Genomic DNA, 222,620 nt, shown 5'->3' with positions numbered 1-222,620 from the left:
CCCTGCGCTGATCGTCGGTGCCTTCGCTGAGCGGATGAAGTTCTCCGCGATGCTGATCTTCATGGGCATCTGGTTCACTCTGGTTTATGCACCGATCGCGCACATGGTCTGGTCCGGCAACGGCGGCCTGATGTGGGACTGGGGCGTGCTCGATTTCGCTGGCGGCACCGTGGTGCACATCAACGCCGGTGTGGCCGGTCTGGTGGCGTGCATCGTGCTCGGCAAGCGCAAAGGCTTCCCGACCACCCCGATGGCCCCGCACAACCTCGGTTACACCCTGATGGGCGCAGCCATGCTGTGGGTTGGCTGGTTCGGCTTCAACGCCGGTTCCGCCGCAGCGGCCAACGGCACTGCCGGCATGGCGATGCTGGTTACCCAGATCGCAACCGCCGCCGCCGCACTGGGCTGGATGTTTGCCGAGTGGGTCACCCACGGCAAGCCAAGTGCACTGGGTATCGCCTCGGGTGTGGTCGCCGGTCTGGTTGCAATCACCCCGGCCGCTGGCACCGTGGGCCCGATGGGCGCACTGGTGATCGGTCTGGCAGCGGGCGTGGTGTGCTTCTTCTGCGCCACCACCCTGAAACGCAAACTCGGTTATGACGATTCCCTGGACGCCTTCGGCGTGCACGGTATCGGCGGTATCCTCGGCGCGATCCTGACCGGTGTGTTCGCCGCACCGTCGCTGGGTGGCTTCGGCACCGTCACCGACATCGCCGCACAAGTCTGGATTCAGTGCAAAGGCGTGGGCTTCACGGTGATCTACACCGCAATCGTCACTTACATCATTCTCAAGGTGCTGGACGCTGTCATGGGTCTGCGTATCACCGAAGAAGAAGAGGCTGTCGGCATCGATCTGGCGCTTCACAACGAACGCGGCTACAACTTGTAAGACGCGCATAAAAAACTTGCCCGGCTTGCCGGGCATTTTTTTGTCTGGAGTTTGTCAGTGTGAGGGCTGCTGAAAGGTTTTTTCGTACACGTTTAGTGGTGTTTACGGCGGGCGTTTTTCTGCGGCCAATGGCTTACATGATTGAAGGAATATTAGGGCCTTTGTTTTTTCCCAGAGCGCGCTAGAATGCGCCCCGAACGTGCGGAGAACTGTATGTGGCAACAGACTCTGATTACCCTGCGGGCGAGGCCCCGGGGCTTTCATCTGGTAACGGACGAGTTACTCGCCGGCCTGCCTGAACTCAAGGCGTGTCGGGTCGGTCTGTTGCATTTGTGGCTGCAGCATACCTCGGCGTCGTTGACCATCAACGAGAACGCCGATCCGGCGGTACGTCGCGACTTCGAACGATTTTTCAATCGTCTGATCCCACAAGGAACAGACGGCTATGAGCATAACGACGAAGGCCTGGACGACCTCCCGGCGCACTTCAAGGCCAGCGTGCTTGGCTGTCAGCTCAGTTTGCCGATTTCGGCGGGCCGACTGGCGTTAGGGACCTGGCAAGGCGTTTATCTGGGCGAGCACCGTGATTTTGGCGGTGCCCGTAAAGTCCTCGCCACCGTGCACGGTGAAGAGGCATGAACCGCTGGTCACCAGCGGTTATTGAATTTTTCCGGCAGCCTTCGACAGAGGGCAAAGCTGGGCTATAACTAATCTGCTTTTCGCAAGTCATGAGGTAGAACATGAGCGACGATGATCTGGAAAACGACGACCTCGAAGTAGGCGACGACGACGAAACCGAAGAAGGTCTGGAAGCAGCGGCGGAAGACGTCGCTGAAGACGACGGCGGTGATGCGCCCGTTCCGACCGCCAAAGGCAAAGCCAAGGCAGCGGTATCGGTCGATGAGCTGCCGAGCGTCGAAGCAAAAAACAAGGAACGCGATGCCTTGGCCAAGGCCATGGAAGAGTTCCTGGCCAAGGGCGGCAAGGTGCAGGAAGTGGAGGCCAATGTGGTCGCCGATCCTCCCAAGAAGCCTGACAACAAGTACGGCAGCCGGCCTATCTAAGCGTCTGCCCTTGCTTGCTGAAAAAGCCCGCCGTCGCTGCGGGCTTTTTCATGGGTGATAGATAGGTGGACCGCGTTATCGTTCTTCGCGGGCAAGCCTCGCTCCTACAGGATTTGTGTCGTTCACATAATTGGCGTGCGACACAAATCCTGTAGGAGCGAGGCTTGCCCGCGAAGGCGGCCTCAAAGGTGCTACGAAATTGAATTCCACCGCGCCAACAACGCCGGCAGCTCGGTCAGGCTGCGAATCTCAGCGTCCGGCGCTTTCTGCGCTTCCCACAATTTGCCTTGCGGGTTAAACCAGATCGCCCGCAACCCCGCCTGCTGTGCCCCGGCAATGTCATCACCCGGATGGTCGCCGATATGCACCGCCGTCGCGGCCGTTGCGCCGCCACGCTTCAGCGCCTCATGAAACAGGCGTGCGTCCGGTTTGGCGATGCCGATGTCTTCGGCGCACAGCGCAAACTTGAAGTAGTCGGCCAGCCCTAAACGGCGCACATCGGCATTGCCATTGGTGACGACGCCGAGTGCATAGTGTTTGGCCAGCGTCTCCAGTGTCGGCTCGACTTCCGGGAAGATTTCCAGCTGATGCCGGGCATGCAGAAACACTTCAAAACTTTGATCGGCCAGGTCTGACGCCTGTTCATGGCCGTAACCGGCTTCTTCCAGGGCATGGAAAAGCACCCGGCGACGCAAGGCGCTGATTCGATGCTTGAGGCCCGGTTCGCTGCCCAGAATGCGCTCGCGAATCCCCCACAAATGCTCCACCGGCACCGCGCCCAGATTCGGTGCATGTTCGGTCAGCCATTCACGCAATACGGCTTCGGCGCTGACGATGACCGGGGCGGTATCCCACAAGGTGTCGTCGAGGTCGAAGGTGATCAATTGGATCGTCATGAATCATCGCCCTTAATGCGTTTGGCCCGTGGATGGGCGCTGTCGTAAACCGTCGCCAGATGCTGGAAGTCCAGGTGGGTGTAGATCTGGGTGGTCTTGATGTCCGAGTGGCCGAGTAATTCCTGCACCGCGCGCAGGTCCTGCGAGGACTCCAGCAGGTGGCTGGCGAAGGAGTGTCGCAACATGTGCGGATGCAGGTTTTGCCCCAGTTCACGCTCACCGGCGGCCTTGACCCGCACCTGAATCGCCCGAGGGCCGAGGCGCCGGCCTTGCTGGCTGACAAACACGGCGTCATCCGCCGGGTTGGTCATGCCGCGCAATGGCAGCCACAACTCCAGGGCTTCGCGGGCCTTTTTGCCGACCGGCAACAGGCGCGTCTTGCTGCCTTTACCAAGCACCTGGACCATGCCGTCGGCCAGGTCCAGTTGATCGAGATTGAGCCCGGTCAGCTCCGAAAGCCGCAAGCCCGAGGAATAGAACAGCTCCAGAATCGCCTGGTCCCGACGCGCCAGAAAGTCATCCTCCACCGCACCTTCAAGCAGTTGCAGCGCACGGTCGGTGTCGAGGGTTTTCGGCAATCGCCGCTCGCCTTTCGGCGGCGCCAGGCCATTGGCCGGATCGTGATCGCAGAGACCTTCGCGGTTCAGATAATGATAGAGCCCACGCACCGCCGAGAGCAGGCGCGCCAGGCTGCGCGACGATTGACCCTGGGAATGCAGGCGGGCGATCAGGCTGCGCAGGCGCTGGATGTCCAGCGCGGCCCAGCTGCCGATGTTCTGTTTGACACAGAAGCCCAGCACTTTGTCGAGGTCGCGACGGTAGGCGTACAGCGTGTGGGGCGACACCTGCCGCTCACTGCGCAGGTGTTCGCAGTAAGCGTCCAGTTGCCGTTCCACGATCAGCGTACCGAGCGCAGAGAGCTGTTGACCCGTGGCAGCACGCGGCCCATGACTTCGGCGATGTAGCTGAGGAACAGCGTGCCGACCGAGCTTTTGTAGTGCTGCGGATCACGGCTGGCGATGGCCAGGACGCCGTGAATGCCTTGATGGCTGATGGCGACGACGGCGGTCGAGCCGATCTGCTTGCGCTGCTCTTCGCCGAACAGGAAGTCCAGTTCATGCTCGCGCAGGCTGCCGCTGACGCTTTTGTCTTCCGAAAGCAAACCACCAATGGCCGTTTGCGCGTCGGCGTGGGTCACCCAGCGGCCAACTGGCATCGGGTTGTCACCCAGCAGGATCAGGCTGACAAAAGGCACCTGAAAGTCCTGGCGCAGACTGTCTTCGACGCTGATCACCACATCTTCCAGGCTGGTGGCGTCCATCAGCGCGAGAATCAGGCGGCGGGTCTTGTCGAAGAGACGGTCGTTGTCGCGGGCCACGTCCATCAAGTGCGACAGGCGATGGCGCAGCTCGATATTGCGGTCGCGCAGGATGGTCATCTGGCGCTCGACCAGCGAAATGGTGTCGCCTCGCTGGTGCGGAATGCGCAGGGCCGGGAGCAGTTCTTCGTGCTCGACGAAGAAATCCGGATGAGCCTCCAGGTACGCGGCAATCGCCGCCGCCTCAAGGCTTTCGGAAGGGGATTCGTCGGGCTGTAGGGCGGGAACCTGGGGCTTGTCGGTCATGGGTTTGACTCACTCAAAGACGTACTTGTCCTTCATAAACACGGACTGCCGGGCCGGTCATCAACACCGGTTGGCCAGGGCCTGCCCATTCAATGGACAGACGCCCGCCGGGCAGGTCGATCAATAGCGGCGAATCCATCCACCCCTGGCTGATCGCGGCCACTGCAGCAGCGCAGGCGCCGGTGCCGCAGGCCTGGGTTTCCCCGGCGCCACGTTCCCAGACGCGCAGCTGTGCGCGGTTCCGGTCGATGACCTGGAGAAAACCGACATTGACCCGCGCCGGGAAGCGCGGGTGGTGTTCGATTTTCGGCCCCAGTTCATGCACCGGTGCGTTGTTGATATCGCTGACACGCAGCACGGCGTGCGGATTGCCCATCGACACAGCGGCGAGTTCCACCGTGGTGCCGTCGACGTCGAGCGAGTAGCTCGACGCCTGAGTGTCGGCAACGAACGGGATGTCGGCCGGCACCAGGCGCGGTGCGCCCATGTCGACGCTGATCTGGCCGTCACTGCGGATATCCAGCTCGATAATGCCACTTTTGGTTTCGACGCGAATCTGCCGTTTTGCGGTCAGGCGCTTGTCGAGTACGAAGCGGGCGAAACAGCGCGCACCGTTGCCGCACTGTTCCACTTCGGAACCGTCGGAGTTGAAGATCCGATAGCGGAAATCCACGTCCGGGTTACTCGGCGCTTCGACGATCAGCAACTGGTCGAAACCGATGCCGGTGTGCCGATCGCCCCATTGCTTGGCATGCTTGGGCAGGATGTGCGCGTGCTGGCTGACCAGGTCGAGGACCATGAAGTCATTGCCCAGGCCGTGCATCTTGGTAAAACGCAGCAGCATGGTTTTACTCCGGCAGCAGGCTTTCGCCAGCAAACAACTCGGCTACCGTCTCACGGCGACGCACTTCAAATGCCTGATCACCGTCCACCAACACTTCGGCGGCACGGCCGCGGGTGTTGTAGTTGGAACTCATGACAAACCCGTAGGCGCCGGCCGAATGCACAGCCAACAGGTCGCCTTCTTCGAGGGCCAGCTGACGATCCTTGGCCAGGAAGTCGCCGGTCTCGCAGATCGGCCCGACGATGTCGTAGGCACGAGCGGCGGTGGCGCGAGGGCGCACGGCGGTGACGTCCATCCAGGCCTGGTACAGCGCCGGGCGGATCAGGTCGTTCATGGCCGCGTCGACGATGGCGAAGTCTTTGTGTTCGGTGTGCTTGAGGTATTCGACCTGGGTCAGCAGCACGCCGGCGTTGGCGACAATGAAGCGGCCCGGCTCGAACACCAGCGCCAGGTCACGACCGTCGAGACGCTCGCGCACGGCTTTGATGTAGTCGGCAGCCAATGGCGGCTCTTCATCGCGATAACGCACGCCCAAGCCACCACCGAGATCGATGTGGCGCAGGTAGATGCCGCAATCGCCTAGGCGGTCGACCAGGCCCAGCAGGCGGTCGAGGGCGTCGATGAACGGCGGCAGGGTGGTCAGTTGCGAACCGATGTGGCAATCGACGCCGACCACTTCCAGGTTCGGCAGCTGCGCGGCACGCACGTACACGTCTTCGGCGTCGGCAATGGCGATGCCGAACTTGTTCTCTTTGAGACCGGTGGAAATGTACGGGTGCGTGCCGGCATCGACGTCCGGGTTCACACGCAGCGAGATCGGTGCGCGAACGCCCAGCTCGGCGGCGACGATTTGCAGGCGTTCCAGCTCATCGGTGGACTCGACGTTGAAGCAGTGCACGCCGACTTCCAGGGCGCGACGCATGTCGTCACGGGTCTTGCCGACACCGGAGAACACGATCTTGTCGGCGCTGCCGCCGGCGGCCAGTACGCGTTCCAGCTCGCCACGGGAGACGATGTCAAAACCGGCGCCCAATCGCGCCAGGACATTCAGCACACCCAGGTTGGAGTTGGCCTTGACCGCGAAGCAGACCAGGTGCGGCATGCCGGCCAGTGCATCGGCATACGCCAGGTACTGGGCTTCGATGTGGGCACGGGAGTAGACGTAAGTCGGGGTGCCAAAGCGTTCGGCGATGGCGGACAGGGCAACCCCTTCCGCGAACAGCTCGCCGTCACGGTAGTTAAAAGCGTCCATGGCGTTCCCTTATTGGTAGACGTCGTGCTTGTGTGCTTTCGACGGCTGCTTTTGCGAGGACTGGGCCTGCTCGGCAGGGTCCTGGGAGTCGTCAGGCAGGTACAGCGGGCCTTTTTTGACCACAGGCCGACAATAAACAAGCGACCGCGACGAGCGCAGCAAAGGAAGAGATCAGGCGCTTCATGGCGAAATCCTTGAAAATGCGTTAATTGCGCCGGAGTATACCGGCCACCCGGCAGCTTGCCTATGCGACCAGGGTCCCGTCCGGCGGGGCTTCGCATGAAGCCGGCTAGCAAGGTGCAATCCCTGTGGGAGCGAGCCTGCTCGCGATGGCGGTGTGTCAGGTGACGATGATGTTGAATGTGCCGGCCTCTTCGCGAGCAGGCTCGCTCCCACAGGTGTACCTAAACCGGCCCTTGGTCGTTATCCTTTGCAATCACCGGGGCTCGCCCGTATCTTGCGGCGCTTGAGCCTGATCAGACACTTTTTGAGGTTGCCGTAATGAGTTTGTCCGAAGCGCGTTTCCACGATCTGGTCGATGCCACCCAGCAAACCCTGGAGGACATCTTTGACGACAGCGACCTGGATATCGATCTGGAGAGCTCGGCCGGTGTGCTCACCGTCAAGTTCGAAAACGGCACTCAGTTGATCTTCAGCCGTCAGGAACCCCTGCGTCAGCTGTGGCTGGCGGCGGTGTCGGGTGGCTTCCACTTCGACTACGACGAAGAGAGTGAGCGCTGGATGTGCGACAAGAGCGAAGAGCAGCTCGGCGAGATGCTTGAGCGCATCGTCCAGCAACAGGCCGGCGCTGAATTCGATTTCGAAGGTCTGTGAGATCGTGACCCAGCCGGCCCCTGTTCGACCGCCCAAGCCGCTTTACAGCAATGTCAGCCCGGCGGTGCCTTCGCCGTGCAGCGGTGTGTGTCGGCTGGATGAGCAGAAGGTCTGCCTGGGGTGTTTTCGCCATGTCGAAGACATCCGCGAATGGCGCTCGGCCGATGATGAGCGCCGGCGGGTCATCTGCGCGCAGGCTATACAACGCAAACCCTTGGCTTGATGCACAGACCTGTAGGAGCAGAGCTTGCTCGCGAAGGCGACGCATCAGTCGATACCCATGTTGGCTGACACGCCGCCTTCGCGAGCAAGCTCTGCTCCTACAGGTTTCATCGGCGCTACCGAAAAACAGGGTCCATCGCGCCCTGCTTGTATATTTTTTGAGCTGTGATAGTGTCCAGAAACGCCTCAACCCATCGAGGCTCGTGAAAACCCCGCCTTTTTCTGGCGGGGTTTTGCTTTTTCTGTGCAGAAGAAAGGAGTCTGCCTCTATCATGACCGCACCTTCCATCACCCTTACTCGTCTGGACGTTCAACGTCTGGAACGCCTGATCGACAGCCTGGACGACACGCTGCCGGGCGTTATCGCGCTGCAAACCGAACTGGATCGCGCCGATACCGTGGTCGGTCACGATGAAGTGCCCGCCGATGTCGTGACTATGAATTCCAGAGTGCATTGCCGCGAAGAAAGCAGCGGCAAGGACTATCACCTGACGTTGGTGTACCCCAAGGATGCCAACGCGGACGAAGGCAAAATCTCCATTCTGGCGCCTGTCGGTAGCGCACTGCTGGGCCTGAAGGTTGGCCAGCACATCGATTGGCCCGCTCCGGGCGGCAAAACCCTCAAGCTGACCCTGCTTGAAGTCGAATCGCAGCCAGCCAATGGCGGCCCCTTCCCGGAATAACTTGCCTCAGACCAGCTCGAGCGCGTCATTCAATGCGCGCTCCAGATCGGCCTTGTAGCGCAGGTACAAATTGCTTGAGCTCTGACCATCACCGAGCAGGCCCGACAGGTCCAGGTCGGTGATGTAGCAGCGATAGCGATCGGTTTCACGGCGCTGCTCGACGATTTCCCGGGCGACCACACTGAACAGTTGGTCGCCATGCTCCAGCTCTGAAAATTCCCGCTGATTGCAATACAACGTGACTTGCACCTTGCCCGGTGCGGCTTTGCCGACGATCGCCTGCACATCATAGAACGGCTTGTTGACCGGAGTTTGCGGCGCGAGTCGGGCTTCGACCCGCCGAGCTCGTCCGGGACCCGACGGCAGCAGTTGGTAATACAGCGTGTCGAGGCTCAGTGGCTGGGCGGCGTCCATCGGCAGCAAGGCATCGCGCCGGTATTGGATCGATTGCAGGAAGCGTTGCAACGGCACCAGCAGGCTTTGTTCGTCGTGATAGGGCAAACGCTGTTGCCACAAGGCATTGAACTCATCCAGCACGTACAGATCGGCCTGGTCATCGTGAGTCCGGTAGAACACCTGAATGCACTCGGGCTGACCCATGGGCAGAATCAGTGCCAGGTCCTGATCCTCAAGCGCCATTGGGTCCAGGTGCAGCGGGCTGTAGCTCGCCAGCTCTTCGCCGAGGTAGTCGAACAGCGCCGGCAGGGTGGCGAGGGCGACGTGATTGACCTGCCCCGGCACCAATTCCAGCACGTGATAATGCTGCTGGACCTGAATCAGGTAGCGATGATTGAGTTTGCTCAGCAGCAGGTTCTGCGCGGTGTCGATCACTTCCTCGACCCGTTGCGCAATGAACTGCGCGCGGTTGTGGCAGAAGCAACGCACCCGCAACTTGGGTTGTTGTGGGCCGTTCGGCAGGTTGTTGAGGTAATCGCGCAGGCAGTCGAGCAGGGCGTGAGGGCCGTCGAAGCGATTGACCGAGACCTCGTTCCAGCTGTTGAGCGTGACCTGATCCAGGGTCAACACCAGGTTCTCGCGGACCCCGGCGTAACTCAGCGAGTCAGTGCGCTCGGTGGTCATCAGAATGTTCAGGTCGCGGTGATGCTTGAGCGGATCGACGCCGACGTTCACCAGAATCAGCACTTCGCTCGGCACGCTGGCGCGCAGCAGCGGTTCTTCGGCGACCGTGGGCAGGGGCAGGGCGATGCTCTGTTGCAGGCTGCCGAGCAGGTTGAACAGTTCGAATTCGCTCAGGTCACTGTCGCCGGGATGCAGCGCCAGGCGCGTGCTGCTATCGATCACGCCGTTGCGATGGCACCAGGTCAGCAGTTCCAGCAATTGGCGGCTGCGCTTGATCGGTGCGAAATGCTCCCACTCGAGGGCGGTCAGGCTGCCGTTGTACAAGCCCCACTGGGTTTGCCCCGACTCTTTCTTGTCTGGCGCATGCACCAGCGTCAGGGTGTCTTCGGCCAGGTCCGGGGCGATGCCCGGGTTGATGAACTCGACTTTGTCGGCCTTGCGCTCGAACGCTGCGTACAGACGTCGGCCCAGTACGTTGAGGTCGCGCTTGTTGATCAGGCTGACGGTCTGTTCGCTGCGGGCGAACTCGGTCAGGAAGCGGTAGCTGTAATTCAGTTCGTTGACCAACGCCCGGCGCTCGGAACTGACCTGACGGACTTTCCATTGGCTACGGCTATCAAGCAGCGCCAGTTGACGCTGGTCCCAATGCCATTCGTGGGCCAGGCGTTCAAGCAACGAGCGCTGCCAGCTCTGGGTACGGCTGCTGCCAGTGAGTTTACGATTGACCTTCAGGTACAGCGCGCGCCGCACCAGCTCCAGGCGCTCCGATTCGCCACGGGCGGTGAGGTATTCCTCGATTCGCCGGTAAACCACGACGTACGGGTCCAGCTCATCGAGATCAAGCTGGTTGGCGAACACCGCTTGCTTGAAACGCAGACTCAGGCATTGAACCCTGGGGTGTTCGCTGGCGTAGACCTCGGTCAGCAACAGCTTGAGCACCGACTTGTAGGGTGACTCGATCCCTTTGAACAACTGCCAGAGCCCGGCACCAATGAATTCGCCGGGCGGGATGTACGCCAGATGCCCGAGGTCCAGGGTTTCGTCGGCACGGATAAAGCGTTTGGACAGCAGCGTGTGGGTGTAGCGGTCGTACGCGGCCTCTTCGTACACCGGCACCAGCCACCAGATGGGCGTGCGGCCGGCTAGCCAGATTGCTGTGCGGTAGAACTCGTCCAGCAGCAGGTAATGCTGGGTGGTGCCGCAGTCTTCCGAACTCAGTTGATTGTCCCGCTCGCCGAGCACGAAGCGGGCCGGGTCGATCAGGAAAAAATGCGCCTCGGCGCCCTGGCTTGCGGCCCAGGTTTCGAGCAACTGGCACTTTTTACGCAGCTCGTTGAGTTCGCTTTCGCTCAAGTCCGGTGCGTGACAGACCCATACGTCCATGTCGCTTTGATCGGCCTGCGCCAGGGTGCCGAGGCTGCCCATCAGGAACAGACCGTGAATCGGTCGCGGTGGATTGCTGCCGTGGCGCGGCTTGTATGAAAACGAGCGGGTCAGGCGCTGGGCTTCGGCCAGGGCGTTGGCGTCAGGCTCGAAGTTCGACAGCCCGGCGGGGGTGCTTCCGGAAACGTAACCCGGCAACAGCGGATGATTGACGTGGAAAAACAGCGGCAGCAGGGTCAACACCCCTTGCTGACGGGTCGACAGCCCTTCCATGGCCCGCGCCATGCGGCCCTCGTTGAGCTTTAGAAAACGTGCGCGCAACTGACCGAGAACCTTGCGGTCGATTCCCTCGTCCAGATCGGGGCGGATTTCATGGGTGCGGGTCATGTCAGCTCAAACCGGCTCGCAGGGCTCGGACGTGGAGGATCTCAGGATGAGGGGCAGTTTAGCGCCTCGGCCCCGGGATATTCAGGCTGATTTTGTTTTTTTGGCGTCAGATTTCTATCGTTGGGCGACAGTTCGTATCGAAGAGTGCCCGCGGAAATCCCGTAGCGGGGGTTTCCGTGGGCGATACGGTGGGTCAGGCTGTTTCCTGGACGCTCAGAATGGTGAGAACGGTTTGCACACTTTGCGCGGCATCACGACCCAGGCTGGTCAGATAACCGCCATCGGGTTGGTCGATCAGTTCTTTTTCGAACAGGCGTTGAGCGGCAGCTATGGCTTTCGGGGCAGCGGTCTGATGAATTTTCAAACCTTCCTGGGAACTGTCCAGGTTGAAGAGTGCGAGGATTTCCAGTTCGGCAACCAACTCAGGGGTAAGCGACATAAGGACTCCAGACTTTCTAGGAATTGGACGACAGCGCCCCTAAGGTGATCCCACTCGCGCGGCATGTCCAGTGCTCGCGACAGGGTTTTTTCTCTTCGGGAAGCATTCCCCGGCAGCGGGGTGCGTACCAGTGTAGTCAGGGTCTGGGGGAAAGGCCTGGGGATTGTTTGTAGGAGCGAGGCTCGCCCGCGAAGAACGGTAACGCGGTGTTTCAGAGGGACCGCGGTGGAGCTTTCGCGGGCAAGCCTCGCTCCTACACTAAGCGGGGGATTACTTCTTTTCCGGCGGCAATTCCGGCAAGGCACGCAGTGCCGCTTCGTACCATTCGGTGTTGAACGCGCGGTCTTCTTCGAGGATCGCGTCGATTTCTACCGCTAAAACGTGAGCCATCAGGTTGAGGATTTCCTCACGCTCGTAACCCACTAGGGTCAACTTGTTGAAGGTCGCCTTGGCGGCTGGCGGGTTGTCGCTCTCGATCTGGTTTTCGATCGCTTCGATCAGGGTGTTTTCGGTGAATTCTTCTTCGTCGCTATCGATGTCGGTTGGCTCGCTCATGGCAGGCTCCTCAAGGTAAGGCGGGCAGTTTACCTGCATTCAGCGCTGTGATGCTGCTGGCGAGAAACCCCCGGGCGTTCTATAAACAGGCACTGCCAACCCCGCACGGCCTGGAGGCTTCGTGATGCTCAAGCTTTATGGATTTTCCGTCAGTAACTACTACAACATGGTGAAACTGGCGCTGCTGGAGAAAGGACTGCCGTTCGAGGAAGTGCCGTTTTATGCGGGGCAGAGCCCTGAGGCGCTGGCCATCAGCCCGCGTGGCAAGGTGCCGGTGCTGCGCGTCGAGCAAGGGTTTGTCAACGAAACCTCGGTGATTCTCGAGTACATCGAGCAGAGCCAGAAAGGCACGCCGCTGCTGCCGAGCGATCCCTTCGAGCGCGCTCAGGTCCTGGCGCTGGCCAAGGAAATCGAGCTGTACATCGAGCTGCCGGCTCGTGCCTGTTATGGCGAAGCATTTTTCGGCTCGCCTTTACCCGACGCCATCAAGGACAAGACCAAAACCGAATTGCTGCTGGGTTTTGCCTCGCTTGAACGGCACGGCAAGTTTGCCCCTTATGTTGCAGGCGACAGCCTGAGCATTGCGGATTTGTACTTCCTGTACAGCGTGCCGCTGGCCTGTGCGGTGGGCCACAAGCTGTTTGGTGTTGACCTGTTGGCAGACATGCCAGCGGCCAAGGCATTGCTCGAGCGCCTGGAGCAGAACCCGAACGTGCAGCGGGTTGCGGCGGACAAGGATGCGGCGATGCCCGCGTTCCTGGCGATGGTGGCGTCCAAGAAATAAAGAAGTGGCGGTCATTGTGTGTGTCAGAAGATTCGCAATCTTTTGTCCCATATGGCCGTCGCCCTTGTCCGACGGGCCGTTCAGGCATTTGCGTTTTACGCGGTAATAACCGGGTTCTTCCACGACCCCGGGTATTGGTTACTTTGAGCATCGATCGCTTCCGATCAGGAAACTTCCACGGTCAAGGAGACCCGACGATGCTCAAACTGTATGGCTTTGCGGCCAGCAATTATTTCAACATGGTCAAACTGGCACTCCTGGAGAAAGGCGTGCCGTTTGAAACGGTTCCGTTTCATGGATGCCAGAATCCGGACATCCTGGCGGTCAGCCCACGCGGGAAAGTGCCGGTACTGGAAACCGAACAAGGGTTCTTGAGCGAAACGGACGCGATCCTCGATTTCATCGAAGAGACTCAACCGGGCATTTCACTGTTGCCGCAAACGCCGTTTGAAAGGGCAGGCGTTCGAGCCATGGCCAAGGAGATCGAGTTGTATATCGAACTGCCGGCGCGGGTCTGTTATGTCGAGGTGTTCTTTGGTGGCAGGCCGACCCCCGAGGCGCTGAAAGCCAAATCCGAGCGAGACCTGATCAAGGGATTTGCCGCCCTGAAACACCGGGCGCGGTTTGCACCGTACGTGGCGGGTGAACAGTTCACCCTGGCCGATTTGTACTTTCTCTACAGCGTCGATCTGGCTGTGGGCGTCGGAAAGCGTTTGTTCAACGTCGATTTCCTCGGTGACATGCCCGGCGCCAAAGCCTTGCTGGAGCGCTTGGCGGATAACCCGAATGTACAAAAAGTCGCCGCTGACCGGCTGGCCGAAGCGCCTGCCTTTTTGCAGCGGGTGGGAGCTGTTGGGCGCGCGAAAGCCTGAGCATAAAAAAGCTCGATGGCCTTTCAGCCATCGAGCTCAGGTATTACAGAGGCCGTTTAGCGGCTGGCGAGCAACGCCTGGCCGCGAGCCACCGCCTGCTTGACCTGCGCCGGAGCGGTCCCGCCGATGTGGTCACGGGCGTTCACCGAACCTTCGAGGGTCAGCACGGCGAACACGTCCTGATCGATCTGGTCGCTGAACTTGCGCAGCTCTTCCAGGCTCATTTCCGCCAGGTCTTTACCGCTTTCCACGCCGTACTTCACGGCATGGCCAACGATTTCGTGGCAGTCACGGAATGGCAGGCCACGACGCACCAGATAGTCGGCCAGGTCGGTGGCGGTGGAGAAACCGCGCAGCGCCGCTTCGCGCATCATCGCGTGCTTGGGTTTGATCGCCGGGATCATGTCGGCAAAGGCCCGCAGCGAGTCGCGCAGGGTGTCGGCGGCGTCGAACAGCGGTTCCTTGTCTTCCTGGTTGTCCTTGTTGTAGGCCAAAGGCTGGCCTTTCATCAGGGTCAACAGGCCCATCAGTGCGCCGAAGACGCGACCGGTCTTGCCGCGAACCAGCTCCGGCACGTCCGGGTTTTTCTTTTGCGGCATGATCGAGCTGCCGGTGCAGAAGCGGTCCGGCAGATCGATGAACTGGAACTGGGCGCTGGTCCACAGCACCAGCTCTTCGGAGAAACGCGACAAGTGCATCATCGCGATGCTCGCGGCCGAGCAGAACTCGATGGCGAAGTCACGATCGGACACGTTGTCCAGCGAGTTGCCGCCCACCGCGTCGAAGCCCAGCAGTTGCGCGGTGTATTCGCGGTCGATCGGGTACGTGGTGCCCGCCAGCGCGGCACTGCCCAACGGCATGCGGTTGGTGCGCTTGCGGCAGTCGACCAGACGCTCGTAGTCGCGGCTGAGCATTTCGAACCAGGCCAGCATGTGGTGCCCGAAGGTCACCGGCTGCGCGGTTTGCAGGTGAGTGAAGCCCGGCATGATGCTGCCGGCTTCGCGCTCGGCCTGTTCCAGCAGGCCTTTTTGCAGGCGGGTGATTTCGCCCAGGATCAGGTCGATCTCGTCACGCAGCCACAGGCGAATGTCGGTGGCGACCTGGTCGTTACGGCTGCGGCCGGTGTGCAGCTTTTTACCGGTCACGCCGATGCGGTCGGTCAGACGCGCCTCGATGTTCATGTGCACGTCTTCGAGGTCGATGCGCCAGTCGAACTGGCCGGCCTCGATTTCACCCTGGATGGTCTTCAGGCCATCGGTGATGCTGTCGCGCTCGGCATCAGTCAGCACGCCGACCTTGGCCAGCATGGTGGCGTGGGCGATCGAGCCCATGATGTCGTGGCGATACAGGCGCTGGTCGAAAGTGACGGAGGCGGTGAAGCGGGCGACGAAGGCGTCGACGGGTTCACTGAAGCGGCCGCCCCAGGACTGATTGGTCTTGTCAGTGCTCATGAATTCGCTCGTATCGGCTGAAGAAAGATGGCGTTGAAAGCTGCGGCGGATAATAACAGGGTTGCCAATCCTGTCGCTGACACTGGTCGATACGTTTTTTTCTCATGCGTCGACCCATACTCAAGGCAGGCATTGTGGAAATTGCGCAACGATATTTTTCAATTGAGCAATAACGTGCCGGCAACCGTCTACAGTTGGACAGTAGGATCAGCGCACTTCCTGGCGCTGCAGCGGACGATAAGAAGAGGGGGTGTTCATATTGTGTATCAGCAAACCCTACGGCGATGCCTCGCCAACCGCCAATTGCCCGGCAAATAAAAATTTAGCAGTCGGACGGGCGGCACTTTTTGGCCCTCGCGCTAGTCTTAGCGTGGATCGCGGTGACAGACGTCACTTCACCTGTCTACGCTATCCTTGTGCGAGACTCACGCAGGAATCCAGCGCAATATGAATGTCCTGATCGTTGATGACGAACCCCTTGCCCGCGAGCGCCTGAGCCGAATGGTCGGCGAACTCGAGGGATACAGTGTCCTGGAGCCGAGCGCCACGAACGGCGAAGAAGCGTTGGCACTGATCGACAGCCACAAACCGGATATCGTGCTGCTCGATATCCGCATGCCGGGCCTCGATGGCCTGCAAGTGGCTGCACGATTGTGCGAACGCGAAACCCCGCCCGCCGTGGTGTTTTGCACAGGTCCCGATGAATTTGCCGTGGAAGCCTTACAGGCCAGCGCCGTAGGCTATCTGGTGAAACCTGTGCGTACAGAACAATTGCATGACGCGTTGAAAAAAGCCGAACGCCCCAATCGCGTCCAGCTCGCGGCTTTGACCCGTCCCGCCGCCGAAACCGGCAGCGGCCCGCGCAGCCATATCAGCGCCCGTACCCGTAAAGGTATTGAACTGATCCCGTTGGGGCAGGTGGTCTACTTCATTGCGGATCACAAATACGTGACCTTGCGCCATGAAGGCGGCGAAGTGCTGCTGGATGAGCCGCTCAAGGCCCTTGAGGATGAATTCGGTGACCGTTTCGTGCGGATCCACCGCAACGCCCTGGTCGCCCGCGAACGCATCGAACGCCTGCAACGCACGCCACTGGGGCATTTTCAGCTGTTCCTCAAAGGCCTGAACGGTGACGCCCTGATCGTCAGCCGACGCCATGTGGCCGGTGTGCGCAAAATGATGCAACAGCTTTAATTCGCCACCCGCAGGCGAATTTCTCACCCGATTGCCGGACGTCCGGGGCCAGGGAGGCCAGGCAATTCCTGATTCAAGTCAAAGCGGATTTGGTTGAGCTGTTATTATCTGCCGTATCTATTCAGTACGGATTGATCCATGTCCTCTCGCGAAATCCGCATCGCCACCCGCAAAAGTGCTCTCGCCCTGTGGCAGGCCGAATACGTCAAAGCCCGTCTGGAAGAGGCCCATCCAGGTCTGCTCGTGACGTTGGTGCCCATGGTCAGTCGTGGCGACAAGCTGCTCGACTCGCCGCTGTCGAAAATCGGCGGCAAGGGCCTGTTCGTCAAGGAGCTGGAAACCGCGCTGCTGGAAAATGAAGCCGACATCGCCGTGCATTCCATGAAAGACGTCCCGATGGACTTCCCGGAAGGCCTCGGTCTGTTCTGCATCTGCGAGCGAGAAGACCCGCGCGATGCCTTCGTCTCCAATACCTATGCCAGCCTGGACGAATTGCCGTCAGGCAGCATCGTCGGCACCTCCAGCCTGCGCCGTCAGGCTCAGTTGCTGACCCGTCGCCCGGACCTGGAAATCCGCTTCCTGCGCGGTAACGTCAACACGCGCCTGGCCAAGCTCGATGCCGGCGAATACGACGCCATCATCCTCGCGGCGGCCGGTCTGATTCGACTGGGCTTCGAGGATCGCATCACCTCGGCGATCAGCGTCGATGACAGCCTGCCCGCCGGTGGCCAAGGTGCTGTAGGCATCGAATGTCGCTCCGCCGACCGCGAAATTCACGCCTTGCTCGCGCCGCTGCACCATCAGGACACCGCCACCCGTGTCACCGCCGAACGTGCCCTCAACAAACATCTGAATGGCGGTTGCCAGGTGCCGATCGCCTGCTACGCCGTGCTGGAAGGCGAGCAGATCTGGTTGCGTGGCCTGGTGGGCGATCCGAGCGGCGGTCTGCTGCTCAGCGCCGAAGCCCGTGCACCGCGCGCCGATGCCGAAGCACTGGGTGTGCGAGTGGCCGAAGACCTCCTGAGCCAGGGTGCCAACGACATTCTGAAAGCGGTCTACGGTGAGGCAGGTCACGAGTGACGGGCTGGCGCCTGCTGCTGACGCGTCCGGCGGATGAGTCGGCGGCGCTGAGCGCTGTGTTGGCCGAAGCGGGGATTTTCAGCAGCAGTTTGCCGCTTTTGGAAATTGAACCGATTCCGGCCTCTGCCACAATGCGTCAGGTGATTCAGGATCTGGATCGTTATTGCGCCGTGATCGTGGTCAGCAAACCCGCCGCCAGAATCGCGGTGGACCTGGTCGACCAGTACTGGCCGCAAGCACCTCGCCTGAAGTGGTTCAGCGTAGGCGCGGCGACGGCGCAGATCCTTGATGAACACGGGTTGGACGTGAGTTTCCCGGCCGAGGGTGATGACAGCGAAGCCTTGCTGGAGCTTGCGTCGTTGCGCGAGGCTGTCGAGCAGCCTGATCCACGGGTGCTGATCCTGCGTGGGGAGGGTGGCCGCGAGTTGCTCGCTGAGCGTTTGCGCGAGCTTGGTGCTAGTGTCGAGTATCTGGAGTTGTATCGCCGCAAGCTTCCACAGTATCCGCCGGCAACACTGCCTGAGCGGATCAAGGCGGAACGCTTGAACGGGCTGGTGGTCAGCAGTGGACAGGGTTTTGAGCATCTGTATCAATTGGCCGGCGATGCCTGGCCACAGTTGGCGCAGTTGCCGTTGTTTGTACCAAGCCCCAGGGTCGCCGAGCTGGCACGTGCCGCCGGGGCCCAAACAGTTGTGGATTGTCGTGGCGCGAGTGCCACGGCTTTGCTGACGGTGTTACGGGAGCATCCCGAACCCGTTCTCTAATGCAAAGGATGGATACGTGAGCGAAACAGCCTTGCCTAAAGATGACTCCCGGCCATTGATCGATGCGCCGGTAGATGCACCGGTAGAAAGTGCGCCACCTGCTGCAGAGCAGCGCCGAGGCAATGGGCTGGCAATCGTCGCGCTGTTGCTGGGCGCCGCCGGTGTGGCGGTGGGCGGTTGGGGTGTCTGGCAGGTGCGTCACCTGCAAGCCAATACGCAGGAGCAGTTGAGTCAGGTGCAGGCGTTGAACGATCAGGCGCAAAGCCTGAAGCTCAACGAACAGCGCCTTAGCGCACGCCTTGAACAAATGCCTGCCGCCGAAGAACTGGACGCTCGCAGCCGCTTGGTGATCCAGCTGCAAGGCGATCAGCAGCGCTTGAATCAACGCCTGGAAACCGTCCTCGGCGCCAGCCGCAAAGACTGGCGTCTGGCTGAGGCCGAACACTTGCTGCGCCTGGCCAGCCTGCGGCTTTCGGCGTTGCAGGACATCAACAGCGCTCAGGCCCTGGTGCAGGGCGCCGACGAAATTCTTCGCGAACAGAACGATCCGGGTTCCTTTGCCGCTCGCGAGCAAGTGGCGAAAACCCTGGTCGCCTTGCGCAGTACCGAACAGCCGGATCGCACCGGCCTGTTCCTGCGACTGGGTGCGCTGCGCGATCAGGTGGTCAGCCTCACCGAGCTGGCTCCTGAGTACAAGGACCGGGGCGATTCGCTGCTGGGTCTGACCGCCGATGGCGACGGCGCCAGTCGTTGGGCGCAGTGGTGGGATCAGATCTCGCGTTACATCCGTATCGATTTCAATGCCGATAAAAATGTCCGTCCGCTGCTGGCAGGGCAAAGCCTGAGCCAGGTGCGCCTGGCCTTGAGCCTGGCGCTGGAGCAGGCGCAGTGGGCGGCGCTCAATGGTCAGGCTGCGGTCTACACCCAGGCGCTGGCCGAGGCGCGGGACGTGCTCAAGGGTAATTTCAACCCGGACAACCCGCAGAGCAAAGTGATGCTCGAGCAGGTGGGCGAACTGAGCAAGCAGCCGGTCACCGTGGTCACGCCTGACCTGACCGGTACGCTGAGCGCGGTTCAGGGCTATCTCGAGCGACGTAATGTCAACGCCGAGGACTCGATCAAACCCATGGCCAAACCTGCCGCAAGCACCGCGCAGGAGGCCACGCCATGAAACGCCTCTATGTGATCGTGTTTCTGGCCATCGCCGTTGCCGCCGCGTTGGGGCTGGCGATCGCCGAGCATGCCGGCTACGTGCTGATCGCCTACAAGAGCTTCCGTTACGAATCGAGCCTGTGGGCCACCCTGGCGCTGGTGGCGGTGCTGTGGCTGGTGTTCTGGGGCATCAAGGCGTTGATCGAATTGGTGACGACCTCCAGCGGCGTGGTCAACCCATGGTCGCGGCGCAATCGCAGTCGTCGGGTGCAAGTGGCGATCGAGCACGGTCAGCTGGATTTGGCTGAGGGTCGCTGGGCCAGCGCGCAGCGTCATCTGCATCGCGCCGCCGAAGCCGAGCGCCAGCCGCTGCTTTACTACCTCGGCGCTGCCCGCGCGGCGAACGAACAAGGTCATTACGAAGAAAGCGACAACCTGCTGGAGCGCGCGCTGGAGCGACAGCCTCAGGCCGAGTTGGCGATTGCCCTGAGTCATGCCCAATTGCAGACCGACCGTGGCGACACCGACGGCGCCCTCTCGACGTTGCAGGCGATGCATGAGCGTCACCCTCACAACGTACAGACCTTGCGCCAGTTGCAACGCTTGCATCAGCAGCGCGGCGACTGGTCAGCGGTGATTCGCCTGCTGCCGGAGCTGCGCAAGGACAAGGTCCTGCCGGCGGCCGAGCTGGCCGAACTTGAGCGCCGGGCCTGGGGTGAAAACCTGTCCCTGGCTGCGCGTCAGGAAGAAGACGGGACGGTGGGTTTGCAGTCGCTCAACCGCGCCTGGCAACAACTCACCTCGGCTCAGCGCCAGGAACCGCAACTGGTATTGGCGTATGCCGAGCAACTTCGGCAACTGGGCGCGCAGGTTGAGGCCGAAGAGGTCCTGCGAACGGCGCTCAAGCGCAACTACGACAGCCATCTGGCACGCCTTTACGGGCTGGTTCGCGGCAGTGACTCTGCGCGTCAATTGCAGACCGCCGAGGGCTGGCTCAAGGATCATCCTGCTGACCCGAGCCTGTTGCTGACCCTTGGTCGTCTGTGTCTGCAAAACAGTTTGTGGGGCAAGGCCCGGGACTATCTGGAAAGCAGCCTGCGCGTGCAGCGCAACCCGGAAGCCTGTGCCGAGCTGGCTCGGCTGCTGGCGCAACTGGGCGACACCGAGCGCAGCAACCAGCTGTTTCAGGAAGGCCTTGGTTTGCTGGACGAACGCTTGCTGGCCGCGCCGCTACCGGCGCCGGTTCATGCCTGATTGTGTGGCGAGGGGGGCAAGCTCCCTCGCCACGCAGTAGGTGTTGCAGCGACGTTTTCTTACATTCGTAGAGCCTCGACGGCATAGTCCTACAGAGGACTACACCTGATCCTCTCGCCTCTGTCGGGAATTCCCTACACTTCTGCTGAAGTGTCCTTGCTGGCTTGCCTTGAAAGGCTGCTGCGCTTTCCTCTACCGTAACCACTTGTCTCTACTGGTACGGAAAAGCCATGACGTTGGCCTGCTCACGCTCCTTGTTTTTCATGGTTTTCATTGCCGGCGCGCTGGCGTTGGGCGTTTCCTACTACCTGGAATATGCAGTCGGCCTCAAGCCCTGCGGGCTGTGCCTTTTACAGCGGATTTGCCTGGCGGTGCTCACGGGTGTCTGCCTGATGGCTTCGGTTCATGGCCCCGGTCGCTTCGGTTCGTTCCTTTACTGGCTGCTCGGTTTGCTGTGCAGTCTGGCGGGTACGGTGACGGCGTGGCGTCAGGTGTTGTTGCAAGGCGATCCGGTGCAACAGCTATCAGCGTGCTCGCTCAGCCTGGCGGACCCGTTCGCAAGCACCCCCTTGGTTTATGTGGTGCAGCAGATGTTCAAGGGCGCGGCCGAATGCGCACAGATTTCCTGGACGCTGTTCGACTTGAGCCTGCCCGAGTGGAGTCTGCTCTTCTTCATCGCCATGACGATCCTGAGTGTTTACCAGTTACTGCGCGTGGTCTGGATCGCTTGTCAGCGACCGCTCAGCGGCACGTCGTCGCACCGGGCGCTGGTCGGCGATTAAACACTTGTATGAACTTTATCTGCTGCGTACCTTGAAGCCACAGTCGCGCGGGCATAATCTGGCCCGCACGTGTCATTGGAATTATGTTGCTCGAATGACGCTCTGCCTGGCCGACTCTTGATCTTCAAGTGTGCGACAGGTGTAGAGCAGCATGACCCACAAGGGAAGAGAGACCGCCATGCTCGAAAGTTGTCAGAATGCTCAGGAACGCTGGGGTGGAGTGCATCTGCTGATCGATCGCTGGTTGCAGGAACGTCACGAACTGGTTCGGGCCTATGATGATCTCGGCGCCAAGCCTGAGGCGCTGGGTGAGAACCGCAAGCCATTGCAGGAATTCTGCGGCGTGCTGGTCGATTACGTGTCTGCCGGGCACTTCGAGATCTACGAACAGCTGACGGGGGAGGCCAAGGCTTTCAACGACAAGCGTGGCCTTGAACTCGCCGAGACCATCTACCCGCGCATCGACGTCATCACCGAGAAGCTGCTCGCGTTCAACGACCTGTGTGACGCAGGCAAATGCGTCGCAGAGAAATTCAAAGAGCTGGGTGGCTTGTTGCACGAACGCTTCGAACTGGAAGACTGCCTGATCGAAGTGCTGCACACCGCTCACAAGGAAGTGGATTCGGTTCAGGCCTGAACCCCTTCCTGCCACACCTCAAAACGGTGCGCTTTGCGCGCCGTTTTTCGTTTCCGCTGTTTAGCTGGTGGCGCCGCGTAATTCGACTTCGAATACCAGCGGCGTGAACGGCTCGATCAAGTCGCCGGCACCATCGGCGCCATAGGCTTGGGCCGATGGAATCACCAATCGCCACTTCGCACCGACCGGCATGTTTTGCAGCGCGCTGCGCCATCCGCTGATCACGCTGTCGAGACTGAACCATTGCGGTTGGGTGTTCTGATCGAACACGGTGCCGTCGGGAAGACGACCGACGTACAGCACCTGGACCTTGCCATTCGGACCGGCTTTCGCGCCGGTGCCGGGTGTCAGCTCCGTCAGCAATATTCCATCGGCCAGTTCGCGAACGCCGGGTCTGGTTTTTTCTTCGGCGAGAAATCGATGCTCTTTTTCGAGAGAGGCTTCGCTCTGTGGCGGGGTCGGCTGCAAGGCTGCCTGCGCTTCGTGCTCGGTCAGAATCTGTTCGATCTGCTCATCTTTCAGGGCCAGGGGTTTGCCTTGATAGGCTTGCTGCAAACCTTCGACCAGCGCCTGCAGTTGCAGGTCGGGAACCTCCAGGCGCAAGCGTTCGCCGAGGCTCGCGCCCAGGCTGTAAGCGAGATCGTGAGCTTCATTTTCCTTGGTTTTTTCGGCGGCTTGGGCGATGGAAAAAAACACGCACAGCGATAAAAAAAGGTAGCGCGACATGGGCACTCTCCGACCTGAGATGCGGCAGATTATGCCAGTGTGAATGCGTTCGACAGTGAACTTGTTTTGCGTAAGCGCAGAAGATTTTTGATCCGTTGCAACGCGACGCTTTCGATACTGTCAACATGCCCTAGCGGCGGTAGCAGCAGAGGTCTAGTATGAGCCGCACCCACGTCAGCCAGGAGGTAAACCATGTCGGCCACCAAGAAGCCTGTAAATACCCCGTTGCACTTACTCCAACAACTGTCGGGCAGCTTGCTCGAGCATTTGGAAACCGCTTGTTCCCAAGCCTTGGCTGATGCTGAAAAACTGCTCGCCAAACTGGAAAAACAGCGCGGAAAAGCACAAGAGAAATTGCACAAATCCCGCACCAAATTGCAGGACGCTGCGGCGGCCGGCAAAGCCAAGGCACAAGCCAAGGCGAAGGACGGCGTGCAGCAACTCGAAGACGTGCTCGATGCCCTCAAGGATCGTCAGTCCGACACCCGCGCCTACATTCTGCAACTCAAGCGCGATGCCCAAGAAAGCCTGAAACTGGCCCAGGGCGTCGGTCGTGTTCAAGAGGCTGTCGCCAAGGCGTTGTCCTTGCGTGCGGCCAAGCCTGCTGCGGCCCCTGCGAAGAAAGCCGCTGCCAAACCGGCTGCTGCAAAAGCACCGGCCAAACCTGCCGCCAAGGCACCTGTGAAAGCGGCGGCTAAACCTGCAGCTAAACCTGCGGCGAAAAAACCAGTCGCTGCCAGCGCTGCTAAACCGGCTGCAAAACCAGCCGCTAAAACTGCTGCTGCCAAACCTGCTGCCAAGCCAGCCGCTGCCAAAACAGCTGCCGCAAAACCGGCTGCAAAAACCGCTGCTGCCAAACCGGCCGTAGCGAAAACTGCAGCGGCCAAACCCGCCGCAAAACCGGCAGTTAAAACGGCTGCAAAACCAGCCGCCAAACCTGCCGCTGCGAAGCCTGCTGCCAAGCCAGTCGCCGCTAAAACCGCTGCCAAGCCAGCGGCAAAACCAGCGGCTAAAACTGCTGCTGCGAAACCTGCTGCCAAACCGGCCGCTACCAGGACTGCTGCTGCAAAACCTGCGACTGCAAAACCTGCCGCCGCTGCCAAGCCAGCCACCGCGGCAAAACCTGCCGCAGCGAAACCAGCAGCCAAACCTGCCGCTGCCAAGCCGGCTGCAAAACCAGCTGCCAAGCCAGCAGCCAAACCAGCCGTGAAAAAACCGGCCGCTGTTGCCAAGCCGACCCCGGTAATTGCTGCCAAGCCAGCGACTCCGGCGCCATCCGCTTCGGCCGCACCTGCACCAGCAGCCTCCACCTCGACAGTCACCACGGCGCCAACGCCTGTCGCACCGTCGAGCACCAGCTCCACCCCAACCAGCGCTTCCTAAGTGCCGGTTGCCGCGACGCGCAGCTGATGCAGCGCGTCGCGGTCCAGGTGGGCGGCACCCGCCGCCACACCCTCCAGCCAGGCCGATAAATCGGTCGCCTCACACTGCGGCCAATTCAACGCCGCTCGCTCCAGCCGCATCAGCAAATGCCGCTCGGCTTCCAGCTCCAGCGTTTTTACTTGTTCGCGTAACGCATTCAGTTCGGCGTCCTCAGTCGCGACGACTTTCCATCGCATGCGCAAGGCGCGCAGCGGTTGAACAACATCCGCGTCCCAAGGCTGCGCCAGGTTGCGAAGCTGCCGCAGTCGATGTTCGTTGCAGGCGATCCCGCGCTGGCCAAGCCACAACCCGCATAGCAACAGGCACACATTCACCCCCGTCGATTGCAGGGTCAGGCACGCGGCTTCAACGCCGGGACGGGCGTAAGTGCCAAGGGAAAAGCTCCACAGGTCAGAGGACATAGTGCTACTCGCGCCAGTTGCGAGCGAAGCTGGTAGACTCCGCCGCCATTATGATTCGACTTCAGAACCTGACTTTACAGCGTGGCCCGCAACGTCTGCTAGAAGACGCCGAGCTGACCCTGCACGCCGGCCACAAAGCCGGCCTCATCGGTGCCAACGGCGCCGGCAAATCGAGCCTGTTCGCCTTGATCCGGGGCGAACTGCACCCGGACTCGGGTGATTGCTTCCTGCCGGCCGACTGGCGCATCGCCCACATGCGCCAGGAGATCGAGACGCTCGAACGCCTGGCGGTCGACTACGTGCTCGATGGCGACCTGCGCCTGCGCGAGGTGCAACGTGACCTCGCCGCGGCCGAAGCCGCCCATGACGGCACCGCGCTGGCCCGCCTGCACTCGGAACTCGACAGCGCCGACGGTTACACCGCCGACGCTCGTGCCCGCAAGCTGCTGGCCGGGCTTGGGTTCACCAATGAGCAGATGGATCGCCAGGTCGGCGATTTCTCCGGTGGCTGGCGGATGCGCCTGAACCTGGCGCAGGCATTGATGTGCCCCTCGGACTTGCTGCTGCTCGACGAACCGACCAACCACTTGGACCTCGACGCCATCATCTGGCTCGAAGAATGGCTGAAAAGCTATCCCGGCACCTTGCTGCTGATTTCCCACGACCGGGATTTTCTCGACGCCGTGGTCGATCACGTGGCCCACGTCGACCAACGCAAGATCACCCTGTATCGCGGTGGTTACAGCGCTTTCGAACGTGCCCGCGCCGAACGTCTGGCCCAGCAACAGCAAGCCTACGAGAAGCAGCAGGCGCAACGTGCGCACATGGAAAGCTACATCGCCCGCTTCAAGGCCCAGGCCACCAAGGCCCGCCAGGCCCAGAGCCGGATCAAGGCGCTGGAGCGGATGGAAGAATTGTCCGCCGCCCACGTCGATTCGCCATTCGACTTCGTCTTCCGCGAGTCGACGAAGATTTCCAGCCCGCTGATCGATCTGTCCGATGCCCGTCTGGGCTACGGCGACAAAGCCGTGCTGGAGAAGGTCAAGCTGCAACTGACCCCCGGCGCGCGCATCGGTTTGCTCGGCCCCAACGGCGCCGGTAAATCGACCCTGATCAAAAACCTCGCCGGTGAGCTTTCGCCGCTGGCCGGTCGGCTGACCCGTGGCGAGAACACCGTCGTCGGTTACTTCGCCCAGCATCAGCTCGATTCCCTCGACTCGAAGGCCAGCCCGTTGCTGCACTTGCAGCGTCTGGCGCCAACCGAGCGTGAGCAGACGTTGCGCGACTTCCTCGGTGGTTTCGACTTCCGCGGCGCGCGCATCGACGAGCCAGTGCTGAACTTCTCCGGTGGCGAGAAGGCACGTCTGGCCCTGGCGTTGATCGCCTGGGAGCGGCCGAACCTGTTGCTGCTCGACGAACCGACCAACCACCTGGACCTGGAAATGCGCCTGGCGCTGACCATGGCCCTGCAGGAATTCAGCGGTGCGGTACTGGTGGTCTCCCACGATCGTCATTTGCTCAAAAGCACCACCGACAATTTCTATCTGGTGGCGGACGGCAAGGTCGAGGAGTTTGATGGCGACCTGGAAGACTACGCCCGTTGGCTGGTCGACTACCGTCAGCGCAATGCCCCGGTCAGCACCACGCCGGTCAATCCGGACAAGACTGACAAGAAGGCCCAGCGTCAGGCCGCCGCTGCGTTGCGTCAGCAACTGGCACCGCACAAGCGCGAGGCTGACAAGCTCGAAGCCGAGCTGGGCAAGCTCCACGAGAAGCTGGCGAAGATCGATACCAGCCTCGGCGACAGCGACATTTACGAGCCGGCGCGCAAGAACGACCTGCGTGATCTGCTGGCCGAGCAAGCCAAGCTGAAAGTGCGTGAAGCCGAACTGGAAGAAGCCTGGATGGAAGCCCTGGAATTGCTGGAAAGCATGCAGGCGGAGCTGGAGGCGCTGTCCTGATGGAGGCGTTCAAGCTGCCGCTGCCGGCGGTGTGGGTCGAGCCGATCTGGCTCGTCGTGCAAATCCTGCTGATTCTGTTGGCCGGTTACTTCACCCAGCGCTTTGTCGCGAAGTGCCTGACACGCCTGGGCGAGCGCTACCCGTTTCCGCCGCAGTTGCTGATGCCGCTGCGGGGCGGCCTGCGCTGGCTGATCATGGGCAGCGCGCTGATTTTCGTGCTGGAACGCCTCGGGGTGTCGGCGACGGTGCTCTGGACCGCGCTGTCCGGCTTCGTCGCGGTAGCGGCGGTGGCGTTTTTCGCCATGTGGAGCGTGCTCTCCAATCTGCTCTGCGCGATCCTGATCTTCACCGTCGGCCCGTTTCGCCTCGGCGATGTGGTCGAGTTGGTGGACACCACTGACAAGCCTGGCGTCAAAGGTCGGGTGGTGGCGATTAATCTGCTTTACACCACGTTGATCGAAGCTGAAGAGCTTGGGACCGGCAGTGCGATGGTTCAGGTGCCTAACAGCCTGTTCTTCCAGCGCTCGGTTCGACGCTGGCGCGGTACGGATGTATTCCCTTCGAGCGGGTTTGAAAAGTAAGCCCTCAAAGCTGCAAACGCTGGTCGGTCGCCGCAATATCCTGCAAAAAAAACGATGGTCATCGGCCCAAAGCCGCATTAGCTTAGACATCTGTTTACGAGTCCGAGTCGAGGTGTGCGATGGAGCTTCAAACATGGCTGGCGTTTTTTGCCGCCTGCTGGGTGATCAGCCTGTCCCCCGGCGCCGGCGCCATTGCGTCGATGTCCAGCGGTCTGCAATACGGTTTCTGGCGCGGTTACTGGAATGCCCTGGGCCTGCAATTGGGCCTGGCGGTGCAGATCGCGATTGTCGGCGCCGGTGTCGGCGCGATCCTCACGGCGTCGGCCAGCGCTTTTTATGCGATCAAATGGTTCGGCGTGGCGTACCTGGTTTATCTCGCGATCAAGCAATGGCGCGCGTTGCCCAGCGACATGAGCGATGACGCGGCGGTGCGTCAGATCGGCAAGCCGATGGCCCTGGTGTTCCGCGGTTTCCTGGTCAACATCAGCAACCCCAAGGCCCTGGTGTTCATGCTGGCGGTGTTGCCGCAGTTTATCGATCCGCATGCGCCATTACTGGTTCAATACCTGATCATCGGCGTAACCATGGTCTGCGTTGACCTGATCGTCATGGCCGGTTACACCGGGCTGGCGTCCAAAGTGCTGCGCATGTTGCGCACGCCCAAGCAGCAAAGACGCATGAACCGCACGTTTGCCGGGCTGTTCATTGGCGCTGCGGCGTTTATGGCGACGCTGCGCAAAGCGGCGGTGTAAAACCGCCAGGCACAAAAAAGGCGACCCTTGAGGTCGCCTTTTTCGTTCAAGGGATCAGCGCAAAATGACCGGCTCTCTATCCTCTGGCAGGTTATTGCTCAACGGCGCCTGCTCTTGCTGCTCATTCTCGCTGCCACCCAGTTGTTCGCTCAATTGACGAGCCACATCTTCCCCCAGGGACTTGGACACCTCACGTACCAACCGTGGGCGACTCTGTGAGATCTTCGCGTCCCGATGGTTCGTCAACTTGGTGTCCTGGCCTTCGCCCATCGCCGTGAAGGCCGAGGTGATTTCGAAGGTTTTGGTGTCGATCAGGCTGAAATCCGCCACCAGGGTCAGTGCCAGCACCGAGGAATAGCTGTTGGTGTTGGGTATCTCGTTGACATCACTGTTGAAGTCTACGTCCGACAAGGTGCCGAACAGTACATAGTCGGCGCCCTCGAAGTTGCCGGCCTTGATCCGCTCGATCACGTCATAGATATCGACTTTGGACTCGGCGGTGTGCGGCTTGCCTTGCACCAGCTGGAACATTCCGGAGCGCAGCATCTGGCCCTTGATGTCGCCGGTGAATTTACGCAGCTCGGTTTGCTCGATGTAACTGGTTTTGGATTCGAACGAGTCGTAGCTCGAAGAACCGCTGGCGCTGTACTCACCCTCGCGGTAATTGTTCTTGGACGAAACGGTGTGGATGTACTGCTCCACGCGCTCCTCGTATGCCAGGTCGGTTACTGCGACTTTCGGGGCCGCCTGCACGCTGAACGTGCAAGCCAGGGCCATCATCCCAATCCATGCGCGCATTGATTAATGCTCCGTAGTTTTTCGGATCTCTTTTTCGTCCATCCACTCGGCCAGACCGCTTTCAACGTTGATCAATTGCAGGCTGAATTTGTAGAAGACGTCCTTGTACTCGCTGCTGCGCTTGACGATCGAGCTGATCGAACCTTCAAGGCGGTATTTGGCGGCGATCATGTTGCCGATCTTGGACACGGTGGCTTTCTTGTACAGACCGCTCTGGTTTTGCAGCTGGATCTGATCAACCTGGCTCTGCATATCGGTGTTGTCGCTGGAGAAGCGTGCCGTGCCCGATTTCATCAGTTGGGTCTTGATGGTGGTGGTGATTTCACGGGTGTCGATGTATTCGCTGGTCTTGTTCTTCACGTCGTAGACCTGGACCACCGGGCGTCCACGCAGAATGCCGGACTGGGCGAGAGAGCGGGTCATGGACTCGGCGATGATCTGCAGGTCGGTGGAGCTGAACTCGTTGGTGATGGTTTCCACAGCCTTGGTGTCGCCATAGCTGGTGTTCTTGCTGCCCAGGGTCGGTGGGTGGTTGCTGGCGCAACCACTGGCCAGGAGGGCGATAGCGGCAATAATCGAAAAGCGTACAAACATGGGAATGCTCTCTGAAGCTGAACGAACAGGGTGTTAAGGCGTATTGATTTCCAGGCGGAAATCCACGGCCTTGGGGGTGGGCGCTATGGCCTGAATGAAGCGGGTCTGCTCGCCGTACATCATCTGGCTCTTCCAGGTTTCTTCTTCGGCAACCGGGAAGCCATCAGGGTCGAGCCAGGCAAAGCGGTAGTAGAAGGTCTTGTTGTCGGAGCTGGTGTTGCTCAGCTGTGTATTGACCGTAATGAAGCCGTTTTCCCGGGCGACACGCATGGCGTCGATCTCAATGTCCCTTAGCTTGCCCAAGGCCACGACCTTGCTGGCGGCTGTTGTGGCGCAACCGGCCAACAAGGCCAGGATGACGACAGCGATGAGTTTGAAGCGCATGGGAAGACTCCGTAATTAAAGTTGTTTGAAGCTGGCCACGGCTGTCGGGCTGGCGCTCGGGGTCGCGTGAACGGCCAGGCCGCTGGCGAAGACCTGGTTGCCCACGGCGCGCAGGCTGATGACTTGATAGCGCTGGTCAACGGTGATCTTGAGCACTGTCGTTCCAACCGCGACCTGGTGCTCGCCTTTCTTCAGGCGCAGGCGCACGACATGGGTGTTGTCCGGCAGGGTGCGCCACGTACGGGTATCGGCACCTTCGAACACGGTTGAAGTGAAACCGACTGCTATGCCCGCCAGCTGGCTGACTTGTTTGATCTTTTCCTGCGCCACGCCACGGGTAGCTGCACGAACAGTGGTGCGCACAATGATGCCCGGCATGTCGTCACGCAGTGCGCGGCGGGACATGGTGGTAATGCTGTTGAGTTGCGTCAGGGTGAGTTGCTGACCGTCCACGCCAATCTGGGTGAGCGGGGAGGTGGAGGTATCTGGCTTGATGACCGGGAAGGACAGCGGTGCGATCACCACGCCGGCGCTGATCGGCAGAGTCAGTGGCAAGCGGATCGAACCCCGGGCCGGCGCCAGCCCGCTTTGCACGACGATCAGGATGTCGCTGTCTTCGTCCTTGGCACTTTTCTGGTCCAGATCCTTCAATGCCTGCTCCAGCAGCGGAGTGTTCGGGCGCAGTTCGGCTGCTGTGCGGTAACCCGGTGCGGCCAGGCCTTTTTCGCCCAGGGCTTCGTAGACGAAGCCGGCCAGGTAATGGCTGAAGGCACTCTGGTAGCTGTTTTTCAGCCCAACCACTTCAGGTGCGTCGAGGCTGGCGACGGGATAGCCATGCAAGTCTTTCAACTCGGTCTTGATGCCTTCCTTATCGGCTTCCTCTTCGCTCTTGAGGTATTCCTTGTCGCGCAGGTCGGCGATCACCGCTTCACGTTCGTGGGTTTTCTTGATCGCGATACGTGCGCCGTCGAAGTCGTTGACGGCCAGCAGATTCAGGGCCATTTGCGTGGTCAGCATGACTTTTTCGTAGTCGTAGCCTTCGTAGCGGCGGACCTTGTCGTTCACCAGGAAGCTGCCGAACTGAGCGAGGTACTTGCCGGCATCGAGTTTGACCGACTCTTCCCATTGACCGACCACGACATCGGCGCTGCTCCAGGCGTTCTGGCTGCCGGACAGATCGCCCTTGGCGCGCAGCAGTTCACCCTTCTCGAAGTAGTAGAGGAGGTCCTTGTCTGCACCGAAGTTGTTCTTTTCCAGCAGGGTCAGCGCTGCATCGATATTGCCGGTAGCCAGCTGCAGGTTGGTTTGTGCGAGCTCCGAGTCGTAGTTGCGAAATACCGAACAGCCGGAGAGGAGCGTGACAGCGCTGACCGCAATCACTGCAAGGGCGCGGGAGGCCATAGGTACTTCTTCCGTGAATGGTAGTCAGCCGCGCTTGCTGGTCGGGCTTTTTGGACCTATCGGCGCAGACGGGCGTCCTGCCAATTCCTCATGAGCAGAGGAGCTTTGAGTGCCATATCGATCAATTGAAGGCTCTGCATTATAGACAGGGATGGTGGCGCAGTAATGGCTTTTTGGTTGCTGAAAAACAGGAAGTGCCATCATCTGGAAAAAGCACCAATCGAGGTCTGCGACGGCGTTTCAGACAACAAAGCTTGAGCGAAACTCATTCGAAGTGAACAATGTGTTACTTCGTATTTCCAATTGAGATTCATTCATGACTGCCCCGTCCCGTTTCTTGGCCTGGCTGGTATTGCCGCTGTTTGCCTTGTGCAGTTCCAATCTGCTGGCCGACACCGTAGAAGGTGCGCCGCAAGCGCTGCATTTGCTTGATTACATCGGCGCCGATTACCCGGAGTCGGTCGAGGCCGGCAAAGTCATCAATGAGTCTGAATACCGCGAGCAGCTGGAATTCAGCCAGGTACTGCAAGGCCTGATCGCTGCCCTGCCGGCCAAGCCGGAAAAAGCGGTGCTGGAGCAGGGTGTCGGCACACTGCGCAAATCCATCGCTGCGCGGCAGGACGGCTCGGACGTTTCCCGTCAGGCACGGCAGCTCGGTGCGAAGCTGGCGGTGGCCTATGAGGTCAGTCAGGCGCCAATCATTACACCGGATCCAGCCCGTGGTGCGTCGATGTACACCCAGCATTGCTCGGTCTGTCATGGCGATGCGGGGGCCGGTGATGGCCCTGCCGGTGTCGGCCTGACGCCGCCGCCAGCCAATCTGCGCGATGCCGCGCGGTTGGACCGCCTGAGCCTGTACGCGATCTACAACACCTTGGGGATGGGTGTCGAAGGCACTGACATGCCGGCCTTCGCCGACCAGCTGGACGATCGTCAGCGCTGGGACCTGGCGACCTACATCGCCGGTTTCAGTGCCGATCCGGCCGCAGCCGCATCTGAAAAGACCTACAACATCGCCGACCTGGCCCGTCAGACCCCAGCCGAAGTGCTGGCTGCCGAAGGCCCGCAAGCGGCAGCGACTTTCCGTGCGCAGCGTGCGCAACCGCCGCAGGTCAAGCGTGGCCCGGCGCAGTTGCTCGACTACACCGCTGCAACGCTGGACAAAAGTATCGCGGCCTATCGTGCCGGCGATCACGACCAAGCCTATGACCTGTCGGTGGCGGCGTACCTGGAAGGTTTCGAACTGGTCGAAAGCTCGCTGGACAACGTCGACGCCAACGTGCGCAAGGACACCGAAAAATCGCTGATGGCGTACCGTCAGTCTTTGCAGGACGGTTTGCCGGTGGCCCAGGCCCAAGAGCGTCTGGAGGCGGCCAAAGCCAAGTTGAAAGAGTCTGCCGGCCTGTTGGGCAGTGATGGCCTGAGTTGGTCCTTGAGTTACATCTCCGGTCTGCTGATTCTGCTGCGCGAAGGTCTGGAAGCGATTTTGGTGCTGGCGGCGATCCTTGCCTTCCTGCGCAACACCGGCCAGCAATCGGCGGTGCGCAGCGTCAACGTTGGTTGGGGCCTGGCGTTGCTGGCCGGTCTGGCGACCTGGGCACTGGCGGCGTACGTGATTGATGTCAGCGGCTCGCAGCGTGAATTGCTGGAAGGTGCGACGGCGTTGTTCGCCGCGGTCATGGTGCTCTGGCTCGGCGTGTGGATGCACGACCGTCGCCACGCGGCGGCCTGGCAGGATTACATCAAGAGCAGCCTGGTGGGCGGCGGTGGCCGTTTCGGTTTTGCGACACTGGCGTTCTTTTCGGTGTACCGCGAACTGTTCGAAGTGATTCTGTTCTACGAAACCCTGTGGTTGCAGGCGGGGCCGGCGGGGCATAACGCGGTGTTGGCGGGCGGGGCGACGGCGCTGGTGTTGTTGGTTGGCCTGGCGTGGGTGATCCTGCGGGGTTCGGCGAAACTGCCGCTGTCGCTGTTCTTCAGTATCAACGCCGGGTTGTTGTGCGCGTTGTCGGTGGTGTTTGCCGGTCATGGCGTGAAGGCGTTGCAGGAAGCCGGGATCTTCGGCACACGGCCGGTGCCGTTCTTTGACTTCGACTGGCTGGGTATTCACGCGGATGCGTATTCGTTGAGTGCGCAGGCGGTGGCGATCATTGCGATCATTGTGCTGTATGGGCGTAGCTGGATGGCGGAGAAGCGGCGGGTGCAGGTTTCCTGACAGCATTCGCTGCGCTCACATTCGCGGGCAAGCCTCGCTCCTACAGGTTATACGCGCGCACAAAAAACGTGCGAATCCTGTAGGAGCGAGGCTTGCCCGCGAAGCTTTTAACGGAGGAAAACACAATGCGTGTGTGGATCGATGCCGACGCTTGCCCCCGGGCAGCGAAGGATCTGGTGGTGAAGTTCGCCCTCAAGCGTCAGTTCGAGGTGGTGCTGGTGGCCGGGCAGCCGCAGATCAAACCGGGGCTGGCGCTGGTGAAGTTGATCGTGGTGCCGAGCGGGCCGGATGCGGCGGACGACTATCTGGTGGAACACGCGGTGCCTGGTGAGCTGGTGATCTGCAGCGATGTGCCGCTGGCCGACCGGCTGGTGAAGAAAGGCGTGGCGGCGCTGGACCCGCGAGGCAAGGAGTTCGACGCGCAGAACATGGGTGATCGGTTGGCGGTGCGCAACCTGTTCACCGACTTGCGTGAACAGGGGCAGATGAGCGGCGGGCCGGCGCCGTTTGGCGAGCGCGAGAAGCAGGCGTTTGCCAATGCGCTGGACCGGATCCTGACGCGGCTAACCCGCAAATCCTGAACCCTGCTCTGAACCCCTGTGGGAGCGAGCCTGCTCGCGATGGGGCCGGCACATTCAACATTTATGTCGACGATTAGACCGTAATCGCCGGCAAGCCGGTCTCGCTCCTACAGTTGGACGGTGTCAGGCGTCGTTTTCGTGGGTCAGTTCGAGCACGCGGTCGACCAGTTTATTGATGCCGGACGCTGCTTCGCTGATCGATTGCGCCAGCATGTACGCCGGGGTGCTCACCAGCTTGCGTGCTTTGTCTTCAACGATGTCAGTCACTGCGCAATCCTTGTGAGTGGCGCCCATCTTGTTCATCGCAGCGGCGGTATCGGCGTCATTGCCGATGGTGCAGGTCACGCCCGGTCCATAAATCTTCGCGGCCAGCGCCGGCGAGATGCAGATCAGCCCGACCGGTTTGCCCGCTTCGGCAAACGCCTCGGTCAGGGCGAGAACATCGGGTTGCACGGTGCAGCCAGCGCCTTCGATGGCGAAGTTCGACAGGTTCTTCGCCGCGCCAAAACCACCCGGCACGATCAGCGCATCGAACTCTTCGACGTCAGCTTCGCGAATATCCTTGATGTTGCCCCGGGCGATCCGCGCCGACTCCACCAGCACATTGCGCGACTCGGGCATTTCTTCGCCGGTCAGGTGGTTGATCACGTGCAACTGCGCGATGTTGGGGGCGAAGCACTGCACCTGCGCGCCGCGCTGATCCAGTCGCAGCAAGGTAATCACGCTTTCGTGGATCTCGGCGCCGTCGTAGACGCCACAGCCGGAAAGGATCACTGCAATTTTTTTGCTCATGGGCTTTTCTCCAGATTCATGGCGTTAAATGTCCACTAATTTGTCACTCGTTGCCATAGGTTCAATTCGCGGCTACACCTAGCATCTGTCCTCAAGATTCCGATCAGGGCGCGTCATGGACTTCATTCTGTATGCGGTGCCGTTCTTCTTTGTGCTGATTGCCGTCGAACTGCTGGCCGACCGTTGGCGCGGGGTCAGCAACTATCGGGTGGCCGACGCGATCAACAGCATCAGCACCGGCGTGCTGTCGACCACCACGGGCCTGTTGACCAAGGGCGTGGGGCTGGTGACCTATGCCTTTGCGCTCAAGCATCTGGCGCTGTTCGAACTCTCTGCCGACAGCGTCTGGGTCTGGGTGTTCGCCTTCGTTCTCTACGACTTCTGCTACTACTGGCTGCATCGCATGGGCCACGAACGCAACATCCTCTGGGCCGCACATTCGGTGCATCACCAGAGCGAGGACTACAACCTCTCCACGGCGTTGCGCCAGACCAGTACCGGTTTCCTGTTGAGCTGGATTTTCTACCTGCCGATGGCGGTACTCGGCGTGCCGCTGCTGGTGTTTGTCAGCGTCGCCGCGCTGAACCTGCTGTATCAATTCTGGGTGCACACCCGGCACATTCCCAAGCTCGGGTGGTTCGAGTGGTTCTTCGTCACGCCATCCAACCATCGGGCCCACCATGCACAGAACGCTCTCTACATGGATCGCAACTACGGCGGGGTGTTCATTATCTGGGACCGTCTGTTTGGCTCGTTCCAGGAAGAAGACGACAACGAACCGGTGATTTTCGGCGTGACCACGCCACTGGCGAGCTGGAATCCGTTGTGGGCGAACGTGCAGTTTTACGCGCAGCTGTGGGAGGACGCGCGACGGGCTGAAAGCACGTGGGACAAGCTGCGGATCTGGTTCATGCGCACCGGTTGGCGGCCAGCGGACGTGGCGGCGAAATACCCGATGAGCAAGCCGGACTTGAGCCAGTTCCGCAAATTCGAAGTGCCGCTGGATGGGCGTCAGCAGATTTATGTGCTGTTGCAGTTCTGCGTCTACGTCGCGCTGGGCAGTTACTTGATGAACTTCGAGCCGCATCTGCCGACCGCCGCGCTGGTGCTCGGCTGGAGCGCCGTGGCGCTGGGGTTGTTTACCTTGGGCGTGGCCCTGGAGAATCGCCCGTGGGCGTTGAAGCTGGAGCTGCTGCGGCTGGCGTCGAACGTGCCGCTGGTGTGGCTGGCGCCGCTGCTCGGGCTGTGGCCGGCCAGCGCGGTGGGCTGGGTCGGCCTGCTGAGTTACAGCCTGCTCAGCGGAATCGGTCTCTACTGTTGCAGAAACCGTTTCACTCGCTTGGCGTCTTGACCTCGGCGGCCTTGGCCTGTTCGGCTTTCAAGGCCTGCTCTTCGGCATAAACCTGCTTGGCCAAGCGCGCATTTTTCAAGCGGCGACGCAGCCACAGGCCGAAGCCCAGCACCAGCAGGGCGCCGAGCACCCACAGCTCATATTTCTTGACGCTGCCCAGCATGCCTTCGAGCACCGCGCCGAAGTGATAGGCCGCAGCCGCCAGTGCGGCCGCCCAGATCGCGGCGCCGATCCCGTTCAGCAACAAGTAACGTCCCGGCGGATAACCCGACAGGCCGATCGCCACCGGCATCACCGTGCGCAAACCGTAGACAAAACGGAAGCTCAGCACCCAGATGTCCGGGTGCCTGCGAATGTGTTCCAGTGCCCGGTCGCCCATCATCTGCCAGCGAGGCTTGCGCGCCAGCAACTTGCGGCCGTGCTTGCGTCCCAGGAAGTACCACAGCTGGTCGCCGGCATAACTGCCGAAAAACGCCACGACCACCACGATGTTGATGTCCATGTATCCACGGAACGCGAGGAAGCCTGCGAGCACCAGGATGGTTTCGCCTTCGAAGAACGTGCCGAGAAAAAGGGCAAAGTAGCCGAAGTCATGCAGAAATTGTTGGAGCATTGTCTGGGTGCTGGCGAAATGAACGCGCAGCCTAACCCTTCGTGCACATTCATGAAAGTGTCCAAATGTGTCTCGACGTGAACATTTCCTACAAGGACAATGGAATGCGACTACGTGTCGCGGGGGTGCACACAACTGTAATACCACGGTCATAATGGCCGCTTATAACTGTCACGCTCGCCCGCCAGCGCGGGCTCAGGAGTCTGCCGTGAGCTTTACCCCCGCCAATCGCTTGTTTCCAGCCACCCGCCTGCGCCGTAACCGCCGTGATGATTTCTCGCGCCGACTGGTTCGTGAAAACGTCCTGACCGTCGATGATCTGATCCTGCCGGTGTTTGTGCTGGACGGTGAAAACCGTCGCGAAGCGGTGGCCTCGATGCCCGGCGTTGAACGCCTGACCATCGACCTGTTGCTGGAAGAAGCGGCCAAGTGGGTCGAACTGGGGATTCCAGCCGTAGCGCTGTTCCCGGTCACGCCACCGGAACTCAAGTCGCTGGACGCCGCCGAAGCGTGGAACCCCGACGGCATTGCCCAGCGCGCCACTCGCGCCCTGCGTGCGCAGTTCCCTGAACTGGGGGTGATCACCGACGTCGCGCTGGACCCGTTCACCACCCACGGTCAGGACGGTATCCTCGACGAAGAAGGCTATGTGCAGAACGACATTACCGTCGACGCACTGGTCAAGCAGGCCCTGTCCCACGCCGAAGCCGGTGCTCAAGTGGTGGCCCCGTCGGACATGATGGACGGTCGCATTCAGGCGATCCGCGAAGCCCTCGAGCTGGCCGATCACGTCAACGTGCGGATCATGGCCTATTCGGCGAAGTACGCCAGCGCCTATTACGGCCCGTTCCGCGATGCGGTGGGTTCGGCGCTGAACCTGGGCAAGGCCAACAAGGCCTCCTATCAGATGGACCCGGCCAACAGCAACGAAGCCCTGCACGAAGTGGCGGCGGACTTGTCAGAAGGCGCAGACATGGTCATGGTCAAGCCAGGCATGCCATATCTGGACATCCTTTACCGGGTCAAAGAAGAATTCAAAGTGCCGACTTTTGTTTATCAGGTCAGCGGTGAATACGCCATGCACATGGCGGCGATCCAGAATGGCTGGTTGAGCGAAGGGGTTATCCTCGAATCCCTGACCGCTTTTAAACGTGCAGGCGCTGATGGCATCCTGACTTACTTTGCCGTACGTGCTGCTCAATTGTTACGAGAGCAAAAATAGCCCTCCCAGGAACATTCGATGAATACCGAAGGACTCACTGAAGTTGCAGTACAAGAGGCTCAACCCGTGGTGGAGCCGATCGCCGAAACCCCGCCGGAGCTGGAACCTGCTCCGCCTGCGGTAGTGGTCGAAACCGCGCCGGCGGCGCCAGCGATTGTCATTCCGGGCCTGGATGACAGCAGCCTGTACATCCACCGCGAACTCTCGCAACTGCAGTTCAACATCCGCGTGCTGGAGCAGGCGCTGGACGAGTCCTATCCGTTGCTGGAACGGCTGAAGTTCCTGCTGATTTTCTCCAGCAACCTGGATGAGTTCTTCGAAATTCGTGTGGCCGGTCTCAAGAAGCAGATCACCTTCGCCCGTGAACAGGCTGGCGCCGATGGTCTGCAACCGCACCAGGCCCTGGCCCGGATCAGTGAGCTGGTACACGGTTACGTTGACCGCCAGTACGCCATCCTCAACGACATTCTTTTGCCGGAACTGGAGAAGCATCAGGTCCGCTTCATCCGCCGTCGTTACTGGACCACCAAGCTCAAAACCTGGGTCCGCCGTTATTTCCGCGACGAGATCGCGCCGATCATCACCCCGATCGGCCTCGACCCGACGCACCCGTTCCCGTTGCTGGTGAACAAGAGCCTGAACTTCATCGTCGAGCTCGAAGGCATCGACGCCTTCGGTCGCGACTCCGGTCTGGCGATCATCCCGGCCCCGCGTCTGCTGCCGCGAGTGATCAAGGTGCCGGAAGAAGTCGGCGGCCCTGGCGACAACTATGTCTTCCTGTCGTCAATGATTCACGCGCACGCCGATGACTTGTTCCAGGGCATGAAGGTCAAGGGCTGCTACCAGTTCCGCCTGACCCGAAACGCCGACCTTGCCGTCGACACCGAAGACGTGGAAGACCTGGCCCGCGCCCTGCGCGGCGAGCTGTTCTCCCGTCGCTACGGTGACGCGGTGCGTCTGGAAGTGGCCGACACGTGCCCGAAACACCTGTCCGACTACCTGCTCAAGCAGTTCAACCTGCACGAGACCGAGCTGTATCAGGTCAACGGTCCGGTCAACCTGACCCGCCTGTTCAGCATCACCGGCCTCGACAGTCAGCGCGAGCTGCAATACCTGCCGTTCACGCCGCAGATCCCGAAACTGCTGCAGAACAGCGAGAACATTTTCAGCGTGATCAGCAAGCAGGACATTCTGCTGCTGCACCCGTTCGAGTCGTTTACGCCTGTGGTCGATTTGCTGCGTCAGGCGGCGAAGGATCCGCACGTATTGGCGGTCCGTCAGACGCTGTACCGTTCCGGCGCCAACTCGGAAATCGTCGATGCGCTGGTGGATGCGGCGCGTAACGGCAAGGAAGTCACCGCGGTGATCGAATTGCGCGCGCGGTTCGACGAAGAGTCCAACCTGCAACTGGCCAGCCGTCTGCAAGCGGCCGGTGCGGTGGTGATCTACGGCGTGGTCGGCTTCAAGACCCACGCCAAGATGATGCTGATCCTGCGTCGCGAAGCTGGCGAGATTGTGCGTTACGCCCACTTGGGTACCGGCAACTACCACGCGGCCAACGCCCGTCTGTACACCGACTACAGCCTGCTGACCTCCGACGACGCCCTGTGCGAAGACGTCGGCAAATTGTTCAGCCAGCTGATCGGCATGGGTAAAACCCTGCGCATGAAGAAGCTGTTGCACGCGCCGTTCACCCTGAAGAAGGGCATGCTCGACATGATTGCCCGGGAGACGCAGTTCGCCCTCGACGGCAAACCGGCGCACATTATCGCCAAGTTCAACTCGCTGACCGATCCGAAGATCATCCGCGCGCTGTACAAGGCCAGCCAGTCCGGCGTGCGCATCGATCTGGTGGTGCGCGGCATGTGCTGCCTGCGTCCGGGCATCGCCGGGGTTTCGCACAACATCCACGTGCGCTCGATCATCGGCCGCTTCCTGGAGCACACCCGGGTCTTCTACTTCCTCAATGGTGGTGAAGAGCAGATGTTCCTCTCCAGTGCCGACTGGATGGAACGCAACCTCGACAAGCGCGTCGAGACTTGCTTCCCGGTGGAGGGCAAGAAGCTGATCATGCGGGTCAAGAAAGAGCTGGAGCTTTATCTCACCGATAACACTCACAGCTGGAGCCTGCAGGCGGACGGCCGTTACGTCCGCAACACGCCGACCGGCAACCAGAACCCGCGCAGTGCGCAGGCCACGTTGCTGGAGCGGTTGGGCAGCCCGATTCTGGCGGTGCGTTAACCTTCACGCGGCATAAAAAATGGCGATCCCTGCGGATCGCCATTTTTGTTTGTACTACCACCATTCCCTGTAGGAGCCGGCTTGCCGGCGATAGCGCCCTCGAAATCGCCATCGTCGGAACGCCGCCCGCAGCAAGCTGGCTCCTACAGGTGTCGCCTGAGCGCGCAGACCCGTAGGAGCGAGGCTTGCCCGCGAAGGCGTCCTCGAAATCGCCTTCGCCGGCAAGCCGTGCTCCTACAGAACCGTGTACGGCGAGCGCTTTTCGGTGGTTTACCGGACGTTGAGCACGAAACCCACACGCGTCAGCCATTCAGCTTCCAGCGCAAAGTCAGCCTGAGTCAGCTGGTTGTCGTCCAGCCAGTTTTCCGGGAACAACACCTCCAGGCTGTCACCATTGGCGTGCAGCGCCACTTGAGGCATTTCCTGGGTGCCGCGGATGTGATGGAACAGGATCGCAAAACGCAGCAGCACGCACAGGCGAATCAGCTTGATGCCTTCGTCGCCAAAATCGGCAAACCGGTCCCGGGGAATATTGCGGCGGTGGCCACGCACCAGGAGCGCGAGCATCAGTTGGTCTTCGCGGGAGAACCCGGCGAGGTCCGAGTGCTCGATCAGGTATGAGCCGTGCTTGTGATACTGATAGTGAGCGATGTCCAGGCCCACTTCATGGACCTTGGCAGCCCAGCCGAGCAGTTCGCGCCAGACGCCGTCGTCCAGCTCCCAATCTTCCGCCACCTGATCGAACGCATGCAGTGCCTTGCGCTCGACCCGTGCCGCTTGCTCCAGATCGACGTGGTAACGCTCCATCAGCGAGCTGAGCGTGCGCTCACGGACGTCTTCATGATGATGACGGCCCAGCAGGTCATAGAGCACGCCTTCGCGCAGAGCACCTTCGCAGTGGTCCATGCGTTGCAGTTCGAGGGCGTCGAAGATCGCTTCGAGAATCGCCAGGCCCGCCGGGAAAATCGCCCGGCGGTCAGGCTTGATGCCTTCGAAGTCGATTTTCTCGACATCACCGAGTTTGATCAGCTTGCGCTTGAGCCAGGCCAGGCCTTGGGCGTTGACCTCGCCCGTACCGTGACCGCCGGCTTTCAGCGCCAGGCCGATCGCACGGATGGTGCCCGAGGAGCCGATGGCTTCATCCCAGGTCAGGCGGTGCAGGGCGTGTTCGATGCTCATGATCTCCAGCCGCGCCGCCGTGTACGCCTGGGCGTAGCGGGCCGGGGTGATCTTGCCGTCCTTGAAATAACGCTGGGTGTAGCTGACGCAGCCCATTTGCAGGCTTTCGCGCAGCAGCGGCTCGAAGCGCTGGCCGATAATGAATTCGGTACTGCCGCCGCCAATGTCGGCCACCAGGCGTTTGCCCGGCGTATCGGCGAGGGTGTGCGACACGCCGAGGTAGATCAGGCGTGCTTCTTCACGACCGGAGATGACTTCCACCGGGTGGCCGAGAATTTCTTCGGCGCGGCGGATGAATTCGACGCGGTTACGAGCTTCGCGCAAGGCGTTGGTGCCCACGATCCGCACGGCGCCGGGCGGCATACCGCTGATCAGTTGGGCAAAACGCTTCAGGCAATCGAGGCCGCGCTGCATGGATTCTTCGTTGAGGTGGCGCTCTTCGTCGATGCCGGCGGCCAGCTGAACCTTCTCCCCGAGACGCTCGAGAATACGGATTTCGCCGTTCTGGGCCTTGGCCACGACCATGTGAAAGCTGTTGGAGCCCAGGTCGATTGCGGCGATCAGGGACAGATTCTTGGCTTGGGATTGCGGCATGGTCAGGGGGTCTCGGTCGATAACCTCGACATCGTGCCACGATCAAACGCTGACGCCAACGCGTAGCGTTCAAAGCCTTGATCCTGAGCAGGAAAGAGTAGTGATCTCGCAGACGCCTTCGCGGGCAAGCCTCGCTCCTACAGGTTGGCGGTGGGTGAATGTTCCGCGAACAGCCTGAATCTGTAGGAGCGAGGCTTGCCCGCGAAGACGGCCTCACAGGCACCGAAGATACTTCAGACCGCCGCTTCGACCGTCCCAATGAAATTCGCCAACTCCGCCGTCTGCGGATTCGCGAACAGCACCTTCGGATCCCCCACCTCATGCACCTTCCCCTGATGCATGAACACCAACTTGTCCCCAACCTCCCGGGCAAAGCGCATTTCATGGGTGACCATGATCAGCGTCATGCCCTCCCTGGCCAGTTGCCGAACCACGCTCAGCACCTCATTGACCAGTTCCGGGTCCAGCGCCGAAGTGATCTCATCGCACAGCAACACCTTCGGCGACATCGCCAGCGCCCGGGCAATCGCCACGCGCTGCTGCTGCCCGCCGGACAGCCGATCCGGGAACGCATCAAACTTCTCGCCCAACCCGACCCGTTCCAGCATCTCCCGCGCCAACTCCACCGCTCTGGCCTTGGGCACTTTTTGCACCACTTGTGGCGCGAGCATCACGTTTTCGCCCACCGTCAGGTGCGGGAACAGGTTGAACTGCTGAAACACCATCCCGACTTTCTGCCGCAGGCTGCGTAAATCGGCGCGCGCGGCATCGAGGTATTCGCCGTCGACTTCGATCACGCCGTCGTTGATCGACTCCAGGCCGTTCAGCGTGCGCAACAAGGTCGATTTGCCCGAGCCGCTGCGGCCGATGATCGCCACCACCTGGCCTTCCTCGACGCTGAGGTCGATGCCTTTGAGCACATGGTGATCGCCGTAATATTTATGCAGGGCGGAAATTCTAAGCAGAGGCATGCAGTCTCCTTTCCAGGTAGCGCGCACTGAGGGACAAGGGGTAGCAGAGCAGGAAGTAGCCGAGGGCGACGAGGCCGTAGACCATGAACGGTTCGAAGGTCGCGTTGGCGAGCATCCCGCCGGTCTTGGTCAGTTCGGTGAAGCCGATGATCGAGGTCACGGCGGTGCCTTTGACCACTTGCACCGAGAAACCCACGGTCGGCGCCACGGCGATGCGCAGGGCTTGCGGCAGGATCACGTAGCGCAGTTGCTCCAGCGGGTTGAGCGCCAGGCTCGACGAAGCTTCCCACTGACCGTTGGGGATCGAATCCACGCAACCACGCCAGATCTCCGCCAGGTAAGCGCTGGTAAACAGGGTCAGGGCAATCGCCGCCGCCATCCACGCCGAGATTTCCACCCCGGCCAGCGCCACCCCGAAAAACACCAGGAACAGCTGCATCAACAGCGGCGTGCCCTGGAACAGCTCGATGTAGGTGCGTGCAACGTTGCGCGGCAGGGCATTTTTCGAAATGCGCATGACCATGATCAGCAACCCGATCAACCCGCCGCCGATAAACGCCACCAGCGACAGCGCCAGCGTCCATTGCAGGCCTGTGAGCAAGTTGCGCACGATGTCCCAAAAGGTGAAATCACTCATTGGCTGCTCCTGGCTATGTATCGACGACCGATCCAGTTCAGCAACTGACGGATCAATAAAGCCATGCACAGATAAAGCAGCGTGGTCAGGGCGTAGGTTTCAAAAGCGCGGAAGTTGCGCGACTGAATGAAGTTGGCGGCAAAGCTCAGCTCTTCGGTGGCGATCTGCGAACAGACCGCCGAGCCGAGCATCACGATGATGATCTGGCTGCTCAGCGCCGGCCACACCTTGCCCAGCGCTGGTAGCAGGACCACATGGCGGAAGGCTTCGAACCGGGTCATCGCCAACGCCGCTGCGGCTTCCAGTTGTCCGCGAGGGATCGCTTGAATGCCGGCGCGGATGATCTCGGTCGAATAAGCGCCGAGGTTGATCACCATCGCCAGCACCGCCGCCTGCCATTCGGAAATCTGCACGCCCAGCGATGGCAAACCGAAGAAGATGAAAAACAACTGCACTAGGAACGGCGTGTTGCGGATCAACTCGACGTAAACCCCGAAGATCGCCGAGAACGGGCGGATATTCCACGCCCGCACCAGCGCGCCGACAATGCCCAGACCGACGCCGAGCACCGCACCGATGGCCGTCAGTTCCAGGGTGAACAGCGCACCGCGTACGAGCAGGTCGGTGTTTTGCACCACCGGCAGAAAGTCGAACTGATAGGCCATATCAAATCTCCCGAGGGACGATCAGAGATCGGCCGGCAGCGGCTCTTTCAGCCAGGTCTGTGAGTTTTTTTCCAGCGCGCCGTCAGTCTTGGCGGTGGCGAGGATCTGGTTGACCTTGCCCAGCAACGCCGGCTCGTTTTTGTTTACGCCGACGTAGACCGGCGAATCCTTGAGCTTCACTTTCAGCGCGGGCACGCGTTTCGGGCTTTTCTCGCTGATCGCGACCATCACCACGTTGCCGCTGGCGATCAGGTCAACCTGCCCGGCGAGGTAGGCTGCGATGGTTGAGTTGTTGTCTTCGAAGCGCTTGATGGTGACGCCTTCGGGGGCGACTTTGGTCAGTTCGATGTCTTCGATGGCGCCACGGGTGACGCTGATGGTTTTGCCCTTGAGGTCGTCCAGGCCTTTGATGGCGGCATCCGGCGGGCCGAACACCGCGAGGTAGAACGGCGCGTAGGCGCTGGAGAAGTCGATGACTTTCTCGCGCTCGGGGTTCTTGCCGAGGCTGGAGATCACCAGGTCGACCTTGCCGGTGGTCAGGAACGGGATGCGGTTGGTGCTGTTGACCGGCGTCAGTTCAAGCTTGACCTTGAGTTGGTCGGCCAGCAGTTTGGCGGTGTCGATATCGAGGCCGCGGGGTTTCATGTCCGGGCCGACCGAGCCGAATGGCGGGAAGTCCTGAGGCACGGCAACCTTGAGGACGCCGCGTTTGACCACATCCTCCAGACCGTCGGCGTGGGCGGGCACCTGGCTCAGCAGCAGGCTGGCGAACAGGGAAGCGAGGAGGGCGCTGTAACGCAGGGTCATGGCAAATCTCCGGATCGGCGAGGAATGATTTCTGCGGATCGACAGAGCACGGGCCATGCCAACATTGGGTTTTTGCCGTGCCAAGCCACGGTTTTACTGGTGTTGTTCGGTCTTACTGGTCTGAACAGTCGGTCCGTGTTTCGCACTCTGATAGCGCATCGTCGGCCATTACCGAACCCCGGTGGGGCACGACTTGCCGGGCGCCGCGAATAGCTTTAAAACTAGCCGCTCATTCGCCTGGTTCGTCCGAAAACCATGAATTCGATTTCCCGAGCTGTACCTGAAGTGGCGCTGCAAGCCATCCGCAAACTGATCGCCGAACAAGGTTTCGGGCCGGGGGATGCCTTGCCTTCGCAGCGGGATCTGGCGGTGCAATTGGGGGTCAGTCGGGCGTCGTTGCGCGAAGCGTTGTCGTCGCTGAGTGCCTTGGGCGTGATCAGCATTCAGCCGGGCAAAGGCGTTTTCGTGCAGGCGCCGGTGGACTTGCCTCGCCAGGATGCGGCGCTGAGCTGGCCGTTCGCGGCACAGGCATCACCGCTGGATATCTTCCAGTTGCGCTACGCCCTGGAAGGTTTTGCCGCCGGGCTGGCCGCCGTGACGTTGAGCACCGATGAGCTCGATGCTTTGGAGGACAACGTCGCCGCGATGCGCAATGAACTGAAGGTGGGTGACTTCGAGGCGGCGGCGCGCCTGGACTTCGAGTTTCACCGGCGCATCCTGCTGGCCAGCGGTAATCAGGCGATGCTGAGCATCCTGACGGCCAGCGCCGACATTTTCCTGGAGAGCCAGAAGCTACCGTTCATCCGGGCCGAACGGGCCATGGAAACCTGGCATGAGCACCGCAAAATCCTCCGTGCACTGGCCCGGCGTTCGTCCGGCGCGGCGCAGAAGGCCATGCACGAACATGTGCGCAACGCTGCCCTGCGCACCGGAATTGCCTTCGTCGCTCCCGCCACATCCTGACTTGAGCTATACCCAAACTCATGCACCACCATAGTGAGACTCAATCATCTGCACCTTCCTGAACGAGGGAAGGGCGGCTATGATGGGCCACGTTTTTTTGCTTACAACCTGGAGACTTCCATGAGCAGCGATCTTATCAAACACGTTAGCGACGCTAGCTTCGAGGCCGATGTACTCAAGGCCGAAGGCGCTGTACTGGTCGACTACTGGGCTGAGTGGTGCGGCCCTTGCAAAATGATCGCTCCTGTTCTGGACGAGATTGCTGAAACCTACAAAGGCAAGCTGACCGTTGCCAAACTGAACATCGACGAAAACCAGGAAACCCCGGCCAAGCATGGCGTGCGTGGTATCCCGACCCTGATGCTGTTCAAGAACGGCAACGTTGAAGCGACCAAGGTCGGCGCACTGTCGAAGTCGCAACTGGCTGCTTTCCTCGACGCCAACATCTAAGCGTCGTTTGTAAAGTGTCCGAAAAAAGGCCCCGCATATTGCGGGGCTTTTTCGTTATTGAGGGCTAGACGCTCCGAAACTCAGGTGTTACATTCGGCCCCGCACTGGTTTCTCCACTGCCCCCTGCTAGCCGTCGCCGACGCACTCCTTTTCGAATAAGTACGCGATCCTGTCGCCTTCTCCGCGGCGCGGCCTCATTAAGCCAAAAGCTTAATTTCCCCCCCTCCATAAATGATTACGTCATTCCTATATGAATCTGACTGAACTCAAGCAAAAGCCGATTACCGAACTGCTCGAATTGGCCGAACAGATGGGCATAGAAAATATGGCCCGTTCGCGCAAGCAGGACGTGATTTTCTCCCTGCTCAAGAAGCACGCTAAAAGCGGCGAGGAAATCTCCGGTGATGGCGTGCTGGAGATTCTCCAGGACGGCTTCGGCTTCCTGCGCTCCGCTGACGCTTCCTATCTCGCCGGCCCGGACGATATCTACGTCTCGCCGAGCCAGATCCGCCGTTTCAACTTGCGCACCGGTGACACCATCGTTGGCAAGATCCGCCCTCCAAAGGAAGGCGAGCGTTATTTCGCGCTGCTCAAGGTCGACACGATCAACTACGATCGTCCCGAGAACGCGAAAAACAAGATTCTCTTCGAGAACCTGACCCCGCTGTTCCCGACTGTGCGCATGAAGATGGAAGCCGGCAACGGTTCCACCGAAGACTTGACCGGTCGTGTCATCGACCTGTGCGCCCCGATCGGTAAAGGCCAGCGCGGTCTGATCGTTGCACCGCCGAAAGCCGGTAAAACGATCATGCTGCAGAACATCGCGGCGAACATCGCACGTAACAACCCTGAAGTTCATCTGATCGTATTGCTGATCGACGAACGTCCGGAAGAAGTAACCGAAATGCAGCGCACCGTGCGCGGCGAAGTGGTTGCCTCGACGTTCGACGAGCCGCCAACCCGCCACGTGCAGGTTGCCGAAATGGTGATCGAGAAGGCCAAGCGCCTGGTCGAACACAAGAAAGACGTGGTGATCCTGCTCGACTCCATCACCCGTCTGGCTCGCGCCTACAACACCGTGATCCCGAGCTCCGGCAAAGTGCTCACCGGTGGTGTCGATGCTCACGCCCTGGAGAAACCGAAACGTTTCTTCGGCGCCGCGCGGAACATCGAAGAAGGCGGTTCGCTGACCATCATCGCCACCGCGCTGGTTGAAACCGGCTCGAAGATGGACGAAGTGATCTACGAAGAATTCAAAGGCACGGGCAACATGGAACTGCCGCTGGATCGCCGTATCGCTGAAAAACGCGTCTTCCCGGCCATCAACATCAACCGTTCCGGCACCCGCCGCGAAGAGTTGCTGACAGCCGACGACGAGTTGCAGCGCATGTGGATCCTGCGCAAGTTGCTGCACCCGATGGACGAGATCGCTGCCATTGAGTTCCTGGTCGACAAGCTGAAAACGACCAAGACCAACGATGAGTTCTTCCTGTCGATGAAACGCAAGTAAGTCGATAGACCAGCAAAAGCCGGGGAAACCCGGCTTTTTGCTATCTGATTTTTGATGAACGGCACTTCGTTGTTCTGAACAGAGGGGTTCGGCGCTAAACTGCCAGCCCCCGAACGCCACGGCCAACACGAGGCTCACGCATGCAGTATCGCGACTTGCGCGACTTTATCAGCGGCCTGGAACAGCGCGGCGAACTCAAGCGCATCCAGGTTCCGGTGTCCCCGGTGCTCGAAATGACCGAGGTCTGTGACCGCACCTTGCGTGCCAAAGGTCCGGCCCTGCTTTTCGAGAACCCGACGGGCTATGACATTCCCGTCCTCGGCAATCTGTTCGGCACCCCCGAGCGTGTTGCGCTGGGCATGGGCGCAGAAGCGGTGAGCGAACTGCGCGAGATCGGCAAGCTGCTGGCGTTCCTCAAGGAACCCGAGCCGCCGAAAGGCCTGAAGGACGCTTGGTCGAAGCTGCCGATCTTCCGCAAGATCATCTCCATGGCACCCAAAGTCGTCAAAGACGCGGTGTGCCAGGAAGTGGTCATCGAAGGCGACGACGTCGACCTCGCGATGCTGCCGGTGCAGACCTGCTGGCCGGGCGACGTCGGCCCGCTGATCACCTGGGGCCTGACCGTCACCAAAGGCCCGAACAAGGACCGGCAGAACCTCGGCATCTACCGTCAGCAAGTGATCGGCCGCAACAAGGTCATCATGCGTTGGCTCAGCCACCGTGGCGGTGCGCTGGATTACCGCGAGTGGTGCGAGAAGCATCCGGGCCAGCCGTTCCCGGTGTCCGTGGCGCTCGGCGCTGACCCGGCGACCATCCTCGGCGCTGTGACGCCTGTGCCGGACAGCCTTTCCGAATACGCTTTCGCCGGTTTGCTGCGTGGTAATCGCACCGAACTGGTGAAGTGCCGCGGCAACGATCTGCAAGTGCCGGCCACCGCCGAGATCATCCTTGAAGGCGTGATCCATCCGGGCGAAATGGCCGACGAAGGTCCGTACGGCGACCACACCGGTTACTACAACGAAGTCGACAGCTTCCCGGTGTTCACCGTCGAGCGCATTACCCACCGGATCAAACCGATCTACCACAGCACCTACACCGGTCGTCCGCCGGATGAGCCGGCGATTCTCGGTGTCGCGCTGAACGAAGTGTTCGTGCCGATCCTGCAGAAGCAGTTCCCGGAAATCACCGACTTCTACCTGCCGCCCGAAGGCTGCTCGTACCGCATGGCCATCGTGACCATGAAGAAGTCGTATCCCGGTCATGCCAAGCGGGTAATGCTCGGTGTCTGGTCGTTTTTGCGACAGTTCATGTACACCAAGTTCGTTATCGTCACTGACGACGATATCAACGCACGGGACTGGAACGACGTGATCTGGGCCATCACCACGCGCATGGACCCCAAGCGCGACACAGTGATGATCGACAACACGCCGATCGACTACCTCGATTTCGCCTCGCCGGTGTCCGGCCTGGGTTCGAAAATGGGACTCGATGCCACGCATAAATGGCCCGGTGAAACCACACGCGAGTGGGGCCGGGTAATCGTCAAGGATGAAGCCGTCACCCAACGGATCGATGCCATCTGGAATCAGTTAGGAATAGATTGATGCGTGTAACTTTGCAGCCCTCCGGAGCAGTGCTAGAGATACTGCCCGGCGAGCGGATTCTCGATGGCGCACGCCGCCTGGGCTATGAATGCCCGCAAAGCTGTCGCAACGGCAATTGCCATGTGTGCGCCGCGCTGCTGGTGGAAGGACGAGTCGAGCAGGCCGGTGGTGTGCGCGACCATGGCGAGTTCTACACTTGCATAGCAGAGCCGCTGGAAGACTGCATTGTGCTGTGGGATGGCGTGCTCGCGCTGGGAGAATTGCCGGTGCGCAGCGTCTCGTGTCAGGTCATTGAGTGCAAGGATGTCGGCGGCGATACCTGGCGCGTGAGTTTTCGCGCGCCGGCCGGCAAGCCACCGCGTTATCACGCCGGTCAGTATTTGATGATCGAGCGTGAGAACGGCGAAAAATCCGCATTTTCCCTGGCCTCGGCACCGCATGCGGGGCGTGATCTGCAAATTCACGTACTGGCGCGCGAAAGCAGTGCGCTGAGCCTGATCGAGCAACTGCAACGCAATCCGATGGTGCGGATCGAAATGCCCTTCGGTGATACCCATCTGGCAGAGTTGCCGGACGGCCCGCTGGTGCTGATCGCTGCGGGCACCGGTATGGGCCAGATCCATAGCCTGATCGAACATTGCCGGGCGTCGGGTTTCAAGTATCCAGTGCATCTGTACTGGGGCGTGCGCCGCCCTGAAGACTTTTATGAGATCGAGCATTGGGACGAATGGCAGAAACTGCCGAATCTGTTCCTGCATAAAGTCGTCAGCGATCAATGTGGCTGGAAGGGGCGCTGCGGGATGTTGCATGAGGCCGTGTGCGAGGATTTTCCGGATCTGAAAGCGCTGCATGTATACGCCAGCGGCTCACCGGCGATGGTCTACGGGACACTGGACGCGTTGGTCAACGCCGGGATGGATGCTCATCAGATGCGCGCCGATGTGTTTGCGTACGCACCCAGGGGATGACGCTTCCCCTGTAGGAGCGAGCCTGCTCGCGATGGCGGTCAACGATAACGCGCTGCAGCAGCATGAACGCGTTGTCCCCGCCTCCATCGCGAGCAGGCTCGCTCCTACATATAACTTCATATATAGCCGATCGGTATTTATAAAATTAATTAAATGCCGGTAGGTTATAACTCAATCAGGCAATTAATTAAGAACTGTGCCGTGGCACTTAAATTGCCTTAAAACATATGTGCCTTATTGTTACAGCGGTGCGTTCTATTAAGTAATTCATCACCCGCGGGGAGCTGAACGCTATTCGCCATGAGCGCCATTGAATCTGCTTTTATGAATCTGGCTTACCCTCCGCGGCTCGATCTGGGGCCGCAGCTGACGCACGAACAATTGCTCAGCTCGATGCAGTCGACCATGGCGCGCCACAAGGGTGGGCCGGTCTGGCTGTTCGCTTACGGCTCGCTGATCTGGCGCCCTGAGTGCGCGGCGGTTGAACGGGTTCGCGGCCGGGTGCATGGCTACCATCGCGGTTTGTACCTGTGGTCCCACGAACATCGCGGCACGCCGGAAGTACCGGGGCTGGTATTTGGCCTGGATCGCGGCGGCTCTTGCAGCGGCTTCGCTTATCGCTTGCCCGAAGAACAACTCGAAGCGTCGCTGTATGCCTTGTGGCAGCGCGAAATGCCATTCCCTTCTTATCGCCCACACTGGTTGAACTGCCGTCTCGAAGATGGCAATCAGGTTCAGGCATTGGGATTCGTGTTGGAGCGACACCTGCCCAGCTATGCCGGCAACCTGCCGGATCACGTGCTGAGCCACGTGTTCGAAAACGCTTGCGGGCGTTACGGCACCACTCGCGATTATGTCGAGCAGACCGCCAACGCCCTGCGTAGCCACGCCATGCCAGACCGGAATCTGGAGGCGCGGCTCAAACGCTGCAAATCAAAGGTCGATCAGGCGATCGCTTCGCGGGTCTGACTGGCGACCTGCTTGTGCCACAAGGTTGGCGCAAGAAAAGCCATTGCCAGCAGGCACGCGCCGATCAGCAAGACGAAACCGCCGTCCCAGCCGAAATGGTCCACGGTGTAGCCCATGGCTGCACTGGCCGCGACTGAACCACCCAGGTAACCGAACAGACCCGTGAAGCCCGCTGCCGTACCGGCGGCTTTCTTCGGCGCCAGTTCCAGCGCTTGCAAACCGATCAGCATCACCGGACCGTAGATCAGGAAACCAATCGAGATCAGGGCGATCATGTCGACCGTCGGGTTGCCGGCCGGGTTGAGCCAGTAAACCAGCGTCGCCACGGTCACCAACGCCATGAACACCATGCCGGTCAGGCCACGGTTGCCACGGAAGATCTTGTCCGACATCCAGCCGCACAGAAGCGTCCCGGGAATACCTGCCCACTCGTAAAGGAAATAGGCCCACGAGGTTTTATCCACGCTGAAACCTTTGGCTTCCTTGAGGTAGGTCGGTGCCCAGTCCAGCACGCCGTAACGCAGCAGGTATACAAAGACGTTAGCCATGGCGATGTACCAGAGCATTTTGTTGCGCAGCACGTATTTGACGAAGATTTCCTTGGCGCTGAATTCTTCTTCGTGACTGGCGTCGTAGCCTTCCGGGTAGTCGTTCTTGTACTTCTCGATCGGCGGCAGGCCAACCGATTGCGGCGTGTCGCGCATGGTGGCGAAGGCAAACACCGCCACGGCCATGGCCACTGCCGCCGGCACGTAAAACGCCGCGTGCCAGTCATTGAACAGGCCCATGCCGAGCAGGAACAGCGGGCCGATCAAACCACCACCGACGTTGTGCGCCACGTTCCACAGGGACACCACGCCCCCGCGTTCCTTCTGCGACCACCAGTGGACCATGGTCCGCCCACTCGGCGGCCACCCCATGCCCTGCGCCCATCCATTGATAAACAGCAGGATGAACATGATGGTCACGCTGGACGTGGCCCAGGGCGCAAAACCGAAAATGAACATTACGCCAGCCGAAACCAGCAAGCCGAACGGCAGGAAGAAGCGTGGGTTGGAACGGTCGGAAACAATGCCCATCAGGAACTTGGACAAGCCGTAGGCGATAGCAATCGCCGACAACGCCAGGCCCAGCTCACCGCGGGTATAGCCCTCTTCGATCAGATAGGGCATGGCCAGGGAGAAGTTTTTGCGCAGCAGGTAGTAACCCGCGTAGCCGATGAATATGCCGGCGAAGATCTGCCAGCGATGCCGTCGGTAGGCGCTGTCTATTTTTTCTTCAGGCAATGGAGCCTGATGTGCGGCAGGACGAAAGAAAGCAAACATTCAAGAGCTCCAGATTTCTTGTTTTGACTGCGGATGCGAATGTTACAGTTTCGTTACCGAAAATAGCACTGGTTCACATCGACCAAACAGCGGAAATGTTGGAGATTGCATGTTCTTTTACGAACATGTCGCTCAGGTATAAGTGAAGGGCGCTGTGGGAATTGTTACCTCGCAACCTTTTATGACGCAGCGATGCCCGGCGTAGGGCAGGGCTTTGGGAAATGTCCTGCGCTTGAACAGGAAGTCATGGCGTTATGTGAACAATCACCGAGCCTTAACCTTTGTGCTGTTGCCAGGTCTGGCTTTTCAGTGGTGAAGGGGTGGGGTTTATGCGGTGTTTTGTGTGTGTGCTTTTGCTGGTTTTGTCTATCGATGTTAGGGCTGGAGAAGTGTTCCTGATTCCGGAGAACAATCCAAAGCCGGTTTACCCTGTGGCACTGTACCGAGCTGGAATAACCGGCATGGTCCGTGTCAGCTTTAACGCCCACGCCGATGGCTCGGTCAGCAAGGTAGAGGTTTCGAAAGACGCTCATTCCGAACTTGTCGAAGCTTCCCGAGCAGCAGTCAGCCAATGGCGATACAAACCCTGGGAGATTTCCATTGAGCGCCCTGCGCAAATCCAGGTGGTCGCGCCAATGGTTTTCAGGTTGGACGACAAACTGCCGATTCACGCCAACGAGGAGTTGAAAAAGTTGAGTTGTGGAGACGTCGCCCGGACAGCACTGCAACTGGCAGATTTCTCGTGGGTGGACATGCCGGTGTTCAACTGGACCCGCAGCTATCTGACTCACTCCCTTTCGCCGACGCAGTTGCCAGAGGAGAAGCGTCTGGCGCTCATCGCCAAGCTCAACAAGAGCGTGCCTTCTATTGTGAGGCGTTGTAATACGCATCAAGCGACCCGGTACGTGCATTTTCTTCCGAAGGAAATTCGTGAGTTGCTTTGACGAAAAGTATGGGGCGCTGTCTTTCTGCTGGTCATGTAATCGAAAAGGCCAGAACAACCTCATCAGTTGTTCTGGCCTTTTTGTATCCTGCTGCGATTCAGCGAACCTGCACCACCACTTTCCCGACCGCCTTGCGCTGGCCAAGATCATTGATCGCCTGCGCCGCGTTGCTCAGCGGGTACACCTGCGACACCAGCGGCTTCAACTTGCCCTCGGCGAACCAGCCAAACAATTGCTGGAAGTTCGCCGCGTTGTCCTGCGGTTGGCGCTGGGCGAAGGAGCCCCAGAACACGCCGACCACCGCTGCGCCCTTGAGCAGTGCGAGGTTCACCGGCAATTCCGGAATGCGGCCGCTGGCAAAACCGACCACCAGCAACCGGCCGTTCCAGGCGATGGCGCGGATGGCCTGGTCGAACAGGTCGCCGCCGACCGGGTCGTAGATCACGTCCGCACCCTGGCCATCGGTCAGGCGTTTGATTTCGTCCTTGAGGCTGGTTTCGGTGTAGTTGATCAGTTCATCGGCACCGGCAGCCTTGGCCACGGCCAGTTTTTCGGCGCTGCTGGCGGCAGCAATCACGCGGGCGCCCATGGCTTTGCCGATTTCCACGGCGGCCAGGCCGACACCGCCGGAAGCACCGAGCACCAGCAAGGTTTCACCCGGTTGCAGGTTGCCGCGTTGCTTGAGCGCGTGCATCGAGGTGCCGTAAGTCATGCTGAACGCGGCAGCGGTGTTGAAGTCCATGGAGGTCGGGATCGGCAGCACGTTGTAGCCTGGCACCGCGACCTGTTCGGCGAAACTGCCCCAGCCGGTGAGGGCCATGACCCGATCGCCGACTTTCAGGTGGCTGACTTTTTCGCCCACTGCGCTGACCACGCCAGCCGCTTCGCCGCCCGGCGAAAACGGGAAGGGCGGCTTGAACTGGTATTTGCCCTCGATGATCAGCGTGTCCGGGAAATTCACCCCGGCGGCGTGCACGTCCAGCAGGATTTCATTCTTCTTCGCGACAGGACTGGCGACGTCTTCCAGCACCAGCGATTCGGCAGGGCCGAAGGCTTTGCACAGCACGGCTTTCATCAGGGCTATTCCTTTGGGAGTGATGGCCGATAAGTGTAGGTGTGTGAGTCGACGGGTCAACGAGCATGCCCCGCCCTGATAGTCAGCCATAAGCTTGTGCTTGCGCGGCGGGTCGTTATGCTAGGCCGCAAACCGGATAAGGAGCGAATTGTGAAAGCGTGGATCATGTTGTTGCTGGCCCTGTCTCTGCCTGTGGCAGCAGTGGCTGAAGAAGCCGCCAAAGAAGGTGAAGCCCCGAAAGTCAGCTACCTCACCCTGAGCCCGCCATTCGTGGGCAACTATGGGTTGGATGGCACGGCGAAGTTGAAGGTCTTCAAGGCTGATGTGGCGTTGCGGGTCACCGGTGATGAGGCGGCCAAACAGGTGAAGGCCAATGAACCGTTGATTCGCAATCAACTGGTGGCGTTGTTCACCCAGCAAACCACCGAGGCGATGAACAGCATCGAGGGAAAGGAAAAACTGCGTCAGGAAGCGTTGAAGCAGACCCAGCAAATCATGAACGATGAAACCGGCAAGCCGGTGGTTGAGGATTTGTTGTTCAACAACCTGATTATCCAGTAATGCTGGATTTGTAGGAGCCGGCTTGCTGGCGATAGCGGTTTAACATTCAACATCCATATTGATTGTTACATCGCTATCGCCAGCAAGCCGGCTCCTACAAAAAGCGTGTCAGCGCAGTGCAATCACCGCCGCCCATTGTTCAGCGGTAACAGGCATCACCGACAACCGCGAACCCTTCTGCACCAGCGGCATCTCCGCCAGCGCCGTCTGCTGCTTCAAATAATCCAGCTTCAGCACCCTGGAAAACGTCTCCACATGCGCGACATCAATCGCGCTCCAGGCGTTTTTCTCGGCGCTGGCCTTCGGGTCGTAATAATGACTCTCCGGCTCCAGCGCCGTCGGGTCCGGATACGCCGCTTCGACAATCTTCCCGATCCCGGCAATCCCGGGCTCCGGGCAGCTGGAGTGATAGAAGAAGAACTCGTCGCCGACCGCCATCGCACGCAAAAAGTTACGCGCCTGATAGTTGCGAACCCCATCCCAGCGCGCTTTGCCGAGCTTCTCCAGACCTTTGATCGAGAGCTCGTCGGGCTCGGATTTCATCAGCCAATAGGCCATGGTTTTTGCTCCTTGCGAGTCAGGTGGACAAGTTGTCGGGCGATTTTATGACAAACCGACGGTCGGTTGACGCCAGCGTTTGCGTGTCGGTTCACGTTGTCGCAAAATGCCGGCCTTCTAAGCTTGACGCTGCTGCACGGCCTACACCTACAACGGAAACCGCTGCTGTCATCGTATTGATGTGCCTTTGGGGGGCAATCGATGAAACGCAAACCGGATTTACTATGGATTTTGGTTATTTTGTTCGGCCTTGGCGTCGTGACCACTGGCTATGCCCAAAGCTTGTGGAGCAACAAGACCGATGCGCCGATTGAAATCGCGCAGCAACAACAGCCGTCAGCCTTCAAGCGCTGAACCTGTCTTTTCGACGCCGCTGATTCGAGTGGCGTCTAGTCTGCGAAATACCACGCCTTGTCTGTAACCGTTCCTTGCAACGGCACATCCCAGCTCGCCTGAGCCAGTCTTCCGACCTTCTGACATTCATGGGCCAGCCCCAATAGCGTCGGCTTGCGCCAGTTTTTCCGCCGCGCCAGATACGCCAGGCTCCGGTCGTAGAAACCACCGCCCATGCCGAGTCGGCCACCGACATCGTCGAACCCCACGAGCGGCAACAGCACCAGATCGAGCGCCCAGACTTTGCGTTGTCGGGCGAGGTTGTGCCTGGGTTCGAGAATACGGAAGCGATTGGGTTGGAGCTTTTCGCCGGGGCGAATCCGCTGGAACACCATTTTGGTTCGCGGCCAGGCGCTGAGCACCGGCAGGTAAGTCGCCTTGCCCCGACGTTGTGCGGCGCGCAGCAACAGGCGCGGATCGATTTCACCGTCGGTGGGTAGATAGAGCGAGATGTGTTTGGCGCGGCGAAACAACGGCTGCTGGGCCAATTGCTTGTACAGCCCGCGAGCGGCCTGGCGCTGCTGACTGGCTGTCAGTGCGCGGCGGGCCTTGCGCAGCATGCGTCGAAGTTGCGGGCGGGGCAGCAGCGCAGGTTCGGTCATGGATTCGGGCTTCGGCAGTGCGGGTACACAAAGCGTACCCGTAAAAAAGCCGATGCCGGTATTTAAACCGGCATCGGACTGGAATCAGGCTCCCCGGATGAACCGCTGCTGACTTAGCCCTTGAACCCGAAAGTTCAAGGTGGAAGATGCAGTAGGCTTTAAGGCTTTCCGTCTAGCGGACATGCACACCAGCCCAACGTGCAGCCTCCAGGGTAGTGCGAATCGGCTCAGGGACGTGGTCAACTGGCAAGCACCCCAGGGAGTGTTGCGAGTATAACCCAAGCGGTCGGACGAATCAGCCCTTGGTGACGTCTGGATCGGTGGCGAGCACCAGATCGACGCGATCCAGCAGGTCGCGCACCTGCTCGCGGGTCGAACCGCTGACCTGTACATCCGGCCGTTCTTCCTTGTGCAGAAGGTCGTGCGTGATGTTCAGCGCGGCCATCACGGCGATGCGATCGGCGCCGATGACTTTGCCGCTGCTGCGGATCTCGCGCATCTTGCCGTCCAGGTAACGGGCGGCGCTCACCAGGTTGCTGCGCTCTTCCTGGGGGCAAATGATCGAATATTCTTTGTCGAGGATCTGCACGGTGACGCTATTGCTTGAACTCATGAGTCTTGCTCCAGGGCCTTGAGGCGCGAAATCATCGATTCGACCTTACGCCGGGCGATTTCGTTCTTTTCAATGAGGTGAGCGCGTTCCTCGCGCCAGGTTTTTTCCTGAGCTAGTAGGAGTCCATTTTGACTCTTAAGTTGCTCGACTCGATCAATTAGCAGTTCGAGTCTGGCCATCAGCGCTTGCAGGTCGGTGTCTTCCATTGTGTCCACTGAAATGTCTGATGGGTGTTGAACCGTAGGAGCGAGCTTGCTCGCGATGGTCGCCAACGATAACGCTGGGTCCCTGACACCCAGCGGCGTTCTCGGGTTCATCGCGAGCAAGCTCGCTCCTACAGGGGTAGTCGATGTAGGATACAAGGCCTTCATTCTAGACATAGCGCCGTCTGGCGCCTAGCTGCCCATGCCCATTCAGAATTCTCCGTACCAAGCCTTCGCCACCCTGCTGACTTCCAGCGGTCACAACGTCTCGCCTGCCGAACTGCATGGCCTGCTGCTCGGTCGCAGTTGCGCCGGTGCCGGTTTCAATGCAGAAGAGTGGCTGATCGATGCCGCCGAGCTGCTCGAAGGCGAGCCGCAAGACAACGTTCGCAATGCCTTGATCGGCTTGCAAGAGATGGTCAAGGGCGAACTCACCGGCGACGACGTGACCGTCGTTCTGCTGCTGCCGACCGATGACGCGCCGCTGGCTGACCGTGCCGCTGCACTGGGCCAATGGTGCCAGGGCTTCCTCAGCGGTTTCGGCCTGAACTGCCGCGACAGCAGCATGCTCAGCACCGAGGCCACCGAAGTGTTGCAGGATCTGGCGGCGATTTCCCAGGTGCAAGACGCGCTGGAAGAGTCCGACGACGGCGAAAGCGACTACATGGAAGTCATGGAGTACCTGCGTGTCGCGCCGCTGCTGCTGTTCTCCGAAACCCGTAAGCCAGACGCGCCGGCTGCCGCCAAACCGTCGTTGCATTAATCGCGAGCCAGGAAAAGCCATCTGCCCATGATTCATATCCCGAAATCGGAATACAGCCGTCGCCGCAAGGCCTTGATGGCGCAGATGGAACCCAACAGCATCGCGATTCTGCCCGCCGCCGCGGTCGCCATCCGCAACCGCGACGTCGAGCATGTTTACCGCCAGGACAGCGACTTCCAGTACCTCAGCGGTTTCCCCGAGCCTCAAGCCGTTATCGTGCTGATGCCGGGTCGTGAGCATGGCGAATACCTGCTGTTTTGCCGTGAGCGCAACGCCGAGCGAGAACTCTGGGACGGCCTGCGCGCCGGTCAGGAAGGCGCGATCCGCGACTTCGGTGCCGACGACGCTTTCCCCATCACTGACATCGACGACATCCTGCCGGGCCTGATCGAAGGACGCGACCGGGTGTATTCGGCCATGGGCAGTAACCCGGAATTCGACCGCCACCTGATGGAATGGATCAACGTGATCCGCTCCAAGGCGCACCTCGGCGCGCAGCCGCCGAACGAATACGTTGCGCTGGATCATCTGCTGCACGACATGCGCCTGTATAAATCGGCGGCAGAAGTGAAGGTGATGCGCGAAGCCGCGCGGATTTCCGCCCAGGCGCATATTCGTGCGATGCAGGCCAGCCGGGCCGGGTTGCATGAGTACAGCCTTGAAGCCGAGCTTGATTACGAGTTCCGCAAGGGCGGGGCGAAGATGCCGGCGTATGGTTCGATCGTCGCGGCGGGGCGCAACAGCTGCATCCTGCATTACCAGCAGAATGACGCGGTGCTCAAGGACGGTGATCTGGTGCTGATCGACGCCGGTTGCGAGATCGACTGCTACGCCAGCGACATCACGCGCACCTGGCCGGTCAACGGCAAGTATTCAGCGGAACAGAAGGCGATCTATGAGTTGGTGCTGGCTTCACAAGAAGCAGCCTTTGCCGAAATCGCCCCGAACAAACACTGGAATCAGGCGCACGAAGCCACGGTCCGGGTGATTACCACCGGTCTTGTGAAGTTGGGCCTGTTGCAGGGCAACGTCGACGAACTGATCGCCAGCGAAGCCTATAAAGCGTTTTACATGCACCGCGCCGGCCACTGGCTGGGCATGGATGTGCATGACGTCGGCGAGTACAAGGTCGGCGGCGAATGGCGCGTGCTGGAAGTCGGCATGGCGCTGACCGTGGAACCGGGGATCTACATCGCCCCGGACAACCAGAACGTAGCGAAGAAATGGCGCGGCATTGGCGTGCGCATCGAGGATGACGTCGTGGTCACCAAAACCGGCTGTGAAATCCTGACCAATGGCGTACCGAAAACGGTCGCCGAGATTGAAGCCTTGATGGCGCAAGCGCGGACAAAAGCAGCATGAGTCGAGTCAATCTGGCAATTATCGGTGGCGGCCTGGTCGGTGCCAGCCTGGCGTTGGCCTTGCAGGCCGGAGCCAAGGCGCGCGGCTGGAAGATCGTGCTGATCGAACCGTTTGCCCCCGGCCACACCTATCAACCGAGCTACGACGCCCGTTCTTCGGCGTTGTCCTACGGTGCCAAACAGATTTATCAACGGTTGGGCGTGTGGCAGGAAATCTCCCGCCGTGCCGAGCCGATCAAGCAGATTCACGTTTCCGACCGTGGCCGTTTCTCCACCGCGCGCTTGTCGGCGATGGAAGAGGGTGTGCCGGCGCTGGGGTATGTGGTGGAAAACGCCTGGCTTGGCCAATGCCTCTGGCAAGGTCTGGACAAGGACGTGGTCACTTGGCGCTGCCCGGCGGAAGTCACGCGCATGGAACCGCTGACCGACGGCTATCGCCTGACCCTCAGCGACGAAACAATGCTGGAGTGCGACCTCGCAGTGCTCGCTGATGGCGGCCGTTCCGGTCTGCGCGAGCAATTGGGGATCGGCATCAAAAAGCGCCCGTACAACCAGAGCGCGCTGATCGCCAACATCACCCCGAGCGAAGCGCACAACGGCATGGCGTTCGAGCGTTTCACCGACGACGGTCCGATGGCGTTGTTGCCGTTGCCGGAAAATCGTTGCGCATTGGTCTGGACCCGCCTGGGCATGGACGCGCAACGGCTTGCGGCCCTGGATGAACGCAGTTTCCTCAGCGAATTGCAGGGCGTGTTCGGTTACCGCCTCGGCACGTTGAAACAGGTCGGCGCACGGCATCTTTATCCGTTGACGCTGATCGAAGCCGAAGAGCAGGTGCGTCCGCATCTGGCGATCCTCGGCAACGCCGCCCACAGCCTGCACCCCATTGCCGGCCAGGGTTTCAACCTGTCGCTGCGTGATGCGCAAGCGTTGGCGGACGCGCTGCTGGCGAGCGAGACCTCGCTCGGCGATTTCGCGACCTTGCAGGCTTACCGCGAACGCCAGCGGATGGATCAGAATCTGACCGTGGGCTTCTCCGATCAGGTCACGCGGTTGTTCGGCAGCACTCAACCACTGGTTTCGCTGGGCCGTAACATCGGCCTGCTCGGCCTCGATCTGCTGCCGCCGGCCAAGCGCTGGTTCGCCCGACAGGCCATGGGCCTGGGTACGCGTCCCGATGCGTAAGTGGCTGACGAGCAGGTTCGGCAAAGCGCGGTTGATGCGTTGGATCATGACCTTCTACCCGCCGTACCTGGGCGCCGGGGTTCGCGTGCGGCACATCAGCGATGATTTTCGGGACATCACGGTGTCCATGGGCCTGGGCAGGTACAACCGCAATTACGTCGGCACGCAGTTCGGTGGCAGCCTGTATTCGATGGTCGATCCGTTCTACATGCTGATGCTGATGGAAAACCTCGGGCGCAATTACATCGTCTGGGACAAAACGGCAGACATCGATTTCATCTCGCCGGGCAAAGGCCCGGTGTTCGCCAACTTCAGGGTCGACGAGACCTTGCTCGACGAGGTCCGCCGGCAAACGGCGAACGGCGAAAAATACCTGCCGCAATTGCAGGTCGATATCCACGACGGCGCCGGCACCTTGGTGGCGCGGGTCCAGAAAACCCTTTACGTGCGGCTCAAGCCGCAAGCGAGACAGGCTTAAAGCATGGACATGCGCGCAGATCTGCTGATTGTCGGGGCCGGAATGGTCGGCAGCGCCCTGGCGCTGGCGTTACAGGACAGCGGGCTGGAAGTCCTGCTGCTGGACGGCAGCCCGATGAGCGTCAAACCCTTCGACGGGCAAGCGCCGTTCGAACCGCGCGTGAGCGCGTTGTCGGCGGCCAGCCAGCGGATTCTTGAACGCCTCGGCGTGTGGGATGGCATTGCCAGCCGGCACAGCAGCCCGTACACCGACATGCACGTCTGGGACGGCAGCGGCACCGGTCAGATCCACTTTTCCGCCGCCAGCGTGCATGCCGAGGTACTTGGGCATATCGTCGAGAACCGCGTGGTTCAGGACGCCTTGCTCGACCGTTTGCACGACTGCGACCTCGGGATGCTGGCGAATGCGCGCCTGGAGCAGATGCGCCGCTCCGGCGATGACTGGCTGCTGACGCTCGCCGATGGCCGCACCTTGCGTGCGCCGCTGGTGATTGCGGCGGATGGTGCCAACTCGGCGGTTCGGCGCCTGGCCGGGGTGGCCACGCGCGAGTGGGATTATCTGCACCACGCGATCGTCACCAGTGTGCGCAGCACCAGGCCTCATCAAATGACGGCCTGGCAGCGCTTCACCGACAACGGTCCCTTGGCGTTTCTGCCACTGGAACGCGACGGTCAGCAGGATTGGTGTTCGATCGTCTGGTCGACCACGCCGAGCGAAGCCGAACGGCTGATGGCGCTGGACGACACAGCGTTTTGCCTCGAACTGGAACGCGCCTTTGAAGGCCGGCTCGGCACGGTGCTGAGCGCCGACCCGCGTCTGTGCGTGCCGCTGCGTCAGCGTCACGCCAAGCGGTATGTGGCCGAAGGTCTGGCGCTGATCGGCGACGCGGCGCACACCATTCACCCGTTGGCCGGGCAGGGGGTGAACCTCGGTTTCCTGGATGCCGCGGTCCTGGCTGAAGTGCTGCTGCAAGCGGCCGAACGGGGCGAGCGGTTGGCGGATGCGAAAGTGCTGAGCCGTTACGAGCGTCGGCGCATGCCGCATAACCTGGCGTTGATGGCAGCGATGGAAGGCTTCGAGCGCTTGTTCCAGGCGGATCCGCTGCCGGTGCGCTGGTTGCGTAATACCGGTTTGAAGATCGTCGAGCAGATGCCGGAGGCCAAGGCGTTGTTTGTGCGTGAGGCGTTGGGGTTGACCGGGGATTTGCCGGCTCTGGCCAAGGCCTGACTTTCGCTGGAGCTGATGGCCCCTTCGCGGGCAAGCCTCGCTCCTACAGGTTTCGAGTTGATCGCGACATTGGCGTACAACACAAAACCTGTAGGAGCGAGCGGGCGGCGTTCCGACTTGCCCGCGAAGGCGTCGACACATCCGCTACACATCCCTAGCCATGCAACATCTGGTAACTCCTCCGCAAACTGATCGATTGAGAAGGTAAATGTGAGTCCTTATCATTTGCCCTCACTTTTCGAATCGAGAGATCGCTCCCATGTTGGCACCGAAGCGTCTACTGACAGCACTCGCCCTGACCCTGATCGGCAGCACCGTCGCCCAGGCCGCTGACGAGGTAGTGGTTTACTCCTCGCGTATCGACGAGCTGATCAAACCGGTGTTCGACGCCTACACCGCGAAAACCGGCGTACAGGTGAAGTTCATCACCGACAAGGAAGCGCCGCTGATGCAGCGCATCAAGGCCGAGGGCGAGAACGCCACCGCCGACCTGCTGCTGACCGTCGATGCCGGCAACCTGTGGCAAGCCGAGCAGATGGGCATCCTGCAACCTTTCACTTCGAAAACCATCGACGCCAACATCCCGCCGCAATACCGTGCGGCTTCTCATGCCTGGACCGGCCTGAGCCTGCGGGCGCGGACCATCGCGTACTCCACCGACCGGGTGAAACCGGGCGAGTTGACCACTTACGAAGGTCTGGCCGACAAGAACTGGGAAGGCCGCCTGTGCCTGCGTACGGCGAAGAAGGTCTACAACCAGTCACTGACCGCCACCATGATCGAAGTGAATGGCGCCGAGAAAACCGAGAAGATCCTCAAAGGCTGGGTCAACAACCTGTCCACCGACGTGTTCTCCGATGATGTCGCGGTATTGGAAGCAATCAACGCCGGCCAGTGCGACGTCGGCATCGTCAACACTTACTACTACGGCCGTCTGCACAAGCAGAAGCCTGATCTGGCGGTGAAGCTGTTCTGGCCGAATCAGGCTGATCGAGGCGTACACGTCAATCTTTCCGGCATTGGCCTGACCAAGCACGCGCCGCACCCGGAAGCGGCCAAGGCGCTGGTGGAGTGGATGACCACGCCTGAGGCGCAGAAGATCTTCGCTGATGTGAACCAGGAATTCCCGGCCAACCCTACGGTGGCGCCGTCCGCGGAAGTCGCCGCCTGGGGCAAGTTCGTCGCCGATACCTTGCCGGTGGAAGTCGCTGGCAAACGTCAGGCTGAAGCGATTCGCATGATGGATCGGGCTGGCTGGAACTGAGTCTGTCGATATACTGCGCCCCGCCTGTGTGCAGACACCGCTGACCCTGTAGGAGCGAGCCTGCTCGCGATGAATGTTAACGATAACGCGGGGTGCCTGACGGTCCGCGGTGTCGTGACGTTCATCGCGAGCAAGCTCGCTCCTACAATGGCCTCTGTGTATCGTCCATCCGCTCGAGAGTTTGTCCTTGGCCCACCCCGCCCAACGCCGCTGGTATCCCCTGGTCTTCGCCATCGCTGCGCTGGTCTTGCTGCCCCTCAGCGTTCTGTTGCTCTCCTGGCAAACCATCGATCATCAAATCTGGTCCCACCTCTGGGACACGCAGATGCCGCGGCTGCTGGGCAACACGCTGACCCTGGTGCTTGGCGTCGGTGCCGGCGTAACGCTGCTGGGTGTCAGCCTCGCCTGGCTCACCAGCCTCTGCGAATTCCCCGGTCGGCGCTGGCTGGATTGGGCGTTGATGCTGCCGTTCGCGATTCCGGCCTACGTGCTGGCGTTCGTCTTCGTTGGATTGCTGGATTTTGCCGGTCCCGTTCAAACGTTGATGCGCGAATGGTTCGGCACGGGCCTGCGACTGCCGCGAGTCCGCTCGACCGGCGGCGTCATCCTTGTTCTGGTATTGGTCTTCTATCCCTACGTTTACCTGCTGGCGCGCACGGCGTTTCTCGCTCAAGGCAAAGGCCTGATGGAAGCGGCGCGAGTCCTGGGGCAATCGCCGTGGCAGGCGTTCTGGCGCGTCGCGTTGCCGATGGCACGCCCGGCCATCGGTGCGGGTGTGGCGTTGGCGCTGATGGAAACCCTGGCGGATTTCGGTGCGGTGTCGGTGTTCAACTTCGACACGTTCACGACGGCGATCTACAAAACCTGGTACGGCTTCTTCAGCCTTTCGACTGCCGCACAACTGGCCAGCCTGTTGCTGTTGGTGGTAATGGTCGTGCTGTACGGCGAGCGCCGCGCGCGCGGGGCCAACCGCGCAAGCAATGAACGACCGCGGGTCAAAGCGCTGTATCACCTGCGCGGCTTCAAAGCGCTGGCAGCGATGAGCTGGTGCGGTCTGGTGTTTGCCTGCGCCTTCGTGATCCCGGTGCTGCAATTGGTGGTGTGGTTCTGGCAGCGCGGGCGTTTCGACCTGGATGAGCGTTACACCGGCCTGATCGTCCACACCTTGTATCTGGGCGGCATGGCGGCGCTGATTACTGTCAGCGTTGCGCTGGTGCTGGCATTTGCCCGGCGCCTGGCGCCGACCCGGGCGATCCGCTCCGGTGTCAGCCTGGCCAATCTCGGCTATGCGCTGCCGGGTTCGGTGTTGGCGGTGTCGATCATGTTGGCGTTCAGTTATCTGGATCGCGAGCTGGTGATTCCGCTGTCGGGATGGTTGGGTGGTGCCGGCAAGCCGTTGCTGTTGGGCAGCCTGTCGGCCTTGCTGCTGGCCTATCTGGTGCGATTCATCGCGGTGGCTTACGGGCCACTGGAAAACAGCCTGGCGCGTATACGGCCATCTTTGCCCGAAGCGGCACGTAGCCTTGGGGTCGGTGGTCCGCGACTGTTTTTCAAAGTGTATCTGCCGTTATTGCTGCCCGGCACATTGAGCGCTGCGTTGCTGGTGTTCGTCGACGTACTCAAGGAAATGCCCGCGACCCTGCTGATGCGCCCGTTTGGCTGGGATACGCTGGCCGTGCGCATCTTCGAAATGACCAGCGAGGGCGAGTGGGCGAGGGCGTCATTGCCGGCGCTGACCCTGGTTTTGGTCGGGCTGTTACCGGTCATCGGATTGATTCGACGTTCAGCGCATCGAAACACCTAGGTGTCAGTCCTACACCTTGAGGCTACAATGCGCGGCATTCGGTGCGGTCCGTCCTACAGACCCGGTTGCTGAAATCGGCTGAAAGCCTTCTATTTCAAGGCGTTCACTCCGTGCAGCACCGGCCCGCACCTTCGCCACGCCCGGAAGGAGAAACCCATGGGACAGCGTACGCCTCTGTATGACCTTCATCTCGCCCTCGGCGCGAAGATGGTCGATTTTGGCGGTTGGGATATGCCTCTGCATTACGGCTCGCAGGTCGAGGAACACCATCAGGTGCGCCGCGATTGCGGGGTTTTCGATGTATCCCACATGACCGTGATCGATGTCAGCGGCGGGCAGGCCAAGGCCTGGCTCCAGCATTTGCTGGCCAACGACGTCGAACGCCTGCACAGCCCCGGCCGTGCCTTGTACAGCACCATGCTCAATGAACGTGGCGGCATCGTCGACGACATGATCGTCTATCGCCTCGAGGACGGTTATCGCCTGGTGGTCAACGCCTCCACCCGCGATCAGGACCTGGCGTGGATGCAGGCGCACCTCGACGGCTTCGATGTGCAGCTCAACGAGCGCTCCGAGCTGGCGATGCTGGCCATTCAAGGCCCGCATGCCCGACACAAAATCTCCGAACTGGTCACCCAGTCTCGCGGCAACCTGATCCAGTTGCTCAAGCCGTTCGAAGGCCAGCCTGACGGTGACTGGTTCATCGCACGCACCGGCTACACCGGCGAAGACGGTCTGGAAATCATTTTGCCGGCCAGTCAGGCGCCAGGTTTCTTCAACGATCTGGTGGGTGCAGGCATCTCGCCGATTGGCCTTGGCGCACGGGATACGCTGCGTGTCGAAGCCGGCATGAACCTGTACGGTCAGGACATTCATCAAGATGTTTCGCCGCTGGCCTCGAACATGGCTTGGAGCATTGCCTGGGAGCCGGCCTCTCGCCAGTTCATCGGCCGGGGCGCTCTGGAAGCTGAACGGGCAGGCGGCGTGCAGCACAAACTGGTGGGGCTGGTCCTTGAGGAGCGTGGGGTTTTGCGCGCTCATCAGGTGGTCCGCATCGCCAATGTTGGCGAAGGAGAGATCACCAGTGGTAGTTTCTCTCCTACGCTTAGCAAGTCGATTGCACTGGCGCGCGTGCCAATGGCGACTGCCGACCGCGCAGAAGTGGAAATCCGTGGCAAGTGGTACCCGGTCCGAGTGGTCAAACCGACCTTCGTACGCCATGGCAAAACCTTGATTTAACCTTTTCTGGCGGGCAACGACCGCTGACAATTTTCTTGAGGACACAGAATATGAGCGATATCCCTGCCGACCTGCGTTTTGCCGAAAGTCACGAATGGGCCCGTCTGGAAGCCGATGGCACCGTCACTGTGGGCATCAGCGATCACGCTCAGGAAGCCTTGGGCGATGTGGTGTTCGTTGAGCTGACTGAAGTAGGAAACGTCTTTGCAGCTGGTGATCAATCCGGCGTGGTTGAGTCGGTTAAAGCAGCGTCCGACATCTACTCCCCGGTTGCCGGTGAAGTGATTGCGATCAACGAAGAGCTGAGCGCCAATCCGGAACTGCTCAACTCCGACCCGTACGGTGCCTGGATCTTCAAGCTCAAGCCAAGCAACACCGCCGATCTGGACAAGCTGCTTGATGCGGCTGGCTACAAGGCCGCCATCGGCGAGTAAACATCGCCAAAAGCGGATCCGCTACAAGAACGCCGCGTTTTCCTTGCCTGGAGAACGCGGCGTTTTTGTTTAATGCCGTGCGGTGAAGTCTTGCTGACCATTCATGTCGCCATTGCTACCGCTTTGTCTACCCTGGCGTGAAGCGCCGTTATTTGGTCTGCTGTCAGAAGTACTGCCGGTTCGCCGGGAACCCAAACACCACTGTCGTTGTAAGTGATTGTTTTGGATTCTCCGTCATTGACCGTGACGACGTAAGGGTTGGATACATTGCCTGGGATTAAAGAGCCCGTCACTTGGGTTGTGCCGAACCATAGTTGAAACTGGTTTTTTGGCGTCATGGTCGTTGCACCGATACTCATCCCGCCTGAACAGTTCACCCAAATACAATAACCTTTGGAGTCCAGCAGAATTTCCCGAGGGTTAGCCGGTAATTGGTTGTTGATTAAAATATTTCCAGGGGTGCCGCCATTTGTGGCGGGGCTGAATACGCCATATTCATTGAGTGTCGTTTTTTGTCCGGTATTGATGGGGAGATTTTTACCTCCTGAAGTAAATGTAATATCGCCTTCTTGAATTGGAGTGTTTGTAAAGTTGACCATGAAAGAGGGGGTGGATATGTCGAATGTGTTTTTGTATTGATAACTGGAGTTGTTTGTTGTGGCTTTGGGGAGCTTTGCTGACCATATGACGGTAAAGCTATTGTTTACCATTTTTGCAAGGTAAAGACTGTAGTTGTTGGTTTTTTGGGCGATCAGTTGTGCCTCTTCGATATAAACAATAATTTGTTGTTGGCTCATGGCTGTTTTCCATTCATCCAGCGGAGTGTTTCATGGCGGGCTTCCAGGCTCACCTGATTCGCTGTGGCGTTTGTACTGTCAATAAAAAACCCTGTAGATCGAGGATTTACAGGGTTTTTTGAACATGTTTGCGCGTTCAAGACTGTCTACGGTAAGACGAAATGCTTCCAGTCCATTGTGCAAACGGTGCTCGAATCGCCCTCCATACTATGCCGCTACTCTGCTCTCTACCTTGGCTACCTTGGCATGCAACTCCGCGACTTCCTTGTCGCTGAGGCGTTTGGCCGGCTCGCCAGTCACCCAGTCGCCTTCGTTGTTATAGGTGAGGATGAAGCTGTCTCCAGCCCTCAGGGTTGCCACATAGGGATTGGATAGATTTTGGGCAATCAGCGAGCCTGTTTGTTGAAGGTTTCCGAACCACAGTTGGTATTGGTCTAACGGTGTCAGCGTAGCGGTGCCGATGTTCATGCCGCTCGCGCGATTGACCCAGATATTATTGCCCTTGGAATCCAGCAGTATCTCGTGGGGATTGCCTTTCAGTAGGTTGTTGATAAGTACCTCTGATTTCACGCCGCCGTTTTTGGCCGGTGAAAAAATACCGTATTCATCCAGCGTTGTCGTTTGGCCGGTAGTGATGGGCAGGTTTTTCCCACCGGAGGTAAAGGTGACATCACCTTGTTTGACCGAATCGTTCGTAAAGTTGACATTGAAGGACGGTGTCGTGATATCGAACGTGTTTTTGTACTGATAGCTAGGATTGCGGGTGGTGGCCACCGCGCCTTTTGATTGCCAGATAACAGTAAAATCTTCATTTACCTTTTTGGCTAGATAAAGGCTGTAGCCGTTTTCTTTTTGGGCAATCAGTTGATCTTCTTCGATGAACAAAATTATTTGCTGGCTCATTTTTGAACTCCATTTCGAATAAAGCGTAGCTTGGGTTGTTTGTAACTGGGTAGTGGCTTTTTGGTTCCGTTGCCCAGTCCTCAACAAACATAGCATGCGGATTATTGCGCTATAGATCTATTGGCTATGCTTTGATTCTATCTATCGCGATTGGTTTTTTTAAGAGTTTGGCTGTTTTAATAAGTGTTGGTTTTTCACCTATTTGCAAGCACCGTTGCGCGGGTACTTATGAATGGTTTTATTTTTGGCGAGTAAGAATAACTATATATAACTATCGGCGATGCATATATCGCTGAAATGAAATAGCCTAAAAGTCTTGGCGTGTTTTATATGCATCAGGGACGGGCCGCGTCCAAAGACGCCATGCCGCGCGCAGGGGAGCTATGCTGGTTTGACCGTGTTGCATCGACGTTGAGCGCCAGTCAAGAGAGAGCCCGTCATGTCCCAGTTGCCGTCCTTGAGCCAGTTACGCGATCCCAATGCCTTCCTCCGCCGTCACCTCGGGCCCGATGCTGCCGAGCAGCAGGCGATGCTCGACAGCCTCGGCGTTGGTAGCCGTGTCGAGCTGATCGAGCAGACGGTACCGCCGGGAATCCGCCTTAACCGGGCGCTAGACCTGCCACCCGCCCTCGACGAACAGGCCGCGTTGGCAAAGCTGCGGGGCTACGCCGAGCAGAACCAGGTCTGGACCAGCCTGATCGGCATGGGCTACCACGGCACGCTGACGCCGACCGTCATTTTGCGCAATGTCCTGGAAAACCCCGGTTGGTACACCGCCTACACGCCGTATCAACCCGAGATCGCCCAAGGTCGGCTCGAAGCGCTGCTGAACTTCCAGCAATTGACCATCGACCTCACGGGCCTGGAACTGGCCAATGCCTCGCTGTTGGACGAGGCCACGGCGGCGGCAGAAGCCATGGCCCTAGCCAAGCGTGTCGCCAAGTCCAGGAGCAATCTGTTCTTCGTCGATGAAAACTGTCATCCGCAGACCATCTCCGTGGTGCAGACCCGGGCCGCAGGTTTCGGTTTCGAGCTGATCATCGACGCTGTGGATAACTTGAAACAGCACCAGGTGTTCGGCGCGCTGCTGCAGTATCCCGACACCCACGGCGAGATTCGTGATCTGCGTCCGTGGATTGATCACCTGCACGCCCAGCAAGCCCTGGCCTGCGTCGCCACCGATCTGCTGAGTCTGCTGTTGCTGACGCCGCCGGGAGAATTGGGTGCCGACGTGGTGTTCGGCTCGTCCCAGCGGTTTGGCGTGCCCATGGGTTACGGCGGCCCCCACGCGGCGTTTTTTGCCAGTCGCGATGAATACAAGCGTGCGATTCCGGGGCGAATCATCGGCGTCTCGAAAGACGCGCGCGGCAACATTGCGTTGCGCATGGCCCTGCAAACCCGTGAGCAACACATCCGCCGGGAGAAGGCCAACTCGAACATCTGCACCGCCCAAGTGCTGCTGGCCAATATCGCCAGTTTCTACGCGGTCTACCACGGTCCGGAGGGGCTGAAACAGATCGCCCAGCGTGTTCACCGGCTGACCTGCATCCTCGCCGCGGGTCTGGAGCGTCGCGGCATTAGCCGCCTGAACAAACACTTCTTCGACACGTTGACGCTGGAAGTCGGTGGCACTCAAACCGCGATCATCGAAAGCGCGCAGGCCGCGCAGATCAACCTGCGGATTCTGGGGCGCGGGCAATTGGGCCTCAGCCTCGACGAAACCTCTGACGAAAGTACCGTGGCGAAATTGTTCGATGTTTTCCTGGGTGCCGATCATGGGCTCAACGTCGACGAACTGGACGCTGAAACCCTGCCTTCCAGCATTCCTGACGGGCTGCTGCGCACTTCGCCTTACTTGCGTCACCCAGTGTTCAGCGCCCATCACAGCGAAACCGAGATGCTGCGCTACCTCAAGCAATTGGAGAACAAGGACCTGGCGCTCAATCAATCGATGATTCCGCTTGGCTCTTGCACCATGAAGCTCAACGCCACCAGCGAAATGATCCCCATCACCTGGCCGCAATTCGCCAACTTGCACCCCTTTGTGCCGAAAGAGCAGGCGGCCGGTTACACGCTGATGATCGAAGAACTGGAGCGCTGGCTCTGCGCGATCACCGGTTTCGATGCGATCTGCATGCAGCCCAACTCGGGTGCCCAGGGCGAGTACGCGGGGTTGCTGGCAATTCGCAAATACCACGAGAGTCGGCATCAAGGCGGGCGGGATATCTGCCTGATCCCGTCCTCGGCCCACGGCACCAACCCTGCCTCGGCGCAGATGGCCGGAATGCGCGTGGTGATCGTCGAATGTGACGAGGCGGGCAACGTCGATCTGGAAGATCTGAAAGGCAAGGCTGCCGAAGCGGGCGACAAACTCGCCTGCCTGATGGCGACGTATCCTTCGACCCACGGCGTGTACGAGGAAGGCATCAGCGAGATCTGTGAAGTTATCCACAGTCACGGCGGTCAGGTGTACATGGATGGCGCCAACCTCAATGCACAAGTCGGGTTGGCGCGGCCGGCGGACATTGGTGCCGACGTTTCCCATATGAATTTGCACAAGACTTTCTGCATTCCCCACGGCGGTGGCGGGCCCGGCATGGGGCCGATTGGCGTGCGGGCGCACTTGGCGCCGTTCGTGGCCAACCACCCGGTAGTGGCGATTGACGGCCCGCTGCCGGAGAACGGCGCGGTCAGCGCGGCGCCCTGGGGCAGCGCGAGCATTCTGCCGATCAGCTGGATGTACATCGCGATGATGGGGCCGCAACTGGCGGACGCCAGTGAAGTGGCGATCCTTGCCGCGAATTATCTGGCGCAGCATTTGTCGGGGGCGTTCCCGGTGCTCTACACCGGGCGTAACGAGCGTGTGGCCCACGAATGCATCCTTGATTTGCGACCGCTCAAAGTGCTGACCGGCATCAGCGAAGAGGACGTCGCCAAGCGCCTGATGGACTACGGTTTTCATGCGCCGACCATGTCCTTTCCGGTGCCGGGCACCTTGATGGTCGAGCCGACCGAAAGTGAGTCGAAGGCGGAACTGGACCGCTTTATCGGGGCGATGCTGAGTATCCGCGCGGAAATCACCGAAGTGCAAAACGGCAATTGGCCGGCGGAAGACAATCCGCTGAAACGGGCGCCGCACACGTTGGCCGACATCACCGGGGTTTGGGAGCGGCCCTACACCATCGAACAGGGCGTCACGCCGGACGCGCACACCAAGGCGCATAAGTATTGGCCGGTGGTGAATCGCGTCGATAACGTCTATGGCGACCGGAACCTGTTTTGCGCGTGTGTCCCGGTGGACGATTACCGCTGAAACACACACGGCCCTGTAGGAGCGAGGCTTGCCCGCGAAAGCGTCTTAACATCCAACATTTATGTTGACTGACATGACGCTTTCGCGGGCAAGCCTCGCTCCTACAGGATGGTTGTGTCGGGCACAAAAAATGCCGCTCATGTGAGCGGCATTTTTGTTCAGCCGTAAATCTTACTTCGACGCGACGGCATTCTTCGCCAGGATCGCATTCGCCAGTTCCATATCCGTGGCCTGCAGGCCCGGGTTGTCGGCGCGGACTTTCTGCATTGCGGCTTCCAGATAGGGGCCGCGAATAGCGCCGTCACTGGCGACAAAGCTGCCGGCGTCGTCCTGGGCGGCGACGATCAGCTTTTGATCCCTGGAGGTCAGGTAGGACGAACCGGTGGTGGCACCGGAAGTAAGGACGTTACGCCAAAAGCTGTCATCAGCCATCGCCGAACCGACAGGAAGGGACAACAAGGCGAGGGTAGCAACAGCAAGTTTGAAACGCATGATGGGTGACTCCACTGGGTTAACTACGCGGGGTTGGATTGCCAATGACCCTGCCGAGTTCCATCACGGTCGCAGCTACTTTTGTTCACTCTGCGGCGTCACCCGCAGCACCTCCTCGATCGTCGTCAAACCCGCCGCCACCTTCTGTGCGCCCGACAGTCGCAAGCTGCGCATGCCTTCCTTGAAAGCCTGGCGCCGTATCGCCAGCAAGTCGGTGTCGGGGTTGATCAGCGCTTTGATGCCATCCGTCAGTTGCATGATTTCGTACACCCCGGCGCGGCCGCGATAGCCGGTGTCGCGGCATTCCAGGCAACCGATGGCGCGTTGCGCATTGCCGGGCAATGGCGCTTGCCAGGGTTTGGTCAGGGTTTGCCAGTCTTCTTCACTCAGGGTCAGCGGGGCCTTGCAGTGCGGGCACAACGTACGGACCAGCCGCTGCGCCATGACGCCGAGCACCGTGGCCTTGATCAGGTAATGCGGCACGCCGAGTTCCAGCAGGCGGCTGATGGCGCTGGGTGCGTCATTGGTGTGCAGCGTCGATAGCACCAGGTGGCCGGTGAGCGCAGCCTGAATCGCCATTTCGGCCGTCTCCAGGTCCCGGATCTCGCCGATCATGATGATGTCCGGGTCTTGTCGCATCAGTGCGCGCACACCGGCAGCGAAAGTCAGGTCGATGTTGTGCTGGACCTGCATCTGGTTGAAGGCCGGCTCGACCATCTCGATCGGGTCTTCGATGGTGCAGAGGTTGACCTCCGGCGTCGCCAGTTTTTTCAGCGTGGTGTAAAGCGTGGTGGTCTTGCCCGAACCGGTCGGGCCGGTCACGAGGATGATGCCGTTGGGCTGGCTCGTCATGTCCTGCCAGCGGCGCAGGTCTTCGGCGGAAAACCCAAGCTGATCGAAATCCTTGAGCAGCACTTCCGGGTCGAAGATCCGCATGACCATTTTTTCGCCGAACGCCGTCGGTAACGTCGACAGCCGCAGTTCGACTTCGCCGCCATCCGGGGTTTTGGTTTTGACCCGGCCGTCCTGGGGTTTGCGTTTTTCCGCGACGTTCATCCGCCCCAGGCTCTTCAGGCGACTGACAATCGCCATGGTCACCTGCGGCGGGAATTGATAGACGTTGTGCAACACGCCGTCGATGCGAAAGCGCACCGTGCCTTGCTCGCGCCGGGGCTCGATGTGGATATCGCTGGCGCGTTGCTGGAAAGCGTACTGGAACAGCCAGTCGACGATATTGACGATGTGCGCGTCGTTGGCGTCCGGCTCCTGATCGCTGGCACCGAGGTTGAGCAGTTGTTCGAAATTGCCCAGGGTGCTGGTTTGATGATCGTTGTTGGTTGCGCCGCTGACCGATTTGGCCAGGCGAAAGAACTCCACGCTGAAGCGCTGGATATCCACCGGGTTGGCCACCACCCGTTTGATCGGCAGCTTCAACACATGGGTCAGGTCGGCTTCCCAACCCTTGACGTAAGGCTGGGCGCTGGCCACGGTCACGGCGTCGCGATCGATGGACACCGCGAGAATCTTGTGGCGCTGGGCGAAGGCATAGGACATCAGCGGCGTAACGGCCGCGACGTTGATTTTCAGCGGATCGATGCGCAGATAAGGCTGACCGGCCTGCTGCGACAGCCACAGGGTCAGGCTTTCCAGATCGAGGTGTTTACCGGGACGGCTGAGGTCATCCAGCTGTTGGCTGGCGATGAACTCCAGCGGGTGCATCTGGCCATTGGCGGCGTGACGGCGGCGGGCATTCAGTGCGTGCTCGGCCGAATCCTGGCTGATAAAGCCCTGGGCGACCAACTCGCGCAGCAAATCATTGAGATCCAGCCAGCGGTCCTGAAAGGCAAGTTGAACGGACATGCGGGCTCCTCGTGAACAACAGTTCGCAAAGGATAGTCGTGGACCCACCGACCGTTGGGCCACTACCCGACGAATCCGTATCGGGTTTTTTCAGCCCGTCGCCTGAGCGGCTTCAGCCCACGCAGAATCAGACGTTTGCAGGTCCACCGAGCAGACGCTGATCAGGTTACGTAGTTTTTCCGCGATCACTTGAGCGCGGTGCCAGCTCAGTCCGTCCATGACGATGTCGATCGCCAGCAGGTCGTCCGTGCGCTGCACGTTGACCTGTTGCGGCGTCAGGAACTGCAGTGCGAACAGGTTGAGCGCCCGGCACAGCAGGTCCGGTTCGGCTTCGGCCAGCAGTTGGTAGTGCACACGACACTGGGCGTTGCTGGTGTTCCAGACATCGGCGCGAGTGGGCGGGGTGTTCACGGCTTCAAGATGCGGCATGGTCGGTCTCCAAAATCACTGGAGGAATTTTTACATTCGATGCCGGGCATTTCTTATCTATGATGGGGCTAATTAACGATTTATCGAATCATACGATTCAACAAGACATCGATTATAGGTTTTTCTATGCAAAGCGAACTGGATGGCTACGACCGCAAGATTCTCGCGTTGCTGCAAGAGGACGCTTCGCTCTCCAGCGCGCAGATCGCCGAGCAGGTGGGGCTCTCGCAGTCGCCGTGCTGGCGGCGGATCCAGCGGATGAAGGAGGAGGGGATCATTCGTGGCCAGGTGACGCTGCTGGACCGCAAGAAAATCGGGCTCAACACGCAGATCTTTGCCGAGGTCAAACTCAACGCGCACGGGCGTTCGAACTTCACTGAGTTCACCGAGGCGATTCGCGGTTTTCCCGAAGTGCTGGAGTGTTATGTGCTGATGGGGTCGGTGGATTTCTTGTTGCGGATTGTCACGGCGGACATCGAGGCGTATGAGCGGTTTTTCTTTGAGAAGCTGTCGATGGTGCCGGGGATTCAGGAGGTGAACTCGATTGTGGCGTTGTCGGAGATCAAGTCGACGACGAGTTTGCCGGTCTGAAGATTTGCGGTGAATTTGCTGGCCTCTTCGCGGGCAAGCCTCGCTCCTACAGGATCTGCACAGTACCTGTAGGAGCGAGGCTTGCCCGCGAAGGCGGTTTTACATACGCAGCAGCATTTTCCAGGCACGATTCTGATAAACGGCAATCGCCTGCTGCTTGCGCGCATCCAGCAATTCATCGGTGATCGGCTCGTTAGCCAGCAACGCCAACTGTTTCAGCTCGCCGTACAGTCGATCCATTTCCGGGACCTCCAGCACGTTGCGCGCATGGTGCAACCAGGACTGGATGCGCTCGATGCGCGGCAGTTGCTCGGCCAGATCTTCCGGCTGCTGCTGGTAACGCTGCAATTGCAGGGACGTCGCTTCTTCACCAAGCAAGCGCGGCAACCAGCTACCCAGTTGCGCAGCGCCCTGGCGATTGCCGCGAACATTACGATCGGCCGCCCAGGTGCGGGCCAGCAGCCAGCGCGAGGTGTTCAGCGAGAACAGGCCCCAGCGCGGATCTTCGAGTTCTTCGAGGAACTGCTCCGGCGCGGCTTTGCGCACGTCTTCGTCGTCCAGACCGGCTTGAACCAGCGGACGCCAGTCTTCAAGCAAGGCATCCAGCGCGAGACGCAGATCGTGCGTCGACTGACGCGGCGCAGCCTGGCCAAGGCTGCTCAGCAGGGCGCGCAATTCAGCGAGGTTTTCGACCCAGTCCTGCAACAGACGCCAGTGGCCATTGAAGCGATATTGCTCGGCCAGACGCTGGCTGCTGCTCAGCAAGTGCCAGCTCAACGCGGCGAACGCGTCGTCCAGCGGCATTTCGGCGCTGATCTGCGGGGCCGGCAGGCTCAACGAATAGCTGTTGGCGTCGTACAAGCGATAACCGCGTTCGGCCTTGCTGATGTCACACGGCATCAGGGCCAGGGTCGCGGCCAGTTCGGCGGCCAGCTCCAGCAATGCAGCCGGTTCACCTTCGCGCAGTTCCAGTTCCAGCTCGCAGATTTCTTCTTTCTGCTTGCCGACCACCACGTGGCCCAGGTCCAGCGCGGCTTCGATGACCACTTTGGTCTTGCCACGGCCCCAGGCGATTTCAGCGCGTTCGCGGACGAAATCGGTGGTGAAGATCGGCTTCAGGGTTTTCTTGTCCAGCTCGGCCAGCTCTTCAGGCCAGCATTCGCCGTCGAGTTTCTTCACGTCGAGCTTGGCTTTGGGCAGGTTCCAGTCGTATTCGTTACGCTCGGACAAACCGGCGACGCTCTGGCCACGGGTCTTGAGGGTCTGAATGACTTCTTCGCCGTCCTTGCGCAGGCGCAGGGCAACCTTGGCGCGGGCCAGGTCGCGCTCAGGCGTGTCGAAGTACTGGTTCATCAGTTCACGGCGTTCCCAGCCACTTTTGTTGCGTTTTTTCAGGAGCGGGTGCTCGCGCAGTGCGGCGAGGGTTTCGCGGCTGACGCGGAGTTTGATTTCAGTTTCTTTCTGCATGGCCGGAAAATCCAGGATCGGGAGCGCAGCCGGGGGAATGTGTGGCTGCCAAGGTCGTGCAGTGTACAGCACTGCTCAGGCCTACGCGCCGCGACGGTTTATTCCTGTCACCGGATGGTTCTATGATGGACTTCAATTCGGGAGTTGGAGTCAGCGATGCCGTTGCCGTCGATGAAAGATCAGTTCGCTGCGCTGATTGCCGCACCATCGGTCAGTTGCACTCAGGCCAGCCTCGATCAGACCAACCGTCCAGTGATCGATTTGCTGGCGACGTGGCTCGGTGATCTGGGTTTTGCCTGCGATATCCAGCAGGTCAGCCCTGGCAAATTCAACCTGCTGGCCAGTTTTGGTTCCGGCCCCGGCGGTCTGGTGCTCGCCGGGCATAGCGACACGGTGCCGTTCGATGGCGCGTTGTGGCAGACCGATCCGCTGAAGCTGACCGAAGTCGATGGCCGCTGGGTCGGGCTGGGCAGTTGCGACATGAAAGGCTTTTTTGCCCTCGCCATCGAAGCCGTCCTGCCGTTGCTCGACCAGCCGTTCAAACAACCGTTGCTGATCCTCGCCACCTGCGACGAAGAAAGCTCGATGTCCGGCGCGCGTGCCTTGGCCGCAGCAGGACGCCCGTTGGGCCGAGCGGCGGTGATCGGCGAGCCGACCGGGCTCAAGCCGATCCGCATGCACAAAGGCATCATGATGGAGCGCATCGACATTCTCGGTCAGAGCGGCCATTCCTCCGATCCGCGCCTGGGCCATAGCGCCCTCGAAGCCATGCATGATGCGATTGGCGAATTGCGCGGCCTGCGCCTGCTGTGGCAACGTGAATTCCGCAATCCGCAGTTCGGCGTGCCGACTCCGACCATGAACTTCGGCTGCATCCATGGCGGCGATAACCCCAACCGGATTTGCGGCCAGTGTTCGCTGGAATTCGACCTGCGTCCGTTGCCGGGCATGGACCCCAAGGTGCTGCGTGCGGAGATTCTGCAGAAACTCCAGCCGGTTGCCGAGCGCCATCAGGTGAAGATCGATTACGCGCCGCTGTTCCCTGAAGTGCCGCCCTTCGAGCAGGCTGAGGACGCAGAATTGGTCCGCATCGCGGAGCAGCTCACCGGTCATCGCGCCGAAGCAGTGGCGTTCGGGACGGAAGCGCCTTATCTTCAACGCCTTGGCTGCGAAACGCTGGTGCTGGGCCCGGGTGACATCGCGTGTGCGCACCAACCGGGGGAATACCTCGAAATGTCACGTTTGCAGCCTACCGTGCATCTATTACGACAGTTGATTGAACATTACTGCCTGACACCGGCCCAAACGCCGATGTCGGTTGGTTGAGCACCATCCATGTGGGAGCGAGCCTGCTCGCGATGGCGATCTATCATTCAACATCCATGTTGACTGGTCTGGCCTCATCGCGAGCAGGCTCGCTCCCACAGGGTCTGTGTCATGACCGACAAAGTGTATAAATTGCCGATGTTTAAACCCGTATTCATGAGGAGAGCGCGCGTGTCGCCAAGCCTGTTCCGACGATAACCATCAGCCCGCTGTGCGTTTTCTGTTTCGCCCATTTTTTGGCTGCTATTTATTACAGGCCCAGGTTCATGCCCGAATACGTTAATTGGCTTCGTCACGCTTCGCCTTACATCAATGCCCACCGCGATTGCACCTTCGTCGTCATGCTGCCCGGCGACGGCGTGGAGCATCCGAACTTCGGCAACATCGTCCACGACCTGGTGCTGCTGCACAGCCTCGGCGTGCGATTGGTGCTGGTTCACGGTTCCCGTCCACAAATTGAAACCCGTCTCGCGGCACGCGGCCTGACCCCGCATTACCACCACGGCATGCGCATCACCGATGCCGCGACCCTTGAGTGTGTGATTGATGCGGTCGGCCAGTTGCGTATCGCCATCGAAGCGCGCCTGTCCATGGACATGGCTTCGTCGCCGATGCAGGGCTCGCGCCTGCGAGTGGCCAGCGGCAACCTGGTGACCGCCCGGCCGATCGGCGTGCTCGAAGGTGTCGACTATCACCATACCGGCGAAGTGCGCCGGGTTGACCGCAAAGGCATCAATCGCCTGCTGGACGAGCGCTCCATCGTGCTGCTGTCGCCGCTGGGCTACTCGCCGACCGGGGAGATTTTCAACCTCGCTTGCGAAGACGTCGCGACCCGCGCGGCCATCGACCTGGGTGCCGATAAACTGTTGCTGTTCGGCGCGGACCTGGGCTTGATCGATGAAAACGGTCGTCTGGTGCGCGAACTGCGCCCGCAACAAGTGCCGGCGCATTTGCAGCGTCTGGGCAGCAACTATCAGGCGGAACTGCTGGATGCGGCGGCTGAAGCCTGCCGTGGCGGCGTGGCGCGCAGCCATATCGTCAGTTACGCCGAAGACGGCGCGCTGCTGACCGAACTGTTCACCCGTGACGGCGGCGGTACGCTGGTGGCACAGGAGCAATTCGAGGTCGTGCGTGAAGCCGCGATTGAAGACGTTGGTGGTCTGCTGGATTTGATCAGCCCGCTGGAAGAGCAGGGGGTTCTGGTGCGGCGTTCCCGCGAAGTGCTGGAGCGTGAGATCGAGCAGTTCAGCGTGGTCGAGCGCGAAGGCATGATCATCGCTTGCGCGGCGCTGTATCAGATTGCCGATTCGGATGCCGGGGAGTTGGCGTGTCTGGCGGTGAACCCGGAGTACCGTCATGGCGGTCGCGGGGATGAGTTGCTGGAGCGCATTGAAACCCGCGCTCGTGCTCAGGGTTTGAAAACCTTGTTTGTCCTGACTACCCGTACGGCTCACTGGTTCCGCGAGCGCGGGTTTGTGCCAAGCAGCGTCGAGCGCCTGCCGTCGGCGCGGGCGTCGCTGTACAACTATCAGCGTAATTCGAAGATCTTCGAAAAAACCTTGTAACCCGGACCCTGTGGGAGCGAGGCTTGCCCGCGAAGGCGGCCTCAAATTCAACATATGTGTCGGCAGGTATGGCCTCTTCGCGGGCAAGCCTCGCTCCTACGGGGAACGGTGTGTTACTCGGTGACGAATTTCGCACTAACATACGGCGAATAGTCCGGCAGCACCGTCTCAACCTTGCCTTGTTCCTTCAAGAACTTCGCCGTCTCACCAATCGCCTTCGCCGTGCCGCCCTCCAGCAGCGCGGTGGTTTGTTGCGCCTTGGCGTCCGGGAATGCAGAACCGGCCAGCAATTCCGGTATATCGGCGGCATTGGCACCGGTCAGTTTGGCGATTTTCTGTACCGGCACCGAATCGGCGGTCCAGCTGTCTTTATGTGCCGCATAGTCGGCGAACGAGTCCAGCGTCACCTTGGCGAACTTGGCTACGACGTCGGGATGTTTCTCGGCGTAATCCTTGCGCGCCACCCACACTTCAAAAGTCGGCGCGCCCCACTGACCCACCTGTGCAGCGTCAGTCAACGTCTTGCCAGTCTTGCGAATTTCCCCCAGGGCGGGCGACCAGACGAACGCACCGTCGATGTCCCCACGCTTCCAGGCGGCAGCGATTTCCGCCGGTTGCAGGTTCACCACTTTGACTTTCGAGGCGTCCAGGCCCCAGTGCTTCAAGGCACCGAGCAAGCTGTAGTGAGAGGTTGAAACGAACGGTGTGGCGATGGTCTTGCCGATCAGATCTTCCGGTTTCTCGATGCCGCTGCCGTTGCGCACCACCAACGCTTCGGCGGCGTTGATCTGGGCAGAAACGATAAACGCGACAATCGGCAAATTGCGCGAGGCGGCCGCGGCCAGTGGGCTTGAGCCGAGGTTGCCAATCTGTACGTCGCCCGAGGCGATGGCGGTTACTACTTCCGGTCCACTGTTGAAACGACGCCAGTCAATTTTTTGGCCGATGGTTTTCTCGTAGAGTCCATCCGCCTGGGGGACTTTGCTGGGGTCTATTCCGGTTTGATAGCCGACGGTGAGGTTCGCGGCATGGGCGGAAAAAGAAAATAATACCGATACACAAACTGTAACAATTGGGTTGGATAGTGCGCGCTTGGTCGTCATGGCGTAGGCCTTATCGATAGGAATTGTTGCGGAATTGCTTCCAAACCTAATCGATCTAAAAAACGCCTAATAAATACCATTTAGGAATTAGCTTATGAGCTGGCCGCTCTAGTCCGCGGGGCAGCAAACGGTGAGCAAAATTCCTAAACGGTATTAGAAAAGAATCCATTCATTCTTTTCAGGTTTATGACGAAATCATGACCCTGCACGGACCAAAAAACGGGGATTAGACCATGGTCGTAGACACACATGGTTACGATTGACTTGTGGGTCACGCTCTGGCGCTAATCGCGCATCTTAGGACTTGGGACATTGATTCCGGGCCAGGAATACAAGAATTAGAGACGAGAGGAGTTTAACAATGAACAAGTCCACCTTGGCGCTGGCCGTGGCCCTAGGGGTTATGGCGCAGCAGGCAGGCGCCGCCGGTTTCATCGAAGACAGCAAGGCTTCCGTCAGTTCGCGTACCTATTATTTCGACGCCGATGTCCGTGAAGGCGCCAAGACCCCAGCTAACCGTCAGCGCGAAGCCGCTGAAGGCCTCAAATTCGATTACCAGTCGGGCTTCACCCAAGGTGTCGTAGGTTTCGGTATCGATGCCCAGGCATTGGTCGGTATCCATCTGGACGGCGGCAAGGGCCATCACCCGGACAATAACTCCTTCAGCCCTAGCGATACCGATGGTTCGGCAGAGAGTTCGTGGAGCCGCGTGGCGGGCAACGTCAAGGCACGCTTCTCGAAGACAGAGGCCCACTACGGTGGTGCCCTGCAGCCAAACATGCCGATCCTGATCGCGAACGACAGTCGCGTACTGCCGCAAACCTTTGAAGGTGGCACCATCACCTCGAAGGAAATCGACAACGTGACCTTCAACGTAGGTCAGCTGGAGCACGCGACGGGTCGCGCGTCCAGCAACAGCACTGGCCTGTCTGTGGCTGGCGCTACTCAGGACAGCAATCAGTTCCGTTATGCCGGTGCGGACTGGAAAGTCACCAAAGACCTGATGCTGCAGTACTACCACGCGAACCTGGAAGACTTCTACAAGCAGGACTTCCTCGGCCTGGTGCACGTCTACCCGATCGCACCCAACCAGTCGTTCAAGACCGACCTTCGTTATTTCGACAGCAGCTCCGACGGCAAGAACGGTCAGGCTGGCTACCAATTCAACAACAACGGTGGTTTCGCCAAGAACAAGGGCGAGGTCGATAACAAGACCTGGAGCGCCACGTTCACCTACACCCTGGGCGGCAACGCGTTCCTGCTCGGGCATCAGCGTGTCAACGATGACGGCGGCTTCGTCTTCTTGAACCAGGGCAACGTTGTCGATGGCAACGGTCGCAACGAAGGTGGTGGCGGCGCCAGCTTCTACTCGTTCACCGATGCCACTGTGGGCAGCTTTATCCGTGCCGGTGAAAACACCACGTACGGTCAGTACACCTATGACTTCGCGTCTTTGGGTGTACCAGGCTTGAAAGCTTCGGCTGCTTACTTGTATGGCCGGGATATCAAGACCGTCAGCGGCGCGGGTGAAGACCTGAACGAGCGGGAAACCGACCTGCGCGTAGACTATGTGATTCAAACCGGTCCACTTAAAGGGTTTGGCACGACGGTGCGTCACGGTGCTTATCGTGGCAACACCAACGCTGACCAGGACCAGACCCGTCTGATCTTCAACTACACCTACAGCTTCTTGTAAGAGATTGCGCAAAAGAGCCTCGCCGTTTGGCGGGGCTTTTTTGTGTTTTTTTCACATATGCCAATTAGGTATTACTTAGGAATTTATTATTCTTTTTGGCTTTTAAAATAAAGCCCTAAAGTGCATCCCGCCGGGGCCGATATCGAGTGTCCCGTAGCGATTAAAATGCCGCTTTTTATTCCCGCACGGCATGAAAAAGAATGAAATAAATGTATTTACGTTTACCATGCCGGCCCATTCGCCGCGCTTAGACCCTTGACTTAGACACATCAGTTGAGTGGCGCGCGGATTGCGGTTAGCGGTATCCGCACATTTCAGGATCCAGGGCATTCGACTCAGGACCGAAAAAATTAGAAACGAGAGGAGCGAAACAATGAACAAGTCCACCTTGGCCCTGGCTGTGGCCGTAGGGGTTTTGGCGCAGCAGGCAGGCGCCGCCGGTTTCATCGAAGACAGCAAAGCTACTTTGGGGCTGCGTAACTTCTACATCAACACCGATAACCGTGACGGCGCTGGTGCGAACAAAAACGAAGAATGGGGCCAAGGCTTCGATCTGCGTTTCACCTCCGGTTACACCCAAGGCACCGTCGGCTTCGGTATCGATGCTATCGGCCTGCTGGGCGTGCGTCTGGATTCCGGTGGCGGCACTAACGGTGCGACCGCTGCATCCGGGGCCAACTATGGTTCTTACGGCGGCACTGTTTTCCCAAGCAAGTCCAACGGCGAAGCGGTTGATAACTTCTCCAGCCTGGGCCTGACTGCCAAAGCCAAGATCTCCCAGACCGAATTGAAGCTGGGTACCTTGCAGCCAAAACTGCCAGTGATCGTGACCAACGACGGTCGTCTGTTGCCACAAACCTTCCAGGGTGGCCAGATCACTTCGGGCGATATCAAGGACCTTACACTGGTCGGTGGTCAGATCGAGCACGCCAAAGGTCGTAACTCCAGCAACAACGAAGAGTTGTCGATCGCTGGTGCCAACGGTCGCACTGCGGCTGGCCGCGACAGCAACAAATTCTATTACGGTGGCGGTGACTACAAAATCACCAAAGACCTGACTGCCCAGTACTACTACGGCAACCTGGAAGATTTCTACAAGCAGCACTTCCTGGGTCTGGTTCACAACTGGGCAATCGGCCCGGGCGTTCTGAAATCCGACCTGCGCTACTTCAATAGCAGCGACGACGGTGCCAACGGTCACGACTCTACCTACTACAGCACCGGCAACTACACCGCCAGTCCAAGTGGTCGCGGTAAAGTCGACAACAACCTGTACAGCGGCCTGTTCCTGTACACCGTTGCCGGTCACACCTTCGGTGGCGGTTATCAGGTCAGCAACGGCAGCAGCGACTTCCCTTGGCTGAACCAGGGTGACGGCTCGTCGGCTTACATCATCACTGACATGCAAATCCAGAAATTCGCCCGTGCCGGCGAAAAAACCTGGCAAGCACGCTACTCGTATGACTTCGCTAAAGTGGGTGTACCAGGCCTGACCGCTGGCGCTGTGTACCTCAAAGGTGACGATATCGACACCGTGGGCAGCAATGGCCGCGAGAACGCTTCGGGTCGTTCCGAGTGGGAACGCGACTTCACCCTAGCGTACGTTGTACAAGAAGGCCCGCTGAAAAACCTTGGTTTGATGTGGAAAAACGCTATGTGGCGTACCGACCTGCCGAGCACTCGTTCGCAGGACGAAAACCGCCTGATCGTCAGCTACTCGATCCCGCTGTTGTAATAGCGCTCGCGTAACCGCTGAAAAAAAGCCCCGCCCGGCATCACGCCGGGCGGGGCTTTTGCGTTTTCGGGGCGGGGTCACCCCCGTAATCCCGTCCCGAAACGTTCCCTCTTTTGCAGCGACTCAAGGCCTTCTCGAACCTTGGAAGCGATAGTCGTCGCGATGACTTTGCAGGTCCAGTGAACAGATCTTTAATATTCTTTTAGAGTCTAAGAATGGCTTTATTTATTCTTTTTCTAAACTCCCCAACACGAGCTACAGTTGAGTTCTACACCTACTCATCAGGAGCCCACCATGAGCATCAGACTCGGCGACATCGCACCCGACTTCGAACAGGATTCCAGCGCCGGCACCATCCGTTTCCATGAATGGCTGGGCGATAGCTGGGGCGTGCTGTTTTCCCACCCGGCGGATTTCACCCCGGTGTGCACCACCGAGCTGGGCTTCACCGCCAAGCTCAAGGATGAATTCACCCAGCGCGGGGTCAAGGCCATCGCGTTGTCGGTAGACCCGGTGGACTCGCACCACAAGTGGATCGAGGACATCAACGAAACCCAGAACACGATCGTCAACTTCCCGATCCTGGCCGACGCTGATCGCAAGGTATCGGACCTGTACGACCTGATTCACCCGAACGCCAACGACACCCTGACTGTGCGTTCGCTGTTCGTGATCGACCCGAACAAAAAGGTTCGCCTGACCATCACCTACCCGGCGAGCACCGGCCGCAACTTCCATGAAATCCTGCGGGTGATCGACTCGCTGCAACTCACCGACAACTACAAGGTGGCCACCCCGGCCAACTGGAAGGACGGTGAAGAAGTGGTGATCGTGCCGTCGCTTCAGGATCCAGAGGAAATCAAGAAGCGCTTTCCAAAGGGTTATCGCGCGGTGAAGCCGTACCTGCGCCTGACGCCGCAGCCTAATCGTTGATCGACGTCCCTGTAGGAGCGAGGCTTGCCCGCGAAGGCGTCGTCAAAGCCAACATCAATGTTGGACATGGCCTCTTCGCGGGCAAGCCTCGCTCCTACAAGGGCTGTGCAAATCCATATAGCAGGGGAATTTCGGGCCGTTTATACGGCCCATTTTTTTGCCCGGAGAAAGCGGTTTCGTATAGAACTACATCGCATAACCAAATGAATAAATATGATTTAAAGATATATAAATCACCTGTTAAGGTCTCTCCATCGAAGCGAGATCGCCCACTGCGAATCGCCTGCACCGTTCAAGGAATCGTCTGAATGCTGGTCGTCTCACTCGGTGGCAGTCCCAGCCAACGCTCACGTTCCGGGGTGCTGCTGGAGCGCTCTCAACGCTGGTTGCAAGAGCAAGGTGTGGAAGTGGTGAGTTATCAGGTACGGGACTTCCCGGCCGAAGACTTGCTGCACGCACGGTTCGACAGCCCCAAGGTGATCGACCTGTTGCAACAGATTGAAAACGCCGATGGCCTGCTGATCGCCACCCCGGTGTACAAAGCGTCGTTTTCCGGTGCTTTGAAAACCGTGCTGGACCTGCTGCCCGAACGCGCCCTGGCGCACAAAGTGGTATTGCCCATGGCCACCGGCGGCAGCATCGCTCACATGCTGGCGGTGGATTACGCACTCAAGCCAGTGCTGTCGGCATTGAAAGCCCAGGAAATGCTCCACGGGATTTTCGCTGTGGACAGCCAGATCGCTTACGGCGAAGGCAGCGCCCAGGCGCAGCTGGCGCCGGAGCTGGAACAACGACTGAATGAATCGCTGGAGTTGTTCTTCAGCGCCATGGCCCGACGGCCCAAGCCGATCGATCCGAACCTGCTGAATGATCGTTTGTTGAGTGCTCGCTGGAGCATTTAAGCCTCACCCTGACTTGATGTACTCACCTTACTCAGCCGTCAACGGCCAAGCAGGTGCAGCCAAAACCCAACTGCAAAAAGGAGAGCGCTATGCGCACTGTCATTTTGCGTCGTGGTCTGGTCGCTCTGTTTGCTGCGGCTGTAACCTTCGGCGCCATTACTCAAGCACAAGCTGAAACCCTGCGAATCGGCTATCAGAAATACGGCACCCTGGTGCTGCTCAAAGCCAAAGGCACTCTGGAAAAACGCCTCGCCGCCCAAGGTGTCGATGTGCAATGGACTGAATTCCCCGGCGGCCCGCAGCTGCTTGAAGGCCTGAACGTCGGCTCCATCGACTTCGGTGTCACCGGCGAAACGCCTCCGGTATTTGCTCAAGCGGCGGGCGCCGATCTGCTCTACGTCGCCTACGAACCGCCTGCGCCGCACAGCGAAGCGATCCTGGTGCCGAAGGACTCGCCGATCAAATCGGTGAAGGACCTCAAGGGCAAGAAAGTCGTGCTCAACAAAGGCTCCAACGTTCACTACCTGCTGGTCCGCGCGCTTGAAGACGCCGGCCTCAAATACACCGACATCCAGACTGTCTTCCTGCCGCCGGCCGATGCCCGTGCCGCGTTCGAGCGTGGCAGTGTCGATGCCTGGGTCATCTGGGACCCGTACCAGGCCGCCGCCGAGAAGCAGCTGCAAGCGCACACCCTGCGCGATGGCAAGGGCATCGTCGACAACCATCAGTTCTACCTGGCGACCAAGCCTTACGCACAGAAAAATCCCGAGGTGATCAAGACCCTCGTGGAAGAAGTGCGCGCCGTCGGCGAATGGTCCAAGGCCAATCCTGAAGACGTGACCAAGCAGGTCTCGCCACTGCTCGGCTTGCCGGAAGACATCACCCTGACCTCGGTGAAACGCCAGGGCTACGGCGCGTTGTTCCTGACCCCGGAAGTGGTCGCTGCGCAACAGAAAATCGCCGACAGCTTCTACCAGCTCAAGCTGATTCCGAAGCCGCTCAGCATCAAAGACGTGATCTGGACGCCGCCGGCAGCCGTTGCCAAAGCGCAGTAATTCGATTCCCCAAGGAGACCACTCCATGAGCCTCAATATCTTCTGGTTCCTGCCTACCCACGGCGACGGCCATTACCTTGGCACCGCCGAAGGCGCTCGCGCCGTTGACCACGGTTACCTGCAACAAGTCGCGCAAGCGGCGGATCGTCTGGGCTTCGGCGGGGTGCTGATTCCCACTGGCCGCTCGTGCGAAGACTCGTGGCTGGTGGCCGCGTCGCTGATCCCGGTGACCCAGCGTTTGAAATTCCTTGTCGCCCTGCGCCCCGGGATCATTTCCCCGACGGTGGCTGCGCGTCAGGCCGCGACACTGGATCGTCTGTCCGGCGGTCGTGCGCTGTTCAACCTGGTGACCGGCGGTGATCCGGAAGAATTGGCCGGCGATGGTTTGTTCCTGACCCACGAAGAGCGCTATCAGGCTTCGGTGGAATTCACCCGCATCTGGCGTCGCGTGCTGGAAGGCGAAACCGTCGATTACGACGGTCAGCACATCAGCGTGAAAGGCGCCAAGTTGCTCTATCCGCCGATCCAGCAACCGCGTCCGCCGCTGTATTTCGGCGGCTCGTCGGAAGCCGCGCAAGACCTGGCCGCCGAGCAAGTGGAAATGGTCCTGACCTGGGGCGAACCGCCGGCCGCCGTGGCCGAGAAGATCGAACAGGTTCGCGCCAAAGCCGCGAAGCTTGGCCGCACGGTGCGCTTCGGTATTCGCTTGCACGTGATCGTCCGTGAAACCAATGCCGAAGCCTGGCAAGCGGCGGATCGACTGATCTCGCACCTGGACGACGACACCATTGCCCGTGCCCAGGCTTCCCTGGCGCGCTTCGATTCCGTGGGCCAGCAACGCATGGCGGCGCTGCATGGCGGTAGTCGCGACAACCTGGAAGTCAGCCCTAACCTGTGGGCCGGCGTCGGCCTGGTGCGTGGCGGTGCCGGTACTGCACTGGTCGGCGACGGTCCGACCGTGGCCGCCCGCGTGAAGGAATACGCGGACCTGGGCATCGACACCTTCATCTTCTCCGGTTATCCACACCTGGAAGAGTCGTACCGCGTCGCCGAGTTGCTGTTCCCGCATCTGGACATCGAGCGTCCGGAATTGCCGAAAAGCGCCGGTTACGTCAGCCCGTTCGGCGAGATGGTCGCCAACGACATTCTTCCCAAAGCAGCGTCCCAGAGCTGAGGCGCGCCATGAAGAGAATCATCCACAACTTTGCGCCCTGGGCGTTGCCGATTTTGCTGTTGGCGGTGTGGCAGTTGTCGGTGTCGGCGGGCTGGTTGTCGACACGGATTCTGCCGGCGCCGATTGCCGTGATCGAAGCCGGGGTGAGCCTGGTGCGCAGCGGTGAAATCTGGACGCACCTGGCCATCAGCGGCTGGCGTGCGGCGCTGGGCTTCACCATCGGTGGCGGCATCGGCCTGGCGCTGGGCTTCATTACCGGCCTGTCGAAATGGGGCGAGCGCCTGCTCGACAGTTCGGTGCAGATGATCCGCAACGTGCCACATCTGGCGCTGATTCCGCTGGTGATCCTGTGGTTCGGCATCGACGAGTCGGCGAAGATTTTCCTGGTGGCGTTGGGCACCTTGTTCCCGATCTACCTCAACACCTACCACGGCATTCGCAACGTCGACCCGGCGCTGGTGGAGATGGCGCGCAGCTACGGCTTGTCCGGTTTCAGTCTGTTCCGTCAGGTGATTCTACCGGGTGCATTGCCTTCGATTCTGGTCGGCGTGCGTTTTGCGCTGGGCTTCATGTGGCTGACCTTGATCGTTGCTGAAACCATTTCCGCGAGCTCCGGCATTGGCTACCTGGCAATGAACGCTCGGGAGTTTTTGCAGACCGACGTGGTGGTGCTCGCGATCCTGATGTACGCGGTGCTCGGCAAACTGGCCGACCTCGCGGCTCGTGGACTTGAACGTGTGTGGCTGCGCTGGCATCCGGCGTATCAGGTTGCCAAAGGAGGTGCCGCATGACCGCTCAACAACCTCCACGCCTGCTGCGCGGGATTCCGCTGGTGGTGCGCAAGCTGCAAAAAACCTTCGGTTCGCGGCAGGTGCTGCGCGAGATCGATCTGCACATTCCGGCCGGCCAATTCGTCGCCGTGGTGGGGCGCAGTGGTTGCGGCAAAAGTACCTTGCTGCGGTTGCTCGCCGGTCTCGACAAACCCACGGGCGGTGAATTGCTCGCCGGTTCCGCACCGCTGAGTGACGCGCGGGAAGACACCCGGCTGATGTTCCAGGAAGCACGTCTGCTGCCGTGGAAAAAGGTCATCGACAACGTCGGCCTCGGTCTCTCGGGTAACTGGCGGCCACAGGCGCTGGAAGCGTTGGAGTCGGTCGGCCTGGCGGACCGCGCCAATGAATGGCCGGCGGCCTTGTCCGGCGGGCAGAAGCAACGTGTGGCCCTGGCCCGCGCGCTGATCCATCAACCGCGCCTGCTGTTGCTGGACGAACCGCTGGGCGCGCTGGATGCCCTGACCCGGATCGAAATGCAGCAACTGATCGAACGGCTCTGGCAGAAGCACGGTTTCACCGTGTTGCTGGTGACTCACGACGTCAGTGAAGCGGTGGCGATTGCCGATCGGGTGATCCTGATCGAAGAGGGCGAAGTCGGCCTCGACCTGCACGTGGAACTGCCGCGCCCTCGGGTTCGGGGTTCGCATCGGCTGGCGGCGCTGGAAACCGAAGTCCTCAATCGCGTCCTCGCGCTGCCTGGCCAGCCGCCGGAACCGGAACCTGTTTCACCCTTGCCTACGCAACTGCGCTGGGCTCAATAACTCAAGCCTCATTCAACGACAGGAATCAACATCATGACTATCAAAGCCATCAACGTTCGTAACCAGTTCAAAGGCTCGATCAAGGAAATCGTACTGGGTGACGTGCTGTCGGAAATCGACGTGCAAACCGCTTCCGGCATCGTCACGTCGGTGATCACCACCCGCTCGGTGAAAGAGCTGGAGCTGGTGGTCGGCAGCGAAGTGATCGCGTTTGTGAAATCCACCGAGGTGTCGATCGCCAAGTTGTAAGGGCGTGCACAATCAACAACCCCGGAGGGTTCGAACCCTTCGGGGTTTTTTATGCGCGTGAATCAGTGAGTCTGGCGGTGCAGCCATCGTCGGAACGCCGCCCGGAGCCGGCTCACTCCCACATTTGGAATGCATTCCCCTGTGGGAGCGAGCCTGCTCGCGATGAGGCCGGTGCAGCTAAAAAATAATCAGGCAGGAATAGCACGCTTGGGCAAATACGGCGGCAAATACAGCCCAAGATACGCATCAAACACCCGCATCCCTTCCTCGGCCATGCGCGGCGTAATCTGCCCATGCTGCTGCACCGAACGCGCATACACCCGATCACCCAGCTCCATGGCCAGCGCAAACACATCAACGTCAGTCGGCAATTTGGGCAGTTCGAAATGATGATCGAACAGCTTGTGCATCAGGTCGCCCAGCTCAATGTCGTGCTGACGGTCTGCCTGAGTCACTTCGGTCAGGCCATGCTGCGCGAGGATCAACTGGCGGGCGGCGGCGTCTTCGTCGTAGATGTCGAGCATGCGTTGTTCCACCAACCGCGACAGGTCCCGCCAGCCGTTGAGCGCATCGTGGTCGATGGGCGCTTGCAGGCAGGCGCGGAAAGCGGCATGGACGTCGGCAGTCAGCGCTTCGAGCAGGGCCGGGACGCTGGCGAAAAAGTGGTAGACCGAGGAGGGCGGGATGTCCGCGCGTTCGGCAACGCTGTAGATCGACAGACTGGCCACGCCCTCGGCGGCCAGCAGCGTGCGGGCGGCATCGAGTATCGAATCGATCCGGGCCTGGCTGCGGGCGCGGGGTTTGCGTGGGGTGGCGAGTCGGGTCATTGACGGTCTCCTGCGGGGCAGCGGGCATTGTACGAGGCGGGTGGCACCTTGTCTGTATGGGCACCGCTGCCCGAATTGACTGTCAGGACTGATTAGCCTCCGACGTGCACACTCCGACCGTTCAAGGGTTGAACTGGGCGTGAATTCATCGGATAGAGCACCTGGAAAGCCTCCAGTTGCGCGCGGGAAATTTCCAATGGAGTGGTCAGCACATTCCAGCGCACGCCTTCGGTACAGGGAGGTGTTGTGAGGGAGCCCATGTAGGAATAGGCGTTATGGTTTGCAGGTAATAACTGCGCAACGTTAATCGCCTCCAGGTTCGCAGTGCCACCTGTATTTTTTGGCATGGCTGCCAGGACAGGCTCCAGGTTCGGGTTGTGAGCACCCTCTTCAAACACCACGGCCACCACGGCCAGTTCGCCTGCGGCATTGCGATGAACCAGGTGTGCGTCCATCGGGAAGATGCGCCCCTGGATCATTTCTTCACTTGGCGTATGGAAATGCAGTTGTACCAAGGAGTAATGACCGGAGGCCAGATTGATTCCTCCGGCGTTCTCTGGAGTTACTTGGATCGTATGACCGTTGTTCACTACCGTGGCTTTGCCTGAAAGATAGGTAAAGTTCAGAGGCTCCAGATCGGTTTTGACCGCGTCACGAATATCAATGGGCGACTGTGTTTGGCCTGACGAGCAGAGGCTGTACTCGCTCTTCAGTTCACCCCAGTTTTGTGGGCCGGTGGGGGCGGAATAGCTCCATGGGGCCGTGTCGCCAGTGGTTGCCCAGGCGGTCGTGCACAAACTGGCGACGATCAGAGTCATGGCTGTACCCAATCGCTGTTTTTTCATTTTTGTTCTCACACGTAGTCAGGGAAACGGAAAGAGTTCCGGAGTCTGGAGTGTGAGGTGGTGGTCAGGGGACAGATGTCGTTAGCGTCTGACGAATTCGTAGGAGTTTTCCTTGGTTTTTGGTCGCAAGCATTCCATAACAAATCGCGAGCAAAAAAAAACGCCGCAAGCTGTGAAGCCTGCGGCGTTCCTTTTTCACTGCAACCGCTTAAACGGTATGCAGATACCAGTTGTACTCAAGGTCGGAGATGGAGTGTTCAAACTCCTCCAGCTCGCTTTCCTTGCAGGCCACGAAGATATCGATGTATTTCGGATCGATGTACTTGGCCATGACTTCGCTGTCGTCCAGCTCGCGCAATGCGTCGCGCAGGTTGTTCGGCAGGCTTTGCTCGTTCTGCTCGTAGGAGTTGCCTTCCACGGGTGCGCCCGGCTCGATCTTGTTGGTCAGGCCGTGGTGCACGCCCGCCAGGACCGAAGCCATCAGCAGGTACGGGTTGGCGTCGGCGCCGGCCACACGGTGTTCGATACGTACGGCATCGGCGGCGCCGGTGGGTACGCGAATCGCTACGGTGCGGTTGTCCAGGCCCCAGCACGGCGAGTTCGGCACATAGAACTGCGCGCCGAAACGACGGTAGGAGTTGACGTTCGGGCAGAGGAAAGCCATCTGCGCCGGTAGGGTCTCGAGCACACCGCCGATCGCGTGTCGCAGCGCGGCGTTCTGCTCGGGATCCTCGCTGGCAAAAATGTTTTTGCCATCTTTATCAAGAATCGAAATGTGGACGTGCAGACCGTTGCCCGCCTGGCCCGGGTAAGGCTTGGCCATGAAGGTGGTGTCCATCTCATGGTCGTAGGCGATGTTCTTGATCAGGCGCTTGAGCAGGACCGCGTAGTCGCAAGCCTTGATCGGGTCGGCCACGTGGTGCAGGTTTACTTCGAACTGCGCCGGGGCACTTTCCTTGACGATGGCGTCGGCCGGGATGCCTTGCTCTTTTGCACCTTCCAGAATGTCCTGGAGGCAGTCGACGTATTCGTCGAGGTCGTCGATCAGGTAGACCTGTGTCGAGTGCGGGCGTTTACCGGAAACCGGCGAGCGAGGTGGTTGCGGACGGCCGTTCACGTTCTCCTGGTCGATCAGGTAGAACTCCAGCTCGAACGCGGCGCAGATGGTCAGGCCCATTTCGTCGAACTTGCGCACCACGTTGGCCAGCACTTCGCGCGGATCGGCGAAGAATGGCTCGCCTTCGAGTTCGTGCATGGTCATCAACAGTTGCGCGGTAGGGCGCTTCTGCCAGGGCTCATTGCACAGGGTGTCGGGGATTGGATAGCAGATTCGGTCAGCATCGCCGATGTCCAGGCCCAGGCCGGTGCTTTCCACCGTCGAGCCGTTGATATCCAGAGCAAATAGAGAGGCCGGCAGGTTGATGCCTTTCTCGTAAACCTTGTGGAGGCTGGTGCGTTCAATGCGCTTGCCGCGCACCACACCATTCATATCCGCAATCAGAAGGTCAACGTACAGAACCTCAGGATGTTCCTTAAGGAACGCGTTCGCTTCGTTAAGCTGAACGGCACGCGGGGGTACCGACATGATGCAACACCTTTGTTGTTAAAAATATCAATCATTGATCTCTTCGGATTCCAGTCAACCCGAACGGCATGCCGAAGTCAAGCGAGGCCTTTTTTGCCCTAAAAAAGCGCCCATGAGGCTTTTTTGAGGCACTTTGGGGCGTTTTTATGCCTTTGAATGCTTTGCCGTCCGCGGGCTTGAGCGGGCCGTGTTGTATTTTTTACGGGGGTGTTGTGTAAAAAAATGAACAAGGCTAAGCTCGATTCAAACCCATAACAGCAATAATACCGGGGTGCTTCATGTCTCGCCTGCCGTTAATCGGCGTCGCCGTCTGCTCTAAGCAGATCGGTCTGCATGCTTATCACATCAGTGGCGATCGTTACGCTCACGCCAGGGCCCGTGTTGCCAAAGGCGTGCCGTCGACTCTTCCTTCCCCGGCAAACCGGCTGGTTCCGTCCGATATTCTGGACGGTCTGCGCGACATTCTCTTTACGGGTTGTCCTTCCAATATAGAACCGTTTTACCTGGCTGGCCCGACCAACGTGTCGGTCATCGCTCATGATTCTGCACGCCTTGCATTGTTCCCGTTCACCCATGCCGTCGTCGAGGCAGGTATTTGTGCGCGGCAATTGCAGTGGCAATCTGTACCAAGCGACGCCCGTGCGTCAAACAACGCCTGACTTATAAGAGTCAGGAAACTCAGCCTAAGAGGCATTTATGAGTAACAACCTCGACCAGCTCACCGATTGGTTGAAAGACCACAAGATCACAGAAGTCGAATGCATGATCGCCGACTTGACCGGGATCACCCGGGGCAAGATTTCGCCGACCAACAAGTTCATTGCTGAAAAAGGCATGCGCCTGCCCGAGAGCGTTCTGTTGCAGACCGTGACCGGCGACTATGTCGAAGACGACATCTATTACGAACTGCTCGATCCGGCCGACATCGACATGATCTGCCGTCCCGACTCGAATGCAGTGTTCCTGGTGCCATGGGCCATCGAGCCGACCGCCCAGGTGATCCACGACACTTATGACAAGCAAGGCAACCCGATCGAGCTGTCGCCGCGCAACGTGCTTAAAAAGGTTCTGAAGCTCTATTCCGACAAGGGCTGGCAGCCAATCGTGGCGCCGGAAATGGAGTTTTACCTGACCAAGCGTAGCGACGACCCCGACTACCCGCTGCAACCGCCAATCGGTCGCTCGGGGCGCCCGGAAATCGGTCGCCAGTCGTTCTCCATCGAAGCGGCCAACGAATTCGATCCGCTGTTCGAAGACGTCTACGACTGGTGCGAACTGCAGGAGCTGGACCTCGACACGCTGATCCACGAGGACGGCACGGCGCAGATGGAAATCAACTTCCGTCACGGCGATGCCCTGTCCCTGGCCGACCAGATCCTGGTGTTCAAACGCACCATGCGCGAAGCCGCGCTCAAGCACGACGTGGCCGCCACTTTCATGGCCAAGCCGATGACCGGGGAGCCGGGCAGCGCGATGCACCTGCACCAGAGCATCATCGACATCGAGACCGGCAAGAACGTCTTCTCCAATGAAGACGGGACCATGAGCCAGTTGTTCCTGCATCACATCGGTGGCTTGCAGAAACTGATCCCCGAGCTGTTGCCGCTGTTTGCCCCGAACGTCAACTCGTTCCGCCGCTTCCTGCCGGATACGTCGGCGCCGGTGAACGTGGAGTGGGGCGAAGAGAACCGCACCGTGGGCCTGCGGGTGCCGGATGCCGGGCCGCAAAACCGTCGGGTGGAAAACCGCCTGCCGGGGGCTGATGCCAACCCGTACCTGGCGATTGCCGCGAGCCTGCTCTGCGGTTACATCGGCATGGTCGAAGGCTTGAACCCAAGTGCGCCGGTGGTGGGGCGCGGCTATGAACGCCGCAACCTGCGCCTGCCACTGACCATCGAGGACGCGCTGGATCGCATGGAAAACAGCGCGACCATCGAGAAATACCTGGGCAAGAAATTCATCACTGGCTACGTCGCGGTCAAGCGGGCCGAGCATGAAAACTTCAAGCGCGTGATCAGCTCCTGGGAGCGGGAATTCCTGCTCTTCGCCGTCTGATGCGCCGGGCGCCGCTGCTTTTGGCGGCGCCTTTCACCGAAATCTTAGGAGAGTTCGCATGACCAGCAACAACCCGCAAACCCGTGAATGGCAAACCCTGAGCAACGATCACCACCTGGCCCCGTTCAGCGACTTCAAGCAGCTGAAAGAGAAAGGCCCGCGGATCATCACCAACGCCAAGGGCGTTTACCTCTGGGACAGCGAAGGCAACAAGATCCTCGACGGCATGGCCGGCCTGTGGTGCGTAGCGATCGGCTACGGTCGCGATGAACTGGCTGATGCCGCCAGCAAGCAAATGCGCGAGTTGCCTTACTACAACCTGTTCTTCCAGACCGCCCACCCACCAGTGCTCGAGCTGGCCAAGGCCATTGCCGACATCGCGCCAGAAGGCATGAACCATGTGTTCTTCACCGGTTCCGGCTCCGAAGGCAACGACACCATGCTGCGTATGGTCCGCCACTATTGGGCGATCAAGGGCCAGCCGAAGAAGAAAGTCATCATCAGCCGCAAGAACGGTTATCACGGTTCCACCGTGGCCGGCGCGAGCCTGGGTGGCATGACGTACATGCACGAACAAGGCGACTTGCCGATCCCGGGCATCGTCCACATCGCCCAGCCGTACTGGTTCAGTGAAGGCGGCGACATGACACCGGAAGAGTTCGGTGTGTGGGCGGCCAATCAGCTGGAAGAGAAGATTCTGGAAATCGGCGTGGATAACGTCGGTGCCTTTATTGCCGAGCCGATCCAGGGTGCCGGTGGCGTGATCATTCCGCCAGACACCTACTGGCCGCGCATCAAGGAAATCCTCGCCAAGTACGACATCCTGTTCGTGGCGGACGAAGTGATCTGTGGTTTCGGCCGCACCGGTGAGTGGTTCGGTACCGATTTCTACGGCCTCAAACCCGACATGATGACCATCGCCAAAGGCCTGACGTCCGGCTACATCCCGATGGGTGGCCTGATCGTGCGTGACGAAGTGGTGGCGGTGCTCAACGAGGGCGGCGATTTCAACCACGGTTTCACCTACTCCGGACACCCGGTGGCGGCGGCGGTGGCGCTGGAAAACATCCGCATCCTGCGCGAAGAAAAAATTATCGAGCGCGTTCATGCAGAAACGGCACCTTACTTGCAGAAACGTTTGCGGGAACTGAGCGATCACCCGTTGGTGGGGGAAGTGCGCGGGGTGGGGCTGTTGGGGGCCATCGAACTGGTTCAGGACAAGGCCACGCGCAAGCGTTACGAAGGCAAGGGCGTCGGCATGATCTGCCGCACATTCTGCTTCGACAACGGCCTGATCATGCGTGCCGTCGGCGACACCATGATCATTGCTCCGCCACTGGTGATCACCAAGGCTGAAATCGATGAGCTGGTGACCAAGGCACGCAAGTGCCTGGACCTGACCCTGAGTGCGTTGCAGGGCTAAGTGCTAGGCTCTGAGCGGGAGACATGAAACTTTCGCTCAGGGCAGTCGCAAACGGCGGCCTTTCCTTGAAAGACCGCCACCGATCTTGCCAGACTAGCCGCGGTTCCAGTTGCCCGGGTTTGGCCGCTGAACAAAGTGGTTCAAAAAAGAAAAATTTGGAGCATTACGCATGAAGGCATTAGGAAAAAAGCTTGCTGGCAAGACACTTCTCGCCATGTCCCTGATGGGCATTATGGCGGGTGCGGTTCAGGCGGACGACAAGGTGTTGCACGTCTATAACTGGTCCGATTACATCGCTCCGGACACCATCAAAAAGTTCGAAACCGAGTCCGGCATCAAAGTCGTTTACGACGTATTCGACAGTAACGAAACCCTGGAAGCCAAGTTGCTGGCAGGCAAGTCCGGTTACGACATCGTCGTACCGTCGAACAACTTCCTGGCCAAGCAGATCAAGGCCGGCGTTTACCAGAAGCTGGACAAGTCCAAGCTGCCTAACTGGAAGAACCTGAACACTGACCTGCTCAAAGCGGTATCGGTGAGCGACCCGGGCAACGAACATGCCTTCCCGTACATGTGGGGTTCGATCGGTATCGGCTTCAACGCCGAGAAGGTCAAGGCTGCACTGGGCGCCGATGCACCGACCAATTCCTGGGACCTGTTGTTCAAACCTGAAAACATCGCCAAGTTGAAATCGTGTGGCGTCAGTTTCCTCGATTCGCCAACCGAGATGATTCCGGTGGCGTTGCACTACCTGGGCTATCCAACCGACAGCCAGGACAAAAAACAACTGGCCGAAGCCGAAGCGCTGTTCCTGAAGATTCGTCCTTCGGTTGGCTACTTCCACTCGTCCAAGTACATCTCCGACCTGGCCAACGGCAACATCTGCGTAGCCGTGGGTTACTCGGGTGACATCTACCAGGCCAAAGCGCGCGCCGCCGAAGCCGGTGACAAGGTGAAAGTCAGCTACAACATTCCGAAAGAAGGTGCCGGCAGCTTCTACGACATGGTCGCCATCCCTAAAGATGCCGAAAACGTCGATGGCGCCTACAAGTTCATGACCTTCCTGCAAAAGCCGGAAATCATGGCTGAAATCACCAACGCGGTACGTTTCCCGAACGGTAACGCGGCGGCCACTCCTCTGGTCGAAAAAGAAATCACCGAAGATCCGGGCGTCTACCCGCCTGCCGATGTGCTGGCCAAGCTGTACGCGATTGCCGATTTGCCGGCCGCGACCCAGCGGATCCTGACTCGCAGCTGGACCAAGATCAAATCCGGTAAGTAAGCAGTAGTAACCCTTGTAGGAGCGAGCCTGCTCGCGATGAACCTGAGAGCAACGCTGGGTGTCAGGCACCCAGCGTCATCGTTGACGACCATCGCGAGCAATCGAGCGTCGACCGGCTGCTCCTACACGGATCTTCATAAAGTTTGCTGGAACGGTTTTTCGAGGGTAAGTTGCGCGCCGGTTTTGTTGCTGGGCAGCTACGACTGTCATGTAACGCGGGGCAACTTGGGCCCAACTAATTTTAGAGGACCTCCACTTGCCTATTTTTTCTTTGTTGCGCAATGCATTGCTGGCCGGTGCCGGACTGACGATGGCTGTCAGTGTCCAGGCTGCCGGCACGGTGCATATTTATAACTGGTCGGACTACATCGGCGAGACCACCCTGGCCGACTTCCAGAAAGAGACCGGTATCAAACCGGCATATGACGTCTTTGACTCCAACGAAACCCTGGAGGGCAAGTTGCTCGCCGGGCGTACCGGCTATGACGTGGTCGTGCCGTCGAACCACTTCCTCGGCAAGCAGATCAAGGCCGGTGCTTTCCAGAAACTCGACAAGTCGAAGTTGCCGAACTACTCGAACCTCGACCCCGTATTGCTCAAGCGTCTGGAGCAAAACGATCCGGGCAACTTGTACGCCGTCCCTTACCTGTGGGGCACCAACGGCATTGGTTACAACGTCGACAAGATCAAGGCTGTGCTGGGCGTCGACAAGATCGATTCCTGGAGCGCGGTGTTCGAGCCGGAGAACATCAAGAAGCTGCAGAGTTGCGGCGTGGCGTTCCTCGACTCCGCCGATGAAATGATGCCGACGGTCCTCAACTACATGGGCCTGAACGCCAACAGCACCAACCCCGAAGATTACAAAAAGGCTGAAGCCAAGTTGCTGGCGGTGCGGCCTTACGTGACCTACTTCCACTCCTCCAAATACATCGCGGATCTGGCCAACGGCGATATCTGCATCGCGATCGGTTTTTCCGGCGACATGTTCCAGGCCCGCAACCGTGCGGCTGAAGCGAAGAAAGGCGTGAACATCGCCTACACCATTCCCAAAGAGGGCGGTGCGCTGTGGTTCGACATGCTCGCGATTCCGAAGGATTCGGGCAACGTCAAAGAGGCCCACGCCTTCATCAACTATTTGTTGAAACCCGAGGTGATCGCACAGGTCAGTGATTCTGTTGGCTATGCGAACCCCAACCCTGGCTCGGACAAATTGATGGAGCAGTCCATCCGCACCGACGAGTCGGTTTATCCACCGCAAGCAGTCCTCGACAAGACCTACGTGTCGGTCGAGTTACCACCAAACATTCAACGTTTGATGACCCGCAGCTGGACCAAGGTCAAGTCGGGCAAATAGCTTCAGGGCTCAAACTATCCAGGTTGGCTCACCTTGAGCGAACTGCACTCTTTTTTTGGGAGTTTCGTAAATGGCAGTTGCCTCCGGCGCCTATAAGAAAGCCCTCGAGGGCGACCAGTCACCTAAACAGGTGCTGGTCAAAATCGACCGGGTCACGAAGAAGTTCGACGAGACGATTGCCGTGGACGATGTGTCCCTGGAAATCAAGAAAGGCGAGATTTTCGCCCTGCTCGGCGGTTCGGGATCGGGCAAGTCCACGTTGCTGCGCATGCTCGCAGGCTTCGAACGGCCCACGGAGGGGCGCATTTTCCTCGATGGCGTAGACATCACCGACATGCCGCCCTACGAGCGGCCGATCAACATGATGTTCCAGTCGTACGCCCTGTTCCCGCACATGACCGTGGCGCAGAACATCGCCTTCGGCCTCAAGCAGGACAAACTGCCTGCGGCTGAAATCGATGCCCGCGTGGCCGACATGCTCAAGCTGGTTCAGATGACCCAGTACGCCAAGCGCAAGCCGCATCAACTCTCCGGTGGTCAGCGTCAGCGTGTTGCCCTGGCGCGTTCGCTGGCCAAGCGACCGAAGCTGCTGCTGCTCGACGAACCGATGGGTGCGCTGGACAAGAAGCTGCGTTCGCAAATGCAGCTTGAGCTGGTCGAGATCATCGAGCGCGTCGGCGTAACCTGCGTCATGGTGACCCACGATCAGGAAGAGGCCATGACCATGGCCGAGCGCATCGCGATCATGCACCTGGGCTGGATCGCCCAGATCGGCAGCCCGATCGACATCTACGAAACCCCGACCAGCCGCCTGGTCTGCGAGTTCATCGGCAACGTCAACATCTTCGACGGTGAAGTGATCGACGACGCCGAAGGCCATGCGACCATCACCTGCAAAGACCTGGATCGCCAGATCTACGTGGGCCACGGCATCAGCACCTCGGTGCAGGACAAATCCGTGACCTACGCGATCCGTCCGGAAAAACTGCTGGTGACGCCGGACATGCCGACCTGCGAATACAACTGGTCCAGCGGCAAGGTGCACGACATCGCCTACCTCGGTGGCCACTCGGTGTTCTACGTCGAGCTGCCGAGCGGCAAGATCGTCCAGTCGTTCGTCGCCAACGCCGAACGCCGTGGTCAGCGCCCAACCTGGGGTGACCAGGTTTACGTGTGGTGGGAAGACGACAGCGGCGTGGTACTCCGCTCATGAACATGCGCAAATTCAAACGCCGCCTCAATCGAATAATTCCCGGTGGCCGTCAGCTGGTCATCGGGGTTCCGTTCCTCTGGCTGTTCATGTTCTTCATGCTGCCGTTCTTCATCGTCCTGAAGATCAGCTTCGCTGAAGCCGACGTGGCCATTCCGCCGTACACTGAGATCTACAACTTCGTAGACCAGAAGCTGCAGGTGCTGCTCAACCTCGGCAACTACGCGATGCTCGGCGACGATGAGTTGTACATCGCCGCTTACCTCGGTTCGTTGAAGATGGCGCTGATCAGCACCATCCTCTGCCTGCTGATCGGCTACCCGATGGCCTACGCCATCGCCAGTGCCCGCAAAGAGCTGCAAACGGTGCTGGTGCTGCTGATCATGATGCCGACCTGGACCGCGATCCTGATCCGCGTTTACGCGTGGATGGGCATCCTCAGCAACAACGGTCTGCTCAACGGTTTCCTGATGAGCATGGGCTGGATCGACGAACCGCTGCAGATCCTCAATACCAACCTGGCGGTGTACATCGGCGTGGTTTATTCGTACCTGCCGTTCATGATCCTGCCGCTCTACGCCAACCTGGTGAAGCACGACAACAGCCTGCTGGAAGCGGCGTCCGACCTCGGTTCGAGTACGTTCAACAGCTTCTGGAAGATCACCATTCCGCTGTCCAAGAACGGCATCGTCGCCGGTTGCATGCTGGTGTTCATTCCAGTGGTGGGCGAGTTCGTGATCCCGGAACTGCTGGGCGGTCCGGAAACCTTGATGATCGGTAAAGTGCTCTGGCAAGAGTTCTTCAACAACCGTGACTGGCCGGTGGCGTCTGCCCTGGCGGTGGTGATGCTGTTGATCCTGATTGTGCCGATCATCCTGTTCAACCGCAGTCAGGCCAAAGAAATGGAGGGTAAAGAATGAAGCGCTTCCGTTTCTCGAGTTTCATGCTGATCGCGGGCTTGCTGTTCATCTACGCGCCGATGCTGATCCTGGTGATCTACTCGTTCAACGCCTCGAAGCTGGTGACGGTGTGGGGCGGCTGGTCGATCAAGTGGTACGTCGGCCTGATGGACAACACCCAACTGATGGGCTCGGTGGTGCGTTCGCTGGAAATCGCCTGCTACACGGCGATTGCCGCTGTGGCGCTGGGCACGTTGGCCGCATTCGTCCTGACCCGCATTACCCGCTTCAAGGGCCGCACGTTGTTCGGTGGCCTGGTCACCGCGCCGCTGGTGATGCCCGAAGTGATCACCGGTCTGTCGCTGTTGCTGCTGTTCGTGGCCATGGCGCAGATGATCGGTTGGCCGCAAGAGCGTGGCATCGTCACCATCTGGATCGCCCACACCACGTTCTGTGCGGCGTATGTGGCGGTGGTGGTGTCGGCGCGCTTGCGTGAGCTGGACCTGTCCATCGAAGAGGCCGCCATGGATCTCGGGGCGAAGCCGTGGAAGGTGTTCTTCCTGATCACCATCCCGATGATTGCGCCATCCCTGGGGGCGGGCGGCATGATGTCGTTCGCGCTGTCGCTGGATGACCTGGTGTTGGCCAGCTTCGTGTCGGGGCCGGGGTCGACGACCTTGCCGATGGAAGTGTTCTCGGCGGTGCGTCTGGGCGTGAAGCCTGAGATCAACGCCGTGGCCAGCCTGATTCTGCTGGCGGTGTCGTTGATGACCTTCCTGGTCTGGTTCTTCAGCCGCCGTGCCGAAGAAAGCCGCAAGCGTGCGATTCAGCAGGCCATCGAAGAAAGCGCTGCCGATTCGTGGAAGCAACCGGACGTGCGTCGCGCACAGCAGGCGCCGGAAGCGGCCTGAGTGTTGGCCACAATCGCGTGGCCAACCCCGATCTACTGTAGGAGCCGGCTTGCTGGCGATAGCGGTTTAACATTCAACAATTACGCTGACTGTTACACCGCAATCGCCAGCAAGCCGGCTCCTACAGGTTTCAGGAAATCCAGGGGGACTTGCGGATGATCTCGACGAAGTTCATCGGCTTGAACCCTGGCTCGCTGTCCACCAGCACATCCGCGTTCACCGTACCGAACGTGGTATCCGGCTTGTGCTTGAAGCCGTTGGCGAACGCACACAGGATGCACTCCTTGAACCCCTCGCCCCGTGGATGCGCGTGCACCACCGCCTCACGCTGCGCCGTGGGAAACGCCGCGTAGTCGATCCCCAGCACATCCATTTCAACGCCCGCCGTCACCAATGCCACGTTGGGGCGCAGGTGATGCACTACGTTCGGCGTGGTGTGCAGGGCAATCGACAACCACACCTGTTCGATGTCGTCATCGCTCAGGCCATAAGGCTTGAGAAACGCTTTGGCGGCGTTGGCGCTATCGACTTCGAAGCGTTCATCGTCGCTGCGATGACCTTCCACCAGACCCAGGTCATGGAACATCGCGCCGACGTACAACAGCTCCGGGTTGTAGGCCAGTTGCTTGCGTTCACCGCTCAAAGCGCCGAACAGAAACACCCGGCGCGAGTGGTGATAAAGCAGGTCGGATTCGACGTCGCGAATGTATTCCGTGGTGGCCCGGGCCAAAGCGCTGTCGGGGATTTTGATGCCGGCGATGGTGCTGCTCATGGTGCTGTCCTCGTGGGGAACGCCGTGGCGGCGCTGATGGGACAAGTCTGTTCCCGGCCCCAAAACCGGACAATCGATCCATGGCTGCGATCCTTGCCAATGAGCATGCAAATCGCGCCAACCTCGCTTGTTGAGCGCGGATTGGCTACGGTTGAGGTCCTGCGCATGGATTTACGTCATGCGCACACCTTGTAGGAGCCGGCTTGCTGGCGATGGTATGTCAGCAACATTGATGTCGACTGACACTCCATCGCCAGCAAGCCGGCTCCTACAAAGTCTGCGTGCATTGAGGGTGTTCCTGTCATGAGTAAAACCGTTGCCATCGTGGTGTTCGCCGGCGTTCAGTCCCTGGACGTCACCGGCCCCATGGATGTGTTTTCCGAGGCCAATCGTTTCCTCGCGCCGCAGGATCACTATCAACTGGAGGTGATCGGCGTCGAGCGCGGTGTGATGCCGTGCTCCAACGGTTTATCCCTCAATGCCCATCGGCATTTCAGCGAGGCGCTGGGGGCGTACGACTTGTTGCTGGTGGCCGGTGGGCCGCAGTTGCCGTTCATGGATTTCGGCGCGGCCTTCGATGCCTGGCTGCGCGATGCCAGCGCGCTGGCGCAACGGTTCGGCTCGATCTGCAACGGTGCATTCATGCTCGCCCGGGCAGGCTTGCTCGAAGGGCGGACGGTGACGACTCATTGGGGGGATGCCGCTGCACTTGCGGCGTTGTGCCCTTCGACACAGGTCGAGGCTGATCGGTTGTACGTGCAGGACGGCGAGCTCTATACCTCGGCCGGGGTCACGGCGGGGATCGATCTGTCGTTGTACTTGTTGGCCCGGGATCATGGGCCGGAAGTGGCGCTCAGCGTGGCCAAGCGGCTGGTGGTGTTCACGCAGCGCTCGGGCGGGCAATCGCAGTTCAGTCCATTCCTCGCGCCCCACGCCGAGCCGACGTCGGCGGTGGCGATGGTTCAGCATTACGTGCTGGCCAACCTGACCGGCGATCTGACCATTGCTGACCTGGCCAACGCCGCCAACATGAGCGCCCGCAACTTTTCCAGGGTGTTTGCCAAAGAAGCGAAGGTCACCCCGGCGGAATTCGTCGAACGGGCGAGGGTGGATGCGGCGCGGGTGATGCTCGAAAGCACCGTCGCGCCGTTGAAGACGGTGGCGTATCAGTGCGGGTTTCGCGATGCGCAGCATATGCGCAGCGTGTTCAATCGCCGGTTGGGTGTGACGCCGCAGCAGTTCAGGTTGAATTTTGCGGCGATGGTTTGAGCTGACATTTGTGTGGTCAGTCAGGGCCTCTTCGCGGGCAAGCCTCGCTCCTACAGGAATAGGTCACTTGTAGGAGCGAGGCTTGCCCGCGAAGGCGCCAGCCCGGCCAACACAAATCTATGGCACAGCCCGCGCCGGCAACAGCTTCAACGTACTCCGCGTATTCGCCGTCACCTCTTCATCATTGAGATGCGCCTGGAAATACACCCCTTCGACATACGCCTCAGCCTGATCATCAAAATGCCGGTCAAACGGCACGCCACTCTGGCCCACCGGGTTGACGGTCAGGCTGTGCGCCGGGTCGGCGAAGTCGATCAGGCGTCGGGTCGATGGCCCATAAGTCACCGGCCATGGCGCCGGGCCGATCTTGGCCGAGAGGTTGTTCGGCACCTCGTGAGTGCCCGGTGCCGCGAACGGCCCGACATTGAAAATCCGGTCCAGCGGCTTCTGTTGTCCCAGTGGATGACCATGGGTCAGCGTGTGCGCCTTGCCCCACTGCCATTGCGCGAAGTCCGCACCCAGCGTGCTCTTGAGGTGCGCGAGGCTCGCTTGCCACGCCACCTTGACCGTGTCGGCGCGGGCTTCCTTGCCGAGGGTGTTGCGGTTGTCCCACCACGGCGAGTCGGCGTTCGCCGCCAGACGCGGCAGCGCAGCGTCGATCACCCGGGTCGAGAGCAGCGTCTCGAAGAAGTCGTTGCCCAGTTCATCGTGCATCGTCGCGTCAGCGAGGTTGAACAGGAACTGGTTGAACAGCGTGGCGCTGGTGGAATCCAGCGGGTAGTCGCCTGTCCACTGGGCCAGTTGTTCCACCAGTTTCAGTTCGGCGGGATCGCTCACCACCTCGCGCAGCACCGGTAACAACGGCGCGAGCAAACGCGGGCCGTAGGCGGTGGTGGTGCCCAGTTGCAGCTTCTGGCTGGCCTCCAGATCCCACTTCACGGCCTTGTCGCTGAGCTGGCGATTGAGCTGCTGCCCGCGATCGGCGAGGTTGTAGTAACCGGGAATCTCCATGCCGGTCGGCGACACGGGCTGGAAATTGGCCGAGACAATGTAGCCCCGCGCAGGGTTCTCTTCCTGCGGGTTGGCGCTGAACGGGTAGAAGCCGTCCTTGTCCGCTTCGGCGCTGCTGCCGTCGAGGATGAACCACGGCCGCACACCCGCCGGACGCTTCGGCAGTTGCGCCGCCGCCCACCAGCCGATGTCGCCCTTGGCGTTGGCCCAGACGATGTTCAGGCCCGGCGCCTGGACCTTGGCGGCGGCAATGCGCGCCTTGGCCAGGGTGTCGGCACGGTTGAGCTGGTAGAAACCTTCGAGGATCGGGTTCTGGCTTTCGAGAAAGCCCCACCACATGGCAATCGGTGTTTTACCGACGCTGTTGCCCAGCGCATCGTTGACGATCGGCCCGTGCGGCGACTGGCGCAGCAGCAACTTCACCGGTGGCTGACCCTTGACCGCGATTTGCTGTTCGCTGGTGACCATGTCTACCCACTTGCCGCGATACCAGACCTGGTTGGCGTTGTCCGGGTTGACCTTCTCGGCGATCAGATCGAGGTCGTCGTTCTGGAACATGGTGATGCTCCAGCCGAAGTCACGGTTCATCCCCAGCGAGGCGAACGGCATCAACGCCTGATAGTGACCGTAGAGCTCGAAGCCCGGCGCCGAGAGCTGCGCTTCGTACCACACCGACGGCGCAGAGAAGCGAATGTGCGGATCACCCGCCAGCAGCGGCTTGCCACTTTTGGTCCGATTGCCACCGACGACCCAGGCGTTGCTGCCCTCGAACTGCGGTAAACCGTTGTCGGCCAGCGCCTGCTCGCTCAGTCGGGCGAGGGCGTTGAGGTCTTTCCAGTCGGCGCTGGCGAGAGGCGGCGGGGCGCTGCTGTGGTTGTTCGCCAGCACGCCTTTGGACTGCCAGTCGAGATCGAAGACGTTCAGGTACTCGGCACCCAGTTGATCACGCACGTAGGTCAGCAAGGGTTCGGTGCGAAACGCCGCGGCAAAACTGTAGGCCATGTAACCGGCGATGCTGATGGTGTCCTGCGCGGTGAACGGGCGTTTTGGAATGCCCAGTACATCGAACTCCGCAGGTTTTGCATGGCTGTCCTGATACTGGTTGATGCCATCCAGATAGGCTTGCATGGCGATGAAGGCCGGCGACTGCTGATCCATGTTCGCCAGGTAGGTTTCGGCACGTTCGCGAATGCGCAGGCTGCGCATCAGCTTGTCGGTGTCGAGCAGTTTCGGGCCCAGCACTTCGGCCAGTTCACCACGGGCCAGGCGGCGCAGGACTTCCATCTGAAACAGCCGGTCCTGGGCGTGCACATAGCCGAGGGCGCGGTACAGGTCGGTTTCGTTTTCGGCGCGGATGTGCGGGATGCCGCGTTCGTCGTAACGGACGGTGACGGAGCCTTGCAAGTGTTGCAGCTCGACCATGCCCTGGCGCGTCGGTTGCTTGCTGTAGATGTACCCGCCGGCACCTGTGGCGAGCGCGACTATCAGCAGTGCGAGAACGGTCAGGCTACGTTTCATGGTGACTCCTTGTTGTTATTAGTGGCAGCAGTTCCCTGGCGCCACTGTTTAACACGGCTTGCCGAATCGGCCCATCGCCCTTAGGAGGGATTCGCGTCTGCGCGGTCTTACTGCTTTGTGTCGGCGGGCCACGGGCAGTAACACCCGACGGCCAGTGTGTGCGTGGCGTTGACTGTGCGGCCCGCGTTTAACGCTTGTAGGATCGGCTCAATGAAGCTGTTGTTCGAATTACAGGTCAGGCCTTCGCTGTAAGGGCCGAAGTAGGCCAGTTTGCCGCTGCGGTCCCAGATCGCCACGGCCGGGCTGGCCGGGATCTGTTCGGAGCCCGGGAGGACGGTGATGGTTTTCAGGCTGCTCAGCGTGCTCGGCAACTGGCCGTGGCTGCCGGGTTTTTGTACCGCATAAAACTCGACGCCTTGCGGCACATACTGCTCGACCAGTTCGCTCAGGTGTTGTTGATTGCCGACGTTGCACGGGCAGGCCGGGTCCCAGAAGTGCACCAGGCGAATGGCGCCGGGGCCGGCGAGGTTGTCGGGCAAGTGCAACGGGTCACCGGAAAACACCGCCGTGTGTTCGCTGAACGCTCGCAGGTAGCGTCCTTGAAACCAGTCGTACGCCGCCCATAAAACACCGGCGCACACGAGGGCGAGCAGGCAGGCAAGCAGTGGGGTGCGGTAGGGCGAACGCATGGGTGTCGATCCTCGAAGGTCGCCCAGCTTGCCATGCTTGCCGCGACAGATGAATATCGCAGGCTTATAAAGTCCGCTTCGTGCTCTGGAATCGCCCATGTCCGCCACTTTCGCCCCCGATCATTTGCGTGCCAGCCTGCGGCCCCTGGCCGAGTGGCAGCCGCTGTCCGAGGAGGCGCAGGCGTACCAGCGGTTCTACGGGCTGGATTTTCCGGGGCGTCAGTTGCGCAGGGGCCTGGGGCGTTTTGAAGTGGACGCTTATGACGTGGTCGGCCAGGTGTGGTGGCCGGAGCGGGCGAAGGCGACGCTGTTTGTGTTCCACGGTTTCTACGATCACACCGGGCTCTACCGGCACGTGATCGAGTGGGCGCTGAATCAGGATTTCGCGGTGATTGCCTGCGACTTGCCGGGGCATGGCCTGTCCAGCGGCGAACGCGCGAGCATCAACGATTTCGCCGAGTATCAGGACACGCTGCAAGGGTTGTTCGCCGAGGCGAAATCCCTCGATCTGCCGCAGCCGTGGCACCTGTGCGGTCAAAGTACCGGTGGCGCCATCGTGATCGACCATGTGCTCAACGAAGGGGCGGGCAGTCCGGCCCAGGGCCAGGTGATCCTGTTGTCGCCGCTGGTGAGGCCGCGCGCCTGGGGCTGGTCGCAGCTCAGTTATTACTTGCTCAAGCCGTTCGTCAAAGCCATCGCCCGACGTTTCAGCGAGAACTCCAACGACCCGGATTTCCTGCCGTTCCTGCAAGCCGACCCGCTGCAGCCGCTGCGCTTGCCGACGGCCTGGGTCGGCGCGCTGGCACGCTGGATCAAACGCATCGAAGCCGCGCCGGACAGCACTCGGCGGCCGCTGATCGTGCAGGGGCAGGCGGACATGACGGTGGATTGGCAGCACAATCTTGAGGTGTTGAAAGCCAAGTTCGATCGGCCTCAAGTGTTGATGCTGCCTGAGGCGCGGCATCATTTGGCGAATGAGACGGTGGCGTTGCGCGGGGAGTATTTCGGGTTTTTGACGAAGCGGATCAAGGGGCGGAATCTTTAGCGGTTGTTCTGGCCTCTTCGCGGGCAAGTCGGATCGCCGCCCGCTCGCTCCTACAGGATTCACGCATGATCTGTAGGAGCGAGGCTTGCCCGCGAAGGCGTCCTGTCAGACACCGGAGATTACTGGCTCAGGTTCGAAGGGGTTTGCCCCACCGCCAACCCCGCCCGAATTGCCGCCAACGCCGCCTGGTAATACGCCTTGCCTTCCGCCGACTCGGCAAACGTGGCGAACTCTTCCAGCTCGTCATCCGACAGATCACGATAGACATACAACAGCGTGTTGTTGAGGTCGCTGCCGATCTGGTCCATCAAGCGCTGACGCTGACCGTTCAACAGCCCCTGCGCCTGACCGCCACCGAGCAGGCCGGGGATCATCGAACTCAGGCTGTCGGCCGCGACGCCGGCAATCGCCAGGCTGACTTCCGCACCGGCCTCCCGCGCGGGCAAGGCCTGGGCGAGGTGACCGATGATCAGCGTGCGGCTGTCGCTGGCCTGAATCTTCGGCAGGCCTTTGGCGTTCTTCGCCAGTTGATCGCGACGGGTCGCCAGCAACTCGGCGGCGACGATCTTCTTGCCCAGCGGCGACTGGAAAAAAGCCAGTGCAGGTTTAGGATCGGCCAGGGTTTTGCGCAATTGCGCTTCGGCGCGCTGGTCCACGGCCTGCGGGGCAAAGCGCTGATTGCTGTTGTTCACCAGCGCCTGAAACACGGCGGGCGGCAGGCTGTTCTGGTAACGCTGCTGAGCGGCTGAAAGGGCATCACTGAAATGCGCACGTTGTTCTGGCCAGCCGGCGACCTTGTACAACTGGTCGTGGCCGTCTGCCCAAGCGGGCAAAACGCAGAACATCATCAGTGAGAAAAGCAAACGGCGCATAGGGACTCCTGTCAGCAGGCGACTATTCTCCGTGTGGCATAGGGACTTGTCGAGAATTCGTATCAAGCCGCCGCGCGGCTCTGTCGGATTTTCCGGCACAGGAATACTATGCGCGCCATGCGAATACCCTCTGATCACCCGCTGCTGTTACGTATCGTCGACGACCTGGCCGAACGCGGGTGGTCGCAGCAGAACATTTTCCTGCCTTTGGGTCTGACCCAAGAACTGGCGGCTGAGTGCCGTAAACGTGCCGCCGAGGGTGAATTGGCCCCGGCCGCCGTGGGCCGCGGGCCGACATCGGAGATTCGCGAGGGAATTCGCGGCGACCGAATCCAGTGGATCGAGCCGGGTCAGGCCCTGGCTTGCGACAGCTATCTGCAGTTGATGGACAGCCTGCGCGAGGCATTGAATCGCGGGTTGTATCTGGGCCTCGAAGACTTTGAAAGCCATTTCGCGATGTACCCGCCCGGCGCTTTCTACCTCAAGCATGTCGACCGCTTTCGCGACGATGATCGGCGCATGGTCTCGGCGGTGGTCTACCTCAACGACGCCTGGTTGCCGGAGCACGGTGGTCAGTTGCGCATGTACCTCAAGGAAGGCGTCGAATACGATGTGGTGCCCACCGGCGGATGCCTGGTGGTGTTCCTGTCGGGCGAAGTGCCCCACGAAGTTCTGCCCGCGACCCGCGATCGCCTGTCGTTGACCGGCTGGTTCCGGCGTCGTGGCAACGAGCCGTTCTGATCATGCAGAAAATTTTGGTAAGTCGCTGTCTGCTCGGCCACCGCGTGCGTTACGACGGCGGTGCCAGCGGGCCGTTCGATCAGCTTCAACAGTGGGTCGACGAAGGTCGCGTCGTGCCGTTGTGTCCGGAAGTTGCCGGTGGCTTGCCGACGCCACGGGCGGCGGCGGAGATTCCGGGCGGGCAGGGCGGTGACGTGCTGGCGGGGCAGGCGGCGGTGATTACCACCGAGGGCGAGGATGTCAGTGCGCAGTTTCTGAGCGGTGCTTACCAGGCGCTGGAGCTGGTACAGAAACACAACATCCGCATCGCTGTGCTCAAGGCCAACAGCCCATCCTGCGGCAACCTGTTGACCTATGACGGCACGTTCAGCGGCGTGAAAGTCAGCGGCGAAGGCGTGACGGCGGCGTTGCTCAAGCGCCATGGCGTGCAGGTCTTCAGCGAACTGGAACTGGCTGAAGCCGCCGCTGCACTGCAACTCTGAACGCAAATCCCTTGTAGGAGCCGGCTTGCTGGCGATAGCGGTGTAACAGTCAGCGCAATTGTTGAATGTTAAACCGCTATCGCCAGCAAGCCGGCTCCTACAGGGGGATCGCGGTGATCAATATGATCGTCCGTGGTCTTAGGGTTTCGGTATCTCGGCGGCATCCGCCCCAAACCATTTCTTCTCCAGTGCCTCCAGTCGCCCATCCGCCTTTATCCGCTGCAACGCGTTCTCCAGGCTGGCATGAAACGCCGGGTTCCCTTTCTGAAACGGAATGGCCAGGTTCTCGGCCGGGGCGGCTTTCGGCTTTTCTTGCGTCAGCGACTGCACCAACAGGATTGAACGCGGCTCTTCTTTCTGCGCGATCAAATGCGCATCGGTGTGAATGTAAGGTTCGCTGAAGTCGAAACGATCCTTGAGCGCCGGAGTCTCTGTTATGTGATTGATGGCGATGTCGTACTTGCCGCTTTCAACGCCGGTCAACAGATCGCTGGAATCGGTGACGACGAAGTCGGCCCTTACATCCAGTTCATTGGCCAGCAGTTGGCCCAATTCGACTTCGAAGCCCGAGAGTTGGCCATCGTCCTTGAAATTGAAAGGTGGTGTATTAGCCTCAAGGGCAATTCGCAATTCACCGCGGTCGTTTACATCGTCAATCAGTTCGGCATGAGCCAAAGGGCTCAAAAGGGGTAGCAGGCAGATCAGGCCAGGCAAAAAGCGCATGGTCACTCCTTTGAATACATTTATCGCGATGCGCTGGTTCAGGCTCGCTTTGCTATGGTTGTCGAGTGCCTTCGACAACGAATGGCCATGAAGTTGTCATGGTCACATGGATTTTACGAAAAAACTGGAGAAGAGAATGAAAACCTTTATGTCACGTGCTGCGCTGGCTGGCCTGCTGATGGGTGTTTCGGTGCTGGCCAGTGCGGCTACGCCGGCACCCAAGGGTGCTGAAGTGTCCATCGTTTCTCCTGAAGACGGTGCGACGGTCCCGCAGACTGTCGTCGTCAAGTTCGCTGTCGAGAACATTGCGCTGGCCCCGGCGGGTGATCCCACCAAGAACACCGGTCATCACCACTTGTTGATTGATGTCGATGAGTTGCCAGCCGCCGGTGCGCCGATCCCCAAAGATGCCAACCACCAGCATTTCGGCAACGCGCAAACTCAGGCTGAAGTAACGCTGACGCCCGGCAAGCACACCTTGCAACTCGAACTTGGCGATAGCAACCACATGCCGTTCGATCCGCCGATCCTCTCCGAGAAAATCACCGTCAACGTTAAGTAACGTTAGTCGCGCCCAAGAAAAAGGAGACCCGAAGGTCTCCTTTTTTGTCGCTCAAGTCGCTATCAGAACAACACACGGCTACGGATGGTGCCGTTGACGTGTTGCAGCTTCTGTTGCGCCAGGTCCGAGTACTCGGCGTCTACGTCGATCACCACGTAGCCGACTTTCTCGTTGGTCTGCAGGAACTGACCGGAGATGTTGATGCCGTTTTCGGCGAAGACCTTGTTGATCTCGCTCATCACACCCGGAATGTTCTCGTGGATGTGCAGCAGACGGTGCTTGCCAGGGTGAGCCGGCAGGGCCACTTCCGGGAAGTTCACGGACGATACCGACGTACCGTTGTCGCTGTACTTGACCAGTTTCTCGGCCACTTCCAGGCCGATGTTGGCTTGCGCTTCAGCGGTGGAACCACCGATGTGCGGGGTCAGGATCACGTTGTCCAGGCCACGCAGCGGGCTTTCGAACTCTTCGTCGTTGGAGCGTGGCTCCACCGGGAATACGTCGATGGCCGCGCCGATCAGGTGCTTGTCCTTGATCGCGTCTGCCAGGGCTTGCAGTTCGACCACAGTGCCGCGAGCGGCGTTGATCAGGATGCCGCCCTTCTTGATGGCGCGGATTTCCTGCTCGCCGATCATCCACTGGGTCGCAGCGGTTTCCGGAACGTGCAGGGTGACGATGTCGGACATGCCCAGCAGTTCGTGCAGGTTGCCGACCTGGGTCGCGTTACCCAGAGGCAGCTTGGTCACGGTGTCGTAGAAGTACACCTGCATGCCCAGGCCTTCAGCCAGGACCGACAGTTGCGTACCGATCGAGCCATAACCGACGATGCCGAGCTTCTTGCCACGGATTTCGAAGGAGTTGGCCGCGCTTTTGATCCAGCCGCCACGGTGGCAGGAAGCGTTCTTCTCAGGGATGCCGCGCAGCAACAGGATCGCTTCGGCCAGCACCAGCTCGGCAACGGAGCGAGTGTTGGAGTACGGAGCGTTGAACACTGCGATGCCGCGTTCGCGGGCAGCGTTCAGGTCAACCTGGTTGGTGCCGATGCAGAAACAACCTACAGCGACGAGCTTCTTCGCGTGATCGAAGATCTCTTCGGTCAGTTGAGTGCGGGAGCGAATGCCGATGAAGTGAGCATCAGCGATCTTTTCCTTCAGCTGGGCTTCCGGCAGAGAACCCGTGAGGTACTCGATGCTGGTGTAGCCCGCCGACTTGAGAACGTCGACAGCCGATTGGTGGACGCCTTCGAGAAGAAGGAACTTGATCTTGCTCTTATCGAGAGAAGTCTTGCTCATCTGCGTAAACCTGTATCCCGGAGAAAAATGGCAGGAAATGGTCAACAGACGCTGACCCCGACGGCACGACAGCCGTCGCCGCAGAACAGCCGTTGGGCACTATCCTGCGGGGTCGGTATGCTAGCATAAGCGCCCCGCAAACACTCATTCCTGCGACGTGAAGCGTTCTCAGGATGACCATGAATTGTTCGAGAGTTCTGTCGATGACCAATCCTGCCCTGATTGATGAACTGAAGACCCTGGTCGAGCCTGGCAAGGTACTGACCGATGCCGACTCCCTGAACGCTTACGGCAAGGATTGGACCAAGCATTTCGCCCCGGCCCCGACCGCCATCGTGTTCCCGAAGACCACCGAGCAGGTCCAGGCCATCGTTTTGTGGGCCAATAAACACAAGGTGGCGCTGGTGCCGTCCGGCGGGCGCACCGGGCTTTCTGCCGCTGCGGTGGCCGCCAATGGCGAAGTGGTCGTGTCCTTCGACTATATGAACCAGATCCTCGACGTGAACCTCACCGACCGCACCGCCGTGTGTCAGCCGGGCGTCGTGACCGAGCATTTGCAGAACGTCGCCGAAGAAAAAGGCCTGTACTACCCGGTGGACTTTGCTTCCGCAGGATCGAGTCAGATTGGCGGCAATATCGGCACCAATGCCGGCGGGATCAAGGTAATTCGCTACGGCATGACCCGTAACTGGGTCGCCGGCATGAAAGTGGTCACCGGCAAGGGTGACGTGCTGGAACTGAACCGCGACCTGATCAAGAACGCCACCGGCTACGACATGCGTCAGCTGTTCATCGGCGCTGAAGGCACCCTCGGGTTTGTGGTCGAAGCGACCATGCGTCTGGACCGGGCGCCGAAAAACCTCACCGCGATGGTGCTTGGCACTGCCGATTTCGACTCGATCATGCCGGTATTGCACGCGTTCCAGAGCAAACTTGACCTGACCGCGTTCGAATTCTTCTCCGACAAAGCCCTGGCCAAGGTCATGGGGCGCGGTGACGTGCCGGCGCCGTTTGAAACCGACTGCCCGTTCTACGCGCTGCTGGAATTCGAAGCGACCACTGAAGAAGTGGCCAACCACGCGCTGGAAACCTTCGAGCATTGCGTGGAGCAGGGCTGGGTGCTGGATGGCGTGATGAGCCAGAGCGAAACCCAGCTGCAAAACCTTTGGAAACTGCGCGAATACATTTCCGAAACCATCTCCCACTGGACGCCGTACAAAAACGACATTTCGGTCACTGTGTCGAAAGTCCCGGCGTTCCTGAAGGAAATCGATGCGATCGTCGGCGAACACTATCCGGACTTCGAAATCGTCTGGTTCGGCCACATCGGTGACGGCAACCTGCACTTGAACATCCTCAAGCCGGATGACCTGAGCAAGGACGAGTTCTTCGCCAAGTGCGCGACCGTGAACAAGTGGGTGTTCGAAACCGTCGAGAAGTACAACGGCTCGATTTCCGCCGAACACGGCGTGGGCATGACCAAGCGTGACTACTTGACCTACAGCCGCTCCCCGGTTGAGATCGAGTACATGAAAGCGGTCAAGGCGGTGTTCGATCCGAACGGCATCATGAACCCGGGCAAGATTTTTGCTGTTTGATTTTCGAACTTAAGCGCTACGAACCAGGAGTCGGTCAATGAGCTATCAGCACCAGTATGTCGACGGTACACGCATCCACTTCCCATTGGGCAAAGTGGTTTGCATCGGCCGCAACTACGCCGAACACGCCAAGGAACTGGACAACCCGGTGCCAACGGAGCCCCTGCTGTTCATCAAGCCAGGCAGTTGCGTCGTGCCGCTGGAAGGCGGTTTCAGCATTCCGACCGAGCGCGGTTCAGTGCACTACGAGGCCGAAATCGCGGTGTTGATCGGCAAGCCATTGTCGACCAAGCCAAGCCGTGAAGAAGTCCTTGATGCTATTTCCGGTTTCGCTCCAGCGCTGGACCTGACCCTGCGTGACAAGCAGGCAGAGCTGAAGTCCAAAGGCCTGCCGTGGGAAATCGCCAAGTCCTTCGACGGTGCGGCAGTGATTGCCCCGTTCGTATCCGGCAGCATCTTTGCCGACCTGACCGACATCGGCATCCGCCTGACCATCAACGGCGAAGTGCGCCAGGACGGCAACAGCAGCGCGATGCTCAACCCGATCGTGCCAATGATCCAGCACATGGCCGGCTGCTTTTCGCTGCAGGCTGGCGACGTGATCCTGACTGGCACGCCGGTCGGTGTCGGCCCGCTGAATGTGGGTGACGAAATCGTTCTGGAACTGCCAGGCGCGAGCAGCTTCACCAGCAGCGTCCGCTAACACAAACCCCCTGTAGGAGCCGGCTTGCTGGCGATAGCGGTACAACATTCGATAGAGATGTTGAAGGTTACACCGCCATCGCCAGCAAGCCGGCTCCTACAGGGGATTGTGTTCCGATCTGAAGAAAGCGGCGCTCATGCAGGGCAATCCCGCCATTTCCCGTTTTTTTCACATCTTGTCTGGATAATTCCCGGGCTTCTGGCGTCTGAGCCGGTCCCAATTGTGCTATTACCCTTAGCCTGAATTTCTGGAACGCATCCCCTGATGGCCATCCAATCGCTGCCCACGCTTAAAACTGCCCGTCGCCCGCGCTTTTTCATGCGTTGGTATGCCTGGCTTTTGCTGGTCGCGGCCGCCGCGTATGGCCTTGCCTTTGCCATGCATTGGGATGACCGCGGGGTGCTCTGGGTGCTGGAGCGTTTCGAAAGCCCGGCTGAACGCCAGGAAAGTATCTGGCTCCCGGATTACCGGGCGGTGATCGATGCCAAGCTACTGCCGGGGATGGAAAAGGACGAAGCGTCCGACTTGGCCTACAACCCGCAAACCAAAACCCTGTTCTCGGTGATGGGTAAAAACCCGTTCCTGGTCGAACTGGACCTGCAGGGTGAAGTGCTGCGCAAAATGCCCTTGGTGGGCTGGAGCAACCCGGAAGGCGTGACGGTCATGGGCAACGGTCTGCTGGCCATTGTCGATGAGCGTGAGCATTTGCTGAGCATCGTCAAGGTCGACGCCGATACCCGCGAGCTGAACATCGCCAACTTCCCCAAGTACGACCTCGGTCCGTCGAAAGACCAGAACAAAGCGTTCGAAGCGGTCGTCTGGGATGCGCGCAATCAACACATGCTGCTGGGTGAGGAGCGTCCACCGGCGCTGTTCACCTGGAAAAGCGCCGACGGCCTGACACTCACCGGCGACAAGCAGAAGCTGGCCAGTGATGCGCTGGACATCCGCAACCTGTCGGCCTTGGCCATCGACCCGCGCACCGGCCATACGCTGGTGTTGTCCGCTGATTCCCACTTGCTGCTGGAGCTGGACGAGAAGGGCGAGCAGGTCAGTTTCATGACCTTGCTGGGTGGTTTCAATGGCCTGAAGAAGACCATTCCCCGCGCCGAAGGCGTGACCATGGACGAGGCGGGCACGCTGTACATGGTGAGCGAGCCGAACCTGTTCTACCGATTCGAAAAGCAGCACTGATTCGCGAGCTTGATTCGCGACCTTGATCTGCGATCTTGATCCGCGAATGTGTAGGAAACGCGACGCTCAGTTGTAGGGCCAACCCAACGGCCTTTAAGCTTCAATTCAGACTGCCGTGGTATTTCATCCGCCCGTCCTGATTCCGAGCTTGCCTGAATGCGCCGACTTGCCCGCCCCAAACCCCTGATCCTGATTCTCTCGGTGATCGCGCTGACCGTGCTGGTTGCGTTCGGCCAACACCTGCGTCTGTTTGAGCGGGCCTGGTTCAATCTGCATACGCTTTGGCAGGCAGAAAGCGCCCAGTCGATCGGACTGGATCACTATCAGGTTGTCATTGAGGGTCGGGTCATCGAAGGCCTGGACGACGATGTGTCAGCGCTGACCTTCGATCCGGTCCGCAAAAGCCTGTTCACCGTCACCAATAAAAACTCCGAGCTGATCGAGCTGTCGCTGGAAGGTCAGATCCTTCAGCGCATCGCGCTGGTCGGCTTCGGTGATCCGGAAGCGGTGGAATTCATCAGCGCCGACACTTACGTCATCACCGACGAGCGTCAGCAGCGGCTGATCAAGATTCATCTGGAGAAGGACACGACGTTCCTCGACGCGGCGGATGCCGAGCAGATAACCCTCGGCGTGCACATGAGCAGCAACAAGGGTTTTGAAGGCCTGGCCTACGATTCGGTGGGCAAGCGGCTGTTTGTCGCCAAGGAGCGCGACCCGATGCTGATCTACGAAGTGCAGGGCTTTCCGCATTACAACCCGGAAAAATCCTATGCGGTGCACGTGGTCAACAACCCCAAGCGCGATGCCGGGATGTTTGTGCGAGACCTGTCGAGCCTGCAATACGATGAGCGCAGCGGCCATCTACTGGCGCTGTCCGACGAGTCGCGACTGATTCTTGAACTGGATGTGGACGGGCGTCCGCTGAGCACCATGTCACTGAACAAGGGGCGTCAGGGGTTGCAGAAGACGGTGCCGCAAGCGGAAGGGATCGCCATGGATGACGACGGCACGATGTACCTGGTGAGCGAGCCGAACCTGTTCTACGTCTTCAAGAAACCGCCACAGCCCTAACATTGGAATGCGGACCTGTAGGAGCCGGCTTGCTGGCGATAGCGGTGCGACAGTCAATCTAAATGTTGAATGTCATACCGCAATCGCCAGCAAGCCGGCTCCTACACGGGTTTTGCGTCTGGCTTACTGGGCGCGCAGAGTTTTGACGCCTTCGCTGGTGCCCAGCAACAGCAGATCCGCAGGACGCGCCGCGAACAAACCGTTGGTCACCACGCCGACGATCGCATTGATCTGCGTCTCCAGCTCGACCGGGTTGGTGATCTGCATGTTGAACACATCCAGAATGATGTTGCCGTTGTCAGTCAACACGCCTTCACGGTAAACCGGGTCGCCGCCGAGCTTCACCAGTTCGCGGGCCACGTGGCTGCGGGCCATCGGGATCACTTCGACCGGCAGCGGGAACGCGCCGAGCACCGGCACCAGTTTGCTGCCATCGGCGATGCAGATGAAGGTCTTGGCCACGGCCGCAACGATCTTCTCGCGGGTCAGGGCTGCGCCGCCGCCCTTGATCAGGTTCAGGTGCTCGTCGCTTTCGTCGGCACCGTCGATGTAAAACTCCAGGTCGCTGACGGTATTGAGCTCATACACCGGAATACCGTGGCCCTTGAGGCGTGCGGCGGTGGCTTCGGAACTGGCGACTGCGCCGTCGAAGGCGCCTTTGTGTTTTGCCAGTGCGTCGATGAAGCAGTTGGCGGTGGAGCCGGTGCCGACCCCGACGATGCTCTTGTCGTCGAGTTTCGGGAGGATGAAGTCGACGGCGGCCTGGGCTACTGCCTGTTTGAGTTGATCCTGGGTCATGCGGGCTCCGAAGTGCCGAAGAGGGGGAACGAAAGCCCGGCATTATAGGCCCCGGGACGGGGAAGGTCATTGCCCGATTGGCAGACCGCCACCTATCTCTGTAGGAGCGAGGCTTGCCCGCGAAAGAGGCCATTACATCCAAAATAAATGTTGGCTGTAAAAACGCTTTCGCGGGCAAGCCTCGCTCCTACAGGATCATGATCCCTTCCGGGGAGGGTAAAACCACCTGTTTAGTGTGGTCGCACGCCCGAAAGCCGGGTTAGACTCCTTGGCCCTGCCCAACCCGCTCAGTGATGCTTTCCGATGCTCGAACAGTACGTCAAAAAGATCCTCACCTCGCGCGTTTATGACGTTGCCGTAGAAACCCCATTGCAGACTGCCCGCCAGCTCTCCGAGCGGCTGGGCAACAGTATTTTGCTCAAGCGTGAAGACTTGCAGCCGGTGTTCTCGTTCAAGATTCGCGGGGCCTACAACAAGCTCACGCAGTTGAGCGATGAAGAACGCGCGCGCGGCGTCGTGACGGCTTCGGCCGGTAATCACGCGCAGGGCCTGGCCCTGGCGGCGAAAGTGCTCGGCGTGAAAGCCACCATCGTCATGCCCAAGACCACCCCGGAAATCAAAGTCGAAGGCGTGCGTTCCCGTGGTGGCAAAGTGGTGCTGCACGGGGATTCGTTCCCGGAAGCCCTGGCTTACTCGCTGAAACTGGTCGACGAAAAAGGCTACGTCTACATTCACCCGTACGACGATCCCCACACCATTGCCGGGCAGGGCACGGTGGCCATGGAGATTCTGCGCCAGCACCCTGGGCGTCTGGATGCGATCTTCGTTCCGGTCGGCGGCGGCGGTCTGATCGCCGGTATCGCGGCGTACGTGAAATACCTGCGCCCGGAAATCAAGATCATCGGCGTCGAGCCGGACGACTCCAATTGCCTGCAAGCCGCCATGGCCGCCGGCGAGCGCGTGGTGCTGCCGACCGTGGGCCTCTTCGCCGACGGCGTCGCGGTCGCTCAGATTGGTCAGTACACGTTCGACATCTGCAAAGACTATGTCGATGAAGTGATCACGGTCAGCACCGACGAGATCTGCGCGGCGATCAAGGATATCTACGACGATACCCGCTCGATCACTGAACCTGCCGGCGCCCTGGGCGTGGCCGGGATCAAGAAATACGTCGAGCAGCACGCTGTCACCGGGCACACCTTTGTGGCCATCGATTCCGGCGCCAACGTCAACTTCGACCGCTTGCGCCATGTGGCTGAACGCGCCGAGCTGGGCGAGGGCCGCGAAGCCATCATCGCCGTGACCATCCCCGAGAAGCCGGGCAGCTTCAAGGCGTTCTGCGAAGCCATCGGCAAGCGCCAGATCACCGAATTCAACTACCGCTACAACACCGGCAGCGAAGCGCACATCTTCGTTGGCGTGCAGACGCACCCGGAAAACGATCCGCGCAGCGCGCTGCTTGCCAGTCTGACCGAGCAGGGTTTCCCGGTGCTGGACCTGACCGACAACGAACTGGCCAAGTTGCACATCCGGCACATGGTCGGTGGCCGCGCAGCCCAGGTGGTGGATGAAGTGGTGCTGCGCTTCGAATTTCCGGAGCGACCGGGCGCGCTGTTCAACTTCCTCAGCAAGCTCGGCGGTCGCTGGAACATCTCGATGTTCCACTACCGCAACCACGGCGCGGCGGACGGTCGTGTGGTCGCAGGGCTGCAAGTGCCTCACGAGGAGCGTCATCTGGTGCCGGCGGCGCTGGAAGAAATCGGCTACCCGTACTGGGACGAAAGCGACAACCCGGCCTATCAGCTGTTTCTTGGCTGAGCGGCTACGCTGATGGGCAGGTCATAAGGAAGTCGAACAATGGAAACGTTAACCGCCCTGAAAGTGGCGCACATGGTGGCGACGGTTGTGCTGCTGGTCTGTGCGCTGGGCCTGGGGATCTGGGTCTGGCGAACTCGGCGTAATGGCGACGCGACGGCGGGCAGCCGCACGTTGCAACGGCCTCGGGTGTTCATCTGGCTGTTGATGGGGCTGGCACTGCTGAGCATGCCGTTCACCGGCTGGTGGATGGTGCATCTGGTGGGCTGGCCGTTGGGGCAGACGTGGTTGCTGGCGTCGAGTGTGCTTTACACCGTTGCGGCGTTGGCGTGGTTCTGGTTGTTGGTGCGACTTAACAAGTTGCGCAAGGCGCCGGCGGGGAACGGCAAGTTTACCTTCGCCCTGGCGTTGTTCAGCTTCGTCTGCTTTATCGCCATTGCCGGGTTGATGGGTGCCAAGCCTGTTTAACGCTTGAAACCGAGTTGACCCCTTCGCGGGCGAGCCTCGCTCCTACGGGATTTGCGTCATTTTCATAATTGACGCATGACCTGTAGGAGCGAGGCTTGCCCGCGAAGGCGATTTCAGTCACGCAACGAAATCACCGGCCAGCCACGTTTCTCGGCCTCGGCACGCAAATTCGGGTCCGGATCAACCGCCACCGGATTCGCCACCTGTTCCAGCAACGGAAAATCATTCATCGAGTCGCTGTAGAAGTAACTGTCTTCCAGCGAATGCCCGCTTTCTTCCAGCCAACGATTAAGCCGCGTCACCTTGCCTTCGCGGAAGCACGGCACGTCGGTGCTGCGCCCGGTGTAGCGGCCATCGACCATCTCGCACTCGGTGGCGATCAGGGTTTCAACGCCCAAACGCTCGGCAATCGGACCTGTGACGAAGCGGTTGGTCGCCGTGATGATCACCAGTTTGTCGCCGGCATCGCGGTGCTTCTTCAGCAGCTCAAGTCCCTTGGGCAGCACGATCGGCTCGATGCAGTCGCGCATGTAATCGCTGTGCCACTGATCCAGCGTGGCCATTTCGGTGCGGCCGAGCACTTCCAGGCAAAAGTTCAGGTAGGCGGCGTTATCCAGCTTGCCGGCCAGGTAATCCTGATAGAACTCGTCGTTGCGTGTCTTGTAGGCGACGGCGTCGAGGAAGCCGCGTTCGCACAGGTAATCACCCCAGGCGTGGTCACTGTCGCCGCCCAAAAGGGTGTTGTCCAAGTCGAATAAAGCCAGGCGCATTGCAGTTACTCGCTGAAAAGTCTGTAGAAAGGCGCCCAGAATACGGACTTTTCACAAGAGTGCACATAAGGTTGGCCGGCTCGTTGCTGCCTTCACAACCTTTGTGGAACAATGCGGCGACATGCGTTTGCGAGGTTGTTGCCGTGATCGACCCCGATGGTTTCCGCCCCAATGTCGGGATCATTCTCACGAATGATGCCGGACAGGTGCTATGGGCTCGCCGTATCAATCAAGATGCCTGGCAGTTTCCACAGGGTGGTATCAACCCCCAGGAGACGCCGGAAGACGCCTTGTACCGCGAGTTGAACGAAGAAGTGGGTCTGGAGCGTGAAGATGTTGAAATTCTCGCCTGCACCCGGGGCTGGTTGCGCTATCGTTTGCCGCAACGTCTGGTCCGTACCCACAGCCAACCGCTGTGCATCGGCCAGAAACAGAAATGGTTTCTCCTGCGCCTGATCTCCAACGAGCAGCGGGTGCGGATGGATTTGACCGGTAAACCGGAATTCGATGGCTGGCGCTGGGTCAGTTATTGGTATCCGTTGGGCCAGGTGGTGACATTCAAGCGCGAGGTTTATCGACGCGCTCTCAAAGAGCTTGCCCCGCGCCTTTTAGCGCGCGACTGACGACGGAGTTCGACCCCGAGCCATGCTCAATACGCTGCGCAAGATCGTCCAGGAAGTTAACTCCGCCAAGGATCTCAAGGCGGCGTTGGGGATTATTGTGTTGCGCGTCAAAGAGGCCATGGGCAGCCAGGTCTGCTCGGTCTACCTGCTTGACCCCGAGACCAACCGCTTCGTGCTGATGGCGACCGAGGGCTTGAACAAGCGCTCGATCGGCAAAGTCAGCATGGCACCCAACGAAGGTCTGGTCGGCCTGGTCGGCACGCGTGAAGAACCCCTGAACCTCGAAAACGCCGCGGATCACCCGCGCTACCGCTACTTCGCCGAGACCGGTGAAGAGCGCTACGCCTCATTCCTCGGGGCGCCGATCATCCACCACCGCCGCGTTGTCGGCGTGTTGGTCATTCAGCAGAAAGAACGCCGCCAGTTCGATGAAGGTGAAGAAGCCTTCCTCGTGACCATGAGCGCGCAACTCGCCGGGGTTATCGCCCACGCCGAGGCCACCGGTTCGATCCGAGGCCTGGGCCGTCAGGGCAAAGGCATCCAGGAAGCCAAGTTCATCGGCGTGCCGGGCTCGCCGGGTGCTGCGGTCGGTACGGCGGTGGTCATGCTGCCACCAGCCGATCTGGACGTGGTGCCGGACAAGACCATCAGCGACATCGACGCCGAACTGGCGTTGTTCAAGACCGCCATCGAAGGCGTGCGCGCCGACATGCGTGCGTTGTCGGCCAAACTGGCCTCGCAGTTGCGCCCCGAAGAGCGCGCCTTGTTCGACGTCTACCTGATGATGCTCGCCGACGAAGCGCTGGGCAGCGAAGTGACCACGGTGATCAAGACCGGTCAGTGGGCCCAGGGCGCGCTGCGCCAGGTGGTCACTGAGCACGTCAACCGTTTCGAATTGATGGACGACGCCTATCTGCGTGAGCGCGCATCGGACGTCAAGGACCTTGGTCGCCGTCTGCTCGCCTACTTGCAGGAAGAGCGTCAGCAGAACCTGGTCTACCCGGAAAAAACCATTCTGGTCAGCGAAGAACTGACGCCGGCGATGCTCGGCGAGGTGCCGGAAGGCACGCTGGTCGGTCTGGTTTCGGTCCTCGGTTCAGGTAACTCCCACGTCGCGATCCTCGCCCGGGCGATGGGCATCCCGACGGTGATGGGCCTGGTCGACCTGCCTTATGCCAAGGTCGACGGCATCGAATTGATCGTCGACGGCAACCGCGGCGAGGTCTACACCAACCCCAGCGATGTGCTGCGCAAGCAGTTCGCCGAGGTGGTGGAAGAAGAGAAACAACTGGCGCTCGGTCTCGATTCCCTGCGCGACCTGCCGTGCGTGACCCTCGATGGTCACCGCATGCCACTGTGGGTCAACACCGGCCTGCTGGCGGACGTGGCGCGGGCGCAAAAACGCGGCGCCGAAGGTGTCGGTCTGTATCGCACCGAAGTGCCGTTCATGATCAACCAGCGCTTCCCGAGCGAAAAGGAACAACTGGCGATCTATCGCGAACAGCTCGCCGCGTTCCACCCGCAACCGGTGACCATGCGCAGCCTGGACATCGGCGGCGACAAGTCGCTGTCGTACTTCCCGATCAAGGAAGACAACCCGTTCCTCGGCTGGCGCGGCATTCGCGTCACCCTCGACCACCCGGAAATCTTCCTGGTGCAGACCCGCGCGATGCTCAAGGCCAGCGAAGGCTTGAACAACCTGCGGATTCTGCTGCCGATGATCTCCGGCACCCACGAGCTGGAAGAAGCCTTGCACCTGATTCACCGGGCGTGGGGCGAAGTCCGCGACGAAGGCACCGACGTGCCGATGCCGCCGATTGGCGTGATGATCGAGATTCCGGCGGCTGTTTATCAGACCAAGGAACTGGCGCGGCAAGTGGACTTCCTGTCGGTCGGTTCCAACGACCTGACCCAGTACCTGCTGGCCGTGGACCGCAACAACCCGCGAGTGGCCGACCTCTACGACTACCTGCACCCGGCGGTGCTTCAGGCGTTGCAGACCGTGGTGCGTGACGCCCATGCCGAAGGCAAGCCGGTGAGCATCTGCGGCGAGATGGCGGGTGACCCGGCGGCGGCGGTGCTGCTGATGGCGATGGGCTTTGACAGTTTGTCGATGAACGCCACCAACCTGCCGAAGGTGAAGTGGATGCTGCGTCAGATCAACCTGAGCAAGGCCAAGGAATTGCTCGCGGAGCTGATGACCATCGACAACCCGCAAGTTATCCACAGCTCGCTGCAACTGGCGCTGAAGAACCTTGGGTTGGCGAAGATGGTCAGCCCGGCTGCGGTCAAAGCCCTCTAAAACGTTGATAGCCTCATCGCCAGCAGGCTGGCTCCCACATTGGATTTGTGTTTGACGCAAATCCCCTGTGGGAGCCAGCCTGCTGGCGATGAGGCCGGATCAGACAATGCTAAATTCTGACCTCAACTTCCCCTAAATGCCCGCCATACGGCCCGAAACTCCGTTCGACCATCAGCCGCGTCCCATCCGCCTGCACAATCAACGCCGTACTCGCCCGCGTCCCATAACTCTGGCTGGCAATAAACACACTCGACAACAACGACTCGGTCGCCAGACCCACCCCGGTATCCGGCAGCTCTGCAAAAGGCGCTGTCTGCGAATCACTGAGCAACGCCAATAACGCCTCAGGCTGCGGATCCTCCAGAACAGCCTCCAGCGCCGCTCGCGCCTTGAGCAACTTCGGCCACGGCGTATCCAGACCAGCATTCGATAACCCGTACACCCCGGCCGGCAGCAGCACCGCTTCAGACTCCCGGGCATTGAAGTGCCACAGTTCATTGGCATTGCCGATCAGCAGGTTAAAACCGGCATATTCGATCGAACGTCCAACAACGTCGTCCAAATAATCATCTATCGGCATGTCGCCGCTGAGAAATCGCGCAACCAGTTCACCTCGGGATTTTCGAGCGGCCGGTTGATGGGGATCGCGAATATTGGTCAGCGCCGCAAAGCGCCCGTTGGCGCCGACACCGAGCCAGGTGCCGCCGGCTTCCAGGTCGCGACCGGCGTAGACGTGCGGTGTTTCGGGCCATTGCGCCAGGGGCAGGCTGGGTCGGGCATAAAATTCGTCACGGTTGGCGGCGACGATCAGCGGCTGGGCGTGACCCGGGCGCCAGGCAAAGACAATCAGGCACATAAGGTGGTCCTTGTGTGTTTTTGCCCACTCTACGCAGTCATTGTGCGGGTATCCATCGCCATCCAGTGGAGCCGAAGGCCATGCATCCGTTACCATGCCGCTCTTCTTTGGGGGTCATACATGGAATTTCTGCTCTATCTGGCGCTCGGCGCCTGTGCAGGCGTGCTGGCCGGCCTGTTTGGCGTCGGCGGCGGAATTATCATCGTGCCGGTGCTGGTGTTCAGTTTCACCTTGCAGGGTTTCGACGCCTCGATCCTGACGCATCTGGCGGTCGGCACATCCCTGGCTACGATCATCTTTACCTCGGTCAATGCTGTGCGCGAGCATCATCGCCGCGGCGCCGTGCGTTGGCCGATTTTTGCCTGGATGACCGTCGGCATCCTGCTCGGCGCCGGGTTCGGCGCGCTGACAGCCGAAGCGATCTCCGGGCCAAACCTGCAGAAAATCATCGGCGTATTTGCCCTGGTCATCGCCGTACAGTTGATGCTGGACGTCAAGCCCAAGGCCAGCCGAACGGTGCCGGGTAAAGTCGGTCTGACCGTGGCCGGCAGTGTGATTGGCTGGGCGTCGGCGATTTTCGGGATTGGCGGCGGTTCGCTGACCGTGCCGTTCCTGACCTGGCGCAGCGTGCCGATGCAGCAAGCGGTGGCCACGTCCTCGGCGTGCGGTCTGCCCATCGCGCTGGCCAGTGCATTAAGTTTCATGATTCTGGGCTGGCACGATCCGTTGCTGCCGGCTCATAGTCTCGGTTTTATTTATTTGCCGGCGCTGCTGGGGATCGCCCTGACCAGCATGGTCTTCGCCCGCCTCGGTGCGCGACTGGCCCACAGCCTGTCGCCGAAGTTGCTGAAAAGACTGTTCGCCGCTTTGCTGTTCTGCGTGGGTTTGAATTTTCTGATCTGACGCACCGCACAATCCTGGCTTAATCCTGAGGTGGCAGCGTCGCCCGGGAATTTTGAAGCTTTCAACTCTAACGAGGAGTCGCAATGCTGCCTTACCCGCAGATCGACCCGGTGGCCCTGGCCATCGGTCCGCTGAAAATCCACTGGTACGGCTTGATGTACCTGATCGGCATCGGCGGTGCGTGGCTGCTGGCGTCGCGCCGGCTCAACCGTTTCGACCCGACCTGGACCAAGGAGAAGCTCTCCGACATGGTCTTCTGGATGTCGATGGGCGTTATCGTCGGCGGTCGCCTGGGCTACGTGCTGTTCTACGATCTGCACGCTTACCTGGCCAACCCGACGCTGATTTTCGAAGTGTGGAAGGGCGGCATGTCGTTCCACGGCGGCTTCATCGGCGTGATGCTGGCGGCGTTGTGGTTCGGTAAAAAGAACAACAAGTCGTTCTTCCAGCTGATGGACTTCGTCGCACCGATGGTGCCGATCGGCCTGGGCGCCGGGCGTATCGGCAACTTCATCAACGCCGAATTGTGGGGCAAGGCGACCGACGTGCCGTGGGCGATGATCTTCCCGCCGTTCAGCGATCCGGCGCAGTTGCCGCGTCACCCGTCGCAGCTGTATCAGTTCGCGCTGGAAGGCGTCGCGCTGTTCCTGATCCTGTGGCTGTTCTCGCGCAAGCCACGGCCGACCATGGCGGTGTCCGGGATGTTCGCGCTGTTCTATGGCATCTTCCGTTTCATCGTCGAATTCGTCCGCGTGCCGGACGCGCAACTGGGCTATCTGGCCTGGAACTGGCTGACCATGGGCCAGGTGCTCTGCGTGCCGATGATCGTCGGCGGGCTGTTCCTGATCTGGCTGGCGTATCACCGCGCCCCGGCGACTCCAGCGGCAGCCGTATAAATTCGAACCCCGGGGCTTTGGTCCCGGGTTCAAGGACACAGGTAACTCATGAAGCAATATCTCGAACTGGTCGCCCACGTCATCAAGAACGGCACCAAACAGGCCAACCGCACTGGCGTGAACACCATCAGTTTTCCGGGCGCGATGCTGCGTTACGACCTGCAAGAAGGTTTCCCGGCGATCACCACGCGCAAGATGGCCTTCAAATCGGCCATCGGCGAGATGTGCGGTTTTCTGCGTGGGGTGAACAACGCCGCCGAATTCCGTGCGCTGGGCTGCAAGGTCTGGGACCAGAACGCCAACGAAAACGCGCAATGGCTGGCCAACCCGTTCCGCCAGGGTGAAGACGACCTCGGCGAGATCTACGGCGTGCAATGGCGCAAGTGGCCGGCGTACAAGCAGATCCCGGTCAGCAATCAGGCCGCCATCGAGCAGACCCTGAAGCAGGGTTATCGCCAGATCGCTGAAGGCGAAGAAGACGGTCAGGCTTACGTGGTGCTGTACAAGGCGATCGACCAGATTCGCCAGTGCGTCGACACCATCATCAAGGACCCGGGCAGCCGCCGCATCCTGTTCCACGGCTGGAACGTTGCGCAGCTTGATGAAATGGCCCTGCCGCCGTGCCACCTGCTGTACCAGTTCCACCCGAATGTCGAGACCAAGGAAATTTCCCTGACCCTCTACATCCGCTCCAACGACCTGGGCCTGGGCACGCCGTTCAACCTCACCGAAGGCGCCGCGCTGCTGAGCCTGATCGGTCGCCTGACCGGTTATACGCCGCGCTGGTTCACCTATTTCATCGGTGATGCGCACGTCTACGAAAACCATCTGGACATGCTGAACGAACAGCTCAAGCGCGAGCCGTTCCCGATGCCGAAGCTGGTGATCAGTGATCGTGTGCCGGAGTTTGCCAAGACGGGCGTGTATCAGCCGGAGTGGCTGGAGTTGATTGAGCCGGGTGATTTCTCGCTTGAGGGTTATCAGCACCATGCGCCGATGACCGCGCCGATGGCTGTCTGAGACGGGCACCGCTTCGCGGTGTTCGCGGGCAAGCCTCGCTCCTACAGGTCAGTGTAAATCTGTAGGAGCGAGGCTTGCCCGCGAAGAGGCCCTCAATGCCCATGACTGCGGCCCACATGCGAATGCTCAACCTCCGTCGCCACAACCCCGCCGCTCACTTCCAGCCGCTGCAAAATCCCGCATTGATCGATATCCGGCCCTTCGCCACAGCGTTGGCGCAGGTCGAGCAGTTGTGCCTGTAACGCCAGCAACCCGTCGATCCGCGCTTTCACGTGATGAATGTGCTCGTCGATCAGCGCATTCACGCTTTCACACTGATCCTGCGGACTGTCGCGCAAGGCCAGCAGGCTGCGGATTTCCTCGAGCGTCATGTCGAGGGTGCGGCAGTTGCGGATGAAGGTCAGGCGCTCGGCGTGGGCCTGGGTGTAGACGCGGTAGTTGCCGTCGCTGCGGGCCGGTTCCGGCAGCAGGTTTTCGCGCTCGTAGTAGCGAATGGTTTCCACGGCGCAGTCGGTGAGTCTGGCCAGTTCTCCGATCTTCATGACGGCAATCTCCAAAAGGGTGCTTGACCCTATAGTGGCTACAGGGTCTTTACTTGGCAACAGGCACCTTATGGACGCGACCTGATGAGCGATTCCCGACACGATCACACACACGAGGCTGGTCACAGCCACAAACTGCAGCCTGTACAGAAACATGACCATGGCGGTCACGGGGATTCCTGCTGTTCTTCCAAAGCAGCGGCGCCGTCGCTGATCAAGCTCAGCGAAACGTCCACCGTCAACGCGCGGCTGAGCAGTTTCCGCATCGACGCGATGGACTGTCCGACCGAGCAGACGCTGATCCAGAACAAACTGGGCAAGCTCGCCGGTGTGCAGCAGCTGGAATTCAACCTGATCAACCGCGTGCTGGGCGTCACTCATGACTTGCCGAGCACCGCGCCGATCATCGACGCGATCAAGTCGCTGGGCATGGTTGCCGAGCCGTTGGAGCAGGGCGTCGAAGCACCCGCCCCGGCACCTGAGAAAAAACCGTGGTGGCCACTGGCGTTGTCCGGCGTGACCGCGCTCGCCGCCGAAGTGATCCACTTCACCGACGCAGCGCCCAACTGGGTCGTGGCGGTTATCGCGCTGGTCTCGATCCTCAGCGGCGGCCTCAGCACTTACAAAAAGGGCTGGATCGCCCTGAAAAACCTCAACCTCAACATCAACGCGTTGATGAGCATTGCGGTGACCGGCGCGATCCTGATCGGACAGTGGCCGGAAGCGGCGATGGTGATGTTCCTGTTCACCGTGGCCGAGTTGATCGAGGCCAAGTCCCTGGACCGCGCGCGCAATGCAATCAGCGGTTTGATGCAGATGACCCCGGAGCAGGCCACGGTATTGCAGGCCGATGGCAGCTGGGTTTTGCAGGACGTCAAAACCATCGAGCTGGGCGCGCGGGTGCGCGTGCGTCCCGGCGAGCGGATTGGCCTGGACGGTGAAGTGGTATCGGGCAGTTCGACCATCGATCAGGCACCGATCACGGGTGAAAGCCTGCCGGTCGAGAAGACGCTTGGCGACAAAGTGTTTGCTGGCACGATCAATCAGGCGGGTTCTCTGGAGTATTCCGTCACCGCCGCCGCCAACAATTCGACCCTGGCGCGGATCATCCACGCCGTCGAACAGGCGCAAGGCGCACGGGCACCGACTCAGCGTTTCGTTGATCAGTTTTCAAAAATCTACACCCCGGCGGTGTTCGCCCTGGCTTTGGCCGTCGCGGTAATTCCGCCGCTGTTCATGGGCGCGGTCTGGTTCGACTGGATCTATCGCGCGTTGGTATTGCTGGTGGTCGCTTGTCCGTGTGCGCTGGTGATCTCGACGCCAGTGACCATCGTCAGCGGCCTCGCGGCGGCGGCGCGCAAAGGGATTCTGGTCAAGGGCGGCGTTTATCTGGAGGGCGGTTACAAGCTCGATTATCTGGCGCTGGACAAGACCGGCACGATCACCCACGGCAAACCGGTGCAGACCGATTACCTGTCGCTTGACCCAACCGCTGATGCCTCGGCGCCGGGAATTGCGGCGGCACTGGCGGGGCGCTCGGACCACCCGGTGTCGCTGGCCATCGCCAATGCAGCTGTGGATAAATCCTTCGCGCCGCTCGTTGTGGATAACTTCGAAGCCCTGGCCGGTCGCGGGGTGCGCGGTGAGATCAACGGTCAGGTCTACCACTTGGGCAACCACCGTTTGGTCGAAGAGCTGAACCTGTGCTCGCCCGCCCTGGAAGAAAAGCTGTTTGCACTGGAAAAACAGGGCAAGTCCGTGGTGCTGCTGCTCGACAAATCCGGCCCGTTGGCGCTGTTCGCCGTGGCCGATACGGTCAAGGACTCCAGCCGCGAGGCGATCCAGCAATTACACGACCTGGGCATCAAAACCCTGATGCTCACTGGCGACAACGTCCACACCGCCCAAGCGATTGCCGCACAAGTCGGCATCGACGAAGCCAAGGGCGATCTGCTACCGACCGATAAACTGCAAGCCATCGAAGCCCTTTATGCACAGGGTCATAGCGTCGGTATGGTCGGTGATGGCATCAACGATGCCCCGGCACTGGCTCGGGCCGAGATCGGTTTTGCGATGGCCGCCGCCGGCACCGATACCGCCATCGAAACCGCCGATGTCGCCCTGATGGACGACGATCTGCGCAAAATTCCCACGTTCATCCGCCTGTCTCGGCAGACGTCGAGCATCCTCAAACAGAACATCGCCCTCGCTTTGGTCATCAAGGCTATCTTTCTTGGGGTAACCTTCGCCGGGATCGCCACCATGTGGATGGCGGTGTTCGCTGACATGGGCGTGAGCCTGTTGGTGGTGTTCAACGGTTTGCGCCTGTTGCGCAAGTAAGTGATGAGGAGCGGGTGTGCTGAGTGCCGAGCTGAAGGCGTTTTACATGGTGGCCCGTCTGGGCAGCATTACCCTGGCGGCGAAAAAGCTCGGCTTGAGTCAGCCCACCGTGACCACGCAAATCCGCAATCTGGAAAGCCAGTACTCGGTTGAACTGTTCTACCGTGGCGGTCGTCGTCTCAGCGTCAGTGATGAAGGTGCGCGGCTGCTGCCGATGGTCAAGACGCTGTTGCAGCAGGAAGCCGACATCGAGTTTTTCCTGCGTAACAGCGGCCAGGTCCAGGGCACTTTGCGCATCGCCGCCACGGCGCCGTATTACATCCTCGATCTGGTGAAGACCTTCCGCGAGCGCTTGCCGCAGGTGGAAGTGTCGGTGGAGATCGGCAACTCGCAGCAAGTGCTGGAAGCGTTGGAGGATTACCGGGTGGATGTCGCCGCGTCCTCGCAACTGCTCGACGATGCGCGACTGATTCGGCGGGTGCTCGGCAGCGATCCGCTGGTGTTGGCAGTGCATCGCAATCATCCGTTGGCGGTGCACGATCATGTGCCGCTCAGCGCGTTGGCCGGGCATACGTTGTTGATGCGTGAGTCAGGCTCGACCACTCGGCGTCTGACCGAAGAATTGCTGGCCAGTGCCGGGGTGAGTTTCGGGCCGTTGCTGGAGATCGGCAGCCGAGAGTCGATCCGCGAAGCGGTGCTGCGCAACATCGGGATCAGCATCATTGCCCGGCAGGAAGTGCCTCACGATCCGCAACTTCGCGTGCTGACCATCGAGAATGCGCCGCAGATTCCCGAGTATTTGTACTGCCTCAAGGAACGCAAAGGCGCGCGGTTGCCGGCGGCGTTTCTGGGGTTGGCGCAGGAAATGGCGCCGGCCTGAGTTTTGCGGTGACTCTGAGGGCCTCTTCGCGGGCAAGCCTCGCTCCTACAGGGGAACGCATTTCTCTGTAGGAGCGAGCGGTGCGGCGATCCGACTTGCCCGCGAAGGCGCCAGACCAGTCACCATTAACCCCAACCCAAATCCTTGAATACCACTATCAGCCGTTTTGGCCTCACTGCCACATGACGGACGCATTACATCCCTAGGATGGCCTTCATCTGCTTGATGAGGCCCGTCCATGAACCACTCGATCGCAACTGCCCTGACCAACCCCGGCGCTCCGATGAAGGTGCGCGGCGTGCAGAAACGCTTCGGCGCTTTCACTGCTCTGGATAACGTTTCCCTCGACGTGGCGGCCGGTGAACTGGTGTGCCTGCTGGGGCCGTCGGGCTGTGGCAAGACCACCTTGCTGCGTTGCATCGCCGGTCTGGAGAAACAGGACAGCGGCGAGTTGTACCTCGGTGATCGCGACGTCTCGCACCTGGCACCTCAGGCGCGGGACTACGGCATTCTGTTCCAGTCCTATGCGCTGTTCCCCAATCTCACCGTCGAAGCGAACATTGCCTACGGCCTCGCCGGCAGCGGTCGCGATGAAGTGCGCAAGCGCGTCGGTCAGATGCTGGAACTGGTCGGCCTGACCGGCAGTGAGAAAAAGTACCCCGGCCAATTGTCCGGCGGTCAGCAGCAACGTGTCGCACTGGCCCGCGCCTTGGCGCCAGCGCCTTCGTTGTTGTTGCTGGACGAGCCGATGTCCGCCCTTGATGCCCGAGTCCGCGAGCACCTGTGCACCGAGCTGCGCCAGCTGCAGCGCAACCTCGGCATCACCACCCTGATGGTCACCCACAATCAGGACGAGGCCATGCTGATGGCCGACCGGATCGCCGTGATGAACAACGGCAAGGTCGAGCAGTACGCCACGCCGCAGGAAATCTACGACCGCCCGGCCACGCCGTTCGTGGCGGAGTTTGTCGGGCAGGGCAACTGGCTGCCCTTCCAGCGCAGCAGCGACAGTCATGCGCAGGTCGGCGGGATGAACATGCGCCTGGCGGATGGCAGCGCGAAAACCGCGTCGGGTCGTTTGTTCTGCCGGCCCGAGGCGATCAACGTCAACCCGCTGGTGCATGAAGAAAACCTGTTCCCGGCCAAGGTTCGCGAAATCACCTTCCTCGGCAACCGCTGCCGCATGAGCTTCGAGCTCGATCAACTGCCGGGCCACGCACTGCTGGCAGAACTGGCGCCGGAAGCCATGCCGCGCCTCGGCGCGCAGCAGATCATGGTCGCCTTGCCGCCGCGCAGCCTGCAGGTGTTTGCCTGATGAGCGCGAACATCGCGCTGCCGATACCGCACAAGCAGGTTCGGCAGACCTCCCGTGCCGAGATCGGCGACCGGGTGTTCGTGGTCGGCGGCAAAGTTCTTTTGCTGGTGTTGCTCGGCGTCGCGGTGCTGATGCCGTTGCTGGCGATCTTCTGGCGTGGCTTCAGTTCGGAGGCCGGGCAGGGCGGTGGTCTGGTGGCTGCGCGTGAACTGGTCACCAGTGCGAATTTCCACTGGTTGCTTGGCAATAGCCTGAAAGTGTCCCTCAGCGTCGCGGCGATTGTCGTACCGCTGGCCTACCTCTTTGCCTACGCGCTGCAACGCACCCTGATTCCGGGCAAAGCTATCTGGCGTGGAATGTCGCTGTTGCCATTGATGGCGCCGTCGATGCTGCCGGGCATTGCGCTGGTTTATCTGTTCGGCAACCAAGGCATGTTGCGCAGTTTGCTCTCGGACAATATCTACGGCTTCTGGGGCATTGTTCTGGGCGAGGTCATCTACACCTTCCCACACGCCTTGATGATTCTGCTGTCGGCGCTGTCCCTGGCGGATGCGCGACTGTTCGATGCCGCCTCCAGCATGGGCGCCAGTCCGGCGAAAGCCTTCCGCAGCATCACCTGGCCGGCGACGCGTCAGGCAGTGTTCGCTGCGTTCTGCCTCGTCTTCACCTTGACCATCACTGACTTCGGCGTGCCTGTGGTGGTCGGCGGCGACTATCAGGTGCTGGCGCTGGAAGCCTACAAAGCCGTGGTTGGTCAGCAACAATTCGGTCGCGGTGCATTGATCGGCATGGTCCTGCTGCTGCCGGCGCTGTTCAGCTTCGGGGTCGATGCGTGGTTGCGCCGGCGTCACGGTGATTCCATGAGCGGTCGGGCGCAGGTCTTTCAACCGGCACCGTCGAAACTGCGCGACGGCTGCTACCTGGCCATCGTGCTGCTGATCTGCGCGGTGTTGCTGCTGGTGTTCGGCATGGCGGTGTTCTCGTCGCTGGTGAAATTCTGGCCGTACAACCTGTCTCTGTCGCTCAACCATTACCAGTTCAACGACACGGCGGGCGGCGGTTGGCTGGCCTACGGCAACAGCGTGAAGATGGCCCTGTGCACGGCGTTGATCGGCAGCGTGCTGATCTTCACCGGCGCCTACCTGATGGAAAAAACCAAGGGCCAGCGCGGACTGAATCTGACATTGCGCATGCTCAGTTTCGTACCGATGGCGGTGCCGGGTCTGGTGCTGGGCCTGGGTTATGTCTTCTTCTTCAACCTCAGCGACAACCCGCTGCATGTGCTCTACGGGACCATGACCCTGCTGGTGGTCTGCACCATTGCTCACTATCTGACCACCGCGCAAATGACCGCGACCACGGCGCTGCGCCAACTCGACGCCGAGTTCGAAGCCGCCGCGTTGTCGCTCAAGGCGCCGCTGTACCGGCATTACCTGCGGGTCACCGTGCCGATCTGCCTGCCGGCGCTGCTGGACATCGTGCGCTACTTGTTCGTCTCGGCCATGACCACCGTTTCGGCGGCGATCTTCCTCTACAGCCCCGACACCATCCTCGCGGCGGTGGCGGTGCTGAACATGGACGACGCCGGCAACGTCGGCGGCGCGGCGGCGATGTCGACCCTGATTCTGTTCACCTCGGCGGGCGTGTCCCTGCTGCTGGCCTGGGCTTCGCGCGGTTTGCTGCGCCGTTCCCAGGCCTGGCGGCAGACCGCGCCCGGTCACTGATTTCCACTCCCGCAACCTCAACTCAAAACAGGAAAAGATCATGTTCAAGCCCCTGGCCCTGGCCGCTGCTGTCCTCACCGCTTTCAGCCTGAACGCCTTCGCGGCGAAAACCGAGTTGACGGTGTACACCGCCCTCGAAGCCGAACAACTGAAGACCTACAAAGAAGCCTTCGAAAAGGCTAACCCGGACGTCGAGATCAAGTGGGTGCGCGATTCCACCGGCATCATCACCGCCAAACTGCTGGCCGAAAAAGCCCGCCCGCAGGCTGATGCCGTCTGGGGCCTGGCGGCGTCGAGCCTGGCGATTCTCGATCAGCAAGGCATGCTGCAAAGCTACGCGCCGAAGGACCTCGGCAAGATCGGCGGCAACTACCGCGACGCCGCCAACCCGCCAGCCTGGGTTGGCATGGACGTCTGGGCCGCGACCATTTGCTTCAACACCGTCGAAGCAGAGAAGCAGGGTTTGACCAAACCCGTGAGCTGGCAGGACCTGACCAAGCCTGAGTACAAAGGCAAGATCGTGATGCCGAACCCGGCCTCGTCCGGCACCGGTTTCCTCGACGTCAGCGCCTGGCTGCAAACCTTCGGCGAGAAGCAGGGCTGGCAGTACATGGACGACCTGCACCAGAACATCGGCCAGTACGTTCACTCCGGTTCCAAGCCTTGCAAACTGGCAGCGGCGGGTGAATTTCCGATTGGTATTTCCTTTGAATACCCGGCCGTTCAGTTGAAGCGCCAGGGTGCACCGCTGGACATCATCCTGCCGAAAGAAGGCCTGGGTTGGGAGATCGAAGCGACGGCGGTGATCAAGGGCACACCGCATGAAGACGCGGCGAAGAAACTGGCAGACTTCTCGGCCAGCCCAGCGGCGATGGAGCTGTACAAAGAGAACTTCGCCGTCCTCGCTCAGCCGGGTATCGCCAAGCCGCAGACCGAATTGCCGGCGGATTACGAGCAGCGCCTGATCAAGAACGACTTCGCCTGGGCGTCGAAGAATCGCGACGAAATCCTGACCGAGTGGCGCAAGCGCTATGACGGCAAGTCCGAGAAAGTGGCTGCCAAGTAAGATCTTCATCGGCTGACGGGCCCCTTCGCGGGCAAGCCTCGCTCCTACAGAGAAATGCGTACCCCCTGTAGGAGCGAGGCTTGCCCGCGAAGGCGGCTTCAAATTCAGGACATCTCTTGATGACACAACACAACGACCTGCTGATCGTAGGCGCCGGCATCCTCGGTCTGTCCCACGCCTACGCCGCCGCCAGGCGCGGCCTGAAAGTCACGGTTTTCGAACGCAGCGAAACGCCCTTGGGCGCCTCGGTGCGCAACTTCGGCCAGGCTCTCGTCACAGGCCAACCGCCAGGCCCGATGCTCGAACTGGCCAAAGCCAGCCGCGAGATCTGGGGCCAATGGGCGCAACTGGCTGGCCTGCAACTCAAGCGCAACGGCTCGTATTTGTTTGCCCGCACAGAAGCCGAAGAACACCTGCTGGAAGTATTTTGCGCCGGCCGCGCCGTGGAACACGGTTACCGCGTCGACCTGCTGCGCGGCGCCGCACTGCGCGACCTGTACGGCGGCCAGTTCCGCCATCACCGCGCTGCGCTGCACGGCATGGACGATCAGCAACTGTATTCCCGCGAAGCGATCCCGGCGTTGATCGATTACCTGCGCCGCGAAATGAACGTCGAGTTTCACTTCTCCACCCTCGTGCGCGACATCGAACCGGGCCGCCTGCACAGCACCGCCGGCACTTTCAGCGCCGAGCACATCATCGTCTGCTCCGGTCACGATTATCAGACCTTGCTGGCCGAGCCGATTGCCGCGCTCAACCCGCAAATCTGCCGCCTGCAAATGCTCCGCGCCCGCCCGCAGATCAACCTCAACCTGCAACATGCGCTGCTCACCGGTTTGAGTTGCGTGCATTACGGCGCCTTCGCCGATCTGCCGGAAGCAGCGGCAGTGCAGACGCAGATCCTGCGCGAGCAACCGCATTTGCATGAAAACGGCATTCACCTGCTGATCAGTCCGACGCCTCACGGCGAGCTGATCATCGGCGATTCCCACCACTACGGCAGCGACCCTTCGCCGTTCAATGCCGAGCAGGTGGATGACTGGATGATCGAACTGGCCGAGCAGACGCTGGGCTGCAAGGTGCGAGTGGTCGAGCGCTGGCAGGGGGTCTATGGTTCCCGAGGGCCAGGACCGTTTTCGTTCCTGCGACCGATGCCGGGCGTGAGTGTGGCACTGATGCACACCGGCGTCGGCATGAGTGTCGGGCCGGCGATGGCAGAACGTAATGTCGCGACGTTATTGGGAGAGCGTTGATGGACCGCAAGGCGCAAGTGATCGACGAGGTGTTTGGGCTGTATGAGCGCTTCGGCGACAGTGATTACATCGGCGAACCGGTGTCGCAGATCGAGCACATGTCCCAGGCTGCACAACTGGCCATGGCGGAAGGCTTCGATGATGAAGTGGTGCTGGCGGCGTTCTTCCACGACATCGGCCATATCTGTGCCGACAGCGCCGAAAACATGGGCGGCTTCGGCGTGGTCAGCCACGAGCGGTTGGGCGCCGATTATTTGCGGCGCGCAGGTTTCAGCGAGCGCATGGCGCGGCTGGTGGAATATCACGTTCAGGCCAAGCGTTATCTGACACTCAAAACGCCTGGGTACTACGAGCGACTGAGTGAAGCCAGCCGTCGGACCCTGGAGTATCAGGGCGGGGTGATGACCGAGGCCGAGGCTGAGGCTTTCGAACAGGATCCGTTGTGCGCGGTGAGTTTGCGCATGCGGCACTGGGATGAGTTGGCCAAGGAAATGTGGGTGCCGGTGATTGATCTTGAGATTTTGAGGGAGAAGGCATTGCGGCTGTTGGCGGCGTAGGCACCTGGAACCGAGTTGCGCCCATCGCGAGCAGGCTCGCTCCCACAGGGGAACGCGTACTCCTTGTGGGAGTGAGCCTGCTCGCGATGGGGTCAGAGCCGACGCCGCAAATTCAGAGCTGCTGCGCCAACACCTCGATCTGCTCCTGCCGCTCCGCCTGATTCAACTTCGCGTGCGGATTCAGCGACGACCACTGCGGATGTGCCCGAGCCTTGTTCAAGGCTTCGGGCAGTTTGCCTTCGCGCCAGCTCTTGTCCTGTGGAGTGGCGACCTGGATGCTGTCCATCGCCGCATGCCCACGCGCATTCAGCGCCTGAAGCAACTGCCGCTGCCGCAATGCCAACAACCGCAACACGCTGTCATCGACCGTCAATTCACGCTGACCTTTGATCTTGCCCAGCAACCGGCTGCCGTAACTGCGCGCGGTTTGCAGGGCGCCGCCGGCAATCGCGCCGGCCAGTGCCGCCGCGCCGAGGGTCAAGCCGCCGACCAGCAAATCCACCCCGGCCCCGGCGGCTGCACCCGCCGCGATACCGCCGCCGACGCGCACGCCCAGTTGCTTGAGGGTTTCCGGGTTGAACAGGTCATCGCCCCAGCGGCCATCGAGCAGCGGCAGATCACTGGCCGCCGCGTCTTGCGGGCGGAAGGCGTAGAGCGTGAGCAGCGCTTCGACACAGCGCTGTTCCCGTTGGCGAACGGCTTTGCGCAGTTCGCTGATCGCCTGTTGTTCCTGCTCGGCGTCGCTGACCACGCTACGCCGACACGCCGCACAATCGATCAACAACTCGGCAATCAACCGCGCCGCGCTTTGTTGCCGGGCCAGGCGCTGGGCCTGCTGATCGGCGATCAAACGTTCCAGTTGCTCGCGAGAATTTTCCAGCAACAGCGCGAGGCTTTCATACAGTCGCCGCTCGCCATCCTCCGGCGGCGCCACGCTGTCGAAACGCACCAAGGCATGCAAGCCCAGACGCGCCAACGCTTCACGCCAATCCGGTTCGCGGTGGTTGGCGCTGCTGACGAAATTCAGCACCGGCAGCAGCGGTTTGCCGCAACTGGCCAGCACTTCAAGTTCGTCGCGGTACTTGGAAAGCACCGGTTCGCGGGCGTCGATCACATAGAGGCCGGCGTCGCAGGTGAGCAGTTGCCGCAGCACCTTGGCTTCCTGTTCGAACCGCTGCCGCGCTTCGCTGCCTTCAAGAAAACGCGCCAGTCGCGCCGGACCGTCGAGGCGTTCACCGGGGCGTTCCAGGCGTTCGAGGTAGTCGAGCAGGGCGATGGCGTCTTCCAGGCCAGGCGTGTCGAACAGGTCGAGCAAGGGCTCGCCGTCCACCGATAACCGCGCACCTTCGACGTGCCGCGTGGTGCTCGGGCGATGGGAGACTTCGCCGAAACCGACATCACGGGTCAACGTGCGCAGCAACGAGGTTTTGCCGACGTTGGTGTGACCGACCACCGCGAGCTTCAACGGCGCTTTCCACGGATTAGTCATGACCGGTCTCCAGCCAGTTCAGCGGCGCGCAATCGGCGAAGGGCAGCTCCAACTGTTGCAGCGCCACGTGCCAGTCGCCGAGGCGCTCGGCATCCAGCGCTTCGCCGGGCGGCGCTTGCAGCAACCAGACGCGGGTGGCACTGGCGTTGCGGGCCAGTTCGGCGATCAGCGCGAGGCTGCCGCGGTCCGGCGAACGCCGTGGATCGCAGGCGATGAGCAGGCGGGCCGGGGGGAAACGGCTGAGTTGTTCCAGGAGTTTGTGGCGCGATTCGCGACTGTCGAGGATGCCCGCGTCGTTCACGGTTTTCGGCAGCGGTGGCGGCCATGGCCGTTGATCGTCCAGCTCGATGGCCACCAGCAACGCGCCGTCGCTTTGCAGCTCGCTGACGCCGCTTTCCACGTGATGAAGTTGCGCAGGTGCCGCATCGCTGATGCCCAGGCGTTCGCTGGTCGGCATCAGGCGTTCGCGCAGTTGCGCGTAGCCGGGCAGGTTCAGGTCCAGACGCAACATGGCGCGACCTCTTTTCCAGCGCCACAGGCACAACAGCGCCAACAACAACCTCGGCAAAACCCCGTAGACCAGCAACACGCCCACCAGCCACGCGGCCCAGGCCTGACGAGCGCTTTCAATGTTCAGTGCGGCATCGCCGCTGGCGCGGATCATTTCCACGGTGGGCACGCTGAAACCCAACAGAGCCGGCAGGGCGCCCAGAGCCTGGGTCATGGCGACGAAGGTGTCGCCGCCAAGGATGGTGGTTTCCCAGACGAAGCCGTAGCGCCGGGTCGCCATCAGCATCAGCACAATCACCAACGCACTGAGCATCGCCAGCAACCACAAGCCATTGACCAGCACACCGAGGGCCCAGCGATTGAGTTTCTGTCGTTGCAGCAGCAACAGCAGGGCGGGCGCCAGTTGCGCGGCTTTGGCGTCGCGGGCGAGTTTTTCGCTGAGCCACAACCACAAGCGTCCCAGCGTCGCGCCGTGCTCACCGGCAAACACCAGGCCCAGCGCCCAGCTCAACAGCAGAATCAGGTTCAGCCCGAGCAAGCTGCCCAAGGCCCAAAACACGTTGACCGGCGTTTGCCCGTCGCCCAGCGCGGCAAACGCCAGGCCGGCGCCGCTGACCACGGCCAGCACGGCCAACACCAACAGCGCCAGTCGCGCACCTTGCAGCCAATGCCTGAGGGCTTCGGTCAGCCCATCACGCTCGGCCAGCCATAAGGCGCGGCGCGAAATCCGTGTCGGCAGATCGCCGCCCGCCGTGCGAGCCAGTCGGTTGGCTTCCAGATCATCCAGAGGGCCGGCGTGTTCTTCGCGCAGGCGAATGGTTTCCGTCAACCAGAGGGTATTCAGTTCAGTCACGCGGCATCCCGTCGCTCAATTGAGTTGTGAGCATAACCGCTGTGGCGCTTGTCGGGGGGCTACGTTGCGAGAAGCCGAGCCTCTGGTATCCTCGCCGGCATGACTAAATCACTCCCCCTCAGCCTGATCGCAGCCCTCGGTGAAAACCGTGTGATCGGCGTCGACAACAGCATGCCCTGGCACTTGCCGGGGGACTTCAAATACTTCAAGGCCACCACCCTTGGCAAGCCGATCATCATGGGTCGCAAGACCTGGGATTCCCTCGGTCGCCCGCTGCCGGGCCGGTTGAACATCGTGGTCAGCCGTCAGGCGGATCTGGTGCTGGAAGGCGCGGAGGTTTACCCGTCGCTGGAGGCTGCCGTGGTTCGCGCAGAGGAATGGGCGAAAGAGCAGGGCGTCGATGAGTTGATGCTGATTGGTGGCGCGCAGTTGTATGCGCAAGGGTTGGCGCAGGCGGACCGGTTGTATTTGACGCGCGTGGCGCTGAGCCCGGAAGGGGATGCGTGGTTTCCGGAGTTTGATTTGAAGCAGTGGAAGCTGGTGTCGAATGTGCCGAATCCGGCTGAAGGCGACAAACCGGCGTACGACTTCGAAGTCTGGGAAAAAGTCTAAAAGCATCGCCAGCAGGCTGGCTCCCACAGTGGGTTTGAGGTGAAACACAGATTGTGTGAACACCCAAAATCCCTGTGGGAGCCAGCCTGCTGGCGATGAGGCCAGATCAGGCGCTAAAGAACTTATGCGTGAGCCAACTCCGCATGCTCATCCGCATCCAGCAGCGCTTTATCGGTCTGCTGCATGATCTGGCTGGTAATCGCCCCGGCCGTGATCGAACCACTCACGTTCAACGCCGTACGCCCCATATCAATCAGCGGCTCAACCGAAATCAGCAACGCCACCAGTGAAACCGGCAAGCCCATCGCCGGCAGCACGATCAGCGCCGCGAACGTCGCACCACCGCCCACGCCGGCCACACCGGCCGAACTCAAGGTCACAATCGCCACCAGCGTCGCGATCCACAGCGGGTCGAGCGGGTTGATGCCCACGGTCGGCGCAACCATCACTGCCAACATCGCCGGATACAATCCCGCACAGCCGTTCTGGCCAATGGTCGCGCCGAACGAAGCGGCGAAACTGGCGATGGATTGCGGAATGCCCAGACGGCTGGTCTGAGCTTCGATGCTCAGCGGAATCGTCGCCGCACTGGAGCGGCTGGTGAAAGCAAACGTCAGCACCGGCCAGATCTTGCGGAAGAACCGCAGCGGGTTGATCCCGGCCACCGACACCAGCACGCCATGGACTACAAACATCAGGCCCAGGCCGATGTAGGACACCACGACAAAACTGCCGAGCTTGATGATGTCTTGCAGGTTGGAACCGGCGACCACTTTGGTCATCAGCGCCAGTACGCCGTACGGAGTCAGCTTCATCACCAGACGCACCAGACGCATCACCCAGGCTTGCAGGGTGTCGATGGCGTTGATCACTTTCTGACCTTTTTCGACGTCATCCTTCAGCAGTTGCAGCGCTGCGACCCCGAGGAACGCGGCGAAAATCACCACGCTGATGATCGATGTCGGCTTCGCACGAGCGAGGTCGGCGAACGGGTTTTGCGGGATGAACGACAACAGCAGCTGCGGCACATTCAGGTCGGCAACCTTACCTGCGTAGTCGGTCTGAATAGTTTGCAGGCGGGCCATTTCCTGTGTGCCGGCGACCAGGCCTTCAGCGGTCAGGCCGAACAGGTTGGTCAAACCGATACCGATCAGCGCCGCGATGGCGGTGGTGAACAGCAGCGTGCCGATGGTCAGGAAACTGATTTTGCCCAGCGATGAAGCGTTGTGCAGACGGGCCACGGCGCTGAGGATCGAGGCGAACACCAGCGGGATCACGATCATTTGCAGCAACTGCACATAACCGTTGCCCACCAGATCGAACCAGCCGATCGAGGCTTTCAGCACCGGGTTTCCGGCACCGTAAACGGTGTGCAAGGCGACACCGAACACCACGCCCAACACCAGGGCGAGCAGGACTTTTTTCGCCAGGCTCCACGTCGTGTGACGGGTTTGCGCCAGTGCGACGAGCAGGGCGAGGAACACCAGCAGATTGAGAATCAGCGGCAGATTCATTGGAACTCCCATTAGACATGTGCCAACTGCCTTCCGGGGCAGCTGCGAACCGGCAAGCCTAACAGCTTGATTTTCAATGAATTAATATCAAAAAAGTCTGATGACTGTCGTTTTTGGAATAAGCCGGTGTCGCTTACAGGAATGCAGCTGGCGCGATAGGTGCGTTGGCCGTCGCTGACAGACGGGGACTGTCACACTTATTTGTTAGCGTCGATGTCTTTAAATCAGGGAGATCTATCGATGAAGTTCGCACCGAAATTTCTGCTCGCTGCACTGTGCATTGGCCTCGCCGGCCAGGCCTTCGCTACGGATTTGAAGCACTGGCCAGCCGATCAGGCCAAGGCACTGGATGCGATGATCGCGGCCAACGCCAACAAAGGTAACTACGCGGTGTTCGACATGGACAACACCAGTTACCGCTATGACCTCGAAGAATCGCTGCTGCCGTTCATGGAAAACAAGGGCCTGATCACCCGCGAGAAACTCGATCCCTCCCTGAAACTGATTCCGTTCAAGGACACCGCCGACCATAAGGAAAGCCTGTTCAGCTACTACTACCGCCTCTGCGAACTCGACGACATGGTTTGCTACCCATGGGTCGCCCAGGTGTTCTCCGGTTTCACCCTGCAAGAGCTCAAAGGTTATGTCGACGAGTTGATGGCGTCCGGCAAACCGGTGCCGGCCACCTATTACGAAGGCGACGTGGTCAAGAAGCTCGACGTCAACCCGCCGAAAGTCTTCACCGGCCAAACCGAGCTGTACAACAAGCTGATGGAGAACGGCATCGAGGTCTACGTGATGACCGCCGCTTCTGAAGAGCTGGTGCGCATGGTCGCCTCCGATCCGAAGTACGGCTACAACGTCAAACCGCAAAACGTGATCGGCGTGAGCCTGCTGCTCAAGGATCAAAAGTCCGGCGAGTTGACCACGGCCCGCAAGCAGATCACCGCTGGCAAGTATGACGAGAAGGCCAACCTCGGCCTGGAACTGACCCCGTACCTGTGGACCCCGGCGACCTGGATGGCCGGTAAACACGCGGCGATCCTGACCTACATCGATGAATGGAAAAAACCGGTACTGGTCGGCGGCGACACCCCGAGCAGCGACGGTTACATGCTGTTCCACGATGTTGACGTGGCCAAGGGCGGCATCCACTTGTGGGTCAACCGCAAGGACAAATACATGACCCAGATTAACGGCATGATGGCCAAGCACGCTGCGGCCCAGGCCAAGGAAGGGTTGCCGGTGACGGCGGACAAGAACTGGGTGATCGTGACGCCGGCAGAAATCCAGTAACTGCAACACCGATCAACTGTAGGAGCCGGCTTGCTGGCGATGGCGGTTTTTCAGACGAAAAATTGGTCGGCTGACACACCGCTATCGCCAGCAAGCCGGCTCCTACAGGGATTTGCGTATAACGCAGATCAAACGACCGGCAAAAAAATGCCCCGCACTTGGCGGGGCATTTTTATTTCTGCGACTGACGCTTACAGCCCGTCAAGCATCGCCTTGTTACGCACGGCACCCTTGTCGGCGCTGGTCGCCAGCAGGGCGTAGGCTTTCAGTGCGGTGGTCACTTTACGTGGACGTTTCTCCACCGGCTTCCAGCCTTTCTGATCCTGCTCGGCACGGCGGCCGGCCAGTTCTTCATCGCTGACCAACAGGTTGATCGAGCGGTTCGGAATGTCGATCAGCACTTTGTCGCCGTCCTGCACCAGACCAATCGCGCCACCGGCAGCGGCTTCCGGCGAAGCGTGGCCGATGGACAGGCCCGAAGTGCCGCCGGAGAAACGGCCGTCGGTGAGCAGGGCGCAGGCTTTGCCCAGGCCTTTGGATTTCAGGTACGACGTCGGGTACAGCATTTCCTGCATGCCCGGGCCGCCTTTCGGGCCTTCGTAACGGATGATCACGATGTCGCCGGCCTTCACTTCGTCCGCGAGGATGCCGCGTACGGCGCTGTCCTGGCTTTCGAAGATTTTTGCGTTGCCTTCGAACACGTGGATCGACTCGTCGACGCCCGCGGTTTTCACTACGCAGCCGTCCAGCGCGATGTTGCCGTAGAGAACGGCCAGGCCGCCTTCTTTCGAGTAGGCGTGTTCGACACTGCGGATGCAGCCGTTTTCACGGTCGTCGTCCAGGGTTTCCCAACGGGTCGACTGGCTGAATGCAGTTTGCGTCGGGATGCCCGCCGGGCCGGCCTTGAAGAAGTGATGCACGGCTTCGTCGTCGGTCTGGGTGATGTCCCACTTGGCGATGCCTTCGGCCAGGGACTTGCTGTGCACGGTCGGCAGGTCGGTGTGCAGCAGGCCGCCACGGGCCAGCGAACCGAGGATGCTGAAGATCCCGCCGGCGCGGTGCACGTCTTCCATGTGGTACTTCTGGATGTTCGGCGCGACTTTGCACAGTTGCGGCACGTGACGGGAAAGACGGTCGATGTCGCGCAGGTCGAAATCGATCTCGGCTTCCTGGGCGGCGGCCAGCAAGTGCAGGATGGTGTTGGTGGAACCGCCCATGGCGATGTCCAGGGTCATGGCGTTTTCGAACGCCTTGAAGTTGGCGATGTTGCGCGGCAATACCGACTCGTCGTTCTCGCCGTAGTAACGCTTGCACAGCTCGACGATGGTGCGGCCGGCCTGCAGGAACAGCTGCTCGCGGTCGCTGTGGGTGGCGAGGGTCGAACCGTTGCCCGGCAAGGCCAGCCCCAACGCTTCAACCAGGCAGTTCATCGAGTTGGCGGTGAACATGCCGGAGCACGAACCGCAAGTCGGGCAGGCACTGCGCTCGTACTCGGCAACCTTCTCGTCAGAAGCGCTGGAGTCGGCGGCGATCACCATGGCGTCGACGAGGTCGAGACCGTGGCTGGCCAGTTTGGTCTTGCCGGCTTCCATCGGGCCGCCGGACACGAAGATCACCGGGATGTTCAGGCGCAGGGACGCCATCAGCATGCCTGGGGTGATCTTGTCGCAGTTCGAGATGCAGACGATGGCGTCGGCGCAGTGGGCGTTGACCATGTACTCGACGGAGTCGGCGATGATCTCGCGGCTCGGCAGCGAATACAGCATGCCGTCGTGGCCCATGGCGATGCCGTCATCCACGGCGATGGTGTTGAATTCTTTCGCAACACCGCCGGCGCGTTCGATTTCGCGGGCGACCAGTTGGCCCAGGTCCTTGAGGTGGACGTGGCCCGGTACGAACTGGGTGAACGAGTTGGCAATGGCGATGATCGGCTTTTTGAAGTCGTCATCTTTCATCCCCGTGGCGCGCCACAATGCGCGGGCACCGGCCATGTTGCGGCCGTGGGTGGATGTTTTCGAGCGGTAATCAGGCATGAAGCACTCCGGGCGGCTAATCAGGTATCAAAAGGGAAGTGAGCTTCTATTGACGTCTGGAACACTCAGAAATGGCCGTGTGTCCGGAAGTTGCCGATAACTTTGCGGGATCGCCGCGCGCTTCAGCTTGAGCTCATAAACCCGCCGGGGGATGACTGGCGATGAATGTCGCGATTCTACACGGCTGGCGGCTGGAGGGAATGCCGGGAAGCGCTGATCCGGCGCCGGTGGCGTGCGCCGGATGACGACCGGCGTAAATCAACTCGCGTTCAGTGCCAGATTGCGCTGCATGATCAGCGCGTTCAAACCCAGGCCCGCGACGCTAAGGATCAGGAAACACAAGGCGAGCGCCGTGGTGAGGTCTTCGGACGCGAGATTGATCATCACGCTGATCACGCCGCCGCACATGAAGATCATCACGCCGCCGACCGAGGAGGACGTACCGGCATCCTGTGGATAGAGGGTCATGGCTTTGGAGTTGGCGATAGGCCGGGCAATGGTGGTGCCGGCCGTGCAGATGAGCATGGGGATCAGCACCGCAGCGGCCGTCAGCCCGAATTGATTCGCCAGCCACAGCATGACCAGCCCCGACAATGCGATCAGGCCGAGGCCGATCACTATCTGTGAATTGGCCGGCAAACGCCGATGCAGCGCGCTGGCAACTATCCCGCCGAACACATAAGCCACGCCATACAGCAACAATGTCCAGGCGAATTCGTAGGGCGTGAGTGCCAGGCGCTCCATGAAAATGATCGGCGACATGACGATGAATGAAAAATGGCAGGCGAAGGCCAGGGCCGAAATCAGCCAGTAACCCATGAAGCGAAAATCCGAGCATAGCCGCCAGTAGGCACTGAAAAAGTGACCGGGTGCGGCATTGCGACTGCGCGGGGTTTCCTTGAGGATCACGCCAGCCCTTATCCAGACGAAGACCGCCAGTGCGATAAAGACATAGAAGCTGCCCTGCCAGTCCAGATGCATCTGCAACCAGGTGCCAAGCAGCGGCGATATGGAAATGAACACGCCGGCGGCGGTGGTCATCCAGATCCTCATCCGTTCCTGTTCCTTGCCGACGAACAGATCCTGAATCAGTGCCTGCGACAGTACGAAAGCGCCACAACCCACAGCCTGAATGACGCGAAACACCAGAAACCAGCCGTATTCGCTGGAAACCAGGCAACCCGTTGCACCGACGATCGAGATGGCGATGCCAGTCAGCAAAAGGGTTTTGCGCCCCCACAAGTCCGACAGCGGTCCGACCAGCACCACGGATAGCCCAAGGCCAATGGCAAACAGGCTGACCGAAAGGGCAATGTCGGACGCCGAGGTCCGGAAGAAATCAGAAAGCGCGGGAAAGGACGGGAGCACCACGTCCAGCGGGAAAACACCCAGTAGCGTCATCGTCATCAAAAGCAGGATGAGCGACGATTTTTTCGCGGTATGCGGGGAAGGGTTCATCAACAACGCTCTCGATCCGTGAGGGGTAGCCGAGAGTCAACTTGATGAATAGGGAAGTCAATGCAGGAGGTGTGGGACTGTTCTCAGACCGTTGTAGGAGCGAGCCTGCTCGCGAAAAACGAGCAGGCTGCGGGGGGTGTCAGGCAGCCAGCGTTATCGTTGACGACCATCGCGAGCGAGCTCGCTCCTACAGTAGTTCCGAGTGGTTAGCTGTTTGGCAGCAACCGGCAGGTGATGCTCTTGATGTAGCGGGTTTCAGCAATCGCCGGGTGTACCGGATGATCCGGACCCTGACCGCCACGTTCCAGCATCTGGATGTTGCGATCCAGGTGGCGGGCGCTGGTCAGCAGGATGTTCTGCAGGTCATCTTCCGGCAGGTGCATCGAGCACGAAGCGCTGACCAGGATGCCGTCCTTGCTGAGCAGGCGCATGGCTTGCTCGTTCAGGCGACGGTAAGCGCCTTCGCCATTTTTCATGTCTTTCTTGCGTTTGATGAACGCCGGCGGGTCGGCCACGATCACGTCGAAGCGTTCTTCGCTGGCTTTCAGTTCTTTCAGCGCTTCGAAGACGTCGCCTTCGAGGCAGGTTATTTTTTCAGCGAAACCGTTCAGCGCGGCGTTGCGCTCGACGCCGTCGAGGGCGAAGGCCGACGCGTCGACGCAGAACACTTCACTGGCGCCGAATGCTGCGGCTTGCACGCCCCAACCGCCGATGTAGCTGTACAGGTCGAGGACGCGTTTGCCTTTGGCGTACGGGGCCAGGCGTGCGCGGTTCATGCGGTGATCGTAGAACCAGCCGGTTTTCTGGCCTTGAATGACCGGGGCTTCGAATTTCACGCCGTTTTCTTCCAGCGCGACCCACTCCGGCACCAGGCCGAACACGGTTTCGACGTAGCGGTTGAGGCCTTCGGCGTCGCGGGCGGCGGAGTCGTTCTTGAACAGAATGCCGCTTGGCTTGAGCACTTGGGTCAGCGCCGCGATCACGTCGTCTTTATGCGCTTCCATGGTTGCCGAAGCGATCTGCACCACCAGGATGTCGCCGAAGCGGTCGACCACCAGGCCTGGCAGCAGGTCGGAATCGCCGTAGACCAGGCGATAGAACGGCTTGTCGAACAGGCGATCACGCAGGGACAGAGCGACGTTCAGGCGGTGCACCAGCAGCGATTTGTCCAGCGGCAACTTGACGTCGCGCGACAGCAGACGGGCGCAGATCAGGTTGTTCGGGCTCATGGCGACGATGCCCAGCAGCTTGCCGCCGGCAGCTTCGAGGATCGCCTGGTCGCCGGCTTTGAAGCCGTGCAACGGGGTGGCGGCCACGTCGATTTCGTTGCTGTAGACCCACAAGTGGCCGTTTCGCAGGCGACGGTCGGCGTTGGCTTTGAGGCGCAGGCTAGGCAGGGACATGACGTCGCTCCGGAAAAAAGAGCGGGAGTATAGCGTGTTGAAGGTGGTGGCGGGCCGGGTGGGCGATGAAACGCTGATGACGCCTTCGTGGGCAAGCCTCGCTCCTACAGGGGGACGCATTCCAAATGTAGGAGCGAGGCTTGCCCGCGAAGGCAATTTCAAATGCTCCACGGAAATGAAACTTTGGCCGATGTTGCCCGCCGGTGTGTCGGATCCAACTTTATAAAGGTTAGAATCGGCGCCTGTCCCAGAGTGTGTACTTATGTCCCAAGAGCTGACCACCGAACAGATCCAACAGTCCCTGCAAGGCATCAGCGTGCCGGCCCAGCCGCAGATCATGGTGGATCTGCAGATGGAGCAGTACATGCCCGATCCGGATCTGGAAGTGATTGCCAAGCTGATCTCCCAGGACCCGGGCCTCTCTGGTGCCCTGCTGAAAATCGTCAACTCGCCGTATTACGGCTTGAGCAACAAGATCGCCTCGATCCAGCGCGCGGTGAACCTGCTGGGCAGCCGTTCGATCATCAATCTGATCAACGCGCAGTCGATCAAGGGTGAAATGAACGATGACACCATCGTCACCCTGAACCGTTTCTGGGACACCGCTCAAGACGTGGCGATGACCTGCCTGACCCTGGCCAAGCGCATCGGCGTCCAGGCCGGCGATGAAGCGTACGCCCTGGGCCTGTTCCACGACTGCGGCGTGCCGCTGATGCTGCAACGCTTCCCGGACTACATGACCACGCTGGAAGAAGCCTACGCCAGCGCCAGTGCCGAATGCCGCGTGGTGGACACGGAAAATAGGGTGTTCAATACCAACCATGCGGTGGTGGGTTATTACACGGCCAAATCCTGGCGCCTGCCGGAGCATGTGAGCACGGCGATCGCCAATCACCACAATGCGCTGGCGATTTTCAGCGATGAGTCTTCGCGCAACAGCCAGCTGAAAAACCTGTTGGCGATCCTGAAAATGGCCGAGCACATTTGTGCGTCTTACCGGGTACTGGGTAACCAGAACGAGGACCATGAATGGAACACCATCGCGCCACTGGTACTCGATTACGTGGGCCTCTCGGACTACGACTTCGAAACCCTCAAACAAACGATTCGCGACCTCGGCACTCACCGCTGAGTGCCGTCAGCGCCTGACTCGAGAGCACCATGCCTGAACTGCCGGAAGTCGAAACCACCCGCCGCGGTATTGCGCCGTACCTGGAAGGCCAACGCGTCAGCCGGGTGATCGTGCGTGACCGTCGCCTGCGCTGGCCGATCCCTGAAGACCTGGATGTGCGGCTCTCCGGCCAGCGTATCGTGCTGGTTGAGCGGCGCGCCAAGTACCTGCTGATCAACGCCGAAGTCGGCACGCTGATCAGCCACTTGGGCATGTCGGGCAATCTGCGCCTGGTGGAAGTCGGCCTGCCGGCCGCCAAGCATGAGCATGTGGATATCGAGCTGGAATCGGGCCTGGCCCTGCGTTACACGGACCCGCGACGGTTCGGCGCGATGCTCTGGAGCCTCGATCCGCTCAACCATGAATTGCTGATTCGCCTGGGGCCGGAACCGTTGACCGACCTGTTCGACGGCGAGCGCTTGTTCCAGCAGTCTCGCGGGCGTTCGATGGCGGTCAAACCGTTCATCATGGACAACGCCGTGGTGGTCGGCGTGGGCAATATCTACGCGACCGAAGCGCTGTTTGCGGCCGGTATCGATCCGCGCCGCGAGGCCAAGAGCATTTCCCGGGCGCGCTATTTGAAATTGGCGATCGAGATCAAACGCATCCTGGCCGCCGCCATCGAGCGCGGCGGTACGACGTTGCGCGACTTTATCGGCGGTGACGGTCAGCCCGGTTATTTCCAGCAGGAATTGTTCGTGTACGGCCGTGGCAGTCAGCCGTGCAAGGTCTGCGGAACAGAGCTGCGGGAAGTCAAACTCGGGCAGCGCGCCAGCGTCTTTTGCCCGCGCTGCCAGAGCTGATATTCCTGCGGTCTATAGTCAGTGTTCTCACTGCCTAGTCGAAGGACCGTGCCATGAACCTGTTCCGAACCCTTGCCGTCGTATGGCTGCTGAGTGCCGGTGCACCAGCGCTGGCAGCCAATACCGGCAGCGGTGACCCGCGCTACACCATCCAGAATCCCCCGGCGTACGCCATGCTCGGCGACTTGCTGATTGCCCGACCCTTGCTGGTCGTGGCAACGGTGATTGGCGCGGGGGCGTTTGTGGTGTCGTTGCCGTTTACCGCGCTGGGCGGCAATGTCGGCGACGCGGGACAGGCGTTGGTGGTCGACCCGGCGAAAGCGGCGTTCGTGAGGTGTCTGGGGTGTATCGGGGAAGGGTTTGAGCAGCGGGAGTGAAGCCTAAAAGCTTCGCGGGCAAGCCTCGCTCCTACAGGATCTACACGACCCCTGTAGGAGCGAGGCTTGCCCGCGAAGGCGCCCTCACAGACGCCGAATGAATCACGCCTTACCGGTAATCTTCCGGTACTTCTCCATCAACTGCTCTTCAGTCTCCGGATGCGCTTCGTCCAGTGGAATGCAATCCACCGGGCACACCTGCTGGCACTGAGGTTCGTCGTAGTGGCCGACACACTGGGTGCACAGGTTCGGGTCGATCACGTAGATCTCTTCGCCCTGGGAAATGGCGGCGTTCGGGCACTCGGGTTCGCAGACGTCGCAGTTGATGCAATCGTCGGTGATGATCAGGGACATGCTAACTCCAGCCGGGGCGGCAGGCCCGGGCGCTAAAAACCAATGCGCAATTGTGCCGCATTGGAGAGCGCAGTGCACGCGGGCGCGACGTTCTGTAGGAGCCGGCTTGCTGGCGATAGCAACACCGCGGTCAGTCTGAGACATCGCAGCGGTCCTATCGCCAGCAAGCCGGCTCCTACAGGCGGTGTTATTTTTTAAATCGAAGTGTCAGGGCATCCGCCACCGCAGGGTGGACGAACTTGGTGATATCGCCGCCCAACGCCGCGATTTCACGGACCAGCGTCGAGGAAATGAACGAATAGCGCTCGGACGGTGTAAGAAACAGACTTTCCACATCCGGCGCCAACTGACGGTTCATGTTGGCCAGCTGAAATTCGTATTCGAAGTCCGAGACCGCGCGCAAACCACGCAGGAACACGTTGGCATTCTTCTCTTTGGCGAAATGCGCCAACAGCGTCGAAAAGCCGACGACTTCAACGTTCGGCAGATGTTTAGTGACCTCGCGGGCCAGCTCCACACGCTGTTCCAGGGGAAACAACGGGTTTTTCTTCGGGCTGGCGGCGACGGCGATGATCACATGATCGAACAGGCGCGCGGCGCGTTCGACCAGATCGCCATGGCCCTTGGTAATAGGGTCGAAGGTACCTGGGTACAACACTCGGTTCATCGCGTCGTCCTGGCGGGAGTCCGTTGGGGAGTCGGATGGTATCGCAGCCTTCCCGGTCGGCCAAGTCGCCTGTTGGGTAAGAAAGCACTATAGACGATAGGAATATTCGCTCTTTTCATGGGTTTTTCAAACGTTCGGCCAACGAAGTCGCCAGTTGCGCCGTCAGCCCGTAGACCGACAATTGCGGGTTTGCGCCAATGCTGGTGGGGAACAGCGAGCCGTCGTGGATCGACAGGTTGCTGAGCTGATGATGCCGGCCGAGGCTGTCGGTCACGGCGTTTTTCGGGTCTTCGCCCATGGCGCAACCACCCATCACATGGGCACTGCCCAAGCGTGTGCGATACAACTCAAGACTCAGGCCGTCGATCAGCGTGCGCGCCTCGGTCAGGGTTTTCACATAGCGCGCATCGGCGTGCATCGGCATCACGGCTTTGGCGCCGCCGGCGAACTGGATCTCGGCCATGCTGTGGAAGGCGCGGCGCAAACCGTCCCAGGCGTAGGGTGAAACCTGATAATCGAGCACGGGCGTGTTGTCGCCGCGCAATTCGACGCTGCCACCGGGGCTGTCCGGGTGAAAGCCATCACGCAGCAACGCCAGCATGGCGTGGGTATGCGGCAGGTTTTCCATGTGTCGGGCGCTTTCCTGGCCAAAACCGCCGAGCAATGTGGCCGCCAGCGCCGGGTGCAGGGGCGGCACTTCGAGTTTGTAGGCCATCGGGCCGGTGGTGCCGTTCTGCCATTGAAAATGGTCGGAATAGATCGACTGCGGCGCGCCGTAGAACGGGTTGATCACCTCGTCGAACAGCCCGGCGGACATGTTCACTAAATGCAGGAAGGTGCGCTTGCCCAGACGTTTGTGCGGATCGGGCGCGTCGGAACGCAACAGCAACGCGGGACTGTTTATGCCGCCGCCGGCCAGCACGTAATGCCGCGCCTTGACCGTGATTGTCTTGCCCGTGGGGGCGACGCAGCGGTCATCCATCGCCACGCATTGCAGGCCGGCGACCTTGCCGTCCTTGATCATCAGTTTCTCGGCGCGGGCCAGGTAAAGCAGCTCGCCACCCTTTTCCAGGGTCGCCGGAATCGTTGTGACCATCATCGATTGCTTGGCGTTGGTCGGGCAGCCCATGCCGCAGTAGCCAAGGTTCCAGCAGCCGCGCACGTTGCGCGGGATCACGTGCCAGCTGTAGCCGAGCTGCTCGCATCCTTTGCGAATCACGTCGTTGTTGGCGTTCGGCGGGACCCTCCAGGGTGCGACGCCCAGACGTTGCTCCATTTTCTCGAACCATGGCGCCATCTCGGCCGGGCTGTGGCCTTTGACGTTGTGCTCCCTGGCCCAGTGTTCGAGCGTCGGCTCCGGCGTGCGGAAACTCGAGGTCCAGTTGATCAGCGTGGTGCCGCCCACTGCGCGGCCCTGAAGGATGGTGATCGCGCCGTCCTTGCTCATGCGGCCGATGCCTTCCTGATAGAGGCTGGTGTAGGCCTGGTCTTCAAGCATCTTGAAGTCGCTGCTGGTCTTGAGCGGACCTTCTTCGATCAACAGCACCTTGTAGCCGGCGGCGCTGAGGATTTCAGCGGTGGTGCCGCCGCCCGCGCCGCTGCCGATGATCGCCACGTCCGCTTCTAGGGTCAGGTCCTGGGTCAGTTGCGAGCCGTTGTGGGTTTTCCAGCCACGGGCCATGCCTTCGCGGAAAGGATCGGGTACGGGCATATTCGGGTTCTCTTGTTTTTATATTGAGAAATGTGTCGTTCATCAGGCCGCCTTCGCGGGCAAGCCTCGCTCCTACAGGGGGCGCGCGATCCCTGTAGGAGCGAGGCTTGCCCGCGAAGGGGCCAACTCGGTCTTAAACGGTTGGCGGCCCGGGATACCCACAATGCGCCCACGACTCAGCCCGGCTGTACCACGCCATCATCACCAGTTGCAGCAACGAGCTATGCCCCATGCGCAACAGACTCAACGAGCTGTTTTCCCAGCGATCAAGAAAGTGCCGGATCTCATCGGCACTGGCGTTTTCCCAACTGCCCCAGATCCCGGTCAGCGGCCCGCGAGTCACGGCCATCCCCAGCACATCGAACAATTGCTGAGTGAGCTTGAGCATTTCCGGCGACAGGTGATTCAGGCCGTTATCCAGGCAGTGCAAGGTCTGGTCGAGCGCCATCGGCATTTTCCCGGCGACCACGGCGCCATCGAGCATCACCGGAATCAGTGCCCGCAAAAACAACAGATCGCCGCTGCGCAGGATCGCGAAACCGCTGGCCGGGATGCTCGACGAACACCCGCTGAGGCTCGCGCCGAGTCCGGCTGTGGCGAGAAACGCGCTCGCGCCAAGGCTGAATTTAAGCAGGCCGCGCCGTGACAGCGCGGGTGTATCGGACAGGCTTGGGCTCATTATTGTTATTACCCGGCGGTGAAGGTCGTTAGCGGATAAACAGCTTCTGGATCAGTTTCTGAATGGTTTTTCCGTACGGCGGGTAGATCAGTTTCGCCGCGTTGAAACGCTGTTTGATCAGCACACCTTTGGCCTTGCTGAAGGTCAGGAAACCTTCGTGGCCGTGGTAATGGCCCATGCCCGAGGGGCCGATGCCGCCGAAGGGCATGTCGTCCTGCGCGACGTGCAGCAACGTGTCGTTCAGGCACACGCCTCCGGAATGGGTCTCGTGCAGGACGCGGTTTTGTTCGCGCTTGTCGTAGCCGAAGTAATACAGCGCCAGCGGACGAGGTCGCTGGTTGATGTAGGCAAACGCTTCATCCAGATCCTTGTACGGAACGATCGGCAGCAGCGGACCGAAGATTTCGTCCTGCATCACCATCATCTCGTCGGTGACGTTCAGCAGCAGGCTGTGGCTCATGCGTCGGCCCTGGCCCTGGTCGAACAGCGGAATCAGCAGCGCGCCCTTGCTGGTGGCGTCGCTGATGTAGCCGTTGAGCCGGGCCAGTTGTCGGTCATTGATGATCGCGGTGTAGTCAGGGTTGTCAGCCAGTGTCGGATAAAACCCGCGAACCGCCTGACGGTAGGCTTCGACGAAAGAACCCACGCGGTCTTCCGGCACCATTACGTAGTCCGGGGCGACGCAGGTTTGCCCGGCGTTGAGCGTCTTGCCGAACGCAATGCGTTCAGCGGCGTCCTTCAACGGCACATCACGAGAGACGATGGCCGGGGACTTGCCGCCCAGTTCCAGCGTTACCGGCGTCAGGTTCTCGGCCGCCGCGCGCATCACGTGTTTGCCGATGCTGGTGGCACCGGTGAACAGCAGGTGATCGAAACGCAGGCGGGAGAACGCCACGCCGATATCGGCCTCGCCGAGCACCACGCAAACCAGGTCTTCGGGGAAGATCCGGCCGAGCAATTCCTTGAGCAACAGGCCGGTGGCAGGGGTTGATTCGCTGAGTTTGAGCATCACCCGATTGCCCGCCGACAACGCGCCAACCAAAGGGCCGATGGCCAGAAACAGCGGGTAGTTCCACGGCACGATCACCCCGACCACGCCCAGCGGCTGGTAAACGACTTTCGCCGAGGCCGGCTGAAAGGCCACGCCGACCTTGCGTCGCGAGGGTTTCATCCAGCCTTTGAGGTGCTGACTGGCATAGTGAATGCCGTGCAGGCTGGGCATCAGTTCGGCGAGCAGGGTTTCATCGGCGCTGCGGTGGCTGAAGTCCTGGCTGATCGCATCGATCAGTGCCTGACGTTCATTGCTCAACAAATCGCGCAGGGCTTTGAGCCATTGAAGTCGCTGGGCGGCGGGCGGCATCGGGTTGGCGGCATAGGCTGCGCGCTGATCGTCGAAGCGGTTTTGAAGTTCCTCCAGGGGCTGCTGCAGCTTCTGCAGGTAGGCGATGTCAGCAGTCATGGTCGGCTCCGGATTTATTGTAGTGAAGAACTTTTTAGAGTCTATGCTCTATAAAGTCAAATGAGATCCTGACATCGCGTTGTTTTATCCGCTCGCGGTTAGGTCGTAAGATGCCCCTCAACGCACTCTGAATTAAAGCTCAAGCCATGGCCCCTCGGATCAAAACCAGCGAGCGCATCGTGCAGAACAGCCTGGAGCTGTTCAACCAGCAAGGTGAGCGCAGCATCAGCACCAACCACATTGCTGCCCACATGGACATTTCTCCGGGCAACCTCTACTACCACTTCCCCAACAAGCAGGCGATCATCGCCGTGCTGTTCAGTGAGTACGAAAGCCTGGTGGACAGCTTCCTGCGCCCGCCCCAGGGGCGCGCCGCGACGGTTGAAGACAAGCGCTTCTACCTTCAGGAGTTGCTGGCGGCGATGTGGCGCTACCGGTTTTTACATCGTGATCTCGAGCACTTGCTCGACAGCGATCCGGAACTCGCCGCCCGTTATCGGCGTTTTTCCCAGCGCTGCCTGATCTATGGCACGCACATCTACGCGGGATTCGTCGAGGCCGGCATCCTGTCCATGGATAAGGTGCAGATTGAATCCCTGACGCTCAATGCGTGGATCATCCTCACGTCCTGGGTGCGTTTCCTGTGCACCACGCGGGAAAATTCCAATCACCTGAGCGAGCAGGCGATCAAACGCGGCGTGTATCAGGTGCTGGTGCTGGAGGCCGGTTTTGTCACCGATCAGTCTCGCGATGCGGTGAACGCGCTGTACGAGGAGTTTTACGTGCCGCTGGCCCAGGCGCTGGAAGAAGTGCAGTAGGATTCAAAATCGACCATCTCACAGGAGCCCGTTATGCCCATTGCGCAACTGATCAGCCCGCAAGCACTGGACCTGAAAAAGGACCAGCCGGGGTTGGTGATTCTTGATTGTCGTTTTGCCCTCGAAGACCCGGACTACGGCCAGCGCAGTTATGCCGAAGGGCATATCGCCGGGTCGAGCTTCGCTGATCTTGAGCGTGATTTGAGCGGAGCGGTGGTCAAGGGCGTGACCGGGCGCCATCCGTTGCCGCAACCTGCGGACTTGATCGAACGCCTGCAAGCCTGGGGCATCAATGCCGATAGCGATGTGGTTTTGTATGACGACGGCCCCGGTGCCTACGCGGCGCGGGCGTGGTGGTTGCTGGCCTGGCTGGGCAAGCGTGACGGCGTGTTTATCCTCGATGGCGGGCTCAAGGCCTGGCACGCGGCGGGTTTGCCCTTGAGCCTTGATGCGCCCGGTATTGAACGTGGCACCTTCGCGGGAACGCCGGACAATACGCTGCTGTTGAACGCCGAACAGCTTCAGCACCGTCTCGGCCAGCCCGATTTGACCTTGCTCGATGCCCGCGCCTTGCCGCGCTTCAAGGGTGAAGTGGAGCCGATCGACCCGATTGCCGGGCACATTTCCGGCGCGCAATGTGCGGCGTTCACCGATAACCTTGGCAGCGACGGGCGTTTTCTGCCGGCCGATCAGCTCAAGCAGCGCTTTGCCGCGAAACTCGGTCAACGTTCGCCGACCGATCTGGTGGCGTATTGCGGTTCCGGCGTGACGGCGTGCCATAACCTGTTCGCCTTGTGCCTCGCGGGATATCCGTTGGGTTCGTTGTATGCCGGCTCGTGGAGCGAATGGATCAACGACCCCGCGCGTGGAATCGCCACCGGCGAATAAACACCGCAATTCCCTGTAGGAGCGAGCCTGCTCGCGATAGCGGAGTCTCAGTCAACATTTCCGTCGGCTGACACTCCGCCATCGCGAGCAGGCTCGCTCCCACATTTTGATCTTCGTTGTTATCAAATTTTGGTTAGTTGCCGAGCAGTGCGATACGCCCCCGGCCCCACCCCGTAAACCTGCTTGAACTGTCGACTCAGATGACTCTGGTCGGCAAACCCCAGTTGCGTCGCCACTTCCAACGGCAAACAGCCGCCCTGCAACAACGCCCGCGCCCGAGCGATGCGCTGCTGCATCAACCAGGTGTGCGGTGGCATGCCGGTGGCGCTGCGGAATACCCGGGCAAAATGAAAGGGCGACAGATTGACCGCTGCTGCGAGTTCTTCCAGCGACGGCGGCGCCGCCAATTGCGCTTGCAGCAGTTCCTTGGCCTGTGTCACCGCCCGGTGTTCCTTGCCGGGTTTGCCGGCATCCGGAACGGCGGCGTGACGTTGCAGCAGCGACAACATCAACTCTCGCCAGGCAGTCTGCTGTTGCAGGGCGGTGGAGGGCGTTTCGAGCAGGCGATGCAGTTGGCAGAAGCCCTTCACCAGGTCCGGATCGCGATACAGCGTGGCGCCAAATGCCGGCAAGTTGTGGGTCGGCAGTTCCAGCTCATCGAGCAGTGACAGAATCTGCCCGCTGTCGGGATAAAACGCCCGGTACAACCAACCGTCTTCCGTGCCTTTGTGGCCGGTGTGCAACTCGTCGGGGTTGATCAAAACAAGCGTGCCGCTGCCCGCCAGGTGTTCGGCGCCGCGATAGCGGTAACGCTGGGCGCCGGCCATGATCATGCCGATCACGTAACCGTCATGCACATGCGGGGCAAAACGGTGTTCGATGTAGCGTGCGGACAACAACTCGACCCCGGCCAAAGGCGCCGTTTGCCAGAAACGGATCGACTCGCCCTGATCGATGTTCATCGGTTTACCCGCGACCTGCAGCGGCCAGCCACTGCGGGATGCGCCGTTCCAGGTAGTAACCCGGCTGCCGGAACGAGCCATCGACGAAGCCGACATGCCCACCCTTGGCTTGCAGTTCGAATTGAGTGCTGGCGGACAGTTCCTCGGCCTGCGGCAGGCTGTGAGGAAATACGAACGGGTCGTCGGCGGCCTGAATGATCAGCGTCGGCGTGCGGATTTCGCCCAGAAAGTAGCGGCTTGAGGCGCGGCGATAGTAATCCTGCGCATCGGTGAAACCGTGCAGTGGCGCGGTCACCCGGCCATCGAAGTCCCAAAACGTGCGCATGTTTTCCAGCGAGCCCAGCGCGGCCAATTCCGCCAGGCCATCCTCGCGCCCGTCATGCTGGAACTGCCGCTGCTTGTTCTTGATGTAGGCGACCATCTCGCGCATGAAGTGCGCCTGGTACACCTTCGAAAAACCCTGGCCGATGCGGTCGGCGCACTGATCGAGCCGAAACGGCACCGACACCGCCACTGCACCGAGCACGCCGCTGTCGCTGCCGGTCTCGCCCAAGTGTTTGAGCAAAACATTGCCGCCGAGGGAATAACCGACCGCATACAGCGGCGCGAGCGGTCGCTTGGCCCGCAGGTGCTTGATGGTTTCGGCCAAATCTTCGCTGGCGCCGGAATGGTAGCTGCGCGGCAACAGATTCGGTTCGCCGGAGCAGCCGCGCCAGTTCAGCGCGACGCTGGCCCAGCCTCGGTCGCCCAAGGCTTTTTGCACGCCGGCCACGTAAGGCGAATTGGAAGAGCCGGTCAGGCCATGCAGCACCAGCACCAGCGGTGCATCGGCGCTGTGCGGGCCGTGCCAGTCCAGGTCAAGAAAGTCGCCATCTTCGAGCCACAAGCGTTCGCGTTCGCGCTCGATGTGCGTGGTTTTGCGCCAAAGCGGTCCCCACAAGGTCTGCAAGTGCGGGTTGCCGAGGCCAAAGGCAGGGGTGAAGCGTTCTGACGGAAAAGACACGATTGCTCTCGATGCAGCGGTGCGCAACCTGTGCGCACCTTTTCAGGCCGGTCGGTTAACCGGCGATCTCTGCCATACGTTGCCACAACGAATAGTAGACGCGCCCGGATTTCTGCTCGCGGTGCAGGCGCCAGTTGGCCGGCAGGCCGAGCGTCGAGGGGGCGGTTTCGCTTTCGGTGTACACCCATGCGTCGTCCGCCAGCCATTGGCGCTCTTCGAGCAGGGTGCATACGGTCGGCAACAGGTTCTGGTTGAACGGCGGGTCGAGGAACACCAGGTCGTAAGCCACTGCTGGCTGGGTTTCCAGATAGCGCAAGGCGTCGGCAGTCTGAACCTGGCCGGTGGTGCAACGCAGCGTGCCCAGGTGTTCCTTCAGGCTGGACACCGCGATATTGCTCGCATCCAGCGCCTGGCCCATGGCCGCGCCACGGGACAAGGCTTCGAGAAACAGCGCGCCGCTGCCGGCGAACGGGTCGAGTACCTTGGCCCCGGCCACGTACGGCGCGAGCCAGTTGAACAGGGTTTCACGCACCCGGTCCGGGGTCGGACGCAGGCCCGGCGCGTCAGGGAAGCTCAGCTTCCGGCTGCGCCATTCGCCGCCGATGATGCGCAGTTGGTTCACGCCGTTGTGCACGTTATGAACAGGTTTTTTTGGACGGGAAGTGGCCATTAATGCTCCGGAACCCCGAGCGGCTGCTCGGCAGGTTTATCAGTAGGGGCCGGTAACGGCTTTTGCGGCACGGTCGGGCCAGCGCTGACGATGACCATTTTGTCCGTGCTCAAGTGTTTGTTCAGTGCGGCTTTGACTTGTTCGACTGTCAGGCTCTGGGACTGCTGCATGAAGTCCTCCAGATAGCTCAACGGCAGATTGTAGAAACCCATCGCGCCGAGTTGGCCGACGATGTCGGCGTTGCTGGCGGTGGACAGCGGGAAGCTGCCGGCCAGTTCACGCTTGGCGTCGTCGAGTTCTTTTTCGGTCGGGCCGGTTTTAAGGTAGTCGGCGAGCACGTCCTGCACCAGTTTCAGCGTGCCTTCGCTCATCTCGGCGCGGGTTTGCAGGTTGATCATGAACGGGCCGCGCGCCTGCATCGGGGTGAAGCCCGAATACACGCCGTACGTCAGGCCGCGCTTCTCGCGCACTTCACTCATCAAGCGGGTGCCGAAGCCACCGCCGCCGAGGATCTGGTTGCCCATGGACAGGGCTGCATAATCCGGATCGTCACGGTCGATGCCCAGTTGCGCGAGCATCAGGTTGGTCTGCTTGGACGGGAACTCGATGTGGCCGATGCTGGCTTTCGGTTCTTCAGGTTGCGGCAGTTTCGCCAGCGCCGGGCCTTTTGGCAGCGCACTGGAGACTTGCGCAGCAATCGCCTCGGCTTCGGCGCGGGACAGATCGCCCACCAGCGCTATCACCACGTTGCCGGCGGCGTAGGCTTTTTCATGGAACGCCTTCAACTGAGCCAGGGTGATGGCTGGTACGGTTTTCGCCGTGCCATCGCTGGAATGCGCGTACGGGTGATCGCCGTACAAGCGGTTCATCAGCTCGATACTGGCCAGTTTGCCGGGGTTCTGTTTCTGGTATTCGAAGCCGGCGAGCATCTGGTTCTTGATGCGCGCAAATGAATCGGCGGGGAAGGTCGGTTTGCCGACAACTTCGGAGAACAACTTCAACGCAGGTTCGCGTTTGTCGGCGGCACTGAGGCTGCGCAGCGACGCCAGCGCCATGTCCTTGAACGCACCGTTGCCAAAGTCAGCGCCCAGGCCTTCGAAGCCCTGAGCGATAGCGCCGACATCTTTGCCGGCCACACCTTCGTTGAGCATCGCATTGGTCAGTACCGCCAGGCCCGGCGCATCGCCGTCCTGGCTGCTGCCGGCGGCGAAGATCAGGCGCATGTCGAACATCGGCAACTCGCGGGCTTCGACGAACAGCACCTTGGCGCCTTCGGCGGTGTTCCAGGTTTGCACGTTGAGCGAGCGGCGGCTCGGTGCCTTGCCGTCGAGTTCGGCCAGCGATTGCAGTTTCTGGCTGGATTTGGCCTTGTCGAGGGCTTCGCTGGCGTTGGAATGGTCGGTCTTCAGGAAATAGAAGGCAGCGGAGCCAATCAATGCGACAGCGACCAGGCCGATCAGGGCCAGACGTGGTTTTTTACGCTCACTCATGAGTCGTCTCCAGTGGCAGGACATGGGCGACGCTGAGACGTTCGCGGGTGAAATACAGCTTGGCGGCTTTCTGGATGTCTTCTGGCGTGACGCTTTCCAGTTCGGCCAGTTCGGTGTCCATCAGCTTCCAGGACAGGCCGACGGTTTCCAGTTGGCCGATAGCGGTGGCCTGGCTGGTGATCGAATCGCGCTCGTAAACCAGTCCGGCAATCACTTGAGCCCGCACGCGCTCCAGCTCTTCGGCGGACGGCGCGGTGGTTTTCAGCTGTTCGAGCAGCTTCCACAAACCGGCTTCTGCCTGGGCCATGGTTTTGTTTTTCTGGGTGTTCGGCGATGCCGACAGGGTGAACAGGCTGTCGCCGCGAGTGTAGGCGTCGTAGCTCGACGAACCGCCGGACACCAGCTCTTCGCCGCGCTCCAGTTGTGTCGGGATGCGTCCGCTGTAGCCGCCGTCTAGCAGGGCCGAGATCAGGCGCAAGGCGTTGACCGAACGCTTGTCTTCGGCGGTGGCGATGCTTGGCACGTTGAAGCCCAGCATCAGGCTCGGCAGTTGGGTCTGCACGTGCAGCGTAATCTGCCGTTCGCCGGGCTCGGCCAGTTCCATCGGTTTCTTCGCCGGCGGCACGTCGCGTTTGGCGATCGGGCCGAAGTAGCGCTGGGCCAGGGTTTTCACTTCGTCCGGCGTCACGTCACCGACCACCACCAGCGTGGCGTTGTTCGGCACGTACCAGGATTGGTACCAGTGGCGCAGCTCTTCGACTTTCATGCGGTCCAGGTCAGCCATCCAGCCGATGGTCGGCGTGTGGTAACCGCTGGCCGGGTAGGCCATGGCCTTGAAGCGTTCGTAGGCCTTGGACATCGGCTTGTCGTCGGTGCGCAGGCGACGTTCTTCTTTAATGACTTCGATCTCGCGGGCGAACTCGTCGGCCGGCAGGCGCAGGCTGGCCATGCGGTCGGCTTCGAGTTCGAAGGCCACGCCCAGACGGTCGCGGGCCAGCACCTGGTAATAAGCGGTGAAGTCGTCGCTGGTGAACGCATTCTCTTCGGCGCCGAGGTCCCGCAGGATCAGCGAGGCTTCGCCGGGACCGACTTTCTCGCTGCCCTTGAACATCATGTGTTCCAGGGCGTGGGACAAACCGGTCTGCCCCGGCGTCTCGTAGCTGGAGCCGACCTTGTACCAGACCTGGGAAACCACCACCGGCGCGCGATGGTCTTCGCGCACGATGACCTTCAGGCCATTGTCTAGGGTGAATTCGTGGGTGGGTTGCGGATCGGCAGCAAAGACTGAAAGTGGCAGACAAACTGTGCTGAGCAGCAGGCCTGCAGCGCGGCGGGCTAGAGCATTCATTCGTTTTTAAACCTGTTGAGCTGCCCGCTTGGTCTTAGCGTCGGCGGGCGAGAGGGTGCTAGGATACTGATCCGTTTTACTGGCGGCCACGCCTATCAGGCCTTTGCGTTTGATCAGGTTGTATGGGTTTGCGGCAGAAGGTTGGAATTTATCAACTAAACTCTGCTTTTTCGCCGATTTTGCCGCGTTAGTCCTTCGTGAAATCGTTTCCGTGAGGTGCCACTTGCACCTCTACAAAATGTTGCGCGTGAACAAGCTGGGTCAATCGCAGTCTGTTCTGCATCGAATATTTATTTGCCGAGGCGCCCTTTGGCGCGTCGCTACCGTGAGATAGCCGTCCTCCATGTTTGGTTCCAACGACGACAAGAAAGCCCCAGCTGCGGCTGGCGAGAAGAAAAGCCTGTTCGGATGGCTGCGCAAAAAGCCGCAGGAAACCGTCGTCGAACAGCCACAGCCCATTCCTGAGCCAGTACCTGCGCCGGTAATAGATGAAGCGCCGGCGCCGGTTGTCCTGCCGATCTCCGAGCCGGTGCTGCAACCGGTGGCTGAGGCGCAACCTGATGTCGTGGCTGAGCAGCCGCTGACGCCTGCCGCCGAGCCGTGGCTGACCTTGCCGGTAGCGGAAGAGCCGGTATCGTTGGTCGAAGACGAGCTGGCGCCGCACATTACGCCGCCGATTCCTGCGCCGAGTGCGTTTTCTCCTGCGCCCGTTCAGGTGCCAGTGATTGAGCCAGTTGTTGTGGCCGAACCTGCGCCTGTTATTCCTGAGCCTGTGATTCCAGCCTTTGTTGCGCCGGCTGCTCCAGTTGTTCAAGCACCAGTGCCTGCGCCGGTCGTTGCACCCGTTGCCGCCGCGCCTGTCGTGCCGGTCGAAACACCCGCCGAGCCTGTGCGTACCGAAGAAACCAAAGCCGGTTTCTTCGCCCGCCTCAAGCAAGGCCTGTCCAAGACCAGCGCCAGCATCGGCGAAGGCATGGCGAGCCTGTTCCTTGGCAAGAAAATAATCGATGACGAGCTGCTCGAAGACATCGAAACCCGTCTGCTGACCGCCGACGTGGGTGTTGAAGCGACTTCGGTAATCATCCAGCGCCTGACCCAAAAGGTTGCCCGCAAAGAGCTGGCCGATGCCGATGCGCTGTACAAGTCCTTGCAGGCGGAACTGGCGGCGATGCTCAAGCCGGTCGAGCAACCCCTGAAAATCACCTCGCAGAACAAGCCGTTCGTGATCCTGGTCGTTGGCGTCAATGGCGCCGGCAAGACCACCACCATCGGCAAACTGGCGAAGAAACTGCAACTCGAAGGCAAGAAAGTCATGCTCGCGGCCGGTGATACCTTCCGTGCTGCGGCGGTCGAGCAATTGCAGGTCTGGGGCGAGCGCAACAAGATTCCGGTGATCGCCCAGCACACCGGCGCCGACTCGGCTTCGGTGATCTTCGACGCCGTGCAAGCCGCCAAGGCCCGCGGCATTGATGTGTTGATCGCTGACACCGCCGGTCGCCTGCACACTAAAGACAATTTGATGGAAGAGTTGAAGAAGGTTCGCCGGGTCATCGGCAAGCTCGACGCCGACGCGCCGCACGAAGTGCTGCTGGTGCTCGACGCCGGCACCGGGCAGAACGCCATCAACCAGGCCAAGCAATTCAACCAGACCGTCGAACTGACCGGCCTGGCGCTGACCAAGCTCGACGGCACCGCCAAGGGCGGGGTGATTTTCGCCCTGGCCAAGCAGTTCGGCCTGCCGATTCGCTACATCGGCGTCGGTGAAGGCATCGATGACTTGCGTACCTTTGAAGCAGAACCCTTTGTCCAGGCACTGTTTGCCGAGCGGGAGCGTTCATGATTCGTTTCGAACAGGTCGGTAAACGCTACCCGAACGGTCACGTCGGCTTGCATGAGCTGAGCTTTCGAGTCCGTCGGGGCGAATTCTTGTTTGTAACCGGCCATTCCGGCGCCGGTAAAAGCACCTTGTTGCGCCTGCTGCTGGCCATGGAGCGTCCGACCACCGGCAAATTGCTGCTGGCCGGTCAGGATCTCGGCACCATCAGCAACGCGCAGATTCCTTACCTGCGTCGGCAGATCGGCGTGGTGTTCCAGAACCACCAGTTGCTGTTCGATCGCACGGTGTTCAACAACGTGGCCCTGCCGTTGCAGATTCTTGGTTTGTCCAAGGCCGAAATCGCCAAGCGTGTGGATTCGGCACTGGAGCGCGTGGCGCTGTCGGACAAAACCGATCTGTACCCCGGCGACCTGTCCACCGGCCAGCAACAGCGCGTAGGTATCGCCCGCGCCATCGTTCACCGCCCGGCCTTGCTGCTGGCGGATGAGCCGACCGGTAACCTCGACCCGCGCCTGGCGGCCGAGATCATGGGCGTGTTCGAAGACATCAACCGTCTGGGCACCAGCGTGCTGATTGCCAGTCACGACCTGGCCCTGATCGCCCGCATGCGCCACCGCATGCTGACGCTGCAACGCGGCCGACTGATCGGTGACGGGGAGGCTGGGGAATGAGTGCGACACGCAGCCCTAAAGTCTCCGAGCGCGTGGCGCCGAAAGCCGCCGATCCGCAACCGCAGAAGAAAAAACACGACGATGACGACGGTCCGGACTTCGCCACGCTGTTCCGCGCCTGGATTGAAAGCCATCGCGCCAGTCTGCTGGACAGTCTGCGGCGCCTGGGCAAGCATCCCATCGGCAGTTTCTTCACCTGCATGGTGATGGCGGTTGCCCTGAGTTTGCCGATGGGCCTGTCACTTTTGCTAAGTAACGTCGAACGTCTCGGCGGTTCCTGGCAGCGCGCGGCACAGATCTCCCTATACCTGCAACTTGAGGTCAGCCCGGCTGAAGGCGAATCGTTGCGCGATCAGATCAAAGGCATTCGGGGCGTAGCTGATGCCGAATATGTCGGTCGTGATCAGGCGCTGGAAGAGTTTCAGCAGCAGTCCGGCCTGGGCGAAGCGTTGAAGGAACTGCCGGAAAACCCGCTGCCAGGCGTGGTGCTGGTGACCCCGAACGAAGTCGACAAGCCCGCGCTTGAAGCATTACGACAAAAACTTTCCGAGCTGCCGAAGGTACAACAGGCGCAACTTGATCTAGTCTGGGTCGAGCGTCTGGCAGCCATCCTCAAGCTGGGTGACCGTTTTGTCTTCGGTCTGACCGTGCTTCTGATTTCTGCATTACTTTTGGTGATAGGCAATACCATTCGTCTTCATATTGAAAACCGCCGCACAGAGATAGAAGTGATTAAACTCGTCGGCGGCACTGACAGCTATGTGCGCAGGCCCTTTCTATATATGGGCGCGTTGTATGGCTTCGGTGCGGGGATACTTTCCTGGGGCGTATTGGCGTTTGGCCTGAACTGGCTGAACGAGGCAGTGGTTGGACTGGCCGGTTTGTATGGCAGTAATTTTGCGCTGGCCGGAGTGCCAGTTGCCGACGGTCTGTCTCTCTTGCTTGGCGCGGTGCTGTTAGGGTATATCGGTGCATGGATTGCAGTCGCACGCCACCTGAGGGAGCTTGCGCCTAAGTAGTATCATTTTGCTCGTATTGACCTTTCAGCGTTTATGGGAACTTGTCTTTTGGTTTCCGGTCAATTTTCGCAGTGCTGAACTGCACGAGTTTGTAAGACGGAGGTTTTTTCGTATGACCAATTCTTTGCAACCTGCATATGCTCTGGTCCCGGGTGCGAACCTGGAGGCCTACGTGCACACCGTGAACAGCATTCCATTGCTGACGCCGGAGCAGGAGCGTGAACTGGCCGAGAGTCTCTACTATGAGCAGGATTTGGGGGCGGCTCGGCAGATGGTGCTCGCCCACCTGCGTTTTGTCGTACATATCGCCCGTAGCTATTCCGGCTACGGTCTGGCTCAGGCTGACCTGATCCAGGAAGGTAACGTCGGCCTGATGAAGGCCGTGAAGCGCTTCAACCCGGAAATGGGTGTGCGTCTGGTTTCGTTCGCTGTGCACTGGATCAAGGCGGAAATTCACGAGTTCATCCTGCGCAACTGGCGCATTGTGAAAGTCGCGACCACCAAGGCCCAGCGCAAGCTGTTCTTCAACCTGCGCAGCCAGAAGAAACGTCTGGCGTGGCTGAACAACGAGGAAGTCCATCGCGTGGCGGAAAGCCTCGGCGTAGAGCCGCGGGAAGTGCGCGAGATGGAAAGTCGACTGACCGGCCATGACATGGCCTTCGACCCGGCCGCAGAAGCGGACGACGACAGCGCTTTCCAGTCGCCGGCCAACTATCTGGAAGACCACCGGTACGACCCGGCCCGTCAACTTGAAGACGCCGACTGGAGCGACAACTCCAATCACAACCTGCACGAAGCGCTGGAAGTACTGGACGACCGCAGCCGTGACATCCTTTATCAGCGCTGGTTGGCTGAAGAGAAAGCCACGCTGCACGACCTGGCGCAGAAGTACAACGTGTCGGCCGAGCGTATTCGTCAGCTTGAGAAAAGCGCGATGAACAAGCTCAAGTTGTCGATCGCCGCCTAAGCTGCGCGAAGGCAATAAAAAACGCCCCGATCATTGATCGGGGCGTTTTTGTTTGTATCGAGTACGCATAACCCCCTGTAGGAGCGAGGCTTGCCCGCGAAGGCGGCGTGTCAGTCGAGGAGGATGGCGACTGACACACCGCCTTCGCGGGCAAGCCTCGCTCCTACAGGGATAGCGTCAATCACTGGGCCCAAGGCGCCCGGCGTGAATCGTTGAGCCCCAGCAGATAGCTGTCGCCACCCAACTGGCTCATCTGCTGCCGAATCCACCCGGCGCGACGTGCGACGTAATTCGTCGGGTGACTCGCGCTCCACACCCGTGGGTTAGGCAATACAGCCGCCAGATAACTGGCCTGCTGCCGGGACAGCGACTTGGCGCTCACGCCAAAGTGATGCCGAGCCGCCGCTTCCGCGCCAAACACCCCGTCATCCCACTCGACGCTGTTCAGGTACACCTCAAGAATCCGCTGCTTGGGCCAGAACACTTCGATCAGCCCGGTAAACCAGGCTTCCAGACCTTTGCGCAGCCAACTACGGCCGGACCACAAAAACAGGTTTTTCGACACTTGCTGGCTCAAGGTGCTGGCGCCGCGAACCGAACCACCCAGCTCGTTGTGCGCCAGGGCTGCGCGGATCGCGCCGAGGTCAAAACCCCAGTGCTCCGGGAATTTCTGATCTTCACCGGCAATCACTGCGACTTTTAGGTCGTCGGAGATTTCATCCCAGGGTTTCCAGGTGCGTTGCAGGTCGATGGGCTCGCCGTCGAACCAGGATTCGATCTTGCGCTCGACCATCAGCGTCGTGCCCGGTGGCGGCACCACGCGGAAAATCAGCACCAGCAATACGCTGCCGCCCGCGAACCAGAGCACGGCCTTTGTAAATCGTCGTAAAAATAAACGCAGCATAGAGATGGCTTGGCCGAACCCATTGAGCGGGCCATTATACAGACCCTGTTGATCGAGTCTGACTGGAGTTCTTCATGCTGCGTGGCTTTCTGATGCTGGCCGCTTTCTTCGGCTTCACCGGCGTTGCCCTTGGCGCATTCGCCGCCCATGGCTTGAAAAGCCGCCTGACGCCTGAATACCTGACGATTTTCCACACTGGCGTCACCTACCAATTGGTGCACACCTTGGCGTTGCTGGGTGTGGCGCTGCTTGCCACGCAGATCCAGGGTCGTTTGATCACGTGGGCCGGCGCCTCGTTTGCCATTGGCATCCTGCTGTTTTCCGGCAGTCTGTACCTGTTGACCCTGACCGGTATCAGCAAGCTCGGAATCATCACGCCCTTCGGCGGCCTCGCATTCCTGATCGGTTGGCTTTGTCTGGGCCTTGCCGCCTGGCGGTTGAGCTGACCGGGTGGTCCATTTCATGACGAATGGCTTGGGTCGCCAAGACTGATCGGGCTAGAATGCCAGCCCCTAAAAATGATGGCGGCATCCGGCATGCGCATTCAGTTGAACGGCGAATCCCTTGAACTGCCCGACGGTGAAACCGTTGCGGCCCTGCTGACCCGTCTGGAATTGACCGGACGCCGGGTAGCGGTCGAACTCAATCTGGATATCGTCCCGCGCAGCCAGCATGCGGACACCACATTGAACGACGGCGATTCCGTCGAAGTGGTACACGCCATCGGCGGCGGCTAGTCGCCCGGCCCGCAAGGGCACAGAATTCTGCAAGAACCTCACCCCTACAGAGGATTTCCCATGAGCATCGTTCGTAGCGACAAGCCCTTCGTCCTGGCCGGTCGTACTTACCAGTCGCGTTTGCTGGTAGGCACCGGCAAGTACCGCGACATGGAAGAAACCCGCCTGGCCATCGAGGCCTCGGGTGCCGAGATCGTCACCTTCGCCGTGCGCCGCACCAACCTCGGCCAGACCCCGGGCGAACCGAACCTGCTCGAAGTCCTGTCGCCGGATCGCTACACCTTCCTGCCTAACACCGCCGGTTGCTTCGACGCTACCGAGGCTGTGCGCACCTGCCGCCTGGCCCGTGAGCTGCTCGGTGGCCACAACCTGGTGAAGCTGGAAGTGCTGGCGGACCAGAAAACCCTGTTCCCCAACGTGATCGAAACCCTCAAGGCCGCCGAAGTGCTGGTCAAGGAAGGCTTCGACGTGATGGTCTACACCAGCGATGACCCGATCATCGCCCGTCAACTGGCGGAAATCGGCTGCATCGCGGTCATGCCGCTGGCCGGTCTGATCGGCACGGGCCTGGGGATCTGCAACCCGTACAACCTGCAGATCATCCTCGAAGAGGCCAAGATTCCCGTGCTGGTGGATGCCGGTGTCGGTACCGCTTCCGACGCCACCATCGCCATGGAGCTGGGTTGCGAGGCGGTGCTGATGAACTCGGCCATCGCCCATGCCCAGCAGCCGATCATGATGGCTGAAGCCATGAAACACGCCATCGTTGCAGGCCGCCTGGCCTACCTCGCCGGCCGCATGCCGAAAAAACTCTATGCCAGCGCCTCTTCGCCGCTGGATGGTCTGATCAAGTAAGAGCCATTGATGACTGAATCAAACGACACGCCAATCCAGACGGAAGAAGGCGACGAGCGCCAACACCGCCGCATCAAGAGTTTCGTGATGCGCGCCGGGCGCATGACCGAAGGCCAGCAAAAAGGTCTGGAACAGGGCACGCCGCTGTTCGTGCTGCCATTGGCCGACGCGCCGGTGGACTTCGACCAGGTATTCGGTCGCTCGGCACCGCGTTCGCTGGAAATCGGTTTCGGCATGGGCCATTCGCTGCTGGAAATGGCCGCCGCTTCGCCGGAACAGGATTTCATTGGCGTGGAAGTGCACCGTCCGGGTGTGGGCGCGCTGCTCAATGGCGTGCTGACTCAGGGCCTGACCAACCTGCGGGTCTACGATTGCGACGCGATCGAAGTGCTCAACCGTTGCGTGGCCGACAACAGCCTCGATCGCCTGATGCTGTTTTTCCCGGACCCATGGCACAAGAGCCGCCACCACAAGCGTCGTATCGTTCAGGCGTCGTTCGCTGAACTGGTGCGCAGCAAGTTGAAGGTCGGCGGTATTCTGCACATGGCCACCGACTGGGAACCGTACGCTGAATACATGCTGGAAGTGATGAACGTTGCGCCGGGTTATCGCAACCTCGCCGAAGACGGCAAGTGCGTACCGCGCCCGGCCGAGCGCCCGATCACCAAGTTCGAACGCCGTGGCGAACGACTTGGGCATGGCGTGTGGGACCTGAAGTTCGAAAAGCAGTCCTAAGCCCTACGCTATAAACCTGTAGGAGCGAGGCTTGCCCGCGAAGGGGCCGTACCAGTCACTATCATCATCGACTGACACACCGCCTTCGCGGGCAAGCCTTGCTCCTACAGGTTTTTTTGTGTCCGGAAATCAGCGGCGGTCGGCGACGACGCCAATCAGCACCAACACCACCAACAACACCGGCGCCAGGCTGTAGTTGTTGAACTGGCTCAAACCACGAACGATCCACGGTGTGGCGTAGATCAGCGCGGCACCGCTGCCGATCATGCACACCAGCGCGAGCAACGGGACGCGCAAAGCGCCGGCGATGCTACCCAGGCGTTGATCGATCCAGGCTTTGATGTCCGCGCCGAACAGCACCAGCAAACACCCCACCAGCGCCAGAGAGATTTCCGACAGGTTACTGCGGCTCCAGCGGGAGACGGTGGCGAGCAGGTCGAGTATCAAATCCATTCGTTTTCCCTTACGGCTGAAATCAGCTCAGAAATGTTTGCAGCAAGTCATTGAGGAACAATTGCCCGCGCTCGGTGGCCGCCAGGCGTGACGGTTCGACCTGCAACAGGCCGCTTTGTTCGGCTTCGCGGCGGCCTTCGGCGAGGCTTTCCAGGCTCAGCCCGGTGCGCTCTGGATACAGCCGTGATTCCACGCCATCAGTCAGGCGCAAAGCGTTCATCAGAAAATCGAACGGCAGTTCATCGTTGGTCAGCGCTTTCTCGCCAGCCTTGAAGCTTTTCGCCGGGTTCAGGTAATCCTTCGGCAGGCGCGTCTTCCAGGTGCGCACGATGCGCCCGTCCGGATGACTGAGCTTGCCGTGGGCACCGGCACCGATGCCGATGAAGTCGCCGAAGCTCCAGTAATTGAGGTTATGCCGCGCCGGACGACCGGGCAGGGCATACGCCGAGACTTCGTATTGTGCGTAACCGTGCTCGGCGAGCAGCGCCTGGCCGGCTTCCTGAATGTCCCACAGCGTGTCGTCTTCCGGCAGCACAGGCGGCTGGTTCCAGAACACCGTGTTCGGCTCCAGCGTCAGCTGGTACCAGGACAAGTGGGTCGGCTTCAGGGCGATGGCCTGGCGCAGATCACTCAGGGCGTCGTCCAGCGACTGATCGGGCAAACCGTGCATCAAGTCCAGGTTGAAGTTATCGAACCCGGCCTGGCGCGCCATGCCGGCGGCTCGCACCGCTTCATCGCCGTTGTGAATCCGCCCCAGTGCCTTGAGTTTCTCTTCCTGAAAGCTCTGGATGCCGATCGATAGCCGATTGATGCCCAGCGCGCGGTAGGCGACGAACTTCTCTTGCTCGAACGTGCCTGGATTGGCCTCCAGGGTGATTTCAATGTCGCCGGCAAACGGAATCCGTTGCTCGACGCCTTTGAGCAGGCGGCCCAAGGCTTCGGCGCTGAACAGGCTCGGCGTGCCACCACCAAAGAAGATCGAGCTCAACTCGCGGCCGTAGACCGCGTGCAAATCCTGATCAAGGTCCGCTAGCAAGGCGTCGACGTACTCTTCTTCCGGCAGCACGGGGCTTGCGGTGTGGGAGTTGAAGTCGCAATAAGGGCATTTGCGCACACACCACGGGATGTGGATGTACAGCGCCAGGGGCGGCAGCACGGGAAGCGCAGCCCGAGGTGATTGTGCGCCGCCGCCGTAGATCAGCGGTGGCGCGGATGATTCACGGGTCATTTCAAGCCCAGACGCTGGCGCAGCAGATCCATTGCACGGGCGCGGTGGCTGATGAGGTTCTTGTCGCTCGGGCTCAGCTCGGCGCTGGAGCAATCGCGCTCTGGCACCCAGAACAGCGGATCGTAACCGAAACCGTGCTCGCCACTGGCTTGGGTCAGGATGCGCCCATGCCACAGCCCTTCGCAGAGGATCGGCAGCGGATCATCAGCGTGGCGCACCAGCGCCAGCACGCAGACGAACTGCGCGCCGCGCTCGGCTTGCGGCACGTCTTTCAAGGCGTCGAGCAGTTTGGCGTTGTTCGCCGCATCGCCTTTGCCGTCAGCGTAACGAGCCGAGTAGATACCCGGTGCGCCGCCAAGGAAATCCACCGCCAGCCCGGAGTCGTCGGCCAACGCCGGCAGGCCGGAAATGCGCGCGGCATTGCGGGCCTTGAGAATGGCGTTCTCGACGAACGACAGACCGGTTTCTTCAGGCTCGACGCTGCTGAACTCGCCGATCGAGCGCAGATGCACCGAGTCGCCGAGCATGGCCTGGAGTTCCTTGAGTTTGCCGGCGTTGTGGCTGGCCAGTACGAGTTGCGTGAAATTCATCATTGGCCGGGGAAAAGCTCTTGTTGGAAACTGATGGTGTTGGTTTTATCGCCGGTCTGCACTTTGATATCGAAGGTGCGGACTTCCTGTTGCTCCACAGGGTATTGCGCGATGTAGTAGATCGCGCCTTGTTCGGTGATCTGCTTGAATTTCAACGGCACACTTTGGCTGGTGAGGTCTTTGACCGTGCCGCTGACGTTAGAGACCAGCGGTTTGCCATCCTTGATCACCGAGACGTTGATCACGCCCTGGTTCTTGCTGCGGACCAGTTCGGCGGACTTGGCAATGTCCGGTGTCAGGAACGTGGAGTTGAAGGTGTTGTAATGCACCGTCACGTCACCGAAGGTTTCCTTGCGCTCGCCCTTGATGACGTCGGCGGCCATGGCGGTAACGCTCAGGCAGGCAGTGAGTAGAAATAACGCTAGACGACCCATGATCGTTCTCCTTGAAATAGGGTGGTTCAGACCGCGACCTTGTGATCCTGCAGTCCTGGACTGCTGACGCGGTAAATACCGATCTCACCTAACAGATTAGGCCATAGCTTACTGGCCCACCCGTGCCGATGCTGTTGATCCACGGCAAGCCGATCAATGACCTTGGCTTCACGTTCGCGGCAAAGTGCTTCAAAGTCTTCGAAAGTGCAAAAGTGGATGTTCGGCGTGTTGTACCAGGTGTACGGCAGAAACTCGGACACCGGCATCCGGCCCTTGCTCGCCAGGTACCAGCGGCAGCGCCAGTGACCGAAGTTGGGGAAGGTGATGATGCATTGGCGACCGACCCGCAGCATTTCGTCGAGGATCTTGTCCGGGTAATGCACGGCTTGCAGCGCCTGGGTCATGACCACGACGTCGAAACTGTTGCTGGCAAAGTTGCCCAGGCCCTTGTCCAGGTCCTGCTCGATCACGTTGATGCCCTTGGCCACGCACTCGGCGATGTTGTCCGGGTCGTTTTCCAGGCCGTAGCCGGTGACTTGTTTGTTGTCGCGCAGCCACGTCAGCAGCTCGCCGTCACCGCAACCGAGGTCGAGCACGCGGCTGCCGGCGGGGATCCATTCCTGGATGATTTCCAGATCAGCTCTCATGGCTTTCTCACAACGTAATGCGGTTCATGTAATTGCTGAACGCCTGCAAGTAACGCGGGATCGGAATCAGGAAGGCGTCGTGGCCTTGCGGAGCGTCGATCTCGAGGTAGCAGACGTCTTTCTTGGCCGCCATCAGCGCGTCCACCAGTTCCCGCGAGCGGGCCGGGGAGAAGCGCCAGTCGGTGGTGAAGGACATCACGCAGAACTTGGCCGAAGCGCCGGCGAAGGTTTTCGCCAGGTCATCGTCGAAGTTTGCTGCCGGGTCGAAGTAGTCCAGCGCCTTGGTCATCAGCAGGTAAGTGTTGGCATCGAAACGCCCGGAGAACTCTTCGCCCTGATAACGCAGGTAGCTTTCAACCTGGAACTCGACGCTGTGGAAGTCGTAGTTGAGCTTTTCGCTCTTCAGGCCGCGGCCGAATTTTTCGCCCATCGAGTCATCGGACAGATAAGTGATGTGCCCGACCATCCGCGCCAGCATCAAGCCGCGCTTGGGGATCACGCCCGCTTCCTGGAACGAACCACCGTGGAATTCGGGGTCGGTGAGGATTGCCTGGCGTGCGACTTCGTTGAAGGCGATGTTCTGTGCCGACAGTTTCGGTGCCGAGGCAATGGCCAGGCAGTGACGAATGCGATCGGGGTAGGTGATGCTCCATTGCATCGCCTGCATGCCGCCGAGGCTGCCACCAATCACGGCGGCCCATTGGCTGATGCCGATCCGGTCGGCCAGGCGCGCCTGGCTGTGCACCCAGTCTTCCACGGTCAGCACCGGGAAATCGGCGCCGAACGGCTTTCCGGTTTCCGGGTTGACGCTGCTCGGGCCCGTGGAGCCGTTGCAACCGCCGAGGTTGTTCAGGCTGACCACGAAGAACTTGTTGGTGTCGATCGGCTTGCCGGGGCCGATGCAGCTGTCCCACCAACCGGGTTTGCGGTCGTCGGGGCTGTGGAAGCCGGCGGCGTGATGGTGACCGGACAAGGCGTGACAGATCAGCACGGCGTTGCTCGCCGTGGCGTTCAGCGTGCCGTAGGTTTCGTAAATCAGGTCATACGCTGGGAGCGAACGGCCACAGGCCAGGGCCAGGGGTTCACTGAAGTGCGCCACTTGCGGCGTCACCAGACCAACAGAATCGGCGGGAAAGGCAGTTGGCATCGACCCTGCTCTCGTTGAAATGAGGCGTAAGTCTAAAGACCGGTGGGGTTAGCGGCAAGCAAAGGCCGGGCCTGATTTCATTCAGTTGAACCGAGGCGCTACATTCGCGGGCAAGCCTCGCTCCTACAGGTCATGCGGCAATGTTGAAATGGCGCATGACCTGTAGGAGCGAGGCTTGCCCGCGAAGAACGATGACGCGGTATCAGATCAAACCGAGCAGCCCTTGAGGCATCAGGGCAAAGTACGCCAGTCGCGGAATCAGCCAGCTTTGCAGCAACTGGATCACGATGAACGCGAAGATCGGCGAGATATCGAGGCCGCCCAGGTTCGGAATGATCCGGCGGAATGGGGCCAGTACCGGTTCAGTAATCTGCGCGACCAGCTCGGCGCCCGGATTGTGGCTACCCGGTGCGACCCAGGACAGAATCACGCTGATGATCATCGCCCAGAAAATAATATTCAAAAACAGCGAGAACAGCGCAATCAGCGCCCACGGCACCAGCAGCACCCAATCGACCATGAAGCCTTTGAGCGACACGATGACCGCGATCAGCAGCATTTGCACGATCAGCGCCAGCACCAGTGACGACATATCCAGCCCGAACATGCTCGGGATGACCCGGCGCAGAGGCTTGAGCAGCGGCTGGGTAGCCTTGACGATGAACTGGCAGAGCGGGTTGTAGAAGTTCGCCCGGACCAGTTGCAGGATGAAGCGCAACAGCACAATCAGCAGATACAGGCTGCCCAGGGTCTTGATGATGAAAATGGCAGCGTCGTTGAGTCCTAGCATCATTTATTCCTTTGTAAGGGCTGATTAGCGACCGAGCTGCTCAGCCATCTCGGCCGAGCGGTGCGCAGCGGCGCCGAGTGCTTTTTCTACCAGCGCTTCGAAGCCGCCAGCCTGGAACGATTTGATTGCAGCTTCTGTGGTGCCCGCCGGCGATGTCACACGGCGACGCAGTTCAGCCGCGTCGACATCGCTGGCAACCGCCATGTGTGCGGCGCCCAAGGCAGTTTGCAGGGTCAGTTGGGCAGCGATGTCCGCCGGCAGGCCGAGCTTCACGCCGGCGGCGGTCATGGCTTCGATCAACAGGAAGAAGTACGCAGGGCCCGAGCCGGAGACGGCGGTGACGGCGTCCAGTTGCTGCTCTTCATCCAGCCACAAGGCGATGCCCACGGCCGACAGCAGTTCTTGCGCCTGTTGGCGCTGTTCTGCGGTGACTTCGGCGGTGGCGAACAAACCGCTCACGCCCTGACGCAGCAGCGCCGGGGTATTGGGCATGCAGCGCACGATCGGTTGTGCGCCGAGCCAGTTGTTCATGCTGGCGCAGGTGATGCCGGCAGCGATGGACACCACCAGTTGATCCGGTTTCAAGCTCGGGCGAATCGCTTCGCACACGGCTTTCATCGCTTGCGGTTTGACCGCCAGAACGACCACGTCGGCGCCTTGAATGGCCTCGGCGTTGTCAGCGAATACTTCGATGCCGTGTTCGGCGTTCACTTTGGTGCGGGTTTCTGCGCCCGGATCGCTGGCGCGGATCTGCGCGGCGTCCAGACCTTTGGCGCGCAGGCCGCCGATCAGGCTGGCGGCCATGTTGCCGGCACCGATAAAGGCAATACGAGTCTTGCTCATGTCAGGTCCTTATAAATAGAAGAGTCGGCCATGGGTTCAAGGCTGACCGTAGTCGCGGGCGCCAAACAGGGCCGTACCGATGCGGACCCAAGTGGCGCCTTGGGCGATGGCCGACTCAAGGTCGTGGCTCATGCCCATGGAAAGTGTGTCGAGCGGCAGGTTCAGGCTGGCTTGCAGGCTTTGCACGGCAGCAAAAGCGGCGTCCTGGGCGGCGCGATCTTCCGTCGGCTCGGGAATCGCCATCAGCCCGCGCAGCTTGATGCGCGGCAGTTCGCTGATGGCGTTGGCCAGGGCCGGCAGGTCGGCCGGGGTGCAGCCGGATTTGCTGGCCTCACCGCTGACATTGACCTGGATGCAGATGTTCAGTGGCGGCAGATCGGCAGGGCGTTGTTCGGACAGGCGTTGTGCGATTTTCAAGCGATCCACGGAATGCACCCAAGCGAAGTGCTCGGCGATAGCGCGAGTCTTGTTCGATTGAATGGGGCCGATGAAGTGCCAGATCAAGGGCAGGTCGGCCAATTCGAGCTGTTTGCCCAGGGCTTCCTGCAGGTAGTTCTCGCCAAAGTCGCGCAGGCCGGCGGCATGTGCTTCGCGCAGGGCCTCGGCGGGCTTGGTCTTGCTCACGGCCAGGAGCTGGACGCTGTGTTCGTCACGATGGGCGGCGAGGGCGGCAGCCCGGATGCGTGAACTAACCAGTTCAATGTTGTCTGCTATCGTGGACATTCAAGAGGCGCCAGCGGGTCTGAGGTTGGCGGCATTCTACTGGAATTGAGGAGTGCTATGGATATCACTGAGCTGCTGGCGTTCAGCGCCAAACAAGGAGCGTCCGACTTGCACCTGTCGGCAGGCCTGCCACCGATGATTCGCGTCGACGGCGATGTGCGGCGCATCAATCTGCCAGCCCTGGATCACAAGGAAGTTCAGGAGCTGGTCTACGACATCATGAACGACACCCAGCGGGTGGATTTCGAGAAACACCTGGAAACCGACTTTTCCTTTGATGTGCCCGGCGTTGCGCGTTTCCGGGTCAATGCGTTCAACCAGAGCCGTGGCGCCGGCGCGGTGTTCCGAACGATTCCGTCGAAGGTCCTGAGCATGGAAGACCTCGGGATGGGGGAAGTGTTTCGCAAGATTACCGACTCCCCCCGTGGCCTGGTGCTGGTCACCGGCCCGACCGGTTCCGGCAAGTCCACCACCCTGGCGGCGATGATCGACTACCTGAACAACCATCGTCATCACCACATCCTGACCATTGAAGACCCGATCGAATTCGTCCACGAATCACGCAAATGCCTGATCAATCAGCGCGAAGTCCATCGCGATACCCGTAGCTTCGCCACCGCCTTGCGCTCGGCGTTGCGGGAGGATCCGGATGTGATTCTGGTGGGCGAGATGCGTGATCTGGAGACTATTCGCCTGGCGCTGACGGCTGCCGAGACTGGCCATCTGGTGTTTGGCACGTTGCACACCACGTCGGCGGCGAAAACCATCGACCGGATCGTGGATGTGTTTCCGGGGGAAGAGAAGTCGATGGTGCGTTCGATGTTGTCCGAGTCGCTGCTGGCGGTGGTATCGCAGACGCTGGTGAAGAAGATCGGCGGCGGGCGGATCGCGGCGCACGAAATCATGCTGGGAACATCGGCGATCCGTAACCTGATCCGTGAGGACAAGGTGGCGCAGATGTACTCGTCGATTCAGACCGGCGGGAATCTGGGGATGCAGACGCTGGATATGTGCTTGAAGGAGTTGGTGACCAAGGGCTTGATCAGCCGCGAGCATGCGCGGGATAAGGCGCGGTCGCCGGATAATTTTTGACCAGTCCGAATACGCCTTCGCGGGCAAGCCTCGCTCCCACAGGTGAATGCATTCCAATGTGGGAGCGAGCCTGCTCGCGATGGGGGCATCAGGTTCAAAGCAAAATCCCGGGTTAGGCCCGGGATTTTCAAATCAGCGCTGAACAACCTGCAGCGTGTTCTTCTCTTTAGGCAGAACCCGCTTGGCAACCACGTAGTGGCTTTCCCAGTACGGTTTCTTCAAGGTGTCGATGGTCACCGACTTGCCACGGCGTGGTGCGTGGATGAAGCGGTCGTTGCCCAGGTAGATGGCAACGTGATTGACCCGGCGGCTCTTGATGTTGAAGAAAATCAGGTCGCCCGGCTTCAGGTCGCCGCGTTCGACTTTCTCGCCATGACCGCTGGCCATGGCGTTCGAGGTGCGTGGCAGGTCAAACGTGGCGTCGTTGAACGCGTATTTCACCAGGCCGCTGCAATCGAACCCTTTACTTGGGCTGCTGCCGCCCCAACGGTAAGGTGTACCGAGGACGTTGACGGCACGGCTCAGCACATTGCTGCTTTCCTTGGTCGCCATCGGCGGGACAAGCTTGCTGTTGGCTTTGCTCAGCGAAGTCGGTTGCTTGGCAGTTTGTTTGTTTTTGCTCGAAGGAGCAGAAACATGGGATTTTGGGGTGTAACCATTAACGTTAGGAAGACGTTGCTCACGATTGGTGGCGTGGGCGGCCAGTGGCATCAAAAGGCAAATGGTTAGCCATGTCTTGAAAAATGGACGCATTAGGCAAGGCTCGTGTTGGTTAGCGCGAAACTTTATAACAGCTTTTTTTGTCATTCCGAGGCCGTTGGTCGATTCAACCTGGCGGTCAACGGAGCCCAATACGCGGCAAATAGACGCAATTGTCGGACAGAAGTCAGGTGCTATAAGGGTTTGACGGGAGACACGGTAGCATTTGCCATACGTCGGCCACCTGTAAAAAAGTCACAAAGAATTCAAGAATATTTATCTATCGTGTGATTCGAGGCCATTCATGAACACCTATCGACACCCCGTTCCACATCAAGATACCCACAGCAAAGTGATCGGTTACCTGCTGTGGATTTTCGGTTTTACCGGCGCTCACCGCTTTTATTACGGTAAGCCGGTGACCGGGACGATCTGGTTTTTCACCCTGGGTTTACTGGGTATCGGCTGGCTGATCGACGTGTTCCTGATCCCGGCCATGGACCGTGAAGCGGACCTGCGTTTCACCGCCGGGCCTATCGAATACAACGTTGCGTGGATTCTGCTGACATTTCTGGGAGTGTTCGGCGTGCACCGGATGTATCAGGGGAAGTGGATCAGCGGATTGCTGTACCTGGTGACGGGCGGGTTGTTCTTTCTGGGGGTTTTGTATGACTTCTGGACGCTGAATGACCAGGTTTCCGTGCGTAACGCGCAGAATCGCGGCACTTTCCAGTAAGTCATCGCTAGCAGGCTAGCTCCCACACAGGATCTGTGAACGACACAAATCCCCCGTGGGAGCTAGCCCTGCTAGCGATTGGGGCAACGCGGTCTTACGCCTGGTGGCTAATCCGCCCATCCACCAGCGTGTAACGCACCACGCCCGGCAAACTATGCCCAATGAACGGGCAGTTCTCACCCTTGGACAGCCAGGTTTCACCGGCCACGGTCGAAGCCGCCGGATCGAACAGCACGATATCCGCCGCACCACCTACCGCCAGTTTCCCCGCCGGCAAGCGCAAGGCTTGCGCAGGCCCGGCACTCAGGCGTGCCAGCAACGTCGGCAGATCGAGCAAACCGTCTTCCACCAGCGTCATCGCCAGCGGCAGCAACAGTTCAACGCTGCTGATCCCTGGTTCCGTCGCACCGAACGGCGCCAGTTTGGCGTCCCGTTCATGGGGCTGGTGATGACTGGAGATCGCCGAAACCACCCCGGACTTCACCGCCTCACGCAAGCCATCGCGATCGGCGCGGGTGCGCAGCGGCGGCTGGACGTGATAGAGGCTGCTGAAGTCGATCAGCGCTTCATCGGTCAGGATCAGCTGGTACAGGGCGACATCCGCCGTCACCGGCAATCCGCGCGCCTGGGCCTGAGCAATCAGGGCCACGCCGCGAGCGCTGGTCAGCTGGCTGAAGTGCGCGCGCACGCCACTTTGCTCGACCAGCAACAGATCACGGGCCAGCGCTACGGTTTCCGCGGTTTCCGGAATACCCGGCAAGCCGAGGAAACTGGCGGTCGGACCTTCATGCGCCAAGCCACCTTCGGCCAGATCATGGTCCTGCGAGTTGAAAATCACCGTCAGGTCAAAAGTCGCCGCGTACTCCAGCGCCCGGCACAGGGTGCGGGTGTTGCGGAAGCTTTCCAGACCGTTGCCGAAGGCCACGCAACCGGCATCGCGCAAAGCCACGAGCTCGGCCAGTTGCTCGCCGTCCAGGCCTTTGCTCAGGGCGCCAATCGGGAACACCTTGGTGTTGCCGGCCTCGCGGGCGCGGTCGAGGATCAGTTCGGCCACGGCCGAGGTGTCCAGCACCGGTTTGGTCTTCGGCGGGCAGCACAGGCTGGTCACGCCACCGGCAGCGGCGGCGCGGGTTTCGCTGACGATCGAACCTTTGCGGCTGTAGCCTGGCTCGCGCAGGGCGACGTTCAGGTCAACCAGCCCCGGTGCGGCCACCAGGCCTTGGGCGTCGATGGTATCGACGGCAACAAAACCGGCGGGTGCGGCGCCAAGGGCGACGATCTTGCAGGCTTCGATGTGGATATCAGTCACTTGATCCAGCCCGCTGACTGGATCGATCACGCGGGCGCCGAGAATGCTGAGCTTCACTGAACGTTCTCCTGCTCGAATTGGCGCTGGGCAGTCTGCCCGCTCATGGCCATGGACAGCACGGCCATACGAATCGCGATGCCGTAGGTTACCTGGTTGAGAATCACCGAATGCGGACCATCGGCCACCGCCGACTCAATCTCAACCCCGCGGTTGATCGGCCCTGGGTGCATGACGATGCAATCCGGTTTGGCCCCGGCCAGGCGCGCGGTGGTCAGGCCGAACAGGCGATAGAACTCGCCTTCGCTCGGCAGCAGGCCGCCAGTCATGCGTTCGCGTTGCAGGCGCAACATGATCACCACGTCGACGTCTTTCAGGCCTTCGGTCATGTCGGTGTAGACCTTCACGCCGTATTGCTCGATGCCGATCGGCAGCAGGGTTTTCGGCGCGATCACGCGGATGTCCGGGCAGCCGAGGGTTTTCAGCGCCAGCATGTTCGAGCGCGCCACCCGCGAGTGCAGGATGTCGCCGACGATGGCCACGGAAAGGTTTTCGAAGCTGCCCTTGTGCCGACGGATCGTCAGCATGTCGAGCATGCCTTGGGTCGGGTGCGCGTGACGGCCGTCGCCGCCGTTGATGATCGCCACTTGCGGGCATACGTGTTCGGCGATGAAGTGCGCGGCGCCGGAATCACCGTGGCGCACGACGAACATGTCGGCGGCCATGGCTTCCAGGTTGCGCAGGGTGTCGAGCAGGGTTTCGCCCTTGCTCGCCGACGATGTCGAGACGTTGAGGGTGATCACGTCCGCCGACAAGCGCTGGGCCGCCAGTTCGAAGGTGGTGCGGGTGCGGGTGGAGTTCTCGAAGAACACGTTGCACACGGTCTTGCCGCGCAGCAACGGGACTTTCTTCACTGCCCGGGCGCCGACTTCGAGGAACGAGTCGGCGGTGTCGAGGATTTCCGTCAGCAGCTCGCGGCGCAAGCCGTCGAGCGAGAGGAAGTGGCGCAGCTGGCCCTGATCATTGAGCTGCAGCGGGCGCTTGGTTTCTAGAGGCGTCATCGCGAGGGGGACTCTCAATAGGGCGAATTAAAGGGCGAGGTCTTGCAGTTCGAGCTTGAGTTCCGGGCCGGACAGCTTCACGCGCTCGTGGGCTGCCAGCGACAAAGTCGCGCCGACCACGTTCGGGCGGATCGGCAGTTCGCCGGCGTCCAGGTCCAGCAGGCACACCAGCGTCACGCTGGCCGGGCGGCCGTAGTCGAAGAGTTCGTTCATCGCGGCGCGGATGGTGCGGCCGCTCATGAGTACGTCGTCGATCAGCACCAGGTCCTGGCCTTCGATCTCGAACGGCAGCGCCGAAGGGCGCACCTGCGGGTGCAGGCCGTTCTGGCTGAAATCGTCACGGTAGAAAGACACGTCCAGTGTGCCGAGCGGCGCGTCGCTGCCCAGTTCTTCGAGCAACGCCTGGGCAACCCAGACGCCGCCGGTACGAATACCGATGTAGCGCGGTTCGCTGATGCCACGGTGTTCCAGATGTGCCTTGAGACGGATCGCCATCTGGCTGATCAGTTCGGCGGGATTGGGCAGGCTCATGGTTGCTCCTTCTTGGGCCCGGGCCGGGTGCTGCTGGCGGTGGCTCGGGTTGTCGCTATAGAGAGTCGCTTGTTACGGCTCTTCAGGATTCGAACAGTGCGCTGTTTTCATCGAGCCAGCCTTGCAGCAGCAGGGCGGCGGCGATGGCGTCGACCGGGTTGTCGCGGTAACTGCCCTTTTGCCCGCCGCGATCACGTCGTTCGCCCTTGGCTTCAAACGTGGTCAGGCGTTCATCGTGGGTATAGAAGGGCAGGTTGTAGCGGCCGTTGAGGCGGCGGGCGAACTTCTCGGCGCGCAGGCACATGTCGCTGGGCGTGCCGTCCATATTGAGCGGCAGGCCGACCACCACGGCATCGGGTTTCCACTCTTTGATCAGTGCTTCGACCTGATTCCAGTCGGGCACGCCGTTTTGTGCCTTCAAGGTGCACAGCTCGCGGGCCTGGCCGGTAATCACCTGGCCGACCGCCACGCCGATCTGTTTGGTGCCGTAGTCGAAACCCAGAATCAGCCGCAGGGCCATCAGGCGTGTCCTGCCTGGCTGGTGAGCAGGCTGAGGTTGACGCCCAGGTGCTTGGCCGCTGCTTCGAGGCGCAGTTCGCTGCTGGTGTTGAACAGGATGTCGGCATCGAACGGGCAGGTCAGCCAGGCGTTCTGCGCCAGTTCGGCCTCAAGCTGCCCGGCTTCCCAGCCTGCGTAACCGAGGGCGATCAGGCTTTTTGCCGGACCGACGCCATCGGCGATCGCGAACAATACGTCCTGGGAGGTGGACAACGACAGGTCGCCTTCCAGATCAACGGTCGCCTGAAATTGCTTGCCCGACGGGTGCAGGACAAAACCTCGATCGGTCTGCACCGGGCCGCCGATGAAGATCGGCACATGCTGGCAGAGCAGCGGTGGCTCGATATTGGGGCGCAATTGCTCGAGGATATCGGCCAGATTCAGGTCTTGCGGACGGTTGACCACCAGCCCCATGGCACCATTGGCCGTGTGCTCGACGATGTAGGTCAAGGTGTGGGCAAAGTTCGGGTCGGCCATGTGAGGCATGGCGATCAGGAAGTGATGCTTGAGGTAGCTTGGGCTGACGTTCTTCATGAGCGCTAGTGTGGCGTTGGAGGGGCGAACTGACAAGCTGGGGATGCACAGGAAATGCCTGCGTGGGTGTCTTTTTGATGTCTGTTTGCTTGAGGGCCTCTTCGCGGGCAAGCCTCGCTCCTACAGGTTTTGCATGTTCCGCAAACCTGTAGGAGCGAGGCTTGCCCGCGAAGGCGTCGGTCAAAACAACCGCAATCCTTCGGTCAGTTGCTGGAGAGGCGATCCCCGCGCGCAAATTTCCAGGTGCGGATGATTTCCAGTCGGTCGATGTCCGACAAATCCCCGGTAAACGGCGAAAACGGTGCAGCCAGCCGCACAATTCGCTGCGCTGCCTGATCCAGCAGCGGTTGTCCGGACGACTCCAGTACCAATACTTCAAAAAGCGAGCCGTCGCGGTTGATCGAGACCATCAGCCGCAAATTGCCGTAAATCTGTTTGCGCCGCGCTTCATCCGGATAATTGAGGTTGCCGATGCGCTCGACCTTTTTGCGCCACTCATCCTTATACCAGGCGCCTTTGTCGCGCATGGTCGAGGCCGCGCTCAGGCGGTGGATGCGCGGGCGCTTGGCGTACAGCTGCTGTTCGTTGGCCAGTTCCGCTTCGAGGCTGGCGATGTCGCTGGACAGCTGTTCACTGTCGAACGTCGGCGCGGCGATGGCGGGTTTGGTGGCAGGTTTGGGCTCTTCGGTCTTGGCCGCGGCTTTCTTCGGCTTCGGCGCGACGGTGGTCACGGCAGCCTTGGGCGCGGCTTCCTGGACTTCAGGCTTGGCGGCTGGTGGTGGCGTGACTTTTTGCACCTTGTTGTCCTGGAACGGCGCGACCTCGGTGGTCTTGGGAATCGCCTTTTTATCCAGGGTGCCGCTGCCTTCCTGATTTTCCTGCGCGAGAAAGTCGGCCTTCGCCGGTTTCTTTTCGCTCTTGAAGGTGGCGAGGGTGATTTCCAGGGTTTTGCTGATTTGTTTGGGTTCGACCATCGTAAAGCCGACGCCCAACAGCAAGGCCAGGTGAATCAACGCCGCGAGAAACAGGGTAAATCCGAGGCGATCAGCCGGGCGCACGCCACGATGGGCGAGTTCAGCGGGCAGATCGGACGGAAGTGTCATGACAAGAAAACCAACATCGCGTTTTTCAGAGGCCGCGCATGATAGCGCAATGTTGGTTTCATCTTGGGTGTTCTATATCAACGGGCCTTGAGCTTCTGATCGATGGCATCCATCAACAGGCCGCCGATGTCGGTGCCGAACGCGTTATCAATCTCGCGAATGCAGGTCGGGCTGGTGACGTTGATTTCCGTCAGGTGCTCGCCGATCACGTCGAGACCCACGAACAGCAGGCCTTTCTCGCGCAGGGTCGGGCCGACCTGGGCAGCGATCCAGCGATCCTTGTCGCTCAACGGACGGGCTTCGCCACGACCACCGGCGGCGAGGTTGCCGCGGGTTTCGCCGGCCGCCGGAATCCGCGCCAGGCAATAATCCACCGGCTCGCCGTCGATCATCAGGATGCGTTTGTCGCCGTCCTTGATCGCCGGCAGGTACGCCTGGCCCATGATCTGCTGGGTGCCCAGCGCGGTCAGGGTTTCCAGGATCACCGACAGGTTCGGGTCACCTGCGCGATGACGGAAGATCGAGGTTCCGCCCATGCCGTCCAGCGGCTTGAGGATCACATCGCCATGTTTGGCGGCGAATTCACGCAGCACGTCGGCGCGGCGGCTGACCACGGTCGGCGGCGTGCACTGCGGGAACAGGGTGGCGAACAGTTTTTCATTGCAGTCACGCAGGCTCTGCGGCTTGTTGACCACCAGCACGCCCGCGCGCTCGGCTTGCTCGAGCAGGTAAGTGGAGTAGACGAACTCCATGTCGAACGGCGGATCCTTGCGCATCAGGATCACGTCCAGATCGCTCAGCAGCGCGTCGGTCTCGTCTTCCAGCTCGAACCATTTTTCCGGGTTGGCGAAAACTTTCAGCGGCCGCATCCGCGCCCGGGCTTCACCTTCGCCTTGATACAAGTCGCGCTGTTCCATATAGAACAGTTCCCAGCCGCGCTTCTGTGCGGCCAGCAGCATGGCCAGCGAGCTATCCTTTTTATAGGAGATGCTGGCAATGGGATCCATGACAATCCCGACGCGAACGCTCATGGGTTTTTCCTCTGAAGTGGGGGAGGCCTATGTAAGTCCCCTGTAGGAGCGAGCCTGCTCGCGATGGACTTCAGGACACCGCGCTTATCCTGCTGGCACGCGTCATCGTTGACGACCATCGCGAGCAGGCTCGCTCCCACAAAAGATCAATCCAAAGGACCGTATAAAAGTGGCGTCAGAGTGGCGCTGAGTGTGTTCCCGGTCAAGGAAAAACCACTTCAAAGGACGCCCGATAGATTGCATTTGGAGACTGTGCTAAAAAGGCTGCCATGTCGTGCTGGCCCTTGAGTATCAAGGGTTTCAAGCCGCCGGTAACCGGAAAACGGACAATTTGATTCGCAAAGGCGACGGTAGAGCATTTATGGGCCAGCATTCCAGCGCCTTGAAGGTCATGGTGATCGACGATTCGAAGACGATTCGTCGCACCGCCGAAACGCTGTTGAAGAATGTGGGTTGTGAAGTCATTACGGCCATCGATGGTTTCGATGCGCTGGCGAAGATTGCCGATCATCATCCTGGCATCATCTTTGTCGACATCATGATGCCGCGTCTGGATGGCTATCAGACCTGCGCTTTAATCAAGAACAACAGTGCGTTCAAGTCCACGCCAGTGATCATGCTGTCGTCCAAGGACGGGTTGTTCGACAAGGCCAAGGGGCGCATCGTCGGCTCCGACCAGTTTTTGACCAAGCCTTTCAGCAAGGAAGAACTGCTTAACGCGATCCAGGCCCATGTACCGGGCTTCGCCGCCGTTTTGCCGCAGTAGGACACGCACAGTGACGCTCGGCCAGCGGGCCCGGCGTCGACAAGAATGGGGAAAACCATGGCACGTATTCTGATCGTCGATGATTCGCCGACCGAAATGTACAAACTGACCGGCATGCTGGAAAAGCACGGTCATGAAGTGTTGAAAGCCGAAAACGGCGCCGACGGCGTGGCCCTGGCCCGTCAGGAAAAACCCGACGCCGTCCTGATGGACATCGTCATGCCCGGCCTCAACGGTTTCCAGGCGACCCGTCAGTTGACCAAAGACCCGGAAACCGGGCACATCCCGGTGATCATCATCACCACCAAGGATCAGGAAACCGACAAGGTCTGGGGCACGCGCCAGGGCGCCAAGGATTACCTGACCAAACCGGTCGACGAAGACACCCTGATCAAAACCCTGAACAACGTGCTGGCCGGTTGATCACCCGACCATGACCGAGTCGTTGACCGCCTTCGAACTGCTGCTGCAGATCGACCAGCGCTGTCGTCTGCTGGCGGCGGATCTGCCGTCGCAGCCAACCCGACAGGACAGTTGGAGCGGCATCGGTTTTCGTTTGGGCGAGGCGTGGTACGTCGCGCCGATGGGTGAAGTCAGCGAAGTCCTGCATGAACCGCGCTTCACCCAGTTGCCGGGGGTCAAGCCTTGGGTCAAGGGCGTGGCCAACCTGCGTGGGCGCTTGTTGCCGATGATGGATTTGAGTGCCTTCTTCGGGCACGAATTATCGGCGGTGCGCAAGCAGCGGCGGGTGCTGGTGGTGGAGCATAACGAGGTGTTTGCCGGGTTGATGGTCGATGAGGTGTTCGGCCTTCAGCACTTTGCCCAGGACAGCCTGGAGCCGGTGGATAACTTGAGTGGCCCGATTGCACCGTTCATCAAGGGCCGGTTTCAGCGTGAGCAGAATTGGCAGGTGTTCAGCCCGTTTGCGCTGGTGCGGTCGCAAAGCTTCATGCATGTAGCGCTGTAAACGCGGCAACGCCGATCCTGTAGGAGCGAGGCTTGCCCGCGAAGAACGATAACGCGGTATTCCTGCAAGACCGCTTCGCCTGCTTCGCGGGCAAGCCTCGCTCCTACAGGGGCTTGGGTGAATTGGGTAGTACAGGCGAGGACCGATGATAAAAGCTAAAACTGGCAAGCCAGAAGGATCGCGCAGCCGCTCGCAGATCATCGCGCTGTTCATCGCGCTGATTGTCTTCATCATGCTGCTGTTCGCCAACTTCGCTTACCTCAACACCCAGGCCTCGTACGATAAACAGTACATCGGCCACGCCGGTGAGCTGCGCGTGCTGTCCCAGCGCATCGCCAAAAACGCCACTGAAGCCGCCGCCGGCAAGGCAGCGGCGTTCAAGTTGCTCAGCGATGCGCGCAACGATTTTGCCCAACGCTGGGGCTATCTGAAGAAAGGCGACCCTTCCACCGGGCTGCCGCCGGCACCGTCCGCCGTGCGCCCGGAAATGCGCGCCGTGCAACTGGATTGGGAGCGCGTGCTGAAAAACACCGACGCGATCCTCTCCAGCGAACAGACGGTTTTGTCGCTGCATCAAGTCGCCGCCACCCTCGCTGAAACCGTGCCGCAGTTGCAGGTCGAGTACGAAAAAGTCGTCGAAATTCTCCTGCAACGCGGCGCGCCCGCCGCTCAGGTGGCGATGGCCCAGCGTCAGTCGTTGTTGGCCGAACGTATCCTCGGCGCGGTAAACACTGTGCTGTCCGGCGACGAAAATTCGCAACAGGCCGCCGACGCGTTCGGCCGCGACGCCGCGCGTTTCGGCCTGGTGCTCACGGGTATGCTCCAGGGCAATCCGGCACTGAAAGTCAGCCAGGTCGAAGACCACGATGCCCGTGCCCGCTTGATCGAGATTTCCGAGCTGTTCGAATTTGTCTCGGGTTCGGTGGATGAAATCCTCGAAACCTCGCCGGAACTGTTCAAGGTCCGCGAATCGGCGACCAACATATTCAGCCTGTCGCAAACCCTGCTCGACGAAGCCTCGCACCTGGCCTCCGGGTTCGAAAACCTCGCCAGCGGGCGCAATACAGACACCATTGGTGGCTACGTGCTGGGTTTGGCGGCGCTGATGTCGATCATCCTTATCGGGATGGTGATGGTGCGCGAAACCAATCGTCAGTTGCGCGAAACCGCCGAGAAGAACGAGCGCAACCAGAACGCGATCATGCGCCTGCTCGACGAGATCGAAGACCTGGCCGACGGCGACCTGACCGTGACCGCTTCGGTGACCGAAGACTTCACCGGGACCATCGCCGATTCGATCAACTATTCCGTGGACCAGCTGCGCGATCTGGTGGCGACGATCAACCTCACCGCTGGCCAGGTCGCCGCCGCCGTGCAGGAAACCCAGGCCACTGCCATGCACCTGGCGCAGGCCTCGGAGCATCAGGCGCAACAAATCAGCGAAGCCTCCACCGCGATCAACGACATGGCGCAGTCCATCGATCAGGTGTCGGCCAACGCTGCCGAATCCTCGGCGGTGGCCGAGCGCTCGGTGGAAATCGCCAACAAGGGCAACGAGGTGGTGCACAACACCATCCACGGCATGGACAACATTCGCGAGCAGATCCAGGACACCGCCAAGCGCATCAAGCGCTTGGGCGAGTCTTCGCAAGAGATCGGCGACATTGTCAGCCTGATCGATGACATTGCCGACCAGACCAACATCCTTGCACTCAACGCCGCGATCCAGGCCTCCATGGCCGGTGATGCCGGGCGCGGTTTTGCGGTGGTGGCCGACGAGGTGCAACGGTTGGCCGAGCGCTCGTCCGCCGCGACGCGGCAGATCGAAACCCTGGTGCGGGCGATCCAGGCCGACACCAACGAAGCGGTGATTTCCATGGAGCAGACCACCACCGAAGTGGTGCGTGGCGCGCGTCTGGCGCAGGATGCCGGTGTGGCTCTGGAAGAAATCGAAGGCGTGTCGAAAACCCTCGCGGCGTTGATCCAGAGTATTTCCAACGCGGCACAACAGCAGACGTCTTCGGCCGGGCAGATTTCCCTGACGATGAACGTGATCCAGCAGATCACCACGCAGACCTCGTCCGGTTCCACCGCTACGGCCGAGAGCATCGGCAACCTGGCGAAAATGGCCAGCCAGCTGCGACGTTCGGTGTCCGGTTTCACCTTGCCGGCCGCCAAGGCGCAGACTGTGGATAAAGTGTGAGGCGCCCGAGGGCGTTCGAACGATGAACGGAGTGGTTATGGGTGATCGGCACGACTATGTGGCCCTCGAATGGGTCAAAGGCGAGATTGCCGAAACACTGAAAGTGGCTCACCAGGCGATTGAAACGTTGCTTGATGACCCTCAGGCGACGCACGCCCTCAGTGAATGCCTGGCGTGCATCCATCAGGTCCACGGCAGCTTGCAGATGGTCGAGTTCTACGGCGCGGCCCTGCTCGCCGAAGAAATGGAACAACTGACCTCCGCCTTGCAGCAGAACCGCGTCATTCATCGCGACGAGGCGATCCACTTGTTGTTGCAAGCGATCGGTCAGCTGCCGATCTATCTCGACCGCGTACAAGGCGCGCGCCGCGACCTGCCGCTGGTGGTGTTGCCGTTGATCAACGACCTGCGCAGTGCCCGTGGCGAAAGCCTGTTATCGGAAACCAGCCTGTTCACCCCGCAATTACCGGACTTGCCGCCACTGGATGACGAGGCGCTGGCGCTGCTGGAGCCGGCGGACCTGCCGAACGTGCTGCGCAAATTGCGCCAGATGTTGCAGATGGCCCTGGTCGGGTTGCTGCGCGAACAGGATGACGACACCCATCTCGGTTACCTGAGCACCGTATTTTTACGCCTAGAAGGGCTGTGCGGGAATGCGCCGCTGAGCCCGTTGTGGCACGTTGCCTCGGCGCTGGTCGAAGGCATGCGCGGCGGCTCGATCGCCAACAGCCCGGCCCTGCGCAGCCTGTTCAAGGACGCCGACAAAGAACTCAAGCGCCTGCTTGAACAGGGCATGTGCGCGATCAATCAGCCGGCGCCGCCGGAGTTGCTCAAGAGTTTGCTGTTTTACATCGCCAAAGCCGAACACCCCACCGGGCAGATGCTGACCATGAAAGATCGCTATGGACTGGACGATGCGCTGCCTGACAGCGCGATGGTCGACGAAGAACGGGCGCGGCTGGCCGGCCCAGATCGCGATGCCATGCGCTCGGTGCTGGCCGCGCTGTGCGAAGAACTGGTGCGGGTCAAAGAACGCCTCGACCTGTTCGTGCGCAGCGACCGCCAGCATGCCTCGGACCTCGATAGCTTGCTGGCCCCCTTGCGGCAAATCGCCGACACCCTGGCGGTGCTCGGTTTTGGCCAGCCGCGCAAGGTCATCATCGATCAGCTCGCGGTGGTGTTGAGCCTCGCTCAGGGGCAACGCGAACCCAACGACGCGATCCTGATGGATGTCGCCGGCGCCTTGCTCTACGTCGAGGCGACGCTCGCCGGGATGGTCGGCACGGTCGAACCGGAGAGCCAGGAAGACAGCCGCCTGCCGACCACCGACCTGACGCAGATCCACCAGATCGTGATCAAGGAAGCACGCATCTGCCTGCAGCAGGCCAAGGACATGATCGTCGACTACATCGACGCCGACTGGGACCGCCAGCATTTGCAGCCGCTGCCGGCCTTGCTCACCCAGGTGCGCGGCGCGCTGGCGATGATCCCGCTGAGCCGTGCGGCCAGCCTGATCGACGCCTGCAATCACTTTATCCGCGAGCATCTGCTGCTGGACCCGGACCAGCCTGGCTGGCAGGCGCTGGACAGCCTGGCCGACGTCATCACCAGCATCGAGTATTACCTTGAACGCCTGAGCGACGACGCTGAAGCGTCCGGTGAACAATTGCTCGACGTTGCGGAAAAGAGCCTGGCAGCGCTCGGCTTTTTCCCCAGCGAACACAATGTCCCTGTGCTGGATGAAGTGCTCAGCCCGAGTGAGGCGCAGGTGATGCAGGACCAGCAGGAGCTGGACGATCCCGACGTCGTCCAGACCCTGGCCGATGTCCTCGCCAACCCGGTGTCGGCGGTCAATCCGCCCGCCCTGAATACGCCGGGCAGCCTGTTGCCACCGCCTCCGGGTGAAGAACCGGTGGACGATGAACTGCGCGAAGTCTTCCTCGAAGAAACCGACGAGGTCCTGGAAATCCTCCGGGAATACTTGCCGCGCTGGGCGGCCAACCCCGAGAGCGAATCGACCCTGGGCGAACTGCGCCGAGCTTTTCACACCCTCAAAGGCAGTGGCCGGATGGTGCGCGCGCTGGTGTTGGGTGAACTGGCGTGGGCCGTGGAAAACCTGCTCAATCGCGTGCTGGAACGCAGCGTTGAACCGGGGCCGGCGGTGCAGCAACTGCTCGGCGATGTGCTGAACCTGCTGCCGGAACTGGTGGCTGAATTTGCCGGCAATGCTCAGCGTCAGCGCAACGACGTCGACCAATTGGCCGCCCGTGCCCACGCGCTCGCCAAGGGTGACAAGTCGTTGGCCGATGAGGACGTGCAGGATGTCGCCGCCCTCGATCCGTTGTTGCTGGAGATCTTCCGCAACGAAGCCGAAACCCATCTGGCCAGCCTCAACCGCTTCCTCGATCAGGCCGCCGAACATGTGCCGTTGCAGGCCAGCGACGAACTGCAACGTGCCTTGCACACGCTCAAAGGCAGCGCGTCGATGGCCGGCGTGTTGCCGATTGCCGAGCTGGCGACGCCGCTGGACAAACTGGCCCGTGAATACAAGGCGCACCTGATCGCGCTGGACCTCGACGAAGTCGAACTGCTGCTGGAAGCCGAAGGCGTGTTCCGCGTCGGGCTGCGACAGCTCAAGGTCGATCCGTTGGCCGAGATTCCCGGGGCCCGTTCGTTGATCGAAAGAACCCAGGCGCTGCTGGCTGAACGCCTGGAAGCCCTGTTGAGCACGCCGAGCATGGCGCTCAGAACCAAGCGCGATCCGCAGTTGATCAACAATTTCCTGGCCCAGGGCATGGACATCCTGCTGGACGCCGAAAGCCTGTTGCAGCGTTGGCAGCAGCACCCCGGTGAACGTCAGGAACTCAGCGCGCTGTTGGATGAATTGACCACCCTCGGCGAAGGCGCGCACCTGGCCGATCTGCATCCGGTGGATGAGCTTTGTGAAGCTTTGCTTGATCTCTACGGCGCCGTGGAAGAAAGCAGCCTGGCGGTCAGCGAGGCGTTTTTCCATGAGGCGCAAAGTGCCCACGAAGCGCTGATCAACATGCTCGACGAACTCGCGGCCGGTCAGGAAGTCAGCCCGCAACCGGAGCGCATCCGGGCCTTGCGCGGCTTGCTCGATGAGAGCCTCGACCCATCGGCCATGGGCCTGATTCGCAGCGACGGCAGCCGCACCCTGAGCATTCGCGAACTAGGCGCTGCAACCGCCGAACTTGAGCGCGCGCTACCCCCTGTAGGAGCCGGCTTGCTGGCGATGGATTCACAGACTCCGCGTTTATCCGATGAAAACGCGTCATCGTTAACGACCATCGCCAGCAAGCCGGCTCCTACAGAGGAGCGCGCTGTCGATCTGGACGACGAGATCGTTTCGATCTTCCTCGAAGAAGCGGTGGACATCCTCGAAAGCGCCGGTCAGGCCTTGCAGCGCTGGCTGAAAGACCCGGACAACGCCGCGCCGTTGTTGTCGTTGCAGAGGGATCTGCACACGCTCAAGGGCGGTGCGCGGATGGCCGAAGTCGAGCCGGTCGCAGGCCTCGCCCATGAGCTGGAAAGCCTTTACGAAGGGCTTGTCGATCGCCGTTACAGCCACAGCGAAACCCTTGCGCAGCTGTTGCAGCAGAGCCATGACCGACTGGCGCAACTGCTTGAGCAATTGCAGCACCACAAGCCACTGGGTGATCCGGGTGAGCTGATCGAAGCCATTCGCCAGTTCCGCCAAGGCAACGCCAGTGCGCCAGAAGTCGCCGAGCCTGTGCGGGCCGAGGACTCGCCGGGGCATGATCCGGAGTTGCTGGAAATCTTCCTTGAGGAAGGTTTCGACATCATCGAAAACTCCGGCGCTGCGCTGGTTCGCTGGCAGGCCGAACCTGCCAATCGTCAGGAAATGGAAACCCTGCTGCGCGATCTGCACACCCTCAAGGGCGGTGCGCGGATGGTGGAAATCGGCCCGATCGGCGACCTCGCCCATGAGCTGGAATTTCTCTACGAAGGCTTGTCCGCCGGTGTGTTGAAACCGACCGCCGCGCTGTTCGGCCTGCTGCAAAGCAGCCATGACCGACTGGCGCAGATGCTCGACGCGACCCGCGCCGGTCAACCGTTGCCACCAGCGGATCGGCTGATCGACGCGATCAGGAATTTCAGCCATCCGGAAGTGCTGGAAACATCCATTGCCGCACCGGTTGCACCCAAGGTCGAGCCGCTTGCGCCACAAGCCGATACCGGTGCCGACATGGTCAAGGTCTCGGCGGAACTGCTCGACGACCTGGTTAACCTGGCCGGGGAAACTTCGATCTTCCGTGGCCGCATCGAACAGCAGGTCAACGATGCGCGCGTGGCGCTGAACGAAATGGAAACCACCATCGAGCGCATGCGCGATCAATTGCGCCGGCTCGATACCGAAACCCAGGGCAGGATTCTCAGCCGCCAGCAAGTCGACGCCGAACGCTCGGGCTACGAAGAATTCGACCCGCTGGAAATGGACCGTCACTCGCAGTTGCAGCAGCTGTCGCGGGCGCTGTTCGAATCCGCCTCTGACTTGCTCGACCTCAAGGAAACCCTCGACCGACGCAATCAGGACGCGGAGAACCTGCTGCAACAGCAAGGCCGCATCAACACCGAATTGCAGGAAGGCCTGATGCGCTCGCGCATGGTGCCGTTCGAGCGGATGTTGCCGCGCTTGAAGCGCATCGTCCGCCAGGTCTCCAGCGAGCTGGGCAAGGAGGTGGAATTCGTGGTCGGCAACGCCGAAGGCGAGATGGACCGCAACGTCCTCGAACGCATGGCCGCGCCGCTGGAACACATGCTGCGCAACGCGGTGGACCATGGTCTCGAATCCGCAGATGTGCGCATCGCGGCCGGGAAACCGGCGCAAGGGCGGATCACCCTCGACCTGTCCCGCGAGGGCGGCGACATCATTTTCGACATCCGCGACGACGGCGCCGGCGTGCCGCTGGACGCGGTGCGGCGCAAGGCAATCAAGCGCGGGTTGCTCGCCGCTGACAGCGACATCAGCGACCGCGACGTGCTGCAGTTCATCCTGCAACCGGGGTTCTCCACGGCCGAGAAAATCACCCAGATTTCCGGGCGCGGCGTGGGCATGGACGTGGTTCATGAAGAAGTCCGGCAACTCGGCGGCACGATGAGCATCGACTCTGTGGCGGGGCAGGGCGTGCATTTCCGCATTCGCCTGCCGTTCACCGTGTCGGTCAACCGGGCGCTGATGGTGCAGTGCGCTGAGGATCAATATGCGATCCCGCTGAACACCATCGACGGCATCGTGCGTGTATTGCCCAACGAACTCGAAGGGCATTACCGGCTCGATCCGCCGACTTACAAATACGCCGGGCAGCACTATGAACTGTGCTACCTCGTTGAACTGCTGAAAACCAGCACACGTCCGAAACTGCTGGGCCAGAGCCTGCCGTTGCCGGTATTGCTGGTGCAATGCAACGAGCGCCACATCGCGGTGCAGGTCGATGCCATGGCCGGCACCCGCGAGATTGTGGTGAAAAGCCTCGGCCCGCAATTTGCGGCCGTGCAGGGTTTGTCCGGGGCGACGATTCTGGGCGATGGCCGCGTGGTGCTGATTCTCGATCTGCTGGCGCCGATCCGTGCGATGCAGGCGCAGGTGCCGCAACGACGGCTGCTTCAAGACCCTGAACCCGAGCCGCACAAGCCCTTGCTGGTCATGGTGGTCGACGACTCGGTCACCGTGCGCAAGGTCACCAGTCGTTTACTCGAACGCCACGGCATGAACGTGCTGACGGCCAAGGACGGCGTCGATGCCATGCTGCTGCTCGAAGACCACATGCCGGACCTGATCCTGCTGGACATCGAAATGCCGCGCATGGACGGTTTCGAAGTCGCTACCCAGGTGCGCGCCGACGAGCGACTGCAACACCTGCCGATCATCATGATCACCTCACGCACCGGCCAGAAACACCGCGACCGCGCCATGGCCATCGGCGTCAACGACTACCTCGGCAAGCCGTACCAGGAATCGGTGCTGCTCGAAAGCATCGCCCTGTGGAGCAAAACCCATGCTTGAGCATCGCACCAGCAACCTCACCGGGCTGCTGTTGCCCCTGGCTGACCGCAATCTGATTTTGCCCAACGTCGCGGTGGCGGAGTTGATCGACTATCAGCCGGGGGCTTTCGATCTCGATACGCCGCCGTGGTACCTGGGGCGGGTGAGCTGGCGGGAGCGGCAGATTCCGTTGCTCAGTTTTGAGTCGGCGTGCGGCGATAAAATCGTCATTGGCGAGCGGGCGCGGATTGTGATTCTCAACGCCCTCGGCGGGCGACCGGAGCTGAAATTCATCGCGTTGCTGGTGCAGGGGATTCCTCGCTCCTACAAGCTCGACAGCCAGCTCAGCTATGTGGATGTGCCGTTGTGTGCGCTGGAACAAGCGGCGGTGCAGGTGGGCGATCAGGTGGCCAAGGTGCCTGACTTGCTGGCGCTGGAGGAGTTGCTTGTGAGTGCCGGGTTGACCTGACTGGCCCCTTCGCGGGCAAGCCTCGCTCCTACAATGGATCGGGGCGCACACAAAACCCCTGTAGGAGCGAGGCTTGCCCGCGAAGGCGTCTGTCCTGCCAACCATTACCCTGACCGTAACGATCCGTCTCTCTGCTTGATTGATGCCCCCCACCCAACCCTCCTAAGGTGACTCCCACGACAGCGAACCCGTGGAGTGGTCATGACAACAACAATATCCCCCGACTCGCGATGGACGCGGCGGCGCAGCGAAAAGCAGCGGCGTCTGGCGTTGGTCAAGGGCCTGGCTGACGGTGTGGTGCTGCCCACCGACAACATCGTGGCAGCGCTGGAGGCGTTAATCCTGCCCGGCGACCGCGTGGTACTGGAGGGCAACAACCAGAAGCAGGCGGATTTCCTTTCGCGCTCCCTGGCCAAGGCCGATCCTGCCAGGCTCCACGACCTGCACATGATCATGCCCAGCGTCGGGCGCTCCGAGCATCTGGACCTGTTCGAACGCGGCATCGCCCGCAAGCTCGATTTCTCTTTCGCCGGCACCCAGAGCCTGCGCATCAGCCAATTGCTGGAAGACGGCCTGCTGGAAATCGGTGCGATCCACACCTACATCGAGCTCTACGCACGATTGGTGGTCGACCTGATTCCCAACGTCGTGCTCTCGGCCGGTTTCATGGCCGACCGCGCCGGCAACATCTACACCGGCCCCAGTACCGAAGACACGCCCGCATTGATCGAACCAGCGGCCTTCAGCGACGGCATCGTCATTGTTCAGGTGAACCAGCTTGTCGATGACGTCACTGACCTGCCTCGCGTCGACATCCCCGCGTCCTGGGTCGATTTCGTGGTGGTGGCCGACAAGCCGTTCTATATCGAGCCGCTGTTCACCCGCGACCCACGGCACATCAAGCCTGTGCACGTGCTGATGGCGATGATGGCGATCCGCGGGATCTACGAAAAACATAACGTGCAGTCGCTGAACCACGGCATCGGTTTCAACACTGCCGCCATCGAATTGATCCTGCCGACCTACGGCGAATCCCTCGGCCTCAAAGGCAAGATCTGCCGCAACTGGACGCTCAATCCGCACCCGACCTTGATCCCGGCGATTGAAAGCGGGTGGGTCGAAAGCGTGCATTGCTTCGGCACCGAACTGGGCATGGAAAACTACATTGCTGCGCGGCCGGACGTGTTCTTCACCGGGCGCGACGGCTCGCTGCGCTCCAACCGGATGTTCAGCCAACTGGCGGGGCAATACGCGGTGGACCTGTTCATCGGCGCGACCCTGCAAGTCGATGGCGACGGCCATTCTTCCACCGTGACTCGCGGGCGCCTGGCCGGTTTCGGCGGGGCACCGAACATGGGGCATGACCCGCGTGGGCGGCGTCACGGCACGCCGGCCTGGCTCGACATGCGCCACGGCGATGCGCCGGAACCCTTGCTCGAACGCGGCAAAAAACTCGTGGTGCAAATGGTCGAGACGTTCCAGGAGGGCGGCAAACCGACCTTCGTCGAAACCCTCGACGCGATTGAAGTGGCGAAGAAAAGCGGCATGCCGCTGGCGCCGATCATGATCTACGGCGACGACGTCACCCACCTGCTGACCGAAGAAGGCATCGCCTATTTGTACAAGGCGCGTTCGCTGGAAGAGCGTCAGGCGATGATCGCCGCCGTCGCTGGCGTGACTGCCATCGGCCTGCGTCACAACCCGAAAGACACCGCCCGGATGCGCCGCGAAGGCTTGATCGCCTTGCCTGAAGACCTCGGCATCCGTCGCACCGACGCCACCCGCGAATTGCTCGCCGCCAAAAGCGTGGCCGATCTGGTCGAGTGGTCCGGTGGCCTCTACAACCCGCCCGCCAAGTTCAGGAGCTGGTAATGCACGCATTCAACCTGCAACCCAAACCTCTGTCGCTGGCCGAACGGCTGGCGGACCTGGCAGTGGACGCGCTGATCGACGAAGCGGACCTGTCACCGAAACCGGCGCTGGTGGATCGTCGCGGCAACGGCGCGCACACCGATTTGCACCTCGGGCTGATGCACGCTTCGGCGTTGTCGCTGTGGCCGGCATTCAAGGAAATGGCGGAATCGGCCATCGCGTTTGGCGAAGTCGGTGTACCGCTGCGCGAAGCGATTGGACGGATTGGCCGGGAAGGCGAGCAAGCCATGCTCGCCACCACTAACGGTGTGAATACACATCGGGGCGCGATCTGGGCGTTGGGCCTGCTGGTCACTGCCGCCGCGCTGGACTGCTCGAATACCCACGCAAGCACGGTGACGTTGCGCGCCGCCCGACTGGCGATACTCGACGACCGTTTCGCCCCGCGTCCTCTGAGCCACGGCGCGCAAGTCGCCCAACGCTACGGCGCGCGTGGTGCCCGTGAAGAAGCCCAACTCGGTTTCCCTTCGGTGCTGCAACGCGCACTGCCGCAACTCAAGCGCAGCCGCGCCGCCGGCCACGGCGAACAGAACGCCCGGCTCGATGCGCTGCTGGCGATCATGACTCAACTGAGTGACACCTGCGTGCTCTACCGCGCCGGCGAACAAGGCCTGCACACCATGCAACTCGGTGCCCAGGCGGTGCTCGACGCGGGTGGCAGTGCCAGCCTTGCCGGTCGCCGTCGCTTGCATGAACTGGACGAACAATTAATTGCGTTGAATGCCTCGCCCGGCGGCGCTGCGGATTTGCTCGCAGCCTGCCTGTTCATCGACCGCATTGCGTCGGCTGACGGCATCAACCAGGGAGCGTTTTGATGGAAACCTTATCCTTTGAATTCCCCGCCGGGCAGCCGCCACGCGGTCGCACGCTGGTGGGTTGTGTCGGTTCGGGCGATCTGGAAGTGCTGATCGAACCGGGTCAGGCCGGCAAGCTGACCATCAAGGTGCAGACCTCGGTCAATGGCGCCGAACAACGCTGGCAGCATCTGTTCGCACGGATGTTCGACGGCCAGACACCACCGGCAATGGCCATCGATATCCACGATTTCGGCGCGACCCCCGGTGTGGTGCGCTTGCGTCTGGAACAAGGCTTTGAGGAGATCGGCCATGACTGACAGTGCAGCGCTCCTCCACAAGCACAGCTTCATCGAACTCGGCGCCCGACACCGGGCGAAAGCCTTGCTCGATGCCGGCACCTTCCGCGAATTGCTCGACCCGTTCCAACGCGTCATGTCGCCGTGGCTGTCGCGCCAGGGCGTGGTGCCGCAAGCCGATGACGGCGTGGTGATTGCCAAGGGCAGCCTCGGCGGTTTGCCGGTGGTGATCGCCGCCATCGAAGGCGCTTTCCAGGGCGGCAGCCTCGGTGAAGTCGGCGGGGCGAAGATTGCCGGTGCGCTGGAACTCGCAGCTGAAGACAACCGCAACGGCATTCCAACCCGCGCCGTGTTGCTGCTGGAAACCGGCGGCGTGCGCTTGCAGGAAGCCAACCTCGGGTTGGCGGCGATTGCCGACATTCATGCGGCGATTGTCGATCTGCGCCAGTACCAACCGGTGATCGGCGTGGTGGCGGGCAGCGTCGGCTGCTTTGGCGGGATGTCGATTGCCGCCGGGTTGTGCAGCTATTTGCTGGTGACTCAGGAAGCACGGCTTGGCCTGAACGGCCCACAGGTGATCGAACAGGAAGCCGGGCTTGAAGAATACGACTCCCGCGACCGTCCGTTCATCTGGAGCCTGACCGGGGGCGAGCAACGCTTTGCCACAGGTCTGGTGGATCGCTTTGTCGCTGACGATGTGGCGCAGGTCCGGCAGCAGGTCAGTGACTTGCTGCAACAAGGCTTGCCGGAACAACAACGCAGTCGTCAGGCCGATCTGTTCCTGCAACGGCTGGCCCGCCTGGACGCCGAACCGCAAATCGATGCGGCGACGGTTCGGGATCTGTATCAAGGAGAGCGCTCATGAGTTCGTATTCCCTGCGAGGTTTGAACTGGTTCAACGCCTTGAGTGCAGGCGCGAAACCGGTGGAGGGTTTGCCTGCATCACTGAAAGCCGCTGATGGTGTGGTGGGCGAACAACCGGTCCGGTTTATCGCAGTGGTGGCAGATCCCGACAACCGTTTCGTCCGCGCTCGCAACGGTGAATTGGGTTTACTGGAAGGGTGGGGCTTGGCCAAGGCGGTGGATGAAATCATCGTGGCTGACGCTGATAAATCGCATAAGCGCGCCGTGATCGCGATCATCGATGTGCCAAGTCAGGCTTACGGTCGGCGCGAAGAAGCGCTGGGCATTCATCAGGCCTTGGCGGGCGCGGCGGACAGTTATGCCCGCGCCCGGTTGGCTGGCCACGCTGTGATTGGTTTGCTGGTGGGCAAGGCGATGTCCGGAGCGTTTTTGGCTCATGGCTACCAGGCCAATCGGCTGATCGCCCTGCGTGATCCGGGCGTGATGGTGCATGCGATGGGCAAGGCGTCAGCGGCGCGGGTGACCTTGCGCAGTGTCGAAGAGTTGGAAGCACTGGCCGCCAGCGTGCCGCCGATGGCGTATGACATCGACAGCTACGCCAGTCTCGGTTTGCTGTGGGAAACCTTGTCGGTGGACCAGATTGAGCAGCCAACATCAGCGGATCTGGCGCGAGTGACGGAATGCCTGAATCTGGCGATTGGCGATGTTGCCGCAAGCGGTCGCGATTTGAGCAGCCGTTTGGGCGCGAGCAACCGCGCCGCGTCGAGCACGGTTCGCCAACTGCTGAGAGCGCAGTGGTGAGCACGTTTCTGGCTCACGACCTGCTGTGGGGGATGACCCCGGAGCAGTTGCCTGCGCAGGCGCCTGCGTGGGTGATCGAGTCGATCAGCGCGGGTCAGCCGGTGGTGGTTCGGCGTGCGTTGAGTACGCCGGGTTTCATCGCGGTCGGGGTTCGTGGACGGTTGCGTGAGCAGCGCTATGCGACGGTGATGGCGGTCGATGCGGTTCAGCGTCGGGTCACACCGGAAGCGCTGTGTCATGTCTCGATCGATCGGGATTTGCCCGCCGTGCAGGCCCTCAACCAATTGCGGCCGTTGCTCGATGGTTGCGGTTGGGTGTGGGGCATCAGCGGCAGTGCCGGGTTTGAATTGGCCAGTGGCGTTGTTGCTTTGCATGAGAGCAGCGATCTGGATTTGATCCTGCGTACGCCGCAGGTTCTGGAACGGTTAAAGGCGCAGGAACTGCTGACGATTCTGGACCGCGCCAAGTGCCAGGTGGACATGCAATTGCAGACGCCGTTTGGCGCCGTCGCTCTGCGTGAATGGGCCGGTCCTGCGCGTCGGGTGTTGCTGAAAAACGCGAGTGAAGCCTGCCTTGTGATCGATCCGTGGAACCCGCAGGAGCAAGCAGCGTGAGCAGTTTGCTGGTGTTCCCCGGCCAGGGCGCGCAGCAGCCGGGCATGCTCCATCGTTTGCCTCGCGAGACGGTGATCGAGGCGAGCGAAGTGCTTGGCGAAGATGCTTTGTTGCTGGATTGCGCTGAAGCATTGAAGTCGACGCGGGCGGTTCAGCTGTGCCTGTTGATTGCCGGTGTCGCGGCTTCGCGTCAGTTATCGATGACGCCGGATTACGTGGCGGGCTTGTCCATTGGTGCTTATCCGGCAGCCGTGGTTTCGGGTGCCTTGAGCTTCAGCGATGCGCTGCATCTGGTCAGCTTGCGCGGTGAATTGATGCAGCAGGCTTATCCACACGGCTACGGCATGACCGCGATCATCGGTCTCGATTTATCCACAGTGGAAGGCTTGCTGGCGCAGGTTCACAGCGTCGATACGCCGGTTTACCTGGCCAACATCAACGCCGATAACCAGGTGGTAATTGCCGGCAGAGACGGCGCGATGAAGGCCGTCGCCGAGTTGGCGAAAGGGCGCGGCGCAGGCCTGGCCAAGCGACTTGCCGTCAGCGTGCCGTCGCACTGTCCGTTGCTGGATGCGTCGGCGAAAATCCTGGCCGAAGCTTTCACCAATGTGAAATTGAAAGCGCCGACGCTGGGCTACCTGAGTGGCAGTCGCGCGCGGCCAATCATCAACATCGAAGCCCTGCGCGAAGACCTGGCTTACAACATGTGCCGCATCGTCGATTGGCGCGGCACGGTACAAAGCGCCTACGAGCGCGGCGTACGGCTACAGATCGAACTGCCGCCCGGTGCGGTGCTGACCGGGCTGGCGCGCCGGGTGTTCGAGCAGGGCACCGTGATTGCCTTCGACGGGGCGCGGCTCGACACCTTGCAGGCGCTGTTGCGTGAGGAGGGAAGCCACCAACTTTAGACCTCCGACTCAGGCCTTCGAACAACAAAAACAACATTCGACGATGCACTTTGAGGACTACAACAATGATTATTTACGGTGTGGCGCTGTTGGCGATCTGTACGCTGGCAGGGGTGATTCTGGGCGATGCGCTGGGCGTATTGCTGGGCGTCAAATCCAATGTGGGCGGGGTCGGGATCGCGATGATCCTGCTGATCTGCGCGCGGTTGTGGATGCAAAAGCGCGGCGGCATGACCAAGGATTGCGAGATGGGCGTCGGCTTCTGGGGCGCCATGTACATTCCGGTGGTGGTGGCGATGGCGGCGCAACAGAACGTCGTGACCGCGTTGCACGGCGGCCCGGTGGCGGTGCTCGCGGCCATCGGTTCGGTGGTGCTCTGCGGTTGCACCATTGCCCTGATCAGCCGGACCCACAAAGGCGAACCGTTGCCTGATGAACCTGCGGAACTCACGCCCATTGGCACGCCAGTAGGAGGCCGCTGATATGTTGGAAGTCATCGAGAAGGGCTTGGCAACTAACGGTCTGGTCACGGCGTTCGCGTTCGTTGGCGTGATCATGTGGGTGTCGGTGGTGTTGTCCAAACGCCTGACGTTCGGGCGGATTCATGGCTCGGCGATTGCCATTGTCATCGGCCTGGTCCTGGCGTGGGTCGGCGGCACCATGACCGGCGGGCAAAAAGGCCTGGCGGACCTGACACTGTTCTCGGGTATCGGTTTGATGGGCGGCGCGATGCTGCGCGACTTTGCCATCGTCGCCACGGCGTTCGAAGTGCAGGCCACTGAAGCGAAAAAGGCCGGGATGATCGGCGTGATTGCGCTGTTGCTGGGCACGGTGTTGCCGTTCATTGTCGGGGCGAGCATTGCCTGGGTGTTTGGTTATCGCGATGCAATAAGCATGACCACCATCGGTGCGGGCGCGGTGACGTACATCGTCGGCCCGGTGACTGGCGCGGCGATTGGTGCCAGTTCCGATGTGGTCGCATTGTCGATTGCCACCGGGTTGATCAAGGCGATTCTGGTGATGGTCGGCACGCCGATGGCAGCGCGCTGGATGGGGTTGGATAACCCGCGCTCGGCGATGGTGTTTGGCGGGTTGGCCGGTACGGTCAGCGGTGTGACCGCCGGGTTGGCGGCGACGGATCGGCGGTTGGTGCCTTATGGCGCGTTGACGGCGACGTTCCACACCGGGCTTGGGTGTTTGCTTGGGCCATCGTTGTTGTATTTCATTGTTCGCGGGATTGTTGGTTAGGCCGATGATTCATCGCTGATTGTTCTGACGTCTTCGCGGGCAAGCCTCGCTCCTACAGAGACTGCATATCCCTGTAGGAGCGAGCGGTGCGGCGATCCGACTTGCTCGCGAAGGGTGCGACGTGGTCTTAAGCCTGGCGATTGGCATACATCCGACACTCCGCCAGCAGCGCCAGCAAATTCGGGTCGCGCTCCTTGGCCTTCAAAAACACCACGCCGATGTGCTGCTGCAACCGATACTTTTCCTGCAACGGAATCAGTTTCACCCGGTTCTCATACACCGCTGCAATCCTTCCTGGCAGCAACGCATAACCCACCCCCGAACTGACCATGCTCAGCAGGGTGAAGATGTCGTTGACCTGCATCGCCACCTTCGGCTCGAACCCCGCCTGTTTGAACACCCGATTGCCATCCTGGTGCGTGGCGAAGCCTTGGGTCAGGGTAATGAACGTCTCGTCGCGGACTTCGGCCAGATCGACTTCCGTGCGTTGGGCAAACTTCGAGTCCGCCGGGGTGGCCAGGAAAATGTCATCGGAAAACAGCGGGATCTGCTCGCAATCCGGGTCGTTCACGCTCTCGTCCAAAGACACCAGGATCGCGTCGACTTCCATGTTCTTGAGCTTGTACAACAGGTCGAAATTCGAGCCGAGGATCAGGTCGATGTTGAGTTCGCTGCGGCGGATTTTCAGGCCCATGATCAGTTGCGGCACGGTCTTCACCGTCAACGAATACAACGAGCCCAGCTTGAAGCGCTCAGCCGAGAAGCCGGCGGCTTCGCGGGTCAGGCGCACGGTTTCGACCACGTCCTGAATCAGCTTTTGCGCCCGTTCTTCCAGCACGTAGGCGCTTTCCAGCGGCGTCAGGTTACGGCCTTCGTGCTTGAACAGCGGGCAGCGCAGGGCGCTTTCCAGGGAGTGGATCGCCCGGTGCACACTGACGTTGCTGGTCTGCAATTCGGCAGCGGCGCGAGCCAGATTGCCGGTGCGCATGAAGGCGAGGAACACCTCGAGTTTTTTCAGGGTCAACTCTTCATCGATCAGCATGGGCGTGACTCTTATTCGAATGGCTCGATTGTGCCCAATTCCTCAAGACGGCGCAGACCTTTGTAGGAGCCAGCTTGCTGGCGATGGCGGCCTTGAAATTATCGTAACGCTTGAGGGCCAATCGCCGGCAAGCCGGCTCCTACAGGGTGCGAGGGTGTACTGAAGAGTTGCGCTTTTACGCTTGAGGCCTGAGCCTTGCGCAACGCTGCATTGGATTGTGAGGTGAGCAACACATGTACCACGGGGAAAGATTGAACGCCTGGACGCATCTGGTCGGGGCGGTGGCGGCGACGGTTGGGGTGGTGTGGATGCTGGTAATTGCCGGCATGGACGGCAGCCCGTGGAAGATCGTAAGCGTTGCGATTTACGGGTTTACCTTGATGGTGCTCTACAGCGCATCGACCGTTTACCACAGCGTGCGCGGGCGCAAGAAAGCGATCATGCAGAAGGTCGATCACTTTTCGATCTACCTGTTGATTGCCGGCAGCTACACACCATTTTGCCTGGTGACCCTGCGCGGGCCGTGGGGCTGGACGTTGTTCGGGATTGTCTGGGGGCTGGCGTTGATCGGCATCCTTCAGGAGATCAAGCCGCGTTCGGAAGCGCGGATCCTGTCGATCGTGATTTACGCGGTGATGGGCTGGATCGTGCTGGTGGCGGTCAAGCCGCTATTGGCGGCGCTGGGCACGGCCGGGTTTGCCTGGCTGGCGTCGGGCGGGATTTTGTACACCGTGGGGATTATCTTTTTTGCCCTGGATCATCGGTTGCGGCATGCGCACGGGATCTGGCATTTGTTCGTGATCGCGGGGAGTTTGCTGCACTTTGTGGCGATTATGTTTTACGTCCTGTAAACCGCGTCGCGGCCAATCGCTAGCAGGCTAGCTCCCACAGAAATCTCCAGTGAACATGAAACTGGTGAACACCCAAAATTCAATGTGGGAGCTAGCCTGCTAGCGATGGCGGCCTAGAAATCACCCCAAAGTTGCTGGGCAACCGCCAGTGCAACCACTGGCGCAGTCTCGGTGCGCAACACCCGCGGGCCGAGGCGGGCGGCCTGGAAGCCGCTGGCCTTGGCCTGATCGACTTCGGCATCGGACAAACCTCCCTCCGGACCGATCAGGAATGCCAGACTTGAAGGTTTGGCATGACTCACCAACGGCTCAGCCACCGGATGCAGCACCAGCTTCAACTCCGCCTCAGTCTGCTTCAACCAGTCCGCCAACAACACCGGCGGGTGAATCACCGGCACCCGTGAACGCCCGCATTGCTCGCACGCGCTGATTGCCACCTGGCGCCAGTGCATCAGGCGCTTGTCGGCGCGCTCGTCCTTCAAGCGGACTTCACAGCGGTCGCTGAAGATCGGGGTGATTTCGCTCACGCCCAGTTCGGTGGCTTTCTGAATCGCCCAGTCCATCCGCTCACCACGGGACAGGCCCTGGCCGAGATGGATCTGTAGCGGCGATTCGATTTGCCCGGCGAAGCTTTCGTCGATCTGCACCACGACGCGCTTCTTGCCGACCTCGACCAGTGTCGCGCGAAACTCATGACCCGAACCGTCGAACAGTTGCAACGCATCACCCTCGGCCATGCGCAGCACGCGGCTGATGTAATGGGCCTGGGCCTCGGGCAACTCGTGCTCGCCAGTGCTCAGGGGGGCGTCGATAAAGAAGCGGGACAGTCTCATGCGGGTTCTCTGAAAAAGGTGTTGGTCGTCTTTGTGGGAGCGAGCCTGCTCGCGATAGCATCACCGAGGATGATCAGAAAGACCTCGGCGTCTGTATCGCGAGCAGGCTCGCTCCCACATTGATCGCTGTGTGTGATCAATCAACCCGGATCACGGAAACCGGGGTGGAAATCCTGCGGCACCGACACGCTCACACTGTTGCGTGTCGCAATGTCGATCCCTTCACTGGCCACTTGCGCCAGAAAGTCGATCTGCTCCGGGGTGATCACGTACGGCGGCAGGAAATACACCACGCTGCCCAGCGGTCGAAGTAAAGCACCGCGTTCCAGCGCGTGCTGGAACACCTTCAAGCCACGACGTTCCTGCCACGGATAAGCTTCTTTGGTCGCCTTGTCCTTGACCATCTCGATGGCCAGCACCATACCGGTCTGACGCACTTCCGAGACGTTCGGGTGATCGGCCAGGTGCGCGGTGGAGGAGGCCATGCGCTTGGCCAGCGCCTTGTTGTTCTCGATCACGTTGTCTTCTTCGAAGATATCCAGCGTCGCCAACGCCGCCGCGCACGCCAGCGGATTGCCGGTGTAGCTGTGCGAATGCAGGAACGCGCGCAAGGTCGGGTAGTCGTCGTAGAACGCGCTGTAGACGTCTTCCGTCGTCACGCACGCCGCCAGCGGCAGGTAACCGCCGGTCAGGGCCTTGGACAGGCAGAGGAAATCCGGGCGGATGCCGGCCTGTTCGCAGGCGAACATCGTTCCGGTGCGGCCGAAGCCGACGGCGATTTCGTCGTGGATCAGGTGCACGCCATAACGGTCGCAGGCTTCGCGCAGCAGTTTCAGGTAAACCGGGTGATACATGCGCATGCCGCCGGCGCCCTGGATCAGCGGCTCGACGATCACCGCCGCGACGGTGTCGTGGTTTTCGGCCAGGGTCTGTTCCATCGCGGCGAACATGTTCCGCGAGTGTTCTTCCCAGCCCATGCCTTCAGGGCGCAGGTAACAATCGGGGCTCGGCACCTTGATGGTGTCCAGCAGCAACGCCTTGTAGGTTTCGGTGAACAGCGGCACATCGCCCACCGACATCGCCGCCATGGTTTCGCCGTGGTAGCTGTTGGTCAGGGTGACGAAGCGCTTCTTGTTCGGCTGGCCGCGGTTGAGCCAGTAGTGAAAGCTCATTTTCAGCGCGACTTCGATGCAGGACGAACCGTTATCGGCGTAGAAGCATCGGGTCAGGCCTTCCGGCGTCATCTTCACCAGACGCTCGGACAACTCGATCACCGGCTGATGGCTGAAACCGGCGAGGATCACATGTTCCAGCTGATCGACCTGATCCTTGATGCGCTGGTTGATGCGCGGGTTGGCGTGGCCGAACACGTTGACCCACCAGGAGCTGACGGCGTCGAGGTAGCGTTTGCCTTCGAAGTCTTCCAGCCACACGCCTTCACCGCGCTTGATCGGGATCAGCGGCAGCTGTTCGTGGTCTTTCATCTGGGTGCAGGGATGCCACAACACGGCGAGATCGCGTTGCATCCACTGATTATTCAGGCCCATTTCCAGTCTCCTCGAGGCGGTCCGCGACAGGCGCGGACATACAATCGCGCAAGCCTATGCAATGCGTGGCATCGGGACAACCCATTGTGTCGAATGAGCTACTTTGTATAGGGCGATAGACGTCGCTGGCGGGCCTTTGATGGCTAACGTATTCTTCGCGGTTCTTTGAGTCGTCTGACTCGCAAAACCGCTTTTTTCTACGTGTATTTCCGGAGTTCGCTGAATGTCTGCTGGTTGGCTGCGCGCCTGTGCGCTGGTGATGTTGGGGCTGTTCAGCGTGTCTGCGCTGGCCAAGGATAAAACGGCGATCGTGATCGGCGGCGGGCTCTCGGGCCTGACGGCGGCGTACGAACTGCAGAACAAAGGCTGGCAGGTCACCCTGCTGGAAGCCAAGCCGACCCTGGGCGGTCGTTCCGGCATGGCCACCAGCGAATGGATCGGCAACGACAAGACTCAGCCGGTTTTGAACAAGTACGTATCGACCTTCAAGCTGAGCACCACGCCGGCCCCTGAATTCGTGCGCACGCCGAGCTACCTGATCGACGGCGTGTATTACACCGCCGCTGACCTGGCCACCAAAGAGCCGGCCACCGCTGACGCGCTCAAGCGTTACGAGAAGACCCTGGACGACCTGGCACGCTCGATCGAAGACCCGCTGAACCCTGCCGCGACCAGCGCGCTGCATGCCCTGGATCAGATCAACGTCTCCAACTGGCTCGACCGTTTGACGTTGCCAGCCACGGCTCGCCAATTGATCAATCAGCAAATCCGTACCCGTTATGACGAACCTTCGCGCCTGTCGTTGCTGTACTACGCACAACAGAGCCGGGTTTACCGTGGCGTGTCCGACCGTGACCTGCGCGCTTCGCGCCTGCTGGGCGGCAGCCCGGTGCTGGCACAAGCCTTCGTCAAACAACTGAAAACCATCAAGACCAGTTCCCCGGTCTCGTCCATCACCCAGGACAAGGACGGCGTGACCGTCAAGGTCGGCAGCGTCGGCTATCAGGCTGACTACGTCGTGGTCGCGGTGCCATTGCGCGCCCTCAACAAAATCGTGATGACCCCGGCGCTGGATGCCCAACACATGGGCGCGATCAAAGGCACCAACTACGGTTGGCGCGACCAGATCATGCTGAAGTTCAAGACGCCGGTCTGGGAAAGCAAGGCGCGCATGTCCGGCGAGATCTACAGCAACACCGGCCTGGGCATGTTGTGGGTCGAGCCGGCGCTGAAGGGTGGCGCCAACGTGGTGATCAACCTGTCCGGCGACAACGCACGAGTGATGCAGGCCTTCGGCGACAAGCAGATGGCCGATCAGGTGCTGATTCGCTTGCACACGTTTTATCCACAGGCGCGCGGTTCGTTCACCGGTTATGAAATCCGTCGCTACAGCACCGACCCGTCGATGGGCGGCGCTTACCTGGCCTTCGGTCCGGGCCAGATCAGCAAGTTCTGGCGCCTGTGGGAACGTCCGCTGCAACGCGTAGCGTTTGCTGGCGAACACACCGACACCTTGTACCCGGGCACTCTGGAAGGCGCGTTGCGCACCGGTCAGCGTGCAGCCGGTCAGGTTGAAGACCTGGCGGCCGGCAAGTCGTTTGAACCGGCGAAGGTTGTCCCGGCAGCGACTGCTGCTGCAGCCGGCGCAGTGGCGGCGAAGAAAGGCAACTTCTTCAGCAACCTGTTCGGTGGTTCTTCGGACGACGACAAGAAGCCGGAACCCGTGAAAGCGCCAGAGCCCGTCACACCGCCAGCCCCGGCACCGGCTCCAGTAGCAGCCCCGGCCCCGGCGCCAGTGGAAGCGCCGAAACCTGCCGCACCGGTGAAAGCCGAGCCGGCCAAGAAGGCTGCGGCCAAGGCGCCGGCGAAAAAGCCTGCTGCCGAAACCAAAAAGGCCCCGGCGAAACCGGCGGCAAAGAAAGCTGAAGCGGCGAAGAAACCAGCAGCCAAACCTGCTGCGACACCGGTAGCCGATACCAAAGCGCAGTAAGCGTCTGGATTAAAGAAACGCGGCGTAAATGCCGCGTTTTTTTATGCCCGAAGAAAAGAATTGAATAAATCTCATGGCATTGGTGTTCTTGATCTGGACGTCATTTTTTTTCACACATTGGTCGTTAATCTTTCCTTAACTCACCGATTTCAGACTCTTGATCGTATTTCTCGATATTTCAAAGCGAAATTTTCCGCTTTAATTCGATAGATAACTCGATAGTCTTGGTCGCAATTCTCACAGGATTTGGGCATGCAGCTACGTAACTCTTCTTCCCGCTACGGTTGGGTCAGCATCTTCATGCACTGGGGCGTGGCGCTGGCGGTCTTCGGTCTGTTTGCACTGGGCCTGTGGATGGTCGATCTCGACTACTACAGCACCTGGCGCAAAGATGCGCCGGAGCTGCACAAGAGCATTGGCCTGGTGTTGCTGGCCGTGATGGTGCTTCGGGTGCTGTGGCGCTTTATCAGCCCACCACCGCCAACGCTGGAAAGCTATGGCCGGCTGACGCGCATGGGCGCGAAGTTTGGCCATTCGTTCCTGTACCTGGGTCTGTTTGCTGTGATGATTGCCGGTTACCTGATTTCCACCGCAGATGGTGTCGGGATTCCGGTGTTTGGCCTGTTCGAAGTTCCTGCACTGGTTTCCGGACTACCGGACCAGGCAGACACCGCCGGTGAGATTCATCTGTATCTGGCATGGGTGCTGGTAATTTTTTCCGGTCTCCATGCGTTGGCAGCATTGAAGCACCACTTTATCGATCGTGATGCGACCCTTACTCGAATGCTGGGTCGCAAAGCCTGAAGTTCAACCTCGACTCCAAAGGAATAGAAAGCATGTTGAAAAAGACCCTCGCCGCTCTGGCAATCGGTTCCGCTCTGCTGTCCGCCGGTAACGTAATGGCAGCTGATTATGTCGTCGACAAGGAAGGCCAGCACGCCTTCGTTGACTTCAAGATCAGCCACCTGGGCTACAGCTTCATCACCGGTACCTTCAAGGATATCGACGGCAAGTTCAGCTTCGACGCTGCCAAGCCTGAAGACGCCAAGATCGAGTTCAATGTGAACACCGCCAGCGTCTTCACCAACAACGCCGAACGTGACAAGCACATCGCCAGCGGTGACTTCCTGAACGCGAGCAAATTCGCTAAAGCCACCTTCGTTTCCACCAGCGTCAAATCCACCGGCAAAAACGCCGCTGGCAAAGACACTGCGGACGTGGCGGGTGATCTGACCATCGCTGGCGTGACCAAGCCAGTCGTGGTCAAGGCGACTTTCCTGGGTGAAGGCAAGGATCCATGGGGCGGCTACCGTGCCGGCTTCGAAGGCACCACCAACCTCAAGCGTTCCGATTTCGGCAAGCAGAAAGACCTGGGCCCAGCGTCCGACGCGGTTGAGTTGTACGTAACGTTTGAAGGTGTCAAAGCGAAGTAATTTTCGCGCCTGACACAAAAACGCCCCCGATCTCGCGATCGAGGGCGTTTTTTATTGCCAAGCGTAATCTGCGTCGCACCACGAATCCTGTAGGAGCGAGGCTTGCCCGCGAAAGCGCCAGCGGCCTCACCACAGAAATCCGGTTGATCCCTTCGCGGGCAAGCCTCGCTCCTACGAAGAGCAGAAAAAAAATGCCCCGGATCGTGAGATCAGGGGCATTTTTCATGGCTGGGTAAAACTCAGCGGTTGCGAGTCAGCAACGCTGGCTTTTCACCGCGCGGACGGCCTGGCAATTGATCAAGCTGTTCAGGTGTCGGGAAACGATCGGTTTTCGACTCCTTGTGAATGATCTTCGGAGCCGGGCCACGCGGGTTTTGCACAGCCGGTTCCGAGCGTGACTGCTCGTCACGTGCCGGGCGACGGTTGCGGCCTTCTTCGCGACGGGCCTGACCGTCACGTGGCGCGCCGTTGCGTGGACCGCTGCGCTTGGCTGGCGGCGTGCCAGTGGAGGCGCCGTCGCTGCTGCGTGGACCGCTTTGGCGACCCTGAGGCTTGCCGCCGGTGCGTGGAGCACCTGCGCCAGCGGCCGTGCCTTGTGCCGGAGCACCCGGACGGCGGCCACGGCCCTGGGCCGGTTTGGCTTGAGGCACGTAGTCGACGCGGTTACCGAAGTTATCGATATCGTCGTCCAGGAACTCGTCCGGAGCGCGATCAGCGGCAGCGCGTGGCGCCGGGCGCTGTTGCTCGCGGGCAGGCGTGCCTTCGCGTGGTTTCTGCTCACGTGCCGGGCGCTCGCCACGGCCGCTGGCCGCCGGTTTTTCCTTGCCGCCCTTGTCCTTGCCCTTGTCTTTACGACCGCCACCACCGCCGCTGCCGTTCGGACCGTCGCCGCGCGGGCCACGTGGGTTGCGCGGGTTACGCACATCCGGACGCTCGCGCACTTCCGGCTTCTCGGCTTCCACGGCGCTGGAATCGAAGCCCATCAGGTCGCCGTCGGCGATTTTCTGCTTGGTCATGCGTTCGATGCTTTTCAGCAGTTTTTCTTCGTCCGGAGCCACCAGCGAGATCGCCTCGCCCGAACGACCGGCACGGCCAGTACGGCCGATACGGTGCACGTAATCTTCGTCGACGTTCGGCAGTTCGAAGTTGACCACGTGTGGCAACTGGTCGATGTCGAGGCCGCGTGCGGCGATGTCGGTAGCGACCAGGATGCGCACTTCGCCGGCCTTGAAGTCGGCCAGGGCTTTGGTGCGCGCGTTCTGGCTCTTGTTACCGTGGATGGCGACAGCGCTGAGGCCATGTTTATCCAGGTACTCGGCCAGGCGGTTGGCGCCGTGCTTGGTGCGAGTGAACACCAGCACCTGTTCCCAGGCGCCCGCGGTGATCAGGTGCGCCAGCAGCGAACGCTTGTGGTTGGCTGGCAGGCGGAAAACCCGTTGCTCGATACGCTCGACCGTGGTGTTCGGCGGCGTCACTTCGATGCGTTCCGGGTTGTGCAGCAGCTTGCCGGCGAGGTCGGTGATGTCCTTGGAGAACGTCGCCGAGAACAGCAGGTTCTGACGCTTGGCCGGGAGGCGGGCCAGGACCTTCTTCACGTCATGGACAAAGCCCATGTCGAGCATGCGGTCGGCTTCGTCCAGCACGAGGATTTCCACGTGTGACAAATCGACGCTGCCTTGGCCGGCGAGGTCGAGCAGGCGGCCAGGGCAGGCCACCAGCACGTCAACGCCACGGGACATGGCCTGAACCTGTGGGTTCATGCCGACGCCGCCGAAGATGCAGGCGCTGACGAACTTCAGGTCACGGGCATAGACCTTGAAGCTCTCGTGTACTTGAGCCGCGAGTTCGCGGGTAGGGGTCAGGACCAGTACGCGCGGTTGGCGCGGGCCATGACGCTGGGATTTGTCCGGGTGACCGTTAGGGAACAACCGCTCCAGGATCGGAAGGGCGAAGCCACCGGTTTTGCCAGTACCTGTCTGAGCCGCAACCATCAGGTCGCGACCTTGCAACACGGCGGGAATGGCCCGCTGTTGCACCGGAGTAGGCTCGGTATAGCCCGCTGCCTCGATGGCGCGGACTAAAGCCTCGGAGAGACCGAGGGAAGCAAAGGACATGAGTAATCCTGTTTTAGTTAGGGCTTGGCCCAATGGGAGTCTTGCCTGGCGCGAATGGCGTTTAAGAGGACGCAATCCCGTCCGGTCCTGCTGGGCCTCGAAGGCTCGTCTGGAGCGCTCGCGCGGGCTGAAAAGCTGCGCTGTAGCGGGGTCGAGATGCCTTGAACAAGTCCGAGCGTCCGGGCGTGAGCCTGGCGGGAAGGCCGGAGTATAACAGAGCAATCACTGCGCGCCGCTTTCCTGCTGCTCAACGGTTTTTTCGCGGGCAGCGGTGGCCCCGGCAGTTTTCGTGCTGGTAGCCGGATCGGCGCCATAACGGGCGCTCAGTTCGGCGTACGCGGGTTCGCGCTTGAATCGTTTGAGCTCGGCGCCGAAGCGCTGCACGAGCAAATCCATGCCCGCGTTGCGGCGCACCGCCAGAAACTGGCTCTGCTGGCTGATGACGGTCGGGTTTTCGCTGATCTGGTCGCGGATATTCAATTCGTCTAGCAAATGCTGGCCCACCCGGCGGTCGGTGATCAGCAGGTCGATCCTGCCGCGCACCAGTTTGCCGAAGTTGGCTTCATGGGTGGGTGCCGGTTCGCGCGTGAACAGCGTCGATTCACGGAAGTCCGGGCTGTACAGATAGCCCGGCGAGGTGCCTATCGTCAGGCCTTTCAGATCGTCGAGGGTGCGAAACGGATGCGGGCGTTCGTTGGCATAGAACAGCACGAACTGGACTTCCGAGAGCGGTTCGCTGGGGTAGAGCAGGGTCGCCTCGCGCTCGTCGCTGTGAAAAATGTCCAGCGCGCCATCGGCCTGGCCGGTTTCAAGCATCGACAGGCAGCGTTTCCACGGCAGGAACTGCCACTCGACCTCGATCCCCAGGCGCTTGAAGACGATGGCCGTGGTTTCGTAGTCCAGGCCCAGTGATTTGCCATTTTCCTCGTAGACATAAGGCGCCCACGGTTCAGTGACAATGCGTAGCTTCTCGCCCCGAGCGGCGAAGCTCAGGCAAGTGAAAACCAGCACGGCAATTAACTGTGGGATCAAAGGCATGGGCTTGAGATTACGACGAGAAACGGGAAAGAGCCAGAAACCGACTGCAGATGCTCTATCTCCGTGTGTTGCATCACAATAAAAGTACGTAGAAAGCAAAAAATCGCAGCCTTCGACCGCTCCTACAGGGATTAAACATGCCCGAATGTAGGAGTGGCCGAAGGCTGCGATCTTTTGATCTTGCTTTAAACGTTTATCAGCGCGGCAACTTCAGGTTGTTCCACACCGCCAGACTCGCTTCAGCCTGGTTCAGTGTGTAGAAGTGCAGCCCTGGCGCGCCACCTTGCAGCAGGCGTTCGCACATTTCGGTGATGACTTGTTCACCAAAGCCTTGAATGCTCTGGGTGTCGTCGCCGTAGGCTTCCAGTTGCTTGCGGATCCAGCGCGGGATTTCCGCACCGCAGGCATCGGAGAAGCGCGCCAGCTTGCTGTAGTTGGTGATCGGCATGATGCCCGGCACGATCGGGATGTTCACGCCCATCGCCCGTACACGCTCGACGAAGTAGAAATAGCTGTCGGCGTTGAAGAAGTACTGGGTGATCGCGCTGTCGGCGCCAGCGTTGGCTTTGCGCACGAAATTGGTCAGATCGTCTTCGAAATTGCGCGCTTGCGGATGCATTTCCGGGTAAGCGGCGACTTCGATGTGGAAATGATCACCGGTCTCTTCACGAATGAATTCGACCAGGTCGTTGGCGTGGCGCATTTCGCCGCTGGCCATGCCCATGCCCGAAGGCAGGTCACCGCGCAGGGCAACGATGCGCTTGATGCCGGCAGCCTTGTATTGCGCCAGCAGGCCGCGCAAGTCGTCCTTGCTGTCGCCTACGCAGGACAGATGCGGTGCGGCAGGGACTTTGACTTCGCTTTCGAGCTGCAACACGGTGTTGAGGGTTCGATCACGGGTCGAACCGCCAGCGCCATAGGTGCAGGAGAAGAAATCGGGGTTGTACGTGGCCAGCTGACGAGCAGTGGCGAGCAGCTTTTCATGCCCAGCGTCGGTCTTCGTAGGGAAGAACTCGAAGCTGTAGCGACGGTCTTGGGACATGGTCATATCCTTGGAAACGCGTAAGCCTTGCAGTCGCCACGTTTACTGTAGGAGCGAAGCTTGCTCGCGAAAGCAACAACACGGTGCTTCAGAAACAACGCGGTGATGCTTTCGCGAGCAAGCTTCGCTCCTACAGGGGAGCGTGGTTTCTGCTTAAGTCCGCTCCCATGGGGAGCGGACAGCAGGTCGAATCAGTAGCGGTAAGCGTGCGGCTTGAACGGACCTTCGACAGTCACGCCGATGTAGTCGGCCTGGGTCTTGGTCAGTTGAGTCACGACGCCGCCGAAACCGCGGACCATTTCCAGGGCCACTTCTTCGTCGAGTTTCTTCGGCAGTACTTCAACAGTCAGGCGCTCGGCTTTCTGGGCTGGCGACAGGTCGGCGTACTTCTGGCCGAACAGGAAGATCTGCGCCAGAACCTGGTTGGCGAACGAACCGTCCATGATGCGGCTTGGGTGACCGGTGGCGTTACCCAGGTTAACCAGACGGCCTTCGGCCAGCAGGATCAGGTAGTCGTCGTTCTGGGCATCGAATGCGCCAGGACCGGTACGGTGGATTTTGTGAACCTGTGGCTTCACTTCTTCCCATGCCCAGTTCTTGCGCATGAAAGCGGTGTCGATTTCGTTGTCGAAGTGGCCGATGTTGCAGACAACAGCGCGCTTCTTCAGGGCTTTGAGCATGTTCGAGTCGCAAACATTGACGTTACCGGTGGTGGTCACGATCAGGTCGATCTTGCCCAGCAGCGCTTTGTCGATGCTTGCTTCGGTACCGGTGTTGATACCGTCGATGAACGGCGAAACCAGTTCGAAACCGTCCATGCAGGCTTGCATGGCGCAGATCGGGTCGACTTCGGAGACTTTAACGATCATGCCTTCCTGACGCAGGGACTGAGCGGAGCCCTTGCCCACGTCGCCGTAACCGATGACCAGCGCTTGCTTGCCGGACAGCAGGTGGTCGGTGCCGCGCTTGATCGCGTCGTTCAGGCTGTGACGGCAGCCGTACTTGTTGTCGTTCTTGCTCTTGGTCACCGAGTCGTTGACGTTGATGGCCGGGATTTTCAGCTCGCCCTTGGCCAGCATGTCCAGCAGGCGGTGAACGCCGGTGGTGGTTTCTTCGGTCACGCCGTGAACGCGATCCAGAACCTGTGGGTACTTGTCGTGCAGCAGCTGGGTCAGGTCGCCGCCGTCGTCGAGGATCATGTTGGCATCCCATGGCGCGCCATCTTTCAGGATGGTTTGCTCCAGGCACCACTCGTACTCTTCTTCAGTCTCGCCTTTCCAGGCGAAAACCGGGATGCCAGCAGCGGCGATAGCAGCAGCGGCCTGATCCTGAGTCGAGAAAATGTTGCAGGACGACCAGCGAACTTCGGCACCCAGGGCAACCAGGGTTTCGATCAGCACGGCAGTCTGAATGGTCATGTGGATGCAGCCGAGAATCTTGGCGCCTTTGAGCGGCTGCTCACCGACGTACTTGCGGCGCAGACCCATCAGGGCTGGCATTTCGGATTCAGCGATGATGGTTTCGCGACGGCCCCAGGCAGCCAGGGACATGTCGGCGACTTTGTAATCGTTAAAATCTGCAGGCGTGATAACAGCGCTCATGAAGAGCCTCCATTCGTAATGTATGCGAATGGGCGCCGTTGTGCGTTTAGTGTCTGGCCGTGGCCAGTCAACGCCCCATCCGAGCCTGACAGGTTGAACCTGCTGCAGCGCCCCTCGGACAGGTGGCGGGAAAACGGTATCAATGGAACGTTACCGTTTTGAAACGGGGGCGATTATAGCGGGCTATGCTGATCTTCCAAAGCGTTTCTGTCGGTCAATGTCCGAACGGTAATCGTGACCATAGACGATGCTTAATAGAGCTCTAGTCCGGGCTCTGCCATGATGGCACCCATCATTCGGCAAGACGCTCAGGAGTGAATATGAATTTCCACACCCGCAAATGGGTAAAACCCGAAGACCTCAACCCCAACGGCACGCTGTTCGGCGGCAGTCTGTTGCGCTGGATCGACGAAGAAGCGGCGATCTACGCCATCGTTCAGCTGGGCAATCAGCGCGTGGTGACCAAGTACATTTCCGAAATCAATTTTGTCAGCGCCTCGCGCCAGGGCGACATCATCGAACTGGGCATCACCGCCACCGAGTTCGGCCGCACCTCGATCACCCTGACCTGCGAAGTGCGCAACAAGATCACCCGCAAAAGCATCCTGACGGTGGAGAAGATGGTCTTCGTCAACCTCGGCGAAGACGGCCTGCCCGCCCCACACGGCCGGACCGAGATCAAGTACGTCAAAGACCAGTTCAAGGACGAGTAATGCGAGTACCGTAGGAGCCGGCTTGCTGGCGATGGCGCCTTAAGCATCACCGCAAAAACCGAGTCGACCCCATCGTCGGAACGCCGCCCGCAGCAAGCCGGCTCCTACAGAATGCGGTTTCATTTGTGGGGCCACTGAACAAGCGCCGAACCCCGCGTGTCGTACCTACATGACACGCCACCGGTTCCGGAGCTCTATGGACGCGCAAAAAGACGGCAAGACCCCGAACCTCTCGGCTGAAGAACGGCACGACGTCGAAAAAAGCCAGCCGCCACGTGCGGCTGTATTGCACGAAATCATCCGCACCCAGGGCGATCAGGAACTGGAACGCAGCGTCGCCGCGCTATGGTGGTCGGCGCTCGCCGCCGGCCTGACCATGGGCCTGTCGCTGATGGCCATGGGGTTGCTCAACTCGCGCCTGCCGGACGACGAACACTTCAAGGTGATTGCCAGTTTCGGTTACTGCGCCGGGTTCCTTGCGGTCATCCTCGCCCGCCAGCAATTGTTCACCGAGAACACCCTGACGGCGGTGCTGCCGGTCATGACCAAACCCACCCTGAACAATTTCGGCCGGTTGTTGCGGCTGTGGTCGGTGGTGCTGGTGGGCAACCTTTGCGGCACCTTGCTGGTCGCGTATGTGATGTTGCACCTGCCGATTTTCGACACCAGGACCGACCTGGCCTTCCTCGATATCGGGCGCAAGGTCATGGAGAACGACGCGAGCAAGATGTTCGCCAAAGGCATTGTGTCGGGCTGGATGATCGCCACCATGGTCTGGATGATCCCGTCCATGGAGAGCGCCAAGATGTGGATCATTATCCTCATCACCTACCTCATGGCGCTGGGGGATTTCACCCACATCGTCGTCGGTTCGGCCGAGGTGTCGTATCTGGTGTTTGCCGGCGAGTTGCCGTGGAAGGATTTCTGGCTGGTGTTCGCAGGTCCCACGCTGGCGGGGAACATTATCGGTGGCAGCTTTATCTTTGCGCTGTTGAGCCATGCGCAGATTCGCAGCGAAAGCGGGCCGCCGAAGCAGTCTGCGGATCGGGAGCCCGACCCGCAGAAGGTCAAAAAGTAATCAGTGATGCCCGGCCTGTGCCGCTGGCGCAGGCTCATCCCGGGTCACGTGCTTGACCAGTTTGCCGATGCTCAAGCCCTGCAACAGGATCGACGACAACACCACGATGTAGGTGATGCTCAGCAGCAAATCACGCTCCGGGCCCAATGGCAGCGCCAGGGCGAGCGCTACCGAAACACCACCGCGCAAACCACCCCAGGTCAGAATCCGGATCGTTCCGCGCGGCACTGTGCGCCAGCGTCGCAGCAGGAGGATGGCCGGTGCCACGGTCAACAGGCGCGAGAGCAGAATGGCCAGGGCCAGCAAACTTGCCGCCAATACGTGCAGCCAGTTGAACGGCAGCAGCAACAGCTCCATGCCGATCAGGGCAAACAGCAGGGCGTTGAGCATGTCGTCGAGCAGCTCCCAGAAACCGTCCAGGTACTTTCGGGTCATGTCGTTCATCGCCAGATTGCGCCCCAGATTGCCGATGATCAGGCCGGCGACCACCATCGCAATCGGTGCGGAAACATGCAGCTCCGACGCCATGGCCGAGCCGCCGATCACCAGTGCCAGGGTCAACATGACTTCGATCTGATGCTGCTCGATGCTCTTGATCATCAGATACACCAGGTAGCCAATCAGCCCGCCAAACAGCACGCCGCCAATTGCTTCGTGTGCAAACAGCAGGGCCGTGGCGCCTACGGTTGGGGTTTCACCGAGTTGCGCGATACCCAACAGCACGGTGAACACCACTACCGCGGTGCCATCGTTGAACAGCGATTCGCCGACAATCGTGGTTTTCAGCGGTTTGGACGCGTTGGCGGTCCGCAGCACGCCGAGCACCGCGATGGGGTCGGTCGGGGAAATCAGCGCGCCGAACAACAGGCAGTACAGAAAGCTCACATGCCAGCCGAACAGGGCAAAGATGTAATACGCGAGGCTGCCGATCACGGCGGTAGCGATCAATACGCCAAACGTCGCCAGCAGGCCGATGGGCCAGCGATAGCTGCGCAGGTCATTGAGATTGACGTGCAGCGCCCCGGCGAACAGCAGAAAGGACAGCATCCAGTTCATCAGCAGATCACCGAAATCGATCTGGCCGATCAGCTGTTGCACACGCTCTTCGAGGCCGGGGTAACCGAGGAAGCTCAGGCCCTGCAACAGCAGGGAAAACATCAGCGCGGTGACCATGACGCCGATGGTCGGGGGCAGGCCGATGAAACGGAAATTCACGTAGGTGAGCAGGGAAGTGAGGCAGATAAACGCAGCGACAAGTTCAAGCATCCGGGGTCCTTGGATGAGGGGAAAGATTGGTTTTCAGGCGGGTGTACCGAGTCAGCTTCTTCGCGGGCAAGCCTCGCTCCTACAGGATCTGCGCGATCCTGTAGGAGCGAGGCTTGCCCGCGAAGGCAATTATTCAGGCGGACACATTGACCGCAGCCGCACCGCGACGTTGCAGGTAAATGAAGAAAAGCGCCGTCAGCACCGTCAGGCCACTGACCAGCGCGCCGGTCCACGGCAAGTCCGCCAGGTCCGCGCCGCTGGCGACCACCAGCCCGCCAATCCACGCGCCCGCCGCATTACCGAGATTGAAAGCGCTCTGGTTCAACGTTGAGCCGAGGTTCGGTGCTTCATGCGCCTGATCAATGATCAGCAGTTGCAGAATCGGGCACAGGGCGAAGGCAAAGATCCCCCACAACACCAGCGTGATCGCCGCCGGAATCACCGAGTGACTGGTCTGCGTGAACGCGGCCAGCACGACCACCACCGCCAACGCCATGCCCACCAGTGAAGGCAGCAAGCGACTGTCGGCCAGGCGGCCGCCGAGCATGCTGCCCGCCGTCAAACCGACACCGAACAACAGCAGCATAATCGTCACGCCGTGCGGG

215 protein-coding genes, 1 other RNA gene, 3 pseudogenes and 1 riboswitch (2 of these 220 only partly in view) are annotated in these 222,620 nt (G+C 60.5%); of the genes and pseudogenes, 125 read left to right on the top strand and 94 right to left on the bottom strand.

What is annotated here, in order from left to right; genetic code table 11:
- From K5R88_RS19900 to sutA, 3 genes are all read left to right on the top strand, one after another.
- Window positions 1-889, top strand: the 3' portion of a protein-coding gene (locus tag K5R88_RS19900; protein WP_008030500.1) for an ammonium transporter. Its footprint begins 449 nt before the window's first position; the window shows 889 of its 1,338 coding nt (coding positions 450-1,338); the start codon falls outside the window, past its left edge; the stop codon is at window positions 887-889.
- 213 nt (window positions 890-1,102) lie between these two features.
- The gene (locus K5R88_RS19895) at window positions 1,103-1,528 is read left to right on the top strand and encodes a secondary thiamine-phosphate synthase enzyme YjbQ (protein WP_008030499.1); all 426 of its coding nucleotides are present in this window, start codon (window positions 1,103-1,105) and stop codon (window positions 1,526-1,528) included.
- A gap of 101 nt (window positions 1,529-1,629) precedes the next feature.
- Window positions 1,630-1,953 (top strand): transcriptional regulator SutA, encoded by a 324-nt coding sequence (gene sutA / locus K5R88_RS19890; protein WP_008030496.1) that lies wholly within the window; start codon window positions 1,630-1,632, stop codon window positions 1,951-1,953.
- 191 nt (window positions 1,954-2,144) lie between these two features.
- On the opposite strand, the gene K5R88_RS19885 is transcribed toward sutA, so the two are convergent.
- The 6 genes and pseudogenes from K5R88_RS19885 to lptM form a co-directional block, all read right to left on the bottom strand.
- Complete coding sequence (locus K5R88_RS19885) at window positions 2,145-2,849, bottom strand: HAD family hydrolase (RefSeq protein WP_008040628.1); 705 nt, start codon at window positions 2,847-2,849, stop codon at window positions 2,145-2,147.
- Window positions 2,846-3,745 (bottom strand): tyrosine recombinase XerC, encoded by a 900-nt coding sequence (gene xerC / locus K5R88_RS19880; RefSeq protein ID WP_223450040.1) that lies wholly within the window; start codon window positions 3,743-3,745, stop codon window positions 2,846-2,848. The genes K5R88_RS19885 and xerC overlap by 4 nt, the downstream gene beginning before the upstream one ends.
- A gap of 2 nt (window positions 3,746-3,747) precedes the next feature.
- On the bottom strand, window positions 3,748-4,473 hold the full coding sequence (locus K5R88_RS19875; RefSeq protein ID WP_192416630.1) for a DUF484 family protein: 726 nt from the start codon (window positions 4,471-4,473) through the stop codon (window positions 3,748-3,750).
- 13 nt (window positions 4,474-4,486) lie between these two features.
- Window positions 4,487-5,317, bottom strand: a complete 831-nt coding sequence (dapF, locus tag K5R88_RS19870) for a diaminopimelate epimerase (protein WP_223415412.1) — start codon at window positions 5,315-5,317, stop codon at window positions 4,487-4,489.
- 4 nt (window positions 5,318-5,321) lie between these two features.
- Window positions 5,322-6,569 carry a diaminopimelate decarboxylase gene (gene lysA, locus K5R88_RS19865; protein WP_008040631.1) on the bottom strand — a complete coding sequence of 416 codons (1,248 nt, stop codon included), beginning with the start codon at window positions 6,567-6,569 and terminating at the stop codon, window positions 5,322-5,324.
- Between the two features lie 9 nt (window positions 6,570-6,578).
- Window positions 6,579-6,753, bottom strand: a pseudogene (lptM, locus tag K5R88_RS19860) (LPS translocon maturation chaperone LptM).
- Between the two features lie 317 nt (window positions 6,754-7,070).
- Between lptM and cyaY the strand changes: the two are divergent.
- The 3 genes from cyaY (at window position 7,071) to rnk (ending at window position 8,308) form a co-directional block, all read left to right on the top strand.
- Window positions 7,071-7,403, top strand: coding sequence for an iron donor protein CyaY (gene cyaY, locus K5R88_RS19855; protein ID WP_008024366.1), 333 nt, complete (start codon window positions 7,071-7,073; stop codon window positions 7,401-7,403).
- Window positions 7,404-7,407: 4 nt separating this feature from the next.
- Window positions 7,408-7,626, top strand: a complete 219-nt coding sequence (locus K5R88_RS19850) for a DUF1289 domain-containing protein (RefSeq protein WP_226298238.1) — start codon at window positions 7,408-7,410, stop codon at window positions 7,624-7,626.
- Between the two features lie 271 nt (window positions 7,627-7,897).
- Window positions 7,898-8,308: a nucleoside diphosphate kinase regulator gene (rnk, locus tag K5R88_RS19845; RefSeq protein ID WP_008024364.1), complete on the top strand. Its 411-nt coding sequence runs from the start codon at window positions 7,898-7,900 to the stop codon at window positions 8,306-8,308.
- Between the two features lie 6 nt (window positions 8,309-8,314).
- Here rnk and K5R88_RS19840 read toward each other — a convergent pair whose 3' ends face one another.
- From K5R88_RS19840 to K5R88_RS19830, 3 genes are all read right to left on the bottom strand, one after another.
- Complete coding sequence (locus K5R88_RS19840; protein WP_226298237.1) at window positions 8,315-11,158, bottom strand: class I adenylate cyclase; 2,844 nt, start codon at window positions 11,156-11,158, stop codon at window positions 8,315-8,317.
- A gap of 193 nt (window positions 11,159-11,351) precedes the next feature.
- Complete coding sequence (locus tag K5R88_RS19835) at window positions 11,352-11,597, bottom strand: TIGR02647 family protein (RefSeq protein ID WP_008024358.1); 246 nt, start codon at window positions 11,595-11,597, stop codon at window positions 11,352-11,354.
- 270 nt (window positions 11,598-11,867) lie between these two features.
- A complete protein-coding gene (locus tag K5R88_RS19830; RefSeq protein WP_008024357.1) occupies window positions 11,868-12,152 on the bottom strand; it encodes a hypothetical protein in 285 nt (94 codons plus the stop codon).
- Between the two features lie 124 nt (window positions 12,153-12,276).
- Between K5R88_RS19830 and K5R88_RS19825 the strand changes: the two genes are divergently transcribed.
- Window positions 12,277-12,936 carry a glutathione S-transferase family protein gene (locus K5R88_RS19825; RefSeq protein ID WP_223415417.1) on the top strand — a complete coding sequence of 220 codons (660 nt, stop codon included), beginning with the start codon at window positions 12,277-12,279 and terminating at the stop codon, window positions 12,934-12,936.
- 197 nt (window positions 12,937-13,133) lie between these two features.
- Window positions 13,134-13,808, top strand: a complete 675-nt coding sequence (locus K5R88_RS19820; RefSeq protein ID WP_226298236.1) for a glutathione S-transferase family protein — start codon at window positions 13,134-13,136, stop codon at window positions 13,806-13,808.
- A gap of 56 nt (window positions 13,809-13,864) precedes the next feature.
- Here K5R88_RS19820 and argH read toward each other — a convergent pair whose 3' ends face one another.
- Window positions 13,865-15,259 (bottom strand): argininosuccinate lyase, encoded by a 1,395-nt coding sequence (argH, locus tag K5R88_RS19815; RefSeq protein WP_008040637.1) that lies wholly within the window; start codon window positions 15,257-15,259, stop codon window positions 13,865-13,867.
- A gap of 241 nt (window positions 15,260-15,500) precedes the next feature.
- Between argH and K5R88_RS31025 the strand changes: the two are divergent.
- The 8 genes and pseudogenes from K5R88_RS31025 to K5R88_RS19780 all read left to right on the top strand — a co-directional run.
- Window positions 15,501-15,710, top strand: a pseudogene (locus tag K5R88_RS31025) (sensor histidine kinase); the annotation flags it as partial.
- Window positions 15,707-16,453 (top strand): LytR/AlgR family response regulator transcription factor, encoded by a 747-nt coding sequence (locus K5R88_RS19810; RefSeq protein WP_008024350.1) that lies wholly within the window; start codon window positions 15,707-15,709, stop codon window positions 16,451-16,453. The pseudogene K5R88_RS31025 and the gene K5R88_RS19810, both read left to right, overlap by 4 nt.
- Before the next feature lie 138 nt (window positions 16,454-16,591).
- Window positions 16,592-17,533 (top strand): hydroxymethylbilane synthase, encoded by a 942-nt coding sequence (gene hemC, locus K5R88_RS19805; RefSeq protein WP_008040638.1) that lies wholly within the window; start codon window positions 16,592-16,594, stop codon window positions 17,531-17,533.
- On the top strand, window positions 17,530-18,297 hold the full coding sequence (locus K5R88_RS19800; protein WP_223450036.1) for a uroporphyrinogen-III synthase: 768 nt from the start codon (window positions 17,530-17,532) through the stop codon (window positions 18,295-18,297). Before hemC ends, K5R88_RS19800 begins: the two co-directional genes overlap by 4 nt.
- Window positions 18,298-18,313: 16 nt before the next feature.
- Entirely contained in the window at window positions 18,314-19,468 is a 1,155-nt protein-coding gene (locus K5R88_RS19795; RefSeq protein WP_192227479.1) for a uroporphyrinogen-III C-methyltransferase, read from the top strand.
- Window positions 19,465-20,703, top strand: a complete 1,239-nt coding sequence (locus K5R88_RS19790; protein WP_223450035.1) for a heme biosynthesis protein HemY — start codon at window positions 19,465-19,467, stop codon at window positions 20,701-20,703. The genes K5R88_RS19795 and K5R88_RS19790 overlap by 4 nt, the downstream gene beginning before the upstream one ends.
- 230 nt (window positions 20,704-20,933) lie before the next feature.
- Window positions 20,934-21,485, top strand: a complete 552-nt coding sequence (locus K5R88_RS19785) for a disulfide bond formation protein B (RefSeq protein WP_223434011.1) — start codon at window positions 20,934-20,936, stop codon at window positions 21,483-21,485.
- 178 nt (window positions 21,486-21,663) lie between these two features.
- A complete protein-coding gene (locus K5R88_RS19780; protein WP_032828552.1) occupies window positions 21,664-22,122 on the top strand; it encodes an Rsd/AlgQ family anti-sigma factor in 459 nt (152 codons plus the stop codon).
- Between the two features lie 60 nt (window positions 22,123-22,182).
- On the opposite strand, the gene K5R88_RS19775 is transcribed toward K5R88_RS19780, so the two are convergent.
- A complete protein-coding gene (locus K5R88_RS19775; protein ID WP_008040643.1) occupies window positions 22,183-22,848 on the bottom strand; it encodes an FKBP-type peptidyl-prolyl cis-trans isomerase in 666 nt (221 codons plus the stop codon).
- A 192-nt stretch (window positions 22,849-23,040) separates the two neighbouring features.
- Here K5R88_RS19775 and K5R88_RS19770 point away from each other — a divergent pair, with 192 nt between their 5' ends.
- Entirely contained in the window at window positions 23,041-24,231 is a 1,191-nt protein-coding gene (locus tag K5R88_RS19770) for an AlgP family protein (protein WP_226298235.1), read from the top strand.
- Here K5R88_RS19770 and K5R88_RS19765 read toward each other — a convergent pair.
- Window positions 24,228-24,692 carry a TIGR02444 family protein gene (locus K5R88_RS19765; protein ID WP_226298234.1) on the bottom strand — a complete coding sequence of 155 codons (465 nt, stop codon included), beginning with the start codon at window positions 24,690-24,692 and terminating at the stop codon, window positions 24,228-24,230. The two genes, K5R88_RS19770 and K5R88_RS19765, sit on opposite strands and share 4 nt — an antisense overlap.
- 50 nt (window positions 24,693-24,742) lie before the next feature.
- Here K5R88_RS19765 and K5R88_RS19760 point away from each other — a divergent pair, with 50 nt between their 5' ends.
- The 3 genes from K5R88_RS19760 to K5R88_RS19750 all read left to right on the top strand — a co-directional run bounded on the left by K5R88_RS19760 (window position 24,743) and on the right by K5R88_RS19750 (window position 27,986).
- Window positions 24,743-26,653, top strand: coding sequence for an ATP-binding cassette domain-containing protein (locus tag K5R88_RS19760; protein WP_192227485.1), 1,911 nt, complete (start codon window positions 24,743-24,745; stop codon window positions 26,651-26,653).
- The gene (locus K5R88_RS19755) at window positions 26,653-27,234 is read left to right on the top strand and encodes a mechanosensitive ion channel family protein (protein ID WP_192227486.1); all 582 of its coding nucleotides are present in this window, start codon (window positions 26,653-26,655) and stop codon (window positions 27,232-27,234) included. The genes K5R88_RS19760 and K5R88_RS19755 overlap by 1 nt, the downstream gene beginning before the upstream one ends.
- A gap of 119 nt (window positions 27,235-27,353) precedes the next feature.
- Window positions 27,354-27,986, top strand: coding sequence for a LysE family transporter (locus K5R88_RS19750; protein WP_008024319.1), 633 nt, complete (start codon window positions 27,354-27,356; stop codon window positions 27,984-27,986).
- Window positions 27,987-28,040: 54 nt separating this feature from the next.
- On the opposite strand, the gene K5R88_RS19745 is transcribed toward K5R88_RS19750, so the two are convergent.
- Genes K5R88_RS19745 through K5R88_RS19730 form a run of 4 tightly spaced genes read right to left on the bottom strand, consistent with a single transcriptional unit; the run spans window position 28,041 to window position 31,163 of the window.
- The gene (locus K5R88_RS19745; RefSeq protein WP_226298233.1) at window positions 28,041-28,784 is read right to left on the bottom strand and encodes a penicillin-binding protein activator LpoB; all 744 of its coding nucleotides are present in this window, start codon (window positions 28,782-28,784) and stop codon (window positions 28,041-28,043) included.
- Between the two features lie 3 nt (window positions 28,785-28,787).
- Window positions 28,788-29,378 (bottom strand): penicillin-binding protein activator LpoB, encoded by a 591-nt coding sequence (lpoB, locus tag K5R88_RS19740; protein WP_226298232.1) that lies wholly within the window; start codon window positions 29,376-29,378, stop codon window positions 28,788-28,790.
- 33 nt (window positions 29,379-29,411) lie between these two features.
- Window positions 29,412-29,762: a YcfL family protein gene (locus K5R88_RS19735; RefSeq protein WP_226298231.1), complete on the bottom strand. Its 351-nt coding sequence runs from the start codon at window positions 29,760-29,762 to the stop codon at window positions 29,412-29,414.
- A 15-nt stretch (window positions 29,763-29,777) separates the two neighbouring features.
- On the bottom strand, window positions 29,778-31,163 hold the full coding sequence (locus tag K5R88_RS19730; RefSeq protein ID WP_226298230.1) for a COG3014 family protein: 1,386 nt from the start codon (window positions 31,161-31,163) through the stop codon (window positions 29,778-29,780).
- A 316-nt stretch (window positions 31,164-31,479) separates the two neighbouring features.
- Here K5R88_RS19730 and K5R88_RS19725 point away from each other — a divergent pair, with 316 nt between their 5' ends.
- Window positions 31,480-33,378 carry a cytochrome c/FTR1 family iron permease gene (locus K5R88_RS19725; RefSeq protein WP_226298229.1) on the top strand — a complete coding sequence of 633 codons (1,899 nt, stop codon included), beginning with the start codon at window positions 31,480-31,482 and terminating at the stop codon, window positions 33,376-33,378.
- A gap of 125 nt (window positions 33,379-33,503) precedes the next feature.
- Window positions 33,504-33,959, top strand: coding sequence for a YaiI/YqxD family protein (locus tag K5R88_RS19720; RefSeq protein ID WP_192227491.1), 456 nt, complete (start codon window positions 33,504-33,506; stop codon window positions 33,957-33,959).
- A gap of 123 nt (window positions 33,960-34,082) precedes the next feature.
- On the opposite strand, the gene elbB is transcribed toward K5R88_RS19720, so the two are convergent.
- A complete protein-coding gene (gene elbB / locus K5R88_RS19715; RefSeq protein ID WP_008024305.1) occupies window positions 34,083-34,751 on the bottom strand; it encodes an isoprenoid biosynthesis glyoxalase ElbB in 669 nt (222 codons plus the stop codon).
- Window positions 34,752-34,866: 115 nt separating this feature from the next.
- Here elbB and K5R88_RS19710 point away from each other — a divergent pair, with 115 nt between their 5' ends.
- Entirely contained in the window at window positions 34,867-36,102 is a 1,236-nt protein-coding gene (locus K5R88_RS19710) for a sterol desaturase family protein (protein WP_226298228.1), read from the top strand.
- Here the strand turns inward: K5R88_RS19710 and K5R88_RS19705 are convergent.
- Window positions 36,083-36,715 (bottom strand): DedA family protein, encoded by a 633-nt coding sequence (locus tag K5R88_RS19705; RefSeq protein WP_008024301.1) that lies wholly within the window; start codon window positions 36,713-36,715, stop codon window positions 36,083-36,085. The two genes, K5R88_RS19710 and K5R88_RS19705, sit on opposite strands and share 20 nt — an antisense overlap.
- A 208-nt stretch (window positions 36,716-36,923) precedes the next feature.
- Between K5R88_RS19705 and hemB the strand changes: the two genes are divergently transcribed.
- Window positions 36,924-37,937 carry a porphobilinogen synthase gene (hemB, locus tag K5R88_RS19700; protein ID WP_008024300.1) on the top strand — a complete coding sequence of 338 codons (1,014 nt, stop codon included), beginning with the start codon at window positions 36,924-36,926 and terminating at the stop codon, window positions 37,935-37,937.
- An 18-nt stretch (window positions 37,938-37,955) separates the two neighbouring features.
- Window positions 37,956-40,178, top strand: a complete 2,223-nt coding sequence (gene ppk1, locus K5R88_RS19695; RefSeq protein WP_008040675.1) for a polyphosphate kinase 1 — start codon at window positions 37,956-37,958, stop codon at window positions 40,176-40,178.
- 270 nt (window positions 40,179-40,448) lie between these two features.
- Here ppk1 and ppx read toward each other — a convergent pair whose 3' ends face one another.
- From ppx to K5R88_RS19670, 5 genes are all read right to left on the bottom strand, one after another.
- On the bottom strand, window positions 40,449-41,951 hold the full coding sequence (ppx, locus tag K5R88_RS19690; RefSeq protein WP_008024297.1) for an exopolyphosphatase: 1,503 nt from the start codon (window positions 41,949-41,951) through the stop codon (window positions 40,449-40,451).
- A 233-nt stretch (window positions 41,952-42,184) separates the two neighbouring features.
- On the bottom strand, window positions 42,185-42,922 hold the full coding sequence (locus K5R88_RS19685; RefSeq protein ID WP_226298227.1) for an amino acid ABC transporter ATP-binding protein: 738 nt from the start codon (window positions 42,920-42,922) through the stop codon (window positions 42,185-42,187).
- Window positions 42,909-43,559: an amino acid ABC transporter permease gene (locus tag K5R88_RS19680; RefSeq protein ID WP_008024293.1), complete on the bottom strand. Its 651-nt coding sequence runs from the start codon at window positions 43,557-43,559 to the stop codon at window positions 42,909-42,911. The genes K5R88_RS19685 and K5R88_RS19680 overlap by 14 nt, the downstream gene beginning before the upstream one ends.
- A complete protein-coding gene (locus tag K5R88_RS19675) occupies window positions 43,556-44,224 on the bottom strand; it encodes an amino acid ABC transporter permease (RefSeq protein ID WP_207284914.1) in 669 nt (222 codons plus the stop codon). The genes K5R88_RS19680 and K5R88_RS19675 overlap by 4 nt, the downstream gene beginning before the upstream one ends.
- Window positions 44,225-44,245: 21 nt before the next feature.
- Window positions 44,246-45,031 (bottom strand): transporter substrate-binding domain-containing protein, encoded by a 786-nt coding sequence (locus K5R88_RS19670; RefSeq protein WP_008024289.1) that lies wholly within the window; start codon window positions 45,029-45,031, stop codon window positions 44,246-44,248.
- A 255-nt stretch (window positions 45,032-45,286) separates the two neighbouring features.
- On the opposite strand from K5R88_RS19670, the gene K5R88_RS19665 reads away from it, so the two are divergent.
- From K5R88_RS19665 to K5R88_RS19640, 6 genes are all read left to right on the top strand, one after another.
- Window positions 45,287-45,994, top strand: a complete 708-nt coding sequence (locus K5R88_RS19665) for a FadR/GntR family transcriptional regulator (protein ID WP_008024287.1) — start codon at window positions 45,287-45,289, stop codon at window positions 45,992-45,994.
- Between the two features lie 120 nt (window positions 45,995-46,114).
- On the top strand, window positions 46,115-46,444 hold the full coding sequence (gene trxA / locus K5R88_RS19660) for a thioredoxin TrxA (RefSeq protein WP_003206727.1): 330 nt from the start codon (window positions 46,115-46,117) through the stop codon (window positions 46,442-46,444).
- Window positions 46,445-46,694: 250 nt separating this feature from the next.
- The gene (gene rho, locus K5R88_RS19655) at window positions 46,695-47,954 is read left to right on the top strand and encodes a transcription termination factor Rho (RefSeq protein WP_007942421.1); all 1,260 of its coding nucleotides are present in this window, start codon (window positions 46,695-46,697) and stop codon (window positions 47,952-47,954) included.
- A gap of 140 nt (window positions 47,955-48,094) precedes the next feature.
- Window positions 48,095-49,561, top strand: coding sequence for a 4-hydroxy-3-polyprenylbenzoate decarboxylase (ubiD, locus tag K5R88_RS19650; RefSeq protein WP_008040678.1), 1,467 nt, complete (start codon window positions 48,095-48,097; stop codon window positions 49,559-49,561).
- Window positions 49,561-50,529 (top strand): CDP-6-deoxy-delta-3,4-glucoseen reductase, encoded by a 969-nt coding sequence (locus K5R88_RS19645; protein WP_226298226.1) that lies wholly within the window; start codon window positions 49,561-49,563, stop codon window positions 50,527-50,529. The genes ubiD and K5R88_RS19645 overlap by 1 nt, the downstream gene beginning before the upstream one ends.
- A 300-nt stretch (window positions 50,530-50,829) precedes the next feature.
- Window positions 50,830-51,498 (top strand): gamma-glutamylcyclotransferase, encoded by a 669-nt coding sequence (locus tag K5R88_RS19640; protein WP_008024281.1) that lies wholly within the window; start codon window positions 50,830-50,832, stop codon window positions 51,496-51,498.
- Here K5R88_RS19640 and glpT read toward each other — a convergent pair.
- Window positions 51,474-52,823, bottom strand: coding sequence for a glycerol-3-phosphate transporter (gene glpT, locus K5R88_RS19635; protein WP_008024279.1), 1,350 nt, complete (start codon window positions 52,821-52,823; stop codon window positions 51,474-51,476). The genes K5R88_RS19640 and glpT overlap by 25 nt on opposite strands.
- A gap of 347 nt (window positions 52,824-53,170) precedes the next feature.
- On the opposite strand from glpT, the gene K5R88_RS19630 reads away from it, so the two are divergent.
- On the top strand, window positions 53,171-53,767 hold the full coding sequence (locus tag K5R88_RS19630; protein WP_442963899.1) for an energy transducer TonB: 597 nt from the start codon (window positions 53,171-53,173) through the stop codon (window positions 53,765-53,767).
- A gap of 97 nt (window positions 53,768-53,864) precedes the next feature.
- Here the strand turns inward: K5R88_RS19630 and K5R88_RS19625 are convergent, their stop codons facing one another.
- Entirely contained in the window at window positions 53,865-54,842 is a 978-nt protein-coding gene (locus K5R88_RS19625; RefSeq protein ID WP_008024273.1) for an NADPH:quinone oxidoreductase family protein, read from the bottom strand.
- 150 nt (window positions 54,843-54,992) lie between these two features.
- Between K5R88_RS19625 and K5R88_RS19620 the strand changes: the two genes are divergently transcribed.
- Window positions 54,993-55,403 carry a flagellar basal body-associated protein FliL gene (locus K5R88_RS19620; RefSeq protein WP_032832554.1) on the top strand — a complete coding sequence of 137 codons (411 nt, stop codon included), beginning with the start codon at window positions 54,993-54,995 and terminating at the stop codon, window positions 55,401-55,403.
- A 108-nt stretch (window positions 55,404-55,511) separates the two neighbouring features.
- On the opposite strand, the gene K5R88_RS19615 is transcribed toward K5R88_RS19620, so the two are convergent.
- Window positions 55,512-55,961, bottom strand: coding sequence for an EVE domain-containing protein (locus tag K5R88_RS19615; protein ID WP_008024269.1), 450 nt, complete (start codon window positions 55,959-55,961; stop codon window positions 55,512-55,514).
- A gap of 201 nt (window positions 55,962-56,162) precedes the next feature.
- Between K5R88_RS19615 and K5R88_RS19610 the strand changes: the two genes are divergently transcribed.
- Window positions 56,163-56,315: a hypothetical protein gene (locus tag K5R88_RS19610; RefSeq protein ID WP_008024268.1), complete on the top strand. Its 153-nt coding sequence runs from the start codon at window positions 56,163-56,165 to the stop codon at window positions 56,313-56,315.
- Between the two features lie 35 nt (window positions 56,316-56,350).
- Here K5R88_RS19610 and K5R88_RS19605 read toward each other — a convergent pair whose 3' ends face one another.
- The 4 genes from K5R88_RS19605 to K5R88_RS19590 form a co-directional block, all read right to left on the bottom strand.
- Entirely contained in the window at window positions 56,351-56,956 is a 606-nt protein-coding gene (locus K5R88_RS19605) for a 5-formyltetrahydrofolate cyclo-ligase (protein ID WP_008024267.1), read from the bottom strand.
- 86 nt (window positions 56,957-57,042) lie between these two features.
- Window positions 57,043-57,221, bottom strand: a non-coding RNA gene (gene ssrS / locus K5R88_RS19600) — 6S RNA.
- Window positions 57,222-57,251: 30 nt separating this feature from the next.
- Window positions 57,252-57,569 carry a cell division protein ZapA gene (locus K5R88_RS19595; protein WP_008024266.1) on the bottom strand — a complete coding sequence of 106 codons (318 nt, stop codon included), beginning with the start codon at window positions 57,567-57,569 and terminating at the stop codon, window positions 57,252-57,254.
- The gene (locus K5R88_RS19590) at window positions 57,566-57,775 is read right to left on the bottom strand and encodes a TIGR02449 family protein (RefSeq protein WP_003177365.1); all 210 of its coding nucleotides are present in this window, start codon (window positions 57,773-57,775) and stop codon (window positions 57,566-57,568) included. Before K5R88_RS19590 ends, K5R88_RS19595 begins: the two co-directional genes overlap by 4 nt.
- A gap of 199 nt (window positions 57,776-57,974) precedes the next feature.
- Here K5R88_RS19590 and K5R88_RS19585 point away from each other — a divergent pair, with 199 nt between their 5' ends.
- From K5R88_RS19585 to gcvH, 9 genes are all read left to right on the top strand, one after another.
- Complete coding sequence (locus K5R88_RS19585; RefSeq protein ID WP_008024262.1) at window positions 57,975-58,535, top strand: YecA/YgfB family protein; 561 nt, start codon at window positions 57,975-57,977, stop codon at window positions 58,533-58,535.
- A gap of 27 nt (window positions 58,536-58,562) precedes the next feature.
- A complete protein-coding gene (gene pepP / locus K5R88_RS19580; RefSeq protein WP_008040694.1) occupies window positions 58,563-59,897 on the top strand; it encodes a Xaa-Pro aminopeptidase in 1,335 nt (444 codons plus the stop codon).
- The gene (gene ubiH, locus K5R88_RS19575) at window positions 59,894-61,081 is read left to right on the top strand and encodes a 2-octaprenyl-6-methoxyphenyl hydroxylase (protein ID WP_008024259.1); all 1,188 of its coding nucleotides are present in this window, start codon (window positions 59,894-59,896) and stop codon (window positions 61,079-61,081) included. The genes pepP and ubiH overlap by 4 nt, the downstream gene beginning before the upstream one ends.
- Window positions 61,074-61,559, top strand: coding sequence for a DUF4442 domain-containing protein (locus K5R88_RS19570; RefSeq protein ID WP_008040698.1), 486 nt, complete (start codon window positions 61,074-61,076; stop codon window positions 61,557-61,559). The genes ubiH and K5R88_RS19570 overlap by 8 nt, the downstream gene beginning before the upstream one ends.
- 9 nt (window positions 61,560-61,568) lie before the next feature.
- Window positions 61,569-62,786, top strand: coding sequence for a 2-octaprenyl-3-methyl-6-methoxy-1,4-benzoquinol hydroxylase (locus K5R88_RS19565; protein ID WP_226300273.1), 1,218 nt, complete (start codon window positions 61,569-61,571; stop codon window positions 62,784-62,786).
- A gap of 259 nt (window positions 62,787-63,045) precedes the next feature.
- Window positions 63,046-64,050: an extracellular solute-binding protein gene (locus tag K5R88_RS19560; protein WP_008024251.1), complete on the top strand. Its 1,005-nt coding sequence runs from the start codon at window positions 63,046-63,048 to the stop codon at window positions 64,048-64,050.
- Between the two features lie 187 nt (window positions 64,051-64,237).
- The gene (locus K5R88_RS19555) at window positions 64,238-65,854 is read left to right on the top strand and encodes an ABC transporter permease (RefSeq protein ID WP_008024249.1); all 1,617 of its coding nucleotides are present in this window, start codon (window positions 64,238-64,240) and stop codon (window positions 65,852-65,854) included.
- A gap of 156 nt (window positions 65,855-66,010) precedes the next feature.
- Window positions 66,011-67,093: a glycine cleavage system aminomethyltransferase GcvT gene (gene gcvT, locus K5R88_RS19550; protein ID WP_008040703.1), complete on the top strand. Its 1,083-nt coding sequence runs from the start codon at window positions 66,011-66,013 to the stop codon at window positions 67,091-67,093.
- 50 nt (window positions 67,094-67,143) lie between these two features.
- Window positions 67,144-67,527, top strand: coding sequence for a glycine cleavage system protein GcvH (gcvH, locus tag K5R88_RS19545; RefSeq protein ID WP_008040704.1), 384 nt, complete (start codon window positions 67,144-67,146; stop codon window positions 67,525-67,527).
- A gap of 101 nt (window positions 67,528-67,628) precedes the next feature.
- On the opposite strand, the gene K5R88_RS19540 is transcribed toward gcvH, so the two are convergent.
- On the bottom strand, window positions 67,629-68,324 hold the full coding sequence (locus K5R88_RS19540; RefSeq protein WP_226298224.1) for a hypothetical protein: 696 nt from the start codon (window positions 68,322-68,324) through the stop codon (window positions 67,629-67,631).
- Between the two features lie 207 nt (window positions 68,325-68,531).
- Window positions 68,532-69,227, bottom strand: a complete 696-nt coding sequence (locus K5R88_RS19535) for a hypothetical protein (RefSeq protein ID WP_226298223.1) — start codon at window positions 69,225-69,227, stop codon at window positions 68,532-68,534.
- Between the two features lie 439 nt (window positions 69,228-69,666).
- On the opposite strand from K5R88_RS19535, the gene gcvP reads away from it, so the two are divergent.
- The gene (gcvP, locus tag K5R88_RS19530) at window positions 69,667-72,540 is read left to right on the top strand and encodes an aminomethyl-transferring glycine dehydrogenase (protein WP_226298222.1); all 2,874 of its coding nucleotides are present in this window, start codon (window positions 69,667-69,669) and stop codon (window positions 72,538-72,540) included.
- A gap of 171 nt (window positions 72,541-72,711) precedes the next feature.
- Here gcvP and K5R88_RS19525 read toward each other — a convergent pair whose 3' ends face one another.
- The 3 genes from K5R88_RS19525 to K5R88_RS19515 all read right to left on the bottom strand — a co-directional run bounded on the left by K5R88_RS19525 (window position 72,712) and on the right by K5R88_RS19515 (window position 75,321).
- The gene (locus tag K5R88_RS19525) at window positions 72,712-73,032 is read right to left on the bottom strand and encodes a DUF2388 domain-containing protein (protein WP_226298221.1); all 321 of its coding nucleotides are present in this window, start codon (window positions 73,030-73,032) and stop codon (window positions 72,712-72,714) included.
- 75 nt (window positions 73,033-73,107) lie between these two features.
- The gene (locus K5R88_RS19520) at window positions 73,108-74,892 is read right to left on the bottom strand and encodes a GspE/PulE family protein (protein ID WP_226298220.1); all 1,785 of its coding nucleotides are present in this window, start codon (window positions 74,890-74,892) and stop codon (window positions 73,108-73,110) included.
- A gap of 90 nt (window positions 74,893-74,982) precedes the next feature.
- Window positions 74,983-75,321 carry a hypothetical protein gene (locus K5R88_RS19515; protein WP_223450020.1) on the bottom strand — a complete coding sequence of 113 codons (339 nt, stop codon included), beginning with the start codon at window positions 75,319-75,321 and terminating at the stop codon, window positions 74,983-74,985.
- 126 nt (window positions 75,322-75,447) lie between these two features.
- On the opposite strand from K5R88_RS19515, the gene K5R88_RS19510 reads away from it, so the two are divergent.
- Entirely contained in the window at window positions 75,448-75,912 is a 465-nt protein-coding gene (locus K5R88_RS19510) for an Lrp/AsnC family transcriptional regulator (RefSeq protein ID WP_008024235.1), read from the top strand.
- Window positions 75,913-76,011: 99 nt separating this feature from the next.
- Here the strand turns inward: K5R88_RS19510 and K5R88_RS19505 are convergent, their stop codons facing one another.
- Complete coding sequence (locus K5R88_RS19505) at window positions 76,012-77,379, bottom strand: CYTH domain-containing protein (RefSeq protein ID WP_008026000.1); 1,368 nt, start codon at window positions 77,377-77,379, stop codon at window positions 76,012-76,014.
- 156 nt (window positions 77,380-77,535) lie between these two features.
- Between K5R88_RS19505 and argE the strand changes: the two genes are divergently transcribed.
- The gene (gene argE / locus K5R88_RS19500; protein WP_226298219.1) at window positions 77,536-78,705 is read left to right on the top strand and encodes an acetylornithine deacetylase; all 1,170 of its coding nucleotides are present in this window, start codon (window positions 77,536-77,538) and stop codon (window positions 78,703-78,705) included.
- Between the two features lie 266 nt (window positions 78,706-78,971).
- Window positions 78,972-80,270 (top strand): amino-acid N-acetyltransferase, encoded by a 1,299-nt coding sequence (argA, locus tag K5R88_RS19495; protein WP_226298218.1) that lies wholly within the window; start codon window positions 78,972-78,974, stop codon window positions 80,268-80,270.
- Window positions 80,271-80,383: 113 nt separating this feature from the next.
- Here argA and tauA read toward each other — a convergent pair whose 3' ends face one another.
- Window positions 80,384-81,373 (bottom strand): taurine ABC transporter substrate-binding protein, encoded by a 990-nt coding sequence (gene tauA, locus K5R88_RS19490; RefSeq protein ID WP_226298217.1) that lies wholly within the window; start codon window positions 81,371-81,373, stop codon window positions 80,384-80,386.
- A 361-nt stretch (window positions 81,374-81,734) separates the two neighbouring features.
- Here tauA and K5R88_RS19485 point away from each other — a divergent pair, with 361 nt between their 5' ends.
- The 9 genes from K5R88_RS19485 (at window position 81,735) to K5R88_RS19445 (ending at window position 90,711) form a co-directional block, all read left to right on the top strand.
- Window positions 81,735-83,069: an OprD family outer membrane porin gene (locus K5R88_RS19485; protein ID WP_008040737.1), complete on the top strand. Its 1,335-nt coding sequence runs from the start codon at window positions 81,735-81,737 to the stop codon at window positions 83,067-83,069.
- Window positions 83,070-83,442: 373 nt separating this feature from the next.
- On the top strand, window positions 83,443-84,804 hold the full coding sequence (locus K5R88_RS19480; RefSeq protein WP_223434020.1) for an OprD family porin: 1,362 nt from the start codon (window positions 83,443-83,445) through the stop codon (window positions 84,802-84,804).
- 294 nt (window positions 84,805-85,098) lie between these two features.
- Entirely contained in the window at window positions 85,099-85,737 is a 639-nt protein-coding gene (locus tag K5R88_RS19475; protein ID WP_008026010.1) for a peroxiredoxin, read from the top strand.
- Between the two features lie 308 nt (window positions 85,738-86,045).
- Window positions 86,046-86,639 (top strand): NADPH-dependent FMN reductase, encoded by a 594-nt coding sequence (gene ssuE / locus K5R88_RS19470; RefSeq protein ID WP_008026012.1) that lies wholly within the window; start codon window positions 86,046-86,048, stop codon window positions 86,637-86,639.
- A gap of 89 nt (window positions 86,640-86,728) precedes the next feature.
- On the top strand, window positions 86,729-87,694 hold the full coding sequence (locus tag K5R88_RS19465) for a sulfonate ABC transporter substrate-binding protein (RefSeq protein WP_008026015.1): 966 nt from the start codon (window positions 86,729-86,731) through the stop codon (window positions 87,692-87,694).
- 25 nt (window positions 87,695-87,719) lie between these two features.
- Window positions 87,720-88,868 (top strand): FMNH2-dependent alkanesulfonate monooxygenase, encoded by a 1,149-nt coding sequence (gene ssuD, locus K5R88_RS19460; RefSeq protein ID WP_008026018.1) that lies wholly within the window; start codon window positions 87,720-87,722, stop codon window positions 88,866-88,868.
- A gap of 8 nt (window positions 88,869-88,876) precedes the next feature.
- Complete coding sequence (ssuC, locus tag K5R88_RS19455) at window positions 88,877-89,659, top strand: aliphatic sulfonate ABC transporter permease SsuC (RefSeq protein ID WP_008040745.1); 783 nt, start codon at window positions 88,877-88,879, stop codon at window positions 89,657-89,659.
- Complete coding sequence (gene ssuB, locus K5R88_RS19450) at window positions 89,656-90,462, top strand: aliphatic sulfonates ABC transporter ATP-binding protein (protein ID WP_008040746.1); 807 nt, start codon at window positions 89,656-89,658, stop codon at window positions 90,460-90,462. The genes ssuC and ssuB overlap by 4 nt, the downstream gene beginning before the upstream one ends.
- Window positions 90,463-90,495: 33 nt before the next feature.
- A complete protein-coding gene (locus tag K5R88_RS19445; RefSeq protein WP_003229256.1) occupies window positions 90,496-90,711 on the top strand; it encodes a TOBE domain-containing protein in 216 nt (71 codons plus the stop codon).
- Window positions 90,712-90,899: 188 nt separating this feature from the next.
- On the opposite strand, the gene K5R88_RS19440 is transcribed toward K5R88_RS19445, so the two are convergent.
- The 3 genes from K5R88_RS19440 to K5R88_RS19430 form a co-directional block, all read right to left on the bottom strand.
- Complete coding sequence (locus K5R88_RS19440; protein ID WP_226298216.1) at window positions 90,900-91,538, bottom strand: TetR/AcrR family transcriptional regulator; 639 nt, start codon at window positions 91,536-91,538, stop codon at window positions 90,900-90,902.
- Between the two features lie 92 nt (window positions 91,539-91,630).
- A complete protein-coding gene (locus tag K5R88_RS19435; RefSeq protein WP_226298215.1) occupies window positions 91,631-92,356 on the bottom strand; it encodes a carbonic anhydrase in 726 nt (241 codons plus the stop codon).
- A 235-nt stretch (window positions 92,357-92,591) separates the two neighbouring features.
- Window positions 92,592-93,968: a glutamine synthetase family protein gene (locus K5R88_RS19430; RefSeq protein ID WP_008026026.1), complete on the bottom strand. Its 1,377-nt coding sequence runs from the start codon at window positions 93,966-93,968 to the stop codon at window positions 92,592-92,594.
- Window positions 93,969-94,246: 278 nt separating this feature from the next.
- Here K5R88_RS19430 and K5R88_RS19425 point away from each other — a divergent pair.
- The 8 genes and pseudogenes from K5R88_RS19425 to K5R88_RS19390 form a co-directional block, all read left to right on the top strand.
- Window positions 94,247-94,564, top strand: a pseudogene (locus K5R88_RS19425) (gamma-glutamyl-gamma-aminobutyrate hydrolase family protein); the annotation flags it as partial.
- A gap of 100 nt (window positions 94,565-94,664) precedes the next feature.
- Window positions 94,665-96,023 (top strand): glutamine synthetase family protein, encoded by a 1,359-nt coding sequence (locus K5R88_RS19420; protein WP_008026030.1) that lies wholly within the window; start codon window positions 94,665-94,667, stop codon window positions 96,021-96,023.
- Between the two features lie 58 nt (window positions 96,024-96,081).
- Window positions 96,082-97,446 (top strand): aspartate aminotransferase family protein, encoded by a 1,365-nt coding sequence (locus K5R88_RS19415; protein WP_008026032.1) that lies wholly within the window; start codon window positions 96,082-96,084, stop codon window positions 97,444-97,446.
- A 169-nt stretch (window positions 97,447-97,615) separates the two neighbouring features.
- Complete coding sequence (locus K5R88_RS19410; RefSeq protein ID WP_226298214.1) at window positions 97,616-98,728, top strand: polyamine ABC transporter substrate-binding protein; 1,113 nt, start codon at window positions 97,616-97,618, stop codon at window positions 98,726-98,728.
- 256 nt (window positions 98,729-98,984) lie between these two features.
- Window positions 98,985-100,082, top strand: coding sequence for a polyamine ABC transporter substrate-binding protein (locus K5R88_RS19405; protein ID WP_329959887.1), 1,098 nt, complete (start codon window positions 98,985-98,987; stop codon window positions 100,080-100,082).
- Window positions 100,083-100,152: 70 nt separating this feature from the next.
- Complete coding sequence (locus K5R88_RS19400) at window positions 100,153-101,295, top strand: ABC transporter ATP-binding protein (protein ID WP_008026038.1); 1,143 nt, start codon at window positions 100,153-100,155, stop codon at window positions 101,293-101,295.
- A 35-nt stretch (window positions 101,296-101,330) separates the two neighbouring features.
- Window positions 101,331-102,212: an ABC transporter permease subunit gene (locus K5R88_RS19395; protein ID WP_177318183.1), complete on the top strand. Its 882-nt coding sequence runs from the start codon at window positions 101,331-101,333 to the stop codon at window positions 102,210-102,212.
- Window positions 102,209-103,102 carry an ABC transporter permease subunit gene (locus K5R88_RS19390; RefSeq protein WP_008026042.1) on the top strand — a complete coding sequence of 298 codons (894 nt, stop codon included), beginning with the start codon at window positions 102,209-102,211 and terminating at the stop codon, window positions 103,100-103,102. The genes K5R88_RS19395 and K5R88_RS19390 overlap by 4 nt, the downstream gene beginning before the upstream one ends.
- 130 nt (window positions 103,103-103,232) lie before the next feature.
- Here the strand turns inward: K5R88_RS19390 and K5R88_RS19385 are convergent, their stop codons facing one another.
- The gene (locus K5R88_RS19385; protein WP_207284902.1) at window positions 103,233-103,874 is read right to left on the bottom strand and encodes an HD domain-containing protein; all 642 of its coding nucleotides are present in this window, start codon (window positions 103,872-103,874) and stop codon (window positions 103,233-103,235) included.
- Window positions 103,875-104,177: 303 nt separating this feature from the next.
- Here K5R88_RS19385 and K5R88_RS19380 point away from each other — a divergent pair, with 303 nt between their 5' ends.
- Complete coding sequence (locus tag K5R88_RS19380; protein ID WP_226298213.1) at window positions 104,178-105,143, top strand: GlxA family transcriptional regulator; 966 nt, start codon at window positions 104,178-104,180, stop codon at window positions 105,141-105,143.
- 117 nt (window positions 105,144-105,260) lie between these two features.
- Here K5R88_RS19380 and K5R88_RS19375 read toward each other — a convergent pair whose 3' ends face one another.
- Both K5R88_RS19375 and K5R88_RS19370 read right to left on the bottom strand, forming a co-directional pair.
- On the bottom strand, window positions 105,261-107,672 hold the full coding sequence (locus K5R88_RS19375; RefSeq protein WP_226298212.1) for a penicillin acylase family protein: 2,412 nt from the start codon (window positions 107,670-107,672) through the stop codon (window positions 105,261-105,263).
- A gap of 107 nt (window positions 107,673-107,779) precedes the next feature.
- Window positions 107,780-108,361, bottom strand: coding sequence for a DUF6436 domain-containing protein (locus tag K5R88_RS19370; protein ID WP_008026051.1), 582 nt, complete (start codon window positions 108,359-108,361; stop codon window positions 107,780-107,782).
- 97 nt (window positions 108,362-108,458) lie between these two features.
- Between K5R88_RS19370 and K5R88_RS19365 the strand changes: the two genes are divergently transcribed.
- Window positions 108,459-109,406 carry an alpha/beta hydrolase gene (locus K5R88_RS19365; protein ID WP_008026053.1) on the top strand — a complete coding sequence of 316 codons (948 nt, stop codon included), beginning with the start codon at window positions 108,459-108,461 and terminating at the stop codon, window positions 109,404-109,406.
- 119 nt (window positions 109,407-109,525) lie between these two features.
- Here K5R88_RS19365 and K5R88_RS19360 read toward each other — a convergent pair whose 3' ends face one another.
- Window positions 109,526-110,278 (bottom strand): DUF2059 domain-containing protein, encoded by a 753-nt coding sequence (locus K5R88_RS19360; RefSeq protein ID WP_192227517.1) that lies wholly within the window; start codon window positions 110,276-110,278, stop codon window positions 109,526-109,528.
- A 108-nt stretch (window positions 110,279-110,386) separates the two neighbouring features.
- Here K5R88_RS19360 and K5R88_RS19355 point away from each other — a divergent pair, with 108 nt between their 5' ends.
- On the top strand, window positions 110,387-111,019 hold the full coding sequence (locus K5R88_RS19355; protein WP_207284899.1) for a 2OG-Fe(II) oxygenase: 633 nt from the start codon (window positions 110,387-110,389) through the stop codon (window positions 111,017-111,019).
- A gap of 2 nt (window positions 111,020-111,021) precedes the next feature.
- Window positions 111,022-111,501 (top strand): DUF523 domain-containing protein, encoded by a 480-nt coding sequence (locus tag K5R88_RS19350; protein ID WP_207284898.1) that lies wholly within the window; start codon window positions 111,022-111,024, stop codon window positions 111,499-111,501.
- Window positions 111,502-111,639: 138 nt separating this feature from the next.
- Here K5R88_RS19350 and K5R88_RS19345 read toward each other — a convergent pair whose 3' ends face one another.
- Window positions 111,640-112,224, bottom strand: a complete 585-nt coding sequence (locus K5R88_RS19345; RefSeq protein WP_008040763.1) for a transporter substrate-binding domain-containing protein — start codon at window positions 112,222-112,224, stop codon at window positions 111,640-111,642.
- 136 nt (window positions 112,225-112,360) lie between these two features.
- Between K5R88_RS19345 and K5R88_RS19340 the strand changes: the two genes are divergently transcribed.
- Window positions 112,361-112,786 carry a DUF4399 domain-containing protein gene (locus tag K5R88_RS19340; protein WP_008026064.1) on the top strand — a complete coding sequence of 142 codons (426 nt, stop codon included), beginning with the start codon at window positions 112,361-112,363 and terminating at the stop codon, window positions 112,784-112,786.
- Window positions 112,787-112,848: 62 nt separating this feature from the next.
- On the opposite strand, the gene serA is transcribed toward K5R88_RS19340, so the two are convergent.
- Window positions 112,849-114,078: a phosphoglycerate dehydrogenase gene (gene serA, locus K5R88_RS19335; protein ID WP_008040764.1), complete on the bottom strand. Its 1,230-nt coding sequence runs from the start codon at window positions 114,076-114,078 to the stop codon at window positions 112,849-112,851.
- A 203-nt stretch (window positions 114,079-114,281) separates the two neighbouring features.
- On the opposite strand from serA, the gene K5R88_RS19330 reads away from it, so the two are divergent.
- The 4 genes from K5R88_RS19330 to K5R88_RS19315 all read left to right on the top strand — a co-directional run bounded on the left by K5R88_RS19330 (window position 114,282) and on the right by K5R88_RS19315 (window position 118,647).
- The gene (locus K5R88_RS19330) at window positions 114,282-115,676 is read left to right on the top strand and encodes an FAD-binding oxidoreductase (RefSeq protein ID WP_032828611.1); all 1,395 of its coding nucleotides are present in this window, start codon (window positions 114,282-114,284) and stop codon (window positions 115,674-115,676) included.
- Window positions 115,677-115,713: 37 nt separating this feature from the next.
- On the top strand, window positions 115,714-116,379 hold the full coding sequence (locus tag K5R88_RS19325) for a fumarylacetoacetate hydrolase family protein (RefSeq protein ID WP_226298211.1): 666 nt from the start codon (window positions 115,714-115,716) through the stop codon (window positions 116,377-116,379).
- 264 nt (window positions 116,380-116,643) lie between these two features.
- Window positions 116,644-117,573: an SdiA-regulated domain-containing protein gene (locus K5R88_RS19320; protein WP_226298210.1), complete on the top strand. Its 930-nt coding sequence runs from the start codon at window positions 116,644-116,646 to the stop codon at window positions 117,571-117,573.
- Window positions 117,574-117,729: 156 nt separating this feature from the next.
- Entirely contained in the window at window positions 117,730-118,647 is a 918-nt protein-coding gene (locus K5R88_RS19315) for an SdiA-regulated domain-containing protein (RefSeq protein ID WP_207284896.1), read from the top strand.
- Window positions 118,648-118,770: 123 nt separating this feature from the next.
- On the opposite strand, the gene rpiA is transcribed toward K5R88_RS19315, so the two are convergent.
- Window positions 118,771-119,445, bottom strand: a complete 675-nt coding sequence (rpiA, locus tag K5R88_RS19310) for a ribose-5-phosphate isomerase RpiA (RefSeq protein ID WP_226298209.1) — start codon at window positions 119,443-119,445, stop codon at window positions 118,771-118,773.
- Window positions 119,446-119,748: 303 nt separating this feature from the next.
- On the opposite strand from rpiA, the gene ilvA reads away from it, so the two are divergent.
- Both ilvA and K5R88_RS19300 read left to right on the top strand, forming a co-directional pair.
- Complete coding sequence (gene ilvA, locus K5R88_RS19305; RefSeq protein ID WP_008026079.1) at window positions 119,749-121,263, top strand: threonine ammonia-lyase, biosynthetic; 1,515 nt, start codon at window positions 119,749-119,751, stop codon at window positions 121,261-121,263.
- A gap of 39 nt (window positions 121,264-121,302) precedes the next feature.
- Window positions 121,303-121,728: a DUF2269 domain-containing protein gene (locus tag K5R88_RS19300; RefSeq protein ID WP_008026082.1), complete on the top strand. Its 426-nt coding sequence runs from the start codon at window positions 121,303-121,305 to the stop codon at window positions 121,726-121,728.
- Window positions 121,729-121,841: 113 nt separating this feature from the next.
- On the opposite strand, the gene K5R88_RS19295 is transcribed toward K5R88_RS19300, so the two are convergent.
- Window positions 121,842-122,498, bottom strand: a complete 657-nt coding sequence (locus tag K5R88_RS19295; protein WP_008026084.1) for an HAD family hydrolase — start codon at window positions 122,496-122,498, stop codon at window positions 121,842-121,844.
- Between the two features lie 143 nt (window positions 122,499-122,641).
- Here K5R88_RS19295 and K5R88_RS19290 point away from each other — a divergent pair, with 143 nt between their 5' ends.
- Both K5R88_RS19290 and ptsP read left to right on the top strand, forming a co-directional pair.
- A complete protein-coding gene (locus tag K5R88_RS19290) occupies window positions 122,642-123,121 on the top strand; it encodes an RNA pyrophosphohydrolase (protein ID WP_007897732.1) in 480 nt (159 codons plus the stop codon).
- 22 nt (window positions 123,122-123,143) lie between these two features.
- Window positions 123,144-125,423 carry a phosphoenolpyruvate--protein phosphotransferase gene (gene ptsP, locus K5R88_RS19285; RefSeq protein ID WP_008026086.1) on the top strand — a complete coding sequence of 760 codons (2,280 nt, stop codon included), beginning with the start codon at window positions 123,144-123,146 and terminating at the stop codon, window positions 125,421-125,423.
- Between the two features lie 109 nt (window positions 125,424-125,532).
- Here ptsP and K5R88_RS19280 read toward each other — a convergent pair whose 3' ends face one another.
- Complete coding sequence (locus tag K5R88_RS19280; RefSeq protein WP_226298208.1) at window positions 125,533-126,279, bottom strand: NRDE family protein; 747 nt, start codon at window positions 126,277-126,279, stop codon at window positions 125,533-125,535.
- A 120-nt stretch (window positions 126,280-126,399) separates the two neighbouring features.
- Between K5R88_RS19280 and K5R88_RS19275 the strand changes: the two genes are divergently transcribed.
- From K5R88_RS19275 to K5R88_RS19265, 3 genes are all read left to right on the top strand, one after another.
- Complete coding sequence (locus tag K5R88_RS19275; RefSeq protein ID WP_008026089.1) at window positions 126,400-127,182, top strand: sulfite exporter TauE/SafE family protein; 783 nt, start codon at window positions 126,400-126,402, stop codon at window positions 127,180-127,182.
- A gap of 83 nt (window positions 127,183-127,265) precedes the next feature.
- Window positions 127,266-128,078, top strand: coding sequence for a prolipoprotein diacylglyceryl transferase (gene lgt / locus K5R88_RS19270; protein WP_008026090.1), 813 nt, complete (start codon window positions 127,266-127,268; stop codon window positions 128,076-128,078).
- A 48-nt stretch (window positions 128,079-128,126) separates the two neighbouring features.
- Window positions 128,127-129,098, top strand: coding sequence for a thymidylate synthase (locus K5R88_RS19265; RefSeq protein WP_008026091.1), 972 nt, complete (start codon window positions 128,127-128,129; stop codon window positions 129,096-129,098).
- A gap of 92 nt (window positions 129,099-129,190) precedes the next feature.
- Here K5R88_RS19265 and cadR read toward each other — a convergent pair whose 3' ends face one another.
- Window positions 129,191-129,640, bottom strand: a complete 450-nt coding sequence (cadR, locus tag K5R88_RS19260; protein ID WP_008040770.1) for a Cd(II)/Pb(II)-responsive transcriptional regulator — start codon at window positions 129,638-129,640, stop codon at window positions 129,191-129,193.
- Between the two features lie 84 nt (window positions 129,641-129,724).
- On the opposite strand from cadR, the gene K5R88_RS19255 reads away from it, so the two are divergent.
- From K5R88_RS19255 to K5R88_RS19225, 7 genes are all read left to right on the top strand, one after another.
- A complete protein-coding gene (locus K5R88_RS19255; protein WP_226298207.1) occupies window positions 129,725-131,980 on the top strand; it encodes a heavy metal translocating P-type ATPase in 2,256 nt (751 codons plus the stop codon).
- A 16-nt stretch (window positions 131,981-131,996) separates the two neighbouring features.
- A complete protein-coding gene (locus K5R88_RS19250; RefSeq protein WP_008026094.1) occupies window positions 131,997-132,860 on the top strand; it encodes a LysR family transcriptional regulator in 864 nt (287 codons plus the stop codon).
- Window positions 132,861-133,098: 238 nt separating this feature from the next.
- Window positions 133,099-134,175 carry a putative 2-aminoethylphosphonate ABC transporter ATP-binding protein gene (locus K5R88_RS19245; RefSeq protein ID WP_226298206.1) on the top strand — a complete coding sequence of 359 codons (1,077 nt, stop codon included), beginning with the start codon at window positions 133,099-133,101 and terminating at the stop codon, window positions 134,173-134,175.
- A complete protein-coding gene (locus tag K5R88_RS19240; protein WP_226298205.1) occupies window positions 134,175-135,899 on the top strand; it encodes a putative 2-aminoethylphosphonate ABC transporter permease subunit in 1,725 nt (574 codons plus the stop codon). Before K5R88_RS19245 ends, K5R88_RS19240 begins: the two co-directional genes overlap by 1 nt.
- A 40-nt stretch (window positions 135,900-135,939) precedes the next feature.
- A complete protein-coding gene (locus K5R88_RS19235; protein ID WP_008040773.1) occupies window positions 135,940-136,965 on the top strand; it encodes a putative 2-aminoethylphosphonate ABC transporter substrate-binding protein in 1,026 nt (341 codons plus the stop codon).
- 119 nt (window positions 136,966-137,084) lie between these two features.
- Complete coding sequence (locus tag K5R88_RS19230) at window positions 137,085-138,218, top strand: TIGR03364 family FAD-dependent oxidoreductase (RefSeq protein WP_226298204.1); 1,134 nt, start codon at window positions 137,085-137,087, stop codon at window positions 138,216-138,218.
- Complete coding sequence (locus K5R88_RS19225) at window positions 138,218-138,775, top strand: phosphonate degradation HD-domain oxygenase (protein ID WP_226298203.1); 558 nt, start codon at window positions 138,218-138,220, stop codon at window positions 138,773-138,775. Before K5R88_RS19230 ends, K5R88_RS19225 begins: the two co-directional genes overlap by 1 nt.
- A gap of 112 nt (window positions 138,776-138,887) precedes the next feature.
- Here K5R88_RS19225 and K5R88_RS19220 read toward each other — a convergent pair whose 3' ends face one another.
- Window positions 138,888-140,264, bottom strand: a complete 1,377-nt coding sequence (locus K5R88_RS19220) for a GTPase/DUF3482 domain-containing protein (protein ID WP_192227532.1) — start codon at window positions 140,262-140,264, stop codon at window positions 138,888-138,890.
- A complete protein-coding gene (locus K5R88_RS19215; RefSeq protein WP_226298202.1) occupies window positions 140,257-141,627 on the bottom strand; it encodes a DUF2868 domain-containing protein in 1,371 nt (456 codons plus the stop codon). The genes K5R88_RS19220 and K5R88_RS19215 overlap by 8 nt, the downstream gene beginning before the upstream one ends.
- A gap of 99 nt (window positions 141,628-141,726) precedes the next feature.
- On the opposite strand from K5R88_RS19215, the gene K5R88_RS19210 reads away from it, so the two are divergent.
- Complete coding sequence (locus tag K5R88_RS19210) at window positions 141,727-142,239, top strand: dihydrofolate reductase (protein ID WP_226298201.1); 513 nt, start codon at window positions 141,727-141,729, stop codon at window positions 142,237-142,239.
- 122 nt (window positions 142,240-142,361) lie between these two features.
- Here K5R88_RS19210 and K5R88_RS19205 read toward each other — a convergent pair whose 3' ends face one another.
- On the bottom strand, window positions 142,362-143,753 hold the full coding sequence (locus K5R88_RS19205) for an L-cystine transporter (protein ID WP_223449991.1): 1,392 nt from the start codon (window positions 143,751-143,753) through the stop codon (window positions 142,362-142,364).
- Between the two features lie 240 nt (window positions 143,754-143,993).
- Here K5R88_RS19205 and K5R88_RS19200 point away from each other — a divergent pair, with 240 nt between their 5' ends.
- Window positions 143,994-145,049 (top strand): hypothetical protein, encoded by a 1,056-nt coding sequence (locus tag K5R88_RS19200; protein ID WP_008026105.1) that lies wholly within the window; start codon window positions 143,994-143,996, stop codon window positions 145,047-145,049.
- A gap of 191 nt (window positions 145,050-145,240) precedes the next feature.
- Here K5R88_RS19200 and ilvD read toward each other — a convergent pair whose 3' ends face one another.
- The 3 genes from ilvD to K5R88_RS19185 form a co-directional block, all read right to left on the bottom strand.
- Window positions 145,241-147,082, bottom strand: coding sequence for a dihydroxy-acid dehydratase (ilvD, locus tag K5R88_RS19195; protein WP_226298200.1), 1,842 nt, complete (start codon window positions 147,080-147,082; stop codon window positions 145,241-145,243).
- A 258-nt stretch (window positions 147,083-147,340) separates the two neighbouring features.
- Window positions 147,341-148,540 (bottom strand): MFS transporter, encoded by a 1,200-nt coding sequence (locus K5R88_RS19190; RefSeq protein WP_226298199.1) that lies wholly within the window; start codon window positions 148,538-148,540, stop codon window positions 147,341-147,343.
- Between the two features lie 206 nt (window positions 148,541-148,746).
- Window positions 148,747-149,943 carry a class I SAM-dependent rRNA methyltransferase gene (locus tag K5R88_RS19185; RefSeq protein ID WP_008026111.1) on the bottom strand — a complete coding sequence of 399 codons (1,197 nt, stop codon included), beginning with the start codon at window positions 149,941-149,943 and terminating at the stop codon, window positions 148,747-148,749.
- Between the two features lie 316 nt (window positions 149,944-150,259).
- Here K5R88_RS19185 and K5R88_RS19180 point away from each other — a divergent pair, with 316 nt between their 5' ends.
- The 3 genes from K5R88_RS19180 to K5R88_RS19170 are packed head-to-tail and all read left to right on the top strand — an operon-like array spanning window position 150,260 to window position 152,294.
- Window positions 150,260-151,075, top strand: a complete 816-nt coding sequence (locus K5R88_RS19180) for an HDOD domain-containing protein (RefSeq protein WP_192227639.1) — start codon at window positions 150,260-150,262, stop codon at window positions 151,073-151,075.
- Window positions 151,076-151,104: 29 nt separating this feature from the next.
- Window positions 151,105-151,917: a bifunctional DNA-formamidopyrimidine glycosylase/DNA-(apurinic or apyrimidinic site) lyase gene (mutM, locus tag K5R88_RS19175; RefSeq protein ID WP_008026119.1), complete on the top strand. Its 813-nt coding sequence runs from the start codon at window positions 151,105-151,107 to the stop codon at window positions 151,915-151,917.
- Window positions 151,918-151,970: 53 nt separating this feature from the next.
- Window positions 151,971-152,294: a hypothetical protein gene (locus K5R88_RS19170; RefSeq protein ID WP_008026125.1), complete on the top strand. Its 324-nt coding sequence runs from the start codon at window positions 151,971-151,973 to the stop codon at window positions 152,292-152,294.
- A gap of 102 nt (window positions 152,295-152,396) precedes the next feature.
- Here the strand turns inward: K5R88_RS19170 and K5R88_RS19165 are convergent, their stop codons facing one another.
- The 5 genes from K5R88_RS19165 to K5R88_RS19145 form a co-directional block, all read right to left on the bottom strand.
- The gene (locus tag K5R88_RS19165; RefSeq protein WP_003195146.1) at window positions 152,397-152,648 is read right to left on the bottom strand and encodes a YfhL family 4Fe-4S dicluster ferredoxin; all 252 of its coding nucleotides are present in this window, start codon (window positions 152,646-152,648) and stop codon (window positions 152,397-152,399) included.
- Window positions 152,649-152,835: 187 nt separating this feature from the next.
- Window positions 152,836-153,315 carry a pantetheine-phosphate adenylyltransferase gene (gene coaD / locus K5R88_RS19160; protein ID WP_003177462.1) on the bottom strand — a complete coding sequence of 160 codons (480 nt, stop codon included), beginning with the start codon at window positions 153,313-153,315 and terminating at the stop codon, window positions 152,836-152,838.
- Window positions 153,316-153,430: 115 nt separating this feature from the next.
- The gene (locus K5R88_RS19155) at window positions 153,431-155,026 is read right to left on the bottom strand and encodes a GMC family oxidoreductase (protein ID WP_226298198.1); all 1,596 of its coding nucleotides are present in this window, start codon (window positions 155,024-155,026) and stop codon (window positions 153,431-153,433) included.
- A gap of 133 nt (window positions 155,027-155,159) precedes the next feature.
- Window positions 155,160-155,705 carry a twin-arginine translocation pathway signal protein gene (locus tag K5R88_RS19150; protein WP_192227538.1) on the bottom strand — a complete coding sequence of 182 codons (546 nt, stop codon included), beginning with the start codon at window positions 155,703-155,705 and terminating at the stop codon, window positions 155,160-155,162.
- Window positions 155,706-155,733: 28 nt separating this feature from the next.
- Window positions 155,734-157,164 (bottom strand): coniferyl aldehyde dehydrogenase, encoded by a 1,431-nt coding sequence (locus tag K5R88_RS19145; protein WP_008040788.1) that lies wholly within the window; start codon window positions 157,162-157,164, stop codon window positions 155,734-155,736.
- Between the two features lie 146 nt (window positions 157,165-157,310).
- Here K5R88_RS19145 and K5R88_RS19140 point away from each other — a divergent pair, with 146 nt between their 5' ends.
- Both K5R88_RS19140 and K5R88_RS19135 read left to right on the top strand, forming a co-directional pair.
- A complete protein-coding gene (locus K5R88_RS19140) occupies window positions 157,311-157,982 on the top strand; it encodes a TetR/AcrR family transcriptional regulator (RefSeq protein ID WP_008026133.1) in 672 nt (223 codons plus the stop codon).
- Between the two features lie 33 nt (window positions 157,983-158,015).
- Window positions 158,016-158,870, top strand: a complete 855-nt coding sequence (locus tag K5R88_RS19135) for a sulfurtransferase (protein WP_226298197.1) — start codon at window positions 158,016-158,018, stop codon at window positions 158,868-158,870.
- Between the two features lie 122 nt (window positions 158,871-158,992).
- Here the strand turns inward: K5R88_RS19135 and K5R88_RS19130 are convergent, their stop codons facing one another.
- From K5R88_RS19130 to K5R88_RS19110, 5 genes are read right to left on the bottom strand one after another with little or no spacing between them, the layout of a single operon-like run.
- The gene (locus K5R88_RS19130; RefSeq protein WP_226298196.1) at window positions 158,993-159,832 is read right to left on the bottom strand and encodes an AraC family transcriptional regulator; all 840 of its coding nucleotides are present in this window, start codon (window positions 159,830-159,832) and stop codon (window positions 158,993-158,995) included.
- A gap of 4 nt (window positions 159,833-159,836) precedes the next feature.
- Complete coding sequence (locus K5R88_RS19125; RefSeq protein ID WP_226298195.1) at window positions 159,837-160,835, bottom strand: hydrolase; 999 nt, start codon at window positions 160,833-160,835, stop codon at window positions 159,837-159,839.
- A 55-nt stretch (window positions 160,836-160,890) separates the two neighbouring features.
- Window positions 160,891-161,505 carry a 16S rRNA (guanine(966)-N(2))-methyltransferase RsmD gene (gene rsmD / locus K5R88_RS19120; RefSeq protein WP_008026142.1) on the bottom strand — a complete coding sequence of 205 codons (615 nt, stop codon included), beginning with the start codon at window positions 161,503-161,505 and terminating at the stop codon, window positions 160,891-160,893.
- Window positions 161,505-162,995 (bottom strand): M16 family metallopeptidase, encoded by a 1,491-nt coding sequence (locus K5R88_RS19115; protein ID WP_226298194.1) that lies wholly within the window; start codon window positions 162,993-162,995, stop codon window positions 161,505-161,507. The genes rsmD and K5R88_RS19115 overlap by 1 nt, the downstream gene beginning before the upstream one ends.
- A complete protein-coding gene (locus K5R88_RS19110; protein WP_008026145.1) occupies window positions 162,988-164,343 on the bottom strand; it encodes a M16 family metallopeptidase in 1,356 nt (451 codons plus the stop codon). The genes K5R88_RS19115 and K5R88_RS19110 overlap by 8 nt, the downstream gene beginning before the upstream one ends.
- 343 nt (window positions 164,344-164,686) lie before the next feature.
- Between K5R88_RS19110 and ftsY the strand changes: the two genes are divergently transcribed.
- From ftsY to rpoH, 4 genes are all read left to right on the top strand, one after another.
- On the top strand, window positions 164,687-166,183 hold the full coding sequence (ftsY, locus tag K5R88_RS19105; protein WP_223449985.1) for a signal recognition particle-docking protein FtsY: 1,497 nt from the start codon (window positions 164,687-164,689) through the stop codon (window positions 166,181-166,183).
- Window positions 166,180-166,851, top strand: coding sequence for a cell division ATP-binding protein FtsE (gene ftsE, locus K5R88_RS19100; RefSeq protein WP_008026149.1), 672 nt, complete (start codon window positions 166,180-166,182; stop codon window positions 166,849-166,851). Before ftsY ends, ftsE begins: the two co-directional genes overlap by 4 nt.
- Window positions 166,848-167,870, top strand: a complete 1,023-nt coding sequence (gene ftsX / locus K5R88_RS19095) for a permease-like cell division protein FtsX (protein WP_008026150.1) — start codon at window positions 166,848-166,850, stop codon at window positions 167,868-167,870. The genes ftsE and ftsX overlap by 4 nt, the downstream gene beginning before the upstream one ends.
- A 112-nt stretch (window positions 167,871-167,982) precedes the next feature.
- Entirely contained in the window at window positions 167,983-168,837 is an 855-nt protein-coding gene (gene rpoH / locus K5R88_RS19090; RefSeq protein WP_007897890.1) for an RNA polymerase sigma factor RpoH, read from the top strand.
- A gap of 181 nt (window positions 168,838-169,018) precedes the next feature.
- On the opposite strand, the gene mtgA is transcribed toward rpoH, so the two are convergent.
- Window positions 169,019-169,741, bottom strand: coding sequence for a monofunctional biosynthetic peptidoglycan transglycosylase (gene mtgA / locus K5R88_RS19085; protein WP_008026152.1), 723 nt, complete (start codon window positions 169,739-169,741; stop codon window positions 169,019-169,021).
- Between the two features lie 74 nt (window positions 169,742-169,815).
- Here mtgA and K5R88_RS19080 point away from each other — a divergent pair, with 74 nt between their 5' ends.
- The 4 genes from K5R88_RS19080 (at window position 169,816) to trmB (ending at window position 172,068) form a co-directional block, all read left to right on the top strand.
- Window positions 169,816-170,187, top strand: coding sequence for a DUF423 domain-containing protein (locus K5R88_RS19080; RefSeq protein ID WP_223434048.1), 372 nt, complete (start codon window positions 169,816-169,818; stop codon window positions 170,185-170,187).
- 90 nt (window positions 170,188-170,277) lie between these two features.
- Window positions 170,278-170,478: a sulfur carrier protein ThiS gene (thiS, locus tag K5R88_RS19075; protein ID WP_008026157.1), complete on the top strand. Its 201-nt coding sequence runs from the start codon at window positions 170,278-170,280 to the stop codon at window positions 170,476-170,478.
- Between the two features lie 60 nt (window positions 170,479-170,538).
- Window positions 170,539-171,333 (top strand): thiazole synthase, encoded by a 795-nt coding sequence (locus K5R88_RS19070; protein ID WP_008036703.1) that lies wholly within the window; start codon window positions 170,539-170,541, stop codon window positions 171,331-171,333.
- Window positions 171,334-171,342: 9 nt separating this feature from the next.
- The gene (trmB, locus tag K5R88_RS19065) at window positions 171,343-172,068 is read left to right on the top strand and encodes a tRNA (guanosine(46)-N7)-methyltransferase TrmB (RefSeq protein WP_008026161.1); all 726 of its coding nucleotides are present in this window, start codon (window positions 171,343-171,345) and stop codon (window positions 172,066-172,068) included.
- A gap of 129 nt (window positions 172,069-172,197) precedes the next feature.
- Here trmB and K5R88_RS19060 read toward each other — a convergent pair whose 3' ends face one another.
- The 9 genes from K5R88_RS19060 to K5R88_RS19020 form a co-directional block, all read right to left on the bottom strand.
- Window positions 172,198-172,521 carry a DUF3392 domain-containing protein gene (locus K5R88_RS19060; RefSeq protein WP_008026163.1) on the bottom strand — a complete coding sequence of 108 codons (324 nt, stop codon included), beginning with the start codon at window positions 172,519-172,521 and terminating at the stop codon, window positions 172,198-172,200.
- Window positions 172,522-172,543: 22 nt separating this feature from the next.
- Window positions 172,544-173,749, bottom strand: coding sequence for a radical SAM family heme chaperone HemW (gene hemW / locus K5R88_RS19055; RefSeq protein WP_226298193.1), 1,206 nt, complete (start codon window positions 173,747-173,749; stop codon window positions 172,544-172,546).
- Window positions 173,746-174,342 (bottom strand): RdgB/HAM1 family non-canonical purine NTP pyrophosphatase, encoded by a 597-nt coding sequence (gene rdgB / locus K5R88_RS19050; RefSeq protein WP_008036695.1) that lies wholly within the window; start codon window positions 174,340-174,342, stop codon window positions 173,746-173,748. Before rdgB ends, hemW begins: the two co-directional genes overlap by 4 nt.
- Entirely contained in the window at window positions 174,339-174,773 is a 435-nt protein-coding gene (locus K5R88_RS19045) for a DUF4426 domain-containing protein (RefSeq protein WP_226298192.1), read from the bottom strand. The genes rdgB and K5R88_RS19045 overlap by 4 nt, the downstream gene beginning before the upstream one ends.
- A gap of 26 nt (window positions 174,774-174,799) precedes the next feature.
- Window positions 174,800-175,420, bottom strand: a complete 621-nt coding sequence (gene metW / locus K5R88_RS19040; RefSeq protein ID WP_008026169.1) for a methionine biosynthesis protein MetW — start codon at window positions 175,418-175,420, stop codon at window positions 174,800-174,802.
- A gap of 7 nt (window positions 175,421-175,427) precedes the next feature.
- Window positions 175,428-176,567 (bottom strand): homoserine O-succinyltransferase MetX, encoded by a 1,140-nt coding sequence (gene metX, locus K5R88_RS19035; RefSeq protein WP_008026171.1) that lies wholly within the window; start codon window positions 176,565-176,567, stop codon window positions 175,428-175,430.
- Window positions 176,568-176,769: 202 nt separating this feature from the next.
- Window positions 176,770-177,357 carry a YggT family protein gene (locus K5R88_RS19030; protein WP_192227547.1) on the bottom strand — a complete coding sequence of 196 codons (588 nt, stop codon included), beginning with the start codon at window positions 177,355-177,357 and terminating at the stop codon, window positions 176,770-176,772.
- A gap of 24 nt (window positions 177,358-177,381) precedes the next feature.
- On the bottom strand, window positions 177,382-178,200 hold the full coding sequence (proC, locus tag K5R88_RS19025) for a pyrroline-5-carboxylate reductase (protein WP_207284875.1): 819 nt from the start codon (window positions 178,198-178,200) through the stop codon (window positions 177,382-177,384).
- A gap of 36 nt (window positions 178,201-178,236) precedes the next feature.
- The gene (locus K5R88_RS19020; protein ID WP_008036679.1) at window positions 178,237-178,923 is read right to left on the bottom strand and encodes a YggS family pyridoxal phosphate-dependent enzyme; all 687 of its coding nucleotides are present in this window, start codon (window positions 178,921-178,923) and stop codon (window positions 178,237-178,239) included.
- Between the two features lie 57 nt (window positions 178,924-178,980).
- On the opposite strand from K5R88_RS19020, the gene K5R88_RS19015 reads away from it, so the two are divergent.
- Window positions 178,981-180,015, top strand: a complete 1,035-nt coding sequence (locus K5R88_RS19015; RefSeq protein ID WP_226298191.1) for a type IV pilus twitching motility protein PilT — start codon at window positions 178,981-178,983, stop codon at window positions 180,013-180,015.
- Window positions 180,016-180,147: 132 nt separating this feature from the next.
- Here K5R88_RS19015 and K5R88_RS19010 read toward each other — a convergent pair whose 3' ends face one another.
- Complete coding sequence (locus K5R88_RS19010) at window positions 180,148-180,768, bottom strand: C40 family peptidase (RefSeq protein ID WP_008036675.1); 621 nt, start codon at window positions 180,766-180,768, stop codon at window positions 180,148-180,150.
- A 250-nt stretch (window positions 180,769-181,018) separates the two neighbouring features.
- Here K5R88_RS19010 and K5R88_RS19005 point away from each other — a divergent pair, with 250 nt between their 5' ends.
- Complete coding sequence (locus tag K5R88_RS19005; protein ID WP_008026184.1) at window positions 181,019-181,450, top strand: NINE protein; 432 nt, start codon at window positions 181,019-181,021, stop codon at window positions 181,448-181,450.
- Between the two features lie 94 nt (window positions 181,451-181,544).
- On the opposite strand, the gene K5R88_RS19000 is transcribed toward K5R88_RS19005, so the two are convergent.
- From K5R88_RS19000 to K5R88_RS18965, 8 genes are all read right to left on the bottom strand, one after another.
- The gene (locus K5R88_RS19000; RefSeq protein WP_008026186.1) at window positions 181,545-182,816 is read right to left on the bottom strand and encodes a dihydroorotase; all 1,272 of its coding nucleotides are present in this window, start codon (window positions 182,814-182,816) and stop codon (window positions 181,545-181,547) included.
- Window positions 182,813-183,817 (bottom strand): aspartate carbamoyltransferase catalytic subunit, encoded by a 1,005-nt coding sequence (locus K5R88_RS18995; protein ID WP_008026189.1) that lies wholly within the window; start codon window positions 183,815-183,817, stop codon window positions 182,813-182,815. Before K5R88_RS18995 ends, K5R88_RS19000 begins: the two co-directional genes overlap by 4 nt.
- Window positions 183,818-183,844: 27 nt before the next feature.
- Window positions 183,845-184,348: a bifunctional pyr operon transcriptional regulator/uracil phosphoribosyltransferase PyrR gene (pyrR, locus tag K5R88_RS18990; RefSeq protein WP_008026190.1), complete on the bottom strand. Its 504-nt coding sequence runs from the start codon at window positions 184,346-184,348 to the stop codon at window positions 183,845-183,847.
- 82 nt (window positions 184,349-184,430) lie between these two features.
- Complete coding sequence (gene ruvX / locus K5R88_RS18985) at window positions 184,431-184,868, bottom strand: Holliday junction resolvase RuvX (protein WP_007945492.1); 438 nt, start codon at window positions 184,866-184,868, stop codon at window positions 184,431-184,433.
- Window positions 184,868-185,440, bottom strand: a complete 573-nt coding sequence (locus tag K5R88_RS18980) for a YqgE/AlgH family protein (protein ID WP_032832312.1) — start codon at window positions 185,438-185,440, stop codon at window positions 184,868-184,870. The genes ruvX and K5R88_RS18980 overlap by 1 nt, the downstream gene beginning before the upstream one ends.
- Before the next feature lie 203 nt (window positions 185,441-185,643).
- Entirely contained in the window at window positions 185,644-186,543 is a 900-nt protein-coding gene (locus tag K5R88_RS18975; protein WP_008026197.1) for an energy transducer TonB, read from the bottom strand.
- 77 nt (window positions 186,544-186,620) lie between these two features.
- Entirely contained in the window at window positions 186,621-187,574 is a 954-nt protein-coding gene (gene gshB, locus K5R88_RS18970) for a glutathione synthase (RefSeq protein WP_008026199.1), read from the bottom strand.
- Window positions 187,575-187,776: 202 nt separating this feature from the next.
- Window positions 187,777-187,947 carry a hypothetical protein gene (locus K5R88_RS18965; protein ID WP_157214348.1) on the bottom strand — a complete coding sequence of 57 codons (171 nt, stop codon included), beginning with the start codon at window positions 187,945-187,947 and terminating at the stop codon, window positions 187,777-187,779.
- Between K5R88_RS18965 and pilG the strand changes: the two genes are divergently transcribed.
- The 15 genes from pilG to madM all read left to right on the top strand — a co-directional run bounded on the left by pilG (window position 187,936) and on the right by madM (window position 205,467).
- Window positions 187,936-188,340, top strand: coding sequence for a twitching motility response regulator PilG (gene pilG, locus K5R88_RS18960; RefSeq protein ID WP_008026200.1), 405 nt, complete (start codon window positions 187,936-187,938; stop codon window positions 188,338-188,340). The genes K5R88_RS18965 and pilG overlap by 12 nt on opposite strands.
- Window positions 188,341-188,397: 57 nt before the next feature.
- The gene (gene pilH / locus K5R88_RS18955; RefSeq protein WP_007897961.1) at window positions 188,398-188,763 is read left to right on the top strand and encodes a twitching motility response regulator PilH; all 366 of its coding nucleotides are present in this window, start codon (window positions 188,398-188,400) and stop codon (window positions 188,761-188,763) included.
- 10 nt (window positions 188,764-188,773) lie between these two features.
- On the top strand, window positions 188,774-189,307 hold the full coding sequence (locus K5R88_RS18950) for a chemotaxis protein CheW (protein WP_008026202.1): 534 nt from the start codon (window positions 188,774-188,776) through the stop codon (window positions 189,305-189,307).
- Between the two features lie 145 nt (window positions 189,308-189,452).
- Window positions 189,453-191,510 (top strand): methyl-accepting chemotaxis protein, encoded by a 2,058-nt coding sequence (locus K5R88_RS18945; protein ID WP_008026203.1) that lies wholly within the window; start codon window positions 189,453-189,455, stop codon window positions 191,508-191,510.
- A 37-nt stretch (window positions 191,511-191,547) separates the two neighbouring features.
- Window positions 191,548-197,559, top strand: coding sequence for an Hpt domain-containing protein (locus K5R88_RS18940; protein WP_226298190.1), 6,012 nt, complete (start codon window positions 191,548-191,550; stop codon window positions 197,557-197,559).
- Entirely contained in the window at window positions 197,552-198,007 is a 456-nt protein-coding gene (locus K5R88_RS18935) for a chemotaxis protein CheW (protein ID WP_008045056.1), read from the top strand. Before K5R88_RS18940 ends, K5R88_RS18935 begins: the two co-directional genes overlap by 8 nt.
- A gap of 201 nt (window positions 198,008-198,208) precedes the next feature.
- A complete protein-coding gene (gene mdcA / locus K5R88_RS18930) occupies window positions 198,209-199,879 on the top strand; it encodes a malonate decarboxylase subunit alpha (RefSeq protein WP_008026213.1) in 1,671 nt (556 codons plus the stop codon).
- On the top strand, window positions 199,879-200,754 hold the full coding sequence (locus tag K5R88_RS18925; protein WP_223452585.1) for a triphosphoribosyl-dephospho-CoA synthase: 876 nt from the start codon (window positions 199,879-199,881) through the stop codon (window positions 200,752-200,754). Before mdcA ends, K5R88_RS18925 begins: the two co-directional genes overlap by 1 nt.
- Window positions 200,754-201,053 (top strand): malonate decarboxylase subunit delta, encoded by a 300-nt coding sequence (locus K5R88_RS18920; RefSeq protein ID WP_008026217.1) that lies wholly within the window; start codon window positions 200,754-200,756, stop codon window positions 201,051-201,053. Before K5R88_RS18925 ends, K5R88_RS18920 begins: the two co-directional genes overlap by 1 nt.
- A complete protein-coding gene (locus tag K5R88_RS18915; RefSeq protein WP_226298189.1) occupies window positions 201,046-201,897 on the top strand; it encodes a biotin-independent malonate decarboxylase subunit beta in 852 nt (283 codons plus the stop codon). Before K5R88_RS18920 ends, K5R88_RS18915 begins: the two co-directional genes overlap by 8 nt.
- Entirely contained in the window at window positions 201,894-202,697 is an 804-nt protein-coding gene (gene mdcE, locus K5R88_RS18910; RefSeq protein ID WP_226298188.1) for a biotin-independent malonate decarboxylase subunit gamma, read from the top strand. Before K5R88_RS18915 ends, mdcE begins: the two co-directional genes overlap by 4 nt.
- Entirely contained in the window at window positions 202,691-203,311 is a 621-nt protein-coding gene (locus K5R88_RS18905) for a malonate decarboxylase holo-ACP synthase (RefSeq protein WP_226298187.1), read from the top strand. The genes mdcE and K5R88_RS18905 overlap by 7 nt, the downstream gene beginning before the upstream one ends.
- Window positions 203,308-204,219 (top strand): malonate decarboxylase subunit epsilon, encoded by a 912-nt coding sequence (gene mdcH, locus K5R88_RS18900; RefSeq protein ID WP_226298186.1) that lies wholly within the window; start codon window positions 203,308-203,310, stop codon window positions 204,217-204,219. Before K5R88_RS18905 ends, mdcH begins: the two co-directional genes overlap by 4 nt.
- Before the next feature lie 65 nt (window positions 204,220-204,284).
- The gene (gene madL / locus K5R88_RS18895) at window positions 204,285-204,701 is read left to right on the top strand and encodes a malonate transporter subunit MadL (RefSeq protein ID WP_192416726.1); all 417 of its coding nucleotides are present in this window, start codon (window positions 204,285-204,287) and stop codon (window positions 204,699-204,701) included.
- Between the two features lies 1 nt (window position 204,702).
- The gene (madM, locus tag K5R88_RS18890) at window positions 204,703-205,467 is read left to right on the top strand and encodes a malonate transporter subunit MadM (RefSeq protein ID WP_008026230.1); all 765 of its coding nucleotides are present in this window, start codon (window positions 204,703-204,705) and stop codon (window positions 205,465-205,467) included.
- A 127-nt stretch (window positions 205,468-205,594) separates the two neighbouring features.
- Here the strand turns inward: madM and K5R88_RS18885 are convergent, their stop codons facing one another.
- The gene (locus tag K5R88_RS18885; RefSeq protein WP_008033325.1) at window positions 205,595-206,509 is read right to left on the bottom strand and encodes a LysR family transcriptional regulator; all 915 of its coding nucleotides are present in this window, start codon (window positions 206,507-206,509) and stop codon (window positions 205,595-205,597) included.
- 233 nt (window positions 206,510-206,742) lie between these two features.
- Here K5R88_RS18885 and trhA point away from each other — a divergent pair, with 233 nt between their 5' ends.
- Window positions 206,743-207,360, top strand: coding sequence for a PAQR family membrane homeostasis protein TrhA (gene trhA / locus K5R88_RS18880; protein ID WP_008033324.1), 618 nt, complete (start codon window positions 206,743-206,745; stop codon window positions 207,358-207,360).
- Window positions 207,361-207,473: 113 nt separating this feature from the next.
- On the opposite strand, the gene K5R88_RS18875 is transcribed toward trhA, so the two are convergent.
- Window positions 207,474-208,193, bottom strand: a complete 720-nt coding sequence (locus K5R88_RS18875) for a 16S rRNA (uracil(1498)-N(3))-methyltransferase (RefSeq protein WP_226298185.1) — start codon at window positions 208,191-208,193, stop codon at window positions 207,474-207,476.
- 140 nt (window positions 208,194-208,333) lie between these two features.
- Window positions 208,334-209,740: an adenosylmethionine--8-amino-7-oxononanoate transaminase gene (locus tag K5R88_RS18870; RefSeq protein ID WP_226298184.1), complete on the bottom strand. Its 1,407-nt coding sequence runs from the start codon at window positions 209,738-209,740 to the stop codon at window positions 208,334-208,336.
- Window positions 209,741-209,963: 223 nt separating this feature from the next.
- Here K5R88_RS18870 and K5R88_RS18865 point away from each other — a divergent pair, with 223 nt between their 5' ends.
- The 3 genes from K5R88_RS18865 (at window position 209,964) to K5R88_RS18855 (ending at window position 213,163) form a co-directional block, all read left to right on the top strand.
- Window positions 209,964-211,730 carry a flavin monoamine oxidase family protein gene (locus tag K5R88_RS18865; protein WP_192227561.1) on the top strand — a complete coding sequence of 589 codons (1,767 nt, stop codon included), beginning with the start codon at window positions 209,964-209,966 and terminating at the stop codon, window positions 211,728-211,730.
- Between the two features lie 252 nt (window positions 211,731-211,982).
- The gene (locus K5R88_RS18860; RefSeq protein WP_008033319.1) at window positions 211,983-212,534 is read left to right on the top strand and encodes a cytochrome b; all 552 of its coding nucleotides are present in this window, start codon (window positions 211,983-211,985) and stop codon (window positions 212,532-212,534) included.
- A 32-nt stretch (window positions 212,535-212,566) separates the two neighbouring features.
- Window positions 212,567-213,163, top strand: a complete 597-nt coding sequence (locus K5R88_RS18855; RefSeq protein ID WP_008033318.1) for a YceI family protein — start codon at window positions 212,567-212,569, stop codon at window positions 213,161-213,163.
- Window positions 213,164-213,402: 239 nt separating this feature from the next.
- Here the strand turns inward: K5R88_RS18855 and K5R88_RS18850 are convergent, their stop codons facing one another.
- From K5R88_RS18850 to ahcY, 4 genes are all read right to left on the bottom strand, one after another.
- On the bottom strand, window positions 213,403-215,277 hold the full coding sequence (locus K5R88_RS18850; protein WP_223434062.1) for a DEAD/DEAH box helicase: 1,875 nt from the start codon (window positions 215,275-215,277) through the stop codon (window positions 213,403-213,405).
- Between the two features lie 222 nt (window positions 215,278-215,499).
- Window positions 215,500-216,315 carry a substrate-binding periplasmic protein gene (locus K5R88_RS18845; protein ID WP_226298183.1) on the bottom strand — a complete coding sequence of 272 codons (816 nt, stop codon included), beginning with the start codon at window positions 216,313-216,315 and terminating at the stop codon, window positions 215,500-215,502.
- Window positions 216,316-216,511: 196 nt separating this feature from the next.
- Complete coding sequence (gene metF / locus K5R88_RS18840) at window positions 216,512-217,357, bottom strand: methylenetetrahydrofolate reductase [NAD(P)H] (protein WP_207284866.1); 846 nt, start codon at window positions 217,355-217,357, stop codon at window positions 216,512-216,514.
- 191 nt (window positions 217,358-217,548) lie between these two features.
- Window positions 217,549-218,958 (bottom strand): adenosylhomocysteinase, encoded by a 1,410-nt coding sequence (gene ahcY, locus K5R88_RS18835; protein ID WP_008033313.1) that lies wholly within the window; start codon window positions 218,956-218,958, stop codon window positions 217,549-217,551.
- A 23-nt stretch (window positions 218,959-218,981) separates the two neighbouring features.
- Window positions 218,982-219,080, bottom strand: a riboswitch (S-adenosyl-L-homocysteine riboswitch).
- Window positions 219,081-219,278: 198 nt separating this feature from the next.
- Here ahcY and K5R88_RS18830 point away from each other — a divergent pair.
- Window positions 219,279-219,671, top strand: coding sequence for an acyl-CoA thioesterase (locus tag K5R88_RS18830; protein ID WP_008033312.1), 393 nt, complete (start codon window positions 219,279-219,281; stop codon window positions 219,669-219,671).
- A 196-nt stretch (window positions 219,672-219,867) separates the two neighbouring features.
- On the top strand, window positions 219,868-220,749 hold the full coding sequence (locus K5R88_RS18825; RefSeq protein ID WP_207284865.1) for a formate/nitrite transporter family protein: 882 nt from the start codon (window positions 219,868-219,870) through the stop codon (window positions 220,747-220,749).
- Here the strand turns inward: K5R88_RS18825 and K5R88_RS18820 are convergent, their stop codons facing one another.
- Window positions 220,750-222,015, bottom strand: a complete 1,266-nt coding sequence (locus K5R88_RS18820) for a cation:proton antiporter (protein ID WP_207284864.1) — start codon at window positions 222,013-222,015, stop codon at window positions 220,750-220,752.
- Window positions 222,016-222,148: 133 nt separating this feature from the next.
- A protein-coding gene (locus K5R88_RS18815; RefSeq protein ID WP_008033308.1) for an MFS transporter crosses the window boundary here: on the bottom strand, window positions 222,149-222,620 show its 3' portion. The gene runs 698 nt beyond the window's last position; 472 of the gene's 1,170 nt are visible here — the last part of the coding sequence; the start codon falls outside the window, past its right edge; it ends in the stop codon at window positions 222,149-222,151.

Origin of the sequence: Pseudomonas sp. MM213, from assembly GCF_020423045.1 — a bacterium.
Lineage (GTDB): Bacteria > Pseudomonadota > Gammaproteobacteria > Pseudomonadales > Pseudomonadaceae > Aquipseudomonas > Aquipseudomonas migulae.
Note: the sequence above shows the minus strand (reverse complement) of the source record. Positions and strands in the feature narration are given on the sequence as shown.

Excerpts from the sequence above, each read along its gene's own strand:
- K5R88_RS19835 (WP_008024358.1), bottom strand. The coding sequence starts at position 11,597 with ATGTCGCTTACCCCTGAGTTGGTTGCCGAACTGGAAATCCTCGCACTC.
- K5R88_RS19480 (WP_223434020.1), top strand. The coding sequence starts at position 83,443 with ATGAACAAGTCCACCTTGGCCCTGGCTGTGGCCGTAGGGGTTTTGGCG.
- lysA (WP_008040631.1), bottom strand. The coding sequence starts at position 6,569 with ATGGACGCTTTTAACTACCGTGACGGCGAGCTGTTCGCGGAAGGGGTT.
- ftsX (WP_008026150.1), top strand. The coding sequence starts at position 166,848 with ATGAGTGCGACACGCAGCCCTAAAGTCTCCGAGCGCGTGGCGCCGAAA.
- pepP (WP_008040694.1), top strand. The coding sequence starts at position 58,563 with ATGATTCATATCCCGAAATCGGAATACAGCCGTCGCCGCAAGGCCTTG.
- K5R88_RS19140 (WP_008026133.1), top strand. The coding sequence starts at position 157,311 with ATGGCCCCTCGGATCAAAACCAGCGAGCGCATCGTGCAGAACAGCCTG.
- rdgB (WP_008036695.1), bottom strand. The coding sequence starts at position 174,342 with ATGATGAATTTCACGCAACTCGTACTGGCCAGCCACAACGCCGGCAAA.
- madL (WP_192416726.1), top strand. The coding sequence starts at position 204,285 with ATGATTATTTACGGTGTGGCGCTGTTGGCGATCTGTACGCTGGCAGGG.
- glpT (WP_008024279.1), bottom strand. The coding sequence starts at position 52,823 with ATGTTTGCTTTCTTTCGTCCTGCCGCACATCAGGCTCCATTGCCTGAA.
- K5R88_RS18885 (WP_008033325.1), bottom strand. The coding sequence starts at position 206,509 with ATGCTGATCGATGAAGAGTTGACCCTGAAAAAACTCGAGGTGTTCCTC.
- K5R88_RS19150 (WP_192227538.1), bottom strand. The coding sequence starts at position 155,705 with ATGAGCCCAAGCCTGTCCGATACACCCGCGCTGTCACGGCGCGGCCTG.
- cyaY (WP_008024366.1), top strand. The coding sequence starts at position 7,071 with ATGAGTTTGTCCGAAGCGCGTTTCCACGATCTGGTCGATGCCACCCAG.
- K5R88_RS19365 (WP_008026053.1), top strand. The coding sequence starts at position 108,459 with ATGTCCGCCACTTTCGCCCCCGATCATTTGCGTGCCAGCCTGCGGCCC.
- thiS (WP_008026157.1), top strand. The coding sequence starts at position 170,278 with ATGCGCATTCAGTTGAACGGCGAATCCCTTGAACTGCCCGACGGTGAA.
- K5R88_RS19165 (WP_003195146.1), bottom strand. The coding sequence starts at position 152,648 with ATGTCCCTGATCATCACCGACGATTGCATCAACTGCGACGTCTGCGAA.
- K5R88_RS19300 (WP_008026082.1), top strand. The coding sequence starts at position 121,303 with ATGGAAACGTTAACCGCCCTGAAAGTGGCGCACATGGTGGCGACGGTT.
- K5R88_RS19565 (WP_226300273.1), top strand. The coding sequence starts at position 61,569 with ATGCGCGCAGATCTGCTGATTGTCGGGGCCGGAATGGTCGGCAGCGCC.
- proC (WP_207284875.1), bottom strand. The coding sequence starts at position 178,200 with ATGAGCAAGACTCGTATTGCCTTTATCGGTGCCGGCAACATGGCCGCC.
- K5R88_RS19675 (WP_207284914.1), bottom strand. The coding sequence starts at position 44,224 with ATGGCCTATCAGTTCGACTTTCTGCCGGTGGTGCAAAACACCGACCTG.
- K5R88_RS19665 (WP_008024287.1), top strand. The coding sequence starts at position 45,287 with ATGAATTCGATTTCCCGAGCTGTACCTGAAGTGGCGCTGCAAGCCATC.
- K5R88_RS19390 (WP_008026042.1), top strand. The coding sequence starts at position 102,209 with ATGAAGCGCTTCCGTTTCTCGAGTTTCATGCTGATCGCGGGCTTGCTG.
- mdcA (WP_008026213.1), top strand. The coding sequence starts at position 198,209 with ATGACAACAACAATATCCCCCGACTCGCGATGGACGCGGCGGCGCAGC.
- ahcY (WP_008033313.1), bottom strand. The coding sequence starts at position 218,958 with ATGAGCGCTGTTATCACGCCTGCAGATTTTAACGATTACAAAGTCGCC.
- K5R88_RS18950 (WP_008026202.1), top strand. The coding sequence starts at position 188,774 with ATGACCGAGTCGTTGACCGCCTTCGAACTGCTGCTGCAGATCGACCAG.
- K5R88_RS19720 (WP_192227491.1), top strand. The coding sequence starts at position 33,504 with ATGCGTGTGTGGATCGATGCCGACGCTTGCCCCCGGGCAGCGAAGGAT.
- K5R88_RS18845 (WP_226298183.1), bottom strand. The coding sequence starts at position 216,315 with ATGCCTTTGATCCCACAGTTAATTGCCGTGCTGGTTTTCACTTGCCTG.
- mdcE (WP_226298188.1), top strand. The coding sequence starts at position 201,894 with ATGAGTTCGTATTCCCTGCGAGGTTTGAACTGGTTCAACGCCTTGAGT.
- K5R88_RS19830 (WP_008024357.1), bottom strand. The coding sequence starts at position 12,152 with ATGAGCGAGCCAACCGACATCGATAGCGACGAAGAAGAATTCACCGAA.
- K5R88_RS19765 (WP_226298234.1), bottom strand. The coding sequence starts at position 24,692 with ATGTCCTCTGACCTGTGGAGCTTTTCCCTTGGCACTTACGCCCGTCCC.
- K5R88_RS19590 (WP_003177365.1), bottom strand. The coding sequence starts at position 57,775 with ATGGAAGACACCGACCTGCAAGCGCTGATGGCCAGACTCGAACTGCTA.
- lgt (WP_008026090.1), top strand. The coding sequence starts at position 127,266 with ATGCTGCCTTACCCGCAGATCGACCCGGTGGCCCTGGCCATCGGTCCG.
- K5R88_RS19785 (WP_223434011.1), top strand. The coding sequence starts at position 20,934 with ATGACGTTGGCCTGCTCACGCTCCTTGTTTTTCATGGTTTTCATTGCC.
- argH (WP_008040637.1), bottom strand. The coding sequence starts at position 15,259 with ATGAGCACTGACAAGACCAATCAGTCCTGGGGCGGCCGCTTCAGTGAA.
- K5R88_RS19510 (WP_008024235.1), top strand. The coding sequence starts at position 75,448 with ATGCAAAGCGAACTGGATGGCTACGACCGCAAGATTCTCGCGTTGCTG.
- K5R88_RS19685 (WP_226298227.1), bottom strand. The coding sequence starts at position 42,922 with ATGCCTCTGCTTAGAATTTCCGCCCTGCATAAATATTACGGCGATCAC.
- K5R88_RS19155 (WP_226298198.1), bottom strand. The coding sequence starts at position 155,026 with ATGCCCGTACCCGATCCTTTCCGCGAAGGCATGGCCCGTGGCTGGAAA.
- K5R88_RS19610 (WP_008024268.1), top strand. The coding sequence starts at position 56,163 with ATGAAACGCAAACCGGATTTACTATGGATTTTGGTTATTTTGTTCGGC.
- ptsP (WP_008026086.1), top strand. The coding sequence starts at position 123,144 with ATGCTCAATACGCTGCGCAAGATCGTCCAGGAAGTTAACTCCGCCAAG.
- ruvX (WP_007945492.1), bottom strand. The coding sequence starts at position 184,868 with ATGGCCCTGCGGCTGATTCTGGGTTTCGACTACGGCACCAAACAGATC.
- K5R88_RS19185 (WP_008026111.1), bottom strand. The coding sequence starts at position 149,943 with ATGTCCCTGCCTAGCCTGCGCCTCAAAGCCAACGCCGACCGTCGCCTG.
- rpiA (WP_226298209.1), bottom strand. The coding sequence starts at position 119,445 with ATGACCCAGGATCAACTCAAACAGGCAGTAGCCCAGGCCGCCGTCGAC.
- gcvH (WP_008040704.1), top strand. The coding sequence starts at position 67,144 with ATGAGCGATATCCCTGCCGACCTGCGTTTTGCCGAAAGTCACGAATGG.
- K5R88_RS19110 (WP_008026145.1), bottom strand. The coding sequence starts at position 164,343 with ATGAATGCTCTAGCCCGCCGCGCTGCAGGCCTGCTGCTCAGCACAGTT.
- K5R88_RS19380 (WP_226298213.1), top strand. The coding sequence starts at position 104,178 with ATGAGTAAAACCGTTGCCATCGTGGTGTTCGCCGGCGTTCAGTCCCTG.
- K5R88_RS19730 (WP_226298230.1), bottom strand. The coding sequence starts at position 31,163 with ATGGCCTCCCGCGCCCTTGCAGTGATTGCGGTCAGCGCTGTCACGCTC.
- ssuE (WP_008026012.1), top strand. The coding sequence starts at position 86,046 with ATGCTGGTCGTCTCACTCGGTGGCAGTCCCAGCCAACGCTCACGTTCC.
- K5R88_RS19420 (WP_008026030.1), top strand. The coding sequence starts at position 94,665 with ATGAGTAACAACCTCGACCAGCTCACCGATTGGTTGAAAGACCACAAG.
- K5R88_RS18965 (WP_157214348.1), bottom strand. The coding sequence starts at position 187,947 with ATGCTGGCCCATAAATGCTCTACCGTCGCCTTTGCGAATCAAATTGTC.
- K5R88_RS19615 (WP_008024269.1), bottom strand. The coding sequence starts at position 55,961 with ATGGCCTATTGGCTGATGAAATCCGAGCCCGACGAGCTCTCGATCAAA.
- K5R88_RS19145 (WP_008040788.1), bottom strand. The coding sequence starts at position 157,164 with ATGACTGCTGACATCGCCTACCTGCAGAAGCTGCAGCAGCCCCTGGAG.
- K5R88_RS19820 (WP_226298236.1), top strand. The coding sequence starts at position 13,134 with ATGCTCAAACTGTATGGCTTTGCGGCCAGCAATTATTTCAACATGGTC.
- metW (WP_008026169.1), bottom strand. The coding sequence starts at position 175,420 with ATGAGAGCTGATCTGGAAATCATCCAGGAATGGATCCCCGCCGGCAGC.
- K5R88_RS19780 (WP_032828552.1), top strand. The coding sequence starts at position 21,664 with ATGCTCGAAAGTTGTCAGAATGCTCAGGAACGCTGGGGTGGAGTGCAT.
- K5R88_RS19060 (WP_008026163.1), bottom strand. The coding sequence starts at position 172,521 with ATGGATTTGATACTCGACCTGCTCGCCACCGTCTCCCGCTGGAGCCGC.
- K5R88_RS18925 (WP_223452585.1), top strand. The coding sequence starts at position 199,879 with ATGCACGCATTCAACCTGCAACCCAAACCTCTGTCGCTGGCCGAACGG.
- K5R88_RS18825 (WP_207284865.1), top strand. The coding sequence starts at position 219,868 with ATGGACGCGCAAAAAGACGGCAAGACCCCGAACCTCTCGGCTGAAGAA.
- K5R88_RS19080 (WP_223434048.1), top strand. The coding sequence starts at position 169,816 with ATGCTGCGTGGCTTTCTGATGCTGGCCGCTTTCTTCGGCTTCACCGGC.
- ppx (WP_008024297.1), bottom strand. The coding sequence starts at position 41,951 with ATGCCGCAATCCCAAGCCAAGAATCTGTCCCTGATCGCCGCAATCGAC.
- K5R88_RS19515 (WP_223450020.1), bottom strand. The coding sequence starts at position 75,321 with ATGCCGCATCTTGAAGCCGTGAACACCCCGCCCACTCGCGCCGATGTC.
- rho (WP_007942421.1), top strand. The coding sequence starts at position 46,695 with ATGAATCTGACTGAACTCAAGCAAAAGCCGATTACCGAACTGCTCGAA.
- K5R88_RS19895 (WP_008030499.1), top strand. The coding sequence starts at position 1,103 with ATGTGGCAACAGACTCTGATTACCCTGCGGGCGAGGCCCCGGGGCTTT.
- K5R88_RS19670 (WP_008024289.1), bottom strand. The coding sequence starts at position 45,031 with ATGACCCTGCGTTACAGCGCCCTCCTCGCTTCCCTGTTCGCCAGCCTG.
- mtgA (WP_008026152.1), bottom strand. The coding sequence starts at position 169,741 with ATGCTGCGTTTATTTTTACGACGATTTACAAAGGCCGTGCTCTGGTTC.
- ubiD (WP_008040678.1), top strand. The coding sequence starts at position 48,095 with ATGCAGTATCGCGACTTGCGCGACTTTATCAGCGGCCTGGAACAGCGC.
- K5R88_RS19030 (WP_192227547.1), bottom strand. The coding sequence starts at position 177,357 with ATGCTAGGACTCAACGACGCTGCCATTTTCATCATCAAGACCCTGGGC.
- K5R88_RS19275 (WP_008026089.1), top strand. The coding sequence starts at position 126,400 with ATGGAATTTCTGCTCTATCTGGCGCTCGGCGCCTGTGCAGGCGTGCTG.
- K5R88_RS19875 (WP_192416630.1), bottom strand. The coding sequence starts at position 4,473 with ATGACCGACAAGCCCCAGGTTCCCGCCCTACAGCCCGACGAATCCCCT.
- K5R88_RS19005 (WP_008026184.1), top strand. The coding sequence starts at position 181,019 with ATGAACACCTATCGACACCCCGTTCCACATCAAGATACCCACAGCAAA.
- K5R88_RS19255 (WP_226298207.1), top strand. The coding sequence starts at position 129,725 with ATGAGCGATTCCCGACACGATCACACACACGAGGCTGGTCACAGCCAC.
- K5R88_RS19190 (WP_226298199.1), bottom strand. The coding sequence starts at position 148,540 with ATGAACCCTTCCCCGCATACCGCGAAAAAATCGTCGCTCATCCTGCTT.
- hemC (WP_008040638.1), top strand. The coding sequence starts at position 16,592 with ATGTCCTCTCGCGAAATCCGCATCGCCACCCGCAAAAGTGCTCTCGCC.
- K5R88_RS18920 (WP_008026217.1), top strand. The coding sequence starts at position 200,754 with ATGGAAACCTTATCCTTTGAATTCCCCGCCGGGCAGCCGCCACGCGGT.
- K5R88_RS19130 (WP_226298196.1), bottom strand. The coding sequence starts at position 159,832 with ATGAACATCGATCAGGGCGAGTCGATCCGTTTCTGGCAAACGGCGCCT.
- hemW (WP_226298193.1), bottom strand. The coding sequence starts at position 173,749 with ATGACCCGTGAATCATCCGCGCCACCGCTGATCTACGGCGGCGGCGCA.
- K5R88_RS19505 (WP_008026000.1), bottom strand. The coding sequence starts at position 77,379 with ATGCAGAAAGAAACTGAAATCAAACTCCGCGTCAGCCGCGAAACCCTC.
- K5R88_RS19355 (WP_207284899.1), top strand. The coding sequence starts at position 110,387 with ATGCGCGCCATGCGAATACCCTCTGATCACCCGCTGCTGTTACGTATC.
- K5R88_RS19205 (WP_223449991.1), bottom strand. The coding sequence starts at position 143,753 with ATGAATCTGCCGCTGATTCTCAATCTGCTGGTGTTCCTCGCCCTGCTC.
- K5R88_RS19415 (WP_008026032.1), top strand. The coding sequence starts at position 96,082 with ATGACCAGCAACAACCCGCAAACCCGTGAATGGCAAACCCTGAGCAAC.
- K5R88_RS19435 (WP_226298215.1), bottom strand. The coding sequence starts at position 92,356 with ATGACTCTGATCGTCGCCAGTTTGTGCACGACCGCCTGGGCAACCACT.
- K5R88_RS18850 (WP_223434062.1), bottom strand. The coding sequence starts at position 215,277 with ATGTCCTTTGCTTCCCTCGGTCTCTCCGAGGCTTTAGTCCGCGCCATC.
- serA (WP_008040764.1), bottom strand. The coding sequence starts at position 114,078 with ATGAGCAAGACTTCTCTCGATAAGAGCAAGATCAAGTTCCTTCTTCTC.
- K5R88_RS18855 (WP_008033318.1), top strand. The coding sequence starts at position 212,567 with ATGTTGAAAAAGACCCTCGCCGCTCTGGCAATCGGTTCCGCTCTGCTG.
- K5R88_RS19245 (WP_226298206.1), top strand. The coding sequence starts at position 133,099 with ATGAACCACTCGATCGCAACTGCCCTGACCAACCCCGGCGCTCCGATG.
- K5R88_RS19605 (WP_008024267.1), bottom strand. The coding sequence starts at position 56,956 with ATGACCGAACCTGCGCTGCTGCCCCGCCCGCAACTTCGACGCATGCTG.
- K5R88_RS19265 (WP_008026091.1), top strand. The coding sequence starts at position 128,127 with ATGAAGCAATATCTCGAACTGGTCGCCCACGTCATCAAGAACGGCACC.
- K5R88_RS19810 (WP_008024350.1), top strand. The coding sequence starts at position 15,707 with ATGAATGTCCTGATCGTTGATGACGAACCCCTTGCCCGCGAGCGCCTG.
- K5R88_RS19640 (WP_008024281.1), top strand. The coding sequence starts at position 50,830 with ATGAGCGCCATTGAATCTGCTTTTATGAATCTGGCTTACCCTCCGCGG.
- K5R88_RS19710 (WP_226298228.1), top strand. The coding sequence starts at position 34,867 with ATGGACTTCATTCTGTATGCGGTGCCGTTCTTCTTTGTGCTGATTGCC.
- K5R88_RS18860 (WP_008033319.1), top strand. The coding sequence starts at position 211,983 with ATGCAGCTACGTAACTCTTCTTCCCGCTACGGTTGGGTCAGCATCTTC.
- K5R88_RS19295 (WP_008026084.1), bottom strand. The coding sequence starts at position 122,498 with ATGCGCCTGGCTTTATTCGACTTGGACAACACCCTTTTGGGCGGCGAC.
- K5R88_RS19010 (WP_008036675.1), bottom strand. The coding sequence starts at position 180,768 with ATGCGTCCATTTTTCAAGACATGGCTAACCATTTGCCTTTTGATGCCA.
- K5R88_RS19280 (WP_226298208.1), bottom strand. The coding sequence starts at position 126,279 with ATGTGCCTGATTGTCTTTGCCTGGCGCCCGGGTCACGCCCAGCCGCTG.
- K5R88_RS18870 (WP_226298184.1), bottom strand. The coding sequence starts at position 209,740 with ATGGGCCTGAATAATCAGTGGATGCAACGCGATCTCGCCGTGTTGTGG.
- sutA (WP_008030496.1), top strand. The coding sequence starts at position 1,630 with ATGAGCGACGATGATCTGGAAAACGACGACCTCGAAGTAGGCGACGAC.
- K5R88_RS19070 (WP_008036703.1), top strand. The coding sequence starts at position 170,539 with ATGAGCATCGTTCGTAGCGACAAGCCCTTCGTCCTGGCCGGTCGTACT.
- K5R88_RS19595 (WP_008024266.1), bottom strand. The coding sequence starts at position 57,569 with ATGAGTTCAAGCAATAGCGTCACCGTGCAGATCCTCGACAAAGAATAT.
- madM (WP_008026230.1), top strand. The coding sequence starts at position 204,703 with ATGTTGGAAGTCATCGAGAAGGGCTTGGCAACTAACGGTCTGGTCACG.
- K5R88_RS19885 (WP_008040628.1), bottom strand. The coding sequence starts at position 2,849 with ATGACGATCCAATTGATCACCTTCGACCTCGACGACACCTTGTGGGAT.
- K5R88_RS19230 (WP_226298204.1), top strand. The coding sequence starts at position 137,085 with ATGACACAACACAACGACCTGCTGATCGTAGGCGCCGGCATCCTCGGT.
- rnk (WP_008024364.1), top strand. The coding sequence starts at position 7,898 with ATGACCGCACCTTCCATCACCCTTACTCGTCTGGACGTTCAACGTCTG.
- dapF (WP_223415412.1), bottom strand. The coding sequence starts at position 5,317 with ATGCTGCTGCGTTTTACCAAGATGCACGGCCTGGGCAATGACTTCATG.
- K5R88_RS19410 (WP_226298214.1), top strand. The coding sequence starts at position 97,616 with ATGAAGGCATTAGGAAAAAAGCTTGCTGGCAAGACACTTCTCGCCATG.
- argE (WP_226298219.1), top strand. The coding sequence starts at position 77,536 with ATGCCGTTGCCGTCGATGAAAGATCAGTTCGCTGCGCTGATTGCCGCA.
- K5R88_RS18830 (WP_008033312.1), top strand. The coding sequence starts at position 219,279 with ATGAATTTCCACACCCGCAAATGGGTAAAACCCGAAGACCTCAACCCC.
- ubiH (WP_008024259.1), top strand. The coding sequence starts at position 59,894 with ATGAGTCGAGTCAATCTGGCAATTATCGGTGGCGGCCTGGTCGGTGCC.
- gcvP (WP_226298222.1), top strand. The coding sequence starts at position 69,667 with ATGTCCCAGTTGCCGTCCTTGAGCCAGTTACGCGATCCCAATGCCTTC.
- K5R88_RS19790 (WP_223450035.1), top strand. The coding sequence starts at position 19,465 with ATGAAACGCCTCTATGTGATCGTGTTTCTGGCCATCGCCGTTGCCGCC.
- K5R88_RS19015 (WP_226298191.1), top strand. The coding sequence starts at position 178,981 with ATGGATATCACTGAGCTGCTGGCGTTCAGCGCCAAACAAGGAGCGTCC.
- K5R88_RS18940 (WP_226298190.1), top strand. The coding sequence starts at position 191,548 with ATGGGTGATCGGCACGACTATGTGGCCCTCGAATGGGTCAAAGGCGAG.
- K5R88_RS19540 (WP_226298224.1), bottom strand. The coding sequence starts at position 68,324 with ATGAGCCAACAACAAATTATTGTTTATATCGAAGAGGCACAACTGATC.
- metF (WP_207284866.1), bottom strand. The coding sequence starts at position 217,357 with ATGTCCCAAGACCGTCGCTACAGCTTCGAGTTCTTCCCTACGAAGACC.
- K5R88_RS19235 (WP_008040773.1), top strand. The coding sequence starts at position 135,940 with ATGTTCAAGCCCCTGGCCCTGGCCGCTGCTGTCCTCACCGCTTTCAGC.
- K5R88_RS19370 (WP_008026051.1), bottom strand. The coding sequence starts at position 108,361 with ATGCGTTCGCCCTACCGCACCCCACTGCTTGCCTGCCTGCTCGCCCTC.
- K5R88_RS19750 (WP_008024319.1), top strand. The coding sequence starts at position 27,354 with ATGGAGCTTCAAACATGGCTGGCGTTTTTTGCCGCCTGCTGGGTGATC.
- K5R88_RS18865 (WP_192227561.1), top strand. The coding sequence starts at position 209,964 with ATGTCTGCTGGTTGGCTGCGCGCCTGTGCGCTGGTGATGTTGGGGCTG.
- K5R88_RS19475 (WP_008026010.1), top strand. The coding sequence starts at position 85,099 with ATGAGCATCAGACTCGGCGACATCGCACCCGACTTCGAACAGGATTCC.
- K5R88_RS19325 (WP_226298211.1), top strand. The coding sequence starts at position 115,714 with ATGAGCTATCAGCACCAGTATGTCGACGGTACACGCATCCACTTCCCA.
- K5R88_RS19755 (WP_192227486.1), top strand. The coding sequence starts at position 26,653 with ATGGAGGCGTTCAAGCTGCCGCTGCCGGCGGTGTGGGTCGAGCCGATC.
- gshB (WP_008026199.1), bottom strand. The coding sequence starts at position 187,574 with ATGAGCGTTCGCGTCGGGATTGTCATGGATCCCATTGCCAGCATCTCC.
- ppk1 (WP_008040675.1), top strand. The coding sequence starts at position 37,956 with ATGAATACCGAAGGACTCACTGAAGTTGCAGTACAAGAGGCTCAACCC.
- K5R88_RS19775 (WP_008040643.1), bottom strand. The coding sequence starts at position 22,848 with ATGTCGCGCTACCTTTTTTTATCGCTGTGCGTGTTTTTTTCCATCGCC.
- K5R88_RS19315 (WP_207284896.1), top strand. The coding sequence starts at position 117,730 with ATGCGCCGACTTGCCCGCCCCAAACCCCTGATCCTGATTCTCTCGGTG.
- K5R88_RS19570 (WP_008040698.1), top strand. The coding sequence starts at position 61,074 with ATGCGTAAGTGGCTGACGAGCAGGTTCGGCAAAGCGCGGTTGATGCGT.
- ssuC (WP_008040745.1), top strand. The coding sequence starts at position 88,877 with ATGAAGAGAATCATCCACAACTTTGCGCCCTGGGCGTTGCCGATTTTG.
- ftsE (WP_008026149.1), top strand. The coding sequence starts at position 166,180 with ATGATTCGTTTCGAACAGGTCGGTAAACGCTACCCGAACGGTCACGTC.
- K5R88_RS19375 (WP_226298212.1), bottom strand. The coding sequence starts at position 107,672 with ATGAAACGTAGCCTGACCGTTCTCGCACTGCTGATAGTCGCGCTCGCC.
- K5R88_RS19020 (WP_008036679.1), bottom strand. The coding sequence starts at position 178,923 with ATGTCCACGATAGCAGACAACATTGAACTGGTTAGTTCACGCATCCGG.
- K5R88_RS19535 (WP_226298223.1), bottom strand. The coding sequence starts at position 69,227 with ATGAGCCAGCAAATAATTTTGTTCATCGAAGAAGATCAACTGATTGCC.
- K5R88_RS19385 (WP_207284902.1), bottom strand. The coding sequence starts at position 103,874 with ATGAGCAGCACCATCGCCGGCATCAAAATCCCCGACAGCGCTTTGGCC.
- ftsY (WP_223449985.1), top strand. The coding sequence starts at position 164,687 with ATGTTTGGTTCCAACGACGACAAGAAAGCCCCAGCTGCGGCTGGCGAG.
- K5R88_RS19430 (WP_008026026.1), bottom strand. The coding sequence starts at position 93,968 with ATGTCGGTACCCCCGCGTGCCGTTCAGCTTAACGAAGCGAACGCGTTC.
- K5R88_RS19560 (WP_008024251.1), top strand. The coding sequence starts at position 63,046 with ATGTTGGCACCGAAGCGTCTACTGACAGCACTCGCCCTGACCCTGATC.
- K5R88_RS19135 (WP_226298197.1), top strand. The coding sequence starts at position 158,016 with ATGCCCATTGCGCAACTGATCAGCCCGCAAGCACTGGACCTGAAAAAG.
- ssuD (WP_008026018.1), top strand. The coding sequence starts at position 87,720 with ATGAGCCTCAATATCTTCTGGTTCCTGCCTACCCACGGCGACGGCCAT.
- K5R88_RS19680 (WP_008024293.1), bottom strand. The coding sequence starts at position 43,559 with ATGAGTGATTTCACCTTTTGGGACATCGTGCGCAACTTGCTCACAGGC.
- K5R88_RS19705 (WP_008024301.1), bottom strand. The coding sequence starts at position 36,715 with ATGCTCCAACAATTTCTGCATGACTTCGGCTACTTTGCCCTTTTTCTC.
- gcvT (WP_008040703.1), top strand. The coding sequence starts at position 66,011 with ATGGGACAGCGTACGCCTCTGTATGACCTTCATCTCGCCCTCGGCGCG.
- K5R88_RS19115 (WP_226298194.1), bottom strand. The coding sequence starts at position 162,995 with ATGAGTGAGCGTAAAAAACCACGTCTGGCCCTGATCGGCCTGGTCGCT.
- K5R88_RS19825 (WP_223415417.1), top strand. The coding sequence starts at position 12,277 with ATGCTCAAGCTTTATGGATTTTCCGTCAGTAACTACTACAACATGGTG.
- K5R88_RS19360 (WP_192227517.1), bottom strand. The coding sequence starts at position 110,278 with ATGCGCCGTTTGCTTTTCTCACTGATGATGTTCTGCGTTTTGCCCGCT.
- K5R88_RS18875 (WP_226298185.1), bottom strand. The coding sequence starts at position 208,193 with ATGAGACTGTCCCGCTTCTTTATCGACGCCCCCCTGAGCACTGGCGAG.
- K5R88_RS18820 (WP_207284864.1), bottom strand. The coding sequence starts at position 222,015 with ATGCTTGAACTTGTCGCTGCGTTTATCTGCCTCACTTCCCTGCTCACC.
- trxA (WP_003206727.1), top strand. The coding sequence starts at position 46,115 with ATGAGCAGCGATCTTATCAAACACGTTAGCGACGCTAGCTTCGAGGCC.
- elbB (WP_008024305.1), bottom strand. The coding sequence starts at position 34,751 with ATGAGCAAAAAAATTGCAGTGATCCTTTCCGGCTGTGGCGTCTACGAC.
- K5R88_RS19345 (WP_008040763.1), bottom strand. The coding sequence starts at position 112,224 with ATGCGCTTTTTGCCTGGCCTGATCTGCCTGCTACCCCTTTTGAGCCCT.
- rsmD (WP_008026142.1), bottom strand. The coding sequence starts at position 161,505 with ATGGCCACTTCCCGTCCAAAAAAACCTGTTCATAACGTGCACAACGGC.
- K5R88_RS18915 (WP_226298189.1), top strand. The coding sequence starts at position 201,046 with ATGACTGACAGTGCAGCGCTCCTCCACAAGCACAGCTTCATCGAACTC.
- K5R88_RS19225 (WP_226298203.1), top strand. The coding sequence starts at position 138,218 with ATGGACCGCAAGGCGCAAGTGATCGACGAGGTGTTTGGGCTGTATGAG.
- pilG (WP_008026200.1), top strand. The coding sequence starts at position 187,936 with ATGGGCCAGCATTCCAGCGCCTTGAAGGTCATGGTGATCGACGATTCG.
- K5R88_RS19725 (WP_226298229.1), top strand. The coding sequence starts at position 31,480 with ATGACTGCCCCGTCCCGTTTCTTGGCCTGGCTGGTATTGCCGCTGTTT.
- K5R88_RS19770 (WP_226298235.1), top strand. The coding sequence starts at position 23,041 with ATGTCGGCCACCAAGAAGCCTGTAAATACCCCGTTGCACTTACTCCAA.
- K5R88_RS19760 (WP_192227485.1), top strand. The coding sequence starts at position 24,743 with ATGATTCGACTTCAGAACCTGACTTTACAGCGTGGCCCGCAACGTCTG.
- K5R88_RS19045 (WP_226298192.1), bottom strand. The coding sequence starts at position 174,773 with ATGGGTCGTCTAGCGTTATTTCTACTCACTGCCTGCCTGAGCGTTACC.
- argA (WP_226298218.1), top strand. The coding sequence starts at position 78,972 with ATGCCCGAATACGTTAATTGGCTTCGTCACGCTTCGCCTTACATCAAT.
- K5R88_RS18995 (WP_008026189.1), bottom strand. The coding sequence starts at position 183,817 with ATGACGCCTCTAGAAACCAAGCGCCCGCTGCAGCTCAATGATCAGGGC.
- K5R88_RS19340 (WP_008026064.1), top strand. The coding sequence starts at position 112,361 with ATGAAAACCTTTATGTCACGTGCTGCGCTGGCTGGCCTGCTGATGGGT.
- cadR (WP_008040770.1), bottom strand. The coding sequence starts at position 129,640 with ATGAAGATCGGAGAACTGGCCAGACTCACCGACTGCGCCGTGGAAACC.
- ssuB (WP_008040746.1), top strand. The coding sequence starts at position 89,656 with ATGACCGCTCAACAACCTCCACGCCTGCTGCGCGGGATTCCGCTGGTG.
- K5R88_RS19840 (WP_226298237.1), bottom strand. The coding sequence starts at position 11,158 with ATGACCCGCACCCATGAAATCCGCCCCGATCTGGACGAGGGAATCGAC.
- tauA (WP_226298217.1), bottom strand. The coding sequence starts at position 81,373 with ATGACGACCAAGCGCGCACTATCCAACCCAATTGTTACAGTTTGTGTA.
- pyrR (WP_008026190.1), bottom strand. The coding sequence starts at position 184,348 with ATGAGCCTGCCCAATCCCGCCGAACTGATCAGCCAGATGGCGATCCGT.
- K5R88_RS19240 (WP_226298205.1), top strand. The coding sequence starts at position 134,175 with ATGAGCGCGAACATCGCGCTGCCGATACCGCACAAGCAGGTTCGGCAG.
- lpoB (WP_226298232.1), bottom strand. The coding sequence starts at position 29,378 with ATGTTTGTACGCTTTTCGATTATTGCCGCTATCGCCCTCCTGGCCAGT.
- K5R88_RS19735 (WP_226298231.1), bottom strand. The coding sequence starts at position 29,762 with ATGCGCTTCAAACTCATCGCTGTCGTCATCCTGGCCTTGTTGGCCGGT.
- mutM (WP_008026119.1), top strand. The coding sequence starts at position 151,105 with ATGCCTGAACTGCCGGAAGTCGAAACCACCCGCCGCGGTATTGCGCCG.
- K5R88_RS19350 (WP_207284898.1), top strand. The coding sequence starts at position 111,022 with ATGCAGAAAATTTTGGTAAGTCGCTGTCTGCTCGGCCACCGCGTGCGT.
- K5R88_RS19220 (WP_192227532.1), bottom strand. The coding sequence starts at position 140,264 with ATGACTAATCCGTGGAAAGCGCCGTTGAAGCTCGCGGTGGTCGGTCAC.
- K5R88_RS18980 (WP_032832312.1), bottom strand. The coding sequence starts at position 185,440 with ATGAAGAACGTCAGCCCAAGCTACCTCAAGCATCACTTCCTGATCGCC.
- K5R88_RS18935 (WP_008045056.1), top strand. The coding sequence starts at position 197,552 with ATGCTTGAGCATCGCACCAGCAACCTCACCGGGCTGCTGTTGCCCCTG.
- K5R88_RS19745 (WP_226298233.1), bottom strand. The coding sequence starts at position 28,784 with ATGCGCGCATGGATTGGGATGATGGCCCTGGCTTGCACGTTCAGCGTG.
- K5R88_RS19400 (WP_008026038.1), top strand. The coding sequence starts at position 100,153 with ATGGCAGTTGCCTCCGGCGCCTATAAGAAAGCCCTCGAGGGCGACCAG.
- K5R88_RS19525 (WP_226298221.1), bottom strand. The coding sequence starts at position 73,032 with ATGCGTTTCAAACTTGCTGTTGCTACCCTCGCCTTGTTGTCCCTTCCT.
- K5R88_RS19625 (WP_008024273.1), bottom strand. The coding sequence starts at position 54,842 with ATGAAAGCCGTGCTGTGCAAAGCCTTCGGCCCTGCCGAATCGCTGGTG.
- K5R88_RS19445 (WP_003229256.1), top strand. The coding sequence starts at position 90,496 with ATGACTATCAAAGCCATCAACGTTCGTAACCAGTTCAAAGGCTCGATC.
- K5R88_RS19330 (WP_032828611.1), top strand. The coding sequence starts at position 114,282 with ATGACCAATCCTGCCCTGATTGATGAACTGAAGACCCTGGTCGAGCCT.
- K5R88_RS19320 (WP_226298210.1), top strand. The coding sequence starts at position 116,644 with ATGGCCATCCAATCGCTGCCCACGCTTAAAACTGCCCGTCGCCCGCGC.
- trmB (WP_008026161.1), top strand. The coding sequence starts at position 171,343 with ATGACTGAATCAAACGACACGCCAATCCAGACGGAAGAAGGCGACGAG.
- K5R88_RS19210 (WP_226298201.1), top strand. The coding sequence starts at position 141,727 with ATGACTAAATCACTCCCCCTCAGCCTGATCGCAGCCCTCGGTGAAAAC.
- K5R88_RS18945 (WP_008026203.1), top strand. The coding sequence starts at position 189,453 with ATGATAAAAGCTAAAACTGGCAAGCCAGAAGGATCGCGCAGCCGCTCG.
- K5R88_RS18975 (WP_008026197.1), bottom strand. The coding sequence starts at position 186,543 with ATGACACTTCCGTCCGATCTGCCCGCTGAACTCGCCCATCGTGGCGTG.
- metX (WP_008026171.1), bottom strand. The coding sequence starts at position 176,567 with ATGCCAACTGCCTTTCCCGCCGATTCTGTTGGTCTGGTGACGCCGCAA.
- K5R88_RS19585 (WP_008024262.1), top strand. The coding sequence starts at position 57,975 with ATGCCCATTCAGAATTCTCCGTACCAAGCCTTCGCCACCCTGCTGACT.
- coaD (WP_003177462.1), bottom strand. The coding sequence starts at position 153,315 with ATGAACCGAGTGTTGTACCCAGGTACCTTCGACCCTATTACCAAGGGC.
- K5R88_RS19200 (WP_008026105.1), top strand. The coding sequence starts at position 143,994 with ATGAAGTTCGCACCGAAATTTCTGCTCGCTGCACTGTGCATTGGCCTC.
- ilvD (WP_226298200.1), bottom strand. The coding sequence starts at position 147,082 with ATGCCTGATTACCGCTCGAAAACATCCACCCACGGCCGCAACATGGCC.
- K5R88_RS19440 (WP_226298216.1), bottom strand. The coding sequence starts at position 91,538 with ATGACCCGACTCGCCACCCCACGCAAACCCCGCGCCCGCAGCCAGGCC.
- K5R88_RS19645 (WP_226298226.1), top strand. The coding sequence starts at position 49,561 with ATGCGTGTAACTTTGCAGCCCTCCGGAGCAGTGCTAGAGATACTGCCC.
- ilvA (WP_008026079.1), top strand. The coding sequence starts at position 119,749 with ATGCTCGAACAGTACGTCAAAAAGATCCTCACCTCGCGCGTTTATGAC.
- K5R88_RS19485 (WP_008040737.1), top strand. The coding sequence starts at position 81,735 with ATGAACAAGTCCACCTTGGCGCTGGCCGTGGCCCTAGGGGTTATGGCG.
- pilH (WP_007897961.1), top strand. The coding sequence starts at position 188,398 with ATGGCACGTATTCTGATCGTCGATGATTCGCCGACCGAAATGTACAAA.
- trhA (WP_008033324.1), top strand. The coding sequence starts at position 206,743 with ATGTACCACGGGGAAAGATTGAACGCCTGGACGCATCTGGTCGGGGCG.
- K5R88_RS19520 (WP_226298220.1), bottom strand. The coding sequence starts at position 74,892 with ATGTCCGTTCAACTTGCCTTTCAGGACCGCTGGCTGGATCTCAATGAT.
- K5R88_RS19465 (WP_008026015.1), top strand. The coding sequence starts at position 86,729 with ATGCGCACTGTCATTTTGCGTCGTGGTCTGGTCGCTCTGTTTGCTGCG.
- K5R88_RS19170 (WP_008026125.1), top strand. The coding sequence starts at position 151,971 with ATGAACCTGTTCCGAACCCTTGCCGTCGTATGGCTGCTGAGTGCCGGT.
- rpoH (WP_007897890.1), top strand. The coding sequence starts at position 167,983 with ATGACCAATTCTTTGCAACCTGCATATGCTCTGGTCCCGGGTGCGAAC.